General features: G+C 61.5%; 193 protein-coding genes, 2 tRNA genes, 2 pseudogenes and 1 riboswitch (2 of these 198 only partly in view). Of the genes and pseudogenes, 111 read left to right on the top strand and 86 right to left on the bottom strand.

Annotation, left to right across the window (positions count from 1 at the left end; all coding sequences use genetic code 11):
• Together AC1Q9F_RS14165 and AC1Q9F_RS14160 are read left to right on the top strand one after the other, a co-directional pair.
• Window positions 1-235 carry the 3' end of a thermonuclease family protein gene (locus tag AC1Q9F_RS14165; RefSeq protein ID WP_492620071.1) on the top strand. Its footprint begins 548 nt before the window's first position, so the window shows 235 of its 783 coding nt (coding positions 549-783); its start codon lies off the left edge, out of view; it ends in the stop codon at window positions 233-235.
• A gap of 184 nt (window positions 236-419) precedes the next feature.
• Window positions 420-1,688, top strand: coding sequence for a malic enzyme-like NAD(P)-binding protein (locus AC1Q9F_RS14160; protein WP_007952395.1), 1,269 nt, complete (start codon window positions 420-422; stop codon window positions 1,686-1,688).
• 161 nt (window positions 1,689-1,849) lie between these two features.
• Here AC1Q9F_RS14160 and AC1Q9F_RS14155 read toward each other — a convergent pair whose 3' ends face one another.
• Window positions 1,850-4,294, bottom strand: a complete 2,445-nt coding sequence (locus AC1Q9F_RS14155; RefSeq protein ID WP_492620199.1) for a penicillin-binding protein 1A — start codon at window positions 4,292-4,294, stop codon at window positions 1,850-1,852.
• A 220-nt stretch (window positions 4,295-4,514) separates the two neighbouring features.
• On the opposite strand from AC1Q9F_RS14155, the gene AC1Q9F_RS14150 reads away from it, so the two are divergent.
• The 11 genes from AC1Q9F_RS14150 to hemE all read left to right on the top strand — a co-directional run bounded on the left by AC1Q9F_RS14150 (window position 4,515) and on the right by hemE (window position 20,334).
• Window positions 4,515-5,579: a pilus assembly protein PilM gene (locus tag AC1Q9F_RS14150; protein ID WP_207984783.1), complete on the top strand. Its 1,065-nt coding sequence runs from the start codon at window positions 4,515-4,517 to the stop codon at window positions 5,577-5,579.
• Entirely contained in the window at window positions 5,579-6,145 is a 567-nt protein-coding gene (locus AC1Q9F_RS14145) for a PilN domain-containing protein (protein ID WP_492620072.1), read from the top strand. Before AC1Q9F_RS14150 ends, AC1Q9F_RS14145 begins: the two co-directional genes overlap by 1 nt.
• Window positions 6,142-6,765: a type 4a pilus biogenesis protein PilO gene (pilO, locus tag AC1Q9F_RS14140; protein WP_492620073.1), complete on the top strand. Its 624-nt coding sequence runs from the start codon at window positions 6,142-6,144 to the stop codon at window positions 6,763-6,765. The genes AC1Q9F_RS14145 and pilO overlap by 4 nt, the downstream gene beginning before the upstream one ends.
• On the top strand, window positions 6,762-7,286 hold the full coding sequence (locus AC1Q9F_RS14135) for a pilus assembly protein PilP (RefSeq protein ID WP_273896982.1): 525 nt from the start codon (window positions 6,762-6,764) through the stop codon (window positions 7,284-7,286). Before pilO ends, AC1Q9F_RS14135 begins: the two co-directional genes overlap by 4 nt.
• A 14-nt stretch (window positions 7,287-7,300) precedes the next feature.
• Complete coding sequence (locus AC1Q9F_RS14130) at window positions 7,301-9,379, top strand: type IV pilus secretin PilQ (RefSeq protein WP_492620074.1); 2,079 nt, start codon at window positions 7,301-7,303, stop codon at window positions 9,377-9,379.
• A 4-nt stretch (window positions 9,380-9,383) separates the two neighbouring features.
• Window positions 9,384-9,902, top strand: a complete 519-nt coding sequence (gene aroK / locus AC1Q9F_RS14125) for a shikimate kinase AroK (RefSeq protein ID WP_045121685.1) — start codon at window positions 9,384-9,386, stop codon at window positions 9,900-9,902.
• Between the two features lie 150 nt (window positions 9,903-10,052).
• A complete protein-coding gene (gene aroB / locus AC1Q9F_RS14120; protein WP_011332082.1) occupies window positions 10,053-11,153 on the top strand; it encodes a 3-dehydroquinate synthase in 1,101 nt (366 codons plus the stop codon).
• Between the two features lie 10 nt (window positions 11,154-11,163).
• Entirely contained in the window at window positions 11,164-12,765 is a 1,602-nt protein-coding gene (locus AC1Q9F_RS14115) for an AAA family ATPase (RefSeq protein WP_207984787.1), read from the top strand.
• A gap of 350 nt (window positions 12,766-13,115) precedes the next feature.
• Window positions 13,116-17,561, top strand: coding sequence for a glutamate synthase large subunit (gene gltB / locus AC1Q9F_RS14110; RefSeq protein ID WP_207984788.1), 4,446 nt, complete (start codon window positions 13,116-13,118; stop codon window positions 17,559-17,561).
• Window positions 17,562-17,594: 33 nt separating this feature from the next.
• On the top strand, window positions 17,595-19,013 hold the full coding sequence (locus AC1Q9F_RS14105; RefSeq protein ID WP_007909438.1) for an FAD-dependent oxidoreductase: 1,419 nt from the start codon (window positions 17,595-17,597) through the stop codon (window positions 19,011-19,013).
• Window positions 19,014-19,266: 253 nt separating this feature from the next.
• Entirely contained in the window at window positions 19,267-20,334 is a 1,068-nt protein-coding gene (gene hemE / locus AC1Q9F_RS14100; protein ID WP_207984789.1) for a uroporphyrinogen decarboxylase, read from the top strand.
• Between the two features lie 71 nt (window positions 20,335-20,405).
• On the opposite strand, the gene AC1Q9F_RS14095 is transcribed toward hemE, so the two are convergent.
• On the bottom strand, window positions 20,406-21,680 hold the full coding sequence (locus AC1Q9F_RS14095) for an MFS transporter (protein WP_207984790.1): 1,275 nt from the start codon (window positions 21,678-21,680) through the stop codon (window positions 20,406-20,408).
• 118 nt (window positions 21,681-21,798) lie between these two features.
• Between AC1Q9F_RS14095 and AC1Q9F_RS14090 the strand changes: the two genes are divergently transcribed.
• Window positions 21,799-22,695: a LysR family transcriptional regulator gene (locus AC1Q9F_RS14090; RefSeq protein ID WP_492620075.1), complete on the top strand. Its 897-nt coding sequence runs from the start codon at window positions 21,799-21,801 to the stop codon at window positions 22,693-22,695.
• On the opposite strand, the gene AC1Q9F_RS14085 is transcribed toward AC1Q9F_RS14090, so the two are convergent.
• From AC1Q9F_RS14085 to AC1Q9F_RS13980, 22 genes are all read right to left on the bottom strand, one after another.
• Complete coding sequence (locus AC1Q9F_RS14085; protein ID WP_492620076.1) at window positions 22,696-23,133, bottom strand: excinuclease; 438 nt, start codon at window positions 23,131-23,133, stop codon at window positions 22,696-22,698.
• A gap of 154 nt (window positions 23,134-23,287) precedes the next feature.
• Complete coding sequence (locus AC1Q9F_RS14080) at window positions 23,288-24,091, bottom strand: hypothetical protein (protein ID WP_207984792.1); 804 nt, start codon at window positions 24,089-24,091, stop codon at window positions 23,288-23,290.
• A gap of 25 nt (window positions 24,092-24,116) precedes the next feature.
• On the bottom strand, window positions 24,117-25,343 hold the full coding sequence (locus tag AC1Q9F_RS14075) for a beta-ketoacyl-ACP synthase (RefSeq protein ID WP_207984793.1): 1,227 nt from the start codon (window positions 25,341-25,343) through the stop codon (window positions 24,117-24,119).
• The gene (locus AC1Q9F_RS14070; RefSeq protein WP_262195778.1) at window positions 25,343-26,071 is read right to left on the bottom strand and encodes a 3-ketoacyl-ACP reductase FabG2; all 729 of its coding nucleotides are present in this window, start codon (window positions 26,069-26,071) and stop codon (window positions 25,343-25,345) included. The genes AC1Q9F_RS14075 and AC1Q9F_RS14070 overlap by 1 nt, the downstream gene beginning before the upstream one ends.
• Window positions 26,064-26,543 (bottom strand): hotdog family protein, encoded by a 480-nt coding sequence (locus tag AC1Q9F_RS14065; RefSeq protein WP_007952360.1) that lies wholly within the window; start codon window positions 26,541-26,543, stop codon window positions 26,064-26,066. Before AC1Q9F_RS14065 ends, AC1Q9F_RS14070 begins: the two co-directional genes overlap by 8 nt.
• Window positions 26,540-27,736: a beta-ketoacyl-[acyl-carrier-protein] synthase family protein gene (locus AC1Q9F_RS14060; protein WP_492620077.1), complete on the bottom strand. Its 1,197-nt coding sequence runs from the start codon at window positions 27,734-27,736 to the stop codon at window positions 26,540-26,542. Before AC1Q9F_RS14060 ends, AC1Q9F_RS14065 begins: the two co-directional genes overlap by 4 nt.
• Entirely contained in the window at window positions 27,733-28,215 is a 483-nt protein-coding gene (locus tag AC1Q9F_RS14055) for a hypothetical protein (protein WP_492620078.1), read from the bottom strand. Before AC1Q9F_RS14055 ends, AC1Q9F_RS14060 begins: the two co-directional genes overlap by 4 nt.
• Window positions 28,215-28,940, bottom strand: coding sequence for a class I SAM-dependent methyltransferase (locus AC1Q9F_RS14050; protein WP_011332096.1), 726 nt, complete (start codon window positions 28,938-28,940; stop codon window positions 28,215-28,217). Before AC1Q9F_RS14050 ends, AC1Q9F_RS14055 begins: the two co-directional genes overlap by 1 nt.
• Window positions 28,937-30,184, bottom strand: a complete 1,248-nt coding sequence (locus tag AC1Q9F_RS14045; RefSeq protein ID WP_492620079.1) for an NAD(P)/FAD-dependent oxidoreductase — start codon at window positions 30,182-30,184, stop codon at window positions 28,937-28,939. Before AC1Q9F_RS14045 ends, AC1Q9F_RS14050 begins: the two co-directional genes overlap by 4 nt.
• Window positions 30,171-31,331, bottom strand: a complete 1,161-nt coding sequence (locus AC1Q9F_RS14040; RefSeq protein WP_492620080.1) for a cation:proton antiporter — start codon at window positions 31,329-31,331, stop codon at window positions 30,171-30,173. Before AC1Q9F_RS14040 ends, AC1Q9F_RS14045 begins: the two co-directional genes overlap by 14 nt.
• Window positions 31,328-33,667 carry an MMPL family transporter gene (locus tag AC1Q9F_RS14035; RefSeq protein ID WP_492620081.1) on the bottom strand — a complete coding sequence of 780 codons (2,340 nt, stop codon included), beginning with the start codon at window positions 33,665-33,667 and terminating at the stop codon, window positions 31,328-31,330. Before AC1Q9F_RS14035 ends, AC1Q9F_RS14040 begins: the two co-directional genes overlap by 4 nt.
• Complete coding sequence (locus AC1Q9F_RS14030) at window positions 33,651-34,253, bottom strand: outer membrane lipoprotein carrier protein LolA (protein WP_492620082.1); 603 nt, start codon at window positions 34,251-34,253, stop codon at window positions 33,651-33,653. The genes AC1Q9F_RS14035 and AC1Q9F_RS14030 overlap by 17 nt, the downstream gene beginning before the upstream one ends.
• The gene (locus AC1Q9F_RS14025; RefSeq protein WP_207984801.1) at window positions 34,250-34,675 is read right to left on the bottom strand and encodes an acyl-CoA thioesterase; all 426 of its coding nucleotides are present in this window, start codon (window positions 34,673-34,675) and stop codon (window positions 34,250-34,252) included. The genes AC1Q9F_RS14030 and AC1Q9F_RS14025 overlap by 4 nt, the downstream gene beginning before the upstream one ends.
• On the bottom strand, window positions 34,668-36,212 hold the full coding sequence (locus tag AC1Q9F_RS14020; protein WP_443579010.1) for an HAL/PAL/TAL family ammonia-lyase: 1,545 nt from the start codon (window positions 36,210-36,212) through the stop codon (window positions 34,668-34,670). Before AC1Q9F_RS14020 ends, AC1Q9F_RS14025 begins: the two co-directional genes overlap by 8 nt.
• The gene (locus tag AC1Q9F_RS14015) at window positions 36,193-37,140 is read right to left on the bottom strand and encodes a lysophospholipid acyltransferase family protein (RefSeq protein ID WP_085685394.1); all 948 of its coding nucleotides are present in this window, start codon (window positions 37,138-37,140) and stop codon (window positions 36,193-36,195) included. Before AC1Q9F_RS14015 ends, AC1Q9F_RS14020 begins: the two co-directional genes overlap by 20 nt.
• On the bottom strand, window positions 37,137-37,871 hold the full coding sequence (locus AC1Q9F_RS14010) for a glycosyltransferase family 2 protein (protein ID WP_207984803.1): 735 nt from the start codon (window positions 37,869-37,871) through the stop codon (window positions 37,137-37,139). The genes AC1Q9F_RS14015 and AC1Q9F_RS14010 overlap by 4 nt, the downstream gene beginning before the upstream one ends.
• Complete coding sequence (locus AC1Q9F_RS14005; RefSeq protein WP_492620083.1) at window positions 37,864-39,543, bottom strand: ApeI family dehydratase; 1,680 nt, start codon at window positions 39,541-39,543, stop codon at window positions 37,864-37,866. The genes AC1Q9F_RS14010 and AC1Q9F_RS14005 overlap by 8 nt, the downstream gene beginning before the upstream one ends.
• On the bottom strand, window positions 39,540-40,085 hold the full coding sequence (locus AC1Q9F_RS14000) for a COG4648 family protein (RefSeq protein WP_007952346.1): 546 nt from the start codon (window positions 40,083-40,085) through the stop codon (window positions 39,540-39,542). The genes AC1Q9F_RS14005 and AC1Q9F_RS14000 overlap by 4 nt, the downstream gene beginning before the upstream one ends.
• Window positions 40,082-40,336, bottom strand: a complete 255-nt coding sequence (locus AC1Q9F_RS13995) for an acyl carrier protein (RefSeq protein WP_007947135.1) — start codon at window positions 40,334-40,336, stop codon at window positions 40,082-40,084. The genes AC1Q9F_RS14000 and AC1Q9F_RS13995 overlap by 4 nt, the downstream gene beginning before the upstream one ends.
• 9 nt (window positions 40,337-40,345) lie before the next feature.
• Window positions 40,346-40,606 (bottom strand): phosphopantetheine-binding protein, encoded by a 261-nt coding sequence (locus AC1Q9F_RS13990; RefSeq protein ID WP_007952344.1) that lies wholly within the window; start codon window positions 40,604-40,606, stop codon window positions 40,346-40,348.
• Window positions 40,587-41,396, bottom strand: coding sequence for a lysophospholipid acyltransferase family protein (locus tag AC1Q9F_RS13985; protein ID WP_007952342.1), 810 nt, complete (start codon window positions 41,394-41,396; stop codon window positions 40,587-40,589). The genes AC1Q9F_RS13990 and AC1Q9F_RS13985 overlap by 20 nt, the downstream gene beginning before the upstream one ends.
• Window positions 41,372-42,097, bottom strand: a complete 726-nt coding sequence (locus tag AC1Q9F_RS13980) for a beta-ketoacyl synthase chain length factor (protein WP_207984805.1) — start codon at window positions 42,095-42,097, stop codon at window positions 41,372-41,374. Before AC1Q9F_RS13980 ends, AC1Q9F_RS13985 begins: the two co-directional genes overlap by 25 nt.
• Window positions 42,098-42,467: 370 nt before the next feature.
• Between AC1Q9F_RS13980 and AC1Q9F_RS13975 the strand changes: the two genes are divergently transcribed.
• Window positions 42,468-43,238: a ParA family protein gene (locus tag AC1Q9F_RS13975; protein ID WP_207984806.1), complete on the top strand. Its 771-nt coding sequence runs from the start codon at window positions 42,468-42,470 to the stop codon at window positions 43,236-43,238.
• 7 nt (window positions 43,239-43,245) lie between these two features.
• On the opposite strand, the gene trxC is transcribed toward AC1Q9F_RS13975, so the two are convergent.
• Window positions 43,246-43,680, bottom strand: coding sequence for a thioredoxin TrxC (gene trxC, locus AC1Q9F_RS13970; protein WP_064592954.1), 435 nt, complete (start codon window positions 43,678-43,680; stop codon window positions 43,246-43,248).
• A 195-nt stretch (window positions 43,681-43,875) separates the two neighbouring features.
• Between trxC and AC1Q9F_RS13965 the strand changes: the two genes are divergently transcribed.
• Both AC1Q9F_RS13965 and AC1Q9F_RS13960 read left to right on the top strand, forming a co-directional pair.
• Complete coding sequence (locus AC1Q9F_RS13965) at window positions 43,876-44,172, top strand: type II toxin-antitoxin system HigB family toxin (protein ID WP_207984807.1); 297 nt, start codon at window positions 43,876-43,878, stop codon at window positions 44,170-44,172.
• A complete protein-coding gene (locus AC1Q9F_RS13960) occupies window positions 44,169-44,570 on the top strand; it encodes a helix-turn-helix domain-containing protein (RefSeq protein ID WP_207984808.1) in 402 nt (133 codons plus the stop codon). The genes AC1Q9F_RS13965 and AC1Q9F_RS13960 overlap by 4 nt, the downstream gene beginning before the upstream one ends.
• Window positions 44,571-44,576: 6 nt before the next feature.
• Here the strand turns inward: AC1Q9F_RS13960 and selO are convergent, their stop codons facing one another.
• The 4 genes from selO to AC1Q9F_RS13940 form a co-directional block, all read right to left on the bottom strand.
• A complete protein-coding gene (selO, locus tag AC1Q9F_RS13955; protein ID WP_492620084.1) occupies window positions 44,577-46,040 on the bottom strand; it encodes a protein adenylyltransferase SelO in 1,464 nt (487 codons plus the stop codon).
• Between the two features lie 48 nt (window positions 46,041-46,088).
• On the bottom strand, window positions 46,089-49,442 hold the full coding sequence (gene mscK, locus AC1Q9F_RS13950; RefSeq protein WP_179692908.1) for a mechanosensitive channel MscK: 3,354 nt from the start codon (window positions 49,440-49,442) through the stop codon (window positions 46,089-46,091).
• Between the two features lie 34 nt (window positions 49,443-49,476).
• Complete coding sequence (locus AC1Q9F_RS13945) at window positions 49,477-51,219, bottom strand: potassium/proton antiporter (protein ID WP_007952327.1); 1,743 nt, start codon at window positions 51,217-51,219, stop codon at window positions 49,477-49,479.
• Between the two features lie 262 nt (window positions 51,220-51,481).
• The gene (locus AC1Q9F_RS13940) at window positions 51,482-53,107 is read right to left on the bottom strand and encodes a methyl-accepting chemotaxis protein (protein WP_207984811.1); all 1,626 of its coding nucleotides are present in this window, start codon (window positions 53,105-53,107) and stop codon (window positions 51,482-51,484) included.
• Between the two features lie 278 nt (window positions 53,108-53,385).
• Here AC1Q9F_RS13940 and AC1Q9F_RS13935 point away from each other — a divergent pair, with 278 nt between their 5' ends.
• From AC1Q9F_RS13935 to AC1Q9F_RS13920, 4 genes and pseudogenes are all read left to right on the top strand, one after another.
• Window positions 53,386-53,616 (top strand): hypothetical protein, encoded by a 231-nt coding sequence (locus AC1Q9F_RS13935; RefSeq protein WP_007952320.1) that lies wholly within the window; start codon window positions 53,386-53,388, stop codon window positions 53,614-53,616.
• Window positions 53,613-53,915 (top strand): cell division protein ZapA, encoded by a 303-nt coding sequence (locus AC1Q9F_RS13930; protein WP_207984812.1) that lies wholly within the window; start codon window positions 53,613-53,615, stop codon window positions 53,913-53,915. Before AC1Q9F_RS13935 ends, AC1Q9F_RS13930 begins: the two co-directional genes overlap by 4 nt.
• Before the next feature lie 99 nt (window positions 53,916-54,014).
• Window positions 54,015-55,085, top strand: a pseudogene (locus tag AC1Q9F_RS13925) (cache domain-containing protein); the annotation flags it as partial.
• 21 nt (window positions 55,086-55,106) lie between these two features.
• Entirely contained in the window at window positions 55,107-55,952 is an 846-nt protein-coding gene (locus AC1Q9F_RS13920; protein WP_427115172.1) for a methyl-accepting chemotaxis protein, read from the top strand.
• A 109-nt stretch (window positions 55,953-56,061) separates the two neighbouring features.
• Here AC1Q9F_RS13920 and AC1Q9F_RS13915 read toward each other — a convergent pair whose 3' ends face one another.
• The 3 genes from AC1Q9F_RS13915 to putA all read right to left on the bottom strand — a co-directional run bounded on the left by AC1Q9F_RS13915 (window position 56,062) and on the right by putA (window position 62,551).
• The gene (locus tag AC1Q9F_RS13915) at window positions 56,062-56,448 is read right to left on the bottom strand and encodes a hypothetical protein (RefSeq protein ID WP_492620085.1); all 387 of its coding nucleotides are present in this window, start codon (window positions 56,446-56,448) and stop codon (window positions 56,062-56,064) included.
• Between the two features lie 203 nt (window positions 56,449-56,651).
• The gene (locus tag AC1Q9F_RS13910; protein ID WP_492620086.1) at window positions 56,652-58,454 is read right to left on the bottom strand and encodes an acyl-CoA dehydrogenase; all 1,803 of its coding nucleotides are present in this window, start codon (window positions 58,452-58,454) and stop codon (window positions 56,652-56,654) included.
• A 143-nt stretch (window positions 58,455-58,597) separates the two neighbouring features.
• Window positions 58,598-62,551 carry a trifunctional transcriptional regulator/proline dehydrogenase/L-glutamate gamma-semialdehyde dehydrogenase gene (gene putA, locus AC1Q9F_RS13905; RefSeq protein WP_492620087.1) on the bottom strand — a complete coding sequence of 1,318 codons (3,954 nt, stop codon included), beginning with the start codon at window positions 62,549-62,551 and terminating at the stop codon, window positions 58,598-58,600.
• 155 nt (window positions 62,552-62,706) lie between these two features.
• Here putA and AC1Q9F_RS13900 point away from each other — a divergent pair, with 155 nt between their 5' ends.
• From AC1Q9F_RS13900 to AC1Q9F_RS13880, 5 genes are all read left to right on the top strand, one after another.
• Window positions 62,707-62,985, top strand: a complete 279-nt coding sequence (locus AC1Q9F_RS13900; protein WP_492620088.1) for a hypothetical protein — start codon at window positions 62,707-62,709, stop codon at window positions 62,983-62,985.
• Between the two features lie 24 nt (window positions 62,986-63,009).
• The gene (putP, locus tag AC1Q9F_RS13895; RefSeq protein WP_007952308.1) at window positions 63,010-64,494 is read left to right on the top strand and encodes a sodium/proline symporter PutP; all 1,485 of its coding nucleotides are present in this window, start codon (window positions 63,010-63,012) and stop codon (window positions 64,492-64,494) included.
• A 228-nt stretch (window positions 64,495-64,722) separates the two neighbouring features.
• A complete protein-coding gene (locus AC1Q9F_RS13890) occupies window positions 64,723-66,738 on the top strand; it encodes a type VI secretion system Vgr family protein (RefSeq protein ID WP_492620089.1) in 2,016 nt (671 codons plus the stop codon).
• Window positions 66,728-67,435, top strand: a complete 708-nt coding sequence (locus tag AC1Q9F_RS13885) for a DUF4123 domain-containing protein (RefSeq protein WP_207984816.1) — start codon at window positions 66,728-66,730, stop codon at window positions 67,433-67,435. Before AC1Q9F_RS13890 ends, AC1Q9F_RS13885 begins: the two co-directional genes overlap by 11 nt.
• A gap of 331 nt (window positions 67,436-67,766) precedes the next feature.
• Window positions 67,767-68,087: a hypothetical protein gene (locus tag AC1Q9F_RS13880; protein WP_074689599.1), complete on the top strand. Its 321-nt coding sequence runs from the start codon at window positions 67,767-67,769 to the stop codon at window positions 68,085-68,087.
• A gap of 221 nt (window positions 68,088-68,308) precedes the next feature.
• Here the strand turns inward: AC1Q9F_RS13880 and AC1Q9F_RS13875 are convergent, their stop codons facing one another.
• The 3 genes from AC1Q9F_RS13875 to AC1Q9F_RS13865 are packed head-to-tail and all read right to left on the bottom strand — an operon-like array spanning window position 68,309 to window position 69,878.
• Window positions 68,309-68,725, bottom strand: coding sequence for a T6SS amidase immunity protein Tai4 family protein (locus AC1Q9F_RS13875; RefSeq protein ID WP_492620090.1), 417 nt, complete (start codon window positions 68,723-68,725; stop codon window positions 68,309-68,311).
• Complete coding sequence (locus AC1Q9F_RS13870; protein ID WP_492620091.1) at window positions 68,722-69,294, bottom strand: type VI secretion system amidase effector protein Tae4; 573 nt, start codon at window positions 69,292-69,294, stop codon at window positions 68,722-68,724. Before AC1Q9F_RS13870 ends, AC1Q9F_RS13875 begins: the two co-directional genes overlap by 4 nt.
• Window positions 69,294-69,878: a PAAR domain-containing protein gene (locus AC1Q9F_RS13865; protein WP_127796711.1), complete on the bottom strand. Its 585-nt coding sequence runs from the start codon at window positions 69,876-69,878 to the stop codon at window positions 69,294-69,296. The genes AC1Q9F_RS13870 and AC1Q9F_RS13865 overlap by 1 nt, the downstream gene beginning before the upstream one ends.
• 232 nt (window positions 69,879-70,110) lie before the next feature.
• On the opposite strand from AC1Q9F_RS13865, the gene AC1Q9F_RS13860 reads away from it, so the two are divergent.
• Complete coding sequence (locus AC1Q9F_RS13860; protein ID WP_007952304.1) at window positions 70,111-70,950, top strand: 23S rRNA (adenine(2030)-N(6))-methyltransferase RlmJ; 840 nt, start codon at window positions 70,111-70,113, stop codon at window positions 70,948-70,950.
• Between the two features lie 131 nt (window positions 70,951-71,081).
• Here AC1Q9F_RS13860 and msrA read toward each other — a convergent pair whose 3' ends face one another.
• The 5 genes from msrA to aceE all read right to left on the bottom strand — a co-directional run bounded on the left by msrA (window position 71,082) and on the right by aceE (window position 81,086).
• Window positions 71,082-71,747, bottom strand: a complete 666-nt coding sequence (gene msrA, locus AC1Q9F_RS13855) for a peptide-methionine (S)-S-oxide reductase MsrA (protein ID WP_007952303.1) — start codon at window positions 71,745-71,747, stop codon at window positions 71,082-71,084.
• Between the two features lie 105 nt (window positions 71,748-71,852).
• Window positions 71,853-74,549, bottom strand: a complete 2,697-nt coding sequence (locus tag AC1Q9F_RS13850; protein ID WP_492620092.1) for a putative bifunctional diguanylate cyclase/phosphodiesterase — start codon at window positions 74,547-74,549, stop codon at window positions 71,853-71,855.
• 239 nt (window positions 74,550-74,788) lie between these two features.
• Window positions 74,789-76,186, bottom strand: a complete 1,398-nt coding sequence (locus tag AC1Q9F_RS13845) for an alkaline phosphatase D family protein (RefSeq protein WP_492620093.1) — start codon at window positions 76,184-76,186, stop codon at window positions 74,789-74,791.
• Window positions 76,187-76,464: 278 nt separating this feature from the next.
• Complete coding sequence (gene aceF, locus AC1Q9F_RS13840; protein WP_207984821.1) at window positions 76,465-78,429, bottom strand: dihydrolipoyllysine-residue acetyltransferase; 1,965 nt, start codon at window positions 78,427-78,429, stop codon at window positions 76,465-76,467.
• Between the two features lie 11 nt (window positions 78,430-78,440).
• The gene (aceE, locus tag AC1Q9F_RS13835) at window positions 78,441-81,086 is read right to left on the bottom strand and encodes a pyruvate dehydrogenase (acetyl-transferring), homodimeric type (RefSeq protein WP_007952295.1); all 2,646 of its coding nucleotides are present in this window, start codon (window positions 81,084-81,086) and stop codon (window positions 78,441-78,443) included.
• Between the two features lie 384 nt (window positions 81,087-81,470).
• Here aceE and glnE point away from each other — a divergent pair, with 384 nt between their 5' ends.
• From glnE to AC1Q9F_RS13750, 17 genes are all read left to right on the top strand, one after another.
• Window positions 81,471-84,410, top strand: a complete 2,940-nt coding sequence (gene glnE / locus AC1Q9F_RS13830; RefSeq protein ID WP_207984822.1) for a bifunctional [glutamate--ammonia ligase]-adenylyl-L-tyrosine phosphorylase/[glutamate--ammonia-ligase] adenylyltransferase — start codon at window positions 81,471-81,473, stop codon at window positions 84,408-84,410.
• A gap of 51 nt (window positions 84,411-84,461) precedes the next feature.
• Window positions 84,462-85,496, top strand: coding sequence for a lipopolysaccharide heptosyltransferase II (waaF, locus tag AC1Q9F_RS13825; protein WP_039766536.1), 1,035 nt, complete (start codon window positions 84,462-84,464; stop codon window positions 85,494-85,496).
• Between the two features lies 1 nt (window position 85,497).
• Entirely contained in the window at window positions 85,498-86,559 is a 1,062-nt protein-coding gene (waaC, locus tag AC1Q9F_RS13820; RefSeq protein ID WP_492620094.1) for a lipopolysaccharide heptosyltransferase I, read from the top strand.
• Entirely contained in the window at window positions 86,559-87,680 is a 1,122-nt protein-coding gene (locus tag AC1Q9F_RS13815) for a glycosyltransferase family 4 protein (RefSeq protein WP_085685321.1), read from the top strand. Before waaC ends, AC1Q9F_RS13815 begins: the two co-directional genes overlap by 1 nt.
• The gene (gene rfaP / locus AC1Q9F_RS13810) at window positions 87,681-88,487 is read left to right on the top strand and encodes a lipopolysaccharide core heptose(I) kinase RfaP (RefSeq protein ID WP_492620095.1); all 807 of its coding nucleotides are present in this window, start codon (window positions 87,681-87,683) and stop codon (window positions 88,485-88,487) included.
• Window positions 88,487-89,221, top strand: a complete 735-nt coding sequence (locus AC1Q9F_RS13805) for a lipopolysaccharide kinase InaA family protein (protein ID WP_492620096.1) — start codon at window positions 88,487-88,489, stop codon at window positions 89,219-89,221. Before rfaP ends, AC1Q9F_RS13805 begins: the two co-directional genes overlap by 1 nt.
• A complete protein-coding gene (locus AC1Q9F_RS13800; RefSeq protein ID WP_492620097.1) occupies window positions 89,218-89,970 on the top strand; it encodes a lipopolysaccharide kinase InaA family protein in 753 nt (250 codons plus the stop codon). The genes AC1Q9F_RS13805 and AC1Q9F_RS13800 overlap by 4 nt, the downstream gene beginning before the upstream one ends.
• Entirely contained in the window at window positions 89,970-91,421 is a 1,452-nt protein-coding gene (locus tag AC1Q9F_RS13795; protein WP_492620098.1) for a lipopolysaccharide kinase InaA family protein, read from the top strand. The genes AC1Q9F_RS13800 and AC1Q9F_RS13795 overlap by 1 nt, the downstream gene beginning before the upstream one ends.
• A gap of 159 nt (window positions 91,422-91,580) precedes the next feature.
• The gene (locus tag AC1Q9F_RS13790; protein WP_492620099.1) at window positions 91,581-91,916 is read left to right on the top strand and encodes a YceK/YidQ family lipoprotein; all 336 of its coding nucleotides are present in this window, start codon (window positions 91,581-91,583) and stop codon (window positions 91,914-91,916) included.
• The gene (locus AC1Q9F_RS13785) at window positions 91,895-92,713 is read left to right on the top strand and encodes a DUF3800 domain-containing protein (RefSeq protein ID WP_492620100.1); all 819 of its coding nucleotides are present in this window, start codon (window positions 91,895-91,897) and stop codon (window positions 92,711-92,713) included. Before AC1Q9F_RS13790 ends, AC1Q9F_RS13785 begins: the two co-directional genes overlap by 22 nt.
• Before the next feature lie 225 nt (window positions 92,714-92,938).
• A complete protein-coding gene (locus tag AC1Q9F_RS13780) occupies window positions 92,939-94,696 on the top strand; it encodes a carbamoyltransferase family protein (protein WP_007952261.1) in 1,758 nt (585 codons plus the stop codon).
• The gene (locus tag AC1Q9F_RS13775; protein ID WP_492620101.1) at window positions 94,680-95,810 is read left to right on the top strand and encodes a glycosyltransferase; all 1,131 of its coding nucleotides are present in this window, start codon (window positions 94,680-94,682) and stop codon (window positions 95,808-95,810) included. Before AC1Q9F_RS13780 ends, AC1Q9F_RS13775 begins: the two co-directional genes overlap by 17 nt.
• Window positions 95,810-96,706 carry an antimicrobial resistance protein Mig-14 gene (locus AC1Q9F_RS13770; RefSeq protein WP_492620102.1) on the top strand — a complete coding sequence of 299 codons (897 nt, stop codon included), beginning with the start codon at window positions 95,810-95,812 and terminating at the stop codon, window positions 96,704-96,706. The genes AC1Q9F_RS13775 and AC1Q9F_RS13770 overlap by 1 nt, the downstream gene beginning before the upstream one ends.
• Before the next feature lie 8 nt (window positions 96,707-96,714).
• Window positions 96,715-98,115, top strand: coding sequence for a PIG-L family deacetylase (locus AC1Q9F_RS13765; RefSeq protein ID WP_492620103.1), 1,401 nt, complete (start codon window positions 96,715-96,717; stop codon window positions 98,113-98,115).
• 84 nt (window positions 98,116-98,199) lie between these two features.
• Entirely contained in the window at window positions 98,200-99,156 is a 957-nt protein-coding gene (locus AC1Q9F_RS13760) for a glycosyltransferase family protein (RefSeq protein WP_492620104.1), read from the top strand.
• A 55-nt stretch (window positions 99,157-99,211) separates the two neighbouring features.
• The gene (locus AC1Q9F_RS13755; RefSeq protein WP_207984832.1) at window positions 99,212-99,973 is read left to right on the top strand and encodes a glycosyltransferase family 2 protein; all 762 of its coding nucleotides are present in this window, start codon (window positions 99,212-99,214) and stop codon (window positions 99,971-99,973) included.
• Between the two features lie 48 nt (window positions 99,974-100,021).
• Complete coding sequence (locus tag AC1Q9F_RS13750) at window positions 100,022-101,113, top strand: glycosyltransferase (protein WP_492620200.1); 1,092 nt, start codon at window positions 100,022-100,024, stop codon at window positions 101,111-101,113.
• Here AC1Q9F_RS13750 and AC1Q9F_RS13745 read toward each other — a convergent pair.
• Window positions 101,108-101,713, bottom strand: a complete 606-nt coding sequence (locus tag AC1Q9F_RS13745) for a BUD32 family EKC/KEOPS complex subunit (RefSeq protein ID WP_207984833.1) — start codon at window positions 101,711-101,713, stop codon at window positions 101,108-101,110. The two genes, AC1Q9F_RS13750 and AC1Q9F_RS13745, sit on opposite strands and share 6 nt — an antisense overlap.
• 110 nt (window positions 101,714-101,823) lie before the next feature.
• Between AC1Q9F_RS13745 and AC1Q9F_RS13740 the strand changes: the two genes are divergently transcribed.
• The 5 genes from AC1Q9F_RS13740 to hldE all read left to right on the top strand — a co-directional run bounded on the left by AC1Q9F_RS13740 (window position 101,824) and on the right by hldE (window position 107,842).
• Window positions 101,824-102,996, top strand: a complete 1,173-nt coding sequence (locus tag AC1Q9F_RS13740) for an O-antigen ligase family protein (protein WP_207984834.1) — start codon at window positions 101,824-101,826, stop codon at window positions 102,994-102,996.
• Between the two features lie 15 nt (window positions 102,997-103,011).
• Complete coding sequence (msbA, locus tag AC1Q9F_RS13735; RefSeq protein ID WP_492620105.1) at window positions 103,012-104,817, top strand: lipid A export permease/ATP-binding protein MsbA; 1,806 nt, start codon at window positions 103,012-103,014, stop codon at window positions 104,815-104,817.
• Between the two features lie 189 nt (window positions 104,818-105,006).
• A complete protein-coding gene (locus AC1Q9F_RS13730) occupies window positions 105,007-105,711 on the top strand; it encodes a sulfotransferase family 2 domain-containing protein (protein WP_492620106.1) in 705 nt (234 codons plus the stop codon).
• Window positions 105,704-106,315: an adenylyl-sulfate kinase gene (gene cysC / locus AC1Q9F_RS13725; protein ID WP_492620107.1), complete on the top strand. Its 612-nt coding sequence runs from the start codon at window positions 105,704-105,706 to the stop codon at window positions 106,313-106,315. The genes AC1Q9F_RS13730 and cysC overlap by 8 nt, the downstream gene beginning before the upstream one ends.
• A 102-nt stretch (window positions 106,316-106,417) precedes the next feature.
• Window positions 106,418-107,842, top strand: a complete 1,425-nt coding sequence (hldE, locus tag AC1Q9F_RS13720; RefSeq protein WP_007952241.1) for a bifunctional D-glycero-beta-D-manno-heptose-7-phosphate kinase/D-glycero-beta-D-manno-heptose 1-phosphate adenylyltransferase HldE — start codon at window positions 106,418-106,420, stop codon at window positions 107,840-107,842.
• A 66-nt stretch (window positions 107,843-107,908) separates the two neighbouring features.
• Here the strand turns inward: hldE and AC1Q9F_RS13715 are convergent, their stop codons facing one another.
• The 4 genes from AC1Q9F_RS13715 to AC1Q9F_RS13700 all read right to left on the bottom strand — a co-directional run bounded on the left by AC1Q9F_RS13715 (window position 107,909) and on the right by AC1Q9F_RS13700 (window position 111,355).
• Entirely contained in the window at window positions 107,909-108,877 is a 969-nt protein-coding gene (locus AC1Q9F_RS13715; protein ID WP_236181172.1) for a metal ABC transporter ATPase, read from the bottom strand.
• 31 nt (window positions 108,878-108,908) lie between these two features.
• A complete protein-coding gene (locus AC1Q9F_RS13710; protein ID WP_011332151.1) occupies window positions 108,909-109,721 on the bottom strand; it encodes an aldo/keto reductase in 813 nt (270 codons plus the stop codon).
• Entirely contained in the window at window positions 109,718-110,893 is a 1,176-nt protein-coding gene (locus AC1Q9F_RS13705; protein WP_492620108.1) for an NAD(P)/FAD-dependent oxidoreductase, read from the bottom strand. The genes AC1Q9F_RS13710 and AC1Q9F_RS13705 overlap by 4 nt, the downstream gene beginning before the upstream one ends.
• A 129-nt stretch (window positions 110,894-111,022) precedes the next feature.
• Entirely contained in the window at window positions 111,023-111,355 is a 333-nt protein-coding gene (locus AC1Q9F_RS13700; protein ID WP_085608473.1) for a DMT family transporter, read from the bottom strand.
• 102 nt (window positions 111,356-111,457) lie between these two features.
• Here AC1Q9F_RS13700 and AC1Q9F_RS13695 point away from each other — a divergent pair, with 102 nt between their 5' ends.
• Together AC1Q9F_RS13695 and waaA are read left to right on the top strand one after the other, a co-directional pair.
• A complete protein-coding gene (locus AC1Q9F_RS13695; protein ID WP_007952236.1) occupies window positions 111,458-112,360 on the top strand; it encodes a LysR family transcriptional regulator in 903 nt (300 codons plus the stop codon).
• 11 nt (window positions 112,361-112,371) lie between these two features.
• Window positions 112,372-113,652: a lipid IV(A) 3-deoxy-D-manno-octulosonic acid transferase gene (gene waaA / locus AC1Q9F_RS13690; RefSeq protein ID WP_492620109.1), complete on the top strand. Its 1,281-nt coding sequence runs from the start codon at window positions 112,372-112,374 to the stop codon at window positions 113,650-113,652.
• A gap of 31 nt (window positions 113,653-113,683) precedes the next feature.
• Here the strand turns inward: waaA and AC1Q9F_RS13685 are convergent, their stop codons facing one another.
• Entirely contained in the window at window positions 113,684-115,117 is a 1,434-nt protein-coding gene (locus tag AC1Q9F_RS13685) for a TolC family outer membrane protein (RefSeq protein ID WP_207984841.1), read from the bottom strand.
• 196 nt (window positions 115,118-115,313) lie between these two features.
• A riboswitch (TPP riboswitch) is annotated at window positions 115,314-115,419 on the top strand.
• A 146-nt stretch (window positions 115,420-115,565) separates the two neighbouring features.
• Here AC1Q9F_RS13685 and thiC point away from each other — a divergent pair.
• Both thiC and cytX read left to right on the top strand, forming a co-directional pair.
• Window positions 115,566-117,455 (top strand): phosphomethylpyrimidine synthase ThiC, encoded by a 1,890-nt coding sequence (gene thiC, locus AC1Q9F_RS13680; protein WP_492620110.1) that lies wholly within the window; start codon window positions 115,566-115,568, stop codon window positions 117,453-117,455.
• A gap of 193 nt (window positions 117,456-117,648) precedes the next feature.
• A complete protein-coding gene (gene cytX, locus AC1Q9F_RS13675; protein WP_492620111.1) occupies window positions 117,649-118,941 on the top strand; it encodes a putative hydroxymethylpyrimidine transporter CytX in 1,293 nt (430 codons plus the stop codon).
• Here cytX and AC1Q9F_RS13670 read toward each other — a convergent pair.
• Window positions 118,910-119,656, bottom strand: coding sequence for an RsiV family protein (locus AC1Q9F_RS13670; RefSeq protein ID WP_492620112.1), 747 nt, complete (start codon window positions 119,654-119,656; stop codon window positions 118,910-118,912). The two genes, cytX and AC1Q9F_RS13670, sit on opposite strands and share 32 nt — an antisense overlap.
• A 221-nt stretch (window positions 119,657-119,877) precedes the next feature.
• Between AC1Q9F_RS13670 and AC1Q9F_RS13665 the strand changes: the two genes are divergently transcribed.
• From AC1Q9F_RS13665 to AC1Q9F_RS13625, 9 genes are all read left to right on the top strand, one after another.
• Window positions 119,878-120,495 carry an NUDIX domain-containing protein gene (locus AC1Q9F_RS13665; protein ID WP_492620113.1) on the top strand — a complete coding sequence of 206 codons (618 nt, stop codon included), beginning with the start codon at window positions 119,878-119,880 and terminating at the stop codon, window positions 120,493-120,495.
• The gene (locus AC1Q9F_RS13660) at window positions 120,486-120,938 is read left to right on the top strand and encodes a DUF1249 domain-containing protein (RefSeq protein ID WP_007952222.1); all 453 of its coding nucleotides are present in this window, start codon (window positions 120,486-120,488) and stop codon (window positions 120,936-120,938) included. Before AC1Q9F_RS13665 ends, AC1Q9F_RS13660 begins: the two co-directional genes overlap by 10 nt.
• 105 nt (window positions 120,939-121,043) lie before the next feature.
• Window positions 121,044-121,859 carry a 3',5'-cyclic-AMP phosphodiesterase gene (cpdA, locus tag AC1Q9F_RS13655; RefSeq protein ID WP_492620114.1) on the top strand — a complete coding sequence of 272 codons (816 nt, stop codon included), beginning with the start codon at window positions 121,044-121,046 and terminating at the stop codon, window positions 121,857-121,859.
• A 96-nt stretch (window positions 121,860-121,955) separates the two neighbouring features.
• Window positions 121,956-122,564 carry a YqiA/YcfP family alpha/beta fold hydrolase gene (locus AC1Q9F_RS13650; protein ID WP_492620115.1) on the top strand — a complete coding sequence of 203 codons (609 nt, stop codon included), beginning with the start codon at window positions 121,956-121,958 and terminating at the stop codon, window positions 122,562-122,564.
• 42 nt (window positions 122,565-122,606) lie between these two features.
• Window positions 122,607-124,514, top strand: a complete 1,908-nt coding sequence (gene parE, locus AC1Q9F_RS13645) for a DNA topoisomerase IV subunit B (RefSeq protein ID WP_085608483.1) — start codon at window positions 122,607-122,609, stop codon at window positions 124,512-124,514.
• Window positions 124,514-125,503, top strand: a complete 990-nt coding sequence (locus tag AC1Q9F_RS13640) for an esterase-like activity of phytase family protein (RefSeq protein ID WP_492620116.1) — start codon at window positions 124,514-124,516, stop codon at window positions 125,501-125,503. The genes parE and AC1Q9F_RS13640 overlap by 1 nt, the downstream gene beginning before the upstream one ends.
• The gene (locus AC1Q9F_RS13635) at window positions 125,500-126,024 is read left to right on the top strand and encodes a retropepsin-like aspartic protease family protein (RefSeq protein WP_007952204.1); all 525 of its coding nucleotides are present in this window, start codon (window positions 125,500-125,502) and stop codon (window positions 126,022-126,024) included. Before AC1Q9F_RS13640 ends, AC1Q9F_RS13635 begins: the two co-directional genes overlap by 4 nt.
• Before the next feature lie 7 nt (window positions 126,025-126,031).
• Window positions 126,032-128,296 carry a DNA topoisomerase IV subunit A gene (gene parC / locus AC1Q9F_RS13630; protein ID WP_129972327.1) on the top strand — a complete coding sequence of 755 codons (2,265 nt, stop codon included), beginning with the start codon at window positions 126,032-126,034 and terminating at the stop codon, window positions 128,294-128,296.
• A 177-nt stretch (window positions 128,297-128,473) separates the two neighbouring features.
• On the top strand, window positions 128,474-129,184 hold the full coding sequence (locus tag AC1Q9F_RS13625; protein WP_007952202.1) for a PqiC family protein: 711 nt from the start codon (window positions 128,474-128,476) through the stop codon (window positions 129,182-129,184).
• Between the two features lie 415 nt (window positions 129,185-129,599).
• Here the strand turns inward: AC1Q9F_RS13625 and AC1Q9F_RS13620 are convergent, their stop codons facing one another.
• A complete protein-coding gene (locus tag AC1Q9F_RS13620; RefSeq protein ID WP_085608487.1) occupies window positions 129,600-131,108 on the bottom strand; it encodes an AhpA/YtjB family protein in 1,509 nt (502 codons plus the stop codon).
• 134 nt (window positions 131,109-131,242) lie between these two features.
• Between AC1Q9F_RS13620 and serB the strand changes: the two genes are divergently transcribed.
• Window positions 131,243-132,457: a phosphoserine phosphatase SerB gene (gene serB, locus AC1Q9F_RS13615; RefSeq protein WP_007952163.1), complete on the top strand. Its 1,215-nt coding sequence runs from the start codon at window positions 131,243-131,245 to the stop codon at window positions 132,455-132,457.
• 39 nt (window positions 132,458-132,496) lie between these two features.
• Here serB and AC1Q9F_RS13610 read toward each other — a convergent pair whose 3' ends face one another.
• Window positions 132,497-134,251 (bottom strand): cyclic-di-GMP receptor FimW-related protein, encoded by a 1,755-nt coding sequence (locus AC1Q9F_RS13610; RefSeq protein WP_492620117.1) that lies wholly within the window; start codon window positions 134,249-134,251, stop codon window positions 132,497-132,499.
• A gap of 221 nt (window positions 134,252-134,472) precedes the next feature.
• Between AC1Q9F_RS13610 and AC1Q9F_RS13605 the strand changes: the two genes are divergently transcribed.
• On the top strand, window positions 134,473-134,874 hold the full coding sequence (locus AC1Q9F_RS13605) for a lectin OAA family protein (protein WP_007952165.1): 402 nt from the start codon (window positions 134,473-134,475) through the stop codon (window positions 134,872-134,874).
• A 60-nt stretch (window positions 134,875-134,934) separates the two neighbouring features.
• Here the strand turns inward: AC1Q9F_RS13605 and asd are convergent, their stop codons facing one another.
• From asd to AC1Q9F_RS13590, 3 genes are read right to left on the bottom strand one after another with little or no spacing between them, the layout of a single operon-like run.
• Entirely contained in the window at window positions 134,935-135,795 is an 861-nt protein-coding gene (asd, locus tag AC1Q9F_RS13600) for an archaetidylserine decarboxylase (protein ID WP_064379081.1), read from the bottom strand.
• A gap of 18 nt (window positions 135,796-135,813) precedes the next feature.
• A complete protein-coding gene (locus AC1Q9F_RS13595; protein WP_064379082.1) occupies window positions 135,814-136,629 on the bottom strand; it encodes a rhodanese-like domain-containing protein in 816 nt (271 codons plus the stop codon).
• A 39-nt stretch (window positions 136,630-136,668) separates the two neighbouring features.
• On the bottom strand, window positions 136,669-138,207 hold the full coding sequence (locus AC1Q9F_RS13590; RefSeq protein ID WP_492620118.1) for an HDOD domain-containing protein: 1,539 nt from the start codon (window positions 138,205-138,207) through the stop codon (window positions 136,669-136,671).
• A 166-nt stretch (window positions 138,208-138,373) separates the two neighbouring features.
• Between AC1Q9F_RS13590 and motA the strand changes: the two genes are divergently transcribed.
• Window positions 138,374-139,225, top strand: coding sequence for a flagellar motor stator protein MotA (gene motA / locus AC1Q9F_RS13585; protein WP_007952169.1), 852 nt, complete (start codon window positions 138,374-138,376; stop codon window positions 139,223-139,225).
• A gap of 3 nt (window positions 139,226-139,228) precedes the next feature.
• A complete protein-coding gene (motB, locus tag AC1Q9F_RS13580) occupies window positions 139,229-140,305 on the top strand; it encodes a flagellar motor protein MotB (RefSeq protein ID WP_492620119.1) in 1,077 nt (358 codons plus the stop codon).
• A gap of 458 nt (window positions 140,306-140,763) precedes the next feature.
• Here motB and rsgA read toward each other — a convergent pair whose 3' ends face one another.
• The gene (gene rsgA, locus AC1Q9F_RS13575) at window positions 140,764-141,795 is read right to left on the bottom strand and encodes a small ribosomal subunit biogenesis GTPase RsgA (RefSeq protein WP_007950741.1); all 1,032 of its coding nucleotides are present in this window, start codon (window positions 141,793-141,795) and stop codon (window positions 140,764-140,766) included.
• 107 nt (window positions 141,796-141,902) lie between these two features.
• On the opposite strand from rsgA, the gene orn reads away from it, so the two are divergent.
• Both orn and AC1Q9F_RS13565 read left to right on the top strand, forming a co-directional pair.
• Entirely contained in the window at window positions 141,903-142,445 is a 543-nt protein-coding gene (gene orn, locus AC1Q9F_RS13570) for an oligoribonuclease (RefSeq protein ID WP_065258764.1), read from the top strand.
• A gap of 83 nt (window positions 142,446-142,528) precedes the next feature.
• Entirely contained in the window at window positions 142,529-143,140 is a 612-nt protein-coding gene (locus AC1Q9F_RS13565) for a trimeric intracellular cation channel family protein (RefSeq protein WP_492620120.1), read from the top strand.
• Here AC1Q9F_RS13565 and queG read toward each other — a convergent pair.
• Window positions 143,122-144,201, bottom strand: coding sequence for a tRNA epoxyqueuosine(34) reductase QueG (gene queG / locus AC1Q9F_RS13560; protein WP_492620121.1), 1,080 nt, complete (start codon window positions 144,199-144,201; stop codon window positions 143,122-143,124). The genes AC1Q9F_RS13565 and queG overlap by 19 nt on opposite strands.
• A gap of 63 nt (window positions 144,202-144,264) precedes the next feature.
• Here queG and AC1Q9F_RS13555 point away from each other — a divergent pair, with 63 nt between their 5' ends.
• From AC1Q9F_RS13555 to AC1Q9F_RS13500, 12 genes are all read left to right on the top strand, one after another.
• Complete coding sequence (locus tag AC1Q9F_RS13555; RefSeq protein ID WP_492620122.1) at window positions 144,265-145,764, top strand: NAD(P)H-hydrate dehydratase; 1,500 nt, start codon at window positions 144,265-144,267, stop codon at window positions 145,762-145,764.
• Window positions 145,752-146,222, top strand: a complete 471-nt coding sequence (tsaE, locus tag AC1Q9F_RS13550) for a tRNA (adenosine(37)-N6)-threonylcarbamoyltransferase complex ATPase subunit type 1 TsaE (protein ID WP_007950729.1) — start codon at window positions 145,752-145,754, stop codon at window positions 146,220-146,222. Before AC1Q9F_RS13555 ends, tsaE begins: the two co-directional genes overlap by 13 nt.
• Before the next feature lie 51 nt (window positions 146,223-146,273).
• Window positions 146,274-147,659 carry an N-acetylmuramoyl-L-alanine amidase gene (locus AC1Q9F_RS13545; RefSeq protein WP_371857334.1) on the top strand — a complete coding sequence of 462 codons (1,386 nt, stop codon included), beginning with the start codon at window positions 146,274-146,276 and terminating at the stop codon, window positions 147,657-147,659.
• Window positions 147,656-149,563: a DNA mismatch repair endonuclease MutL gene (mutL, locus tag AC1Q9F_RS13540; protein ID WP_492620123.1), complete on the top strand. Its 1,908-nt coding sequence runs from the start codon at window positions 147,656-147,658 to the stop codon at window positions 149,561-149,563. The genes AC1Q9F_RS13545 and mutL overlap by 4 nt, the downstream gene beginning before the upstream one ends.
• Window positions 149,563-150,534 (top strand): tRNA (adenosine(37)-N6)-dimethylallyltransferase MiaA, encoded by a 972-nt coding sequence (miaA, locus tag AC1Q9F_RS13535; RefSeq protein ID WP_207984857.1) that lies wholly within the window; start codon window positions 149,563-149,565, stop codon window positions 150,532-150,534. Before mutL ends, miaA begins: the two co-directional genes overlap by 1 nt.
• Window positions 150,535-150,626: 92 nt before the next feature.
• The gene (gene hfq / locus AC1Q9F_RS13530; RefSeq protein WP_007902656.1) at window positions 150,627-150,887 is read left to right on the top strand and encodes an RNA chaperone Hfq; all 261 of its coding nucleotides are present in this window, start codon (window positions 150,627-150,629) and stop codon (window positions 150,885-150,887) included.
• A gap of 12 nt (window positions 150,888-150,899) precedes the next feature.
• Window positions 150,900-152,201 carry a ribosome rescue GTPase HflX gene (hflX, locus tag AC1Q9F_RS13525; protein ID WP_007950725.1) on the top strand — a complete coding sequence of 434 codons (1,302 nt, stop codon included), beginning with the start codon at window positions 150,900-150,902 and terminating at the stop codon, window positions 152,199-152,201.
• A gap of 96 nt (window positions 152,202-152,297) precedes the next feature.
• Window positions 152,298-153,467: an FtsH protease activity modulator HflK gene (gene hflK / locus AC1Q9F_RS13520; protein ID WP_039766653.1), complete on the top strand. Its 1,170-nt coding sequence runs from the start codon at window positions 152,298-152,300 to the stop codon at window positions 153,465-153,467.
• The gene (gene hflC, locus AC1Q9F_RS13515; RefSeq protein WP_007950723.1) at window positions 153,467-154,336 is read left to right on the top strand and encodes a protease modulator HflC; all 870 of its coding nucleotides are present in this window, start codon (window positions 153,467-153,469) and stop codon (window positions 154,334-154,336) included. Before hflK ends, hflC begins: the two co-directional genes overlap by 1 nt.
• Window positions 154,337-154,649: 313 nt before the next feature.
• Window positions 154,650-155,837 (top strand): ATP phosphoribosyltransferase regulatory subunit, encoded by a 1,188-nt coding sequence (locus AC1Q9F_RS13510; RefSeq protein WP_007950716.1) that lies wholly within the window; start codon window positions 154,650-154,652, stop codon window positions 155,835-155,837.
• A gap of 54 nt (window positions 155,838-155,891) precedes the next feature.
• On the top strand, window positions 155,892-157,181 hold the full coding sequence (locus AC1Q9F_RS13505; RefSeq protein WP_207984858.1) for an adenylosuccinate synthase: 1,290 nt from the start codon (window positions 155,892-155,894) through the stop codon (window positions 157,179-157,181).
• Between the two features lie 140 nt (window positions 157,182-157,321).
• Window positions 157,322-159,256, top strand: a complete 1,935-nt coding sequence (locus tag AC1Q9F_RS13500) for a methyl-accepting chemotaxis protein (RefSeq protein WP_127796751.1) — start codon at window positions 157,322-157,324, stop codon at window positions 159,254-159,256.
• 41 nt (window positions 159,257-159,297) lie between these two features.
• Here the strand turns inward: AC1Q9F_RS13500 and AC1Q9F_RS13495 are convergent, their stop codons facing one another.
• The 4 genes from AC1Q9F_RS13495 to AC1Q9F_RS13480 form a co-directional block, all read right to left on the bottom strand.
• On the bottom strand, window positions 159,298-160,863 hold the full coding sequence (locus tag AC1Q9F_RS13495) for an ABC transporter permease (protein ID WP_207984859.1): 1,566 nt from the start codon (window positions 160,861-160,863) through the stop codon (window positions 159,298-159,300).
• On the bottom strand, window positions 160,863-161,873 hold the full coding sequence (locus AC1Q9F_RS13490) for an iron ABC transporter substrate-binding protein (RefSeq protein WP_207984860.1): 1,011 nt from the start codon (window positions 161,871-161,873) through the stop codon (window positions 160,863-160,865). The genes AC1Q9F_RS13495 and AC1Q9F_RS13490 overlap by 1 nt, the downstream gene beginning before the upstream one ends.
• 191 nt (window positions 161,874-162,064) lie before the next feature.
• Window positions 162,065-162,151: transfer RNA gene (locus tag AC1Q9F_RS13485), tRNA-Leu, on the bottom strand.
• 181 nt (window positions 162,152-162,332) lie between these two features.
• Window positions 162,333-162,419 (bottom strand) — tRNA-Leu (locus AC1Q9F_RS13480).
• A gap of 225 nt (window positions 162,420-162,644) precedes the next feature.
• On the opposite strand from AC1Q9F_RS13480, the gene rnr reads away from it, so the two are divergent.
• The 11 genes from rnr to AC1Q9F_RS13425 all read left to right on the top strand — a co-directional run bounded on the left by rnr (window position 162,645) and on the right by AC1Q9F_RS13425 (window position 179,318).
• Entirely contained in the window at window positions 162,645-165,275 is a 2,631-nt protein-coding gene (gene rnr, locus AC1Q9F_RS13475; protein WP_207984861.1) for a ribonuclease R, read from the top strand.
• On the top strand, window positions 165,272-166,039 hold the full coding sequence (gene rlmB / locus AC1Q9F_RS13470) for a 23S rRNA (guanosine(2251)-2'-O)-methyltransferase RlmB (protein WP_207984862.1): 768 nt from the start codon (window positions 165,272-165,274) through the stop codon (window positions 166,037-166,039). The genes rnr and rlmB overlap by 4 nt, the downstream gene beginning before the upstream one ends.
• A 309-nt stretch (window positions 166,040-166,348) precedes the next feature.
• The gene (gene rpsF, locus AC1Q9F_RS13465; protein WP_007950702.1) at window positions 166,349-166,777 is read left to right on the top strand and encodes a 30S ribosomal protein S6; all 429 of its coding nucleotides are present in this window, start codon (window positions 166,349-166,351) and stop codon (window positions 166,775-166,777) included.
• A gap of 28 nt (window positions 166,778-166,805) precedes the next feature.
• Window positions 166,806-167,036, top strand: coding sequence for a 30S ribosomal protein S18 (gene rpsR, locus AC1Q9F_RS13460; protein ID WP_002551829.1), 231 nt, complete (start codon window positions 166,806-166,808; stop codon window positions 167,034-167,036).
• A 36-nt stretch (window positions 167,037-167,072) separates the two neighbouring features.
• Entirely contained in the window at window positions 167,073-167,963 is an 891-nt protein-coding gene (locus tag AC1Q9F_RS13455; protein ID WP_207984863.1) for a YybS family protein, read from the top strand.
• A 19-nt stretch (window positions 167,964-167,982) separates the two neighbouring features.
• Window positions 167,983-168,429, top strand: a complete 447-nt coding sequence (gene rplI / locus AC1Q9F_RS13450) for a 50S ribosomal protein L9 (protein ID WP_003186385.1) — start codon at window positions 167,983-167,985, stop codon at window positions 168,427-168,429.
• Between the two features lie 120 nt (window positions 168,430-168,549).
• Window positions 168,550-169,947 (top strand): replicative DNA helicase, encoded by a 1,398-nt coding sequence (gene dnaB, locus AC1Q9F_RS13445; protein ID WP_007950700.1) that lies wholly within the window; start codon window positions 168,550-168,552, stop codon window positions 169,945-169,947.
• Between the two features lie 112 nt (window positions 169,948-170,059).
• Window positions 170,060-172,363, top strand: coding sequence for a YgiQ family radical SAM protein (locus tag AC1Q9F_RS13440; protein ID WP_007950699.1), 2,304 nt, complete (start codon window positions 170,060-170,062; stop codon window positions 172,361-172,363).
• A gap of 211 nt (window positions 172,364-172,574) precedes the next feature.
• The gene (locus AC1Q9F_RS13435) at window positions 172,575-175,850 is read left to right on the top strand and encodes a transglutaminase family protein (RefSeq protein WP_492620124.1); all 3,276 of its coding nucleotides are present in this window, start codon (window positions 172,575-172,577) and stop codon (window positions 175,848-175,850) included.
• Window positions 175,851-175,938: 88 nt separating this feature from the next.
• Entirely contained in the window at window positions 175,939-178,425 is a 2,487-nt protein-coding gene (locus tag AC1Q9F_RS13430) for a circularly permuted type 2 ATP-grasp protein (protein WP_492620125.1), read from the top strand.
• Complete coding sequence (locus AC1Q9F_RS13425; protein ID WP_492620126.1) at window positions 178,425-179,318, top strand: transglutaminase family protein; 894 nt, start codon at window positions 178,425-178,427, stop codon at window positions 179,316-179,318. The genes AC1Q9F_RS13430 and AC1Q9F_RS13425 overlap by 1 nt, the downstream gene beginning before the upstream one ends.
• Window positions 179,319-179,446: 128 nt before the next feature.
• Here the strand turns inward: AC1Q9F_RS13425 and AC1Q9F_RS13420 are convergent, their stop codons facing one another.
• Window positions 179,447-179,626 carry a hypothetical protein gene (locus AC1Q9F_RS13420; protein ID WP_007950694.1) on the bottom strand — a complete coding sequence of 60 codons (180 nt, stop codon included), beginning with the start codon at window positions 179,624-179,626 and terminating at the stop codon, window positions 179,447-179,449.
• Between the two features lie 68 nt (window positions 179,627-179,694).
• On the bottom strand, window positions 179,695-180,282 hold the full coding sequence (locus AC1Q9F_RS13415) for a cytokinin riboside 5'-monophosphate phosphoribohydrolase (protein ID WP_492620127.1): 588 nt from the start codon (window positions 180,280-180,282) through the stop codon (window positions 179,695-179,697).
• Window positions 180,283-180,623: 341 nt separating this feature from the next.
• Here AC1Q9F_RS13415 and azu point away from each other — a divergent pair, with 341 nt between their 5' ends.
• Window positions 180,624-181,070 carry an azurin gene (azu, locus tag AC1Q9F_RS13410; RefSeq protein WP_064593127.1) on the top strand — a complete coding sequence of 149 codons (447 nt, stop codon included), beginning with the start codon at window positions 180,624-180,626 and terminating at the stop codon, window positions 181,068-181,070.
• 55 nt (window positions 181,071-181,125) lie between these two features.
• Here azu and nadE read toward each other — a convergent pair whose 3' ends face one another.
• The 3 genes from nadE to AC1Q9F_RS13395 form a co-directional block, all read right to left on the bottom strand.
• A complete protein-coding gene (nadE, locus tag AC1Q9F_RS13405; protein ID WP_085611050.1) occupies window positions 181,126-181,953 on the bottom strand; it encodes an NAD(+) synthase in 828 nt (275 codons plus the stop codon).
• Window positions 181,954-181,957: 4 nt separating this feature from the next.
• Complete coding sequence (gene pncB / locus AC1Q9F_RS13400; RefSeq protein ID WP_492620128.1) at window positions 181,958-183,181, bottom strand: nicotinate phosphoribosyltransferase; 1,224 nt, start codon at window positions 183,179-183,181, stop codon at window positions 181,958-181,960.
• 107 nt (window positions 183,182-183,288) lie between these two features.
• On the bottom strand, window positions 183,289-184,194 hold the full coding sequence (locus tag AC1Q9F_RS13395) for a LysR family transcriptional regulator (RefSeq protein WP_207984868.1): 906 nt from the start codon (window positions 184,192-184,194) through the stop codon (window positions 183,289-183,291).
• 161 nt (window positions 184,195-184,355) lie between these two features.
• On the opposite strand from AC1Q9F_RS13395, the gene amaB reads away from it, so the two are divergent.
• The 9 genes from amaB (at window position 184,356) to AC1Q9F_RS13350 (ending at window position 195,370) form a co-directional block, all read left to right on the top strand.
• Window positions 184,356-185,846 carry an L-piperidine-6-carboxylate dehydrogenase gene (amaB, locus tag AC1Q9F_RS13390; RefSeq protein WP_492620129.1) on the top strand — a complete coding sequence of 497 codons (1,491 nt, stop codon included), beginning with the start codon at window positions 184,356-184,358 and terminating at the stop codon, window positions 185,844-185,846.
• A gap of 164 nt (window positions 185,847-186,010) precedes the next feature.
• Entirely contained in the window at window positions 186,011-187,294 is a 1,284-nt protein-coding gene (gene amaA / locus AC1Q9F_RS13385; protein WP_492620130.1) for an L-pipecolate oxidase, read from the top strand.
• 364 nt (window positions 187,295-187,658) lie between these two features.
• The gene (locus tag AC1Q9F_RS13380; protein ID WP_127796765.1) at window positions 187,659-188,792 is read left to right on the top strand and encodes an ABC transporter substrate-binding protein; all 1,134 of its coding nucleotides are present in this window, start codon (window positions 187,659-187,661) and stop codon (window positions 188,790-188,792) included.
• Between the two features lie 237 nt (window positions 188,793-189,029).
• Window positions 189,030-189,944, top strand: coding sequence for an ABC transporter permease subunit (locus AC1Q9F_RS13375; protein WP_007950661.1), 915 nt, complete (start codon window positions 189,030-189,032; stop codon window positions 189,942-189,944).
• Window positions 189,945-189,947: 3 nt separating this feature from the next.
• The gene (gene livM / locus AC1Q9F_RS13370; RefSeq protein WP_007950660.1) at window positions 189,948-191,249 is read left to right on the top strand and encodes a high-affinity branched-chain amino acid ABC transporter permease LivM; all 1,302 of its coding nucleotides are present in this window, start codon (window positions 189,948-189,950) and stop codon (window positions 191,247-191,249) included.
• The gene (locus AC1Q9F_RS13365) at window positions 191,246-192,118 is read left to right on the top strand and encodes an ATP-binding cassette domain-containing protein (RefSeq protein ID WP_064593137.1); all 873 of its coding nucleotides are present in this window, start codon (window positions 191,246-191,248) and stop codon (window positions 192,116-192,118) included. The genes livM and AC1Q9F_RS13365 overlap by 4 nt, the downstream gene beginning before the upstream one ends.
• Window positions 192,115-192,831, top strand: coding sequence for an ABC transporter ATP-binding protein (locus AC1Q9F_RS13360; protein WP_007950655.1), 717 nt, complete (start codon window positions 192,115-192,117; stop codon window positions 192,829-192,831). The genes AC1Q9F_RS13365 and AC1Q9F_RS13360 overlap by 4 nt, the downstream gene beginning before the upstream one ends.
• A gap of 739 nt (window positions 192,832-193,570) precedes the next feature.
• Window positions 193,571-194,335: an SDR family oxidoreductase gene (locus tag AC1Q9F_RS13355; protein ID WP_007950653.1), complete on the top strand. Its 765-nt coding sequence runs from the start codon at window positions 193,571-193,573 to the stop codon at window positions 194,333-194,335.
• 129 nt (window positions 194,336-194,464) lie between these two features.
• The gene (locus AC1Q9F_RS13350) at window positions 194,465-195,370 is read left to right on the top strand and encodes a cation diffusion facilitator family transporter (RefSeq protein ID WP_207984872.1); all 906 of its coding nucleotides are present in this window, start codon (window positions 194,465-194,467) and stop codon (window positions 195,368-195,370) included.
• A gap of 30 nt (window positions 195,371-195,400) precedes the next feature.
• Here the strand turns inward: AC1Q9F_RS13350 and AC1Q9F_RS13345 are convergent, their stop codons facing one another.
• The 7 genes from AC1Q9F_RS13345 to AC1Q9F_RS13315 form a co-directional block, all read right to left on the bottom strand.
• A complete protein-coding gene (locus AC1Q9F_RS13345) occupies window positions 195,401-196,528 on the bottom strand; it encodes an AGE family epimerase/isomerase (RefSeq protein ID WP_492620131.1) in 1,128 nt (375 codons plus the stop codon).
• A 100-nt stretch (window positions 196,529-196,628) separates the two neighbouring features.
• The gene (locus AC1Q9F_RS13340; protein WP_207984874.1) at window positions 196,629-197,201 is read right to left on the bottom strand and encodes a HupE/UreJ family protein; all 573 of its coding nucleotides are present in this window, start codon (window positions 197,199-197,201) and stop codon (window positions 196,629-196,631) included.
• Window positions 197,202-197,228: 27 nt separating this feature from the next.
• Window positions 197,229-197,843, bottom strand: coding sequence for an urease accessory protein UreG (gene ureG, locus AC1Q9F_RS13335; protein WP_008001031.1), 615 nt, complete (start codon window positions 197,841-197,843; stop codon window positions 197,229-197,231).
• A gap of 22 nt (window positions 197,844-197,865) precedes the next feature.
• A complete protein-coding gene (locus AC1Q9F_RS13330) occupies window positions 197,866-198,540 on the bottom strand; it encodes an urease accessory protein UreF (RefSeq protein WP_207984875.1) in 675 nt (224 codons plus the stop codon).
• Complete coding sequence (gene ureE, locus AC1Q9F_RS13325; RefSeq protein ID WP_007950631.1) at window positions 198,537-199,037, bottom strand: urease accessory protein UreE; 501 nt, start codon at window positions 199,035-199,037, stop codon at window positions 198,537-198,539. The genes AC1Q9F_RS13330 and ureE overlap by 4 nt, the downstream gene beginning before the upstream one ends.
• A gap of 276 nt (window positions 199,038-199,313) precedes the next feature.
• The gene (locus AC1Q9F_RS13320) at window positions 199,314-199,946 is read right to left on the bottom strand and encodes a TetR family transcriptional regulator (protein ID WP_007950628.1); all 633 of its coding nucleotides are present in this window, start codon (window positions 199,944-199,946) and stop codon (window positions 199,314-199,316) included.
• 174 nt (window positions 199,947-200,120) lie between these two features.
• Window positions 200,121-200,627 carry a hypothetical protein gene (locus tag AC1Q9F_RS13315; RefSeq protein WP_127796770.1) on the bottom strand — a complete coding sequence of 169 codons (507 nt, stop codon included), beginning with the start codon at window positions 200,625-200,627 and terminating at the stop codon, window positions 200,121-200,123.
• Between the two features lie 382 nt (window positions 200,628-201,009).
• On the opposite strand from AC1Q9F_RS13315, the gene AC1Q9F_RS13310 reads away from it, so the two are divergent.
• Window positions 201,010-203,085, top strand: a complete 2,076-nt coding sequence (locus AC1Q9F_RS13310) for an AsmA family protein (protein ID WP_492620132.1) — start codon at window positions 201,010-201,012, stop codon at window positions 203,083-203,085.
• Window positions 203,086-203,224: 139 nt separating this feature from the next.
• Here the strand turns inward: AC1Q9F_RS13310 and AC1Q9F_RS13305 are convergent, their stop codons facing one another.
• Window positions 203,225-203,755, bottom strand: coding sequence for a ferritin-like domain-containing protein (locus AC1Q9F_RS13305; protein ID WP_064379129.1), 531 nt, complete (start codon window positions 203,753-203,755; stop codon window positions 203,225-203,227).
• Window positions 203,756-203,786: 31 nt separating this feature from the next.
• Window positions 203,787-204,756, bottom strand: a pseudogene (locus AC1Q9F_RS13300) (LysR substrate-binding domain-containing protein).
• A gap of 119 nt (window positions 204,757-204,875) precedes the next feature.
• On the opposite strand from AC1Q9F_RS13300, the gene AC1Q9F_RS13295 reads away from it, so the two are divergent.
• From AC1Q9F_RS13295 to AC1Q9F_RS13285, 3 genes are all read left to right on the top strand, one after another.
• A complete protein-coding gene (locus tag AC1Q9F_RS13295) occupies window positions 204,876-205,514 on the top strand; it encodes an FMN-dependent NADH-azoreductase (RefSeq protein ID WP_492620133.1) in 639 nt (212 codons plus the stop codon).
• Entirely contained in the window at window positions 205,515-205,820 is a 306-nt protein-coding gene (locus AC1Q9F_RS13290; RefSeq protein WP_492620134.1) for a DMT family transporter, read from the top strand.
• A gap of 91 nt (window positions 205,821-205,911) precedes the next feature.
• Window positions 205,912-206,802 carry an alpha/beta fold hydrolase gene (locus tag AC1Q9F_RS13285; protein ID WP_492620135.1) on the top strand — a complete coding sequence of 297 codons (891 nt, stop codon included), beginning with the start codon at window positions 205,912-205,914 and terminating at the stop codon, window positions 206,800-206,802.
• Here the strand turns inward: AC1Q9F_RS13285 and AC1Q9F_RS13280 are convergent.
• Window positions 206,799-207,692 carry a DMT family transporter gene (locus AC1Q9F_RS13280; RefSeq protein ID WP_492620136.1) on the bottom strand — a complete coding sequence of 298 codons (894 nt, stop codon included), beginning with the start codon at window positions 207,690-207,692 and terminating at the stop codon, window positions 206,799-206,801. The two genes, AC1Q9F_RS13285 and AC1Q9F_RS13280, sit on opposite strands and share 4 nt — an antisense overlap.
• A 98-nt stretch (window positions 207,693-207,790) precedes the next feature.
• Here AC1Q9F_RS13280 and AC1Q9F_RS13275 point away from each other — a divergent pair, with 98 nt between their 5' ends.
• The 3 genes from AC1Q9F_RS13275 to AC1Q9F_RS13265 all read left to right on the top strand — a co-directional run bounded on the left by AC1Q9F_RS13275 (window position 207,791) and on the right by AC1Q9F_RS13265 (window position 210,066).
• Window positions 207,791-208,585 (top strand): AraC family transcriptional regulator, encoded by a 795-nt coding sequence (locus AC1Q9F_RS13275; RefSeq protein WP_045121624.1) that lies wholly within the window; start codon window positions 207,791-207,793, stop codon window positions 208,583-208,585.
• Between the two features lie 63 nt (window positions 208,586-208,648).
• On the top strand, window positions 208,649-208,954 hold the full coding sequence (locus AC1Q9F_RS13270; protein ID WP_064379136.1) for a PsiF family protein: 306 nt from the start codon (window positions 208,649-208,651) through the stop codon (window positions 208,952-208,954).
• A 98-nt stretch (window positions 208,955-209,052) separates the two neighbouring features.
• The gene (locus AC1Q9F_RS13265) at window positions 209,053-210,066 is read left to right on the top strand and encodes an AI-2E family transporter (protein WP_007950612.1); all 1,014 of its coding nucleotides are present in this window, start codon (window positions 209,053-209,055) and stop codon (window positions 210,064-210,066) included.
• Between the two features lie 130 nt (window positions 210,067-210,196).
• Here the strand turns inward: AC1Q9F_RS13265 and AC1Q9F_RS13260 are convergent, their stop codons facing one another.
• A complete protein-coding gene (locus AC1Q9F_RS13260) occupies window positions 210,197-211,471 on the bottom strand; it encodes an Hsp70 family protein (RefSeq protein ID WP_492620137.1) in 1,275 nt (424 codons plus the stop codon).
• 293 nt (window positions 211,472-211,764) lie between these two features.
• Here AC1Q9F_RS13260 and AC1Q9F_RS13255 point away from each other — a divergent pair, with 293 nt between their 5' ends.
• Together AC1Q9F_RS13255 and AC1Q9F_RS13250 are read left to right on the top strand one after the other, a co-directional pair.
• Window positions 211,765-212,715 carry a DnaJ C-terminal domain-containing protein gene (locus AC1Q9F_RS13255; RefSeq protein WP_007950610.1) on the top strand — a complete coding sequence of 317 codons (951 nt, stop codon included), beginning with the start codon at window positions 211,765-211,767 and terminating at the stop codon, window positions 212,713-212,715.
• A 23-nt stretch (window positions 212,716-212,738) separates the two neighbouring features.
• Window positions 212,739-213,044, top strand: a complete 306-nt coding sequence (locus tag AC1Q9F_RS13250; protein ID WP_007950609.1) for a chaperone modulator CbpM — start codon at window positions 212,739-212,741, stop codon at window positions 213,042-213,044.
• 4 nt (window positions 213,045-213,048) lie between these two features.
• Here AC1Q9F_RS13250 and AC1Q9F_RS13245 read toward each other — a convergent pair whose 3' ends face one another.
• On the bottom strand, window positions 213,049-214,176 hold the full coding sequence (locus AC1Q9F_RS13245) for a sensor histidine kinase (protein ID WP_492620138.1): 1,128 nt from the start codon (window positions 214,174-214,176) through the stop codon (window positions 213,049-213,051).
• 178 nt (window positions 214,177-214,354) lie between these two features.
• On the opposite strand from AC1Q9F_RS13245, the gene AC1Q9F_RS13240 reads away from it, so the two are divergent.
• Window positions 214,355-221,407 (top strand): NEL-type E3 ubiquitin ligase domain-containing protein, encoded by a 7,053-nt coding sequence (locus AC1Q9F_RS13240; RefSeq protein ID WP_492620139.1) that lies wholly within the window; start codon window positions 214,355-214,357, stop codon window positions 221,405-221,407.
• Window positions 221,408-221,456: 49 nt separating this feature from the next.
• Here the strand turns inward: AC1Q9F_RS13240 and ureC are convergent, their stop codons facing one another.
• The 11 genes from ureC to urtA form a co-directional block, all read right to left on the bottom strand.
• The gene (gene ureC, locus AC1Q9F_RS13235) at window positions 221,457-223,157 is read right to left on the bottom strand and encodes an urease subunit alpha (protein ID WP_492620140.1); all 1,701 of its coding nucleotides are present in this window, start codon (window positions 223,155-223,157) and stop codon (window positions 221,457-221,459) included.
• Between the two features lie 128 nt (window positions 223,158-223,285).
• Window positions 223,286-223,594 (bottom strand): urease subunit beta, encoded by a 309-nt coding sequence (locus AC1Q9F_RS13230; protein ID WP_127796780.1) that lies wholly within the window; start codon window positions 223,592-223,594, stop codon window positions 223,286-223,288.
• Complete coding sequence (locus tag AC1Q9F_RS13225) at window positions 223,594-224,127, bottom strand: GNAT family N-acetyltransferase (protein WP_262159149.1); 534 nt, start codon at window positions 224,125-224,127, stop codon at window positions 223,594-223,596. Before AC1Q9F_RS13225 ends, AC1Q9F_RS13230 begins: the two co-directional genes overlap by 1 nt.
• Before the next feature lie 5 nt (window positions 224,128-224,132).
• The gene (locus tag AC1Q9F_RS13220) at window positions 224,133-224,666 is read right to left on the bottom strand and encodes a GNAT family N-acetyltransferase (RefSeq protein ID WP_492620141.1); all 534 of its coding nucleotides are present in this window, start codon (window positions 224,664-224,666) and stop codon (window positions 224,133-224,135) included.
• Between the two features lie 9 nt (window positions 224,667-224,675).
• On the bottom strand, window positions 224,676-224,978 hold the full coding sequence (ureA, locus tag AC1Q9F_RS13215) for an urease subunit gamma (RefSeq protein ID WP_039766748.1): 303 nt from the start codon (window positions 224,976-224,978) through the stop codon (window positions 224,676-224,678).
• Window positions 224,979-225,011: 33 nt separating this feature from the next.
• Entirely contained in the window at window positions 225,012-225,851 is an 840-nt protein-coding gene (locus tag AC1Q9F_RS13210; protein ID WP_492620142.1) for an urease accessory protein UreD, read from the bottom strand.
• A 43-nt stretch (window positions 225,852-225,894) separates the two neighbouring features.
• On the bottom strand, window positions 225,895-226,593 hold the full coding sequence (gene urtE, locus AC1Q9F_RS13205) for an urea ABC transporter ATP-binding subunit UrtE (RefSeq protein ID WP_007950600.1): 699 nt from the start codon (window positions 226,591-226,593) through the stop codon (window positions 225,895-225,897).
• Between the two features lie 13 nt (window positions 226,594-226,606).
• Window positions 226,607-227,476: an urea ABC transporter ATP-binding protein UrtD gene (urtD, locus tag AC1Q9F_RS13200; protein ID WP_007950599.1), complete on the bottom strand. Its 870-nt coding sequence runs from the start codon at window positions 227,474-227,476 to the stop codon at window positions 226,607-226,609.
• On the bottom strand, window positions 227,473-228,552 hold the full coding sequence (gene urtC / locus AC1Q9F_RS13195; RefSeq protein ID WP_007950598.1) for an urea ABC transporter permease subunit UrtC: 1,080 nt from the start codon (window positions 228,550-228,552) through the stop codon (window positions 227,473-227,475). Before urtC ends, urtD begins: the two co-directional genes overlap by 4 nt.
• A complete protein-coding gene (gene urtB, locus AC1Q9F_RS13190; protein ID WP_492620143.1) occupies window positions 228,552-230,054 on the bottom strand; it encodes an urea ABC transporter permease subunit UrtB in 1,503 nt (500 codons plus the stop codon). Before urtB ends, urtC begins: the two co-directional genes overlap by 1 nt.
• Window positions 230,055-230,212: 158 nt before the next feature.
• Window positions 230,213-230,686, bottom strand: the 3' end of a protein-coding gene (urtA, locus tag AC1Q9F_RS13185) for an urea ABC transporter substrate-binding protein (protein ID WP_007950596.1). It continues 792 nt past the right edge of the window; only the last 474 of its 1,266 coding nucleotides appear in the window; the start codon falls outside the window, past its right edge; it ends in the stop codon at window positions 230,213-230,215.

Below are 230,686 nucleotides of genomic sequence, written 5' to 3'. Positions count from 1 at the left end.
GGTTCAGCGCAATCGCGGCGGAATCTGGATCGAGTTGCAGGACAAGCTTGTACTGCGCGTTGCACCCAATCTGCTGGATCGCTTCGATGGCGCCTCTCTGCAGGCGTTGAAGGGCAGGCAGATCGAGGCCCGTGGCTGGGTGGTCGACCGTTCCCGGCGCGGTGGACTGAAATCAGGTCAGGCGCGCTGGCTGTTGCCGCTGACCGATCCTTCGATGCTCCAGCCGTCCCGTTGAATAAAAAGTTGTAGACATTTTTTCTGTCGATTGTGAACAGTCCAGCCCTTGTGCGCCGTGGCTCTTGGCCCAAAGTCGTAGGGCAGGGCGCTTGACAGGGGTGACCGGGCAGTCTTGTGGGGACTTTGCGAGGCGCGTATCCTCGCTGACCAGTCTGTCCAACAGTAAAAAGCGGAATGCCAAAATGTCTGATCTGAAAACTGCCGCTCTCGAATATCATGCCAATCCTCGTCCAGGAAAGCTGAGTGTCGAGCTCACCAAGGCCACTGCTACCGCCCGCGACCTGTCGCTGGCCTACAGCCCCGGCGTAGCTGAACCAGTACGCGAGATCGCCCGCGATCCTGAACTGGCCTACAAGTACACCGGCAAGGGCAACCTGGTTGCAGTCATTTCCGATGGCACCGCGATTCTGGGCCTGGGTAACCTCGGCCCATTGGCTTCCAAGCCAGTGATGGAAGGTAAAGGCGTGCTGTTCAAGCGCTTCGCCGGCATCGACGTCTTCGACATCGAAGTCGACTCCGAAAGCCCGCAAGCCTTCATCGACACCGTAAAACGCATTTCCATCACCTTCGGTGGCATCAACCTGGAAGACATCAAGGCACCAGAGTGCTTTGAGATCGAACGTGCTCTGATCGAGCAGTGCGACATTCCGGTATTCCACGATGACCAGCACGGCACCGCGATCGTGACCGCTGCGGGCATGATCAACGCCCTGGAAATCGCTGGCAAAACCCTGGCCGACGCCAAGATCGTCTGCCTGGGCGCTGGCGCAGCCGCCATCTCCTGCATGAAATTGCTGGTGAGCATGGGCGCCAAAGTCGAGAACATCTTCATGGTTGACCGTACTGGCGTGATCCACGCTGGCCGTGACGACCTGAACCAGTACAAGGCTGTGTTCGCTCACCCTACCGAGAAACGCACCCTGGACGACGCCATCGAAGGCGCTGACGTATTCGTCGGCCTGTCGGGCCCGAACCTGCTGAGCGCCGAGCAACTCAAGCGCATGGCGGCCAACCCGATCGTCTTCGCCTGCTCCAACCCGGATCCGGAAATCTCCCCGGAACTGGCTCACGCCACCCGTAACGACGTGATCATGGCCACCGGCCGTTCGGACTACCCGAACCAGGTCAACAACGTATTGGGCTTCCCGTTCATCTTCCGTGGTGCCCTGGACGTTCGCGCCAAGCGCATCAACGAAGAAATGAAGATTGCTGCCGCCAACGCCCTGCGCGAACTGGCCAAGCTGCCGGTGCCTCAGGAAGTCTGCGACGCCTACGGCGGTATCTCCCTGGAATTCGGCCGTGAGTACATCATTCCGAAGCCAATGGACAAGCGCCTGATCACCGTGATCTCCGACGCCGTGGCCAAGGCCGCGATCGAGACCGGTGTGGCGACCCTGCCGTATCCGAAGAACTACCCGCTGAAAAGCGTGGATGACGTGTTCAACGGCTAAGTCGTTGTAGCGCTTCAACCGAAAGCCCCGGCTCGTGAGAGTCGGGGCTTTTTTGTGCCTGAGGGTTTTGTGTCGGGTGGGTCGTCTCATCCACTGCCCATGCTGCGGGCGATAAAAAGCCCCGCACTTCTCACGAAGGCGGGGCTTTTGGCAGTTCAGCATCAGAACAAATCGATCGGCGCCTGCTCATCCGCCGGCAGCGGACTGCCCGGCACGGTGCCATTGCCGATCTCATTGACCGACGGCGGCGTGTCCTCGGCCTTGAACAGCTCGAAATACGCGCCCGGCGTACTCGGCGATGCCGCGCGACCGCTGACCGGGTCCACCCGCAGGCTGAGGATGCCTTCCGGCTCCGGCTGGACATGCGGTGGCTTGTCCTTGAGCGCGGCGGCCATGTAGTTCATCCAGATCGGCAGTGCCACGGTGCCGCCGAATTCCCGGCGACCGAGGCTTTCCGGCTGGTCGAAACCGGTCCACACGGTGGTCACGTAATCGGCGTTGTAGCCGGAGAACCACGCATCCTTGGATTCGTTGGTGGTACCGGTCTTGCCGGCGATGTCGCTGCGGCCCAGGGCCAGTGCACGACGACCGGTGCCGAGCTTGATCACGTCCTGCAGCATGCTGTTGAGGATGTAAGTTGTACGGCCATCGACGATGCGCTCGGCGACTGCCGGTGCTTGTGGCACGGCGGCGTTGCCCGGCGCTTCACCCGGAACCGGCGCTGCATTGACGGTAAACGATTCGGTAGCGGGGGCCGCGATGCCATCGGTGGCCGCGCCGCCCTGCGGTACGGTCGGCGGATTGGCGACGAACAGCGTGTCGCCGTTGCGGCTTTCGATCTTGTCGATGATGTACGGGGTGATCTTGTAGCCGCCGTTGGCGAAGGTGCTCCAGCCGGTGGCGATTTCCATTGGCGTCAGGGTCGCGGTGCCCAGCGCCAGGGACAGGTTTGGCGGCAAGTCCTGCTTGTTGAAGCCGAAACGGGTGATGTAGTCGATGGTCTTGCCTACGCCCATCGCCTGCAGCAAGCGGATCGAAACCAGGTTGCGCGACTTGTACAGCGCCTCACGCAGACGGATCGGGCCGAGGAAGGTGTTGGTGTCGTTCTTCGGACGCCAGACCTTGTCCAGGTACTCGTCGACGAACACGATCGGCGCGTCGTTGACCAGGCTGGCGGCGGTGTAACCGTTATCCAGTGCGGCGCTGTAAACGAACGGCTTGAAGCTCGAGCCCGGCTGACGCTTGGCCTGCATCGCGCGGTTGTAGTTGCTCTGCTCGAAGGCGAAACCGCCGACCAGCGAACGGATCGCGCCGTTCTGCGGATCCAGTGACACCAGCGCGCCTTGTGCCTGCGGAATCTGGCTGAACTTCAGCGAATTGTTCGGCTGGCGCTGTACGCGAATCAGGTCGCCGATCTGTGCCACATCCGACGGCTGACGCGGATTGGCGCCCATGCTGTTGGTATTGAGGAACGGACGGGCCCATTTCATGGTGTCCCACGCCACGTGCTCTTCGCCGGTGCGGGTCAGCACTTGCAGGCCGGTCTTGTCGACCTGGGTGACGATGGCCGGCTCGAGGCTGCTGATGGTGCGTTGCTTGGTCAGTTCGGTGGCCCAGGCTTCACGGGTCTTGCCCGGCAGGCGCGATTCAGGACCACGGTAGCCGTGACGCTGGTCGTAGGTCATCAGGCCTTCGTGCAGCGCAGTGTTGGCCATTTCCTGGAGGTTGCTCGGCACCGTGGTGGTGACGCGGAAACCTTCGGTATAGGCGTCGCTGCCGTAGCGACCGACCATTTCCGCGCGGGCCATCTCGGCGATATACGGCGCGTTCACTTCCGGGGTCGGCACGTGATAGCTGGCGTTCAGCGGCTCGTTGATCGCGGCGGTGTAGTCGGCTTCGGTGATCTTGCCGAGCTTGTACATGCGCCCGAGGATCCAGTCGCGACGCTCCTTGCTGCGCGCCGGGTTGGCCAGCGGGTTGAAGCGCGACGGGGCTTTCGGCAGGCCGGCGATCATCGCCATCTGCGCCAGGCTGACTTCGCGGATCGACTTGCCGTAATACACCTGCGCCGCCGCCTCGATGCCGTAGGCGCGGTTGCCCAGATAGATCTTGTTCACGTACAGCTCAAGGATCTCGTCCTTGGTCAGCTGGCGTTCGATCTGCAGGGCGAGAAGGATTTCAGTGGTCTTGCGCGAGAAGCTGCGCTCGCTGGTCAGGAAGAAGTTCTTCGCCACCTGCATGGTGATGGTGCTGCCGCCGGACTGGATGTGACCGCTCTTGACCAGCTGGGTCGCGGCGCGCATCAGGCTGCTCGGATCGACGCCATAGTGATTGGCGAAATTGTCGTCTTCAGCACTTAGTAACGCATTGATGAAATTGGGGGGAATGTCGGCGAAACGGATCGGTGTGCGGCGCATTTCGCCAAATTCTGCGATCAACTTGTTGTCGCTGCTGTAGACCCGGAGCGGAATCTGCAACTGAATGCTTCTCAGCGCCTCCACAGATGGCAAACCCGGACTAAGGTAAAGAAACGCGCCGCTGAGACCTAAAAGCAGTCCGCAGAAAACGGCGACGATGGACCAACCGAAAAATTTCAGCAGACGAATCAAGGCTTTTGGACATCCACGGCAAAGAATGAATTGGGCGACAGGGTTCCGGGAAACACACAGAACGACCCGCGCCGGCAGTAAAAAGCGGAAAAAATCGCTGGGCATTATAAGCACTTTTCCGCTGGGGGCGTCATTTGCGCTTCTGTCAAGACGGGGCGAGGGAACGCAATGCGCATTACAGAGTCCGTAACTCACGGATAGTCATAGGGAATTGGTAGTGCTAGGACTCTTCAATAAAAAGGCCAATACGTTACTGGGGATCGACATCAGCTCCACATCGGTGAAGCTGCTGGAGCTGAGCCGTCAGGGTGAGCGCTACCGGGTCGAGGCGTACGCGGTGGAGCCGTTGCCGGCGAGTGCCGTGGTCGAAAAGAACATCGCCGAGCTCGAGGGCGTCGGCCAGGCCCTGTCCCGGGTGCTGGTCAAGGCGCGCACCGGGCTGAAAACCGTGGCGGTGGCGGTGGCCGGCTCAGCGGTGATCACCAAGGTCATCGAGATGGACGCCGGGCTGTCCGACGACGAACTGGAAAACCAGCTCAAGATCGAGGCCGATCAGTACATTCCCTATCCGCTGGACGAGGTCGCCATCGACTTCGAAGTCCAGGGCGTTTCGCCGCGCAACCCTGAACGGGTCAACGTGCTGCTGGCCGCCTGTCGCAAGGAAAACGTCGAAGTCCGCGAAGCGGCGCTCGCCCTCGCCGGGCTGACCGCGCGGGTGGTGGATGTCGAGGCTTATGCGCTGGAGCGCTCGTTCGGCCTGCTGGCCACGCAACTGGCCGCGTCCCAGGACCGGCTGACGGTGGCCGTGGTCGACATCGGCGCCACCATGACCACCCTCAGCGTCCTGCACAACGGCCGGATCATCTATACCCGCGAACAACTGTTCGGCGGTCGACAGCTGACCGAGGAAATCCAGCGCCGTTATGGCCTGACCCTTGAACAGGCGGGGCTCGCCAAAAAGCAGGGTGGCCTTCCGGACGATTACGTCAGCGAGGTGCTGCAACCGTTTCGCGAGGCACTGGTGCAGCAGGTGTCGCGCTCCCTGCAGTTCTTTTTCGCCTCCGGCCAGTACAACGCCGTCGACCATATCCTGCTGGCGGGTGGCACGGCGTCGGTGCCCGGGCTCGACCGGCTGATCGAAGAGCGCCTGCACACCCCGACCCAGGTCGCCAACCCGTTTTCCGACATGGCCTTGAGCAGCAAGGTCAACGCCGGGGCCCTGGCGAGCGATGCGCCGGCCCTGATGATTGCCTGCGGGCTCGCGCTCAGGAGTTTCGACTGATGGCGCGGATCAACCTTTTACCCTGGCGCGAGGAGCGCCGCGAAGAGCGGCGCAAACGCTTCCTGCTGGCCTTGACCGGTGTGGTGGTCGGCTCGGTGGGGGCGGTGCTCATTGCCGACCAGATCATCAGCGCCGCCATCGCGCGACAGGTCGCGCGCAATGATTACATCGGCAAGCAGATCGCCGTGGTCGACGAACGGATCAAGCAGATCAGCGACCTCAAGGCCCATCGCCAGCAACTGGTGGAGCGCATGCGCATCATCCAGGACTTGCAGGGCAACCGGCAGATCAGCGGGAGGATCTTCGATCAACTGGCGCGCACCTTGCCCGACGGGGTGTATTTCACCGACGTGAAGATGGTCGGCAAGACCCTGTCGATCAGCGGCGCGGCGGAGTCGAACAATCGGGTGTCCGACCTGATGCGCAACCTCGATGCTTCCGACTGGTTCGATGCGCCGAACCTCAATGAAGTGAAAGCCACCACTGCTGGTCAGGTGGATCAGGCCAACGTCTTTCAACTGACCGTTCGCCAGACTCGTCCCCGGTTCGAGGAGGGCGACCAATGAAGCCGTCCGAGTGGCTGGACAGCCTGCGCAATGTCGATTTCAACGACCTGGACACCAGCAACATCGGCTCCTGGCCGCCAGTGGTCAAAGGCCTGGCCGGCGGGCTGTTGATGGTGTTGGTTCTGGCGCTTGGCTATAACTTTTTCATCAGTGACATGGAGAGTCAGCTCGAAACCAAGCGTGAGGAGGAAATCACCCTCAAGGAACAGTTCGCGAGCAAGGCGCACATGGCGGCCAATCTGGAGCTGTACACCCAGCAGATGAAAGAGATGGAAAACTCGTTCGGCGTGCTGTTGCGGCAATTGCCCAGTGACACCGAAGTGCCGGGGTTGCTGGAAGACATCACGCGCACCGGGCTGGGCAGCGGTCTTGAATTCGAAGAGATCAAACTGCTGCCGGAGGTCACCCAGCAGTTCTACATCGAGCTGCCCATCCAGATCACCGTGACCGGTGCCTATCACGACCTCGCGACTTTCGTCAGCGGCGTGGCCGGTTTGCCACGGATCGTCACTCTGCACGATTTCGAACTCGCACCCGCCAGTCCCGAAGGCGGGCCGAAGTTGCGCATGAGCATTCTCGCCAAGACCTACCGCTACAACGACAAGGGGCTGCAGAAATGAGCCCGATCCGTTTTATCGCCTTGTCGGCATTGTTATTGATGCTCGGTGGCTGCGGCGGCGATGACTTCAGTGACCTCGACGCCTACATGAATGAAGTGCGCCTGCGTCCGCCGGGCAAGATTGAGCCGACCCCGACATTCCGCTCCTACCCGACATTCACCTACAGCGCCGCCAACCTGCGCAGTCCGTTTTCGCGTCAGTTGCGGGTCGATCTGGCCGGACAGAAACATGGTTCGCGCGACGTAAAGCCCGATCCCAATCGGGTCAAGCAATACCTCGAAGGTTTCAACATCGAGCAGTTTGAAATGGTCGGCACGATTGCCAACGCCTCCGGTTCCTTCGCTTTGCTGCGGGGGGCGGGCGGGGTTCATCGGCTCAAGGTCGGCGATTACCTGGGCCGCAACGACGGGCGCATCGTTGCCATCAGCGCTTCACAGGTCGATGTGGTGGAAATCGTTCCGGATGGCCAGGGCGCCTGGCTTGAGCGGCCGCGCACCATTCCTTTGAAAGAGCACTCATAAGTGGAAGTCGAACAATGAACAGGATTTTTTCCACCCTCGGTTTTTCGCTATGGATGGCGCTGCTTTCACCGATGGTACAGGCAGCCAATCTGAAGGCGCTGGACGTCGCGGCACTGCCGGGCGACCGGGTCGAGCTGAAGCTGTCGTTCGACGGCCCGCCCCCGCAGCCCAAGGGCTACACCACTGATTCGCCAGCGCGGATCGCCCTCGATCTGCCGGGTGTCGCCAGTCAGCTGACGAGCAAGACCCGTGACCTGGGCAGTGGCAATGCCCGCACGGCCACGGTGGTCGAGGCCAATAACCGGACGCGGCTGATCATCAGCCTGACGCAACTGGCGCCGTACGACACCCGGGTCGAAGGCAATACGGTGTTCGTGGTGGTCGGGCAGGGCAGCAAAGTCGCTGCCCCGCGTACGGCGGCTCGTGCACCGCGTGCAGCACCTGCGGCAGCGCCGGTCCGGACCTTTGCGCCGACCGCCAGAGCCATTCGCGGCGTGGATTTCCAGCGTGGCACGGCGGGCGAGGGTAATGTGGTCATTGATTTGTCCGACCCGGCCATCGCCCCGGACATTCAGGAACACGACGGCAAGATCATCCTCAATTTCGCCCGTACCCAATTGCCCGAGCCGCTGCGGGTGCGCCTCGACGTCAAGGATTTCGCCACCCCGGTGCAGTTCGTCAATGCCGGTGTCAGCGGTGATCGCGCGACGATCACCGTCGAACCCAGTGGTACTTTCGACTATTCCACTTACCAGACCGACAACAAGCTTACTGTCAGTATCCGGCCGTTAACCGTCGATGACCTGCAAAAGCGCAACGCCGACCGCAACAGCTATAACGGCGAAAAGCTCTCTCTCAACTTCCAGGACATCGATGTGCGCTCGGTGCTGCAACTGATCGCCGACTTCACCAACCTCAATCTGGTGGCCAGCGATACGGTGCAGGGCGGCATTACCTTGCGCCTGCAGAACGTGCCGTGGGATCAGGCGCTGGATCTGGTGCTCAAGACCAAAGGCCTGGACAAACGCAAGGTCGGCAACGTGTTGCTGGTGGCGCCGGCGGATGAAATCGCCGCACGCGAACGGCAGGAACTGGAGTCGCAGAAACAGATCGCCGAACTGGCGCCGCTGCGCCGCGAGCTGCTGCAAGTGAACTACGCCAAGGCTGCGGACATCGCAAAGCTGTTCCAGTCGGTCACCAGTGCCGAGGCCAAGGTCGACGAGCGGGGGTCGATCACCGTCGATGAACGCACCAACAACATCATTGCCTACCAGACCCAGGATCGACTCGATGAGCTGCGGCGGATCGTGGCGCAGCTGGATATTCCGGTGCGTCAGGTGATGATCGAGGCGCGGATCGTCGAGGCCAACGTCGACTACGACAAGAGCCTGGGCGTGCGCTGGGGCGGTTCGATCCAGAACAAGGGCAACTGGAACACTTCCGGGGTCAGCAACGGTTCGTCGACCACCATCGGCACGCCGGGCAGCACCAGCACCAACTCGCCGTTCGTCGACATGGGCACGGTCAACAACACGTCCGGGATCGGCATTGCGTTCATCACCGACAACGTATTGCTCGACCTTGAGCTGACGGCGATGGAGAAGACCGGCAACGGCGAAATCGTCTCGCAGCCCAAGGTGGTCACCTCCGACAAGGAAACCGCGAAGATCCTCAAGGGCACCGAGATCCCGTACCAGGAAGCCAGCTCCAGCGGCGCTACGTCGGTGTCCTTCAAGGAGGCGTCGCTGTCGCTGGAAGTGACGCCGCAGATCACCCCGGACAACCGCATCATCATGGAGGTCAAGGTCACCAAGGACGAACCGGACTACCTGAACAAGGTGCAGGATGTACCGCCGATCAAGAAGAACGAGGTCAATGCCAAGGTGCTGGTAAACGACGGCGAGACCATCGTGATTGGGGGCGTTTTCTCAAATACTCAAAGCAAGGTTGTAGATAAGGTGCCATTTCTTGGCGATGTGCCGTATCTTGGCCGCCTTTTCCGGCGTGATGTGGTTTCGGAGAAAAAATCCGAGCTGCTGGTATTTCTCACTCCGCGTATCATGAATAACCAGGCGATTGCTGTGAGTCGTTGATTCTGTGCGAAATTTGATTCTTGTAGGACCGATGGGGGCTGGAAAAAGCACCATCGGCCGATTACTGGCCAAAGAGCTGCGCCTGCCGTTCAAGGATTCCGACAAGGAAATTGAACTGCGTACGGGCGCCAATATCCCGTGGATCTTCGACAAGGAAGGCGAGCCCGGCTTTCGTGACCGTGAGCAGGCGATGATCGCCGAGCTGTGCGCGTTCGATGGCGTGGTGCTGGCGACCGGCGGCGGCGCCGTGATGCGCGATGCCAACCGCAAGGCCCTGCACGAGGGCGGGCGGGTGGTGTATCTGCACGCCTCCGTCGAGCAGCAGGTCGGCCGCACCTCTCGCGACCGCAACCGGCCGTTGCTGCGCACCGCCAATCCGGAGAAAACCTTGCGCGATCTGCTGGCGATCCGTGATCCGCTCTATCGGGAAATCGCCGATCTGGTGGTGGAAACCGACGAGCGGCCACCGCGCATGGTCGTGCTCGATATTCTCGACCGCCTGCAGCAACTTCCGCCCCGTTAAAGCGCCGCACGAAATGCGCTATCCTCGGCGACCTGTAATGGCCGCCAAGGGTTGTGGCGGATGGCGTGCGAGTGGCGTCACACCAGCACATGCCGTGAACATTCGATAATTCCAGGCAGGACGCCTGCTTCATCTTCATCGTGGGGACACATGCAGACACTCAAGGTCGACCTAGGCGAGCGCAGCTACCCGATTCACATTGGCGAAGGATTACTGGACCAGCCTGAACTGCTGGCCCCGCATATCCACGGGCGGCAAGTGGCAATCATCTCCAACGAGACCGTTGCGCCGCTCTATCTCGAACGTCTGACCCGCAGCCTGGCGCAGTTCTCGGTGGTTTCCGTGGTGCTGCCCGACGGCGAAGCCTTCAAGAACTGGGAAACCCTGCAACTGATCTTCGACGGCCTGCTGACCGCTCGTCATGACCGTCGCACCACGGTAATCGCCCTCGGTGGCGGTGTGATCGGCGACATGGCCGGTTTTGCGGCGGCCTGCTACCAGCGCGGCGTCGATTTCATCCAGATCCCTACCACGCTGCTGTCCCAGGTCGATTCGTCGGTGGGCGGCAAGACCGGGATCAACCATCCGCTGGGCAAGAACATGGTCGGCGCGTTCTATCAGCCGAACGTGGTGCTGATCGATACCGCGTCCCTGAAAACCCTGCCAGCGCGTGAACTGTCGGCGGGTCTGGCGGAAGTCATCAAGTACGGTCTGATCTGCGATGAACCGTTCCTGACCTGGCTCGAAGACAACGTCGATGCCCTGCGCGCGCTGGATCAAACGGCCCTGACCTATGCCATCGAGCGCTCCTGCGCCGCAAAGGCGGCGGTGGTCGGCGCCGACGAGAAGGAAACCGGCGTACGCGCCACCCTTAATCTCGGCCACACCTTTGGCCACGCCATCGAAACCCACATGGGCTATGGTGTCTGGTTGCATGGCGAGGCGGTCGCTGCTGGCACCGTGATGGCGCTGGAAATGTCCGCGCGCCTGGGCTGGATCAGCGAGCAGGAGCGCGATCGCGGCATTCGCCTGTTCCAGCGTGCCGGTCTGCCGGTGATCCCGCCGGAAGAGATGACCGAAGCCGATTTTCTTGAACACATGGCAATTGACAAAAAAGTGATCGACGGTCGCTTGCGCCTGGTGCTGCTGCGCCGGATGGGCGAAGCGGTGGTGACCGACGATTATCCGAAAGAGGTTCTACAGGCCACGCTGGGAGCGGATTACCGCGCTCTGGCTCAGCTTAAAGGTTAATAAGATTCCGATGACTAGTTTGCATGCCGACGAGGCGTTCCTCGGCCATTTCCAGTTAAGTCACGACCCTTTCGCGCCGCGGGTGCCGGGCTTCAAATTCTTCCCGGCCCAGCGCAAGCCGGTGCTGGGTCAGTTGCATCATCTGGCGCGTTACAGCCAGTTGCTGCTGGTGGTCACCGGCCCGCAGGGCAGCGGCAAGACCCTGCTGCGCCAGGCGCTGGTGGCCAGCACCAACAAGCAATCGGTGCAGAGCGTCGTTGTTTCCGCCCGTGGCGCCGGCGATGCAGCCGGTGTGCTGCGCCAGATCGCCCAGGCGCTGGACGTGGCGCAGGCCGAAGTCGGGGCGATCCTCGACCAGGTCGTGCAGCTCGCGCTGACCGGTCAGGAAGTCTATCTGCTGGTGGACGATGCCGAGCAGCTCGACGAGTCCGCGCTTGAAGCGCTGATGGCGCTGGGCGCCGGCGCACCGGAAGGCCGCCCGCATGTGTTCCTGTTCGGTGAGTCGTCGTTGATCGCCCAGCTCGAGGCTTTGCACCTCGAGGAAGAGCGCTTCCACGTCATCGAATTGCAGCCGTACACCGAAGAAGAAACCCGCGAGTATCTCGACCAGCGGCTCGAAGGCGCGGGCCGGGGTGTCGAACTTTTCACCGCGGATCAGATCTCTGATATTCACGAAAGCTCCGAGGGTTGGCCCGGCAACATCAACCAGGTCGCTCGCGATGCTCTGATCGAAGTCATGATTGCCAGCCGCTCTGCGGTCAAGCGTCCAAGTATGGGGTTCAACATGCCGAAGAAACACGTATTGGCGATTTCCGCCGTCGTTGTGGTCGCGGTCGCTGCCGCCTGGCTGATGCCGGGTCGCAACAAGGCACCGACCACCGGTGCGCCGGCCAACGAGCAGGCGCAACTGCCATTGGGCCAGGGCACGCCACAGGCGGGTGGCGCACCGTCCGTCGAATTCAACGGCAATACCCAGCCGATGCCGCTGCCGCTGGTCGGCAACTCGCAGCCGGTGATGCGCGGCCCGCTGGCTGAAGCGGCGGGTGGCATCACTGAAGGCGACGACGGCGTGCCGGTCGAAGGCTCCAGCAACACGCCACCGACCGTGACCACCACCGCGCCACCAGCGGGCGTTCAGGCCGGCCCTGCACCGACGCCAGTTCCGGTTCCAGTCCCGGCAGCCAAACCGACCCCGGCACCGACTCAGGTCGCTACCGCCAAGCCTGCTCCAGCCGCTCCAGCGGCCAAACCGGCTCCGGCACCTGCCAAGCCCGTTGCCGCCGCCAAACCTGCGGAGAAGCCGGTCGCCGTCGCCAAGGCCGCCGGTGGCAGCTGGTACGCCGGTCAGCCGACCAGCAACTACGTGGTGCAGATCCTCGGCACCAGCTCCGAAGCGACCGCGCAAAGCTTCGTCAAGGAGCAGGGCGGCGAGTACCGTTATTTCAAGAAAGTCCTCAACGGCAAGCCTCTCTACGTGATCACCTACGGCAACTTTGCCAATCGTGATGCAGCCGTTTCTGCCATCAAGGCCTTGCCAGCGAAGGTTCAGGCTGGTAAACCTTGGCCTCGCACTGTCGCCAGCGTCCAACAGGAACTGGCAACAACTCGCTGAAGATTCGGCGGCCTTACCCAGGCCGCCTCTCCAAGCACCTCAAAATTTCTACAAGTGCGCGCCGCCCTTACGGGCCGCGTGCCTTGTGGTGTCTGCGTCACAGTAGTCTTTGAGTCGTTGCGGTCAAAATTAAAAAAGTTTTGACTAGCACAGCAGATCGCTTTAAACCTTTCACAAATGCGACATGAATTTGCGACATTTCGTCGTCAAATTTGTGAGCCTCTGTGTCGCTGTGTACAATGACCACCCTTTTGCCCCCGCTAAGCCGGCGTACGTTCGGCGCGAGATGCAAGTGGTTGAATTGAAAAGAAATTTGCCTCGAAAAGAGGCAGCCTGGTGAGAAAGTGTCTATGAAAGCAGGTCTGTACCAACCAGATGAATTCAAGGATAACTGCGGTTTCGGCCTGATAGCCCATATGCAGGGCGAACCCAGTCATACCCTTTTGCAAACGGCCATCGAGGCCCTGACCTGCATGACCCACCGCGGTGGGATTAATGCCGACGGCAAGACCGGTGACGGTTGCGGTCTGCTGATTCAAAAGCCCGACGCGTTCCTGCGTGCCATTGCCCAGGAAACCTTCAGCGTCGAGCTGCCCAAGCAATATGCCGTGGGCATGGTCTTCTTCAATCAGGATCCGGCCAAGGCCGAAGCCGCTCGCGAGAACATGAACCGCGAGATCTTGGCCGAAGGCCTGCAACTGATCGGCTGGCGCAAAGTGCCGATCGACACCAGCGTCCTCGGCCGCCTGGCCCTTGAGCGCCTGCCGCAGATCGAGCAGGTGTACATCGGTGGCGAAGGCCTGAGCGATCAGGACATGGCGGTCAAGCTGTTCAGCGCCCGTCGTCGCTCGTCGGTGGCCAACGCCGCCGATACCGACCACTACATCTGCAGTTTTTCCCACAAGACCATCATCTATAAAGGCCTGATGATGCCGGCCGACCTGGCCGCGTTCTATCCGGACCTGAGCGACGAGCGCCTGCAAACCGCGATCTGCGTGTTCCACCAGCGCTTCTCCACCAACACCCTGCCGAAATGGCCGCTGGCCCAGCCATTCCGCTTCCTCGCCCACAATGGCGAGATCAACACCATCACCGGCAACCGCAACTGGGCCCAGGCCCGTCGCACCAAGTTCACCAACGATCTGATGGATCTGGAAGAACTCGGCCCGCTGGTCAACCGTGTCGGTTCCGACTCCTCGAGCATGGATAACATGCTCGAACTGATGGTCACCGGTGGCATCGACCTGTTCCGTGGCGTGCGGATGATCATTCCGCCAGCGTGGCAGAACGTCGAAACCATGGACCCGGATCTGCGTGCGTTCTACGAGTACAACTCGATGCACATGGAGCCGTGGGACGGCCCGGCGGGCGTGGTAATGACCGACGGTCGCTACGCGGTGTGCCTGCTCGACCGTAACGGTCTGCGCCCGGCGCGCTGGGTCACTACCACCAACGGTTTCATCACCCTCGCGTCGGAAATCGGCGTTTGGGACTACAAGCCTGAAGACGTGATTGCCAAAGGCCGTGTCGGCCCGGGCCAGATCTTCGCCGTGGACACCGAAACCGGGCAGATCCTCGACACCGACGCGATCGACAACCGTCTCAAATCCCGTCATCCGTACAAGCAATGGCTGCGCAAGAATGCCCTGCGCATCCAGGCGACCATGGAAGACAACGATCACGGTTCGGCTTTCTACGACGTCGATCAGCTCAAGCAATACATGAAGATGTATCAGGTCACGTTCGAAGAGCGCGATCAGGTACTGCGTCCGCTTGGCGAACAAGGCTACGAAGCCGTTGGCTCGATGGGCGACGACACGCCGATGGCCGTGCTGTCCCAGCGCGTGCGCACGCCGTACGACTATTTCCGCCAGCAGTTCGCGCAGGTGACCAACCCGCCGATCGACCCGCTGCGTGAAGCGATCGTGATGTCGCTGGAAATCTGCCTCGGTGCCGAGCGCAATATCTTCCAGGAATCGCCGGAGCACGCTTCGCGCGTGATCCTCAGCTCGCCGGTCATTTCCCCGGCCAAGTGGCGTTCGCTGATGAACCTCGACCGCCCGGGTTTCGAGCGGCAGATCATCGACCTCAACTACGACGAAAGCGTCGGGCTGGAAGCGGCGATCCGCAACGTCGCCGATCAGGCTGAAGAAGCCGTGCGTGCCGGTCGTACCCAGATCGTTCTGAGCGACCGCCATATCGCCCCGGGCAAACTGCCGATCCACGCTTCGCTCGCCACCGGCGCGGTGCACCACCGCCTGACCGAAAAAGGCCTGCGCTGCGACTCCAACATCCTGGTTGAAACCGCCACTGCACGCGATCCGCATCACTTCGCCGTGCTGATCGGCTTCGGCGCTTCGGCGGTCTATCCGTTCCTTGCCTACGAAGTGCTGGGCGATCTGATCCGTACCGGTGAGGTGCTGGGCGACCTCTACGAGGTGTTCAAGAACTACCGCAAAGGCATCACCAAAGGTCTGTTGAAGATCCTGTCGAAGATGGGCATCTCGACCATCGCGTCCTATCGCGGTGCGCAGCTGTTCGAAGCCATCGGTCTGTCCGAGGAAGTCTGCGACCTGAGCTTCCGTGGCGTGCCGAGCCGCATCAAGGGTGCGCGTTTCGTCGACATCGAAGCCGAGCAGAAAGCACTGGCCACCGAAGCCTGGAGTCCGCGCAAGCCGATCCAGCAGGGCGGTCTGCTGAAGTTCGTCCACGGTGGTGAATATCACGCGTACAACCCGGACGTGGTCAACACCCTGCAAGCCGCCGTGCAGCAGGGCGACTACGCCAAATTCAAGGAATACACCTCGCTGGTGGACAACCGTCCGGTGTCGATGATCCGCGACCTGTTCAAGGTCAAGACCCTCGACACGCCGCTGGACATCAGTGAAATCGAACCGCTGGAATCGGTGCTCAAGCGCTTCGACTCCGCCGGTATCTCGCTGGGCGCCCTGTCGCCGGAAGCTCACGAAGCCCTGGCCGAAGCCATGAACCGCCTCGGTGCGCGTTCCAACTCCGGCGAAGGCGGCGAAGACCCGGCGCGCTACGGCACCATCAAGAGCTCGAAAATCAAGCAGGTCGCGACCGGCCGTTTCGGTGTAACCCCGGAATACCTGGTCAACGCCGAAGTGCTGCAGATCAAGGTCGCCCAGGGCGCCAAGCCGGGCGAGGGCGGGCAACTGCCGGGCGGTAAAGTGAACGGGCTGATCGCCAAGCTGCGTTACGCAGTACCGGGCGTGACCCTGATTTCGCCACCGCCGCACCACGACATCTACTCGATCGAAGACTTGTCGCAGCTGATCTTTGACCTGAAACAGGTCAACCCGAAGGCGCTGGTTTCGGTGAAACTCGTGGCTGAAGCAGGCGTCGGCACCATCGCCGCCGGTGTGGCCAAGGCCTATGCGGACTTGATCACCATCTCCGGCTACGACGGCGGCACCGGTGCTTCGCCGCTGACCTCGATCAAATACGCTGGCGCACCGTGGGAACTTGGCCTGGCCGAAACCCACCAGACCCTGCGCGGCAACGACCTGCGCGGCAAGGTCCGGGTGCAGACCGACGGCGGCCTGAAAACCGGCCTCGACGTGATCAAGGCAGCCATCCTCGGCGCCGAAAGCTTCGGTTTCGGCACCGCGCCGATGATCGCGCTGGGCTGCAAATACCTGCGTATCTGCCACCTGAACAACTGCGCCACCGGCGTCGCGACCCAGAACGAGAAGCTGCGCAAGGATCACTACATCGGCACCGTCGACATGGTGGTGAACTTCTTCACCTACGTCGCCGAAGAAACCCGTGAGTGGCTGGCCAAGCTGGGCGTGCGTTCCCTCGAAGAGCTGATCGGCCGTACCGATCTGCTGGAAATCCTCGAAGGCCAGACCGCCAAGCAGCATCACCTGGATCTGACTCCGCTGCTGGGCAGCGATCACATCCCGGCGGACAAGCCTCAGTTCTGCGGCGTCGAGCGCAACCCGCCCTTCGACCAGGGCCTGCTGGCCGAGAAAATGGTCGAGATGGCGACGTCGGCTATCAACGACCTCAGCGGCGCCGAGTTCGATCTGGATATCTGCAACTGCGACCGTTCGATCGGCGCACGGATCTCCGGCGAAATCGCGCGCAAGCACGGCAATCAGGGCATGGCCAAAGCGCCGATCACCTTCCGCTTCAAGGGCACTGCAGGTCAGAGCTTCGGCGTATGGAACGCCGGCGGTCTGAACATGTACCTGGAAGGCGACGCCAACGACTACGTCGGCAAAGGCATGACCGGTGGCAAGCTGACCATCGTGCCGCCGAAGGGCAGCGTTTATAAGACTCAGGAAAGCGCCATCATCGGCAACACCTGCCTGTACGGCGCCACGGGCGGCAAGCTGTTCGCCGCCGGCACCGCAGGCGAGCGTTTCGCCGTGCGCAACTCCGGTGCCCACACGGTTGTGGAAGGCACTGGCGATCACTGCTGTGAGTACATGACCGGTGGTTTTGTCTGCGTTCTGGGCAAGACCGGTTACAACTTCGGCTCTGGCATGACCGGCGGTTTCGCCTACGTGCTCGATCAGGACAACACCTTCGTTGACCGGGTCAACCACGAACTGGTGGAAATCCAGCGGATCAGCGGCGAGGCGATGGAAGCCTATCGCAGCCACCTGCAGAACGTGCTGAACGAGTACGTCGCGGAAACCGACAGCGAGTGGGGTCGTGAACTCGCCGAGAACCTCGATGACTACTTGCGTCGTTTCTGGCTGGTCAAGCCGAAGGCTGCCAACCTGAAGTCGTTGCTTTCCAGCACCCGTGCCAACCCGCAGTGATATGCGCCTGAAGAGTTTGATGAGGTTTTAACAATGGCTGAACGTCTGAATAACGACTTCCAGTTCATCGATGTCGGGCGCAAGGATCCGAAGAAGAAACTGTTGCGTCAGCGCAAGAAAGAGTTCGTGGAAATCTACGAACCGTTCAAACCCCAGCAGTCGGCCGACCAGGCCCACCGCTGCCTGGGTTGCGGCAACCCGTACTGCGAATGGAAGTGCCCGGTGCACAACTTCATTCCGAACTGGCTGAAGCTGGTGGCCGAGGGCAACATCCTCCAGGCCGCCGAGCTGTCGCACCAGACCAACACCCTGCCGGAAGTCTGCGGCCGGGTGTGCCCGCAGGATCGTCTGTGTGAGGGTGCCTGCACCCTTAACGACGGTTTCGGCGCGGTGACCATCGGTTCGGTCGAGAAGTACATCACCGACACGGCGTTCGCCATGGGCTGGCGCCCGGACATGTCCAAGGTCAAACCGACCGGCAAGCGTGTCGCGATCATCGGCGCAGGCCCGGCGGGTCTGGGTTGTGCCGACGTGCTGGTGCGTGGCGGCGTGACGCCGGTGGTGTTCGACAAGAACCCGGAAATCGGCGGTCTGCTGACTTTCGGCATCCCCGAGTTCAAGCTTGAGAAGACCGTGCTGAGCAATCGCCGCGAAGTCTTCACCGGCATGGGCATCGAGTTCCGCCTCAACACCGAGGTCGGCAAGGACGTGACCATGGAGCAACTGCTCGCCGAATACGATGCCGTGTTCATGGGCATGGGCACCTACACCTACATGAAGGGCGGTTTTGCCGGTGAGGACTTGCCGGGCGTTTATGACGCGCTGGACTTCCTGATCGCCAACGTCAACCGCAACCTGGGCTTTGAAAAGTCGCCGGAAGATTTCGTCGACATGAAAGGCAAGAAGGTCGTGGTTTTGGGCGGCGGCGACACGGCGATGGACTGCAACCGCACGTCGATCCGCCAGGGCGCCAAATCGGTGACCTGCGCTTATCGTCGTGACGAAGCGAACATGCCCGGCTCGCGCAAAGAGGTGAAGAACGCCAAGGAAGAAGGCGTGAAATTCCTCTACAACCGCCAGCCGATCGCCATCGTTGGCGAGGATAAGGTCGAAGGCGTGAAGGTGGTCGAGACCCGTCTCGGAGAACCGGACGCCCGTGGCCGTCGCAGCCCAGAGCCGATCCCGGGCTCCGAAGAGATCATCCCGGCTGACGCCGTGGTCATCGCTTTCGGTTTCCGCCCGAGCCCGGCGCCGTGGTTCGAACAGTTCGAAATCCAGACCGACAGCCAGGGCCGCGTCGTTGCGCCCGAGCAAGGTCAGTACAAGCACCAGACCAGCAACCCGAAAATCTTCGCCGGTGGCGACATGGTGCGCGGTTCCGACCTGGTGGTGACGGCGATCTTCGAAGGCCGCAATGCGGCTGAAGGGATCCTGGATTACCTGGGCGTCTAAGCCCCGATCCTGAGCCAAACGCAATAAACCTGTGGGAGCGAGCTTGCTCGCGAAAGCGGTGGATCAGCCAACAGCAATGTTGAATGTGAAGCCCTCTTCGCGAGCAAGCTCGCTCCCACAGTTGTTTCTCAGTGTTGCTGATAGCGCATTTCCAGCGCGACAAATTGACCCGATAGACAAAAGGCTGACCTGCATCCGTGCCTTTTGCGTCGCGCTCTGAGAAAATGCCCGCACTTTTTTTCCGGATGCCGACATGACTGCCCTGAAGAACGACCGTTTCCTCCGCGCCCTGCTCAAGCAACCCGTAGACGTCACCCCTGTGTGGATGATGCGCCAGGCCGGCCGCTACCTGCCGGAATACCGCGCCAGCCGCGCCCAGGCCGGTGATTTCATGAGCCTGTGCATGAATCCGGAATTCGCCTGCGAAGTCACGCTGCAACCCCTCGACCGCTATCCGCAACTGGACGCGGCGATCCTGTTCTCCGACATCCTCACCATTCCCGATGCCATGGGCCAGGGCCTGTACTTCGAGACCGGTGAAGGTCCGCGCTTCAAGAAAGTCGTCAGCACCCAGGCCGACATCGAAGCCCTGCCGATCCCGGATCCGCACAAAGACCTCGGCTACGTGATGGACGCGGTCAGCACCATCCGCCGCGAGCTGAACGGCCGTGTACCGCTGATCGGTTTCTCCGGCAGCCCGTGGACCCTCGCCACCTACATGGTCGAAGGCGGCTCGTCGAAAGACTTCCGCAAGACCAAGGCGATGCTCTACGACAACCCGCAAGCCATGCACCTGCTGCTGGACAAGCTGGCGCAGTCGGTGACTTCTTACTTGAACGGCCAGATCCAGGCCGGCGCCCAAGCGGTGCAGATCTTCGATACCTGGGGCGGCAACCTGTCGGCGGCGGCGTATCAGGAATTCTCCCTGGCCTACATGAAGAAAATCGTCAGCGGCCTGATCCGCGAGCACGACGGTCGCAAGGTGCCGGTGATCCTCTTCACCAAGAACGGCGGCCTGTGGCTGGAAAGCATCGCCGACGCCGGCGCTGACGCACTGGGTCTGGACTGGACCTGCGACATCGGCAACGCCCGCGCCCGCGTCGGCGACAAAGTCGCGCTGCAAGGCAACATGGACCCGACCGTGCTGTACGCCAAACCTGAAGCGATCCGCACCGAAGTCGGGCGCATCCTCGCCAGCTACGGCAAGGGCAGCGGCCACGTGTTCAACCTCGGCCACGGCATCACCCCGGAAGTCGACCCGGAACACGCCGGCGCGTTCCTGCGCGCGGTGCACGAGTTGTCGGCGCAGTATCACGAGTAATCGGCGCTCAGCGCTAATGGTAGAAAGCAAAAACGCCCGGCTTATGCCGGGCGTTTTTTTGTGGGCGTGAATCAGGCTTTGACGCCACCCAGCGGCGGCAACTTCGCCAGCTTCAACGCCACCAACAGTGCCACCAGCAACAGCGCGCCAATAAACAAGCCAATCCCGTTCCATCCCGCCATGTGCCAGAACACCCCGCCCGCCGTCCCGGCGATGCTCGAACCAGCGTAATAGCTGAACAGGTACAACGATGATGCCTGGCCCTTGGCCTTGAGCGCCCGGCGGCCGATCCAGCTGCTGGCCACCGAGTGGGCGCCGAAGAAGCCGAACGTGAAGATCAGCATGCCAATGATCACCAGCGGCAGCGGTGTGAACATCGTCAGGGCGAGGCCGGCGAACATCAGGGCGATGGTGGCCCAGAGCACTTTGCGGCGACCCAGTTTGTCGGCCAGCGAACCGATTTTCGCCGAGCTGTAGATGCCCGACAGGTACACCACCGACAACAGCCCCACGAACACTTGATCCATGTGGTACGGCTCGGCCAGCAGGCGATAACCGATGTAGTTGAACAGGGTGACGAACGCGCCCATCAGCACGAACGCTTCAAGGAACAGCAGCGGCAGGCCGGCATCGCGAAAGTGCATGGTGAAGCCGTCGAGCAGGCTGCGCGGATGCAGCGAGCGGGAGCGGAAGTTGCGCGACTCCGGCAGGATTTTCCAGAACACCGCCGCCGCTATCAGCGCCAGACCGCCGATCACCATCATCGCCGTATGCCAGCTGACGAAGTCGATCAGCACACCGGTGATCAACCGACCGCTCATTCCGCCAATCGCATTACCACCGATGTACAGACCCATCGCCAGACCGATGTGCTGCGGATGGATTTCCTCGCTCAGGTACGTCATTGCCACCGCCGCCAGGCCGCTCAGCGACAACCCGATCAACGCACGCATGATCAGCACACCGTGCCAGCTCGGCATCATCGAGCTGGCGATGGTGCACAGGGCCGCGGCAAACAGCGCGGCAACCATCACCGGCTTGCGCCCGACCCGATCGGAAATCGGGCCGGTGATCAGCAGACCGAATGCCAGCATGCCGGTGGCCACAGAAAGAATCAGACTGCTCTGCGCCGCGTTGATCGAATATTCGTGGGACAGCAACGGCATCATCGGCTGCACGCAGTACAGCAGGGCGAAGGTGGCGAAGCCGCCGCTGAATAGCGCGAGCACCGTGCGCATGAACGCGGGCGTGCCTTTCTCGATGTAGATTTCTTGCAGTTCGGTCAGTACATCGTCCGCCGCAGCGGGCGGGACTTCATGGGCCAGTGGAGCGACGGCGGTTTTCACATCAGACCTCGGGGGGCGCGGGCAGGCAGGCAATGAAAAAATCATATAGCTGGCTAATGTTTCTATCCAATATATTGTTCGACCTGTTTGATAGCTTTCACGACCTAATGAGGTGCCCATGGAATTACGTCATCTGCGCTACTTCATCGCCGTTGCCGAAGAATTGCACTTCGGCCGCGCCGCGCAGGTGCTGGGTATCTCCCAGCCACCGCTGAGCCAGCAGATTCAGGCGCTGGAGCAGGAAGTCGGCGCGCGACTGTTCGAGCGTACCAATCGTCGGGTCGAGCTGAGTGAGGCCGGGCGACTGTTTCTGGAGGAAGCGCGGCTGGTGCTCGCGCAAGTCGATAAAGCGGCCGACGTAGCCCGCCGCGCACAACTCGGCGAGCTGGGGGAATTGAAGATCGGCTTCACCTCGTCGGCGCCATTCAACTCGACCATTCCCCAGGCAATTTTTTCCTTCCGCCAGCGCTTTCCGGCCGTGCACCTGAACCTGCGGGAGATGAGCAGCACCATGGTCGCTGACGCGCTGGTGGACGAGTCGATCGAGGTCGGCATCATGCGCCCGCTGGGTTTGCCGGATTCGCTCAGCGTGGTCGAACTGATGCGCGAGCCGCTGGTGGCCGTGCTCAGTTCCAAACATCCGCTGGCGCAGGGCTCTGAAGAGGGGCTGTTTCTCTCGGCGCTGGCCCTCGAACCGTTCGTGTTCTTCCCGCGCAGCTACGGCAGCGGTCTGTATTCGCAACTGATCAGCCTGGCCCGCGACGCCGGGTTCAGCCCGCACTTCGCCCAGGAGGCTGGCGAAGCCATGACCATCATCGGGCTGGTGGCCGCAGGTCTGGGTGTGTCGGTCATGCCGGCGTCGTATCAGCGGATGCGCATCGACGGCGTGGTCTACCGACCGCTGCTCGATCCCGAAGCCGTGACGGCGGTGTGGCTGGTGCAGCGCAAGGATCAGAAATCGCCGATGGCCAAGGCGTTTGTCGAATTGCTCACGCGCAAGGTTGAAGCCGTTTGATCAGGGCAGCCGCACCAGATCACCCTTCAACGCCACCCGCGTGACAAAGATGCCGGCCCGACATTCGTAAGTGTTCAGATCCTTGCGCACATGCTGGTCGTAGTAGCTGACGATATTGGTCACCGCATTCGCCCCGACGCGTTTGGCCTCGGCCTGCAGCGCAATCAGGTTCGACTGCAACACCCACTCGCAGGAGTCGTGATCGCTCTTGTTGAAGCCGTTGGTCTTCAAGTCACTGACTACCCCGCGCTGCAACAGCCGCTGAGTTCCCTGAGGCCCGTTGCCAACCAGATAAAACTTCACACTGCCATCCAGCCGCCCGGCGCGCATTGCATCCGACACGACTGTTTCGAACGGCATGTACATCAGATTGGTGGCGTGGCTGGTACCGGGCAGCAGGCAGAAAAGGGCGGCGGCGATCAGGGCTTTCGCTTGCATGGTCATCTCCTTGACGATGAAAGAGAACCGCGAGTGTTCGAGCGATCGGGCTCGCTGTTCCGGCAGGCACGATGCGGGGACTGTCTGGACGAGTGTAGATGCTGAAAGTGAAGAGGGCGCCGAATGGCGCCCTTTGTCGTTTCCGACGGCTCAATCAATCCACGTGCGCCAGATCCCCGCGCAACGCCACACTCGACACCACCAGCCCGGCGCGGCACTGGAATTTTTCGGTGTCTTTGTACAGGTCGCGCTGGTCGACGCTGGCGATGTTGATTACCGCATTCGCATCGGCTTTCTTCGCCGCTGCCTGCAAGGTCGCGAGGGCCGATTGCAGCGCCCAGAAGCAGGCGTCAGCGTCGGATTTGTTCGAACCGTTGGTCTTGCGGCTGCTGCTGACGGTGTCGAGTTTGCGCACCTGGTTGGGCAGCACTTCGCCGGCCAGGTAGAACTTCACGCTGCCGTCGAGCAGGCCGGCGTCGGTAGCGCGTTTGACGCCTTCACGGAAGCTCAGGTAAGTCGGCTCATCGGCGCCTTGCTTGATGATGCCCAGGTTATTGACGGATTCGATGTCCGGGTTGATCGACAGCTCTTTGAGTACGTTGTCACGCAGACGATTGACCCAGCGATTGTAGTTACCGTGGATCTTGCCGTCCTTGGCGTCCAGGCCGTAGCTGCTGCGGTAGTCGATTTCGAACGAAGTCGCGCTGAACGGAATGTCGACTTCGGCGTGATGGCGGCCGCGCACAGTGATGGCGGCTTTGATCATGCCCGGACGTACCGATTGCACGACCCACTGGCGGTCATTCAGCGCCGTGACAATGGCACGGCTCATCTGTGCGTCGGTGAAGCCCAGGTTGCTGGAAAACTCTTCCTTGGCGTTGTACACCGGTTTGCTGGTGCAACCGCCGAGTACGAAGGCCAGGGCCAGCAGGGCGGCGATGCGGTGAAACTGAGTCATTCCCTTCACTCCAGAAATGTTGCGGTCAGTGCCAGCGGCGGAAAATCAACGAAGTGTTGACGCCACCAAAAGCGAAATTGTTGTTCATCACATATTCGTTGCGCATCTGGCGGAATTCGCCGCGCAGGTAATCAAGCTTGCCGCAGTGCGGATCGACCTCGTCGAGGTTGAATGTGTGCACGTACTGATCGCGATTGAGCATTTCGATGCTGAACCACGACTCCAGCGCACCGCAGGCCCCAAGGGTGTGCCCGAGGAAGCTTTTCTGCGAGCTGATCGGCATGCGTTCGCCAAACAGGCTGCTGGTGGCCAGTGTTTCGGCAATGTCGCCCTGTTCTGTAGCCGTGCCGTGACCATTTACGTAACCAATTGCATCGGGCGTGAGGCCCGCGTCTTCCAGCGCCAGTTCCATCGCCCGGCGCATGGTGACTTGTTCGGGGCGGGTGGTGTGCTGGCCGTCGGCGTTGCTGCCGAAACCAACGATCTCGGCGTGAATGTGCGCACCGCGCGCGAGGGCGTGTTCCAGTTCTTCAAGCACCAGCATGCCGCCGCCTTCACCGATCACCAGACCGTCGCGGCCCTTGTCGTACGGGCGGGGCGAGGTGTGGGGTGCATCGTTTTTCAGGCTGGTGGCGTACAGCGCGTCGAACACCATGGCCTCGGTCGGGCACAGCTCTTCGGCGCCGCCGGCGAGCATCAGCGGCAGACGACCGAACTTGATCGCCTCGTAGGCGTAACCGATGCCCTGGCTGCCGCTGGTGCAGGCGCTGGAGGTCGGGATCAGACGGCCGGTGAGGCCGAAGAAGATGCTGATGTTCGCCGCCGTGGTGTGCGGCATCATCCGCACGTAGGAGTTGGCGTTGAGGCCTTCGGCCACCGAGTTGAGCAGCATGTTGCCGAATGCCTTGATCTCGTCGGTGCTGCCGGTGGACGAACCGCAGGCCACACCCATGCGCCCGTCCTTGATCGATTCGTCGCCGAGCAGACCGGCATCGGCCAGTGCTTTTTCCGCCGCGCCGACGGCCAGCCGCGAAACCCGGCCCATGCTGCGCAGCTGTTTGCGGGTCCAGTGCGCCGGCACCTGGAAATCATCGATGGGCCCGGCCAGACGGGTGTTGAGTTCGCTGAAGCGATCCCACTCGTCCATCCGGCGGATGCCGCTGCGGTTGGCGGCGAAATTGCCGGCGATGGTGTCCCAGTCGCTGCCCAGCGAGGTAATGCCGGCCATGCCGGTGACGACGACGCGCTTCATCAGCACAAGCCTCCGTTGACCGCCAACACCTGGCGGGTGATGTACGACGCTTCCGCCGACATCAGGAAATTCACCGCACCGGCCACTTCTTCAGGCGTGCCCATGCGTTGTGCGGGGATCATTTTCATCAGTTCTTCCACCGGCACGTTTTCATCCAGCATCGCCGTGTCGATCAGGCCCGGCGCAACGCAGTTCACCGTGATCTTGCGCTTGGCCAGTTCGATCGCCAAGGCTTTCGCGGCGCCGATCACGCCCGCTTTCGACGCGCTGTAATTGACCTGGCCACGGTTGCCGATCAGCCCCGAGACCGAGGTGATGCAAACGATGCGACCAGCGGCGCGGCGGCGGATCATCGGCATCATCACCGGGTGCAGGACGTTGTAGAAACCATCGAGGTTGGTGCGCAGCACCACGTCCCAGTCATCGTCGCTCAGGGCCGGAAAGGCGCCGTCGCGGGTCAGGCCGGCATTGAGCACCACGCCGTAGTAGGCGCCGTGGGCTTCAACGTCGGCTTCGAGGATGGCTTTGCAGGTTTCGCGATCCGCCACGTCGAATTGCAGGATGCGCGCGTTGCGGCCGAGCGCTTCGACTTCGGCTTTCACTGCTTGCGCTTGCGTCATGCCGCTGCGGCAATGCAGGACGATATCGTGGCCGGCACTGGCCAGGCGCAAGGCAATGGCGCGGCCGATGCCACGGCTGGAGCCGGTGACCAGTATTGATTCAGTCATCGTTCGACTCCTTGTTTGTTTCGTTGCGCGATTGCTCTAGATAGTCCGCCGCGTGGGGCGGGCGGAACACGTTCAGCCGGGCGCTGGCCTCGATGCCGGGCGCGTTGATGTGGCATTCGAATACGCCCATGCCGTTGTCGTCTTCCAGCGAGCGCAGGCCATGGATGGTCAGTTCGCTGCCGACCGGAAAGGCCGCGACATTGCATTCGAACTTGCGTGTGCCGAGCAGAAAGCCCAGTTCCACCGGGTTGCCTTTCTGCCGCGCATGGCAGCCGGCGAACGCGGCGACGCTTTGCGCCATCAGCTCGACGCCGACCCAGGCCGGAAGGCTGCCGTCGGGCAGGCTGAACAGGCCGCCGGGCCGGACGGTGAGGGTGGTGTGGATCTGTTCGTCGTCAAAGCTCAGGATCCGGTCGATCAGGATCATGTCGCCAGCGTGGGGCAGCAATTCGGCGAGCGGCCAGTGGGTCATGGGGCGTCTCCGATAATCAGGCTGACGTTATTGCCACCGAAGGCAAACGAGTTGCTCATCAGGTAGCGGGGTGCAATGGACGCCAGGCGTTCGTTTGTGGTCACCCACCTCAGCGTTGGCAAGGCCGGGTCGGCCTGGCCGTCCCAGACGTGCGGCGGCAAGGCGTGGTCGGGGTTGTCGGCACTCAGGCTCAACCAGCAGAACGCCGCTTCCAGTGCGCCGGCGGCACCGAGGGTGTGGCCGGTCATCGGTTTGGTCGAGGAACACGGCACGCCTTCGGCAAACAGCGCGGCGACGGCCAGGCTTTCCATGGCGTCGTTGTGCTGGGTCGCAGTGCCGTGCAGGTTCAGGTAGCAGATGTCGCCGGCTTGCAGGTGGGCTTGGTCGAGGGCTTTTTGCATCGATTGCAGCGCGCCACGGCCGCTCGGCTCCGGTGCGGAAATATGATGCGCGTCGGAGCTGGCGCCGGCGCCGAGCAGGGCGATGCCCGGCCCTGCGCCGCGTGCTTTGCTCATCACGAACAGCACCGCCGCTTCGCCGATGTTGATGCCGTTGCGGTTGGCGGAAAACGGATTGCAGCGCTCGTCCGACACCGCTTCCAGCGCGCTGAAACCGTTGAGGGTCAGTTTGCACAGGCTGTCGACACCGCCGCACAGCACCGCGTCGCACAGGCCCAGATCGAGCAGGCGTCGGGCGCTCATCAGCGCACGTGCGCTGGAGGTGCAGGCGGTGGAAATCACATACGTCGGGCCGCTCAGTTGCAGCCAGTCGGCGAGGAAATTCGCCGGGGCGCCGAGTTCCTGTTGCCGGTAGTCGTAATCGGTCGGGAACTGGTGGTCGCGAATGTAGTGCGCCAGGCCGCGACTGGCCTCGTCGATACCGGAAGTGCTGGTGCCGAGTACCACGCCGATGCGCTCGCGCCCGTACGTCTGGATCGCCTGCTCGATGTCATCGTGAATCTGCAACGCGGCTTCCAGCAACAGTTGATTGTTGCGGCTGCGCTGGTCGGCCAGCGCCTCGGGAATCGGCGCCAGATCGCCGTGCACGGCGGCCACCGGCAGTTCGCGCTCCGGCACCCAGCCGGACTCGCGGCGCATGCCCGAGCAGTCGCCGGCAAACAGGTTGCGTGCCACGGCTTGCTTGTCGCGCCCCAGGGCGCAGATCACGCCGAGGGCATTGAGGTAGGCGGTCATGACGTCGGTTCACCGAGTGGCGTTACGCGATAGTGCGGGCCTTGTGGCAGGTTCAATTCGAAGCTCAAGGGTTGGGTGTAGCGGATGTCCCAGCGCGCTGGCAGGGAACGTTGGCCGCCCTGTTGCTGCGCGTCGGGGTAGTTGCGCGACAGCTCGCCAGATGGGGTCAGTGCGAACAGCAGCGCGGCGAACAGCTCCCGGGCTTCCGGGTTGGGCGGCAGCAGGCCGTCGGCCTGCCAGTGTCCGTCGATCAACTGCTGACGGGCCTGGGGAATGCCCAGCGGATCCATCATCGACCAGCGAATGCCGGGGCCTTCGCGCTGGATCACCAGCAACCAGTCTTGCTGTTGTCCGGCCAGGTGACGCTCGATATGCAATTGCATCGGCAGCGGTAGGCTCGGGTTGCCGGCCGGCAGCGGCGCCTGACTGGCACAGGCACCGAGCAGCAGGACGCAGGCGAGCAGCAGAACACGAAACATCAGACGGCCTCGTTCAAGGGTTTGCGGGCCACCACGTTGACCAGGGTTTCTTCCCGCTGGCCAAAAGGCTTGGGCTGGCGCAGGCCAAAACGTTCGAGCAGGCCGAAATCCTTCGACCGGCTCCACCACAGATACGGGTACGAAACGTTCTGTTCGGCGAACTCAAAACCCTGCTGGCGAATCATCTCCAGGTACTGCGCCGCGCTCTTTTGCACGTGCATCGGATGCCGGAACAGCCAGCGAATCACCCACGTATCAATGTAAGCCTCGGTGGACTCGGCGAACAGCAGATAACCGCCCGGCTTGAGCACCCGATAGAACTCGGCCAGGGCTTTTTCCTGCTCCACCAGATGATGAAAGGTCTGGTGACAGAACAGCAGGTCGACGCTGGCGTCCGGCACATTGAGCGTCGCGCAGTCGCTGCCGATCAGCTCTACGTCGAAGCCCTGACGCGCGGCCTCGGCGGCGCTCAATTCAAGGCTGTGCGGGTCGGCATCGACGCCGATCAGCCGCTGTGGCGCGAAGGTCTGGCGTAGGTGGCCGAACGACTTGCCCTGGCCACAGCCGGCATCCAGCAGCACCGGACTGGCCGGCAACGATTCGCTGAACAGCCCGCGCAGATCGTTGATCGCCACGCGCAATACATGGTGCTGCCAGGTGTGGCTGCGCAGGAACCAGAAGCCGAAGCGGGTTTCCTCGACGTAGTTGTCGCTCAGGTAATTCATGTGTCGTCCCTTGCACAGAGTTCGGAGATCGTCTTCAGCCGACGGCGCGCTTCACTGACGAACGGGTTGCGTTCGTCCCAGGCGTAGCCGGCGAGGATCGAGCAGATCATGCGGCGGATTTCCGGCGAGCCTTGCTCGTGGAAAATCACGTCCTGGAAAGTGCCGGCGTACCAGCCTTCGACGTAGCAGCGGAAAGTGTCGACCCCGCGTTTCAGCGGCTCGGCGAATTCGCTTTGCCAGTCCACCGTTTCGCCCTGCAACTGCCGGTGCAGCACAGCGGCGGCCATGCTCGCCGAACGCATGGCAATGGTCACGCCCGAGGAGAACACCGGGTCGAGAAATTCGGCCGCGTTACCCAGCAGCGCGAAGCCTGGGCCGTGCAGGGTTTTGACGTTCGCCGCATAGCCGCCGAGGGTGCGCGCCGGGGTGTCCCACACGGCGTTGTTCAGCACCTTGGCCAGGCTCGGGGTTTCGGCGATGAACCCGCGCAGGCAGGCGTCGAGGTCGGCATCGCGGCCTGCGAAATGTTCAGCGGCAGCCACCACGCCCACCGAGCAGCGACCGTTGCTGAACGGGATCGACCAGAACCAGATATCGCGGTGCTGCGGATGGGTGGTGATGAGGATCTTCTCGCGGTCGAAACCGGGATGATCGATGTGGTCTTCGACGTGGGTGAAGACGGCCTGGCGAACCGGGAAATTCGACGGTGCTTCCAGGTCGAGCAAACGTGACAGCACGCGGCCGTAGCCGCTGGCATCGAGGACAAAATCGGCTTCGACGCGGTACTCGCTGCCGTCTTCGCGACGTACATCCAGCTGCGGTCGCGGACGTTCGAAATCGACGCTGACAATCGCGTCGCCGTAGCGGATTTCCGCACCCTGCAACGCAGCCTGATCGGCCAGCAATTTGTCGAAGTCGGCGCGTTGCACCTGCAGCGTCGTGGGCTTGCCGGCGGTGAAGGTATCACCAAAATCGAAGGCGCTGTAGCGCTCGCCCCAGGCGAATGCCGCGCCGTTCTTGCGCTGGAAACCGGCGGCATTCACCGCCTCGAGCATGCCGGCTTCTTCGACGAAATCCAGGCAATGGCAGAGCAGGCTTTCACCGATGGAGAACCTCGGGAAATGCTGGCGCTCGATCACCAGCACGTCGTGTCCCTTGCGCTTGAGCAGTGCGGCGGCAATGGCGCCGGAGGGGCCGGCGCCGATGATCACGACCTGACGGGATTCCATTTCAACGATTGGCACGTGAGCTCCTGGGTACGGCAATAGGATTCAGTGACGCCCGGTGCAGGCCGATGAAGGCCGGCAGCAGCGTCGCGATCAGACCCATCAGCATCAGCGCAAAGTACAGCGCCGGACTGATTAGCTGTTGTTGCAACAGCAGGTTGAGAAAAACGATTTCGCTCAAGCCGCGAATGTTCAGCAGCACGCTTTCGCGCCAGCGGCTGGCGCCTTCGAATGACGCGCCGGCCCAACCGAGGCCGAGCCAGTTGCCCAGGATTTTGCTGACGATCGGCAACAGCAGGAGCGCCGCCCATTGCACGGCGCCGAGGCTGGCGAGGGCGCTGTGCACGTCGATCTGGACGATGCCGAAAGTGAGGATCAGCGGAATTGCGACCCACGTCTGCAAGCGGTTCATCCAGTGCGCCGGCAGCGGCAACACCAGTGGCACCTTGAGCGCGGCCATGCACAGCAGATAGCCGATGCCGAAAATCAGCGCGTTGAGTTTGTAGTGTTCGGCCAGCACCAGCAGCGCAAAGAAGCCGAGGCTGTAGGTCAGTGGCCGGCGTATGCCGACCACTCGCAGGAGCACTGGCACGCAGGCCATCCCCAGCGGCAGCAACAGACTGCTCAGGTGCAGGCTGCCCTGAGCGAGGCCGAACAGGGTCCAGCAGGTCAGGTCGATCAGGATCGCGGTCTGCACCAGACGCCGGGTGGCGGCGGGCGGGTAGTCGATGTGGCGCAGGTACAGGTACAACACCGGGATCGCGGTGATGGCGAACACCAGACCGATGGCCAGCGAGTTGATCCACGGTTGCGTCGGCAACAGCCAGTACGCCGTCGCCAGGCCGCAGGTGAACGGCACGGCGAAACTCGGCAGGGCGATCTTCACGCTCTTGCGGTCCAGACGCAGGTCGATCACGTCGCTGAGGATGTGCCCCAGCAGCAGGGCGAAGCTCAGGCTGTAGAGGTTTTTCAGCCAGCCCGGCGCGATCAGTTCGGCGCCGTTGAGTTGCCAGCCCGGTTCAATCCAGAAGTACATCAGCAGCGGCAGGCCGAAGCTGGCCAGCAGCAATTGACTGACGATCGGGATCAGCCCGAAATGTCGACCGACCCGGGTGGCGACGAAGAACAGCGCCAGGGCCATCAGCCAGAAAATCACCACCATCATGCTGCAGGCTCCGTGACGGCAACCGCGTGGGCCTGACGCCCGGCCCACGGCGCGAGCATGAAGCTGAACGCCAGCCCGAGGCTCACCGACAGGCCGAAGTTACTCACCGCCGGCGTACTCGACACCGCCAGCAAGCCGAACGACAGCCAGGTGGTGGCGGCCGCGAGCAAGGTGCCGAGCAGGCTGACGGCCGCACCGCCGACCTGCTCGCGCATGAGGATCGCGTAGTCGACGCTGATCGCCGTCACCAGCAGCAGGCCAAACAGGCTGAACAGGGTCAGCGGCTGACCGAGCCAGCCCAGGCTGGCGAGGCTGCACAGCGCAGCGAGCAGCGGCAGGGCGACGATTCGCAGCGCGCCACCGAGACCGAACGGCAGCATCAACACCAGCACGATCAACACACAGGACGCGAGTTTCAGCTCAGCGGCGCTGATCTGGGTCTGGGCGAACACCTTGTTCAGATCGCCGAGCCGATCCACCAGCATCACGCCGGGCAGATCCAGCGCCTGCACCCGCAACAGCGACGGATTGTTCAGGCCTTGCAGGCTGACCATTGCCGCCAAGCCGTCCTCGGTCGGCCCCAGCCACAGAGTGCGGTAGGGCTCGCCGAGCGGACCGGCCAGTGCCGCATCGATGTCTTCGGCAGGCAGTGTCTGCAACTTTTGCAGCTCGGTTTGCAGCGCCGCCAGCGGCACGCCGACCTCCAGCAACGGCTGCCAGAACTGCGTCAACTTGCTCAGCGCTTCACGCACTTGTTGCTGCTGAGACGGCGGGCTGACCAGTTGATTGAGCGCCAGATAACCCTGCAGTTTGTCGAGGTTGACCAGTTGATCCAGCCGCTCGCTCAGGGCCGCTTGCCGTTCCAGCAATTGCTGCTGATCGGCGGCGCGCACCAGGAAGAACTGGCTGGTCGGCTGATAGCCGGTAATCCGCGCGATGGTCTGCGCCTCATCGGTCAGGCGTTGCGGCGCACCGACCCACTGGCGGATGTCGTTCTTGCTCTCCAGTTGCAGCAGGCCACCGACGCAGAAGGCGATCAGCAGGGCTAGCAACACCGGCGTCCTGACGTGTTCGAGCAGTGTTTCCCGCAGTCGCACCAGACGCTCGGCCAGTTGCAGGGGCCATTGCGCCGGGCGCAGTTCGACGTTTTTCAGCAGCGCCGGCAACAGGCACACCGCCGACAAGTAGGCACCGAGCAAACCGGCGGCGGAGAACACCGCTATCTGGGTCAGCGCCGGGAAAGGCGTCCAGGCCAGCGCCAGGTAACCGATGGCGCTGGTGATCAGACTCAGCGTCAGCCCGGACAGGGTCAGGCGCAACGCCGGCCAGCTGCGCCACGGCTTGAGGCTCCAGCTCTTGGACAGGTAGTGCAGCGGGTAATCCACCGCCACGCCGATCAGGCTGGAACCGAGCACCAGCGTCATCACGTGCATGTGCCCGAACAGCGCCACACAGGCCACGGCACCGAACAGCATGCCGACCAGCACCGGGATGAACGCCAGCAGCACCCGCCAGCGGCGGAAGGCGAGCAGCAACAGCAACAGGATGCCGACGGTGGCGCCGCCGCCGACCCAGGTCATTTCCCGGGTCGCTTGTTGCTGACCGTTGGCGGCGTACAGCAGGCCACTGGCGGCCAGCAATTGCACGTCGGCACTCGCCGCTTGCTCGCGGCTGTGTTGCAACAGGGCGGCGACCTGCAGCGGCTGATTCATGTCGAAGGCGCTGCCGGTGGTACGTGCGCGCAGCAGCACCCAGCTTTTGCCGTCGGCGTCGGCGATCAACGCGCCGCTGCCGATGTCCAGTTGCACCGCGCCATGTTGTGGCTGGCTGTTCTGGATGCGCCCGGTCAGGCCCAGCCAGTCGTCCTGGCTCGGCACCAGACTGAACCCGGTGAACGGGTCGAATAGTGCCTGCACCCGTTGCTGGATGAAGGCGTCGGGATGTTCGGTCAGCAGTTGCCGGTCATCCGCCGAGAGCATCGCCAGCCGCCCTTGCAGCAATTGAGTGCGCAGGGCTGGCAGATCGGCTTGCAGATTCCATTGGACCTTTTCGAACAGCCCGCTGGCCTGCCATTGCTCGCCCAGGGACTGGGCCATCGCGACGGCTTGCTGGCGATCGGCGTGGCCGACCAGCACCAGCATGTCGCGGTTGAGCGGTTCCTGCATGCGTTGTTCGGCGCGCAGTTCGAGGGCGTCCGGGTGGGTGCCTGGCACCAGTTCCATCAGGTTGGCCGACAGCGGCGCACCGTCGCGCCACTGCCAGGCGCCCAGTGCTACAACCGCCAGCAGCAGGATCAGGAACAGCCAGGGCAGCCTGCGTTCACTCGGCAAAGTCATGTTGCTCCGCGTCGCTCAGAGGTTGGCCGGCAGTGCTGTCCTGCATGCGCAGCACGGTGCTGTCGCCCTGGGTTTCCAGCAGTTCGATGGTGTTCACCAACGTGCCGCCGCTGATGTTGATCTGATTGAACACCTGCTTGAGCAGCACCGAGCGCGGGGTCAGGGTCAATTGCCATTTCTGCGCATCGCCGCTCAGGGCCAGTTCGAAATCCCGTTGCAGACCGCTGCTGTCGCCTTGCAGCACCGCGAGGAACAGTCGGTTCTGTTCGGTGCCGGCGCTCTTGTTCGGCAGCAGTTGCCAGCCGGTGGCATCACGCCGGGCGATGCCTTTGGCGCTGATGCGGTAATCCTGTTGCAGCGGAGTTTTCAGCAGCCACAGCAAGCCGTGGTTTTTCGCCAGCACGAAGCTGCCCTTGCTGATCAGCGGCTGGGGCAGGGCGCGCAGGTGTTTTTCCTGGATGAACTGGCCGTGGATCACGTCCGGTTTCGCCAGTTGCTCGCTCAGCTGTTGCAGGTCGAAGGCGTTGGCCAGTGACGACAGCGTCAGCAGCGCCAGGGCCCCCAGGGATTTCAACAACACATTCATCGCAGCATCCTTTCCACGGCATCGGTGAAGACTTTCGGCGAGGCCAGTTGCATCTCGCGGCTGCTCATCTCGACGGCGACCTGCACCGAGCTGGCGCGGGTCAGCCGCTCGCCGGTCTCGGCATCGGTGATCAGGTAGTTAATCTTCAGGCGGTTTTCCCATTCCACCAGGCTGGCGCGCACGTTCAGCCGCTGACCGAACACCGCGCCGCGCACGTAGCGCAATTGCAGGTCGATCACCGGCCAGGCATAGCCCGAGTCGACCATCTGGTTGTAGTTGTGGCCGATCTTGTCGAGCAACGCGCAGCGCGCCACTTCCAGGTATTTCACGTAATGGCCGTGCCAGACGACGTGCATGGTGTCGACGTCAAAGAACGGCACGAGGATTTCCGTATCGGCGTGAAGCACTCCGGCACTACGCATGCAGCCTCCAGTGTTGTTCGGCGATGCGTTGCAGGCACAGGCGCAATTCACCTTCCAGGGCGCGGTCTTCGATCACCGGCGGGAAGTCCCGGGCCAGTTGTTCGTGCATCGCGGCCAGCGACGGTGGCAGCGGACGCGCGTCTGCATCGCGGCCGCGCAGCCATACGCCTTGATTGGCCGCCAGCAACGTGGCGGCGGCGACCTGTTCGGTCAGCTCCAGCACACGGATGGCGTCGCGGGCGGCGATGGTGCCCATGCTCACCTTGTCCTGGTTGTGGCACTCAGTGGAGCGCGAGAACACGCTGGCCGGCATGGTGTTTTTCAAGGCCTCGGCTGTCCAGGCGCTGGCGCCGATCTGCACGGCCTTGAAGCCGTGGTTGAGCATCGCGCGGTCGGCGCTGGCGCCCGACAGGTTGCTCGGCAAACCGTGGTTGTAACGCTCGTCCACCAGCAGCGCGAGTTGTCGGTCGAGCAGGTCGGCGACGTTGGCCACGAGGTTTTTCAGGCTGTCCATGGCGAACGCGATATGTCCGCCGTAGAAGTGCCCGCCGTGCAGCACGCGTTCGGCTTCGGCGTCGATGATCGGGTTGTCGTTGGCGCTGTTGAGTTCGGTCTCGATGAACGAGCGCAACCAGTTCAGGCTGTCGGCCAACACGCCGAGCACGTGCGGTGCGCAGCGCAGCGAGTAGCGATCCTGCAAGCGGTGTAGCGGCGCGGTCGGTGCGTCGATCGCCAGATCCTTGCGCAGCCACGCGGCGACCTGCATCTGACCCGGATGCGGCTTGGCGGCGAACAGGCGCTCGTCGAAGTGTTCCGGATTGCCTTGCAGCGCCACCACGTTCAGCGCGGTGATGCGGGTGGCCAGTTGCAGCAGGTAATCGGCTCGGGCGTAGGCCAGGCAGGCGAGGCCGGTCATCACGGCGGTGCCGTTCATCAATGCCAGCGCTTCTTTCGGGCGCAGCACCAAAGGCGTCCAGCCCAGTTCGCGGTGCACGTCCGCAGCCTGGCGGCGTTCGCCACGGAACATCACTTCACGCTCGCCGGACAGGGTTGCTGCGACGTAGGACAGCGGCGTCAGATCGCCGCTGGCGCCCACCGAGCCTTCTTCAGGAATCAGCGGCAAAATGTCGTGTTCAAGGAAAGCATGCAGGCGCTCCAGCAACTCGATGCGCACCCCGGATACGCCGTGGCACAACGACTGCAAACGCGCCGCCAGCACCGCGCGGGTGGCCTGGGCGTCGAGCAGTTTGCCCAGCCCGCAACCGTGGAACGTGTAGAGATGACGCGGCAGCGCCTCGACGTGATGCAACGGCACCGCGACCACGCAGGAGTCGCCGTAACCGGTGGTCACGCCGTAGATCACGCCTTCCTTGTCCAGCAGCGAATCGAGGAACCGCGCGCCTTTGGCGATGCGTTCGCGATAAGGCGCGTCGCTCTGCAACTGCACGGGCGCCTGACGGTTGGCCAGGGCCAGCACGTCTTCGATGCGCAAAGGGCGTTCGCCGAAGGTGACCGGCTCAGGAGTTGGCGTTGTCATCGGTTTTCCAGAATGGGTAAAAGTTGAACCATTGGCACGGTGCTTCGAGGCAATAGTGACTCAGGCGCTGCGCATAGCGGGTGGCCCACTGATGAATGACCTGTTCGCGCTCGCGGCGTGACCACACCACGGCGTCGGCGAAGGGTTCGAGGGTCAGGCGATAGTGACCGTCAGGCTGCTTGAGGCACATCAGCAGATTGACCGGGCATTTCAGCAGGCCGGCCAGCAGCCACGGCCCTTGCGGGAACGGCGCCGGGTGGCCGAGAAAGTCCACGGTCACGCTGCGCCCGCCATGCAGCGGCACGCGGTCGCCGGCAATCGCCAGCCACTCGCCGCGCTCCAGCCGTTCGTGCAGTTGCAGCATGATCACCGGGTCCAGCTCGCTGACCTGGATCAGTCGTAAATTGGTCGCCCCGGCTTCACCCAGCAGGCGATTGAACTGCTCGGCGTGCTTGGTGTGTACCAGCACGTTCATCGTGACCTTTTCGCCCAGCTCCGCCAGTGCCCGGCACACTTCGAGGTTGCCCAGATGCGCGCCCACCAGCATTTGCCCGCGACTGCCGCGCAACTGATTGCGCAACAGCGCCGGGTCGATGATCTCGATCTGCTCGATCTTCAGCTTGCCGTTCCACACGTCGAGCTTGTCGAGCAGCGAATCGGCGAATGCCATGAACTGGCGGAACACCCGCCACCGGGTCGGACGCAATTCGGGGCGACCGCTCCAGTCGGCGAGGCGCTGCTGATACTGCCAGGCACTGCGCCGCGCAGTGCGGCCGAACAGGAAAAAGTACAGGACGATGCCGTACAGCAACGGGCTCAGCAGGCGCCGGCCAAGGACCTTGGCGGCGAACGCGGTGAATTTCATCAGCAGGAAACTGCCGCGTTCTTCGCGGTCGGCCCAGTGCTTTTTGTCGGTCTCGACGGTCATGCGCGCCACCGTCGCCAGAGGATTGCGGGCAAGCGCAGCAACATGCCGAAGAACAGACGCGTGTGCATGCTCGAGATCAGCACGTTGTCGTGGAACAGGCGAAAGTGCGACACGCCGTCCAGCGGGTAATGCACGCTGGTCTGCAACCAGCGCATCGGCTGATTACGCCATGACAGGCGCACCAGGATGTCCGAGTCGAAATCCATGCGCTTGCCGATCCGCGCCGAGTCGATCACGCCCAGCGTCGGTTCCAGCGGGTACACCCGGAAGCCGCACATCGAATCGCGAATCTGCAGCGACAAGGTGTTGATCCACACCATCACGTGGGTCAGGTAACGCGCATACAAACGGCCTTTGGGCACACTGGCGTCGTACAGCGGATAGCCGCAGATCATCGACTGGGGGTGAGCGCGGGATTCCTCGATGAAACGCGCGACATCCTGCAAGTCATGCTGACCGTCGGCATCGACCTGCAAGGCATGGCTGAAGCCGAGTCGCGCGGCTTCACGCAGACCGGTCATCACCGCGCCGCCCTTGCCCTGATTGGCAGTGAGGCGCACCAGATAAACTCGCTCGCGCTCGGCCAGCGCGTCGAGCACCGCTGCGCAGGATTTGCTGCTGGCATCGTCCACCAGAATGCACGGCAGATCCTGGGCGAGCAGAGCGTCGACCACCGTGCCGATAGCGGTTTCGTGGTTGTAGACCGGGATCACTGCGCAAGGGTTATGCATCGCCAGTCCCCAGCAGAATCCGCCCGCTGGAGCAGGTGGCCGTGTCGTTGCGGTAGGCGAAATACAACTTGCCGCGCTCCGGATCGAAGCGCAGGTGCAGCTGGATTTCATCGCCGGGGCGCACCAGTTGCTGGAATTTCAGCACTTCCATGCCGGCGAACGCGCCGGGCAGGTTGAGCAGTTGCCGACCCAGGTCCAGCGCCCATTCGACCTGCACCACGCCCGGCAGTACCGGGGCCTTGGGGAAGTGGCCGCTGAAGTAGGCCAGGTCCGGCGGAACGCTCAATTGCAGGTTCCATTCGCCCCCGGTTTCAGCCTGCTCTAGGATTTCCGGTGCTTTTGGCCGTGGCGCCAACAGCAAGGCTTCAACGTCCGCTTGAGGCAATTTGCCCTGCGAGGTCAGCGGCAACTGTCGTAGCAGACGCCAGCGGCGGGGCAGGGCCAGGGTTTCACAATGGTCGCCGAGATGACGGCGCAGGGTTTCGGTCAGGCTGCGCCGACCGTGTTCGCGCAGGGCAAACAGGCCGGATTCGCTGAGCACCAGCAGCGCGCCGAGCGACGCACGGCTTTCCTGCACCACGCCCAGTCGCGCTTCGGCGACCCAGTCGTGGGCCGTCAGCGCCTGTTCAAGCATCGGCAGGGAAATACGTTTTTCTTCGAGTTTGACGATCCGGTCGAGCCGCCCGAGCAATTCAAAGCGGCCATCGGCCTGAATGCGCGCCGCATCGGCGGTGTGTTCGATATGTCCGGCGGGCAGATAAGGCGAAGCGATCAGCAAGGCGCCGTCGCTGTCCTGGTTCAACTCGACACCGGCAAACGGCTGCCACAACGATTCGCCCTGACGCCAGGCGATGCCGCCGGTTTCCGAGCTGCCGAAGATTTCCGTCGGCCACTGTCCCAGGCGTTGATGCAGGCTTTGTGCGGCGTCTGCCGGCAGTGCGCCGCCAGATGAAAAAAACCGGCGCACAGCACTCAGCGCTGGCCAGTCGAGGTTGTCGCCCATGCGTTTGAGCAGCGCCGGACTGGCGACCCAGGCGAAGGCCGGGTGCTCGCGGCTGGCGCGTTGCAGGTCTTCCGGGAAGGCCAGTTGCTTGCGCAGGAACGGACGCCCGGCACACAGCGGCCACAGCACGCGGAACAGCAAGCCGTAGATGTGCTGGGTGGCGACGCTGCCAAGAATGCAGGCCTCACCGAGATCCGCGCCCCACAGTTGCTCAAGGGCTTCGACTTCGTTGGCCAGTTGGCGCAGGGATTTGTCGATGCGCTTGGGCTCGCCACTGGAGCCGGAGGTGCACAGGCTCAGGCGGCACTGGTCGAGATCCAGTTCGGCAGCGGGCAGGGGAGTTTGCAGCAGATCGCTCAGGCGCGCGTCATCGGCCTGATCGGTCAGCCACAGATCGACGTCGTTCGACCAGCGCTGGCGGGTCTGCGCTTGCAAATCCGAAGGCAACAATACGCTGACACCGGCGCGCCAGGCGCCGAGCAGGGCGACGGCCAGGTCGGCGGCATCTTCCAGATACACGGCCAGACGTTGTACGCCGCGCGCTTGCAGACCGGCCGCCAGGCTCAGGGCCTGTTCGCGCAGTTGTGCATGATCGAATGCCGGTGCGCTCGTTATCGCGCGCGCCGGCAGGGCCTTGAGCAACAGCTGCTCAAGTTTTATCCAGTTCATGGGCGACCTCTTACCCGTTGTCGTATCAGCCATTCAATGGCAAACATCAGGCCGATCAATCCGTAGGAGATCAGGCCGGTGTACAACATCCACCAGTTCAGCGGCGCCCACAGTGTCAGCAGGGCGGCGCACAAACCGTTGCAAAAGAAAAACACGCTCCAGGCCACGGTGACCTGGCGGGTGTAACGAATCGCCTTGGGCGGCAGTTGCGGTTCACGCAGGCGAGCCAGACGCTCGACCATCGGCGGGCCGTATTTCAGGCTCAGGCTGAACAGCACCAGCATGAAGCCGCTGATGAGCACCGGGTACCAACGCAACAGCAAAGGGCTGTCGAACACCGCCAGCAGCAGGCAGAACACGATCGCTACGCAGGCCATCCACAGGCTGCCGGGCTTGCGTTCGCCGGTCAGCGCCCGGGCCAGCCATAGGCCGCCCAGCAGCAGACCGAACTGCCATGGCGCGAAATGCTCCATGCCGAAATACACCGCAAAGGGATACAGCAGGCCCGCCAGCAGCAGGCCGAGGCCGATCAGTCGGCTCATGCGGCCGGTTGAACCAGACGGTAGACCGCCTCGACTACGTCGCTGACGGTGCGCACCGACTTGAATTCCTCGGCGGCGATTTTCTTGCCGGTCTGGCGCTTGATGTGATCGATCAGGTCGACGGCGTCGATGCTGTCGATTTCCAGATCCTGATACAGGTTGGATTCCAGGCTCACGCGGGCCGGGTCCAGTTCGAACAGCTCGACCAGGGCATCGCGCAGGGTGTTGAAGATGTCGTCACGAGTTTGCATGGTCCGGTCTCAAGCTGCCTGTTTTGCCGTGACGAACGCCGCAAGGCTCGCCACGTTGGAGAAATGGTTACGGGTGTCCTTGGCGTCGGCGTCGATCTTGATGCCGTACTTTTTCTGGATCGCCAGGCCGAGCTCCAGGGCGTCGACGGAATCCAGGCCCAGGCCCTCGCCGAACAGCGTCTGGTCGTCGCCGATGTCCTCTGCGCTGATGTCTTCGAGGCCCAGGGCGTCGATGATCAGCTCTTTGATGTCACGGTTTAGATCGCTCATCTTCGGCGAGCTCCTTGATAAAGAATTGGTGCAAATAGTCGTTGAGCTTGCGCGAAGCCTGAGGCGCGGGGCCCTGCGCGGCGAAAGTCTGTGGGTCTATATCGGCCCCGACGCGAAAACTGAAGTGCACGCGGCGACTGGGAATGCGATACCACGGCTCGGCCTTGGTCAGGGTGGTCGGACTGACGTGGATCACCACCGGGGTGACGATTTTCGCACCGCGCAGCGCGATGGCCGCCGCCCCCCGATGAAAGGCCGGCGCCTGACCCGGTTGGGTGCGCGTGCCTTCGGGGAAAATGATCAGGGTCTGCCCGCTTTGCAACGCTCCGGCGGCGGCGTCGAGCATGTCCATGCTGCCGTCGTTGCTGATGTATTCGGTGCTGCGCAACGGGCCACGGGTGAAGGGGTTTTCCCACAGGCTTTTCTTCACCACGCAATTGGCCCGGCGCACCAGACCGATCAGGAACACCACATCGATCAGCGACGGGTGGTTGGCGATGATCATCTGTCCCGGGCGGCCGAGCCGTTCGGCGCCCTGGATGTCGTAGGTCAGCACGCCGGTACGGGCCATGAAACGGACGAAAAACCAGAACAGCCGGCTGACGGTCTGGCGCGCCCGCTCGCGATGCACCCTGGCATCGCCCGGCAGGCAGCCGAGCAATGGAAATACCAGCAGGCGCAGGCACAGGCCACCGAGCCCGAACAGGGCGAAGCTGGTGGCGGTGGCCAGCAGACGCCAGTAATAGGCGTCGCGGTTTTTGCCGATTACAGGTTGCGTTGCCAGGTCCATAGACGGTTCTTCCAGGCGTGTTGGCAATGGGGCTGCTGGCCCAGCAAGGTACGCAGCAGATTCAGCGCATGGGGCCACTGCGTTTTGGACAGTGCTTCGGGGGCGCTGTTCAGGGTCAGCCGCCAGTCGGTACCGGGGGTGAGCAACAGCCCGACCGCGTAGGGAAACGGTACGTCGTCGATCCACGTCGAATAGGCTTCGGGCGGTTGTTCCTCGGTGATCACCAGCAGCACCGCCGGGGCCCCTTCGTTCAGCAAAGTCGCCGCTTCGAGCATGCCGTGTTCGAGGCCGTCGCCAGCCGCGGCGAGTGCAGTCATTTCGCTAGTTTCGCCGCGCATGATCGACCACAGGCCGATGATCGCGTTGTGCACCGACAGGCTGAACTGAGTCGGCGAGAGCGGCTGTTCGTTGGCCAGATCGCTGAGAATTTCAAAGGTGCGCGGGGTTTCGCCGTGCCGGGAGACAAATACCAGCGGCAGATTTTCCCGACCGTCGGCCAGCGGCCAGCCGACACTGAACGCCATCCGCGCCAGACGACTGAGACGACGGCGCTGCATGGCCGGCAGAAACGACACATCGGGTGCGGCATCGCTGCCTTCGAGCACGACCGGCTGTCGGCTCCAGGCCTGCCAGGCTTCCACACTGTCGAGCCCGGGAGCCCAGGCGCGCCATTGGGCGATGTTGAAGTTGATCACGGACATTTATCCCGCCCCTGCGGGCTGATTTGACGCGGTTTCGCCAACGTCGCCGCTGAGCTGATTTAGCCGGAAATGGCATGGCGCGTGGCGCCGGGTGGCGCGCATTATCCCGGTGCGACGAGTGTGTAGCAAATGCTGGTTACATTTTGCGCAGTGAAATGGACCGAATGGTACGCAGCGAAAAACTGTCACTTGGCCATTATCCAGATTGTCGGGTGTCTGTCTGTCGGGCGAATCAGCGATCAACCGGTGTCTTTGCGCCGTATTCATTGGGATATTGGCGCCTGACGCTGTAGTCCGTGTCCATCGAGGTAGCGAACCGGCACCGGGCACCACTACACTCGGTCATTCTTTGATACACGGAGGTTTTGTCATGCGGCGCGTGGTGTTCAATCAGAAAGGTGGCGTGGGCAAATCCAGCATTGCCTGCAATCTGGCGGCGGTGAGCGCCAGCGAGGGTTATCGCACGCTGTTGGTCGACCTCGATGCCCAGGCCAACTCCACTCAGTATCTGACCGGGCTCACGGGTGATGACATTCCGATGGGCATTGCCGACTTCTTCAAACAGACCCTGTCTTCCGGGCCGTTCTCGAAAAAGAATCAGGCGGATATCTACGAAACGCCGTTCGACAACCTGCACATCATTACCGCCACTTCGGAACTGGCCGACCTGCAGCCCAAGCTTGAGGCCAAACACAAGATCAACAAGCTGCGAAAGCTGCTCGACGAGTTGTCGGAAGATTACGACCGGATCTATCTGGATACGCCGCCGGCGCTGAATTTCTATGCGGTCTCGGCCCTGATTGCCGCTGATCGGGTACTGATTCCCTTCGACTGCGACAGCTTCTCGCGTCAGGCCCTGTACGGTCTGATCGCCGAGATCGACGAGTTGAAGGAAGACCACAACGAAGGCCTGGAAGTCGAAGGCATTGTGGTCAACCAGTTCCAGGCACGGGCGAGCCTGCCGCAGCAGATCCTCGACGAACTGATCGCCGAGGGCCTGCCGGTACTGCCGGTCTACCTCGCCAGTTCAGTGCGCATGCGCGAATCGCATCAGGCCAACACGCCGCTGATCCACCTCGATCCACGGCACAAGCTGACACAGCAATTCGTCGAGCTGCATAACCTGCTCGAAGACGCCTGAATCCTTGTCAGATGCCCTGGCTGCGCAGCCAGGCCATCAACTGCGGCAACGGGAAGGCCCCGCTCTGACGGGCCACTTCCCGGCCGTTGCGGAACAGAATCAGGCTCGGAATCGAACGAATCCCCAACTGCGCCGACAACTGCTGATTGGCCTCGCTGTCCAGCTTGGCCAGCCGGCACTTGCCCGCCAGCTGCGCAGCCGCCTGCTCGAACACCGGCGCAAACGACTTGCACGGCCCGCACCAATCCGCCCACACGTCCACCAGCAATGGCAGATCACCCTTGATCTGACTGGCGTAATCGCCTTGCTTGAGTTCGAACGGCTTGTTCAACAACACCTCGGACTTGCAGCGCCCGCATTTCGGGTGATCGTTGAGGCGCTCGGCGGGAATGCGGTTGAGGCCGTTGCAGGAGGGGCAGGGGATGAGGAGTGGGTCGGTCATGATTGGGATCCAGTGGAAAGCTGATATCTCCTAGTTGGAGACGTTTGCTCATATTTTCAATCGTGCAGCGTTTGGCTGTGAGCCTAGGCTGAGATGGACCGGTCGAGACCCGTTGGTCTGCTCGGTCATATCGCAACTTGCGATAATTTTGATCTGTGATTAACTCCCCATAGCAGAATGCGATAAGGATGTTGCATGCATGTGTTTAGCGAAAAACCTATTCGAGAGGCCAAGGAAATTTGGCCGCAGGCAGCAAGTGCATTGGCACAGTGGTTTCGTTTGGCAAAAAGAAGTAATCCGTGTGATTTCGCGGCGATGAAAGCAATTTTTCCTGCGACAGACAAAGTCGGTGAGTTTCATGTTTTCGATATTGGAGGCAACAAGCTGAGGTTGATCGCTTTCGTCAGTTATCGATCTCGGACGCTCTACATTAAGCATGTGCTTGATCATCGCGAATACGAACGCGGTAAATGGAAGGAGGGAAAGGTATGAGCATTCTGATCAAAACGGTTGCCGAGCACTGGGAGTTTGTCTCGCCTTTGCTTCGAAAACCGAAAAGTGAGCAGGATTACGACATGCTGGTGCGGGCTGTCGAAGAAATACTCGACATAACCGGTGATGATGAATCGCATCCATTGATGAGTCTGGTCGACATCATTGGTGACTGGATTGCGGAATGGGATCGCACACATCACCCCATGGCCGAGGCGAGTGGCGAAGAAGTCCTCGGCTATATGATGCGCGAGCATGGTCTGACACAAAGCGACCTGCCAGGTGTCGGTACTCAATCGGTTGTTTCGGAAATTTTGAGTGGTAAACGCAAGCTCAACCTGCGTCAGATCCGCTGGTTGGCCGAGCGCTTCAATGTACCGATCGACGTGTTTACCTGACCTTGATCACGACGAACAACTGATCTCCAAATGCTTGCCCCATTCCGGCGGCCGTTCCGCATAGTTCTCCATTCCAGGTTGTTCCTCGAATGGATTGCTCAGCACCGCATGCAGCCGTCGCACCTCGGAGTAGTCACCCTGCTCGGCAGCATCAATCGCCTTCTGCGCCAGATAGTTGCGCAGGATGTACAGCGGATTCACCGCATGCATCCGCGCACGGCGCTGTTCCTGATCGGTGGCGCCATCGCGTGTGACACGGGCGACGTAGCGCTCGCCCCAGGCATCGAAACCCTTGATATCGACGAAGTCATCGCGCAGGCGAGCGACGGCCTGTTCGGCTGACTCTTCGCCCAGGCGTCGGAAGAACAGCGTGTAGTCGACGCCGCTGTTCTGCATCAGTTGCAGCAGTTGCTCCAGCAGTTGCTGGTCGTCGTCCTCGGCGGTGGTGAAGCCGAAGCGGCGGCGCATCAGGTCGAGGTAATGGGCCTGGAACAGCGGCAGGTACAGGCCGAGGGTTTCGCGCAGGGCTTCGACGCTGATGAACGGCGTCAGGGCCTGGGCCAGGGCGCTGAGGTTCCACTGGCCGACGGGGACTTGATTGCTGAACGAGTAGCGGCCCTGATCGTCGGAGTGGTTGCAGATGAAGTTCGCGTCGAAATCGTCGAGGAAGGCGAATGGGCCGAAGTCGAAGGTGATGCCGAGGATCGACATGTTGTCGGTGTTCATCACGCCGTGGCAGAAACCGTAGGCCTGCCACTTGGCGATCAGTTCGGCGTTGCGCTCGACGATCTCGCGGAACATCGCCAGATACGGTTCCGGCTGTTCCAGGCATTCGGGGTAGTGCATCGCCAAGACGTGTTCGCCGAGTTGCTTCTGCTGTTCGGGACGCTTGGTGTAATAGAAGTATTCGAAATGGCCGAAACGAATGTGGCTCGGCGCCAGGCGCAGCACCATCGCGGCGCGTTCCTGTTTCTCACGCCAGACGGGTGTGTCGGAGCCGATCACGCAGGCGGCGCGTGAAGACGGGATGTTCAGCGCATGCAGCGCTTCGGACGCGAGAAACTCGCGGATCGACGAACGCAGCACCGCGCGACCGTCGCCCATGCGCGAGAACGGCGTCTGTCCGGCGCCCTTTAGATGCAAGTCCCAGTGCTCGCCCGCCGCGTTGTAGACCTCGCCCAGCAACAACCCGCGGCCATCGCCCAGTTGCGGGGTGTAACCGCCGAACTGATGCCCGGAATAGACCATCGCCCGTGGCTCGGCATCGGCCCACAGTTTGTGGCCGCCGAACAGCTCGGCAAATTCCTGGGTGTCGGCCACCGCCGGGTCGAGATCCAGCAGCGCCAGGGCCGCAGGGCTGGCCACCACCAGTCGCGGATTGTCGATCGGTTCGGGCAGCACATGGGCCGAGAACGCATCACCCAGCCGGGCGAAGCGGTTGTCGAAGGTCAGTTCGTCGAGGGCTTTCAAGGGCCGGCTCCAGCAGAATGTCCGAGCATTCTGCTGGGAATGGCCGGGTTAGTCGAGTTTGGCCGGCGGCGGTTCCTGCAACGGTTTCTGGTCGTCGCTGACCGGCACGATGGTTTTGGTTTCCGGCTCGATCGGCACCATCTTGTATTCCTGGCCATGCAGGTTCTTCAGGTAAACCTCCATCTGGCGGAACGAGATGTTGATGTGCTGCTTCTTGAACTCGCGGTTGATGAAGCGGTTGACCTCATCGAGCACCGGGTTGCGGTCGCCGAGATCACGCACATGCATGCGCAGTTCGTGATCGAGAGTGCTTTCACCGAAGTTGAGGAAGTAAACGTGCGGCTCGGGTTCCTTGAGCACGCGCGGGTTTTCGCGGGCGGCCTTGAGCAGCAGTTCCTTGACCAGATCCAGATCCGAACCGTAATCGACGCCCAGTTTCAGGGTCACCCGGGTGATGGTGTCGGTCAGCGACCAGTTGATCAGTTGCCCGGTGATGAACGTCTTGTTCGGGACAATGATGTCCTTGCGGTCGAAGTCGGTGATGGTCGTGGCGCGGATGCGGATCTTGCTCACAGTGCCGGACAGGTTGCCGATGGTGATGGTGTCGCCGATCCGCACCGGGCGTTCGAACAGGATCATGATGCCGGAGATGAAGTTCGCGAAGATCTCCTGCATACCGAAGCCGAGGCCCACCGAGAGCGCCGCCACCAGCCATTGCAACTTGTCCCAGCTCACGCCGAGGGTCGACAGGGTCGAGACGAAACCGACCCCGGCGATCACGTAGGACAGCAGCGTCGTGGTTGCGTAGGCACTGCCCTGGGCCAGATTGAGTTTCGAAAGCACAAACACTTCAAGCAGACCCGGCAAGTTGCGGGCGAGCGCAAAGGTGATGCCGATGATAATCAACGCGCCGAGCATGTCGCCGATGCTGATCGGCACCATGCTCATGTTGGCGCCGGTGCCGCTGGTGTATTCGTAGAGGGTGATGTTGTCGAGGTACGAGAACACGGTGATCAGGTCGGCCCAGACCCAGTACAGCGCGGCGATGAAACCGCCGAGCAGTGCGAGGCGGATCAGGCGCAGGGACTGTTCGTTGACTTTCTCGATGTCCAGGGTCGGCTCTTCGATCACCGCTTCGCCGTCGCCGGCTTCTTTCGCGGCCTGACGTTTGGCCAGGGCGCGCTGGTAAGCCAGGCGACGTGCCGCGACGGCGAGACCACGGACGAAGGTGGCTTCGATCACCAGCCAGAACATCAGCAGGTACAGGGTGTTGATCAAGCGGTCGCTGAGCTTCAGCGCGGTGTAGTAGTAGCCGAAGCACACGGCGACGAACAACGCGATAGGCAGCAGGGTGAACATCACGCCCACGGCCTTGCGGAACAGCGAGGCGTTTTCGTGGGTCGGGCTGCTGATCAGGAGGCGGCTGAGCAGCCACGCCATCAACGCGTAGCAGGTCAGCACCACCGGCATGCCCAACACATCGTCGGCCAGTGCCGCCGGTTGCAGCTCGGCGACCGCCACCACGGCCACCAGCGCCATGACCACCAGTCCGAGGCGACGCACCCAGCCTTGCAGGAATTCGACCTGCGGCTTTTCCCAGCGAAAGTGCAATTCGGCCACGCCGCCTGGCGCGAGGATCCGGTAAGCGGTGTAGAACACCAGCCACGCCTGGGCCATTTGCAGCAGCGCCGCGCCCATGTTGGCGTTCTGCCCGCGGGCGTCGATCTGCAACGCCAGCCCGCACAGGGCCAGGCCCAGCGCCACCGGCATCGCCAGCAGAATGTTGATCAGGATCGCCTGCGGCGTGTGCCACTGGCTGTCACGCTTGAAGTGACCGATGTCCTGGTGAACCTTGTTCAGGCGCGAATAGAGTTGCTTGCGCCGCCACAGCAGCGCACCGATCAGCAGCGCCAGCGGCAAGAACAACAGCGGTCGCTGGGTCAGACCGTCGGTCAGTTCGCTGAAGCTTGAGGCCAGCGGCAGAGTGTCGATCTGACGCTTCAGGCGCTCCGGCACGCCGCGCATCCATTCGGTGTCCAGCGGCTTGTTGCTCGGAATCCAGAACATCTGCTCGTCGAGGGTTGCGCGCAGGCTTTGCGCGGTGCTCAGCAGTTGCTTCTGGTTCAGTTGCAGGGTGATCGATTCGTTGAGCATCGCGCTCAGTTCGCGGCTCAGCCGTTCCAGCAGATCGACGCGGGTGTTGGCCAGTTCCAGCAGGCTCTTGCGCAGTTGCGGCGTGACTTGCTCCGGCGGCTGGGTGGAAAGCAGGTTGTCGACGTAGGTCGCCGGATTGCTCAGCTGTTCGCGCTGCTGGTTGATTTCGAACTGGTACAGGCGAATGTCGGCGATCTGATCCGCGAGGTCGCGGTCGACCTTGAGGCGCGGCAGCGCCTGTTTCTGTTTATAGAGAATCTTCGACAGCAGCAGGCTGCCCTTGAGCACGTTGATCTGCTCGTCGAGGGCCGAATCACTCTGGGTCACGCTGTCCAGCTGCTGCTTGGTCTGCAGGTTCTGTTGGGTCAGTTCGTTGAGGCGGTCGGTGCTCTTGAGCAGGTAGTCGGAGAGCTTGAGGTTGGCCGCGCTTTCCGTGGCAAGCAGGGTGCTGCTGCCGGACTTCTGCGCCTCGATCGACTGCTGCGTCACGGTTTCCTGCGACAGGGTCAGACGCTTCTGGTTGATCAGGGTTTGCAGCTCCTGAATCTCGCGGTCCAGACGGTCGGATTTTTCCGAGAGCAGGTCATGCTGACTGTTGCCCAGATCCTGCAACTGGTTGTTGCCGGCCAGTTCCTGACGGCGCAGCGGGATCAACGCATTGAGCGCCGCCAGCTCGGCGTTGAGCAGGTCACGTTGCTCGCCACTCAGGGTCTTGCCGCTGTCCTTGCCGGTCTTGAGGATGTTGTTGATCTGCTGGATGCGCGTCTGGCTGCTGGCGATTTCCGCCTGGGCGCGCTCGGGACGGGTCTGGGCGGTGATGATCAGGCTGTTGGCATCGGCCAGGGCCTTTTGCAGATCGCTTTGCTGGGTCGAGCGCTCGGTGAGCATCTGCTCCAGCTGCTGGATGTTTTCCTTGGGGAAGCGCTGCGCCACCGGGACCACCGCGCTGGCCTTGAGGCGGGTCAGTTCCCGCGCGTTCTCGATGGTCTGCTTCGGCGCCGTGGCCAGTTGCTGCTTGAGGTCGATCAGCTTCTGCTCATAGTCACGCCGATTGTTGAGCTGATTCAGCGTGTTTTGCAGGACCGTCTGCAGGGCCTTCTTGTCGGCCTCGGGCAGTTTGCTGTCGGTGAGCTTGTCCAGACTGGCCTGCACGGCGTCGCTGGACGGCGGTTCGGCGGCCTGCAACGGGCCGACAGTAAGACTCAGACCCAGCAGGGCCGCGAGGAAAAAGGAGCGCAGGGTAGGCATAGAGACCGGTCAAGCAAGTGAGAGTGGACGCAGTTTAGAGGAAGAGCCCGGGGCCCGGGCGACTTCCTTCGGGGAATCTGACGCCCACTTTGCCGATCTTGTTCCCGTCCATGACCGCAACCGTCCAGTGGGTGTTGTTCCATTCCACCTGGTCGCCAACGATCGGAGCACCGCCGACTTTCTGGGCAATGAAGTGGCCCAGGGTCATGTCCGGATCAATGCCTTCTGCCGGTAGACCATACAGGGCGGCAACCGCTTTGAGCTGGGCATCTCCTTCGAGTACGAAGTCGCCGAAGAAGCGCAGATCGAGGCCGCGTTGCGGCGCCTGGCTGAACAGTTTTCCGAGGGCCGGAAGGTTGTGTTCATGGCCGATAACACACAGCAAATCATCGACTTCCAGCACCGTACTACCCGACGGATGGAGCAGTTGCTGACCGCGAAACAGGGCGGCGATACGTGTGCCTTCGGGCATTTTCAGCTCGCGCAGGGGTGAGCCGATGCACCATTTTTCCGCGCCGAGCTTGTAAACGAACAGCTCCCACTCGCTGGTGACGTGTACTTCGAGGGCGGCACGGGAGATCGGCGCCGGCTCCGGCGGCACCGTCACCTTGAGCAGCTTGGCCACCCACGGCAGGCTCGTGCCCTGCACCAGCAGCGACACCAGCACGATAAAGAAGGCGAGGTTGAAGTACAGCTGCGCATTCGGCAACCCGGCCATCAGCGGGAACACCGCCAGAATGATCGGTACCGCGCCACGCAGGCCAACCCAGGAAATGAAGGCTTTCTCGCGGCCATGGAAGGCCTTGAACGGCAGCAGCCCGACCAGCACCGACAGCGGCCGTGCGAACAGAATCATCCACAGCGCCAGACCCAGGGCAGGCAAGGCGATCGGTAGCAGGTCATGCGGAGTGACCAGCAGTCCCAGCACCAGGAACATACCGATCTGCGCCAGCCACGCCATGCCGTCGAGCATGTGCAGGATGCCGTGACGACTGCGCACCGGCCGGTTGCCGATCACCAGACCGCACAGGTAAACGGCGAGGAAGCCGCTGCCGTGCAGGGCGTTGGTCAGGGCGAACACCACCAGACCGCCGGCGATCACCAGAATCGGATACAGACCGGCCGCCAGATTGATCCGGTTGACCAGTTGCAGCATCAGCCAGCCACCGCCCAGACCGATCACGCCACCGATGCCGAACTCGCGGATCAGATGGGTCAGCAGGCTCCAGTGCAGGCCGGTCTGGCCGCTGGCGAGCATGTCGATCAGGGTCACGGTGAGGAACACCGCCATCGGGTCGTTACTGCCGGATTCGATTTCCAGGCTGGCGGTTACCCGCTCGTTCAGGCCCTTGCCGCCGAGCAGCGAGAACACCGCCGCGGCATCCGTGGAACCGACGATGGCGCCGATCAGCAGGCCTTGAATCAGATTGAGGTCGAACAGCCACGCAGCGGCCATGCCGGTGAGGCCGGTGGTGATGAGCACTCCGACCGTGGCCAGCGACAAGGCCGGCCACAAGGCCACGCGGAAACTGGACACCCGGGTTCGCAAGCCACCGTCGAGCAGGATCACCGCCAGTGCGAGGTTGCCGACCAGATAGGCCGTCGGGTAGTTATCGAAAATGATGCCGCCGCCATCGACCCCGGCAGTCATGCCGACCGCGAGGATGATCACCAGAATCGGGATGCCGAGACGGGAAGAGAGGGAGCTGACAAGAATGCTTGCGCCTACCAGCAACGCGCCGATCAAGAACAGGCTGTTGATGGTCGTCGCATTCAAAGGCAGTACTCCAGAAGCGGAAAGACGGGCACAAACTGACCATGCAGTCTGCGTGCCAGCGATTCTAACCTGTTGAAATGTGATGCTGTCAAAAAGGTTTTGTACCAGGGGAGGCGATCGTTCTCACGCTCCGCGTGGGAATGCCTCAATGGACGCTCTGCGTCCGCTTTTGGGACGCAGAGCGTCCCGGGCTGTATTCCCACGCAGAGCGTGGGAACGATCAACCTCTCGACGTGGGAATGATCAAAAGGGGGCTTCTATCTCAGAGGCTAAACCGCCCAACCATATTGTTCAGATCCAGCGCCAGACGCGACAGCTCATTACTCGCCGCACTGGTCTGATTCGCCCCGGTCGCCGATTGCACCGACAGATCGCGGATGTTCACCAGATTACGATCCACTTCCCGCGCCACTTGCGCCTGCTCTTCAGCGGCGCTGGCGATCACCAGGTTGCGCTCGTTGATTTCGACGATGGCCGTGTTGATGGTGTCCAGCGACAGGCCGGCGCCACGGGCGATGTTCAGGGTCGACTCGGCGCGCTCGGTGCTGTTGCGCATCGAATCCACGGCGTGTTCGGTGCCACTCTGGATGCTGCCGATCATGCGCTCGATTTCGCTGGTCGACTGCTGGGTGCGGTGGGCCAGGGCACGGACTTCGTCAGCCACCACGGCAAAACCACGACCGGCTTCACCGGCACGGGCTGCTTCGATGGCAGCGTTGAGTGCCAGCAGGTTGGTCTGGTCAGCCAGGCCACGGATCACGTCCAGCACCTTGCCGATGTCACGGGATTCGTTGGCCAGATCGCCGATCAGGGTCGCGGTGCTCTGCACGTCGGCGCTCATGCGTTCGATGGCGCTGACGGTTTCCTGCACCAGATCACGGCCGTCGCCGGCGGAGGTGGTGGCGTTCTTCGAGGCTTCCGAAGTGCTGACGGCGTTGCGTGCAACTTCTTCAACAGCGCTGGTCATCTCGTTGACCGCCGTGGCGGCCTGCTCGATCTCGTTGTTCTGCTGGGTCAGACCACGGGCGCTTTCGTCGGTGACGCTGTTCAGCTCTTCGGCGGCGGACGCCAGTTGGGTGGCCGAGCCGGAAATCCGCTGTAGGGTGTCGCGCAGCTTCGACTGCATCTTGGCCATGGCCGCCAGCAGGCGCCCGGCTTCGTCGGTGCCGTCAACGTGGATCGGCTGGGTCAGGTTGCCTTCGGCGATGGTTTCCGCCGCATCCAGTGCTTTGGAGATCGGCTTGGTGATGCTGACGGTCAGCAACCAGGCGAACAGGAAAGTCAGGCCGGTAGCGATCACCAGCAGCGTCACCACCAGATTGAAGGCCGAAGAATATTGCTCGGCGGCTTGCTGGTTGGTATTGCTGATCTGCTCGCCGTTGATCTGCATCAGGCGGTTGAGCACGGTGTTCATCGCCTCGGAGTTGTCGAGCAACTGGGTGTTCAGCAGGTTGCGCAGCTCATCCACCTGGTTGTTGCGCGACAGGGTTTTCATCCGGTCTTCGATCTGGCGGTACTGACCCAGCAACTGCACGTACTGGTCGTAGGCTGCACGCTCGGCCGGGCTGCCGATCAACGGCTCGTAATCGGTCTGGGCCTTGCGGATCTGCTGGTTGCGCATTTCCAGCAGTTCGACGGTTTTCTGCTGGACGTCCGGCTCACGGTTTACCAGCAAGCGGTACGACAGCACCCGCAGACGCAGGGTCAACTGAGTGAACTCGTCGAGGTTCTTGATGCTCGGCACGCTGGTGGTAGTGATGTTTTCGGCGGCGCCGCGGATTTTGCTCATCTGGTTCAGTGCGAACACACCGAGAATCAGCATCAGGCCGCCGATCAGGGCGAAGCCGGTGAACGCCCGGGGGGCGATATTCATATTTCGAAGGGACATGGGGCGTATACCAGGAAGGGCCGCATCCATGCGGGCTGAGACTGCTGTTGGATGACTTATCGGTCATACGACTAAAGTCTTGAGTCGGTGCGCGTATTTGTCGCATCCACACGCAAGCGACGAAGTGCAGGAACCAGATCGGCAGATGACAGTCTCTAAGACTCGCAAGAACAGTCGAGCCGCCAGGAAAATCAAGGCCTTGCGCCGGTTTAACCCTGGCGTCAACGACGACTTTTCTTTATCGTACGCGCCCTTTGAAAATGCCCTGGAAGATCAAAATGTTGGAAGCATCCCTCAGCCAATTGGAACAGCTCGTCAGTGATCTGGTGCAACAGAACCAGACCCTGTCGGAAACCAACCAGACCCTGTCCACGGAACTGGCCCAGGCCAAGGATGAAAACGAAAGCCTGCAACTGAGCCTGATGGAACAGGAAGAAAAGCACGGCGCCACCGCCGCGCGCATCCAGGCCCTGGTTGATCGCGTCAACGCAGGTCCTGTCAGCGCATGAGCCACGGCATAGCAGGGGTAAAAGTCGTCTCCATCATGGGGGAGGACTATTCGATCAAGGCACCGGCCGGGGAAGAACAGACCCTGCTGGACGCCGCATTGATGCTCAAGGCCGCACTGGCCGAGACCAAACGCAAATACCCGACGCTGATCGGTGACCGCCTGCTGGTGCTGGCGGCGATGAATCTGTGCTCGCAGCAGATTGAAATGAAGAAGCAGCATCAGGAAGAACTCGAGCGTTACCAAGAGCAAGTCAGCGCCACGGTCGAGACCATCGCCAAGACCATCAATCAGGGTTGATGGGTTGCGCACAACCAAAGAATAAGATTGTCGATTTCGTTGTATACAATCGGCACGGCTGTTGCAGTGTTTCAGCCTCTTATTCTTTGGGGGTGCTCCATGCAGTTCTGGCGTCGCAGTATTCAGTGGCAGCTGATCCTCGGTATGGGCACCGCCCTGCTGGTCAGCATTCTGATCGTGGTTGGCATTTATACCCTGGTGGTCAACCGCCTCGCCCAGAGCTATCTGGTCGAACAGGCGCTGCCGTCGAGCATCGAAGCGACGCGCAACGACATCGAACGAATCCTCGTTCAACCCCTCACCGCCGCCAAGGACATCGCCAGCAACACGATGGTCCGCGACTGGCTGGCCAATGGTGAAGACTCCGGCAAAACGGCTGGCTTCGCGCAGTATCTGGAAGGCATCCGCGCCGAACACAAGGCGTTTACGGCGCTGATCATCGGCACCGAATCCAATCACTACATCACCGAAAAAGGCCTGGATCGCACCCTCAGCCGATCCAAACCGGCCGATGCCTGGTTCTATTCCTTCCTCGACAGCAATCAGCCGCGAACCCTGAACATCGACAACGACGGGGCCACCGGAGAGCTGGCGCTGTTCATCGATTTGAAGGTGGAGCAGGCCGGCAAAGTGGTCGGCGTTGCGGGGCTTGGGCTGAGCATGAAAGAGCTGTCGGAGCTGATCCACAATTTCAGTTTCGGCGAGCGCGGGAAGGTCTATCTCGTGCGTTCCGACGGTTTGATCCAGGTCCATCCCGAGGCGCAGTTCAGCGGCAAGCGCACCCTCACGGAGCAGATCGGCGCCAACGCGGCGCAAGCGGTCATGGGCCACAAAGTGGCCGCCAACAGCAGCTTCCAGCGCGACGGTGAAGACTTCCTCGCCTTCAGCCTGCCTTTGCGCGACCTCGGCTGGACCCTGGTGGCCGAAGTGCCACAGTCGCAGATCTACGCCGAAGCCCGCCGGGCGATGTGGATGAGCAGCGGCATCGGTCTGGCGGTGGCACTGGTTTGCCTGGCGCTGGTGATCTGGCTGGCTCAGGGATTGGTGCGACCGATTCGTCAGGTAACAGCTGCGCTGGTAGCAATCGGTAGCGGTGGTGGAGATTTGACCCATCGGTTAGATTCCAGCCGCGCCGATGAACTGGGCGACCTCGCTCGGGGCTTCAACCGTTTCCTCGACAGCCAGCGCGGGATGATCGGTGAAGTGCTCACCACCAGCGAGCGTCTGCGCGTTGCCGTCGGCCAGGTGGCCAGGGTTGTGGATAACACCGCCGAACGTTCAGGTCGCCAGCAGGAAATGACCGACATGGTCGCCACCGCCGTCCACGAGATGGGCCTGACCGTGCAGGAAATTGCCCAGAACGCCGGTAATGCGGCGCTCGCCTCGCAAACTGCCCGCGATGAAGCGATGCAGGCGCGGGAAGTGGTCGGGGGCTCGATTCGCCATATAGAAAGCATGTCCGATGAAATTGGCGTCGCCGCCGGCGCAGTGGGGGAGCTGGCGCATCAGGTGGCGTCGATCGATCAGGTGCTGGCGGTGATTCGCGGGGTGTCCGAGCAGACCAACCTTTTGGCGTTGAACGCGGCGATTGAAGCGGCGCGAGCCGGGGACATGGGGCGTGGTTTTGCGGTGGTGGCTGATGAAGTGCGGACATTGGCGCGACGGACTCAGGCGTCTACCGACGAGATTCAGCAGATGATCGGCAGCCTCAAGCAGGGCGCGGAGAATGCGGTTTCATCGATGCGCACCGGGCAGGCCGCGACGGGGACAGGCGTTGAATCGAGTCAGCGTACCGGGGCTTCTTTGACTGCGATTACCGGGCAGGTCGAGCGCATCAGCGACATGAACCATCAGGTGGCGACGGCGACCGAGGAGCAGTCGGCGGTGACCGAAGAGATCAACCGCAACGTGCAGGGGATTTCCGATCTGGCGCGGGCGACGGCGGGGGAGGTTCGGGCGTGTCGTGAGGATTGTCAGATGTTGCAGCGGTTGGCGGATGATCTGGCGCGGCAGATGGGTGGGTTCAAGTTGAGTTGAACATCTACGCCCATTTTGTTTTTTTGAATGAAAGAGAGGGTGGCCGAAGTTACTGAAGTGGTGCCTCAGTGTAGGAGGCACCTGCACCTGCACGTTCCGCTAACAAAAATTATGGGAATGTGACAAATGGATCGTAGTTAACTTGTATCGTGTGGCTTTCTTTGGTGATAGCCATGGATTTTCCCGCTACTAGGTAATAACCGGGTCCTTGGCCGGGAGTAGATACGTTTCTGTATACAAGGTCTCCGGCGTTGACGTTGAGTGTTAACGTTTCGCTGTTGATCGGATGGGTCGTGGTGAGGCTAAGGTCTTTTTGTGGATTCAATAGCTTGACCTCCAGACTGTGGGTGCTGCTGTCTGGGATCGCGTGATAAAACTTTCCGACGACTTGATACCGTTCGTCGTCGATGTTTATTGAACTACCGGTACTTGTTTTTAGTAGCCATGTATCAGAAGAAACTTCGACCTTTGAATCTGTATTGTTGACTGTGTTCATTTCTATTCTCCGAATTGTTCTTGTGCTGGATGTGATGGCCAGCTCGGCTTCACGTTACTCGGAGAAGTGAAATTCGTAACCTGTCAGAAATTACAGGTGTGCCAAGGATTTAAGTTTTGTACGGTAGGTTCTTTTGATTTTTTATTGAATAATTCCCCTTTTTTATTTTTCACCTTGGAAGCTTGATCCAATAGGAATCCGGTTCAGAACCAACTGTCCTGCATCGACAAACACACGTCATCGCGGGCCTCCAGCAACGCCAGCTCATGCTGGCACCCCGGCACTTCCCACGTCAGGAAATACCGCGCCGCCTGCAACTTGCCTTTATAGAAGTCGACATCCGCCATATTCCCCTTGGCCAACCCTTCCTCGGCGCGAATCGCCTGCTCCAGCCAGCGCCAGCCAATCACCGTGTGCCCGAACACCTTCAGGTACAACGCCGAATTCGCCAGGCTGCTGTTGACCTTGCCCTGAGCCAGATCCGTCAGCAGACCAATGGTCACCGTCTGTAGGCGCGCGACCAGTTTCTCCAACGGCTCACGCAATGCGGTCAATGATTCGTACCCCACCGCGCGCTCGGCGGTGTCGGCGATCAGGCGAATCAGTTGCTTGAGCCCGGCGCCGCCGTTCTGCGCCAGTTTGCGCCCGAGCAAGTCCAGCGACTGAATGCCGTGAGTGCCTTCGTGGATCGGGTTCAGGCGGTTGTCGCGGTAGTACTGCTCCACCGGGTATTCGCGGGTGTAGCCGTGGCCACCGAGAATCTGGATCGCCAGTTCATTGGCTTTCAGGCAGTACTCCGATGGCCAGGATTTGACGATCGGCGTCAGCAAATCCAGCAGTTCATGGGCCTGTTTGCGTTCGGCCTCGGTTTCCAGCGTGGTGGTGTCATCGAACAGTCGCGCCGCGTACAGACCGAGATCGAACGCTCCTTCGACGTAGGATTTCTGTGTCAGCAGCATGCGTCTGACATCCGCGTGCTGAATGATCGCCACCGGCGCCGTCGTCGGATCCTTGCTGTCCGGCACCCGGCCTTGCGGACGTTCGCGAGCGTACTCCAGCGAGTACAGATAACCGGCGTATCCGAGCATCACCGCGCCCATGCCAACGCCGATCCGCGCCTCGTTCATCATCTGGAACATGTAGCTCAAGCCATGATGCGGCTTGCCTACCAGATAGCCGACGCACTCACCGTTATCGCCGAAGTTCAGCGCCGTGGACGTCGTTCCGCGCCAGCCCATTTTATGAAAAAGCCCGGCCAGCAACACGTCGTTGCGCTTGCCGAGGCTGCCGTCATCGTTGACCAGAAACTTGGGCACGATAAACAGCGAAATCCCCTTCACCCCGGCCGGCGCGTCCGGCAGCTTGGCCAGCACCATGTGCACGATGTTTTCCGAGAGCGGGTGATCGCCGCCGGAAATGAAGATCTTGTTGCCCTTGAGGCGATAGGTGCCGTCGGACGCAGGTTCCGCGCGGGTACGAATATCCGACAGCGACGAACCGGCATGGGGTTCGGTCAGGGCCATGGTGCCGAAGAAGCGGCCGTCGATCATCGGTTGCAGGAAGCGCTGCTTCTGCTCTTCGGTGCCGAAACTTTCGATCAGGTTGGCCGCACCCATAGTCAGGAACGGATACGAGGTCGACGCCGCGTTGGCCGACTGGAAGTGGGCGAAGCAGGCCTGGGACAACAGTGTAGGAAGTTGCATGCCGCCGGCGTCGAAACTGCGCGCAGCGTTGAGGAATCCGGCTTCGAGGAAGGCATCCACCGCCGGTTTCACCTCGGGAATCAGAATCGCCTGACCGTTCTCGTAGCGCGGCTCGTTCTCGTCGCCCTTGCGGTTGTGCGGTGCGAAGTACTTCTCGGCGATGTTGCGCGCCGTGCCGATGGCGGCATCGAAGGTTTCGCGGTTGTGCTCGGCAAACCGCTCGCGCCGGGTCAGGCCCTCGGCATCGAGGACTTCGTACAGCTCGAAAGCCAGATTGCGGGAACTGAGCAGCGTCTCGGACATGGCGGCCTACCTTTTTTTGGAATGGGCCGAGTCTAGGCGTGCGAATAAAGGCTGAACAGGAAGATTGATAACGGTGATGGAGAGGCCAAAAAAAAGGGCGCCGGTGAGGGCGCCCATTTTTATGTTACTGACGGAGTCGCTGATTAACCGATGGTCATCAGGCTGGCGTTACCGCCCGCTGCCGCAGTGTTGACGCTCAGCGCGCGCTCGATCACCAGACGCTCCAGCGCAATGTTGGTCTCGCCCTGGGACAGGCCTTGAACCCCAACAATAGCGCCGGCACGCTTGGCGATCTGCTGGCAGACCGCACGCAACTGGTCGGAGTGGCCGTGATGCAGAACCGCATCGAACACCACGTCGTCCTTGTTCCAGTCGGAAACCAGTTTGATCCGCGCCTGAATTTCCTTCGGCAGGCGTGCGAACAATGCCTTGCTGGTGTCGGATTCCGGCCAGACCGCCGAACCGCCCACTGCCAGTACCGCCGCGAGCTGGGTCAGCAGATCACCTTCGATGTCCGCCAGGCACAGCACGTGCTCGCGGGGCAGGATCGCGTAGCTGTTCTTCTCGCCGGTCGGGCCGGCCAGTACGCGGGTGATACCGCTTTGCGACTGCGCTGCGTACTGCACGCACAGGGTGCTCAGGTCGGCGAACTTGTTGCTGTCGGCCCAGGTTTTCAGGGCGGTCAGCGGTTTGCTCATGGCGTCGCGCAAACGAACGTCCGGTGCCACGGCAGCATCACCGCGAGCGAAGGATTGTTCGATGGCATCGGTAGGACGCGTCGATAGCAGACGGTACAGGTACAGCGGGCCACCGGCTTTCGGGCCAGTACCCGACAAACCTTCACCACCGAACGGCTGGACGCCGACCACGGCACCCACGATGTTGCGGTTGACGTAGACGTTACCGGCGTTGACGTTGTCGATGACCTTGGCGATGGTTTCGTCGATGCGGGTGTGCACGCCGAGGGTCAGGCCGTAACCGGAGGCGTTGATCTGGGCGATCAACTGGTCGATCTCTTTACGCTTGTAGCGCACCACGTGCAGCACCGGGCCGAAGATCTCGCGTTGCAGCTCGTCGAAGCTTTCCAGTTCGATCAGGGTCGGCATGACGAAGGTGCCGCGTTTGACTTCCTCGGTATCGGCGATGGCCACCTGGTACACGTTGCGACCTTTGTCGCGCATGCCCTGGATGTGCTTCTCGATACCGGCCTTGGCTTCGGCGTCGATCACCGGGCCGATGTCTACCGACAGGCGCTCCGGGTTGCCGAGACGGCTTTCAGCCATCGCACCTTTAAGCATTTCGATGACGCGATCTGCGGAATCTTCCTGCAAGCACAGGACGCGCAGGGCCGAGCAACGCTGGCCGGCGCTGTCGAAGGCCGACGACACCACGTCGATCACTACTTGTTCGGTCAGTGCCGAAGAGTCGACGATCATCGCGTTCTGGCCGCCGGTTTCGGCGATCAGCGGAATCGGACGGCCCTGGTTGTCGAGGCGACCGGCGATGTTGCGTTGCAGCAGACGGGCGACTTCAGTGGAACCGGTGAACATCACGCCTTTGACGCGCTCATCGCCGACCAGACCGGCGCCGACGGTTTCACCGCGACCCGGCAGCAGTTGCAGCACGCCTTCCGGAATCCCGGCTTCGAGCAGCAGACGCACGGCTTGTGCAGCCACCAGCGGAGTCTGTTCGGCCGGTTTGGCCAGCACCGGGTTACCGGCTGCCAGTGCGGCGGCAACCTGACCGCTGAAGATCGCCAGCGGGAAGTTCCACGGGCTGATGCAGACCACCGGGCCCAGTGGGCGGTGGGCATCGTTGCTGAAATCGTTGCGTGCCTGCACCGCGTAATAACGCAGGAAGTCGACGGCTTCGCGGACTTCGGCGATGGCGTTGGCGAAGGTCTTGCCGGCTTCGCGGGCCAGCAGGCCCATCAGCGGCTGGATCTCGCCTTCCATCAGGTCAGCGGCGCGTTCCAGAATCGCGGCACGTTCGGCGGGCGGGGTGGCCTGCCAGATCGGAGCGGCGTTCAGGGCACATTGAATGGCGTTGTCGACGTCTTCGACGGTGGCTTCCTGTACGTGGCCGACCACGTCACGCAGATCGGACGGGTTCAGTACCGGTGCCGGCGCTTCGTTGCTGGAGGCGCAACCGAGCATCGGCGCGGCTTTCCAGTTGTTGTGCGCGGTGGCCAGCAGGGCGCAGGACAGCGAGGCCAGACGATGTTCGTTGGCCATGTCGATGCCGCTGGAGTTGGCGCGCTCGGAACCATAAAGGTCACGCGGCAGCGGAATGCGCGGGTGCGGCAGGCCGAAACCGCCTTCCACGGTCGCCATCTGCTCGATCTGCGCAACCGGATCGGCCACCAGTTCCTGAATCGAAATCGACTGGTCGGCAATGCGGTTGACGAACGAGGTGTTGGCGCCGTTTTCCAGCAGACGACGTACGAGGTACGCCAGCAGGGTTTCGTGGGTGCCGACCGGGGCGTACACGCGGCACGGACGGTTCAGCTTGCCTTCGGAAACCTTGCCTACAACCTGCTCGTACAACGGTTCACCCATGCCGTGCAGGCACTGGAATTCGTACTGGCCCGGGTAATAGTTCTGACCGGCGATGTGATAAATCGCCGACAGGGTGTGGGCGTTGTGCGTGGCGAATTGCGGGTAGATGACTTCCGGCACCGACAGCAGTTTGCGGGCGCAGGCGATGTAGGAAACGTCGGTGTACACCTTGCGGGTGTAGACCGGATAGCCTTCCAGGCCTTCGACCTGGGCGCGCTTGATTTCGCTGTCCCAGTACGCGCCTTTCACCAGACGGATCATCAGGCGATGACGGCTGCGGCGAGCCAGGTCGATCACGTAGTCGATCACGTACGGGCAACGCTTCTGGTAGGCCTGGATCACGAAACCGATGCCGTTCCAGCCAGTCAGTTGCGGCTCGAAGCACAGGCGCTCGAGCAGATCCAGCGACAGCTCCAGGCGGTCGGCTTCTTCGGCGTCGATGTTCAGGCCGATGTCGTATTGCTTGGCCAGCAGGGTCAGCGACAACAGGCGCGGGTACAGCTCGTCCATCACGCGCTCGTACTGGGCGCGGCTGTAACGCGGGTGCAGGGCCGACAGCTTGATCGAAATGCCCGGGCCTTCATAAATCCCACGGCCGTGGGACGCTTTGCCGATCGAGTGGATGGCTTGTTCGTACGAGGCCAGGTACTTCTGGGCGTCGTGTTCGGTCAGCGCCGCTTCACCCAGCATGTCGTAGGAATAACGGAAGCCCTTGGCTTCGAACTTGCTCGCGTTGGCCAGGGCCTCGGCGATGGTTTCGCCGGTCACGAACTGCTCGCCCATCAGGCGCATGGCCATGTCGACGCCCTTGCGGATCATCGGCTCGCCGCTCTTGCCGATGATGCGGCTCAGGGACGAAGTCAGGCCGGCTTCGTTGTGAGTGGAAACCAGTTTGCCGGTCAGCAGCAGGCCCCAGGTCGCCGCGTTAACGAACAGCGACGGGCTGTTGCCCAGGTGCGGCTGCCAGTTGCCGGTGCTGATCTTGTCGCGGATCAGTGCATCGCGAGTGCCCTTGTCCGGGATGCGCAGCAGCGCTTCGGCCAGGCACATCAGCGCCACGCCTTCCTGGGACGACAGGGAAAATTCCTGCAGCAGGCCCTGAACAATGCCTGCACGACCGCCGGCACTCTTCTGGTTACGCAGTTTTTCCGCGATGGTTGCGGCGAGCTTGTTAGTGGCTTCGGCCATCGGTGCGGGCAGACGAGCCTGCTCGATCAGCATCGGCACGACTTCCGGCTCAGGGCGACGGTAAGCGGCGGTGATCGAAGCGCGCAGCACCGATTGCGGCAGGATGCTTTCGGCGAATTCAAGGAAGCATTGGTGAGCGTGATCGGTATGGACTTCGCCCGCGTCGTCGGCGTCCTTGGCGGTCAAACCGTTCAGCTCGGTCAGGGTTGCACCACCCTCGAGTTTTTCCAGGTAATTGAAAATTGCCTGCTTGATCAGCCAGTGCGGCGTGCGATCAATCGAGGTTGCGGCGGCCTTCAGGCGCTCGCGGGTCGGGTCGTCAAGTTTGACCCCAAGGGTGGTGGTAGCCATATTTTTATCCTCATAGGTGCCGCAGTTGCGCGACAACAGCTGGCGGCAAGATTAGCCGCGCGCCGAAAGAGGTGCAACCGGGTGCAACCCTTTTTTTGTCGGAATATTCGGCAGCTTGTCAGGAATAATTTTCAGCTTTGAAACGAATGCTCTAGATGGGTGCTTTCAAGGCAGATGGCGAGGTGCTGCTGCGCTGGAACGGTGCAAAACCGGCGGTTTCCAGTGAAAAATCCGACGTAGGTGCAACTAATTCTCAAGAAACTGGTTGCACCTGTTTTGCTTTGTTGCATAGGATTCGCGCCCAAGGTGCAACCGGGAAACCCGGTGTACCGGCCAATGGCTTTCCTGGGGAAACATTGGTCATAAATGCGCGGCCGTGCGAATCGTCTGTCAGACGTCAGTCTGCAAACGGTGCAACCGCCGCCGCTACATAAAAACAAAGCCAGGGCACGTACGTAATGAGCGCAAGCAATCCAACCCTGATCACGTTCGTGATCTACATCGCAGCAATGGTGCTGATCGGCTTCATGGCCTATCGCTCCACCAACAACCTTTCCGACTATATTCTGGGCGGCCGCAGCCTGGGCAGCGTGGTGACCGCATTGTCCGCCGGCGCTTCCGACATGAGCGGCTGGTTGCTGATGGGCCTGCCGGGCGCCATCTACATGTCCGGTCTGTCCGAAAGCTGGATCGCCATCGGCCTGATCGTCGGTGCCTACCTGAACTGGCTGTTCGTCGCCGGTCGTCTGCGTGTTCAGACCGAACACAACGGTGATGCGCTGACCCTGCCGGACTACTTCGCCAGCCGTTTCGAAGACAAAAGCGGCCTGCTGCGGATCATTTCGGCGGTCGTGATTCTGGTGTTCTTCACCATCTACTGCGCTTCCGGCATCGTTGCCGGTGCCCGTTTGTTCGAAAGCACCTTCGGCATGTCCTACGAGACCGCGCTGTGGGCCGGTGCTGCAGCGACAATTGCCTACACCTTCGTCGGCGGTTTCCTCGCGGTCAGCTGGACCGACACCGTACAAGCCACCCTGATGATCTTCGCCCTGCTGCTGACGCCGATCATCGTGCTGCTGGCCACCGGCGGCGTCGATACCACGTTCCTGGCCATCGAAGCGCAAGATCCAAGCAACTTCGACATGCTGAAAAACACCACCTTCATCGGCATCATCTCGCTGATGGGCTGGGGCCTGGGCTACTTCGGCCAGCCACACATCCTGGCGCGCTTCATGGCTGCTGACTCGGTGAAATCCATCGCCAACGCCCGTCGCATTTCCATGACCTGGATGATCCTGTGCCTGGGCGGCACCGTGGCCGTGGGCTTCTTCGGTATCGCTTACTTCTCGGCGCACCCGGAAGTCGCTGGCCCAGTGACCGAGAACCACGAGCGTGTGTTCATCGAACTGGCCAAGCTGCTGTTCAACCCGTGGATTGCCGGTGTGTTGCTGTCGGCCATTCTGGCTGCCGTGATGAGCACCCTGAGCTGCCAGTTGCTGGTGTGCTCGAGCGCCCTGACCGAAGACTTCTACAAGACTTTCCTGCGTAAATCCGCCTCGCAAGTCGAGCTGGTATGGGTCGGTCGCGCCATGGTGCTGCTGGTTGCACTGATCGCCATCGCGATGGCCGCCAACCCGGACAACCGCGTGCTGGGTCTGGTGTCCTACGCCTGGGCCGGTTTCGGTGCAGCCTTCGGTCCGGTCGTACTGATCTCGGTGATCTGGAAGAAAATGACCCGTGACGGCGCACTGGCCGGCATTCTGGTCGGCGCGATCACCGTGATTGTGTGGAAGCATTTCGAACTGCTGGGTCTGTACGAAATCATCCCGGGCTTCATCTTCGCCAGCCTGGCGATCTACTTCGTCAGCCTGATGGGCCAGCCGAGCGCCGGCATGGTTCAGCGCTTTGAAGCGGCCGAGAAGGATTTCCATCTGAACAAGTGATGGAAATGAGCTGAGGCTCACAAGAAAACGGCCCGTTTCCTACCAGGAAGCGGGCCGTTTTTTATTGCCTGCGATTTATCTGAAGGCAAAGTCTGTAGTCGAATGCGCCAATTCTTGAAGGGGAGATCGAAGTTTCAAGTAGGGGGAATCTGATTTTTCAGTCACCCATCCTGCACCCCTTGCCCCTCATGCAGAATCGCCCGCCTTCATACTGCAGAGAGACATCGGATGTTCGCGCCTGCCAATCAACCGCGTTTCACGTTGACCGTCGAAGGCGCCCAGTTTGATCTCAAAGTCCTTGAGTTCACGGGCAAGGAAGCCATCAGCCAACCCTTTCGCTTTGACCTGGAACTGGTCAGTGAACGGCCGGATCTGGATCTGGAAAGCCTGCTGCACTGTCAGGCGTTTCTGAGTTTTGATGAAGACGGCTCCGGTATCCACGGTCAGATCTATCGGGTCGGGCAGGGGGATTCCGGCAAGCGTCTGACCCGCTATCACGTCAGCCTCGTTCCGCGTCTGGCCTATCTGGGTCACCGGATCAACCAGCGAATTTTCCAGCACCAAAGCGTGCCGCAGATCGTGACGCAGATCCTCAAGGACCACGCGATCCTGCGCGATGCCTTCGAATTTCGCCTCGGCAGCGATTACCCGCCCCGAGAATATTGCGTGCAGTACGCCGAGAGTGATCTGGCGTTCATCCAAAGGCTGTGTGTCGAAGTGGGTATTCATTTCCACTTTCAGCACAGCCCGGACGGGCATCTGTTGGTGTTCGGCGACGATCAAACGGTATTCCCGCGTCTGGCCGAGCCGACGCTGTACCTGCCGGGCAGCGGCATGGCTGCGACGGCACCGGCGATCAAGCGCTTCACCGTTCGGGTGGAAACCCGCACCAGCGTGGTCACCCGACGTGATTACGACTTCACCAAACCACGTCTGTCGCTGCAGAGTTGGGTGGAAAGCGAACAGCGCCCGGTGCTGGAGGATTACCATTTCCCCGGCCAGTTCACCGATCGCGCCACTGGCAAGCAACTGGCCCAGCGCACGCTTGAGCGGCATGTCGCCGACTACCGTCAGGCCGAGGGGCGCAGCGATCAATCAGCCTTGGTCAGCGGACATTTCCTGCAACTGACCGAGCATCCGCGCCAGGATTTGAATGACCTCTGGTTGCTGACCGCTATCGAGCACCAAGGCCGACAGCCGCAAGTGCTGGAGGAATCGGTGACCAGCGACGGTGATGAATTCCGGGGTTACCGTAATACCTTTCTCGCCACTCCGTGGGACGTGTTCTTCCGCCCGCCGATGGGCCCGGAAAAACCACGGATGCTTGGTTATCAGCCAGCCGTGGTCACGGGCCCGCAAGACAGTGAAATCCATTGCGATGAGTACGGTCGGGTCAAGGTGCAACTGGCCTGGGATCGCGACGGTGAACTCAACGAGCATTCCAGCTGCTGGCTGCGGGTCGCCAGCGGCTGGGCTCATGACCGTTATGGCAGCGTGCTGATTCCGCGGGTCGGCATGGAAGTGCTGGTGGGTTTCATCGATTCCGATGCCGACAAACCGCTGGTCATGGGTTGCCTGCCGAACGCCGCCACGCCGGTGCCGCTCGATCTGCCGGCCGACAAGACCCGCAGTATTTTCCGCAGCCAGAGTAGTCCCGGCGGTGGGGGCTACAACGAATTGCGCATCGAAGATCGCAAAGGCGCCGAGGAAATCTACCTGCGCGCCCAGCGAAACTGGACGCAGCATGTGCTGAATGATCAACAGGTGCAGGTGGATAACCAGCGCAGTGTTGTCGTCACTGGCCTCGCTAAACACGAACTGAAGGCCGACGAACAGCGCATCACCCACGGCCAGCGTCAGACCGAGGTGAAACAGGACGACCACCTCACTGTGACCGGCGACCGGCACATCCGCGTGAGCAATCAGGCGATTAACGCGAGCGCTCAATTCCACGTTAGCGCCGGCCAGCAAGTGGTGATCGACGGCGGGGCGAGCGCGACGATTCAGGCGGGCGGGCAGTGGATCAACATCGGCCCGGGCGGGATTTTCAGCAGCGTGCCGATTGTGGTGGGTGGTGCGCCGATGGCGGCGATGAGCGCGGCACCGACAGTGCCGGGGTTGCCGGAAAAACTGGTGGCAGCACCGGCTGCGATTCTGACTGCCGCGCAAATCATGAGCCTTAAAGGAGACGCGCCGTTCTGCGAAGAATGCGAGCGCTGCAAGGGTGGTGTCTGTGCAGCCTGAACAATGGTTGAAGGATGTGCCGCTGAAGCCGTCGGAGCAGTTGTTCGCGGTTTTCAGTAGCGCCAGTGCGGCAGAGCCACTGAAGGCCCGGCCGCTGAAAGCGCAGATGCCGAAACCGGTCTGGGCGGAAACGATTTATGCCGAGTGGGATGCGGTGATGCCCTACGTGGGAATCGTCGACGTAGGCAGTGAGTTTCTGGATTGGGTGGCGAACACCGAATCCCGCGACTGGGGTTGGCTGGCGGTTTCTTCGGTGGGGCTTGAGACGGTGGTCGAGCATTTTCGCAGTTTGACCCAGGTGCTGATGCCGGACGGGAAAGCGGTGTTCTTTCGGTTTTGGGATGGGCGGTTTTTGTTGCCGATCCTTGAGTCGCCCGAGGTGGATGCCGGGCAATTGCTGCCGGTCCTGACGCGAGGCTTGATCAACGGTCAGGCCGTCGAGATCGGGGGCAGGGCGCGGGTCTCGGGTCGGGAGTTTCCTTGGTGGTCGGTGCCGGAAAAGCTGCTGGCGCAGTTCGGCGAAGATGCCCGGATCAACAACGCCTTGCAGTGGTTGAGCGAGGAGCAACCGGCGTTGTTCGAAGCGTTCCCAGCCGATGTCTTGCGCTGCAAGGTTGTCAGGTTCTTTGCGGTTTCAGCGTCAGACGAATCGTCGGCTTCGGCACTGCTGGACTACTTGCGGGACGAATCAGAGTGAAATTTCCGGGCAAAGGCTTCGGACGTTTCCTGCGAGTTGCGGCGGTTTGCGTGAACTGGTGGGCGCGGTGGTGCGGGGATAGTCTTTGGCTGTCTCCGCAAGTGTGGAGACAGGGCGTAGGAGCCCTGATTTCAGAGCAGTGCATAAGCGTCGTTGCCCGATTTGCGGCAGTCTTCACGCGACCGTAAGATCCTTTGCGGCGGTTATGCGCGGGCACGCTTCGGCGTGGCTGAGTGCTCTGGTCTCAGTCCTCCTACCCCGCGCATGGCTGCCACCCAATCCTGTAGGAGGGAAACGGTGTGCGCCTCTTTCACTACCAGAGGATTAAACAATGAGCACGCTTCATCCAGATCCACCCTACGAACCCTTCATCCCCCACCCCGATAACCGCCTCATGGCGCTGACCAGTAACTGCAACGACATGCCCACCCTGTTCATCGACACCCACGCCCCGCTCGACATCCTGATGGACGCCGCCAACTACCGCATCCGCGCCGTGATCCAGGTCCTGGAAAACATGTGCATGCGCGGCTCGGTCGAGTGCGACTCGGTCATCCTGAGCGACTTCGCCCAGCTCTGCGTGATTCCGCTGCGTGACGGATGTGATGTCTTGGATGTGATTGGCAAGCGCCTACACGCCATACCGTCCTGACTCGATCGTTCCCACGCTCTGCGTGGGAATGCAGCCCGTGACGCTCCGCGTCGCATGGGGAATCAGCCACAACTGCGGTGGACGCCTGGAACGCGGAGCGTCCCTGTAGGTATTCCCACGCGGAGCGTGGGAACGATCATTAGCAAGACTTCACTCTCAGCCCTTTCCAGCGATTCTTCCAGCATCGGTTTGAAAGGATCATTTAGTCAGGCGAGAAGATTTCAGTTTTGCAGATACTGATCCTGCGACTTGATGAAAGCGTCAAATTCCGGCGAGTTATAAATTTCCAGACAAGAATAGAACACTATGTTTTTACCAGTCTGTTTGCTGGTTGAGGACGTTTTAAGGTAGGCGCCAGCCATGTATTTCTCAGTCTCAGCATACGGATCATGCGTGACCTCCAGCGTATCTTCATTCTGCAGTATCACGTGTTGCCCCTTACCCATCGCCGAGTAGGCGCCAATAGCGAGTCCAAGATCCGATTTTATGTCGGACTCAGACTTGAATTGATTCGATATGCAGTTGGCGAGTCCGTAATTCTTCAGTGAGATTCTTGCACTGTTTACTTCGGCCTCACCTGAAAGGGCGCTTCCGGAAATACCCAGAATGCCTAGTGCGACGAGTAGCTGGAATTTCATCCCTTTAACTCCCAGAAGTTGATTTTTTCCAGCTTTACGTCTGGCCGGTCATAGGTATGGCTATCGGGACGATGGTAGTCGCTGTTATCTCCGGTGGCGCTACCATTCCATAAAGTCGCATGGCCCGTCGCATCGCTCCATCCCGTGATCTCCATGATAATGACGCCCTTCTTGCCATTGATGAAGTCTGCGTTGCTCAGCGTCAACTCGTGATCGGGAGTTCCCCAATTGTGTTTGAGGAAAGCCAGAAAGTCCGCGACTTTCATGATGTAGGGGAGCTGATCAGCGCCGGCCAGACGATAGATGGATTTGCTGGGAATGATCGTTCCTTTGGGGATTTTGTAACCGCCGTAGTTGAATCCTCTGCTTATCCTCAGAGCGCAAGCGTTTGCATAGGCGTCCGGTTTTTCTGCTCTGGCAGCCTCGACATTGCCCCCGACAAGCGCATAAACATCTATTGAGCTTTTAAGGCCGACCTCTGCGTAGGCCGTCCACAGCGTGCTGAATTTTGGCCTTTTGACGACGATATTGGAGGTCACGCCGCCTGAACTGATATTGACCTGTGCCATTAGATCTCTCCTTCCATATCGAATGCTTCGCCTTGAAAAGCATTCGGGATGATCGCGATTCCTTTCGCTCCGACAGTGCCCGACAACGTCTTTTCTGTCGCGCCACTGATCGTGACAGTTACCGTTTCACCGGGTGAATAGCCGGATGTTTTTACGTGAATATTGAGGTCGGTATAGAAACGCGACACAGAGTCCACGGGAGTTTGGCTTTCCCCGTACGAGAAGGTTATTCGTTGTATGGTTTTGGGCTTTGGAATAAGGCTGCTTATCGCAGAGAAGCTCGCAGCACTATGTTCACCGCCACCATAAACAGACGATTGACCGAACAAGAGCGTGTTGGATTTTGGTGGACAGCCGCAGGCGATGTAATCACCTTCGAGTGCGACCGGTCCGGCGGGTAATGTAACTGTTCGAGGGCCGACTGCCACAATAGGGCCTTTGCCTGCACTGCATGCCGGACAGCTGGCCATGTGGCCGATGGAGGATGTGCTTACGGCGTAATCAATGTTGATTCCGGCGTTCCCTTCCAGCACTGCGCCACCGGTTGAGGTCGGAGCGCCGATTCCGATCACCTTTCTTCCCATGTAAATGTCCCTCTTTACAGGTTTTAAGTGCGACCGATCTTCGCATTCCCTTTGTTCAAGAGATGAAGAGTATCTATGGCGAGTTGTTTCTTGATGTTGCTTTTGCCTTAGATCCCATCTACCTCAGGGGGCTCTCAAGGATGTACCCGACAGCAAGACCACCCACTCAGCCCCCAACCCCTGACTTGCCGCCCGGTAAAAGGTAAACTTCACGGCCCTCGCAGGAGCAGCCATGAATTATCGTCACGCCTTCCATGCCGGCAATCACGCCGATGTGTTCAAACACCTGACCTTGACCCGCCTCATCGCCTTGATGTCGCGCAAGGAGCAGCCGTTTGCCTATCTCGACAGCCACGCCGGCATCGGTCTGTATGACCTGCAGGGCGATCAGGCCAACCGTACCGGCGAGTACCTGGAAGGCATCGCGCGGTTGTGGGATCAGCCGGATCTGCCGGCGCTGACCGCTGACTACATGAAAGTGCTGCACGAGATGAACCCGGATGGCCAGTTGCGCTATTACCCCGGTTCGCCGGAGCTGGCGCGGCGTCTGACTCGACCGCAGGACCGGGTGATGCTCAACGAGAAGCACCCCGAAGACGGCGTTCTGCTCAAGGACAACATGGCCGGCGATCGTCGGGTGAAGGTGCATCTGGGCGAGGGCTGGCATGTCGCCCGCGCGATGTTGCCGGTGCAGGAGAAGCGCGCGGTGATGCTGATTGATCCGCCGTTCGAACAGCTCGATGAAATGCAGCGCTGTGCAGCCTCGATGAAAGAGGCCATCGGCCGGATGCGCCAAACCGTGGCCGCGATCTGGTATCCGGTGAAGGATCAGCGCGCATTGCGTCGTTTCTATCAGGATCTGGCCGGCACCGGTGCGCCGAAGTTGCTGCGGGTCGAGCTGCTGGTGCATCCGCTGGACACGCCGAACAGCCTGAACGGCTCTGGTCTGGCGATTGCCAATCCGCCGTGGGGGCTGGAGGAAGAATTGCGTGAGCTGCTGCCGTGGCTGTCCAAAAAGCTTGGGCAAACCCAGGGTGGGTGGCAGATGGACTGGTTGATCGCCGAGAGCTGATCACTGACCGATCGTTCCCACGTAAGTGATCGTTCCCGTGCTCTGCGTCCGCTGTTGGGACGCGGAGCGTCCCGGGCTGCATTCCCACGCGGAGCGTGGGAACGATCAGTGGTCGCGGTCAGCCGAGGTGGTCAGTTACCCGCCAGACTCGGTGGCATGCAAACGCCGGTGCCGCCAATCCCGCAGTAGCCTTCCGGATTTTTCGCCAGATACTGCTGGTGATAGGTTTCGGCGAAGTAAACGGTCGGCGCCTGTTCAATCTCGGTGCTGATTTCACCCAGACCTGCCTTCGACAGCTCAGCCTGATAAACGGCTTTGCTCTTCAGCGCCGCATCCAGTTGCTCCGGATGGGTCGCGTAGATCACCGAGCGGTACTGAGTGCCGATGTCATTGCCCTGGCGCATGCCCTGCGTCGGGTTGTGCAATTCCCAGAACATCGCCAGCAGCTCTTCGTAGCTGACCTTGGCCTTGTCATACACCACCAGCACCACTTCAGCGTGACCGGTCAGGCCCGAGCAGACTTCTTCGTAGGTCGGGTTCGGCGTGTAACCGCCGGCGTAACCGACCACGGTGCTGACCACGCCTTCGCGCTGCCAGAAGCGGCGTTCCGCACCCCAGAAGCAGCCCAGACCGAAGATCGCGAAGTCGACGTCTTCGAAAAACGGGCCGAGCAGCGGCGTGTCTTCGAACACGAAGTGCTTTTCAGGCAGGGTCATTGCGGTTTCGCGGCCAGGCAGAGCTTGTTCTTTAGTTGGTAGCACGTTTTTGTTCACCAGAATTTCCGAGCGCAGAACCATGATCGTTCCTCTCAGTCAGGATGGGATGTAAAAAGTCTGACCGCCAGTGTGCCCAATGATGCCCGGTTAATCACTAGGCAAAATGTGCGGGTACTGTCTTGGGATCTACAGGCAGAGCGGGCCGCGCGGGTAGCGCTTGAGCGCCTGGATCAGCTCGCCGCCCGGAATCGGCCGGTCGAACAGGTAGCCCTGGCCGACGTCGCAGCGGTGCCGGCGCAGGAACGCCAGCTGCTCGGCGGTCTCGATGCCTTCGGCCACGACCTTGAGTTTCAGGTTGTGGGCCATGGCGATCACGGCGGAGGTGATTTCCATGTCGTCCTGGTTGTCCGGGATTTCATGGATGAAGCTGCGATCGATCTTGATGATGTCGATCGGGAATTTTTTCAGGTAGCTGAGCGACGAGTAACCGGTGCCGAAGTCGTCCATCGCCAGGGTCAGGCCCAGGCGCTTGAGCTGGTCGAGCTGCAAGTGAGTATCTTCTGTGGCTTCCAGCAGCAGGCCTTCGGTCAGCTCCAGTTCCAGCAGATTGGCCGGCAGCGCTTCTTCCTTGAGGATGTTGGCGATCGAGGCCACCAGATCCGGGTCGGAGAACTGCTTGGGCGACAGGTTGATCGCCACTTGCAGATTGCCCATGCCGGCAGCAGTCAGCGCTTTGCTCATGCGGCAGGCCTGGCGGGCGATCCACTTGCCGATCGGAATAATCAGGCCGGTTTCCTCGGCGACGCTGATGAACTGGTCCGGGCGGATCATGCCGCGCTCCGGGTGGTTCCAGCGCAGCAGCGCTTCCATGCCGAGCAGCCGACCGCTGCGCAGGCACAGCTTCGGTTGGTAGAACACGTCCAGCTCGTTCTGGGTCAGGGCGCGGCGCAGGTTGTTCTCGACGAACAATTTGTAGCTGGCCTCGGCGTTCAGCGCTTCGGTGAACACCTGCACCTGATGTTTGCCGTTGGCCTTGGCCTTGTGCAGGGCCAGACCGGCGTTGCGCATCAGGGTCTGCGGGTCGCGGCCGTGCAGCGGCGCGCAGGCCAGGCCCACGGAGCCGGTGACGCTGATCAACTGGTTGTCGACGAACATCGGCTTGTCGAGGGTCATCAGCAGTTGGCTGGCGATCTGTTGGCCGGCTTCGAGGTCGGTGTTGTCGAGCAACACCGCGAATTCATTACTGGCGAACCGCGCCAGGCTGCCGCTCGGGCTCAGGCTGTTGCGCAGGCGCCGGGCCAGGCTGATCAACAGTTTGTCGCCGGTCTGGTGACCGAGGCTGTCGTTGATCCGCTTGAAGTTGTCGATGTCCACCAGCAGCAGGCTGATCGGGGTATCGCTATCTCGGGCGAAGCGTTCATCCAGATTGCGGATAAATGCAGGCCGGTTGCCGAGGTTGGTCAGGTTGTCGGTATACGCTAGGCGCTCGATGCGCTGCTGCGCCAGCTTGGTCTGGGTGATGTCTTCGTAGATGCCGATGTAGTGCGTCAGCTCACGGTTGTCGCCGTAGACCTTGGAGATCGACAACTGGCCCCAGTAGGGTTCGAGGTTCTTGCGGCGGCTCTTGAATTCGCCCTGCCAGCTGTTGCTCTTGGCCAGCGCCGAAGGCGCGTCGAACAGCAGCTCGCTGAGGTTTTCCAGGGCCGGCAGTTCCGACAGGCGCTGGCCGTGGACTTCCTCGGTGGTGTACTGGGTGATCGCGGTAAAGCTCGGGTTGACGTACTCGACCACGCCGTCGCAGTTGACCAGCAAAAAGGCGTTGGCGCTTTGCTCGACCGCACGCTGGAACAGGTGCAGGGCGCTGGTGGCAGTGCGGCGGTTGTGATTGTTGATGACCTGGGCGAACTGGTCGGCCAGTTCACCGGCAAAGGCGATTTCGTCGGACTGCCAAGCGCGGGTGACGCCGGTCTGCTCCAGACACAGTACGCCAACCACCTGGCCGTCGACGCGGATGCTGGCGTCGAGCATGGCGTTGACGTCGCGCGGGCGCAGGGCTTCGGCCATTTCCCGGGTGCGCGGGTCGCGCATCGCGTTATGCGCGTCGATGGCGCGGCTGCCGTGCAGCGCGTCCATGTAATCGGGGAAGCCGCTGACGTCGATCACCTCCGGCAGGATGTATTCCTGGGTGGCGCGGTGGTACGCCGAGATCGGCACCAACTTCTGGCCTTCAAGGTTCCACAGGCTGGCGCAGTCGATTTCGTAGATATCGCAGGCGCAGCGGGTGATCAGTTCGGCGGCTTCTTGCAGGGAATTCTGGCTGCTGTAGCGCTGACGGGCCAGCAGCAGGATCAGATCCTGCTGGGCGCGCACCCGCTCCAGATGTTGCAGTTGTTCCTGCTGGGCGCGCTGATTGAGCTCAAGGGCGATTTGCAGGCGCGAGTTCTGGGTTTCCAGATCGACGGACGGCAGCGTTGGTGCTTCGTCGAACACATTGTCGACCGCCAGCAGGTAACCGCGCAGCAAGTGGCGGTTGTGCTGTTTGTAGGCTTCACCAAGTTCGAGAATGCTCAGCGCGCCGGCGGCGGTGTGCAGGGTGTAGCGCACCAGATAATGCGGACTGTCGCCGAGTTGTTGCTGGATCGCGTCGTGCAGCTGATAGCGCGCTTCGGGCTCCATCAGGCTGGCGTAGGGTGAGCCGACCAAGGCGCAGAGTTCGACGGCAGGCTGGCCGAACTGGCGTTCACAGTTGGGATCGAGAAACAGCATCGCCCAACTGGCTTCATTCAGGCGCTCGAAACGCAGCATGCCGAGCCGCGAGGGCACAGGCAACTGCGTCACTACCTCGGCCACCATACGGCTGGCGGCATCGGGTTGGCTCTTCATGAAGGGAACTCGCTTGGAAATTTGCTGAACGCGCCGGGCTCTCGCCCTCTTTACTGTTGCCTGCGGCAAGGTTGCATCATTGCGGCACCGACTGACAAGAGACATGAAGGCCAAGTGCTATAAGAATATGTCGGCTGCAGTGAACATTTCTCCAGCGCTTGCCGGAAACTAATGCTATTAAGCGCGGAGATGGCCGTTCCAGAGCCTTCGGGCATCCGGAACGGTCGTGCCGCTGGATTTCATCGCAACGGAATATCGATGGATTGCAGGTGCCTGCCATCCCGGTCGTGATAGTTGACCTGGATCCGCCCGGCCTCGACCACCATGTGCGCAAAGTTGTCCTGGCTGATGACCTCGCTGGTCAGTTCGTGCCGGTATGCGCCTGCCTCGGTCTGCGCCAGCGGCTGGTCGAGCGTGAAGGTCGCGCCCGTGGCGTAGGGCAGCAGTTTGCTGTTGTTCAGCGGCGAGGACACGACGGTGTGCACCTCGAAGTCCGGGTCTTCGCTGTGGCTCAGGCGACTGGTCAGCGAACCATGCACATCGCCGGAAAGGAACACGACGTTCCTGAGTCGATGCCGGCGGATGGTTTCCAGCAGGCGCAGGCGCTGTTCGGGGAAGCCTGCCCATGCATCATCGCCGTTGATTTTGCGGTCGGGATAGAACATGACGCTGGTGACCACGAACTTGACCCGCGCCGGGCTTTCGACCAGCCACTTGCACAAGACCTGTTCCTGTTCTTCATCGAGGATGCGACGGTTGTCGTTCGACAAGTCGCGGCGAGTTCGACTGTCCGTCACAAACCATTCGATATCGCCGTCGCTGAATTGATACCAGTAGTGCTTCAGTGAAGTGCGGTCGATTGTGCCGTTAGTTGTTGATGAATAAGCAGGGCTATGACTGGCTTGATAAAGTTCGTAAGCCTTCATCGCATTGCTAAACAGTGTTTCATCGGACTCGTGGGCGTTCATTGGCCAGTTATCTTCTATTTCATGATCATCAAGAATCATGTAAGTCGAAGTCTCCGACATCAGTCGTCGGATATTGGGCAGGGAAAACGCTGCACGGTACTTTGCAATGAAGTCGTCATAGTCGCGGTCCGGGGCGAACAGGTTCAGATCGTCCGCGTAGATCTGATCGCCACACATCATGATGGCGCTGATCGCCGGTTGTGCGCCCTCGATCAACTGGCTGATGGACGCGAAGATCCGGTCGCCCAGATGCGGGAGCACCGGGATGCCAGAGGTCATGCGCAGGTAGCGACAGGAACCAAGGATGTAGGCGCGCGGCTGCAAAGGCTGGCCGCTGCGGGTGCGCAGGCGATAGATCTCCCGTGGCCATTGCAGCGGCAGCTCCGCCACGCTGTGGATGGTGTGGACGGGACTCATCGGGCTGAACCAGCCGGTCTGGTACTCGTACTCGGTGTCGGCTTGCAAATGATCGAGTACCAGTACTTCAGTCATGTCGCGAGTTGAATCAAGTTTTACAAACTGGCCCGTCTGCCATTGTTTCGAATCCAGTATCCGGTAACGGATGCCGGCAAATACGGCAGCGTTATGTTGCAGTCCGCCGCGGATAAAGATCCGCGCCTGATGAGTTGTCGTGTGGCCAATGATCGGGCCGACAGTAGGTTTCAGCATGTTCGAATCCATTCGAATAAGTGTTGGTGATTAATAAAGTTGCCCGACTTGTTGGTGCAACTTTGATGCGCCAAGGTTAGTTGCCTGTCGCTGAAAAATATCGACAGGAAGTGGACTAAAGTCGTGGCCTATATCAGCGCAAGTTGTGGGAAAAGTGCAGGCGACAGTTATTTCAGGCAAAAAAAAGCCCCGCCAAACTGACGGGGTTGAGGTACGAGCGTGTGGCGCTCGAAAACGTGGAACACGGTCGGCCCTCCGTTGCCGGAGGGCCGAGCGCTTTACAGCAGAATGGTGCGGATGTCCGCCAGCAGGTCGCTCAGACGCTTGGTGAAGCGTGCAGCAGCGGCGCCGTTGATCACACGGTGATCGTAGGACAGCGACAGTGGCAGCATCAGTTTCGGCTGGAAGGCTTTGCCGTCCCAGACTGGCTGGATGGTTGCCTTGGAAACACCGAGGATCGCCACTTCCGGCGCGTTGACGATCGGCGTGAAGCCGGTGCCGCCAATGTGGCCGAGGCTGGAAATGGTGAAGCAGGCGCCTTGCATCTCGTCCGACGAGAGCTTCTTGGTCCGGGCTTTTTCAGCCAGGGAAGCGGCCTCGGCGGCCAGTTGCAGCAGGCTCTTCTGGTCGACGTTCTTGATGACCGGTACCAGCAGGCCATCCGGGGTGTCGACGGCGAAGCCGATGTTCACGTATTTCTTGCGGATGATCGCCTTGCCGCTTGGTGCCAGCGAGCTGTTGAAGTCCGGCAGTTCCTTGAGCAGGTGCGCGCAGGACTTGAGCAGCAGCGGCAGGATGGTCAGCTTGACGCCGGCCTTCTCTGCGACAGCTTTCTGTGCGGTGCGGAACGCTTCCAGCTCGGTGATATCCGCCGAGTCGAATTGCGTTACGTGCGGCACGTTCAGCCAGCTGCGGTGCAGGTTGGCGGCGCCGACCTGCATCAGACGGGTCATCGGCACTTCTTCGATTTCGCCGAAACGGCTGAAGTCGACGACCGGAATCGGCGGGATGCCCGCGCCACCGGTTGCGCCAGCAGCAGCGGCCGGTGCTTCCTTGGCCTTCTGCATCATGGCTTTGACGTAAGTCTGCACGTCTTCTTTCAGGATGCGACCGTGCGGACCGCTGGCGCCGACAGCGCTCAGCTCGACGCCGAACTCGCGAGCCAGCTGACGCACGGCAGGGCCGGCGTGAACTTTCGCACCAGGCTTGGCTGGAGCCGCAACCGGAGCGGCAGCAGCAGGTGCAGCGGCAGCCGGAGCAGCAGCGGCCGGCGCCGGAGCGCTCGGTGCAGCCGCGGCAGCTGGAGCCGGGGCAGCAGCCGGAGCGGCGCCTTTGACTTTCAGCTTGAGGATCAGGTCGCCGGTGCCGACTTCGTCGTCCAGCTTGATGGAAACGCTTTCCACCACGCCAGCGGCAGGCGACGGGATTTCCATGCTCGCCTTGTCGGATTCCAGGGTGATCAGCGACTGGTCGGCTTCAACGCTGTCGCCAGCCTTGACCAACACTTCGATGATCTTGGCCTTGCCGGCCGAGCCGATGTCCGGAACGTGGATGTCCTGAACGCTGTCGGCAACCGGTGCAGCTGGCGCGGCGGCCGGTGCTGGTGCAGCGGCAGCGGCCGGAGCAGCAGCCTGGGCCGGAGCGGCCGCAGCAGGGGCCGCAGCACCCGCCACTTCCAGATCCAGGATCAGGTCGCCAGTGCCGACTTCGTCGTTCAACTTGACGCTGATGGCCTTGACCACGCCAGCGGCAGGCGACGGGATTTCCATGCTCGCCTTGTCGGATTCCAGGGTGATCAGCGACTGATCAGCCTCGACAGTGTCGCCGACCTTGACCTGGATCTCGATGATTTGGGCCTTGCCCGACGAACCGATGTCCGGCACGTGCACTTGCTGAACCGAAGCAGCAGCAGGTGCAGCGGCTGGCGCGGCAGCAGCAGGAGCGGCAGCCGGTGCAGCTTCAGCCTTGGCGGCAGGAGCAGCAGCCGGAGCAGGGGCCGCTTGCGCGGCGCCCTCGACTTCCAGTTCCAGCAGTTCGTCGCCTTCTTTCAGGCGATCGCCCAGTTTCACTTTCAGGCTCTTGATGACGCCGGCCTTCGGGGCTGGCACTTCCATGCTGGCCTTGTCCGATTCCAGAGTCAGGATGCTCTGGTCGGCTTCGATACGGTCGCCGACCTTCACAAACAGTTCGATTACTTCACCTTCACCGCTGCCGATGTCAGGTACGCGAATGAGTTCGCTCACAGAGTTTCTCCTCAGCAGTCCAGTGGGTTGCGTTTTTCCGGGTCGATGCCGAACTTGGTAATGGCCTCGGCCACGACTTTAGGTTCGATATCACCACGGTCAGCCAGTGCTTCCAGGGCTGCCAACACCACGAAATGACGGTCGACTTCGAAGAAATGACGCAGTTTCTTGCGGCTGTCGCTGCGGCCGAAACCGTCGGTGCCCAGGACTTTGAATTCCTTGGACGGTACCCACTGACGGATCTGCTCGGCGAACAGTTTCATGTAGTCGGTAGACGCGATGACCGGACCCTTGCGGCCGCTCAGGCATTCTTCGACGTAGCTGCGCTGAGGCTTCTGGCCAGGTTTCAGACGGTTGCTGCGCTCTACGGCCAGGCCGTCGCGACGCAGTTCGTTGAAGCTGGTGACGCTCCATACATCGGCGCCGATGTTGAACTCTTCACGCAGGATCTTCGCCGCTTCACGGACTTCACGCAGGATGGTACCGGAGCCCATCAGCTGTACGTGGTGCGCCGCATCGCGGGTGTCTTCTTCCAGCAGGTACATGCCTTTCTTGATGCCTTCTTCGGCACCGGCCGGCATGGCTGGCTGCTGGTAGGACTCGTTCATCACGGTGATGTAATAGAAGATGTCCTGTTGCTCTTCGGTCATCTTCTTCATGCCGTCCTGAATGATCACCGCCAGCTCGTAGCCGTAGGTCGGATCGTAGGTGCGGCAGTTCGGGATGGTGGCAGCCAGCAGGTGGCTGTGACCGTCTTCGTGCTGCAGGCCTTCACCGTTCAGGGTGGTACGGCCGGCGGTGCCGCCGATCAGGAAGCCACGGGTGCGGCTGTCGCCAGCGGCCCAGGCCAGATCGCCGATACGCTGGAAGCCGAACATCGAGTAGAAGATGTAGAACGGCAGCATTGGCTGGTTGTGGCTGGAGTACGAAGTACCGGCAGCGATGAAGGAGCTCATGGCGCCTGCTTCGTTGATGCCTTCTTCAAGGATCTGACCTTTCTGGTCTTCCTTGTAGAACATCACCTGGTCTTTATCGACTGGCTCGTAGAGCTGGCCGACGGACGAGTAGATGCCCAGCTGACGGAACATGCCTTCCATACCGAAGGTACGGGCTTCGTCCGGGATGATCGGAACGATGCGCGGGCCGATTTCCTTGTCCTTGACCAGTTGCGCGAGGATTCGCACGAACGCCATGGTGGTGGAAATTTCACGGTCGCCGGAACCGTCGAGGATCGCCTTGAGGGTGTCCAGGTCCGGAGTCGGTACGCTGAAGCTTTGTGCGCGACGCTGAGGAACGAAACCGCCCAGTGCAGAGCGACGCTCGGCCAGGTAACGGGCTTCGGCGCTGTTTGGCTCAGGCTTGAAGAACGGCAGGTTTTCCAGCTCTTCGTCTTTCACCGGGATGTCGAAGCGGTCGCGGAACAGCTTCAGGCTGTCGACGTCGACTTTCTTGGTGTTGTGCGCAGTGTTCTTCGCTTCGCCCGCACCGGTACCGTAACCCTTGATGGTCTTGGCCAGGATGACGGTCGGTTGTTCTTTGTGGTTGACCGCTTCGTGGTACGCCGCGTAGACCTTGTACGGGTCGTGGCCGCCACGGTTGAGTTTCCAGATCTCGTCGTCGGACAGATCAGCAACCATCGCCTTGAGTTCTGGCGTGTTGAAGAAGTGTTCACGCACGAACGCGCCGTCTTTGGCTTTGTAGTTCTGGTACTCGCCGTCGATGACTTCGTCCATGCGACGTTGCAGGATGCCGTCGACGTCTTTGGCCAGCAGTGGGTCCCAGAAACGGCCCCAGATGACTTTGGTCACGTTCCACTGAGCACCGCGGAACACGCCTTCGAGTTCCTGGATGATCTTGCCGTTGCCGCGAACCGGGCCGTCGAGGCGCTGCAGGTTGCAGTTGATGACGAAGATCAGGTTGTCCAGCTTCTCGCGGCCGGCCAGGGAGATGGCGCCCAGGGATTCCGGCTCGTCGCACTCGCCGTCGCCCAGGAAGCACCAGACTTTCTGTTTGCCCGGCTGGATGAAACCGCGGTGTTCCAGGTACTTCATGAAGCGAGCCTGGTAGATCGCCTGGATCGGACCCAGACCCATCGATACAGTCGGGAACTGCCAGAAGTCAGGCATCAGCCAAGGGTGCGGATAGGACGACAGGCCCTGACCGTCGACTTCCTGACGGAAGTTGTTCATCTGGTCTTCGGTGATGCGGCCTTCCATGAATGCACGGGCGTAAACGCCTGGCGAGGTGTGGCCCTGGAAGTAGATCAGGTCGCCGCCGTGTTCGTCGGTCGGGGCCTGGAAGAAGTAGTTGAAGCCGATGTCGTACAGGGTCGCACTGGAAGCGAAGCTGGAGATGTGACCACCCAGGTCAGAATCTTTCAGGTTTGTACGCATTACCATGGCCATCGCGTTCCAGCGTACCAGCGAGCGAATGCGGCGTTCCATGAACAGGTCGCCAGGCATGCGTGCTTCGTGGGTAACGGGGATCGTGTTGCGGTAAGGCGTGGTGATGGCGTAAGGGAGCTGCGAACCGCTGCGGGTCGCCAGTTCACCCATACGGGTCATCAGATAGTGAGCACGGTCTTCGCCTTCTTTGTCGAGAACCGATTCCAGGGCGTCCAGCCATTCCTGGGTTTCGACGGGATCGAGGTCTTGCATGGCTTGCTCCAGGGCGGAAAGGCTTCCAGAATCGGTTGCCTGAGTTTGCGACTGGCCTTGTGGGCAGACGATTTAAAATTCTTGGATTGCCGACAGGTTGTTCCGGCGGCGTGTAGTTTTACTACAAATCATCCGGCATTTCAGCCTTTCGAATGTATAGACGAGTAGTAAAACTACAGATGAAAGGCTTGTGGCCTCCGACTGCGTTGTGAGAATAATCGTTAAGGTTGGTCTTTAGCCATCCGAAAAAGGTGAAAGTTTGATGCTGGCTGCCAAAGAAAAAGAAATTTCAGCTATTTCTCACTTTTGTTCGACAGTCCTTCGCGTAGCGGTTTTTCAATCATCACTACAAGCGGCCATTTACACGCCGATCAAGGATAGACCATGACCCTGCCCGCGCTTGCCGAACTGCCCGCCATTCTCCTGCCGTTGGTCAGCCGATCGGAGCAGTCGTTCCGTGCGGCCGTCGCGCAACTGGAAGACGATCACGGCTTCTCGTCCTGGACGCCGGAACGCTGGGCGCAGTTCGCCCGCGTCAGCGCCGCCAGCGATTTCGTCATTGAACAGAGCGTTCGTGACCCTTTGATGTTGTTGTCGCTGGTGCAGTCCGGCGAACTGGACCGGCCGTTCGCCAAAGGTGAGTTGTGCGCGCAGATCGCCGCCGCCGTCAGCCTCGCCCAGACCGAAGATGAACTGGGCCGGGCCCTGCGTCGTCAGCGCACCCGGCATCAGGTGCGGATCATCTGGCGCGACCTCAACCGCCAGGCCGATCTGGTGCAGACCTGCCGCGATCTTTCGGACATGGCCGACGCCAGCATCGATCAGGCCTATCAATGGTTGTACCGACGCCATTGCGAGCAGTTCGGCACGCCGACCGGCCGGCGCAGCGGCGAACCACAGCAGATGGTCATTCTCGGCATGGGCAAGCTCGGCGCGGTCGAGCTGAACCTGTCCTCGGACATCGACCTGATCTTCGCCTACCCCGAGGGCGGCGAAACCATCGGCGTGAAGCGCCCGCTGGATAACCAGGAATTCTTCATCCGCCTCGGCCAGCGCCTGATCAAGGCCCTCGATCCGATCACCGTCGACGGTTTCGTGTTCCGCGTCGACATGCGCCTGCGCCCGTACGGCTCGTCCGGCGCGCTGGTGCTGAGCTTCAATGCGCTGGAGCAGTATTACCAGGATCAGGGCCGCGACTGGGAACGCTACGCGATGATCAAGTCGCGGGTGGTGGCCGGCGATCAGGTGGCGGGCGAGCAATTGCAGGAAATGCTGCGGCCGTTCGTTTACCGGCGCTATCTGGACTTTTCTGCGATCGAAGCACTGCGCACCATGAAGCAGCTGATCCAGCAGGAAGTGCGGCGCAAGGGCATGGCCGACAACATCAAGCTCGGCTCCGGCGGTATCCGCGAAGTCGAGTTCATCGCCCAGGCCTTTCAACTGATTCACGGTGGTCGCGACCTGAGTCTGCAACAGCGCCCTCTATTAAAGGTGTTGAGCACGCTCGAAGGGCAGGGCTATCTGCCGCCGGCGGTGATCAGCGAACTGCGCGAAGGTTACGAGTTCCTGCGTTACACCGAACACGCGATTCAGGCGATTGCCGACCGCCAGACCCAGATGCTGCCGGACAGCGCTCAGGATCAGGCGCGTATCGCGTTCATGCTCGGGTTCGCCGACTGGGAGGCGTTCCACGAGAAGCTGATGTTCTGGCGCGGCCGCGTGGCCTGGCACTTCGCGCAAGTGATCGCCGATCCCGATGAGGACGAAGGCGTCGAGAGCGAAGTGGTGGTCGGCGGTGAATGGCTGCCGCTGTGGGAAGAGGCTCAGGACGAAGAGGCGGCCTGTCGTCAGTTGGAGGAGGGCGGTTTCGCTGACGCGACCAAGGCCTTGAAGGCATTGGCGAGTCTGCGTGCCAGTCCGCAGTTACGGGCGATGCAGCGTCTGGGTCGCGAACGTCTCGATGCCTTTATTCCGCGCCTGCTCGCCCAGGCGGTGGAGCATGAAAATCCCGATCTGGTGCTGGAGCGGGTGCTGCCGCTGGTCGAAGCGGTGGCCCGGCGTTCGGCTTATCTGGTGCTGCTGACCGAAAACCCCGGCGCACTGCGTCGCTTGCTGACGTTGTGCGCCGCAAGTCCGTGGATCGCCGAGCAGATCACCCGTTTTCCGCTGCTGCTCGATGAGCTGCTCAACGAAGGCCGGCTGTTCAAGCCGCCGCTGGCGCCGGAACTGGCCGCCGAATTGCGCGAGCGCCTGACGCGGATCCCGGAAGACGACCTCGAACAACAGATGGAAGCGCTGCGTCATTTCAAACTGGCGCACCGCTTGCGCGTCGCCGCCTCGGAAATCGCCGGCAGCCTGCCATTGATGAAAGTCAGCGATTACCTGACCTGGCTGGCCGAAGCGATTCTTGAGCAAGTGCTGGCCCTGGCCTGGCGTCAGACCGTGGCCAAGTACGGCACGCCGCTGCGCACCGATGGCACGCTGTGCGATCCCGGCTTCATCATTGTCGGTTACGGGAAAGTCGGCGGGATCGAGTTGGGGCATGGTTCGGATCTCGACCTGGTGTTCATCCACGATGGCGACCAGCAGGCCGAAACCGATGGCCCGAAACCCATCGATGGCACGCAGTTCTTCACCCGGCTCGGCCAGCGGATCATTCACTTGCTGACGGCGCAGACCAACTCCGGTCAGCTGTACGAAGTGGACATGCGCCTGCGTCCTTCCGGAGCATCCGGGCTGTTGGTCAGTTCGCTCGGCGCGTTTGCGCGCTATCAGGAAAACGAAGCCTGGACCTGGGAACATCAGGCGCTGGTGCGGGCGCGGGTGCTGGTGGGCAGCAAGGATGTCGGCCAGGCCTTCGAGAATGTTCGGGCCCAAGTGCTGGGCAAAGTGCGGGATCTGGCGAAGCTGCAACAGGAAGTGAGCGAGATGCGCGCCAAGATGCGCGACAACCTCGGCAGCAAGAGTACCGCCGCCGGCACCGGGGCGAATGCCTTCGAGGCCACGGCGCCGTTCGACCTCAAGCAGGACGCCGGAGGTATCGTCGATATTGAATTTATGGTGCAATACGCGGCTCTGGCGTGGTCGCAAACCCACCCGCCGTTGCTGCGCTGGACGGACAATATCCGCATTCTGGAAGAGCTGGAGCACGAAGGGCTGATGCCTGCCGAAGACGCCAGCCTGTTGCGCGAGGCCTACAAGGCCTATCGTTCCGCCGCCCACCGGCAGGCCTTGCAGAAGGACGCCGGGGTGATACCGGGCGATCAGTTCGCGGACGAACGGCGGCAGGTGATGCGGATCTGGCGTGAGCTGGGGCTAAGCTGATTCTCGAGACGGGGAGGCGTAAAGCCTCCCCGGTTCGTTTATGGAAACCACATGAATATTCTGATCGTTGGGCCCAGTTGGGTCGGTGACATGGTGATGGCGCAGACACTGTTTCAGTGTCTCAAGCAGCGCCACCCGCAGTGCGAAATCGACGTGCTGGCCCCCGAGTGGAGCCGGCCGATCCTCGAACGCATGCCCGAAGTGCGCAAGGCCTTGAGCTTCCCGCTCGGCCACGGCGCGCTGGAGCTGGCGACCCGTCGGCGGATCGGCAAATCCCTGGCCGGCCAGTACGACCAGGCGATCCTGCTGCCGAACTCGCTGAAGTCGGCGCTGGTGCCGTTCTTCGCCGGCATCCCGAAACGCACCGGCTGGCGTGGCGAATTCCGCTATGGCCTGCTCAATGACGTGCGCACGCTGGATAAAGAACGTTATCCGCTGATGATCGAGCGTTTCATGGCGCTGGCTTACGAGCCGAACGCCGAACTGCCGAAACCTTATCCGCGCCCGAGCCTGCAGATCGATCCGGTGACTCGCGAGGCGGCGTTGGCCAAATTCGGTCTGACCCTCGATCGCCCGGTGCTGGTGCTGTGCCCCGGCGCCGAATTCGGTGAGGCCAAACGCTGGCCGTCCGAGCATTACGCCAAGGTCGCCGAGGCGCGCATCCGTGAAGGCTGGCAGGTCTGGCTGTTCGGTTCGAAAAACGATCACGCCGTGGGCGAAGACATTCGCGCGCGCTTGATTCCGGGCCTGCGCGAAGAATCCGTGAACCTCAGCGGCGGCACTTCGCTGGCCGAGGCCATCGACCTGATGTCCTGCGCCGACTCGGTCGTCTCCAACGATTCCGGCCTGATGCACGTGGCCGCTGCGCTGAATCGCCCGTTGGTGGCGGTCTACGGTTCGACCTCGCCGGGTTTCACCCCGCCGCTGGCCGAGCACGTGGAAATCGTCCGTCTGGGCCTCGATTGCAGCCCTTGCTTCGACCGCACCTGCCGTTTTGGCCATTACAACTGCCTGCGCCAGCTGATGCCGGACGCGGTCAACGATGCCTTGCAGCGTTTGCAGGGCTCTGTGGTCGAGGTTCATTAACTTGCGGGTATTGCTGATCAAGACTTCATCGCTGGGCGACGTGATTCACGCGTTGCCGGCGCTGACCGACGCCGCCCGGGCGATTCCCGGGATCAAGTTCGACTGGGTGGTGGAAGAAGGTTTCGCCGAGATTCCGACCTGGCACCCGGCCGTAGGCAAAGTGATTCCGGTGGCGATCCGCCGCTGGCGCAAAAACATCTGGAAAACCATCACCAGCGGCGAATGGAAGCGCTTCAAGCAATCTGTTCGGGCGAACAAATATGACCTGGTGATCGACGCTCAGGGCCTGCTGAAAAGCGCCTGGCTCACCCGCTACGTCAAAGCCCCGGTGGCCGGTCTCGACAAGGGCTCGGCCCGCGAGCCGATCGCCGCGCGCTTTTATGACCGAAAACTGGCGGTAGCCCGTGGGCAGCATGCCGTCGAGCGCGTGCGCCAGTTGTTCGCGATTGCTTTGGGTTACGACTTGCCCAAAGGCCTGGGCGATTACGGCCTGAACGTCGAGCGTCTGGTCGAACTGCCACGCAAGAATGCCTACGTGGTGTTCCTCCATGGCACCACTTGGGACACCAAACACTGGCCGGAAAGCTATTGGCGTGAGCTGACCGAGCGGGTCGGCTACCTCGGTGTCGGGATCAAGCTGCCGTGGGGCAACCCGCTGGAGAAGGCCCGGGCCGAGCGCATCGCTGCCGGCTTCAAACATGCCGAAGTGCTGCCGAAGCTGAACCTGGCCGGGGTCGGCAAAGTGCTGGCCGGCGCCCAGGCCTGCGTTGCGGTGGACACCGGTCTCGGCCATCTGGCCGCGGCGCTGGATGTGCCGACGATTTCCCTGTTCGGCCCGACCAATCCGGGCCTGACCGGCGCCTACGGCAAGCTGCAGATTCACCTCGGCAGCGATTTCCCGTGCGCGCCGTGCCTGCAAAAGAAATGTACGTATCAACCGACCGCGCAGGATGCCCGTCAGTTTGACCTGAAACGCGAGTGGCCCCTGTGCTTCACGCGTCTGAATCCCGAGCGTGTTGCCAGCCGACTGAGCACGTTGTTGATGGCTGAGGAGCTGCGCTGATGCAATTGGCTTTTGTCCTGTACAAATATTTCCCCTTCGGCGGTTTGCAGCGCGACTTCATGCGCATCGCCCTCGAATGCCAGAAGCGCGGCCACCAGATCCGCGTCTATACCCTGATCTGGGAAGGTGACGTGCCGCCCGGTTTCGAAGTGTTGGTGGCGCCGGTCAAGGCGTTCTTCAATCACCGCCGCAACGAAAAGCTCAGCGCGTGGATGGAGGCGGACCTGGCCAAGCGTCCGGTGGATCGACTGATCGGCTTCAACAAGATGCCGGGGCTGGACGTCTACTACGCCGCCGACGGCTGCTTCGAAGACAAGGCGCAGAACCTGCGCAATTCGCTGTATCGCCGCTGGGGCCGTTACCGCCACTTCGCCGAGTACGAGCGCGCAGTGTTCGCCAAAGACGCGAAGACCGAAGTGCTGATGATTTCCGAAGTGCAGCAGCCGCTGTTCATCAAGCATTACGACACGCCGCTGGAACGCTTCCACCTGCTGCCGCCGGGCATCGCCCAGGACCGTCGCCGTCCTGCGGATGCCGACCAGATTCGCGCCGGTTTCCGCGCCGAATTCAATCTGAAGGACGACGAACTGCTGCTGGTGCAGATCGGCTCCGGGTTCAAGACCAAGGGCGTCGATCGCAGCCTGAAAGCACTGGCCGCCTTGCCTGCCGAGCTGAAGAAACGCACCCGGCTGTTTGTAATCGGCCAGGATGACCCCAAATTGTTCCAGATGCAGAGTGCGACGCTGGGCCTGGGCGACAACGTGACGTTCCTCAAGGGGCGCAGTGATATCCCGCGTTTCCTGCTCGGCGCCGATCTGTTGATCCACCCGGCGTACAACGAAAACACCGGTACGGTGCTGCTTGAAGCGCTGGTCGCCGGGTTGCCTGTGCTGGTCAGCGCGGTCTGCGGTTATGCCCATTACATCGCCGAGGCCGACGCCGGGCGAGTGCTGGACGAACCGTTCGATCAGGCGCAACTGACGCAATACCTGACTGACATGTTGAACGACGACGCTGCACGGGCGGCCTGGAGCCGCAACGGTCTGGCCTTCGCCGAGACGGCCGACCTCTACAGCATGCCGCAGCACGCGGCCGATGTGATTCTGGCGGAGCACGCTTAAATGAAGTTGATGCTGGCTGAACCGTTCAAGAGCCTGTGGGCTGGCCGCGATGCGTTCGTGGAAGTCGAAGGCTTGCAGGGCGAGGTGTACCGCGAGCTGGAAGCCCGCCGGACGTTGCGCACGGAAGTCGACGGCAACGGCTTTTTCGTCAAGATCCACCGGGGCATCGGTTGGGGCGAGATCTTCAAGAACCTGCTGACCGCCAAGTTGCCGGTGCTCGGCGCGGGCCAGGAATGGAAGGCTATCCAGCGCTTGCAGGAAGTCGGCGTGCCGACCATGACCGCCGTCGCGTACGGCGAGAAGGGCAGCAACCCGGCGGATCAGCATTCGTTCATCGTCACCGAAGAGCTGGCGCCGACCATCAGTCTCGAAGACTTCAGCATCGACTGGGTCAAGCAACCGCCGCAGCCGAAACTCAAGCGGGCGCTGATCGCCGAGGTCGCGCGCATGACCGGCATGATGCACCGCGCCGGGGTCAACCACCGTGACTGCTACATCTGTCACTTTCTGCTGCACACCGACAAACCGGTGATTCCCGAAGATTTCAAACTCTCGGTGATCGACCTGCACCGCGCCCAGACCCGTCCGGAGATCACCCAGCGCTGGCGCAACAAGGATCTGGCGGCGCTGTACTTTTCCGCACTGGATATCGGCCTGACCCGTCGCGACAAGCTGCGCTTCCTCAAAGGTTACTTCCAGCAACCGCTGCGCCAGATCCTGGCTGAAGAAGCGCCGTTGCTGAGCTGGCTCGAAGGCAAGGCCAACAAGCTCTACGCGCGCAAGCAACGTTACGGGGATGCGCTCTGATGGCGGGTTGGAATCTGGAGCCTGAGTACAGTGAACTTGCGCAGCATTTCGGTAGCCTCGAAGCGGTATTTGCCCTTCAGGGCGAGCGCCTGACTCGCGATCCATTGTCCGAAGTCATTCGCGTGCAGCTCAACGGCGTCAACTATTACGTCAAGCGCTACACCGGCGCTGGCAAGGGCTTGCGACGTTATCTGGGCAAGCCCCGGGTGAAGATGGAATGGCAGAACCTCAAACGCTTCGCCAAATGGGGCATTCCCACCGCCGAAGTGGTGGCATGGGGCCTGGAGCGCAGCGGCATGGCTTATGATCGCGGGGCAATGATCACCCGTGAACTGCCACGTACCGAAGACTTGTCGGCGCTGGCCGAGCGTAACGATCCCAAGCTCAAGGATCGTGCCTGGGTCGACGGCGTCAGCCGGCAACTGGCCGGTTACACGCGTGTCATGCACGACCACCGCTTCACCCATAACGATCTGAAGTGGCGCAACCTGCTGATCGACGATCAGGCGCAGCTGTTTCTGATCGACTGCCCGAACGGCGATTTCTGGCGCGGTTTCTGGCTCAAGTACCGGATCACCAAGGATCTGGCCTGTCTCGACAAGGTGGCCAAGTATCACCTGTCGAACACCCAGCGCCTGCGCTTCTACCTGCAATATCGCCGGCGTGATCGGTTGAATGCCGCCGACAAGCAACGGATTCGCCACGTGGTGAGATTTTTCGAGGGACGCGAATGACTGATTTTCTGGCCGCTGAAGACCGTGCGCTGCTGGAGCGCCACGGTCTCGGTACGTTCGATGCGCTGTGGTCCAAGCAACTCGACGCCGTGGATGAGCCCAACACCGATGGCGGCGGCTGGAGCAGCGTGTTTCGTCTGGAGCTGGAAGGGCATGGCTATTACCTCAAGCGCCAGTGCAATTACTTGACCCGCACCTTGCATGCGCCATTCGGCGAGCCGACCTTCGCGCGGGAGTTTCGCAATATCAGTCGTTACAACAAGCTCGGCATCCCGGCGTTGCAGGCGGCGTTCTTCGGTGAGCGCAAGGTCAACGGCGAAGTCCGTGCGATCCTGCTGACCCGCGCGCTGGAGGGCTGGGACGATCTCGATTCGCTGTTGCAGCGCTGGTCGGAACTCGATGCCGCGCAGCAGTCGGCGATTCTCAAGGCTTGCGGCCTGTTGGCGCGTCATCTGCACGGTATGCGTCAGGTGCACGGCTGCTTTTATCCAAAACACATTTTCCTGCGCGCCGAGAGCGATGGCTATCAGGCGCAGTTGATCGATCTGGAGAAGACCCGCCCGTTGCTGTTCGGCATGCGTGACCGGGTCAAGGATCTGGAACCGCTGCTGCGCCGTGCGCCGGAGTGGAGCGACGCGCAATTGCGTGAGCTGCTGGCGGCGTATCTCGATCAATCGATGGACAGTTCGCTGGTCGACAGCTGGATCATGCGGCTGACCGCGCGGCGCAGTCGCAAGGAGACCCGCTGATGCAGTTGTCCGACTTGAAAAATGCCGGGCGCACGCCGAGTCTGCCGTTGACGGTTTCGCTCGCGGATGCGGCGGGCGTTGCCGATTTGCAGTTGCTCAGTCTGCTGCGGGTGTTGCCGGGGCAGCGTTACGTAGGTGCCGGTGTGTGGCGCGGGCGTCCGGTGCTGGCCAAATTGCTGGTCGGCAATAAGGCTGCGCGGCATTTTCAGCGTGAACTGGAAGGTGTGAAACTGCTCGCCGCCCAGGGCATGACTACACCGTTGTTGCTGGCCGACGGCCTGAAGGACGGCGAGGGTGGCTGGCTGCTGTTCGAGCTCCTCGAAGGCGCCGAAAGCCTGGGCGATGCCTGGAACAAGGTCGAATCCTTGCCGGTGCTGGCCGACGAACAGTCGGCGGTGCTGGCCGAAGCGCTTGGTGCCATCGGTCAGTTGCACGGCAAAGGCCTGTGGCAGGAAGACCTGCACCTGGACAACCTGCTGCGCCACGGCGGTCAGTTGTATCTGATCGATGGCGCGGGTATCTGCGCCGAAAACGCCGGCCAACCGTTGTCCCGCCAGAAAGTGCTGGAAAACCTCGGGGTGTTCTTCGCCCAGTTGCCCAAGTCGCTCGAGCCGTTCACCGAAGAATTGCTGGTGTATTACCTGCTGAGCAACAGCGAGCACGCGCTGCCGCTGGAAGCCCTGCAAAAGCAGATCGACAAGGTCCGCGCCTGGCGCTTGAAGGATTACCTGATCAAGGTTGGTCGTGAGTGCACGCTGTTCAGCGTCAAGCGCGGCGCGTTCGGTCTGCGGTCGATTCGCCGAGAGGAAGAGCCCGCCATGCTGCCGGTGCTGGAGCAGGCCGATGCCTTGCTCGATCAGGGCCATCTGTACAAGACCGGCGGCGCGGCCAGTGTCGGCAAGGTCGAGGTCGCCGGGCGTCCTCTGGTGATCAAGCGTTACAACATCAAGAATTTTGCCCATTGGTTCAAGCGCTTCTGGCGTCCAAGCCGCGCCTGGCATTCCTGGCGTGAAGGCAATCGTCTGGCGTTCCTTGGCATCGCCACACCAAAACCGCTGGCAGTGCTGGAAACCCGTTTTCTCTGGCTGCGCAGCAAGGCCTATCTGATCACCGAACATCTGGCCGGGCCGGACATCATCGAGCGCTTTGCGCCGTACGTTGAAAGCGGCGAGGCGCCGGAAGCCGAGTTGCAGGCGCTGGATCAGCTGTTTGCACGGTTGATCGCCGAACGCATCAGTCATGGCGACTTCAAGGGGCATAACCTGTTCTGGCAGGAAGATCGCTGGGCGCTGATAGATCTGGATTCGATGTGTCAGCACGGCTCGCTGGGCAGCTTCGCCCCGGCCTATGCCCGGGATCGTGCGCGGTTCATGCGCAACTGGCCTGAGAGCAGCGCGCTGTATCAGGTGATTGATCAGCGGTTGCCCAAAGATGTAGCGGGCACTGCGTGATTGTTTTCGCCAGCGCGTAAGACATTTCTGCAGTTGGATCCGGGTGAGGCATGTGGCGACAAATCCTTGTGACTTGTCCTACGGCCTTCCCGGAATCCATGAACTGCCCCTCGCAAAACCCCGATGCTAGTTTGCCCCGACGTTCCCGGAGGGCAAATCTTGAGCATCAAAAACGCTATCACGATCGGCGCATTTTCCCTGGCACTGTCCGGCTGCGGCACCGCCGTTACGGTGCTGCAGGACGATGAAGACGCCACGCGCGGCCTGCGTAAACAGAAGACCTACTGTCAGTCGATTCCGCGCATCTACAGCGGGCTCGCCCATGATTTCTGCCTGCTGCACGCGCCGCCTGATCCTACCGGCATTCTGGTGCCGGTCGTCCTGCTCGACCTGACCCTGTCCGGTGTGTTCGATACGGCTTTTCTGCCGTATACGATCTATCGCCAGGCGGTGGACGGGAATATCAGTGTTTATTGGCGATCAAGCCGGGGGTAATTACCTTGCCCCCAACCAGTGAATACAGCGATGTCATCGTTTATGTCGATGAGAGCGGTGATCATGGGATGCAGACACTGGATCCCAACTATCCAGTCTTCGTGCTCGCGTTTTGTGTCTTTCATAAGAGGCATTACTGCGAGAAAGTCATTCCTGCTTTACAGAAATTCAAGTTTGCCCATATGGGACACGATCTGATCGGTCTGCATGAGCTCGAAATTCGTAAAGAAAAAGGAGCGTTTTCTGGCCTCTTCATGTCCAGAGAACACAAGAATGCTTTTCTTGAGGAGCTGACTTGCATCATTGAAGCCAGCAACTTCGTTCTGATCAGTTGCGTCGTAGACAAGGCTTCTCTTCGTGAAAAACAAGGCACGGGACACAATCCTTATCACCTCGCTCTTGGCTTTTGTCTGGAAACGCTCTATGAGTTTTTGCAGGAGAAGAATCAACAAGGGGCACTGACGCACGTGATTTTCGAGCGCCGAGGAAAGCGAGAGGATAACGAGCTTGAGTTGGAGTTTCGCAGGATGTGTGGTGGGGCGAATCGATGGGGTATTCAACTGCCGTTTGACATCGTTTTTGCAACCAAACAGGTGAATTCCACCGGCCTGCAGCTAGCCGATCTTGTTGCGAGGCCCATTGGTATGAGCGTGTTGAGGGCGGGTCAGGGAAATCGTGCTTTTGACGTGCTCAAACGCAAGTTCTATTGCAGCGGGGGGCGGAGCAAAGTTGGAGAGGGTTTCGAGAGTTGGGGTTTGAAGATTTTCCCATCCCCAGAAAGCGAAAAGCCCCGATGATCTCACCGAGGCATTAGCGCCGACCGGGATCTCCCAGTCCATTTGTGCTGGAGTCTATGTCGATGCCACTCGAGTGTCAACGCACCGGCCGGCCAGTTCCGCTAGAGGTTTGTCGGCGCTTTTAAGCTATAATCCCGCCCTTTAGCTGTCTCTCGCCCGGTGCGAGGGCACATCATTTTTCAAGGCGCATCGCGCCTGAATGCAGACTAAAGAGGCTAGACCCCTGTGGCATTGACGATTCTTGGCCTGTCCGGCGCCCTTAGCCATGATCCTTCAGCAGCCTTGTACATCGACGGCAAGCTGGTCGCGGCGGCTGAGGAAGAGCGCTTCGTACGCGATAAACATGCAAAGAACCGCATGCCCTACGAATCGGCGAAGTTCTGCCTGGAGCAGGCAGGTATCAAGCCGTCCGACGTTGACGTGGTCGCGATTCCGTTCGCCCCGATCAGCATTTTCGGCAAGGCTCGCTGGCAGTACGCCAAGCGTTACTGGTACGCCCCGGACCGCGCACTCGACGCGATCCTGATGGGCAACCGTCGCTACAAGCGCTATCGCAACAAGATCGTCTGGTGCCTGGAGCAACTGGGCTTCGATCCGAAGAAAATCAAGATCGAGCCGGTTGAACACCACCTGGCCCACGCTTCCAGTGCCTACCACTGCTCGGGTTTCAAAGAGAAAACCGCGATCCTCGGCATCGACGGCAAAGGCGAGTACGCCACGACCTTCTTCGGTTACGGCGAAAACGGCAAGATCCACAAGATCAAGGAATTCTTCGATCCGGATTCCCTCGGCGGCCTGTACGGTGCGATCACCGAGTTCCTCGGTTTCGACATGCTGGACGGCGAGTTCAAGGTCATGGGCATGGCGCCGTACGGCGACGCCAGCAAATACGATTTCTCGCGCCTGGCTTCGTTCGAGAACGGCGAGCTGGTGATCAACACCGACTACGCCAACGTCATCGGCCTGCGTCGCTATAAAGAGAAGGGCAAGGGTTACTACTTCTCGCCGAAGCTGATCGAGTGGCTGGGTCCGAAGCGCGAAGGCGACATCGCCGACGAGCCGTACATCCACTACGCCGCCAGCATTCAGGCGCTGTTCGAAAAAATCGCGCTGCAGATGATCGACTACTACCTGGGCGACGTGCTCAAGGAAACCGGCAAGCTGGCCTACGCCGGCGGCTGTGCGTTGAACGTCAAGCTCAACCAGAAAATCATCGCCCGCGACGACGTCAAGGAACTGTTCGTACAGCCTGCCTCCGGCGATGCCGGCACCGCAGTCGGCGCAGCGGCCTACGTGTCCAATGCCCGTGGCGTGCCGGTCGAGAAGATGGAACACGTCTACCTCGGCCCGTCTTACAGCAACGAAGACGTGATTGCCGCGTGCGCCCGTCACGAGAACAAACCGACCTGGCGCAAGCTCGACAACATGCCGGAGCAGATCGCCAAGATCATGGTCGATGGCAACCCGGTGGCCTGGTTCCAGGGCCGCATGGAGTTCGGTCCGCGTGCACTGGGTGGTCGTTCGATCATCGGCTGCCCGAGCGTGGCTGGCGTGGCTGACCGCATCAACCACCAGATCAAGTTCCGCGAGCGCTGGAGGCCTTTCTGCCCGTCGATGCTCGACACCGTTGCGCCACAGATGATCAAGATCGATCACCCGGCGCCGTTCATGACCTTCACCTTCGAAGTGGCTGAAGAGTGGAAGACCCGCGTGCCGGAAGTCGTCCACGAAGACGGTACGTCCCGGGCCCAGGTGCTCAAGCGCGAATACAACCCGCGCTACTACGACATGATGAAGGCGCTGGAAGTGCTGACCGGCAACGGCGTGTCCCTGAACACCTCGCTCAACCGCCGTGGTGAACCGATGATCTGCTCGCCGACCGACGCCCTGAACATGTTCTTCGGCTCGGATCTGCAGTACCTGATCATGGAAGACATCCTGGTGGTCAAAGAAGGCGCAAACGCTTATGACACGCTCGGCTGAACGCCATGTGCTGCAGTTCTGTCACGGCTATGACGGGCCGTTCCTCGACTGCGCGCGGCAGTACGCCAGCCTGTTCGCGGGCACCGGTTATCGGGTCACCACGGTCTTTCTGACCGGGGCTGCCGATAGCGAGGTGGCCGCGGCCTGCGCCTCCGATGAAGTGTTGTTCATGGAATACAGCTCCAGGGCCATTCGTGGCCTGAAGCTGGGTGCCATCGGCGATCTGCGCAAGATCGCCGCTTCACGCAATTTCAGTTTCTGCATCGCCCATCGATTCAAGCCGATCTACATCGCCTTGCTCGGCACCTCGCTGCCGGTGATTGGCGTGCACCACGCGTTTGGCGATTACAAGCGCGGTTCGCGCAAACTCTTCGCGCACATTTTCCGCAAGCGCCTGAGCCTGCTCGGCGTGTCCGATGCGGTGCGCGACGACATGCGTCGCTGCCTGCCGAAGTGGCCGGCGGTACGCATCCAGACCCTCTACAACCGCATCGATGTCTCGGCGTTGCAGATGAGTCAGGTGCCGGCTGCTGAGGCCCGCGAGACTCTCGGTCTGTCGGCGGATGCGTTCATTGTCGGCAACGTCGGTCGTCTGCACCCGGACAAGGATCAGGCCACGCTGCTGCACGGTTTTGCCGCGGCACTGCCCGGACTGCCGGCCAACAGCCAACTGGTGATTCTCGGCAAGGGGCGGCTTGAGGATGAACTCAAGGCGCAGGCCCGTGAACTGGGTGTCGGTGATCGCGTGCTGTTTCTCGGTCAGGTGCCGGACGCGCGCAATTACTTCCGCGCATTCGATGTGTTTGCCTTGAGCTCCGACCATGAACCGTTCGGCATGGTGCTGCTGGAGGCCATGGCCGCCGGCGTGCCGTTGCTGGCCACGGCGTGCGGCGGGGCGAAGGAAGTGGTTGAAGGCGTGGGCATTCTGTTCCCGCTGGGCGACGCCGAACATCTGGCCCAGGGCCTGAAACATCTGGCCGGCATGGACGAGCAACAGCGTCGTCAATGCGCCGAGATGATGCTCGATCGCCTGCGCGAACGCTTTTCCGATCGCGCCGTACGCGACACCTTCTGGCATTTGCCGCAAGTTACCGATCTGGCACCGAGGGGCTGATGCTCAACCGATTTCAAGGCTGGCGCGAACGTGGCTGGTCGCCCGTTGACGCCTCAACTTATGCACAGGCCTGGCAGCGATTTGGCGGCAGCGTCGCGACCCATCCGATGGTGGTCGAGCGTCTGGCGAATCTGGCAGGCATCCCGGTGCGCTATTTGGCCTGGGAACAGCAGGGCGAAGTCAAAGCGGCGATCCCGACCTGGGGCCGCGATCTGGCTTTGTCCAAGGACGTGCTCAAGCGTAACGGAAAGAAAGGCCTGTTCGACCTCGGCAACGCCGAGCTGATCCTGCCGGCCGCCGTCGATGCCCAGGCCCCGCTGCGCCATCGCGGACGCTACCTGTCGGCGCTCAACGAAAACCGCTTCAGCGGCCTCAAGTTGCAGACCGAACAACTGGCCATGGCCCGTACCCCCGAAGAACTGTCGAAGAAGTTTCGCTACAACCAGCGCCGTGAACTGCGCCTGCTGGAAGAGGCGGGTGGGGTGGTGCGGCCGGTCAGCGATTTTTCCAGTGCCGAACTGGCAGCCATTTATTGCGATCTGTTCCAGCGCCGCTGGGGGTTTCCGGCCACTGGTGCGGCACGCATGGCCGACGTCATCGAGTTGCTGCGCGAGCTGTTGATCGGCTCGGTGATCTTCCTCAACGACGCGCCGATCGCCATTCAACTGGTGTATCGCGTCGAAGCGCCGGAGTGGATCAGCGTCGAGTACATCAACGGCGGCGTCGACCCTGAAACCCGTGAGTTCAGCCCCGGCAGCGTCCTGAGCTTCCTCAATACGCAATCTGCCTGGGAGCACGCGCGGGCCCTGAACAAGCCGCTGCGCTTTTCCTTCGGTCGCGCCGACCGTGAATACAAGGATCGCTGGTGCAATCCTGTGCCGGTCTTCACCGTATGAGTCAGCCCATGAGCCGCAAACAGCAACTGCTCAAGCGTCACCGGCGCAATAAGCGTATCGGCCTGTTGATCGCACTGATCGTATTGATCGTCCTCGGCGTGCTGGTGGCCTGGTGGTTGCCGCTGGTGCTGGCGCTGGTCGGCTGGATCGCTCACGAAGCGTGGTTCGCCGATCACTTGTTCTACTCGCCGAAAGACGATTACCAATACAGCTTTCCACCGTTCACCCCGCAACCAAAAGTGCATTTGAGCGGCGAGCAATTGCGTCTCGACGAGGGCGTGATGCTGGTGGACGACGCCACGCTGATCCTTGCGGTGAAGATCAAAAGTAGCTGGCTGGGGCGCTTCTTCGATCCTCGGGTCGAGTTGGTCGGTGGCACCCATCCCGACGTGCAGACGTTCGAACGTGGCGTCAACGGCCTGCGTTATCTGAATCTCAGCGGTCAGGCGCAGGCCCTGTCGCAAGGGCTGTTGCGTTTGCGCGGACGCTTTTGCCGGGTGTACGGCGAGCCGGTGCTGTGGGCGCTGGAACAACCGGACTACCGCCAGCAGCGGGTGATGGTCATCGCCCCTCACGCCGACGATGCCGAACTGGCCGCCTACGGTCTGTACAGCCAGGCCAGTGAAGCCTGGATCGTGACCCTGACCGCCGGCGAGATTGAAGCCGAACACTATCAACAGATGGGCCTGAACAAGGTCGAGGCGGCACGGCTCAAGGGTCGCTTGCGTGCCTGGGACAGCCTCGCCGTGCCGCGCTGGGCCGGCGTGCCACAGGAACAGTGCGTGCAGCTCGGTTATTTCTGCCTGCAACTGGCGGCGATGCAGGCTGCGCCGAATCAACCCATTGGCTCGCGCGAGGCCGATCTGAGCGACACGCGGATGTTCCGTCAGTTGAATCCGTTTGCCTTGCCCGGCGATGCCGATGGCGCGCCGACCTGGAACAATCTGCTGGCCGATCTGCGCGACGTGCTGTCCCGCGCGCGCCCGGATGTGATCGTGTTGCCGCACCCGACGCTGGATCCGCATCCCGATCACATCTGCGCCCAGGAAGCCGTGCTGGAAGCCTTGCGCGATCTTGACTGGCAACCGACCTTGCTCGGCTACGCCAACCACCTGCACGACAACGATCGCTGGCCGATGGGCGACAGCGGGCAAGGTATCGCCCTGCCGCCGACCTTCGACTCGTCGCAACTCATGCAGCCATTGTGCGTGCCGTTGACGCTCTCGCAGCAGCGTGACAAGGCCATGGCCCTGGGCATGATGCACGACCTGCAACCGCCGGCTCCGTTCAAGCGTCGCCTGCGACGCGCGCTGCAGCGTTTGCTTGCGGGACGTGGTGGCTCGCCCTACGGCGAAAACGAATTTTTCCGCAAGGCTGTACGACGCCATGAACTGTTCTGGCGTTTATAGATGGTACGGGCCTGAAGTCCGCCCGCTTTCGAGCGGAACGACTTTCAGGCGTTGCTCTGTTTGCCTGTCGCGGCAAGGAAGACGATGAAAGTTTTATTTCTGGTGCAGAAAGATCAGCGGGCCATTCTGGATCGCTTGTACGAAGGTGTTGCGGCGCATTGCGAGTGCGATCTGCGATGGCTGAGCAGCGATGAACAGCGCAACCTGCGTCGCTATTTCCGACGCGAAGTCGACGTTACGCAATATGACCGCATCGTGTTTTTCCTTCGCTTCAAGCAGGAAATTCGTCAGGTCGGATTTATCCGCACGATCCCCCATCTGGTGATTCTGGAGCACGATGCCTACCAGAATTACATTCCGTGCAAGTACACCGGCAAGTTCAGCGCGCATTACCGTCGCTTGCCGTGGGCGCGAGTGATCAGCTCCGGCTTTGTGGTCACTGAGCGCCTTCGTCAGGAGGGCTTCGACGCGGTGTTCGTGCCCAAGGGTTACGACCAGTCACAACTTGAAGATCAGGGGCGCGAGCGGGATATCGAGCTGGCTTTCGTGGGCAGCACCAACAGTGTTGCCTACAGTGGTCGTAAAGCCTTGCTCGACGAGCTGGGGCGCGTCGAACCTCTGGTGGTCACTCGCACGAAATCGGGAGAGGAATACCGCGACACGCTCAACCGGATCCGCTTTTTCGTCAGTGCCGACGTAGGCATGGGCGAATTCATGATCAAGAATTTCGAAGCGATGGCCTGCGGCTGTGTATTGCTGGCGTTTGATCAGGGGGCAGAGGAAAGTCAGGCCCTGGGGTTGAAGGACATGCACAACGTGGTGTTCTACAAGGACATTGCACAGCTTCAGGAGAAGCTGGCGTTGTTGCGCAGTGATCCGGAACTGGCGCCGCGGATTGCGCGCAACGGTCGCGAGCTCGCTGTCAGTCAGTTCAGTTTTGCACGAATTGGCCAACGTATCGTCGAAGAGCTCAAGCCAGAGCTGCGGGCTCGTGCGCCGCTGAGCCTTCTGGAAAAAGTGCGCCTGAAGCTGGGCATTTGACAAGCACCAGCCGGCAATCGATATTGCTGGCGACTTTTACCTTATTGAGAATCCGGTGCAATTTACTCAAGAAAGTGACATCACCCTGGTGGTCACCAGCTGCGGTCGAATGGATCTGCTCAAGATAACGCTTGAGAGCTTCGACCGGTTCAACACTGCTCCCATCCGTGAAGTGTTCATCACGGAGGATGCGGGGGATGAAGGTGTGCACGCTGTGATTCCTGCTCATTGGAAGGAGCATTGCACCGTATTCATCAATCGACCGAAGCTGGGTCAGCTGGCATCTATCGATCTGGCTTACGCACATGTCACCACATCCTATGTCTTCCATTGCGAAGACGACTGGGAATTCTATCGCCCGGGATTTGTGGAAGACTCCAGAGCCATTCTCGACCTGCGTCCGGAAATTCTGCAGGTCTGGCTGCGTAGCTATAATCATGACTTGCGGGTGCACAGTCCTTACATTCGGCTGGAGGCGCGGGAGATCGTCGGCACGGTAGCGTGTTACCCGTTGGTGTCCGACAAGCCCGAGTGGCAGGGCTTTTCTCTGAATCCGGGTTTGCGCCGGATGAAGGAATATCGCTTGTGCGCACCTTTTGCCGGATTCAGTGGGGAGAAGGCGCTGTCCATTCGCTACGCAGACTTGAACCTGACGGCCATGACGCTGGAAGCGGACGCCGTCATGCACACGGGTTTCGGTCTGCATGTGCAAACGGCTGTCGAGCGTCAGCGCAAGGCGCGCCGCAGTCGTCGCGAACAGATAAAGTTCGTATTGTCTTTGCTGTTGGGAGTCTGCATTGGCTGGTTCATCAATTAAATGCACCGCAGCTTTTTTCCAGAAACCCAGGTATTGGCTTCGTTCCCTATGAGTATTCTCAACGTCATGTGGGCCGGGGGTGCTCCGTTTGCCTCAACTCATAAGGTGCATCAACAGATCTTGTCTCAGGCCGCGTCGTCGGAGCCGGTTCAAACCTGGTTGCTTCAAGGCCGCGCCTGCGAAGGTGGGCTGAGTGTTGGTGAAGTGACGGAGTGGGGGCTGTCCTCCGCCCGGTTGAAGGGGCGGCATTTCTGGCGGCTAACTAGACCCTGGATGCGCTCCAGATTTCAGAAAGCCGTCAAAAACAGTGGCGCACGCGTAGTACTTCTCGATGGCCTTGGCGTAGCGCGTACATTACTGCCCGTACTCGAAACCATGCCCGACGTTCGTGCGGTGGTGGTCTTTCATGGTTCGACGCGGCTTCATCCCGAGGATCGCGCGCTCTTTAACCGAATTCCGGCCTCGCAACTGACGCTGGTTGCTGTCTCTAACACCCTCGCGGCGTCGTTGTGTCAGGACTTGCAGATTCAGGTCATGACGCTGCGCAGCGCTTTCGATCCTCTGGCGTTTCGTGCCGACCTTCTCCCTCGGGAACAGGCGCGTGCGCGATTGGGTCTTGCTCTGGACAAGCCGGTATTGGGGGCTGTCGGGCGACTGGTCGCGGGCAAGGGGTTTGGATGCCTGCTTGACGCTTTCGCCGAGGCATTGCTTCAGCGACCTGATCTGCAGTTGGTGATTCTTGGTGAGGGTACGGGGCGCTCCGTGCTGGAGGCGCGGATCGACGAGCTGCAATTGCGTGGCAAGGTCTTGCTGCCGGGGCATCTGGATGATGCGGCTCAGCTCTACCGGGCATTCGATTGGGTTGCCATGCCATCGCTGAATGAAGGCCTGGGGCTGATCATGCAGGAAGCTGTCATGGCGGGCGTTCCGGTTTTATCCAGTGAGCTGGAGGTGTTTCGCGAACAGTTGGCCGATACCGGCTGGTATGCCCCCGTTCAGGATGTGGACGCCTGGCGTGACGCGATCCTGAGGGCGTTCAGCGCATCGGCCGAAACAGTCGCCGCCGAGCAATATCAGGCGCTGGCGCCTGACCAGTCCTGGCTCGATTTCAGTCAGGCCGCCCACGACCTGCTTTCATGAGGAAATTACGGCCTGTTCCAGTGCTTGCATTGGAAAGGTTTCGTTCAGCTTCTCGCGTTCAATATAGCGAGCGAAATGTTGCAGGTTGCGCTTGATCAGATATTGGGGCAGCGGCGCCCGCAAAAAACGCATGTCTGCTACATCGATCAGGCCCATGCGGTTGTCGGGCGTGACCACAATGTTGCCCAGGTGCAGTGAGCGGAAATAGATCCCCGATTCATGGAGATTGCGGATCAGGCCGGCCAGGTCTGGCAATGCCTGCGGCCACGAAAAGCCTTCCTTGCTGGAAATCTGGCGCAACGTCTCTCCCGGCAATGGCCGGTAGAGCACAGCGGTCATGCCGGGAGCTTGCAGTTTGTATAGCTGCAGAACCTGAAGGGTTGGGACACCCAGCCTTTGCAGTCCGACGGCGTTGTCAATGAAGCGTTTCGAGTAGGGGCGCCACAGTGCGGATGAAAAAAACCGTTTGCGGCGGAATAGTTTAAGAATATTCCCATCCTGCAACAGGTAGACTTTCGGCCCGTAGCTATCGGCCTCCAGTATTCTGGCACCGTCAATCATTTGATTTAAAGCGGCCTCTGGCAGCCGAGAAAATTGCATTGTGAAAAGCCTTGTGGGAAGAACGGGGCGCTGTGGCGGGCAATGATGCCGAAAAGTTTCAGCTTTAACCATGCCGGGCTGGGTGGGTGAACTCTATCAGGAGCAGTTTGATGCAAGACACACGTTGGGCGAAAGCATGGATGTCGACAGGTCTGTTGTGGTTTCTGTTGGCCATAGCCTTTGCGCCTACCAACAAAGCCTATCAGCAAGGCTTGGTCGTATTGCTCTGGATACCGGCGATTGTCTTTTCCTGGTCCGCGCGGGCCCGGCTCAGGGAAGTGCTTCATGAGCAGCGCTGGATCTGGCTGCCGATGCTTGCGCTTCTGGCCTGGTCATTGATCACTCTTTCATGGACAAGCGCCGCGGACAGCGGGCGCGAGGCCAAGCGTTTGCTGTATATCGTGGTTTTTCTTGTGTTCTTTCCGGTTTTTGCCAATGGCGGAACCGACCGTGTGATTCGCATCATGCAATGGGGTGGAATCGGACTGGCAGTCACGGCAATCATGGCTATCGTCAAATTCTACTTTCTCGACAGCAATACCCTGATGGCGCGCGTGGAAGGTCTGGGCGAGTTGTCTCATCCGATCCTCGGCGGCTACGTCATCGGCCTGGCGGCGGTATGGCTTGTCCTGTGGCCACCGAAAACGGGAAGGATGCAGGTTGTCTGGGCAATCGCGCTGATGTTCCTGGGTATGTTCGTGCTGCTCAGCCAGAGTCGTGGCGCCGCATTGGCATTGTTTCTCACGTTGCTTGCCATGCCGATCTGGTGCGGTGACCGCCGCAGCCGTGCAATTGCGGCGTGCGCGTTGGTTGTCGCCATGCTGGCTTTCGTGCTGTTCGAGCCTTTGGTCCTGGCGCGCGGTGTCTCCTACCGGCCGCAGATTCTGATGGCCTGCCTGCAAATGATCGCTGAGCACCCCCTGCGTGGGCTGGGGCTCGGTGGCGACTACAGAGTGTTTGCGTCGGGGATGTATTTTGACCATGCCCATAATCTGTTCACCCATGTGGCTATCGAGCTGGGGCTGCCGGGTTTGCTGTTGTGGTGTGCGATCTGGATTGCTGTCTTGTGCCAGGCCTGGAAAGTGCGGCGAACCCTCTACGGCAGGGGCATCATCGGCATCTGGCTATTCTCGAGCCTGGCCATGCAATTCGACGCCGCCAGCCTGACGGGAACCCCGAGGGCCGAGTGGTTCGTAAGCTGGTTGCCTATCGGACTGGCCAGTGTTTTGGTATGGGCTCGGGCCAATCCCGATGCCTGTGATAAAATTTCGCGTTCTTCCTAACCAGTGAGCTCTACGATGAGTGACGTACCGCCCAAAGCGGAACAGGATTCCAGCCTGAAAATCTACTTTCGGCTGCTGGGATACGTAAAGCCCTATATCGGCCTTTTCCTGCTGAGTATTGTGGGCTTCGTGATCTTTGCCTCCACCCAGCCGATGCTGGCGGGAATACTCAAATATTTCGTCGATGGCCTGAGCAATCCCGAAGCGGTGCTCTTCCCCAATGTTCCTTATCTCAAGGATCTGCAGTTGTTGATGGCCGTGCCGTTGCTGATCATTCTGATCGCTGCCTGGCAGGGGCTGGGGTCGTTTCTCGGCAACTATTATCTGGCGAAAGTATCGCTGGGGCTGGTGCATGACCTGCGCATCGAGTTGTTCAACAAACTGCTGGTGCTGCCCAATCGTTATTTCGACACCCATAACTCCGGGCATCTGATCTCGCGCATCACGTTCAATGTGACCATGGTGACCGGCGCCGCTACCGATGCCATCAAGGTGGTTATCCGTGAAGGCCTGACGGTGGTGTTCCTGTTTGCCTATCTGCTCTGGATGAACTGGAAGCTGACCCTCGTAATGCTGGCAATCCTCCCGTTGATTGCCTTCATGGTGGGCAGTACCAGCAAGAAATTCCGCAAGCAGAGCAAGAAGATCCAGGTGGCCATGGGTGATGTGACTCATGTGGCTTCCGAAACCATCCAGGGCTATCGCGTGGTGCGCAGTTTTGGTGGCGAGAGCTATGAAGAGCGCCGTTTTGCCGCCGCCAGCCAGAGCAACACCGACAAGCAATTGCGCATGACCAAGACCGGAGCGGTCTATACGCCCATGCTGCAACTGGTGATCTACAGCGCCATGGCCGTGCTGATGTTTCTGGTGCTGTTCCTGCGTGGTGACGCCACGGCCGGTGATCTGGTGGCGTACATCACTGCCGCGGGTCTGCTGCCCAAGCCGATCCGGCAGTTGTCGGAAGTCAGTTCGACCATTCAGAAAGGGGTTGCCGGTGCCGAAAGTATTTTCGAGCAACTGGACGTGGAACCTGAAGTGGATAACGGCACGGTGGAGCGTGAGCGGGTCAGCGGTCATTTGCAGGTACGCAATCTGAGCTTCACGTACCCGGGCACCGATCGCGAAGTGCTGAAGAACATCAATTTCAGTGCGTCGCCAGGCCAGATGATCGCACTGGTGGGTCGCTCCGGTAGCGGCAAGTCGACTCTCGCCAGCCTGATTCCGCGTTTCTATCATCACGATATCGGTGAAATTCTGCTCGATGACGTCGAGATCGAGGATTACCGGTTGCGCAACCTGCGTCGACACGTTGCACAGGTCACCCAGCATGTGACTCTGTTCAACGACACCATCGCCAACAATATCGCCTATGGCGACCTGGCCGGTGCTCCCCGGGCCGATATCGAAAAGGCAGCCGCCGATGCCTACGCGATGGATTTCATTTCGCAAATGCCCGAAGGCCTGGACACCCAGGTCGGGGAAAATGGCGTGTTGCTGTCCGGCGGCCAGCGTCAGCGCCTGGCGATAGCGCGGGCGCTGTTGAAGAATGCACCGCTTCTGATTCTCGACGAGGCGACCTCGGCACTGGATACCGAGTCCGAGCGTCACATTCAGGCAGCGCTGGATCACGTCATGAAAGGCCGCACCACACTGGTCATCGCTCATCGGCTGTCGACGATCGAGAAGGCCGACCTGATTCTGGTAATGGATCAGGGCCAGATTGTCGAGCGTGGCACCCACGCGCAGTTGCTTGCGCAGAACGGCTACTACTCGCGTCTGCATGCGATGGGCCTGGATGCTCCGGCTGAAGACATCGCCTGATCCCGACGACAGGGTGGGTCTGCCCCGCTCTGTCGCCCTTCGGGGCGTGCAATGCGCCCCCGGGATATGTATCCATTTCTTTACGTTTCTTGACCAATCTTGAATAAATCCCGGTAACACGCTTGTTAAGGTTCTCGAACGAACTTTGACTTCAATCGAGAGGGCCATCCCTTTCGCGTGGGTACTGCGATGCTGCAACGTTATCTCTGGAAGCTGTTGCCCAAGGCGCAGCGCCAATTTCTGCTGGATCGACTGTCAGTCGTGGACCGTCAGGTCGTGAACAAGTCGATGTCTGCGAATCGGTATTACCCCGAATCGTTCGCGCAGCATTCCTGTCTGTTTATCCATGTTCCCAAGTGCGCCGGCAGCAGTATCTGTACGGCGATGTTCAATGGCAGGACCCCGGGTCACCTGCCGCTGTACTGGTACGAGCAGCAGTTTCCCGAGCAGTATGCCGCTGCATACAAGTTTGCTTTCGTACGAGATCCTCTGGAACGGGCCTATTCGGCTTATGCATTTCTCCATGGCAATACGTTGAGCGGGCGTGATCATGCCGCGCAGCAACTGGTTCGGCAGTACCGGGACTTCGACGATTTCATTGCCCGCTGGCTGCACCCGGAGACAATTTCACGACAACTGCATTTTGCTGCGCAGAGCGATTTTCTGACCGATTCGCTGGGCCATCTGGCCATGGATTTCATCGGTTATCAGGAACACCTGGAGCGGGACTTTCAGATGGTCTGCGATCAGTTGGGGATGGTGTGTCAGCTGCCGCACGTCAACAGTTCCGTGCAGCGCCAGCCGATCAAGGCGCGAGAGTTCTGCTCCTTGCGTACACGGCGTCTGGTACGTCGGGTCTATCAACGCGACTATGAGTTGCTCGGTTATGAATGAAGTGTTGCCCGGTCTGGCGACCGCATCGGCCATTCGCCCCTACAGCTTCACGCTGTCTTCTCGGGACAGAGCCGCGCTCATGGCCCAGCGTCCACGTTGCCTGTGGCTGACCGGATTGTCCGGTGCCGGCAAGTCGACCCTGGCCAACACCCTGGAAGTGCATTTGCATGAATTCGGCCTGCACACGTTTTTGCTCGACGGCGATAATCTGCGCAGCGGCCTTTGCCGGGACCTGGGGATGGATGATGCGAGTCGTCGGGAAAACATCCGGCGCATGGCCGAAGTCGCCCGGCTGATGGTTGATGCGGGGCTGATCGTCATCGTCGCGGCGATCTCGCCGTTTCGGGCCGACCGGGACGCTGCGCGGCGACTGTTTGCCGAGGGCGACTTCATAGAAGTGCATGTGAGCACCTCGCTCACGGTGTGCGAGCGCCGTGATCCAAAAGGTTTGTATCAGGCGGTGCGCCAGGGCCGTATCCAGCATTTCACTGGCATCGACAGCCCTTACGAGGCGCCGTTGGCGGCGGAATGCCGGATCGACACGGAAGCGGTCGAGCCGAGCGAGGCCTGCGAGCGGCTGGCGGCTTTTCTGCTTAAAAAATGAGCAAAAAAGCCAGCTGTTTCATCCTGTTGCAGCCGCCGCACAAGCCTTCGCCAACCCTGTGTTAATATCGCGCCCCTGTTCATTTTGTATGTGGGTTGCTCCATGAAGTTGTCCATGCCGCGATTCGATCAAGCCCCTGTCTTGGTGGTCGGCGATGTCATGCTCGACCGTTACTGGCATGGTGGTACCTCACGGATTTCCCCTGAGGCGCCGGTTCCTGTCGTTAAAGTCGAGCAAATCGAAGACCGCCCGGGCGGTGCCGCCAACGTTGCCTTGAACATTGCCGCGCTGGGTGCGCCGGCGTCGCTGGTCGGTGTGACCGGTGATGACGAAGCCGCCGACAGCCTGAGCAACAGCCTCAAGGGTGCTGGCGTGCGAGCCTTGTTCCAGCGCATCGCGCACCAGCCGACCATCGTCAAGCTGCGGGTCATGAGCCGGCACCAGCAATTGCTGCGTATCGACTTCGAAGAACCGTTCGCCACCGACGCACTGGCCCTCGGCGCGCAGGTCGATGATCTGCTGGAAGGGATCAAGGTGCTGGTGCTGTCCGACTACGGCAAAGGCGCCCTGAAAAACCATCAGGCGTTGATCCAGGCCGCGCGTGCCAAAGGCATTCCGGTGCTGGCCGACCCGAAGGGCAAGGATTTCTCGATCTACCGTGGCGCGAGCCTGATCACCCCGAACCTCAGCGAGTTCGAAGCCATCGTCGGCGGTTGCGCCGATGAGCACGAGCTGGTGACCAAGGGCGCGACGCTGATGCACGACCTGGATCTCGGCGCACTGCTGGTGACCCGTGGCGAACACGGCATGACCCTGCTGCGTCCGGATCATCCGGCGCTGCACCTGCCGGCCCGGGCCCGTGAAGTGTTCGACGTGACCGGTGCCGGCGACACGGTGATTTCCACCCTGGCAGCCGCGATTGCTGCTGGTGAAGAACTGCCGCACGCGGTGGCGCTGGCCAATCTGGCGGCGGGCATCGTGGTGGGCAAGCTGGGTACGGCGGCGATCAGCGCCCCGGAACTGCGTCGCGCCATTCAGCGTGAAGAAGGTTCCGAGCGTGGTGTGCTGGGTCTGGAGCAACTGCTGCTGGCAGTCGCCGATGCCCGTGCGCACAACGAGAAGATCGTGTTCACCAACGGCTGCTTCGACATCCTGCATGCCGGCCACGTGACCTACCTCGAGCAGGCGCGGGCCCAGGGCGATCGCCTGATCGTTGCGATCAACGATGACGCTTCGGTCAGCCGTCTGAAAGGACCGGGCCGTCCGATCAACAGCGTTGACCGGCGCATGGCGGTTCTCGCCGGTCTCGGTGCAGTGGACTGGGTGATCAGCTTCGCTGAAGGCACTCCGGAAAACCTGCTGCGCGAGGTCAAGCCGGACGTGCTGGTGAAGGGCGGCGACTACGGCATCGACCAGGTTGTCGGCGCCGATATCGTCAAAGCCTACGGCGGCACCGTTAAAGTGCTGGGGCTGGTGGAAAACAGCTCGACCACGGCGATTGTGGAAAAAATTCGCAAGTCCGAGTGATGCAAACATAAAGACCGCGCCTGCGATGACTCTCCAGAGTCACTCGCAGGCGCGGTCTTTTGCCGTTCAGGAGTTCACTTTCTTGCGCGGCACGATTTTCTTCAGCAGTTGCTTCGCCTTGCCGCGCAACCGTGCCAGTCCCGTGTCTTTGGGCGGTGGAGTCAAACCCTGCTGGCGCAGCCAGTCCTTCCAGCGAATCCGCTCATCGCGCACCAGCCAGCCGTCCTGTTTGGCGAAACTTTCCGCCAGATACAGGCCGCGTGTGCCTGCCGGGTACAACTGACCTTTCTTCAGCGTGTACAGCTCAGGCAGCGGTTCGCCGTCCTGCAACGGCATCAAGTACAGGTCGGGGCGCTTGCGGTCGAGCCGGGCGACCAGTTGATCGCCTTCCAGTCGTTCATCGACATGGAACAGGCTGAGGTTCTTGGCTTCCTTGGGCACGTCCAGCCGCAAGTCATAGATCAATTGCAGCGACGCGGTCGGCAAGTGCACGTAGGCTCTCGGACGTTCGAGCAGTTGCAGATTGGCGCAGCGCACCGGCCGCGCCGAACCGGACAGCGGCGTCAGGCGAAAGGGCAGGGCTTCGCGATAATGCAGCGCCGAGGCGTACGGCGCCGGCAGCCAGGTGTCGTTGAAGCGCCCGCCGAGCCAGCCTTCCGGGGTTTCCAGCAGGCATTCCTCGGCGATCTCCTGGATCGCCGTGTGCAGCGGAATATTCAGTTCATGGGCCGGCACGTAGCCGGAAATCAGCTTGAGCACCACATCGCCGCGATCCTGCCGACGCTGGCGCACCAGCACCCAGTAATCGCGATTCTGCCAGTGCAGCGTCAGGCGCACCGAGACGCCTAGGTTGGCCAGCTCCAGCGCAAACCGCTCGGCGTCGGCCACGCTGACCGGTTTGCGCCGCTGCAGGGTCTGGGCGAAATTCAGCGGCATGCCCACGCTCTGGTAGGTCAGGCCTTCCGGCGTGGCTTCGACGAACAGCGGCAGCGTCTTGAAGTTGCTCGGGTTCTTTCTGATGAGCGTACGCGGCATGTCGGCTCCTGCTTAAGGCCGCGAGGCGGCGTCAGTGACCACGAAGGACCTGGGCAACGGTCGCAACGTTATGGGCGAGGTGCAGCGGATTGATCGTCCCGACGATGGCACTGGCCACACCGGGCTGGGCGAACAGCAACTCGAAGCTGGCGCGCACCGGATCCACGCCGGGACTCAGGCACACGTGACCGCTGGCCAGGGCCTTCTTCACCAGAATGGCTTTGCCGTGGGCAGCAGCATAGTCAATGACCGCCTTCTCGTTTTGTTCGTTCAGATTGTAGGTGACCATCGCGCAGTCGCCTTGCTCCAGTGCTTTGAGGCCACCGTCGACGGTTTTGCCGGAGAAGCCGAAGCCGCGAATCTTGCCCTCGGCCTTCAGCGCCGCGAGGGTTGCGTAGACTTCGCTGTCGTTGAGAATCGCCAGATCGTTGCCGTCGGAGTGCACCAGCACCAGGTCGATAAAATCGGTTTCAAGACGTTGCAGGCTGCGCTCCACCGACATCCGGGTGTGGGCGGCGCTGAAGTCGTGGGTCGACTGGCCGTCGACAAACTCTTCGCCGACTTTGCTGACGATCACCCAGTCCTGACGCTGACCGCGCAGCAGTGGGCCGAGGCGCTCTTCGCTGCGGCCATAGGCCGGGGCGGTGTCGATCAGGTTGATGCCCAGCTCCCGCGCCTGCTTGAGCAGCATGCGCGCGGCATCGTCGTCGGGGATCTGGAAGCCGTTGGGGTATTTCACGCCCTGGTCGCGGCCGAGTTTGACGGTGCCCAGGCCCAGCGGCGAAACCAGCAGGCCGGTGCTGCCCAGCGGGCGATGCAGATCGTGCAGGGTCGGCAGGCTCATGGCAGCAGTTGCTCCCAGGCCGGAACACCCATCGGTGGTTTTGGCAGTTCGGGCAACGGGGCTGCGTGGCTTGGCTGGATGCCGTCGCGTTCGAGGGACGCGATCACGCGGTCAGCGAAGTCCGGCGCCAGGGCCAGTTTGGTTGGCCAGCCCACCAGCAGGCGACCTTCTTCAGCGAGGAAGGCGTTGTCCGGGCGGGTAAGACCGGTTTGCAGCGGTTCGGCGCGATCGACGCGCAGGGTCGCCCATTGCACGGTGCTCAGGTCGATCCATGGCAGCAACTGACCGAGCTCTTTCTGGGCGGTGGCGATCTGCTCGGCCGGCTCACGGGCCACCCCTTCGGATTCGGCAATGTCGCCGCCCAGATACCAGACCCACTGACCGTCGGCGGCCGGGTGGGTGGTCACGGTGATGCGCGGCTTGGTGCCGCCACCGAGGCAGTGCGCGTACAGCGGCTTCAGGCCCGGGCCCTTGGCGATGATCATGTGCAGCGGTCGGCGTTGCATGGCCGGATGAGTCAGGCCCAAAGCAGTCAGCAAGTCGGCAGTACCGGCACCGGCACTGAGCACGATGCGCTGGGCACGAATCTCGCGGCCGTCGACTTTCAGGCCAATCAGCACGCCACTTTCCAGCAGTGGCTCGATGGTCTGGCCGGCGAGCAGACCGTCGCCCGATAGGTCGGCCAGACGCTGGATCAGGCTCGGCACATCAATCACCAGTTCGGCGAGGCGGTAGACCTTGCCCTTGAAGCGCTTGTCTTGCAGGGCCGGTGGCAGTTGATCGCCCTTGACCTGATCGACCCGGCCACGCACCGCTTTGCTGGCGAAGAAACTGGTGAGGTTGCCGGCCAGGGTGCCCGGCGACCACAGGTAATGGGCTTCGGACAGCAGGCGCACGCCGCTCAGGTCCAGTTCGCCGTCGCCGGCCAAGGCTTCACGCCAGCGGCGCGGCATGTCGGCGATGGCTTCCGAGGCGCCGGTCAGCGCACCGTGCAGCGCGTACTTGGCGCCGCCGTGGATGATGCCCTGAGACTTCACACTCTGCCCGCCGCCGAGGCTGGCGCTTTCCACCAGCACGGTCGAGAAACCCTGGCGACGCAGGCGCGCGTTCAGCCAGAGACCGGCGACACCCGCGCCGACAATCAGCACGTCGGTGGAAATTGGAGATGGCATGCAACGACCTCAGTGTTCAAGACGAGGGCGCAGTATACAGACTCGGGGAAAAGGGGATTTGTCGATGATCAACAGAGGGAATGCATGAGTCCTTGCCGGCGCGAGTGCCTGCAAGGGCTCATGTCAGAATCAGTGGCCGGCGGTTTTCGAGAACAACTGAATCACCACCACGCCGAGCACGATCAGCGCCATCCCGAGCATCGCTGGGACATCCAGCTTCTGCCCGTAGATGAACAGCGCCGCGACGCTGACCATCACGATGCCCATGCCGGCCCACACCGCGTAGGCCACACCGACCGGCACGCTGCGTACCACCAGGGTCAGCATCCAGAACGCAATGGCGTAGCCGACGATGACCAGCACCAGTGGCAATGGCGTGCTGAAGCCTTTGACGGCTTTCATCGAAACGGTCGCTATCACTTCGGCACAGATGGCGATGGCCAGGTAGACGTAAGCGTTCATGTTCAAATCCTCGTGTGTAGCGTTGCTTTCTGAGGCGGCATTCTAGTGACTCCCCAGATGGGGTAAAGTCATTACCTATCTGTTTACAAGATGGGTTGGCCGATGAGCATGCAGTGGAATCTGGAGCAATTGCGGGTGTTCGTCGCGGTGGCCGAACAGCGTTCGTTTTCCGCCGTGGCGCGTCAGCAACGCAAGGCGCAGTCGGCGATCAGCAGCGCGATTGCCATGCTCGAGGACGACCTCGGTGTCAGTCTGTTCGAGCGTAGCAGTGGTCGCCAGCCGAGTCTTACCGAAACGGGTGAAGCCTTGCTTGAAGAGGCGCGTGAGGTGTTGCGCCAGTGCGAGCGCCTGAACGGACGGGCCGTGGCCATGATGCGCGGGCAGGAAGCGCAACTGCGGGTGGCGCAGGACGAGGCGATGCCTTATCAGGCGCTGGTGGAAAGCTTCGGTGCGCTGGCCGAGCAGTTTCCCAGTCTTGAGGTGCAACTGACCAGCGCCGCCCAGGGCGAAGTCTCGCGCAAGCTGGTGGAGCGCCGGGCCGATCTCGGGCTGCTGTTCTATCACGACGAAATCCCCGAAGCGCTGGAGCGTCGGGTGCTGGGCAGCGTAGAAATGGTCACGGTCTGCGGCGTTAATCATCCGCTGGCGGCGCAATCCCGAGTCAATTGCCAGCAACTTGCTCAGCATCGGCAACTGCTGATGTCGACCCAGACCAGCGTCTACCCCGGCAGCGAACCGGCAAGCCCACAGGTCTGGCGTGCCGACAGTTTCTACGTGATGGCCGAATGGCTGGTGCGTGACCTCGGCTGGGCCTGGCTGCCGCGCCACGTGGTGCAGTACTCGGCCTATCAGGGCCTGATGGTGGAACTCGACAGCGAATGGACGCCGCCGGCACTGGTGGTGGAACTGGTCTGGCGCCGCGACGAACCGCTCGGGCCGGCCGCCCGTTGGCTGGCGGAGCGATTTGCCATACACCTGCGGGCGATCGGCGGCAAAAGCCGATAAACTCCGCCGCCATGAATAGAACTCTCTACACCGCGCTGTTTTACCTGGGGCTGCCATTGGTGGCGATTCGGCTGTGGCTGCGTTCGCGCAAGGCGCCGGCGTATGCCAAGCGGATTGGCGAACGTTTCTCCTACGGCATGCCGACCTTGCAACCGGGCGGTATTTGGGTTCACGCCGTGTCAGTGGGCGAAAGCATCGCCGCCGCGCCGATGATCCGCGCGCTGCTGCAACGTTATCCGCAGCTGCCGATCACCGTGACCTGCATGACACCAACCGGTTCGGAGCGGATCCACGCGATGTTCGCCAACGAGCCACGGATTCAACACTGCTACTTGCCCTACGACTTGCCCTGCGCGGCGGCGCGTTTTCTGGATCGCGTGCAGCCGAAACTGGCCGTGATCATGGAAACCGAACTGTGGCCCAACCACATTCACCAATGCGCGAAACGCGGGATTCCGGTAGCGCTCGCCAACGGGCGCCTGTCCGAGCGTTCGGCCAAAGGCTATGGCCGGTTCAGCAAGCTGACCGCGCCGATGCTCGCCGAGATGAGCCTGTTCGCCGTGCAGACCGAGGCCGAAGCCCAGCGCTTCCGCGATCTCGGTGCGCGCCCGGAGACCGTCGAAGTCACCGGCTCGATCAAGTTCGACCTGACCATCGACCCGCAACTGCTGCAACGCGCTGCTGAACTGCGTGGCCAATGGCAGGCGCTGGAGCGGCCGGTATGGATCGCCGCCAGCACCCATGAAGGCGAAGACGAGGTGGTGCTGAATGCTCACCGTCGTTTGCTGGCCAACCATCCCGATGCGCTGCTGATTCTGGTGCCGCGCCACCCCGAGCGTTTCAATTCGGTGTTCGAGTTGTGCCAACGCGAAGGTTTTGCCACGGTGCGTCGTTCCACTGGCGCGAGCGTCGATGCGCAGACTTCGGTGCTGCTCGGCGACACCATGGGCGAATTGCTGTTTCTCTACGCCCTGGCCGACAGCGCGTTTGTCGGCGGCAGCCTGGTGCCCAACGGCGGGCACAACCTGCTGGAACCGGCAGCGCTGGCGAAACCGGTGATCAGCGGCCCGCACCTGTTCAACTTTCTCGACATCGCCGCGCAACTGCGCAGCGCCGGGGCGTTGGCCGAGGTGGATGATGCCGAAGGGCTGGCGACAGAAGTGCAGCGTCTGTTCGAACTGCCGCGCGACGCACAGCGCATGGCCGACGCCGGGCTGAGTGTGATGCGCCGCAATCAGGGCGCGTTGCAACGTTTGCTCGATGGCCTGGGAAGGTTGATCGACCGCCCATAAAAAAACGCAGCCTCAGGGCTGCGTTTTTTGTTTAAGGCCGGGCCTTGAGCTGAGCTTCCGCAGCCTTGGCCAGATCTGGCGGCAGGAAATCCTTGTCCGGGTTGTAGTCGGCTTTCAGATAACGCGTCAGGTCCTGCAAGTCACCCGGATTCAACGTCCCCGCCGCCTGCTTCAGGCGCAGGTTGTCGAGGATGTAGTCGTAGCGGGTGTTGTTGTAGTTGCGCACCGAGGTGTAGAGCTGACGCTGGGCGTCGAGCACGTCGACGATGTTGCGCGTCCCCACCTGATAACCGATTTCCGTGGCTTCCACCGCGCTCTGGTTGGAGATGATCGACTGGCGGCGCGCCTGCACCTGCTCGACGTCGGTGTTCACCGCGCGGTGCAGGTTGCGGGTGTTCTCGACGATCTGCCGGCGCAGGCCTTCACGTTGCTGTTCGGTCTGATCAAGTTGCGCGTAAGACTGGCGCACCTGGGAGCTGGTCAGCCCGCCGCTGTAGATCGGGATGTTCACCTGCAACGCCAGGGTGCGTTGTTCGACGTTGCCGCCATACGGCGTGCCGAAAGCATTCGGGTTGCTGAAGCCGAACGAATCGTTGTCGCCTTTCTCGTACTTCGCCACGGCGTCGAGGGTCGGCAGGTGGCCGGCCTTGCGCTGTTTCAAGGTCTGTTCGGCGGAGCTGACCGCGTAGTTGCTGGCCAGCAGATTGAGGTTCTGTTTCGCGGCGGTATCGACCCAGGCCTTGGCGTCGTTCGGCGCCGGCGGCAGGATCGGCAACGTGTGGACGATGCCCTGGATCGAGTTGTATTGGCGGTTGGTCAGGGTGATCAGCGCTTCGAACGCATCATCGACCTGACGCTGGGCGACGATCCGGTTGGCGCGCGCGGTGTCGTAACTGGCTTGCGATTGCAGCACGTCGGTCTTGTCCGACAGGCCCACATCGAAGCGCTCGTTGGACTGGTCGAGCTGGCGTTTGAACGCGGCTTCCTCGGCCTTGGTCGAGGCCAGGTTGTCCTGACTGCGCAGCACGTTGAAGTAGCTTTCGGCGGATTGCAGGATCAGGTTCTGCTCGGTGGCCGAGAGTTGCAGCGCGGCTTGCTCGTTGACGTCCTTGGCGGCCTGGTACTGGAACCAGCGGTCGGCGCGGAACAGCGGCTGCGCCAGGGTCGCCTGATACGACTGGGCACTGCGGTTGGCGACGGCCGATGGCTGATCGATGTCGGTGCGCACATTGGCGACCTGAGCGCCGCCGGACAGGTTCGGCAGCAGCCCGGCGCGGGCCTGGGGCACGACTTCTTTCTGCGCGCCGTACTGGGCGCGGGCGGCGGCCAGGTCGGCGTTGTTGTCGACCGCTTCCTGATAAACGCTGACCAGATCAGTTTTTGTCGATAAAGGCGCTTCTGCTGCCCAGACCGTAGCGGTGGACGCACAAGACACGGCGACAGCCAGTGAGAGTTTGCGCAGCATGAGGCGATCCCTAGCATGAATATTATGGAAATAATCCGGGCGCCAAAGGTAAGGCGCGGCCCATGCAGCGTCAAGGCGCAGCATGGCGTAGCGAGTGTAGTTGCGCAGGCGGCAGGCAACAATCTGCCAATTGCGCCATTCATCATGGTGTTTGCAGCGGTGTTGGCGTTCTTTGCCGGTTGTGTCTAGACTGGCCGGGTTCTTGTCGGGGTGCCTTGCTATGAGGCTGAGATCGAATAATTTCGGATCCCGTTGAACCTGATCAGGTTAGCGCCTGCGTAGGGAACAAGATTTCTCGTCACCCGGCGAGTCCTCTTGTGCTTCGTCCGGGATATTGTTCGACAATCGAACGCTCGACGACGATGCACAGCACCAGTCCTGGTGCGTCCGTGCCTTTCAGGTTCTGCTCCGACAATCCACTGCCTGGATGCTGTCTGGAGAGCCCGTGATGACTACAAAATCTAAAAACGCGATCAACCTGAGTGACTCGGCCAAGGTCGACGAGCAGTCGGTTCAGCCGTTCACCCGTTCGCAAAAAGTCTACGTTCAGGGCTCCCGCCCGGACATCCGCGTGCCGATGCGCGAAATCACCCTCGATGTGACCCCGACCGACTTCGGCGGCGAAATCAACGCGCCGGTCACCGTCTACGACACCTCGGGCCCGTACACCGATCCGAACGTGGTGATCGATGTGCGCAAAGGTCTGGGCGATGTACGTTCGGCGTGGATCGACGACCGTGGCGACACCGAGCGCCTGCCAGGCCTGAGCTCGAATTTCGGTCAGGAGCGCCTGGCCGATCCGGAGCTGACCAAGCTGCGCTTCGCCCACGTCAACAACCCGCGCCGCGCCAAGGCCGGGGCCAACGTCAGCCAGATGCACTACGCCCGCAAAGGCATCATCACCGCCGAGATGGAATACGTCGCCATCCGCGAAAACATGAAGCTGCAAGAGGCCCGCGCTTCCGGCCTGTTGAAGCAGCAGCACGCCGGCCACAGCTTCGGCGCGAGCATCCCGAAAGAAATCACCCCTGAGTTCGTCCGCGAAGAAATCGCCCGTGGCCGCGCGATCATTCCGGCCAACATCAACCACGTCGAACTGGAACCGATGATCATCGGCCGTAATTTCCTGGTGAAGATCAACGGCAACATCGGCAACAGCGCGCTGGGTTCGTCCATCGAAGAAGAAGTGGCGAAACTGACTTGGGGCATTCGCTGGGGCTCGGACACCGTGATGGACTTGTCCACCGGCAAGCACATCCATGAAACCCGCGAGTGGATCATCCGCAACTCGCCGGTTCCGATCGGCACCGTGCCGATTTATCAGGCGCTGGAAAAAGTGAATGGCGTCGCCGAGGACCTGACCTGGGAGCTGTTCCGCGACACGCTGATCGAGCAGGCGGAGCAGGGCGTCGATTACTTCACCATCCACGCCGGCGTCTTGCTGCGCTACGTGCCGCTGACCGCGAAACGCGTGACCGGCATCGTTTCCCGTGGCGGCTCGATCATGGCCAAGTGGTGCCTGGCGCACCACAAAGAGAACTTCCTCTACACCCACTTTGACGAAATCTGCGAAATCATGAAGGCCTACGACGTCAGCTTCTCGCTGGGCGACGGCCTGCGTCCGGGTTCGATTGCCGACGCCAACGACGAAGCGCAATTCGGCGAACTGGAAACCCTCGGTGAGCTGACCAAGATCGCCTGGAAGCACGACGTGCAGTGCATGATCGAAGGCCCGGGCCACGTGCCGATGCAGTTGATCAAAGAGAACATGGACAAGCAGCTGGAGTGCTGCGACGAGGCGCCGTTCTACACCCTCGGCCCGCTGACCACCGACATTGCGCCGGGCTACGACCACATCACCTCCGGCATCGGTGCGGCGATGATCGGCTGGTTCGGTTGCGCGATGCTCTGCTACGTGACGCCGAAGGAACACCTGGGTCTGCCGAACAAGGATGACGTGAAGACCGGGATCATCACTTACAAAATCGCGGCCCATGCGGCGGACCTGGCCAAAGGACATCCGGGCGCGCAGATCCGCGACAACGCCTTGAGCAAGGCGCGTTTCGAATTCCGTTGGGAAGACCAGTTCAACCTCGGTCTGGACCCGGACACCGCTCGTTCGTATCACGATGAAACGCTGCCGAAGGATTCGGCGAAGGTCGCGCATTTCTGTTCGATGTGCGGGCCGAAATTCTGCTCGATGAAGATCACTCAGGAAGTCCGCGAATATGCGGCCAACCAGCGGATCGACGCGGTCGACGTGGACGTCGCCCAGGGTCTGGCGGAACAGGCCGAGCGGTTCAAGAAGGAAGGCAGTCAGCTGTACAAAAAAGTTTGATCCCGCACTGATCGTTCCCACGCTCTGCGCCGAACCACCCGCGCCGATCGTTCCCATGCTCTGCGTGGGAACGCCTCTGGGGACGCTCCGCGTCCAGTGACGCGGAGCGTCACGGCTGCATTCCCACGCAGAGCGTGGGAACGATCACACAACGGGTCAGCACAACAACAAATGTCCCTCTGAGATAACACCCTTGAGCATTCAACCCGGTACTTATTCCCCCGACCTCGCCGTGCCCGCCAACCAGCGTGTGTTCGGCGGTCGCGATCTGTTTTCCCTGTGGTTTTCCCTCGGCATCGGCCTGATGGTGTTGCAGACCGGTGCATTGCTGGCACCGGGGCTGGGCCTGTCGGGATCGCTGCTGGCGATTTTCCTCGGCACCCTGGTCGGCGTCCTGTTGCTGGCCGCCGTCGGCGTGATCGGCAGCGACACTGGCCTGTCGTCGATGGCTGCGCTGAAACTCAGCCTCGGCAGCAAAGGCGCGAGCCTGCCGGCGTTGCTCAACCTGCTGCAACTGATCGGTTGGGGCTCGTTTGAAATCATCGTCATGCGCGATGCGGCCAGTCTGCTCGGCACCCGCGCATTCAGCGAAGGTTCGCTGTGGGCCAGTCCGATGCTGTGGACGTTGTGCTTCGGTGCATTGGCGACCTTGCTCGCGGTCAGCGGGCCGTTGACGTTCGTGCGCAAAATCCTGCGCAAATGGGGCATCTGGCTGATTCTAGCCGCGTGCGTCTGGCTGACCTGGAACCTGTTCGCCAAGGCTGACCTTGCCGCCTTGTGGGCACAGGCCGGGGATGGTTCGATGCCGCTCGCCGTTGGCTTCGACATCGCCATCGCGATGCCGCTGTCGTGGCTGCCGCTGATCGCCGACTACTCGCGTTTCGGCCAGCGGGCGAAGAATGTGTTCGGTGGCACGGCCATCGGTTTCTTCATCGGCAACTTCTGGCTGATGAGCCTCGGCGTCGCCTACACCCTGGCCTTTGCGCCGAGCGGTGAAGTCAACGCGCTGCTGCTGGCGCTGGCCGGCGCCGGTCTTGGCATTCCGCTGTTGCTGATTCTGCTGGACGAGTCGGAAAACGCTTTTGCCGACATTCACTCGGCAGCGGTTTCCAGCGGGATTCTGTTGCGTCTGAAAGTCGAGCATCTTGCGCTGGTCATCGGTGTGATCTGCACCCTGATTGCCTTGCTCGCGCCACTGGCGCAATACCAGAATTTCCTGCTGTTGATCGGCTCGGTGTTTGCGCCGCTGTTCGGCGTGGTGCTGGTGGATCACTTCATCCTGCGCAAGCGCAGTGCCCAGGTTGCGTCGGCCGCCTTGCGCTGGCCGGCACTATTGGCCTGGCTGGGTGGCATCAGCACCTATCACTTGCTGGCCAATCTGTATCCGGATGTCGGCGCGACCCTGCCGGCGCTGGTCCTGGCAGGGCTGCTGCAACTCGTGCTTGGCCGGGCGTTCAGTTACGGCCGGGAAACAGCTCGGGCTTGAGAATGCCGTTCAGGCGCGGGTAAGGGATCTTCAGTTCGACGTGGCCCAGCGCATAAGGCGCGATGGTGGTCACGTCGTACTTGAGGATCACGCCGCCGTAGGTCAGCGCCACGTTCGGGGTTTTGACGAACGGCCAGCTCTTCACGAACTCCGGTTCCTGATCGAGCTTGGTGCTGATCAGCCAGCTGTTGTGCGCCACTTGCGCGGCTTTCCAGAACGCCTCTTCCTGACCCGGCAGCAACATGTCCGTCAGGGTCAGCACCTTGTGCTGCTGACGCGAATAGTTGATGAAACCGCGTCCCGGCGTACCGTGGGCACCGCCGGTGTCCAGGTAGCTCGACACTTCGATGATCACCAGACCGTCATGCTGCTCGCGTACTTTCGCCTGCAAATAGCTGCTGTTGCGCGGGCCGGCGTTGGCCAGGAACTGCTCGCGATAGGCTGCCAGCGTTGGCGCTACCGGCGCGTTCGGTGCGGTGCGGGTCATTTGCAGCAGGCGTTTTTCGATGATGCCGTCCAGCGCCGGTTCTGCCGGGAAGCGCAACGTATCGATGTTCACCAGCGGGCAGTCCGGGTTGGAGCAACCCGGTTTCAGCGTTTCCGAGGCGTCGCGGGTGGTTTCCAGCGGCGTGCGCAGGTTGGGCTGGAACAGGCTGGCGCAGGCGCCCAGGGTCAGGGCGATGGCGGCCACGGAGGCGATTTTGAAAAGCGACATGGGCGTCCTTTCTGAAGCAGGGGAAGGCAAAAAGTTACCGCTTCGACTCTCAACGAAGCGGTCAGTTCGCCACTAAGCTAATTAGAGTGGGTTTCGCCTCCACCGTCCATCCCGCTGACAGTAAAGGGGCTGCATCAAACGTCACGGGCGCGTTAGGATGGCGCGAAGTCGAGGTTGCAAGTAAGGAGCCTCGTGTTGGATATGCAGTAAAGAGGATGCTCATGACCGATTTTGCCAACGCCGCTCCAGCCGCCATCGATATCGTGCGGCGCGAACAATGCTTCAAGGGCTTCTACAAGCTCGACCGTGTGCATTTGCGCCATGAACTGTTCGCTGGCGGCATGAGCCGCGAAATCCATCGTGAAGTGTTTGTGCGGCATGATGCCGTGGGTCTGCTGCCGTACGATCCGCGGCGCGATGAAGTCGTGCTGATCGAGCAGTTTCGCATCGGTGCCATGGGCAAGACCGCCAACCCGTGGCTGGTGGAACTGGTCGCCGGTCTGATCGACAGGGAAGAAGTGCCGGAAGAAGTTGCTCGCCGCGAAGCGCAGGAGGAAGCTGGGCTGGACATCAAGGCACTGTGGCCGATGATCCACTACTTTCCGTCGCCGGGCGGCAGCACCGAGTTCGTACACCTTTATCTGGGGCGTTGCAGCACTGAAGGCGCGGGCGGTCTGCATGGGCTGGAGGAAGAAGCTGAAGATATCCGCGTCTCGGTCTGGGCCTTTGAAGATGCCTTGCAGGCCGTACGCGATGGACGGATTGCCAATGCGGCGAGCATCATCGCCTTGCAGTGGCTGGCGCTCAATCGCGCTGAAGTGAGGGGGCTATGGTCGTAAACAAGCTGCGCGATCGCTACCGCGTCGACCTCGTGGGGCTGCAAGCCGCCTGTGAGGCGAACTACGCGCGCCTGATGCGACTGTTGCCGGACATGCGCAGCGACCCCGAGGCAAGGCGCATCGCCGTGACTCAGGGCGACCAGATGCTCGGCGTACTGACCCTGGAAGTGCTGCAGGCCTGCCCGTACACCACGACCCTGCAGGTGCGTCAGGAACACAGCCTGCCGTGGCTGCCGGTGCCGCAACTGGAAGTGCAGGTCTATCACGACGCGCGCATGGCCGAGGTGATCAGCGCCGAGCATGCGCGACGTTTTCGCGGCGTCTATCCTTACCCGAATGCGGCCATGCATCAGCCGGACGAGAAGGCCCAGCTCAATCTGTTCCTGGGCGAATGGCTGAGTCATTGCCTGGCGTGCGGACACGAATACGCGGCGGTCCGATAACCGCTGCAAGTTGTGAACTGCGTCCGGTTCGCCGGTTTCTCTTTGCGCTGTCCCCCCGCATAATTGCCGCACCTATCCAGTCCCGCGATCCCGGGGGAGAACGCCTTGCCGAGCGTATCGACTTTGACCACCGCCGACACGGCGTTGCTGGTGCAACTCTCTGACAGTCATCTGTTCGCCGAGGCGGACGGAACGCTGCTGGGCATGAACACCCGCGAGAGTCTGCAAAAGGTCATCGAGCTGGTGCTCGAACAGCAACCGCGGATCGACCTGATCGTTGCCAGCGGCGACCTGTCCCAGGACGGTACGCTGGAGTCCTACCAGCAATTCCGCCAGATGACGGCGCAGATCGACGCGCCGGCCCGCTGGATTCCCGGCAACCACGACGAGCCACAGATCATGGCTCAGGCGACTGTGAAGAGTGCGCTGCTGGAGTCCGTGGTGGACGTCGGCAACTGGCGCGTGACCCTGCTCGATTCGGCGGTACCCGGATCGGTGCCGGGGTATTTGCAGGATGACCAACTGCAACTGCTCGCCCGCTCCCTGAGCGAAGCGCCGGATCGCCATCATCTGGTGTGCTTTCACCATCACCCGGTGTCGATCGATTGCGCCTGGATGGAGCCGATCGGCTTGCGCAATCCGGAAGCGTTTTTCGACGTGCTCGACCGTTTCCCGCAGGCCCGCGCGGTGCTGTGGGGGCATGTCCATCAGGAAATCGACCGCGAACGCAACGGCGTGCGACTGATCGCCTCGCCGTCGACCTGCATCCAGTTCGAGCCAGGCAGTGAAGACTTCAAGGTCGGCGAGCAGGCACCGGGGTATCGCTGGTTGCGGTTATTGCCGGACGGGCGGATCGAGACCGGTGTGGAGCGTGTCACCGATTTCCAGTTCACCGTTGATTACGGCTCCGACGGTTACTGATCAAAGGGCGCAGCGCTGATTTCCTCGGGTGCTGGCCCAACACCCCTCGACTCCCTGTAAACTCCGCTTTCTTCAGCCGACGCCCAGGGAGCTCAAATGTCCGGTTCGATTCTCTATATCCATGGTTTCAACAGCGCGCCGGCCTCGAAGAAGGCCTGTCAGCTGGTCGAGGTGATGGAACGGCTGGGTTTGAGCGATCAACTGCGCGTGCCGGCGCTGCATCACCAGCCGCGCGAAGCCATCGGTCAGCTGGAACAGGCAATCGCCGAACTCGGCCGGCCATTGCTGGTGGGAAGCTCGCTCGGCGGCTACTATGCGACTCACCTGGCCGAGCGCCATGGCCTGAAAGCCCTGCTGGTCAACCCGGCCGTCAGTCCGCACCGGATGTTCGACGGATACCTGGGCACCCAGAAAAACCTGTACACCGACGAAACCTGGGAGCTGACCCACGACCACGTGACGGCCCTGGCCGAGCTGGAAGTGCCGGCGCCGCAGGATCCGCAGCGTTATCAGGTATGGTTGCAGACCGGGGATGAAACGCTGGATTATCGCCTTGCCCAGCAGTATTACCGGGCCTGTGCCTTGCGCATTCAGGCCGGCGGCGACCACAGTTTCCAGGGATTTGTTACACAATTGCCGGCATTGCTCAGCTTTGCCGGGATTGGCGCCGATATCTATCAGGCAATCGATTTCACCGCACTGTGAAGTCTTGCCCCATTTTCATTGAATCACTGACGACGAGACCCTATGGCCACTCCCAGCGCTAGCTCCTATAACGCCGACGCCATCGAAGTCCTCTCGGGCCTCGACCCGGTGCGCAAGCGCCCCGGCATGTACACCGACACCAGTCGGCCGAACCATCTTGCCCAGGAAGTCATCGACAACAGCGTCGACGAAGCCCTGGCCGGCCACGCCAAATCGATCCAGGTCATCCTCCACGCCGATCACTCGCTGGAAGTCTGCGACGACGGTCGCGGCATGCCGGTCGACATCCACCCGGAAGAGGGTGTGTCGGGCGTTGAGCTGATCCTCACCAAGCTCCATGCGGGCGGCAAGTTTTCCAACAAGAACTACCAGTTCTCCGGCGGTCTGCACGGGGTGGGTATTTCCGTGGTCAACGCCTTGTCGACTCAGGTTCGGGTGCGGGTCAAGCGTGACGGCAACGAATACGAAATGACCTTCGCCGACGGCTTCAAGGCCACCGATCTGCAAGTGATCGGCACCGTCGGCAAGCGCAATACCGGGACCAGCGTGTACTTTGCGCCGGACCCGAAATACTTCGACTCGCCAAAATTCTCCATCAGCCGCCTCAAGCACGTGCTCAAGGCCAAGGCCGTTCTGTGCCCGGGGCTGCTGATCAGCTTCGAAGACAAAGGCACCGGCGAAAAGGTCGAGTGGCACTACGAAGATGGTCTGCGCTCCTACCTGGTGGACGCGGTCAGCGAATTCGAGCGTCTGCCGGACGCGCCGTTCTGCGGCAATCTGGCCGGCACCAAGGAAGCGGTCGAGTGGGCGCTGTTGTGGCTGCCGGAGGGCGGTACCTCGGTCACTGAAAGCTACGTCAACCTGATCCCGACGGAGCAGGGCGGCACCCACGTCAACGGTCTGCGTCAGGGCCTGCTCGACGCGATGCGCGAGTTCTGCGAATTCCGCAGCCTGCTGCCGCGCGGCGTGAAGCTGGCGCCGGAAGACGTCTGGGAGCGCATCGCTTTCGTCCTGTCGATGAAGATGCAGGAACCGCAATTCTCCGGCCAGACCAAGGAGCGTCTGTCTTCCCGTGAAGCGGCGGCTTTCGTTTCCGGCGTGGTCAAGGACGCGTTCAGCCTGTGGCTCAACGCCAACCCGGAAACCGGTCTGGCGCTGGCCGAACTGGCAATCAGCAACGCCGGCCGTCGCCTGAAGGCCAGCAAGAAAGTCGAGCGCAAGCGCATCACCCAAGGCCCGGCGCTGCCAGGCAAACTGGCCGACTGCGCCGGGCAGGACCCGATGCGTTCTGAGCTGTTTCTGGTGGAAGGTGATTCCGCCGGCGGTTCTGCCAAGCAGGCGCGGGACAAGGAATTCCAGGCGATCCTGCCGTTGCGCGGCAAGATCCTCAACACCTGGGAAGTCGACGGCAGCGAAGTGCTGGCCAGTCAGGAAGTGCACAACATTGCCGTGGCCATCGGTGTCGATCCGGGCGCTGAGGACATGAGCCAGCTGCGCTACGGCAAGATCTGCATCCTCGCCGACGCCGACTCCGACGGTCTGCACATCGCAACCTTGCTCTGCGCCTTGTTCGTCCAGCATTTCCGCCCGCTGGTGGATGCCGGTCACGTCTACGTGGCGATGCCGCCGCTGTACCGCATCGACCTGGGCAAAGAGATTTTCTACGCCCTGGACGACGCCGAGCGCGACGGGATTCTCGACCGACTGGTGGCCGAGAAGAAACGCGGCAAGCCGCAGGTCACCCGATTCAAAGGCCTGGGTGAAATGAACCCGCCGCAACTGCGCGAAACCACCATGGACCCGAACACCCGCCGTCTGGTGCAGTTGACCCTTGGGGACGATTTCGCCGAGACCTCGGAAATGATGGACATGCTGCTGGCGAAGAAACGCGCCGGCGACCGCAAGACCTGGCTTGAATCCAAGGGCAACCTTGCCGAGGTTCTGGCCTGATGCGGTTTGGCTGGGCCTTGGCGGGTGCGTTGCTGCTGGGTTCGATGACGGTGTCGGCAGAGCCTGCGCAAGAACTGCGCGTGCTCGCCGAACACCCGGTCGAAGGCATGCGCGGCGGCAACCTGTCGGGGCTGGCCTTGTGCGGCAATGACCTGTGGACCGTTTCGGACCGCGACGATGATCAGATCTACCGTCTCGATATCCGCGATCGGGTCTGGCAGGCCACGGCCGTGCGCATCGATCCACCGAAAGTGCCGGACAGCGGCTTGCCGTGGGGCATCAGTTCGCGCACCTGGGCGGCGTCGTTCATTCGTGGCGGCGATCTGGATTTCGAAGGCATCAGCTGCGACAGCGCCGGCAACCGCTACATCGTCAGCGAAGCCCACGCGGCCGTGCTGCAAGTGCCGCCGCAGGGGCCGTCGTCGTGGCTGAAAATCTCGCCGATGATGGTTCGCGAGGCTCGGGCCAGCGGCATGTTGCTTCAGTTCAACGCGATATTCGAGGGCCTGGCGATCAACCCGACGGGGGATCAGATGTGGCTGGCTGCCGAGCGGCAAAGCCGTGGCTTGTTGCTGATCAAACGCCAGCAGACAGTGTGGGATTGTGACGGTCGTTGCGTGTTGCTCAGCGAAGGCGGGATGGAAATGCAGCCGCCGCAGTTCCCGAAAGCCCGTCCGGTCAATCGGGATTTTTCCGATATCTCCCTGTTCAACGGCAAGCTGTTTACCCTTGAGCGCAACGCGTACCAGATCTGTCGACGTGATGCGCAGACGGCCAAGGTCGAGCTCTGCTGGTCGTATGCGGCCGAGCTGTTGCAGGCCAATCGTCGTTATTCGCAGAACTTCGGCCTGGAAGAGGCGCTGGTGGTCGATGCTCAGGGTGCCTGGATCGGCGTCGACAACAATTTCGGCCCGCGCGCCGATGGCGAGGTTCGCCCGATCATCTGGCGTTTCGCCGCGCCTGAGGGTGGCTGGAGCGCCAAGCCATGAGCCAGCAACCGCCGGGCAAACGCGCCGGTCGGGTGCTGATGATTCTGGCGTGGTGCGCGGCGTTGTTTCTGGCCACGCGGTTTTTCGGCCAGTGGGAAGAACGCCAGCGCAATCCCAATGTGGAAGTGGCTTCGCAGCAGGGCAATGGTTTTATCGAAGTGAAACTGATCGGCAACGCCCAGGGACATTTTGTCGCCAGCGGCCTGATCAACGGTCGGCCGGTGGAGTTCATGCTCGACACCGGCGCGACCGACGTGGCAATCCCGGCCGAGGTGGCGAAAAACCTCAGGCTGGAAGAAGGTTTCGGTGTGACCCTGAGCACGGCCAATGGCCTGAGCCAGGGCTATCGCACCCGTATCGACCGCCTGCAACTGGGCGACATCGTGCTGCGGGACGTCCGCGCACTGGTGGCGCCGGGGCTGCATGGCGATCAGGTGCTGCTCGGCATGAGCGCCCTGAACAAACTTGAATTTACTCAGCGCGGCGGCACCATGCTGTTGCGCCAGACAACGAACCGATGAGGCCCGCATGAGCGACAACCTTGCAGACAGCTTAGATGGCGTAGAACGCCGGTCGCTGGCTGACTTCACCGAAAATGCCTACCTCAACTACTCCATGTACGTGATCATGGACCGTGCCCTGCCGCATATCGGCGACGGTCTGAAACCGGTACAGCGGCGTATCGTCTACGCCATGAGCGAGCTGGGGCTGGATGCCGATTCCAAGCACAAGAAGTCGGCGCGTACCGTCGGCGACGTGCTCGGCAAGTTCCACCCGCACGGCGACTCGGCGTGCTACGAAGCGATGGTGCTGATGGCCCAGCCGTTCAGCTATCGCTACACGCTGGTGGACGGCCAGGGTAACTGGGGTGCGCCGGACGATCCGAAATCCTTCGCCGCCATGCGTTACACCGAAGCGCGGCTGTCGCGTTATTCCGAAGTGCTGCTCAGTGAACTGGGCCAGGGCACCGCTGACTGGGGCCCGAACTTCGACGGCACCCTGCAGGAACCGCTGGTATTGCCAGCACGTTTGCCGAACATCCTGCTCAACGGCACCACCGGCATCGCCGTGGGCATGGCCACCGACGTGCCGCCGCACAACCTGCGCGAAGTCGCCACTGCGTGCGTACGCCTGCTCGACGAGCCGAAAGCCACGGTCGAACAGCTCTGCGAACACATTCAGGGCCCGGACTACCCGACCGAAGCGGAAATCATCACGCCGCGCGCCGATCTGCTGAAAATGTACGAAACCGGCAAAGGCTCGGTGCGCATGCGCGCCGTGTACCACGTCGAGGACGGCGACATCATTGTCACCGCGCTGCCGCACCAGGTCTCCGGGGCCAAGGTGCTGGAACAGATTGCCGCGCTGATGCAGGCCAAACCGTCGAAAGCGCCGCAGATCGCCGATCTTCGCGACGAGTCCGACCACGAAAACCCGTGCCGCATCGTGATCATTCCAGTCAACAGCCGCGTCGATCACGAAGCGCTGATGCAGCACCTGTTCGCCAGCACCGAGCTGGAGTCGACCTACCGGGTCAACGTCAACATCATCGGTCTGGACGGCAAGCCGCAGCTGAAAAACCTCCGTGCGTTGCTGGTGGAGTGGCTGGAATTCCGCGTGCTGACCGTACGTCGCCGTCTGCAATTCCGCCTCGACAAGGTCGAGCGTCGCCTGCACCTGTTGGACGGTTTGCTGATCGCGTACCTCAACCTGGATGAAGTGATCCATATCATCCGCACCGAGGAGCATCCGAAGGCCAAGCTGATCGAGCGTTTTGCCCTCAGCGAAATCCAGGCCGACTACATCCTCGACACCCGTCTGCGTCAGTTGGCGCGACTGGAGGAGATGAAGCTGCGTGACGAGCAGGACGAACTGCTCAAGGAACAAGCCAAGCTGCAAGCCCTGCTGGGCAGCGAAGCCAAGCTGAAGAAGCTGGTGCGCACCGAGCTGTTGAAAGACGCCGAAACCTACGGTGATGACCGTCGGTCGCCAATCGTCGAGCGCGCCGAAGCCAAGGCGCTGACCGAACACGATCTGCTGCCGAACGAGAAAGTCACCGTCGTACTGTCGGAAAAAGGCTGGATCCGTTCGGCGAAAGGCCACGAGATCGACGCGACAGGCCTGTCGTACAAGGCGGGGGACGGCTTCAAGACCTCGGCGGCGGGGCGTTCGAACCAGTCGGCGGTGGTCATCGACTCCACGGGCCGCAGTTACTCGCTGGCCACCCACACCCTGCCATCGGCACGGGGCCAGGGCGAGCCGTTGACCGGTCGCCTGACGCCACCGCCCGGCGCCACGTTCGAATGCGTCCTGATGCCTGAAGAGGACTCGCTGTACGTGATCGCCTCGGACGCCGGCTACGGTTTTGTGGTGAAAGGTGAAGACCTGCAAGCCAAGAACAAGGCCGGCAAGGCCCTGTTGAGCCTGCCGAACAACGCCAAGGTGATTGCGCCGCGTCCGGTTGCCGACCGCGAGCATAACTGGCTGGCTTCGGTGACGACCGAAGGTCGCCTGCTGATCTTCAAGATCAGCGATCTGCCACAATTAGGTAAGGGCAAAGGCAACAAGATCATCGGTATTTCCGGTGAGCGTGTGGCCAGTCGCGAAGAATATGTCACGGACATCGCCGTTCTTCCGGAAGGCGCCACCTTGGTGCTGCAGGCCGGAAAACGCACCTTGTCGCTGAAAGCCGACGACCTCGAACACTACAAGGGTGAGCGTGGTCGCCGTGGCAATAAACTGCCACGGGGCTTCCAGCGAGTGGATGCGCTGCTCGTCGAAAACCTCAATTAGGCGTCCTAGAGCGCCGTATCTACGATTTAACCCGTAGATCGGCGCTTTGGCGCTGGAGTCGGAACGCATATTCACGGATGATATGGCCTTTCCAAGCGCCGGCGTGGCCGAGCGTTCTTCATATTTATTGAGTATTTTCACTGTGGTCAGCCTTGTGGCGGCCACCTGGACGGGATGATGACTTCTCTGCGCCCCCTTATTTTCCTGCTCGCCGGCGTTCTTGGCCTGGCGGGTTGCAGCGTTCACCAGCCGGTGTCGCTGTATCAGCTGGACAGCGGAAGTCCGGCTCAGCCTGCGCAAAGCTCAGGCATGGCAGTTTTGCTGGGCCCTGTAATCGTTGCCGATTACCTGCAACGGGAAACCCTGTTGCAGCGTCAACCGGACGGCAGCCTGCAAGCCTCGGTCGATGGCCGCTGGGCCGGCAGCCTGTCTTCGGACATCGATCAGCTGCTGTTGCGTCAGGTTGCCGGGCATCTGGACAGTCAGCGCGTCGTGCTGGCGCCGGCCACCGTGGGCTTCACCCCGGATGTGCAGGTGCTGTTGACCATTACGCGTCTGGACTCCGGTCAGTCGCAACCGGCGATCCTCGACGCGCAATGGCGTCTGATTGACCGCCGTGGCCAGGTGCGCGATAACCGCATCGTCCATTTGCAGGAACAGCATGCCGGCACCACCGCCGCACAGGTGCAGGCGCAAGGCGTGTTGTTGCAGCGTCTGGCCGAGCAGCTGTCGGTAGCGCTCAAGCCGCTGGCCAATCAGCCACCGGTGGCCGAGGCGCCGCGCAAACCGGCACCGAAGCCGGCAGCACCGGCAGCGGAAGCCGAGAAGCAGCCGAAGATACCGATGGCTTCGCCGATTCGTACGGATATGGAAGTGTTCCGCTTCTAGGACTGGATCGAGTCAGAACAGAGCCCGCTTTGTGCGGGCTTTGTTGTGTCTGAGGTCGGAAGATCAAAAGCTACCCTCATCGGAAACGCCGCCCGCCCAGCCCTCCCGAAACGTCGGACCGCCCGTAGGGAGAGGGAGCCGACCGAGGTGTCTGGCGCAGTCCATCGACCTGAAAGCTCGAGTCGATTATAGATTTGTGAAATCGTGTTCGGTTGCTTGCCTGGATTCTGGATTCGGTCGTGCTCGTTCAGATCGGTGTAGATCTCGAATATCCCCTGATCGGTTCCCTCTCCCTCCGGGAGAGGGCTAGGGTGAGGGGGGGCTCCAAAGCCTGGCGCAATCATGAAAACTCCACGCACAAAAAAGCCCGCAGACAATCACTCGTCTGCGGGCTTCGTTGTAACTGGCCTAAGGTTTAAGCCCGGCGCTCATGCATCCGCGCCAGTTGCCGCTCAAGCATCGACGGATAAGGCTCCATCAACCGCTCCACACAGCAAGCCCCCTCAGGGCTGGCAATCGGGCGGATCCGCGCACGCTGGCGAATCAGCGCGTCATCACCGATCTTGCGCTCCACCAGCAGCAGGTTGCGGCTGTGTTGCGACAGGGCCAGGGCGTCCTGGGCGGAGTCGGTCAGCAACAGGTCGATCTGGCTTAGACCGAACAGCTCGTCGCCGAGGGTCAGGCCCAGCTGCAATTGCAGGGTGATGCCGCTGTCGGCGACTTCGATCTGCAACTGGTGGCCCAGCGCCCGCAGCAGCTCGCCGCAGCAGATGGCGTTGGTCAGGTAGTCGTCGCCGCTGTCTTCGGTGTGGAACAGCATCAGCGTACTGCCGTCGTTCAGGGTTTCGATTTCGCCCTGATACAGCGACGCGGCTTGTTCCAGGCAATCGCGATAACGATCCTGAAGCTCTTCCAGACGTGCGCGAGGCAAACGACGCAGTTGTTCCTGCGAGCCCAGTTGTACCGCCAGCACCGCCGTGTGTTGCGGCACGCTTGGGGTCGGTCGGCGCACGGCCGGTTGGGCTGCTTCGTCCAGCGACTCGTCACGCAGATCGGCGAACGGGTCTTCGTCATCGTCGTCTTCAACGGTGCTGACCACATGGCGTGGCGCAGGCTTCTGCGCGGCCATCGGGCGGCTTTCGTCGAAGCTTGGATCACGCAGGTTGCGCACTTCGAATTCCGGCTCGTCGTCCTCGAACTCGGGTTCCGGCTCAGGCTCCGGTTCGGCCGGCTCCGGGGCATAGTTGGCGTGCAACTGGCGGGCAAGATCGCCGATCTCGTCCTGACGCTCGATCCCCGGCGTGTATTCGTCGATCCGGCGCAGCCACACACGCAATTGCAGCAGCGGCGTGGAGATGTGCCGGCCCAGACGCAGACTCAGGGCCAGGGACAGCGCCAGCAGGATCGCACTCAGGATGCCCATGCTTTGCAGGCTGATGGTCATCGGCTGCTGGAACTGATCCATGTCCAGGCTGATGCGCAGTTGCCCGGCGGTCACGTCCTGAAAAGTGATCTTGCTCTCGTACATGCCCTCGGCTTCGCCCAACAGGCCGTGCTTGGGCCGCTGACCGGATTCGGCGAGGATGCGGTTGTCCACGCTGTAGATGGCGGCGTGGGCCACCAGCTTGTTCTTGGTCAGGTTGTTGAGCAGCACGTTGAGGCTGAGGATGTCGTTGGACACCAACAGCTCGGTGGCGGAGGTGGCGGTCTGCGTGGTCAGGCTTTCGCCCAGCGCATCGGCCTGCTCGTGCATGGCCTGCTTGAACTGCAGGCCCATCACGCAGGCATAGATCACCAGGGCCAGGGCGACCAGGATCACGTTATGGCTGGCAATGCGCAATGCAATCGGTACACGGCGGTGGCGCAGTGCACGGAAGATCAGCAGAAAGAAGTTATCGGTTTTAACTGGCGTGGGCCGGTTCACTGAGCTCGGCTCTTTTGTCCGTGAAGTTGACGCGCAGTATAGCGACAGGCCCTAGACCGGCAAAGCGCTGGCGGTGCCCGATGGTCACTGAAAGTGGGTAGAATGCGGTTTTTTTCCAGTTGCGGGGGTGCGCGTTGCGCGAAATCGTCCTGATTAACATCACGGGAGTCGACCGTCCTGGTCTGACGGCGGCCATTACCGGTGTTCTGGCCCAGGGTGGTGTGAATATCCTCGACATCGGTCAGGCGGTGATTCACGACATGCTGTCGTTCGGCATCCTCGTGGAAATCCCCGATTCCGAGCAAGGCAAGTCGGTGCTCAAGGACATCCTGTTCAAGGGCTATGAGCTCGACCAGCAGGTGCGTTTCACCCCGGTGTCCGAAGAGGATTACCAGCAATGGGTGGGCAATCAGGGCAAGAAGCGCCATATCGTTACTCTGTTGACCCGCAAGGTCACCGCCGGCCAGCTGCAGGCCGTGAGTTCGATCACCGCTAAATACGGCCTGAACATCGACCATATCGACCGTCTGTCGGGTCGCATGCCGCTGGACACCCCGGCTGACAAGGGCAAGGGCTGCATCGAGTTCTCCGTGCGTGGCGAAGCGGCGGATCCGCAGGCGCTGCGCGCCGAATTCCTCAGCGTGGCTCAGGAACTGAACGTCGACATCGCCTTCCAGGAAGATTCGCTGTTCCGTCGCAACCGTCGTTTGGCGGTGTTCGACATGGACTCGACCCTGATCGAAGCCGAAGTCATCGACGAACTGGCCAAGGCCGCCGGCGTCGGCGATCAGGTTTCGGAAATCACCGAGCGGGCAATGGCCGGCGAACTGGACTTCCGCGCCAGCTTCAAGGAGCGTCTGGCGCTGCTCAAGGGCCTGGATGTCAGCGTGCTCGATTCGATCGGCGCCTCGCTGCGCCTGACCGAGGGCGCTGAAACCCTGTTCGCCGAACTCAAGCGTCTGGGCTACAAGACCGCGATCCTGTCGGGCGGCTTCACCTACTTCGCCAAGCAATTGCAGGCCAAGCTCGGCATCGACTACGTGTTCGCCAACGAACTGGAAGTGGTCGACGGCAAGTGCACCGGCGTGGCGATCGAGCCGATCGTCGATGCCCAGCGCAAGGCCGATCTGCTGAAGCAACTGGCTGAAAAAGAAGGTTTGCGTCTGGAACAGACCATCGCCGTAGGCGACGGCGCCAACGACCTGCCGATGCTGGCGATTGCCGGTCTGGGCGTGGCGTTCCGCGCCAAGCCGCTGGTCAAACAGTCGGCGAAGCAGGCGATCTCGACTCTCGGGCTGGATGGTGTGCTGTACCTGCTGGGCTTCCGGGATCGCGACGGGCAGCTCTGATATAGGCACGGGATCGCAGCCCTCGGCTGCGGTCCTGGCTCAAAGGGATTTCCACAACGAGTCGAAATCCTCCTCGCTTCCGCCATTCCTGGCGGCCTCCAGCGAGCGATAGGCAAACTGATTGAAACTGTGAGTGCTGGCCACCCGCCGATCCAGCCCGGCGCGGTGCTCTTCGCCCTGGGTGTTGATCAGCACTTTATTGCCTTCCTGAAACGGCAGCCGTGGCGCCAGTAATGTCGCCGGCAAATCGATCGCACTGATCTCCGGCAACAGCAAACCGCGCAGATACTGGCTGTGATCATCCCGTGAGCGCACCAGTTGCAACCCGCACGGACGCGCATGCGGAGCCACCAGTTCGATGCCCATTTGCGTGCCGGCGCCACGCACCTGGCGGATCCAGCGCACCACGGCAATGCTCCAGCCCTGATTGAGGCTGTCCTGAATCCCGACCATTTCCCCCGCCTGCAATTCGGCCGGTACATCCTTCGGCCAGGCCAGGCAATAACCGCCGGGGCTGTGGTTGATGACGGGCAATGCATAGGTCGGGTAATGCGGCGGGCTGTCGGCGTCGCCTTCATCGTCGATCAGCGGTTCGTAGCGGATTTCCTCGTAAGGCAACAACTCATCGGATGTGCTCTGCGGCGCGGCATCGAAGGCCTGGCTCCAGCTATCCTTTTCACCCTGAACCACCGCGCGGCTGAAATTCGCCGCACGGGCGCCGGGGTGCTTGAGCAGTTCGCTGAAGGTGCGCTCGCCGCCGAGGTAGAAGTGCAGGGCGCTCATGCCGACGCACACGGTCAGGTTGCCCTGGCCGACGGTGCGCTGGAAGCTGCGTTCGGCGGCTTCGCCCCAGGTGGCGTGCAGGTGTTGCAGGGTGTCGAGGGTCAGGCCGGACGGCACGGGCAGCGGCGAGGTCGCATCCTGATGCAGCAGGTGGGCCTCGATGGCATTCACCAGCGGTTGCGGATCGAAACCGAGCAGACTGGCTTGTTGCTCGCTACGGAATTGGGAGCGGTAACGCGGGCCGGCGTCGATTTCTGCAGAGACCGCGAACAACCCCTCGCCCGGATGGGCGGGATGCAGTTTCAGCCACGCACTCCATGGTTCCACTACTTGGGCCAGACGCGCGATCTGGTTCTGGCGCAACTGATTGCAACGGGCGCTGCCCAGCAGCAGGGCGGCGAGGTAAGTCTGTTCGATGCTCAACTCGCCGGTCAGGCTGGCGAGGTCGTCACGGACCCGGCGGTGTTGCAGCTGCAAGTCGCAGGCGCAGCGAAACAACTGGTGCAGTTCAAACCACAGCTGTTCCGGTGCGGCGTTGTACAACTGCGTGGCGCGAACCAGTTGCCCTTTCAGCGCATGGGCCGCTCGTTGCAGCGCTTCGCTCACCAGAGCTGCGCGATCCCGGGAATACTTGGGCGCGATCCGCACAATGATCTGTTTGTAACCGATGGCCAGCTGACTTTGCAGGGCCAGGCACAGGTTGCTGATCTTGCGCGACCGCTCATCGAGCATGATCGCCTGATGCAGAAAATGCCGTTCGAGATGCTGGCAGACGAAATAAACCTCGGGCCGCAGAAGCTCCAGCAGATGCAGGCGATTGTCGCTGGGGGTCAGCAGTTGGTTGAGTTCACCGAAGCCTTGATACAGCAGGCGTGCGGTTTCGCCGATGTTGGCCTTGGGCAGGCCGGCGATCCAGCGCTTGAGGTCGCGCGGGGTGGCTTCACAGAAAGACAGGCGCAACTGCGTGGGCGTCGGGGCGCTGAGTTTCGGTTGGGATCGTGGCTCACTCATGCCGTGACAAGCTCCGGCGGCGAATAGGGCAATGCCAAAAACTCTAGCAGTTGTGCTCTGTTTCGCAGGCGATTGTCAGGCTTTTTTACCGTTGGTCTGCTGGCCTGGTGCCATTTCGGCAGGCGCTACTAGGCTCTCAGGCGTGCGATCGGAAACGCACGGTTGCACGGCTTGCCGCAACGTCGGGCAGGTCTCTGAAAAACTTCAAGGAGATGAGGTTCATGTCTAAATACGCAGTGGCAAATCAATGGGGCGGTAGTTCGGCACCTTGGCATCCGGGTGGAACCTGGGTGTTGGGCGCGCGGGACAACCAGAACGTCGTCGCGATCGAGATCAAGTCCGGCGACGGTGGCAAAAGCTTCACCGGCACCATGACCTACGCCGGCGAAGGCCCTATTGGCTTCAAGGCTCAGCGCACTGGCCAGAACCAGTACAACGTCGAAAACCAGTGGGGTGGCAACGATGCCCCGTGGCATCCAGGTGGCAAATGGGTGATCGGCGGTCGGGATAACCAGAACGTTATCGCGTTGAGTGTCACGTCCAATGACGGCGGGAAAAACCTCAGCGGCACCAATACCTACGCCAACGAAGGGCCGATCGGCTTCCGTGGGCAGATAGAGTAACGGCGCCACTCAGGTCGTGTCCGCCCCTTCGCAGACGTGCGAAAGGGCGGATCAACAGGTTCAGGCGTTGGACTGTGCCAGGGCCTGACCCATCTGTACCGGCGAGCCGGCTTTCAATTCTTCAACCCATTTCACCTGATCCGGCCCGAACAGCACGATCGCGGTCGAACCCAGCTTGAAGCGACCCAGTTCCGCACCTTTTTCCAGATGAATAGGCGCACGGGCGGCTTCGTCGTAGCGGAAGGTTTTCAGCTCGCGCTTCGGTGGTGTGACCAGACCGGCCCACACGGTTTCAATCGATGCCACGATCATCGCGCCCACCAGCACCACGGCCATCGGCCCGCGCTCGGTGTCGAAGATGCACGCTACACGCTCGTTACGGGCGAACAGTTCCGGAACGTTTTCCGCGGTGGTCTGGTTGACCGAGAAGATCCGGCCCGGGATGTAGACCATTTCGCGCAGGGTGCCGGCCAGCGGCATGTGCACGCGGTGGTAGTCCTTCGGCGACAGGTAAACAGTGGCGAATTCACCGCCCATGAACGGCGCAGCATTCGCTGCATCGCCGCCCAGCAGTTCCAGCACGCTGAAGCTGTGGCCCTTGGCCTGGAAGATGCGACCGTGTTCGATCGGGCCGAGCTGGCTGATCGCACCGTCGGCCGGGCTGAGGATCGCGCCCGGGGTCTGGTCCAGCGGACGTGCGCCGTCTTTCAGTGCACGGGTGAAGAAGGCGTTGAAGTGCTCGTAAGCGGTCACGTCTTCAACCAGCGCCTGCGACATGTCCACTTGATAACGCTTGGCGAACCAGGTGGTGAAGGCATTCTTGAACCAGCGCACGCGACACTCGGCGACGCAGCCGGCCAGGCGCGACAGCAGGTGATGAGGCAGCAGGTACTGGCTGATGATAAACAAACGCTCTTTCATGACTGTCCTTAAAAATCCTTAAAGCTCGACGGGGGTGTCGGGGTGGTTGCCCCATTCGCCCCAGGAACCGGCGTAGCCCTTGACCCGCGGATAACCGAGGGCCTTGGCCACCAGATAAGTGAAACCGGACCGGTGATGGGTCTGGCAGTGGGTAATGATTTCTTTGTCTTTGGTGATCCCGAGGTTTTCGAGGATCTGCGGCATGTCGGTACGGATGCGCAGCTGACGCGCCTGATCCATGCCCGCCGTCCATTCGAAATTGACCGCGCCGGGGATGTGTCCGCCCTTGGCCGCCAGGACTTTCTCGCCGGAATATTCCAGCGGTCCGCGAGCGTCCCAGATCGCCAGGTCAGCAGCGCCGAGACGGCTTTGCAGGTACTCGCGAGTGGCGGTCGGTTCCTCGTGCAGGGTCAGGGCAACCGGGCCGCCCGCCGCCGGAGGAATCTGGATCGACATCGGCGAACCTTCCGCCAGCCACGCCGGCAGACCGCCGTCGAGGTAGTGATACTTGTCGTGACCGATCACGTCGAGCAGCCAGATGAAGCGCCCGGCCCAGCCGCCGCCTTCGTCGTCATAGACCACGTAGACCGCGTCCTTGCGATGGCCGAGCTCACCGAACAGTTCTTCGAGTTTTTCTTTGCTCGGCAACAGGCCCGGAGCCGGCGCCTGACCCAGCTGGGTGCGTTTCGGATCGACGAAGCGTGCGCCGGGAATGTGTCCCTCGGCGTAGCGGGCGGCACTGGTCAGATCCACCAGAATCAGATCGCGGGATTCGAGGCGCGGCAGCAGGTCGCTCGGCTCGATCACCAGGGCCAGGCCAGAGAAATCAGACATGTGAGGTCTCCAGAGCACAAAGGGGAAGGATTGTAGCTGTCATTGGCCGCGCTGGCTAAAACTGTGCAGGGCTTTCTCGATGCACTGCGCGGTTTTGCCGAAAGCCTGCACAGTGATGTCGGCGAACGGCCCGCCACCCTGGTCGGCGACCACGATCATGATCACCCGACCGTTGTTCACCAACGAGCGCAGGAACAGGTGTTCGCCACGGAACAGGGCGCGCAGCGAGGGCGGCAGCAGGGCGGAAAACTGGGCGTTGTTGTCCGGGGTGATCCGCACTTGCGCCTGCTGCGCGAGCAAGCGTTGCAGTACCGAACTCTGGCTGACGACGAAATTGAGCGCGGCGGCTTCCTTCGGCAACCCCGAGGTTTGATGGACGCGCAGATTGGCGTGGCTGCGGTCGGCCATCAGGATCATCACCCGGCGCATGCCGCTGGCGACCAGCGCATCGCGGGCGGCGACGGTCAGGCTCATGGCATTGGTGAAGCGGCTTGGCACGGCCAGCAGCTCGGCGCATTGGCGTCGCCACTGGGTCAGATCCTCGGCGGACGGCGCCGCAGCCGGGAGCATTCCGGCGGGCAGGCGACGGGTGCCCCACGGCCACAGCAGCGAGACCGCCGGGTGCCAGAGGTCGGGCATGGAGTGATGGCGAGCGCTGATGGCGGCCTGTTGGTGCAGCTGCTGTTGCACCTCGTCCATCGAGATTTGCAGGTAAAGGCTGGTCAGGTATTGCCAGCGCTCACTGTGCGGACTGTCCCAGGCCTGTTGCGCCGAGAGTGCCAGACCGTTGGCCAGCAGCACGGTGTTGGCCGGTTGGTTGAGCCAGCGGCGCAGGGTCGGGTCGTCGTCGAGGCGGTTTTGCTGGCGCAGCGGATGATCGACGTCGCGGGCAATGCGCAGAACCTTGACCAGTTCGCGCTGCTCGGTCAGCAGCAGCCGATAACCTTGCTGGACCCAGATCGGCAGACGCCAGGCTTCCACCAGCGCTTCGCTGATTTTCAGCAGGCGCACACCGAACAGCTGCTTTTCCACGACTCGCGCCGATTCGCCCTTGTGGATAACCCGCACTTCCCACTCTTCAAGCAATTTGGGAAAGTTCAGTGCCAATGGCCACAGCGGCGACAGAAACAGCAGGCTGCCCCAATGGATGTCCTGCCACAGGCGCGCCAGGCGACTGGCGAAAAAACCGTTGGCCTGTTGGGTAGCGTGCTGGCTGATCATCTGCAACTGGCGCAGGGCCTGGGGGATTTGTGCGGCAGGTTCGGCAGGCAGGCGCGCCAGCAGTTCTTCCGTACGGGCAAGGCCGAGGCGGTTGATCGCCACTTCGAGGTTTTCCGCAGGCGCAGTCATGTTGCCGTGGGTGTGGCGGTTGGCTTCGCGGATGATGCTCAGGGCCAGCGCCGGGCTGTCCTGCATCAGGTCGGCGATGTCGCGCAGCGAGCTGCGGTCATCGCGAATCGCCCGGCAGACCCGGTCATGGGCGTCTTGCGGCACTGGCAGGCGAACGCTGTCGAGCAGCTTCACCCAGCCATCGAGTGTGGTCGGTTTTACGTGTGGGACGTTCGTTTCATTAGCCATGTCTGGACGAGATCTTCACTGACTGTAGACGCGCCCGGCATGGGCTAAATTGGCTTTTCGCCTGAACTGGCTATAGTCTGGCGCAGTTTTGCCGATAAGTAGAAGAAGAGATTTTTTAACTTCCGAATATGACCTTGAACCCGACTTAAGTAAGTACTTTCTACCTATGGCTAAAATTATCGGCATCATCGTCGTATTCGCGAGCGTGCTCGGCGGATACGTGCTCTCCCACGGCAAGATTGCCGCCCTGATCCAGCCTTTCGAGGTGATGATCATCGGTGGTGCTGCACTCGGTGCATTCCTGCAGGCCAACCCCGGCTACATGACGATGCACGTGCTCAAGAAATCCCTGAGCATGTTCAGTTCGCGTTTCAGCCACACGTTCTATCTGGAAGTGCTGGGCCTGATCTACGAGATCCTCAACAAGAGCCGCCGCGAAGGCATGATGGCCATCGAGGGCGACATCGAAGATGCCGCCGCGAGCCCGATCTTCGCCAAGTACCCGGCGGTACTGAAAGACGAACGCATGACCGCGTTCATCTGCGATTACCTGCGCATCATGTCGTCCGGCAACATGGCTCCCCACGAGCTGGAAGGCCTGTTCGACATGGAACTCTACAGCCTGAAAGAAGACCTCGAGCATCCGTCTCACGCGGTGAACGGCATCGCCGACGCCATGCCGGGTTTCGGTATCGTCGCGGCGGTACTGGGTATCGTGGTGACCATGGCCTCGCTGGGTGAGGGCGATCAGAAGTCCATCGGTCTGCACGTAGGTGCGGCACTGGTCGGTACCTTCTTCGGTATTCTCGCGGCGTACGGTTTCTTCGGCCCACTGGCGCACTCCCTGGCCCACGATGCCAAGGAAGAGCTGAACGTCTACGAAGCCATCAAGGCCTCGCTGGTGGCTTCGGCTTCCGGCATGCCGCCATCGCTGGCTGTCGAGTTCGGTCGCAAGGTTCTGTACCCGGCTCACCGTCCAAGCTTTGCCGAGCTGGAACAAGCCGTTCGCGGTCGTTAAGTCATGGAAAATAACCAGCCGATAATCATCAAGCGCGTCAAGCGCATCGCCGGCGGGCATCACGGCGGGGCGTGGAAGATCGCCTTCGCCGACTTCGCGACGGCGATGATGGCGTTCTTCCTGGTGTTGTGGCTGCTGTCCACCGCGACCCCGGAACAGAAGATCGCCATCGCCGGTTACTTCAAGGACCCGGTCGGTTTCTCCGAGAGCGGCACGCCGTACATCATCGATCTGGGCGGTACGCCGACCCTGGCGCCGGAAAACACCCTCAACCCTGAGGTGAAGTCTCAGCCGCAGCCGGACAAGGTCACGGTCGACACCGAACAGGTTGAAGGCATGGCCGAGCAGGTCGAGAAGGAACGCCTGGAACTGTTGCTGCAGGAACTGCAGAACAAGGTCGACGAGAACCCGCAACTGCAGAAATTCAAGGACCAGATCCTGTTCGAAATCACGCCGAACGGCTTGCGCATCCAGATCATGGACGCCGAGAACCGGCCGATGTTCGACTCCGGTTCTGCACGCCTGAAGCCGTACTTCGAAGACATCCTGCTGGCCATGGCCGACACCATCAAAGCGGTGCCGAACAAGATCAGCATCAGCGGTCACACCGATGCCAAGCCTTATGTAGGCAATGGCGACTTCGGCAACTGGGAGCTTTCGGCCAACCGTGCCAACGCCGCTCGGCGCGCGCTGGTGGCGGGCAGCTATCCGGACGCTCAAGTGGCGCGGGTTGTTGGTTACGCCTCGTCGGCACTGTTCGACAAGGAGAACCCGTTCAACCCGGTCAACCGCCGCATCGACATCGTGGTGCTGACCAAGAAAGCCCAGGCCGCCATCGAAGGTTCGCAAGGTGCCGACCCGTCGCAACCGGCAGATCAAGGCCAGAACGGCGCCGCGCCGGCCACCCCGGTCGACCCGAACGCCTTGCCGGCAGATCAGCAGCCGGTGCCGGCCCACGAGTTGCGCGAACGGCTGAACCTGTTCGACGACCCGCTGCCGAAGCCGACCGAACCGGGCGCGGCACCAGCCCCGGCGCCTGCTGCACCGGCCACTGCTCCGACGCCCGCGCCGAAACAGTGACCCACAAAAAAGCCGACAGCGATGTCGGCTTTTTTGTGTCCTACGACGACTGGACACACTTTTCATCAGCCTCGCATCCGATAGCGTGGATGCCCTCGATCATTTTCGTGGCGTTACGAAAATGATCGAGGTTGGCAACGGTGGGCAACTGGCTACCGACGATTTCATGCTTACGCGTTTCGCCTGTTACTTGATTGCGCAGAATGGTGATTCGCTTAAACAGCCGATAGCCTTTACTCAAAGCTACTTCGTGCTGCACACGCGCAAGCAAGATCGAAAAAAAACACACGCCGGGGTAAATCACAGGAAAAGAGCATTGCCAAACAGGCGCCGAAATTACCGGCCGACTGATTTTAAGATGTCTGTTGGGTGATCGTATCGATAAGCAAAAGCCGCAGTCACCTGCGGCTTTTTTTGAACTGACGCTTTCCCAAAGCCAGTATTGCCGGCGATGTTGTTTAGTAACCGTTTTCCGGCAGGCTGGCGATGATCGAGCGGTAGCTGTTCATCCGCTGCTGCTGCACGCGGCCATCTTCTAGGGCCTTGAGCAGTGCGCAACCGGGTTCGCGATCGTGCTTGCAGTCGCGGAAGCGGCAGGTGCCGAGCAGGTCGTTGAACTCGATGAAGCCGGCTTCGACGTCGGCACGGCTGACGTGGCCGAGGCCGAATTCACGGATACCCGGGGAGTCGATCAGTTCGCCGCCGCCGGGGAAGTGGAACAGGCGCGCGGTGGTCGTGGTGTGGGTGCCCTGGCCGGACAGTTCGGACAATGGGCCGACGCGGGTTTCCACTTCGGGCAGCAGGCTGTTGACCAAGGATGACTTGCCGACACCGGACTGGCCGACGAACACGCTGATGCGCCCGTCGAGCTGCTTCTGCAATTGCTCCATGCCGTTGCCGTGGTGCGCCGAGACTTCCAGCACCGGGTAACCCAGCGTGCGGTACACCGCGAGCAAGGCATTCAGCGCCGGGGCGTTCTGCTCGTCGATCAGGTCGAATTTGTTCAGCAGCAGCAACGGGCGGATGCCGGCGTGCTCGGCCGCGACCAGATAACGGTCGATCAGGTTCGCGTGGGGCTCGGGAAGCGGGGCGAAGACGATGACGATCATGTCGACGTTGGCGGCCACCGGTTTGAGCTGGCCACGGCTGTCCGGACGGCACAGCTCAGTGGTGCGCGGCAGTTGCGCGACGATCACGCCGATGCCCTGGTTGCCGGCACGCCAGACCACTTGATCGCCGGTCACCAGCGCTGGCAGGTTGGCGCGCAAGTGGCAGCGGAAGACCTGGCCGGCCAGTTCGCCGTCAACGGCCTCGACCTCGACCTGCACACCGAAGTGAGCGATCACCAGACCGTGCTGTTCCGGGCCCAGATCGCCGCCTTCGAGCGCCTCGACAGCCGAGGACTCGCGTTTGGCGGCGCGGGCGGCGCGCTCGCCCTGAATCTTTTCGATGCGCCAGTTTTGACGACGATTGAGTTGGCGTTTGGCCATGGGTGTTCCGTCTGAAGAATGCAGCGATTAGGTAAAACGGCCGCGAGTTTAGCACGCCCGGCAGGCTGCCTAGGCTAAACTGCGCAGCATTGCTCAGGAGCCGAAATATGCAAAACCCGCAGAATCTGATCTGGATCGACCTCGAAATGACCGGTCTGGATCCGGAAAACGACGTGATCATCGAAATGGCCACCATCGTCACCGACAGTGACCTGAACACCCTGGCCGAAGGCCCGGTGATCGCCATTCACCACAGCGACGAAGTCCTCGCCCGCATGGACGAGTGGAACACCCGCACCCACGGCAATTCCGGCCTGACCCAGCGCGTGCGCGAAAGCCGCGTGAGCATGGCCGAGGCTGAAGCCGAAACCATCGCCTTCCTGGAGAAGTGGGTGCCGAAGGGCAAGTCGCCGATCTGTGGCAACAGCATCTGCCAGGATCGCCGCTTCCTTTATACCCACATGAAGTCGCTGGAAAGCTACTTCCACTACCGCAACCTCGACGTCTCCACGCTCAAGGAACTGGCCGCGCGCTGGGCGCCGGACGTGCGCGACAGCTTCAAGAAAGGCAGCACTCACCTGGCGCTGGACGACATCCGCGAATCCATCGCCGAGCTGCAGCACTACCGCAAGCATTTCATCAAGTTCTGAGATCGGCACCCACGCCGAGGCGCCCTCTTTTGGTGCCTCGGCGAAGTGAGTAGACTGCGCGCCTTCCTGCCAGGATCGCCACCATGTTGCTGATGCTCTACCTCGTCGCCATTACTGCCGAAGCCATGACCGGCGCCCTGTCTGCGGGCCGTCGCGGCATGGATTGGTTCGGTGTGGTGCTGATCGCCTGCGTCACCGCATTGGGCGGTGGTTCGGTGCGCGACGTGCTGCTCGGGCATTACCCGCTGACCTGGGTCAAACACCCGGAATACCTGGTACTGACCACAGTCGCGGCGATGATCACCGTGTTCACCGCACGCTGGATGCGTCACCTGCGTTCGCTGTTTCTGGTGCTCGATGCGGTCGGTCTGGTGGCCTTCACCCTGATCGGCTGCATGACCGCCCTGGAAATGGGCCACGGCATGCTGGTGGCCTCGGTCAGCGGCGTGATCACCGGTGTGTTCGGCGGCATCCTGCGCGACATCTTCTGCAACGACATCCCGCTGATCTTCCGCCGTGAGCTGTACGCCAGCGTCTCGTTCGCTGCGGCGTGGTGCTACATGGTGTGTCTTTTCCTCAACGTGCCGAGCGAACAGGCGATTCTGATCACCTTGTTCGGTGGCTTTCTATTGCGGCTGTTGGCAATTCGCTTCCACTGGGAAATGCCGAAGTTCGTCTATAACGACGCGCCTTGACGGTCGGCGTGTTGTTTCAACGCCCATTCCACATGTTCACGCACCAGTTCTGACGGGTATTCGCGCCGTGCGTTGAGTGCTTCCAGCACTGGAATGCTTGATGGTGCGTTACCCAGTCCTACCGCCAGATTTCGCAGCCAACGCTCGTAACCCGCGCGGCGCAACGGCGAACCCTCGGTGCTGCTGAGGAATTTGTCTTCATCCCACAAGAACAGCTCGGCCAGTTCGGCGTTGTCCAGGTTGTGCCGTGGCTTGAAATCGCTTTCGCCGGACGGGCGGGCGAAGCGGTTCCACGGGCAGCAGATCTGGCAGTCGTCGCAGCCGAACACGCGGTTGCCGATCAGCGGTCGCAGGTCTTCGGGAATTGCATTTTTCAGCTCGATGGTCAGGTAGGAAATACAGCGTCGCGCGTCCAGCACATACGGGCCGACGAAAGCGTTGGTCGGGCAGATGTCGAGGCACGCGGTGCAGCGCCCGCAGTGTTCGGTACTGTGGGGTTCATCCACCGGCAGGGGCAGGTCGACGAACAGTTCGCTGAGAAAGAAGTAACTGCCGGCCTTGCGGTTCAGCACCAGGGTGTTTTTGCCGATCCAGCCCAGGCCGGCCTGTTCGGCGATGGCTTTTTCCAGCACCGGGGCGCTGTCGACGAAGGCGCGGAAACCGAACGGGCCGATCTCGGATTGAATTTTGTCCGCCAGTTGTTGAACGCGTTTACGGATCAACTTGTGATAATCGCGGCCCAAGGCATAACGAGAGATGTAGGCCTTTTCCGGTTTCGCCAGCAATTGCGCCATTTGCGTGTCGCCCGGCAGGTAATCCATGCGCAGCGACACCACGCGCAAGGTGCCCGGCACCAGCTCTTCGGGGTGCGAGCGTTTGCTGCCGTGGGCGCCCATGTACTCCATTTCGCCGTGGTAGCCGGCCTCGAGCCAGCGTTGCAGGTGCTGTTCGTGCTCGGCCAGGTTCAGACCGCTGATGCCGACTTGCTGGAAGCCCAGCTCGCGGCCCCAGTCCTTGATGGATTGGGCGAGGGCAGGCAGATCTGTGGTGATGGCGGACATGAGGCGAGAGAAACCGGAGCTGAGGTGCGTATAATTCTGCCAGACATCGGAGCCCGAAGACGCATGCCGCACACTAAAGATCAATTACCCGACGCGCTGTACCGTGCTGCGCAGGTGCGCGAACTCGACGCACGGCTGATCGCCGCCGGCACGCCGGGCTTCGAATTGATGCAGCGTGCCGCCCATGCCACGTGGCGCGCGCTGGTGCGCCAATGGCCGGCCGCGAATGAAATGACGGTGCTGGCCGGGCACGGCAACAATGCCGGCGATGGTTATCTGGTGGCGGCGCTGGCGCATCGGGCGGGTTGGCAGGTTCAGGTGCTGGCTGTCGGAGAGCCGCAGCGTTTAAAGGGCGATGCCGCCGTGGCGCACGCCGAAGCCGTGGCCGACGGTGTCCCGATTGCCCCATGGGATCTGTCCTGCGAGTTGCGCGGCATTGTCGTTGACGCGTTGCTCGGCACCGGCCTGAGCGGCGAGGTGCGTGAGCCTTACGCCGCTGCGATTGCAGCGATCAATGCCAGCGGACTGCCGGTAGTAGCGGTCGACATCCCTTCCGGATTGTGCGCCGATACCGGTCATGCGCTTGGTGATGCAGTGCACGCTGATCTCACCGTGACATTCATCGGCCTAAAACTCGGGCTGTTCACGGGCGCGGCGGCGGATCACGTCGGCGTACTGCTGTTTAACGATCTGCAGGCCTCTGCCGAAAACTTCAGTGACATTCCTGCCGCCGCTCAACGGCTCGACGCGGTTAACCTGCCGCGTCTGGCGGCTCGCGCGCCGGCTGCGCACAAGGGGTGTTTCGGCCATGTGCTGCTGATCGGCGGCGATCACGGCTTTGGCGGGGCAATTCTGTTGAGCACCGAGAGTGCGTTGCGCAGCGGGGCCGGGATGGTTTCGCTGGCGACCCGTCCGGAACATGTGCCGGCGGCGTTGAACCGGGTGCCGGAAGCCATGGCGCTGGGCACTTCTTCGGCCAATCAATTGATGGGGTTGCTGGAAAAGGTGTCCGTGCTGGTGGTCGGGCCGGGGCTGGGGCAGGCGAGTTGGGGGCGGGCGCTGTTGTCGGCTGCTGCCAATGCGCCGTTGCCGCAGGTGTGGGATGCCGATGCGCTGAACCTGCTGGCCTGCGGTTTTGTCAGTCTGCCCAAGGATTGTGTGATCACGCCGCATCCGGGTGAGGCCGCGCGTCTGCTGGGGATCAGCACCGCCGAGGTGCAGGCCGATCGTCCGGCGGCGGCGCTGGCGTTGAGCAAAAAATATACAGCGGTGGTGGTGCTCAAGGGTGCGGGCAGTCTGATTGCTCATCCCGATGGCCGTCTGGCGCTGTGTCATCAAGGCCATCCGGCCCTGGCCACTGCCGGGCTCGGCGATGTATTGGCCGGTCTGACCGGCGCGCTGCTGGCCCAGGGCATGGACGGTTTTGATGCCGCGTGTCTGGCGGTCTGGCTGCACGCCAACGCCGGGGCGCAACAAGGTAAATTCGGCCGTGGGCTGGCGGCCAGTGATCTGATTCCAGCCATTCGTCAGTTGTTGGAGGAGCATGCACCGTGTCTGAAGTAACCCTGTACCTGGCCGATGAACAGGCCATGAGCGACTTTGGCGCACGCATCGCCCGAATCACCCAGGGCCATGGTCTGATCTTTCTTGAAGGCAACCTCGGGATGGGCAAAACCACGCTGTCGCGGGGCATCATTCGCGGTCTGGGGCACGTCGGGGCGGTGAAAAGTCCGACCTTCACCCTGGTCGAGCCCTACGAGATCGGTGACGTCCGGGCGTTTCACTTCGATCTGTATCGCCTGGTCGATCCGGAAGAGCTGGAGTTTCTCGGCATCCGCGACTATTTCGAAGACGACGCCCTGTGCCTGATCGAATGGCCCGATAAAGGTGCAGGCTTTTTGCCAAAGCCTGACCTGACCATTACCATTAGCCCGCAAGACAGCGGACGTTCGCTGACCATTTTATCCCAGGGCTCGCGCGGCGAGGCCTGGTGTGCCGCTTTGGCATTGGAAACCAATTGAATGATGGGGTTAGGTATGCGCTTTCGCGCGTTGGTGGCTGCCGCTGGACTGATGTTGATGGCAGTAACCGTCAACGCTGTGGCCGAGACGAAGGTCAACAGCGTGCGCCTGTGGCGGGCGCCGGACAACACGCGACTGGTGTTCGACCTGACAGGCCCGGTGCAGCACAGCGTCTTTACGCTGACCGCGCCGGATCGTCTGGTGATCGACATCAACGGCGCCACCCTCGGCGCGCCGCTGAATGTGCAGACCGCCAACACGCCGATCACCGCCATGCGCTCGGCCCAGCGCACGCCGACCGACCTGCGGGTGGTCATCGACCTGAAAAAAGCCGTCACCCCGAAAAGCTTCTCGCTGGCGCCGAATGCGCAGTACGGCAACCGTCTGGTGGTCGACCTGTTCGACAACCCGGCTGACGCCGCACCACCGCCGACACCTGCCCCGACCCCGACGGTTGCGACCGTTCCTGCGGTGCCGGTGACGCCGGCCGAGCCTGCGATCAAACTGCCACCGGCCCCGGCCGGCAAGCGCGACATCATTGTGGTGATCGACGCCGGCCACGGTGGCGAAGATCCGGGTGCATCGGGCTCGCGCGGTCAGCGCGAAAAGGACGTGGTACTTCAGATCGCCCGTGAATTGCAGCGTCAGGTCAATGGCATGAAAGGCTTCCGCGCCGAACTGACCCGTACCGGCGACTACTTCATTCCGCTGCGCGGCCGTACCGAAATCGCCCGCAAGAAAGGCGCCGACCTGTTCGTCTCGATCCACGCCGACGCCGCGCCGTCTGCGGCCGCGTTCGGTGCGTCGGTGTTCGCCTTGTCCGACCGTGGCGCTACTTCGGAAACCGCCCGTTGGCTGGCCGACAGCGAAAACCGTTCCGACCTGATCGGCGGTGCCGGCAACGTCAGCCTCGACGACAAGGACCGGATGCTGGCCGGCGTTCTGCTCGACCTGTCGATGACCGCCTCGCTGACCTCCAGCCTCAATGTCGGCCAGAAAGTCCTGACCAACATTGGCCGGGTTACCCCGCTGCACAAACAGCGCGTGGAACAGGCCGGGTTCATGGTGCTCAAGTCGCCGGACATCCCGTCGATCCTGGTGGAAACCGGCTTCATCTCCAACGCCAACGAAGCGAACAAGCTCTCGGCAGCGAGCCACCAGCAGGCGCTGGCGCGTTCGATCAGCAGCGGCGTGCGCCAGTTCTTCCAGCAGAATCCGCCACCGGGCACTTACATCGCCTGGCTGCGTGATTCGGGCAAGATTGCTCAGGGGCCGCGTGATCACCGGGTAGGTCCGGGTGAAACCGTGGCGATGATCGCCGTGCGGTATCAGATCTCGCCGGCCACGCTGCGCAGCGCCAACAATCTGAAAAGCGATGATCTGAAAGTCGGTCAGCACCTGACCATTCCCGGCACCGAACTGGCGTCCAAAGAATGAACCAGGTCCTGAACGCTGCCCGCATCGAACTGCTCAGCCCACGGCTGGCGAACCAGATCGCCGCCGGTGAGGTAGTCGAACGCCCGGCCTCGGTGATCAAGGAGTTGCTGGAAAACAGCCTCGACTCCGGCGCCAAGCGTATCGACGTCGATGTCGAACAGGGCGGCGTCAAACTGCTGCGAGTGCGTGACGACGGCAGCGGCATCTCCGCCGATGACCTGCCGCTGGCCCTGGCCCGTCATGCCACCAGCAAGATCCGCAACCTGGAAGACCTCGAGCAGGTGATGAGCCTGGGTTTCCGGGGTGAGGCACTGGCGTCGATCAGCTCCGTAGCGCGCCTGACCCTGACCTCGCGCACCCGGGATGCCGATCAAGCCTGGCAGGTCGAGACCGAAGGCCGCGACATGGCGCCCCGCGTGCAGCCGGCGGCCCATCCGGTCGGCACTTCGGTGGAAGTCCGTGACCTGTTCTTCAACACCCCGGCCCGGCGCAAATTCCTCAAGACCGAAAAAACCGAATTCGATCACCTGCAAGAAGTGATCAAGCGTCTGGCGCTGGCGCGTTTCGACGTGGCCTTCCATCTGCGCCACAACGGCAAGACCATCCTCAGCCTGCACGAAGCCCACGATGATGCGGCCCGCGCCCGGCGTGTGGCGGCAATCTGTGGTTCGGGCTTCCTTGAGCAGGCGTTGCCGATCGAAATTGAGCGCAATGGCCTGCATTTGTGGGGCTGGGTCGGTCTGCCGACCTTCAACCGCAGTCAGGCGGACTTGCAGTATTTCTTCGTCAACGGCCGTGCGGTGCGCGACAAACTGGTGGCTCACGCGGTGCGTCAGGCTTATCGCGATGTGCTGTTCAATGGCCGGCATCCGACGTTCGCACTGTTTTTCGAGGTCGATCCGGCAGCGGTCGACGTCAACGTGCACCCGACCAAACACGAAGTTCGCTTCCGTGACGGGCGCATGGTGCATGACTTCCTGTATGGCACCTTGCACCGTGCTCTCGGCGACGTGCGGCCGGAAGATCAGCTTACCGGTTCGGTCACTACCGCAATCGTCCGGCCTACCGGCCTTGAAGCCGGTGAATTCGGGCCGCAGGGCGAAATGCGTCTGGCCGCCAACGCGTTGCTGGAGCAACCGCAGGCGCAACCGGCGTTCAATACTTCGTCGGGCGCCAGCGCTGGCGGCGCTTATCAGTATCAATACACGCCGCGTCCGCAATCGGCCGTGCCGGTTGCCGAGGCTCAGGCCGCGTACCGCGAGTTTTTTGCGCCGCTGCCCGAGGCGAATGCCAATGCATTGCCAGCCGGTCAGGAAGACATTCCGCCGCTGGGCTACGCGCTGGCGCAGCTCAAGGGCATTTATATTCTGTCCGAGAACGCCCAGGGCCTGGTTTTGGTGGACATGCACGCCGCTCACGAGCGGATCATGTATGAACGTCTGAAGATCGCCATGGCCAGCGAAGGCCTGAGCGGCCAGCCGCTGCTGGTGCCGGAATCGCTGGCGGTCAGTCAGCGCGAGGCCGATTGTGCTGAAGAGCATGCGGCGTGGTTCCAGCGCCTCGGTTTTGAATTGCAGCGCCTTGGCCCGGAAACCCTGGCCATCCGGCAGATCCCGGCCCTGCTCAAGCAGGCCGAAGCCAACCGTCTGGTGGGCGATGTGCTGTCGGACTTGATGGAATATGGCACCAGCGACCGGATCCAGGCGCATCTGAACGAACTGCTCGGCACCATGGCCTGCCACGGCGCGATCCGCGCCAACCGGCGCCTGGCCCTGCCGGAAATGAACGGCCTGCTGCGTGACATGGAAAACACCGAGCGCAGCGGTCAATGCAACCATGGCCGACCGACCTGGACCCAACTGGGCCTGGACGATCTGGACAAACTGTTCCTGCGCGGTCGTTGATGAGCCAGCTTCCTCCAGCGATTTTCCTGATGGGCCCGACCGCTGCGGGCAAGACCGACCTGGCCATCGAGCTGACCAAGGTGCTGCCGTGCGAGCTGATCAGCGTCGATTCGGCGCTGGTCTATCGCGGCATGGACATCGGCACCGCCAAGCCTTCCAAAGAACTGCTGGCCGAGTTTCCGCACCGGTTGATCGACATTCTCGACCCGGCCGAAGCGTATTCGGCAGCGGATTTCCGCCGCGATGCGCTGGAGGCCATGGCCGAGATCACCGCACGCGGAAAAATTCCGCTGCTGGTGGGCGGCACGATGCTCTATTACAAGGCTTTGATCGAAGGTCTGGCGGACATGCCGGCGGCCGATCCCGAAGTTCGCGCGCAGATCGAAGAAGAGGCTGCACGCCTTGGCTGGCAAGCCCTGCACGATCAGCTGGCGGCAATCGATCCGGAGTCGGCGGCACGCATCCATCCGAACGATCCACAACGACTGAGTCGTGCGCTGGAAGTTTACCGGGTCAGCGGTCAGAGCATGACTGAACTGCGGCTGAAACAATCTGTACAAAGTACCGAAGCGGCCGCATCGGGACTGCAACAATTGCCCTATACTGTCGCGAACCTGGCGATTGCTCCAACTAATCGGCAGGTACTGCACGAGCGCATTAAACAAAGATTCACAAATATGCTGGAACAGGGATTCATCGACGAGGTCGTAGCCCTGCGTAATAGAAGTGACCTGCATGCCGGGTTGCCGTCTATACGTGCGGTAGGCTACCGCCAAGTCTGGGATTACCTGGATGGCAAGCTGACGTCGGCCGAGATGCAGGAACGGGGCATCATCGCCACGCGCCAATTGGCCAAACGCCAGTTCACCTGGCTGCGCAGCTGGAAAGATTTACACTGGCTCGACAGTCTGGATTGCGACAATCTGCCACGCGCCTTGAAATACCTTGGGACGATCTCCATATTGAGCTGAGTCCTTGCAATTGCCGTCTATCCTTGGGGGTGTGGCGGCAAAAGCCATCTGTTTACCTATTTTTATATTGAATCCTTAAAGGAGTGCGGCACATGTCAAAAGGGCATTCGCTACAAGACCCTTACTTGAATACTTTACGTAAAGAGAAAGTGGGGGTTTCCATCTACCTGGTGAACGGGATCAAACTGCAAGGCACGATCGAGTCGTTCGACCAGTTCGTTATCCTGCTGAAGAACACCGTCAGCCAGATGGTTTACAAACACGCTATCTCTACAGTCGTGCCGGTTCGTCCAATTCGTCTGCCAAGCGCAACCGAATCCGAAGCAGGTGACGCTGAGCCAGGTAACGCCTGATAGGAGTCTCCTTTGTTCTTTGAGCGCCACGGTGGTGGTGAACGAGTCATCCTCGTTCACTTGGATGGACAGGACCCTGAGGCGCGCGAAGATCCGCAGGAGTTTCAGGAACTGGCAAATTCGGCTGGCGCCGAGACCGTTGCGTTTTTTAACGTGCCGCGTCATCGGCCAACCGCCAAATACCTGATTGGCAGCGGCAAGGTCGAGGAATTGCGCGACCTGGTCCACGCCGAAGAAGCCGATCTGGTGATCTTCAATCACGTCCTCACGCCCAGTCAGGAACGTAACCTCGAACGTGTTTTCGAGTGTCGCGTGATCGACCGTACCGGTCTGATTCTCGATATTTTCGCCCAACGCGCCCGTACCCATGAGGGCAAGCTCCAGGTAGAACTGGCCCAGCTTGACCACATGAGCACCCGGCTGGTTCGCGGCTGGACTCACCTTGAGCGTCAGGGTGGCGGTATCGGCATGCGCGGCCCGGGTGAAACCCAGCTCGAAACCGACCGGCGACTGCTGCGGGTTCGCCTGCGCCAGATCAAGGGCCGTCTGGAAAAAGTGCGCAGCCAGCGCGAACAGTCGCGTCGCGGCCGCTCGCGTGCGGATATCCCTACCGTGTCTCTGGTGGGATACACCAACGCCGGTAAATCCACGCTGTTCAATAACGTGACCAAGTCCGACGTGTACGCGGCTGACCAGCTGTTCGCCACGCTCGACCCGACCCTGCGCCGTCTGGATCTGGACGACCTAGGGCCGATTGTCCTGGCCGACACGGTGGGTTTCATCCGCCACTTGCCACACAAACTGGTCGAGGCATTTCGGTCTACGCTCGAAGAGTCGAGCAACTCCGACCTGCTGTTGCACGTGATCGATGCGGCCGAACCGGATCGCATGTTGCAGATCGAGCAGGTGATGGTGGTGCTGGGCGAGATCGGTGCCCAGGACTTGCCGATCCTCGAGGTCTATAACAAACTCGATTTGCTTGAAGGCGTTGAGCCACAAATCCAGCGCGATGAAAACGGCAAGCCCCAGCGGGTCTGGCTGTCGGCGCGTGATGGCACCGGTCTGGAATTGCTCGAGCAGGCGATTGCCGAGTTGTTGGGCAGTGACCTGTTCGTGGGAACCTTGCGCCTGCCTCAGCGGTTCGCGCGTCTGCGTGCGCAGTTCTTCGAACTGGGCGCGGTACAGAAAGAAGAACACGACGAAGAAGGGGTCAGCTTGCTGGCCGTTCGATTGCCACGCTCGGAGCTCAATCGACTGGTCAGTCGTGAAGGCGTTGTGCCGACGGAGTTCATCGAGCAACACACTTTGCAATAAAAGCCTGACAAAGCGGTTGTGCCGCAACGGCAGGCATTCTGTAGCATTGGTCGGCGCGCCGTGGGTGCGTCTTTGCTTTATCAGATGGAGAGCGCTATGGCTTGGAATGAGCCGGGTGGCAACTCGAACAATCAGGATCCTTGGGGTGGCAAGCGTCGCAACAACGGCGACCGCAAGGGACCGCCGGATCTCGACGAGGCCTTCCGAAAGCTGCAGGAAAGCCTGAACGGGTTGTTCGGTGGTGGAAAAAAACGCGGTGATGACGGTGGTGGCTCGGGCAAGAGCGGCGGCTTCGGCGGCCTGCTCGGCATCGGCCTTGTCGTGCTGGCGGCCGTCTGGCTGTACAGCGCGGTGTACGTAGTGGACGAGCAGGAGCAAGCCGTGGTGCTGCGCTTCGGCAAGTACTACGAGACTGTCGGTCCCGGCCTGAACATCTACTTCCCGCCGATCGACAAGAAGTACATGGAGAACGTCACGCGTGAGCGTGCCTACACCAAGCAGGGCCAGATGCTGACCGAAGACGAGAACATCGTCGAAGTGCCGCTGACCGTGCAGTACAAGATCAGCAACCTGCAGGACTTCGTGCTGAACGTCGACCAGCCGGAAATCAGCCTGCAACATGCGACCGACAGTGCGCTGCGCCATGTGGTGGGTTCCACCGCGATGGACCAGGTGCTGACCGAAGGTCGTGAGCTGATGGCCAGCGAGATCAAGGAGCGTCTGCAACGTTTCCTCGATACCTATCGCACCGGTATCACCGTCACCCAGGTCAACGTACAGAGCGCAGCGGCACCGCGTGAAGTGCAGGAAGCCTTCGATGACGTGATCCGCGCCCGTGAAGACGAGCAGCGTTCGCGCAACCAGGCCGAAACCTACGCCAACGGCGTGGTGCCGGAAGCCCGTGGTCAGGCCCAGCGCATCCTCGAAGATGCCAACGGTTACCGTGACGAAACGGTCTCGCGCGCCAAGGGTGAGGCGGATCGCTTCACCAAGCTGGTTGCCGAGTATCGCAAGGCGCCCGAGGTCACTCGCCAGCGTCTGTACCTGGACACCATGCAGGAAGTCTTCAGCAGCACCAGCAAGGTACTTGTGACCGGCAACAAGAACGGCCAGAGCAACCTGCTTTACCTGCCGCTGGACAAGATGATTCAGAACAGTTCGGGGAGCAATGCACCGGTCACCGGTTCGGCTGCTGCCAGCAACAACACGGACGTCACGCCGCATGTCACTGACGTGCCGCAGTCGCGTACAAGGGAGACCCGCTGATGAGCAATAAATCGCTGATCGCCCTGATCGTTGGCGTTGTTGTGGTACTGGTTGGCTGGAACTGCTTCTACATCGTCGCTCAGACCGAGCGCGCGGTGTTGCTGCAATTCGGTCGCGTGGTTCAGGCTGACGTTCAGCCGGGTCTGCATGTGAAGGTTCCTTACGTTAACCAGGTGCGTAAATTCGACGCACGTCTGATGACGCTGGATGCACCGACACAGCGTTTCCTGACGCTGGAAAAGAAAGCCGTGATGGTCGATGCCTACGCCAAGTGGCGCGTGAAAGATGCCGAGCGCTTCTACACCGCGACTTCGGGCCTCAAGCAGATCGCCGACGAGCGTCTGTCCCGTCGTCTTGAATCGGGTCTGCGTGACCAGTTCGGCAAGCGCACCCTGCACGAAGTCGTGTCGGGTGAGCGTGATGCGCTGATGGCTGACATCACCGCGTCGCTGAACAAGATGGCGGAAAAGGAACTGGGTATCGAAGTCGTCGATGTCCGGGTCAAGGCCATCGATCTGCCGAAAGAAGTGAACCGCAGCGTGTTCGAGCGTATGAGCACCGAGCGTGAGCGTGAAGCTCGCGAGCACCGCGCCAAGGGTAACGAGCTGGCCGAAGGCATCCGTGCCGACGCCGATCGTCAACGCCGCGTGCTGCTGGCTGAAGCCTATCGTGAATCCGAAGAGATTCGCGGTGACGGTGATGCCCAGGCCGCTGCGATCTACTCCAAGGCCTACGGCCAGGATCAGGAGTTCTACGGTTTCTACCGTAGCCTGCGTGCCTACCGTGAAAGCTTCGCGAACAAATCCGACGTCCTGGTCCTCGACCCAAGCAGCGACTTCTTCCGTTACCTGGAAAAGTCCAAGCCTTGATACGACGTTGACCTGAATCATTCCGCCCGGCGGCTAATACCTCGGGCGGGGTGATCCTTTGGGAAAACGTGTGTATGATGCGGCAGCCGGGAAATTCCCGGCTTTTTTGCGTCTGCACGTTTGATTGCTGTTTTTGTTGCAGAAGATCGGGTTGAATGGCCCGACAGTTTTTCGAGGAAAGTGATGGGCGAAGCCGGTAACAGGCCTTTCGCCGCGTCGTTCATGCGCGTGCGTTTTGAACGGGCCGGTCATTTTCTGCTTCACTCAAGGCTCGCCCTCGGGCTGGCCGCCCGGATCTAAGGGGAATGGCGTAATGGCAACGGTAGACCGCTGGCTGCTGCCAGATGGCATCGAAGAAGTACTGCCACCGGAAGCGGCGCGCATTGAAGTCGCGCGTCGTCAGGTGTTGGATCTGTTCCAGAGCTGGGGTTACGAGTTTGTCGTGACTCCCCATATCGAGTACCTGGAATCCCTGCTGACCGGCGCGGGCCAGGACCTGGATCTGCGTACCTTCAAGGTCATCGACCCGCAATCGGGCCGGCAGATGGGTTTCCGTGCCGACATCACGCCGCAAGTGGCGCGCATCGATGCGCACACCCTGCGTCGCGAAGGTCCGAGCCGTCTGTGCTACGCCGGCAGTGTGCTGCATGCCCAGCCGCGTGCCTTGTCGTCCTCGCGCAGCCCGATTCAGCTGGGCGCCGAGTTGTACGGCGATGCCAGCCCGAGCAGCGACGTCGAAGTCATCAGCCTGATGCTGGCCATGCTGCAACTGGCCGACGTGCCGGACGTGCACATGGACCTCGGGCATGTCGGCATCTACCGCGGTCTGGCCCAGGCGGCCGGTCTGTCGGGTGAAGTCGAGCAGCAGTTGTTCGATGCATTGCAACGCAAGGCCATCGACGAGGTCATTACCTTGACCGAAGGCCTGCCGGCCGATCTGTCCGGCATGTTGCGCGCGCTGGTAGACCTGTGCGGCGGCCGTGAGGTCCTGACCGCTGCCCGCGAGCGTCTGGCCAATGCGCCGGCCCCGGTACTGGCGGCACTGGAAGATTTGCTGGCGATCGCCGAGCGTCTGTCGGTGCGCTTCCCGGAGCTGCCGCTGTACTTCGACCTGGGCGAACTGCGCGGTTATCACTACCACACCGGTGTGGTGTTCGCGGTGTTCGTGCCGGGTGTTGGCCAGTCCATCGCCCAGGGCGGTCGCTACGACGACATCGGCGCCGACTTCGGTCGCGCCCGTCCGGCCACCGGCTTCTCCACCGATTTGAAAACCCTGGTGACCCTGGGGCGTGCTGAGATCGAGCTACCGTCTGGCGGTATCTGGATGCCTGACAGTACGGATGCGGCACTCTGGCAGCAGGTTTGCCAGTTGCGCAGTGAGGGTCAGCGTGTCGTTCAGGCATTGCCTGGACAACCTTTGGCCGCCGCCCGTGATGCGGACTGCGACCGGCAATTGATCCAGCAGAACGGGCTTTGGCAAGTATCGCCACTGGCTTCTTGAGTTTTCCTGCCGGCTGACGCCGGCACCAAGTTTGCGCGAATGAGGACAAGTGTTATGGGTAAGAATGTCGTAGTCCTGGGCACCCAATGGGGTGATGAGGGCAAAGGCAAGATCGTTGATCTGCTGACCGAACATGCTGCCGCCGTAGTGCGCTACCAGGGTGGCCACAACGCCGGTCACACTCTGGTGATCGACGGTGAAAAAACCGTCTTGCACCTGATCCCGTCGGGCGTGCTGCGCGAAGGCGTGCAGTGCCTGATCGGCAACGGCGTGGTGGTTGCACCTGACGCCCTGCTGCGCGAGATCACCAAGCTGGAAGAGAAAGGCGTACCGGTGCGCGATCGCCTGCGCATTAGTCCTTCCTGCCCGCTGATCCTGTCCTTCCACGTGGCGCTGGACCAGGCCCGTGAAAAGGCCCGCGGCGAGCTGAAGATCGGTACGACCGGTCGCGGCATCGGCCCGGCTTACGAAGACAAGGTTGCACGTCGTGGCCTGCGTGTTGGCGACCTGCTCAACATGCCGCGCTTTGAAGACAAGCTGCGTGAACTGGTGGACTACCACAACTTCATGCTGGTCGGTTACTACAAAGAGCCTGCCATCGAGTACGAAAAGACTCTGGCCGAGTGCAAGGAATACGCCGAGCTGCTCAAGCCGCTGATGCTGGACGTGACTGCCGAGCTGCACGACCTGCGTCGCGCCGGCAAAGACATCATGTTCGAAGGCGCCCAGGGTTCGCTGCTCGACATCGACCACGGCACCTACCCGTACGTGACCAGCTCCAACACCACCGCTGGTGGTGTTGCGACCGGTTCGGGCGTTGGCCCGATGTTCCTGGACTACATCCTGGGCATCACCAAGGCTTACACCACTCGCGTAGGTTCGGGTCCATTCCCGACCGAGCTGTTCGACGAAGTCGGCGCGCACCTGGCCAAGCAAGGCCACGAGTTCGGTGCTACCACCGGCCGTGCCCGTCGTTGCGGCTGGTTCGACGCCGTTATCCTGCGTCGCGCTATCGATGTGAACAGCATCTCGGGCATCTGCCTGACCAAGCTGGACGTACTCGACGGCCTGGAAACCATCAACATCTGCACCGGCTACAAAGATGCACAAGGCAACGCTGTTGCCCCGACTGACGCTGACAGCTACGTAGGCCTGCAGCCTGTGTACGAAGAAGTGCCAGGCTGGACCGAATCGACCGTGGGCGCCAAAACCCTGGAAGAGCTGCCGGCCAACGCTCGTGCCTACATCAAACGCGTTGAAGAGTTGATCGGCGCGCCGATCGACATTATTTCGACGGGTCCGGACCGCAACGAAACCATCGTTCTGCGTCATCCGTTCGCTTGATAAGTCGTTGATGTAAAAACACAAAGGCCCCTTCATCGGGGCCTTTGTCGTTTATGCCTGTTGGACGGCATGACCTTTGCTGTGATTCTGTCTACAAGAGTGCCATCAAATTAATGGCGTCAGAAGTAGAGGGATTCAAAGTGTCAGCCGTTCTCTCACTGTTACAAAGCCGTCTGTTGCGGCCCGTGTTCGTTACCCTTGGTATCGCCCTTTTGGTGCAAGTGCTGGTGGCCGTCGCCCTGACGCGGAGCACCGTCACTGCGCTTGAAGCCGATCTCGGCACTCGCCTGGGCGCCGACAGTCAGAAGTTGTCCGGTGAGCTGGAGCAGGCCGGGCGCGAAGTCACGTCGAGCCTCGACAACCTCTCCTCAAGTACCCGTCAGCGTCTTACCGCCGGTCTTTCCTCGCGTCTGAAGGAAGAGCAGGCGCAACTGCGTGCGACTCTGGAAAAAGACCTGAAGGATTCGGCCAATGACATGGCCCAGTTGCTGGCCTCGGTGGCGCCTCGCGCCATGTGGGACAGCGACGTGCCGACCCTGTCCGAGTTCGCCCGCCGGGCCCAGCGCAATCCCAACGTGCTGTTCGTGGTGTATGACGACGCCACCGGCCAGCATCTGACCCGCTACCTCAATCGCGAAAACCCGATCAACAAGGCCCTTTTGGAAAAAGGCCAGGGTGAGCGGGCGCTGGATAAAGTGCTGGATGCGGCGAAGAACGATCCGTCGGTCTACTACCTCGAAGCTTCTATCAATCCCAATGGTGTGGAAATCGGCAAGGTGTTGATGGGCGTCTCGACTGCTTCGGTCGAAACCGATCTGGCGGCGCTCGATCAGCGCTTCACGGCGTTGATTGCCAGCAGCGATCAACTGGTTGGCGACAGTCTCAAAGGCGCCGCTGCCGACAGCGCCACCGCCATGCGTGCGCGCCTGCAGTCGGCGCAATCCACGGCTGCCGAAATGAAGGCCAACACCACCAGTACCGTGCAGGACGCAGCAGCAACTCTGCGCTGGCGTATCGGCATGGGCCTGGCGCTGGTGGGTGCCGGGGTGCTGTTGCTGCTGGCGGTGGTACTCGGTCATCGAGTGGTCAATCGCCTGAAAATGCTCAACGCCGCCATGGATGATCTGGCAGCAGGCGAGGGCGATCTGACCAAGCGTGTGCAGATCAACAGCAAGGACGAAATCGGCGACATGGCGTCGGCGGTCAACCGCTTTGTGGACAAGTTGCAGCCGATCGTGCGCGAGGCCGGGGATGTGGCTCAGCGTACCGGTGTGGAAATCGGCGCCATGACCCTGCGTAACGCCGGTGCCGATGCGGCGGCCGGAATGCAGCGTGATGAAGTGGCCGAGAGTCTGCGGGCGCTTTCGCAAATGGCCGACGAAGCGCAATCGGAAAGTCATGCGATGCAGGCTGCGTTGAAGCAGGTGGTGGATATTCGCCAGGCCACCGACGAGAACACTCGCACCTCGGCCAAGGTCGGCAGCTTGATCGAGGCGCTGGCGGGGCAGGTCGATACAGGGGCGAAAGTCATCGAGCGGCTGGCGCAGCAGAGCGAGCAAATCGAAGTGGTGCTGACCGTGATTCACGGCATCGCCGAGCAGACCAACCTGCTGGCGCTCAACGCGGCCATCGAAGCGGCCCGGGCCGGCGAGACCGGTCGCGGGTTTGCGGTGGTGGCGGATGAAGTCCGCGCGCTGGCGAGCAAGACCCAAAGCTCCACCGGCGACATTCAGGCGCACATCGTGGCCTTGCAGCAGGGTGCCCGTGAAGCGGTCGAGGCGATCGGTCAGGCCGGGCGTCAGGCCAGCGAAGGTTTGCTGGTGCTGCGTGACAGCGCGCGGCTGCAGCAATCGGTGCAGGCGTCGGTCGAGCAGGTGCATGCGGCGATTGGCCTGGCGACTCAGGCAGCGGCGCATCAGGCACAAGGCGCGCAGGCTGTGCGTGGGCGCGTCGAGACGATTCATGCCCAGGCCGAGAAAGCCGCTCAGGCGGTGGTCGAGACTACGGCCAGTGGCAAGGTGCTGGATGGTCTGGCGGCGCAACTCAAGGCTAGTCTGGGGCAGTTCCGGGCCTGATAGTCCGGGCAAAAAAAATCGCAGCCTCGGCTGCGATTTTTTTATCGGCTCAAATACATCCGGGTCGTCAGCAGATACACCGGCAATCCCGAGACCACAATCAACAACGCCGCATAAGGCGCTGCGGCTGCGAACTCGACATTCGCGGTGTGCGCCCAGACTTCGGTCGCCAATGTGTTGAGTCCTGTGGGGCTCAGCAGCAATGTCGCCGTCAGTTCCTTCATAGCATCCAGAAACACCAGCGCAAACGCCGCGCCCAGTGCCGGAAAGATGATCGGCAGGGTCACTCGGCAGAACGCCGTGAACGAAGAGGCGCCCAGCGTGCGGGCGGCTTCTTCGAGTTGCGGTGCGGCCTTGTTCAGCGCCGTGCGGATCGGCGCCTGAGCCAGCGGCAGAAACAGCAGCGCATAAGCGATCAGCAACAGCGCGGAGGTCTGGTACAGCGCCGGCACGTAATGCAGGGCGAAATACACCAGCGTCAGGGCGATCACCAATCCCGGCAGGGCGTGCAGCAGATAGGGCAGGCGCTCGGCCCAGATCGCCAGTTGGCCTTTGTAGCGCACTACCAGCAACCCGACCGGCACTGCCAGCACCAGGCACAATCCCGCGCCACCCAGCGACAGCGCCAATGAAGACAGCAAGGCTTCGGTGATCGCCGCAATCGGGAATGCCGCTGACGATCCCACTGCGAGCCAGTAAGCCAGCATGCCCAGCGGAATCCCGCTGCCGACAATCGCCAGCATCAGGCAATACAGCTGACCGGCGATCGCCCAAGGCCCGAGCCGCACTTGTTCAGCCCGACGCGCCGCGCCCTGGCCGGTGCGCACATGACGGCCTTTGCCGCGAACGCGCAGCTCCAGCCACAACAGCATCAGGCACAGCGCCAGCAACACTGCAGACAGCATTGCCGCATTGGCATTGCTGAATTCCAGTTCGAATTGCTGATAGATCGCGGTGGTGAAGGTTTGCAGGCCAATGATCGACAGTGCGCCGAACTCCACCAGCATGTGCAATGCAATCAGCAGCGATCCCGCCAGCAGCGAAGGCCAGAGCAGCGGCAGGGTGACGCGGAAAAACATGCCCCAGCGATTCTGTCCCAGTGTGCGAGCCGACTCTTCAAGGGATGGATCAAGATTGCGCAGCGTGGCGGCCACCGGCAGAAAGATCAGCGGGTACTTCGACAGGCTCATCACCAGGATTGCCCCGCCGAGTCCTTCGAACTGCGCACTGAGCGAAACCCAGGTGAAACTGCTGACGAATGCCGGCACCGCGAACGGCAGGCAAAGAATCACGCCCCACAGCCGTCGGCCCGGCAGATTGCTGCGCTCCAGCAACCACGCCAGTGACAGGCCGATCACGCCACAGGTCACGGTTACGCCAACCATCAGCGCCAGCGTATTGCGCAGCAGGCCGAACACATACGGGCGCCACAGCAAGTGCAGCGCCTCGGACCAGCCTGCTTGCCAGGCTTTGAGTCCGACGTAGGCCAGCGGCAACAGGCTCATGGCCACCAGCAACAACACCGGCAGCACCAGCCAGATCGACGGCCGCTTGCGCCGTGGCACGTAACCCCCGCGTGTAGCGGGCGCGGATAACGATGCGGTCATCAGTTCAGGCCAACTTCGCGTTCCAGATCCAGCGCTTCTTCGGCATTACCAAGATCGGCCGGCGTGACGTCCGGCGCTTCCAGTTCGCTGAACGGCTTGAGGCCGCGATCGGATTCCATGCCTTTATGCAGCGGGTATTCGGCGGTGGTCTGGGTGATCACGCGCTGGCCTTCTTCGCTGGCCATGTAGGCGAGGAATTGCTGCGCTTCCTTTGGATGCTTGCTGGATTTCAGCACGGCTGCGCTGGAGACAGTGATCAAGCCGCCCACGTCGCCGCCGGTGAAGTAATGCAGTTTGGAGTCGAGCTTGCCTTTCTCCCGCTGCAGGGCGAACCAGTAGTAGTTGTTCACCAGTACGGTGGCGACTTCGCCGTTTTCCACAGCCTTGAGGGCGACCATGTTGTTGCTGTAGGTCTTGCCGAAGGCGCGCAGGCCAGTCAGCCATTCTTCCGCTGCTTCACGACCGTGTTTCTTGATGATGGCTACGGCTTGTTCCTGGAAGGCACCGCTGGTGGGCACGAAACCGACCTTGCCTTGCCACTGCGGATCGGCGAAATCCAGCACCGACTTGGGCAGGTCTTTTTCATCGACCAGTTTCGGGTTGAAGGCGACTACGCGAACCCGTGCGGTGACGCCGATCCAGGTGCCGTTGCCGGCGACATATTCTTTTGGCAGAACAGCCAACGTTGCATCGTCGGTCTTGGCCAGCAGGCCCTGTTCGCCAAGGTTGTTCAGCGGTGGGGATTCTTCGGTGTAGATGACGTCGGCGGGGGATCGGTCGCCTTCTTCGATGATCTGGCTGGCGAGCTGATTGCTGCTGCCCTTGCGCACATTGACGTGAATGCCGGTCTTGGCTTCGAAGGCTTTGGCGATCGCATCGCCGACTTCCTTGTGTTGACCGTTGTAGAGAGTCAGGGAAACCGCGTCGGCAGCCTGGGTGAGGGGAGTGGCGAGTGCCAGGCCGAGCAGGGTGAAGGTCAAGCCGCGGCGCAGGGTATTTCGAAACATCATTCGCAGGGTTCCTCACTGTCGCATTGCAAAAACTTGCAACAATGATAAACGATATTGTTTCTCAAGTGCGCCTTGCGGGGAGGGGGTGGGTCTGGTAAGCGTTGGTTTCAGGTTTTTCCAGACCCCGGAAACGCAAAAACCCGCTTTCGCGGGTTTTTGTGAGATTCAAGATCGTGACCTTGAATTTGAATTGGTGCCCAGAAGAAGACTCGAACTTCCACGACCGTAAGGTCACCAGCACCTGAAGCTGGCGTGTCTACCAATTTCACCATCTGGGCTTCATCTTCAGCGTTGCCGCTGTTGATGTGGCGCACTATACGGAGCGCCTTTTGATCTGTAAACCCCTGATTTGATTTTAATAAATCATTTTCAGAAAAAGGCGGGGCGCAGAATGCAAAAAACCCGCTTTCGCGGGTTTTTGTGTGAGTCTTGAAACTGATCTAGTCTCAAACTCGAAATTGGTGCCCAGGAGAAGACTCGAACTTCCACGACCGTAAGGTCACCAGCACCTGAAGCTGGCGTGTCTACCAATTTCACCACCTGGGCATCTCGTCAACGTGTGTACGTCGTCGATGGCGCGCACTATACGGAGCGCCTTTTTAACTGTAAACCCCTGCCAGCAAAAAAAATGATTTTTTTTACCAGCGGTGTTCAAAACGCCCTCCAGGCGTCGATACAAGGCTCCAGACGCGTCTTATATAGTCGGAAATTTCCCGTTTGATGGCGCCTATGCCAAACTAACCCGCATATAGACAAGGTGAAAACTCTCTAATGGCCGATTGGCAGTCCCTCGATCCCGAGGCCGCTCGTGAAGCGGAAAAATATGAAAACCCTATTCCCAGCCGCGAACTGATCCTTCAGCACCTAGCTGATCGGGGTTCGCCTGCTGCCCGTGAGCAACTGGTCGAAGAGTTTGGTCTGACCACAGAAGACCAGATCGAAGCCCTGCGCCGCCGCCTGCGCGCCATGGAGCGCGACGCTCAACTGATCTACACCCGCCGTGGCACCTATGCGCCGGTGGACAAGCTCGACCTGATCCTCGGCCGCATCAGCGGTCACCGCGACGGCTTCGGTTTCCTGGTGCCGGATGACGGCTCCGACGACCTGTTCATGAGCCCGGCGCAAATGCGTCTGGTGTTCGACGGCGACCGTGCCTTGGCCCGTGTCTCTGGCCTGGACCGTCGCGGTCGTCGCGAAGGCGTGATCGTCGAAGTGGTGTCCCGTGCCCACGAAAGCATCGTCGGCCGCTACTTCGAAGAAGGTGGTATCGGCTTCGTCGTTGCGGACAACCCGAAGATCCAACAGGAAGTGCTGGTCACCCCGGGCCGCAACGCCAACGCCCAGATCGGTCAGTTCGTCGAGGTAAAAATCACCCACTGGCCGACTCCGCGCTTCCAGCCGCAAGGCGATGTTATCGAAGTCGTCGGCAACTACATGGCGCCGGGCATGGAAATCGATGTTGCCCTGCGCACCTACGATATTCCGCACGTCTGGCCTGAAGCCGTTCTGAAGGAAGCCGGCAAGCTCAAGCCGGAAGTCGAAGAGAAAGACAAAGAAAAGCGCGTTGACCTGCGCCATCTGCCGTTCGTCACCATCGACGGCGAAGATGCCCGCGACTTCGACGACGCGGTCTACTGCGAAGCCAAGCCAGGCAAGCTGCGACTGTTCTCCGGCGGCTGGAAGTTGTACGTGGCGATTGCCGACGTTTCCAGCTACGTGAAGATCGGTTCGGCGTTGGATAACGAAGCCCAGGTGCGCGGCAACTCGGTGTACTTCCCCGAGCGCGTGGTGCCGATGCTGCCGGAGCAGCTCTCCAACGGCCTGTGCTCGCTGAACCCGCACGTCGATCGTCTGGCCATGGTTTGCGAGATGACCATCTCCAAGTCCGGCGAAATGACCGACTACTGCTTCTATGAAGCAGTGATCCATTCCCACGCCCGTCTGACCTACAACAAGGTCAGCGCGATGCTGGAAACGCCGAAAGCCACCGAAGGTCGCAAGTTGCGCGGTGAATACACCGACGTCTTGCCGCACCTCAAACAGCTCTACGCGCTGTACAAGGTATTGCTGGCAGCCCGTCACGTGCGCGGCGCGATCGATTTCGAAACGCAGGAAACCCGGATCATCTTCGGTTCCGAGCGCAAGATTGCCGAAATCCGTCCGACCACCCGCAACGATGCGCACAAGCTGATTGAGGAATGCATGCTGGCGGCCAACGTGGCCACCGCAGAATTCCTGAAGAAGCACGAAATCCCTGCGCTGTACCGCGTCCACGACGGCCCGCCGCCGGAGCGTCTGGAAAAACTGCGCGCGTTCCTCGGTGAGCTCGGCCTGTCCCTGCACAAAGGCAAGGATGGTCCGTCGCCGAAGGATTATCAGGCCCTGTTGGCCAGCATCAAGGACCGTCCGGATTTCCACCTGATCCAGACCGTGATGCTGCGCTCCCTGAGCCAGGCGGTGTACAGCGCCCAGAACGAAGGCCACTTCGGCCTGAATTACGAAGCCTATACCCACTTCACCTCGCCGATCCGGCGTTACCCGGACTTGCTCACGCACCGGGCGATCCGCAGCGTGATCCATTCGAAACAGGACACCCCGCACGTTCGTCGTGCCGGTGCGATGACCATTCCGAAGGCGCGCATCTATCCGTACGACGAGGCAGCGCTGGAGCAACTCGGCGAGCAGTGCTCTATGAGCGAGCGCCGTGCCGACGAAGCGACCCGCGACGTAGTGAACTGGCTCAAGTGCGAGTTCATGAAAGATCGCGTGGGCGAATCGTTCCCGGGCGTGATCACCGCCGTGACCGGTTTCGGCCTGTTCGTCGAACTGACCGATATCTACGTCGAAGGTCTGGTGCACGTTACGGCGCTGCCGGGCGACTACTACCACTTCGACCCTGTGCATCACCGCCTGGCGGGCGAGCGCACCGGTCGCAGCTTCCGTCTTGGCGATACCGTTGAAGTGCGCGTGATGCGCGTCGATCTCGACGAGCGCAAGATCGACTTCGAGATGGCTGAAAAAACCATCAGCGCGCCGATCGGCCGCAAGAAGCGTGGCGCCGAAACAACCGCTCCAGCGGCCAAGGCTGTGGAAGAAAAGGCTCCGGCGAAAACCGCCAGCCGTCGTCCGGCCAAGGAAAAGGTTGCCGAGGCTTATCGCCCGAGCGACGCCGTGGCGAAAAACGCCGAGCTGCGCAAAAGCCGTGAAATGAAGAAGGCCTTGCTGGCCGACGCCAAAAACGGTGGTAAAGCGGCGTCCGGGGGAAAGACCGGACGGTCGGTGCCTGAAAAGGCCTCCGGCGGCAAGCCAGCCAAACCGAGCAAACACCGTAAAGGCCCGCCGAAAGCGGGTTCCGCTCCAGCCAAAAGTGGCGGGGCGCGTAAACCGAAGGCGAAGTCATGAGTCAGTTGGAAAAAATCTACGGCGTTCACGCGGTAGAAGCGTTGCTGCGTCACCACCCTAAACGCGTCAAGCAGATCTGGCTGGCTGAAAGCCGCAACGATCCGCGCGTGCAGACGCTGATCGAGCTGGCCAACGAAAACCGGGTCCAGATCGGTCAAGCCGAGCGCCGCGAAATGGACGCCTGGGTCGAAGGCGTGCACCAAGGTGTGGTGGCGGACGTCAGTCCGAGCCAGGTCTGGGGCGAAGCGATGCTCGACGAGCTGCTCGATCGCACCGAAGGCGCACCGTTGCTGTTGGTGCTCGACGGCGTGACCGACCCGCACAACCTCGGCGCCTGCCTGCGTTCGGCGGATGCTGCCGGTGCGCTGGCGGTCATCGTGCCAAAAGACAAGTCGGCCACCCTGACCCCTGTGGTGCGTAAAGTGGCTTGCGGCGCGGCGGAAGTAATTCCGCTGGTGGCCGTCACCAACCTTGCGCGTACCTTGGAAAAACTCCAGCAGCGCGGGTTGTGGATTGTCGGCACAGCGGGTGAGGCCGAGGTCAGCATCTATGACCAGGACCTGACCGGCCCGACCATCCTGATCATGGGCGCCGAAGGCAAAGGCATGCGTCGCCTGACCCGCGAGCATTGCGATTACCTGGTGCACCTGCCGATGGCCGGTAGCGTCAGCAGTCTCAACGTCTCGGTTGCGACCGGCGTGTGCCTGTTCGAGGCCCAGCGCCAGCGCGGTGCCAAGGCCAAGGCGACTGCCAAAAAGGCTTAAGCCTCACGCCGATTCAAATGTGGGAGCGGGCTTGCTCGCGAAAACGGAGTGTCAGTCGACAAAAATGTTGCCTGATGTATCCCCTTCGCGAGCAAGCTCGCTCCCACAGCGTTTTATGGCGGGGCAAAATTTCGGTGACTGTTCAAATAATCACCAATTGCCTTGCACCTCTTCTGTCCCTTCTCTACAATTGCGCCCCTTGCTGTGGCGGCAGGCATGCATGTGCCCCGCGCCAGCAAGTCCATAAGTGTCATTCACTCCTTGTCTGACCGTTTTTGAGCGGCAGGCTACAACCCGTAAGGAGCATTCATGCGTCATTACGAAATCATCTTTCTGGTCCACCCTGACCAGAGCGAGCAAGTCGGCGGCATGGTTGAGCGTTACACCAAGCTGATCGAAGAAGACGGCGGCAAAATCCACCGTCTGGAAGACTGGGGCCGTCGTCAACTGGCCTACGCAATCAACAATGTTCACAAGGCTCACTACGTGATGCTGAACGTTGAGTGCACCGGCAAGGCCCTGGCCGAGCTGGAAGACAACTTCCGCTACAACGATGCTGTGATCCGTAACCTGGTCATCCGTCGCGACGAAGCCGTTACCGGCCAGTCCGAGATGCTCAAGGCTGAAGAAAACCGCAGTGAGCGCCGTGAGCGTCGCGAACGTCCTGAGCACGATGGCAGCGCCGATGGCGATGACAGCGATAGCGACAGCGACAACAGCGATAACGCTGACGAGTAATCCACGGACCTTTTAAGGAGCCTATCAAATGGCACGTTTCTTCCGTCGTCGTAAATTCTGCCGCTTCACCGCTGAAGACGTGAAGGAGATCGATTACAAAGATCTCAACACTCTGAAAGCCTACGTATCCGAGACCGGCAAAATCGTTCCAAGCCGCATCACCGGTACCAAAGCTCGTTATCAGCGTCAGCTGGCCACCGCTATCAAGCGCGCCCGCTTCCTGGCCCTGCTGGCCTACACCGACAGCCACGGCCGCTGAGACCGGGCAGTCGACAGGTAGCAAAGGATTGAATGCATGCGTGCCTTAGCTGAGTTCATCATGCGCGGCCGTATGCAGGCCACTCTCGTAGTGGCCGGGTGTGCAACATTGCCGTTGTTGTATTGGTTGGGTGCTGCCGCCGGGAGCCTGGTGCTTCTGCGGCGCGGATTGTCGGACGCCCTTGGCGTTCTGGTTCTGGGACTGCTGCCAGCGTTGATCTGGTGGCTCAAGTTCGATGACCCGCGGGCACTTCTGGTGCTGCTGGGGTCTTCGGGGCTTGCGCTGGTGTTGCGCGCAAGCGAGTCCTGGGTTCGCACGCTGCTGGTCAGCGTAGCCATGGGGCTGGTGTTTTCAGTGGTGCTCGGGGCGGCTTTCGCGCCCCAGATCGAGAAGCTGGCGCAGGACCTTGTACAGGTCATGCCGCTGCTCCTCGGTGATGCCTACCAACAATTGTCGGTAGACGAGCAGGCGCGTTTCGCGTCGCTGATCGCACCGGTCCTGACCGGCCTGATTGCGGCCTTGTTGCAGATCGTCAGCGTGCTGAGCCTGATTGTCGGGCGTTACTGGCAGGCGTTGTTGTACAACCCGGGTGGTTTTGGTCGCGAGTTTCGCGCCATCCGGATCCCGCTGGGGCCGGCGATGTTACTGCTGGCGTTGATGCTTCTGGGCCCGAATCTCGGTGCACAGATGGCCATGTTGACGCCGTTGTGCAGTGTACCGCTGGTGTTCGCCGGGCTGGCCCTGATTCACGGGCTGGTGGCGCAAAGGCGACTGGCCGGTTTCTGGCTGGTGGGGTTGTACGTGACGCTGTTGCTGTTCATGCAGCTGATCTATCCGTTGCTCGTGGTTCTGGCCATTGTCGACAGCCTGATTGATTTTCGCGGTCGGGTGTCGAAAGACACCGATAACGCGAACGGTGAAGGTTAAAAGTTAAGAGGATTTCCACATGCAACTGATCCTTCTGGAAAAAATCGCCAACCTGGGCAACCTGGGCGACAAAGTAAACGTTAAGGCCGGTTACGGCCGTAACTACCTGCTGCCTTTCGGCAAAGCCACCGCTGCGACCGCTGCCAACCTGGCTGCGTTCGAAGAGCGTCGCGCTGAGCTGGAAAAAGCCGCCGCAGACCGTAAAGCATCGGCTGAAAGCCGTGCTGCCCAACTGGCCGAGCTGGAAGTGACCATCACTGCCACCGCTGGCGACGAAGGCAAGCTGTTCGGTTCGATCGGTACTCACGACATCGCTGACGCACTGACCGCCTCCGGCGTTGAAGTTGCGAAAAGCGAAGTTCGTCTGCCGAACGGCACCATCCGCAACGTGGGTGAATTCGACGTGGCTGTGCACCTGCACGCCGAAGTTGAAGCCACCGTACGCGTTGTCGTGGTAGCAGCTTAAGCAACACCCTGATCGACTGGCGGCTTGTCCGTCAGGCGGTTAACATCGGGCACGATCCTGTTTACAGGTCGTGCCCTTTGTCTTTCTGCACTCCCTGCTTTTCCTGATTAAAAAGTGGCCATGAACGAAATCTCCGCTCCCGAGCAATACGATCTGCAAACCGCCGCGCTGAAGGTGCCGCCGCATTCCATCGAGGCCGAACAGGCCGTGCTCGGTGGTCTGATGCTGGACAACAACGCCTGGGAACGCGTGCTCGATCAAGTCTCCGACGGCGATTTCTACCGACATGACCACCGTCTGATTTTCCGTGCGATCGCCAAACTGGCCGATCAGAACATGCCGATCGACGTCGTGACGCTTGCCGAGCAACTGGACAAGGAAGGTCAGACCTCGCAGGTCGGCGGTCTCGGTTACCTCGGCGAGCTGGCGAAAAACACGCCGTCCGTCGCCAACATCAAGGCCTATGCGCAGATCGTCCGCCAGCGTGCGACGTTGCGTCAGTTGATCGGTATCAGCACCGAAATTGCCGACAGCGCCTTCAACCCCGAAGGCCGCACCGCCGAGGAAATCCTCGACGAAGCCGAGCGCCAGATCTTTGCAATTGCCGAGGCCCGACCAAAAACCGGTGGCCCGGTGGGTGTGAATGACCTGCTGACCAAGGCCATCGACCGCATCGACACCCTGTTCAACACCGCCGACTCGATCACCGGCCTGTCCACCGGCTACACCGACCTCGACGAGAAGACCAGTGGCCTGCAACCGGCCGACTTGATCATCGTCGCCGGCCGTCCGTCGATGGGAAAGACCACCTTTGCGATGAACCTGGTGGAAAACGCCGTACTGCGCAGCGACAAGGTGGTGCTGGTGTACTCCCTGGAGATGCCAGGCGAATCGCTGATCATGCGTATGCTGTCGTCCCTCGGTCGTATCGACCAGACCAAGGTGCGTTCCGGCCAGCTGGAAGACGACGACTGGCCGCGCCTGACCTCGGCGGTCAACCTGCTCAACGACCGCAAGCTGTTCATCGATGACACCGCCGGCATCAGCCCGTCGGAAATGCGTGCCCGGACCCGGCGTCTGGTGCGCGAGCACGGCGACATCGGCCTGATCATGATCGACTACCTGCAGCTGATGCAGATCCCTGGCTCCAGCGGTGACAACCGGACCAACGAGATTTCCGAGATCTCCCGATCCCTGAAAGCCCTGGCCAAGGAATTCAACTGCCCGGTAGTCGCCCTGTCGCAGCTCAACCGCTCCCTGGAACAACGTCCCAACAAGCGCCCGGTGAACTCCGACTTGCGGGAATCCGGAGCGATCGAGCAGGACGCCGACGTGATCATGTTCGTATACCGGGACGAGGTTTATCACCCGGAAACCGAGCACAAAGGCATCGCCGAAATCATCATCGGCAAACAGCGGAACGGCCCGATCGGCTTCATCCGCCTGGCCTTCATCGGCAAGTACACGCGCTTCGAAAACCTCGCGCCGGGCAGCTATAACTTCGACGACGACGAGTAAGTCTGTCGTCATCTGAAAGCCCCTGATATTTCCGACCGCAGCCGTCGGAATTGGTCATTTTTTGTGCTATATTCCGCGCCCGCGATTTTGCACCTCAACACCGGTCATCGACATGCAAGCAGCCAAGCCGTTATTTGACTATCCAAAATACTGGGCCGAATGTTTCGGGCCGGCGCCATTCCTGCCGATGAGCAGGGAGGAGATGGATCAGCTTGGCTGGGATTCCTGCGACATCATCATTGTTACGGGAGATGCCTACGTCGATCACCCGTCGTTCGGCATGGCGATCATCGGCCGGCTGCTGGAGTCGCAAGGCTTCCGCGTCGGGATCATCGCGCAGCCTAACTGGCAGTCCAAAGACGACTTCATGAAGCTCGGCGAGCCGAACCTGTTCTTCGGCGTCGCGGCCGGCAACATGGACTCGATGATCAACCGCTACACCGCGGACAAGAAAATCCGTTCCGACGACGCCTACACCCCGGGCGGCATGGCCGGCAAACGTCCGGACCGCGCGAGCCTGGTTTACAGCCAGCGCTGCAAGGAAGCCTACAAGCATGTGCCGATCGTGCTCGGCGGCATCGAAGCCTCCCTGCGCCGTATCGCCCACTACGACTACTGGCAGGATCGCGTGCGCAACTCGATCCTGATCGACGCCAGCGCCGACATCCTGCTGTACGGCAACGCCGAGCGGGCGATTGTCGAAGTCGCCCAGCGTCTGTCCTACGGTCACAAGATCGAAGACATCACCGATGTGCGCGGCACCGCGTTCATCCGTCGCGACACGCCGGCGGGCTGGTACGAAGTCGACTCCACGCGCATCGACCGTCCGGGCAAGATCGACAAGATCATCAACCCGTACGTCAACACCCAGGACACTCAGGCTTGCGCGATCGAGCAGGAGAAGGGGCCGGTTGAAGATCCGGAAGAAGCCAAGGTCGTGCAGATCCTGGCCAGCCCGAAAATGACCCGCGACAAGACCGTGATCCGCCTGCCGTCGATGGAAAAGGTGCGTAACGACCCGGTCCTGTACGCCCACGCCAACCGCGTGCTGCACCTGGAAACCAACCCGGGCAACGCCCGTGCGCTGGTGCAGAAGCATGGCGAGATCGACGTCTGGTTCAACCCGCCGCCGATTCCGATGACCACTGAAGAAATGGACTACGTGTTCGGCATGCCTTACGCACGTGTTCCGCACCCTGCGTACGGCAAGGAAAAGATCCCGGCCTACGACATGATCCGTTTCTCGGTGAACATCATGCGTGGCTGCTTCGGTGGCTGCACCTTCTGCTCGATCACCGAGCACGAAGGCCGGATCATCCAGAACCGTTCCGAAGAGTCGATCATTCGCGAAATCGAAGAGATCCGCGACAAGGTGCCGGGTTTCACCGGCGTCATTTCCGACCTCGGCGGCCCTACCGCGAACATGTACCGCATCGCCTGCAAGAGCCCGGAAATCGAATCCGCGTGCCGCAAGCCGTCCTGCGTGTTCCCGGGCATCTGCCCGAACCTGAACACCGACCACTCGTCGCTGATTCAGCTGTACCGCAGTGCCCGTGCGTTGCCGGGTGTGAAGAAGATCCTGATCGCCTCCGGCCTGCGTTACGACCTCGCGGTCGAGTCGCCGGAGTACGTCAAGGAGCTGGTGACCCACCACGTCGGTGGTTACCTGAAGATCGCCCCGGAACACACCGAGGAAGGTCCGCTCAACCAGATGATGAAACCGGGGATCGGCACCTACGATCGCTTCAAGCGCATGTTCGAGAAGTACACCAAGGAAGCCGGGAAAGAGCAGTACCTGATTCCGTACTTCATCGCCGCGCACCCGGGCACCACTGACGAAGACATGATGAACCTGGCCCTGTGGCTCAAGGGCAACGGCTTCCGGGCCGACCAGGTGCAGGCGTTCTATCCGTCGCCGATGGCCACCGCTACCGCGATGTACCACTCGGGCAAGAACCCGCTGCGCAAGGTCACCTACAAGAGCGACGGCGTGACCATCGTCAAGAGCGAAGAGCAGCGTCGTCTGCACAAGGCGTTCCTGCGTTATCACGACCCGAAGGGCTGGCCGATGCTGCGTGAAGCGCTGACCCGCATGGGCCGCGCCGACCTGATCGGGCCGGGCAAGAACCAGTTGATCCCGCTGCATCAGCCGGCCACCGACAGCTACCAGAGTGCCCGTCGCAAGAACTCGACACCGGCCGGCAGCCACAAGGTCGCGAAAGAGAAGACCACAAAGATCCTCACCCAGCACACCGGTCTGCCACCGCGCGCCAGCGACGGCGGCAATCCGTGGGACAAGCGTGAACAGGCCAAGGCCGCGGCATTCGCCCGCAACCAGCAGGCCGCCAAGGAGCGCAAGGAAGCGGCGAAAGGCAAAGGGCCGAAGCCGGCACGCAAACCGGTCGTACCGCGCTGAAACGCACTTGAGCTGAACAGAACGCCAACCTTCGGGTTGGCGTTTTGCGTTGTGCCTCGCAACATTTGCGTGCAACTGTGCCAAACCATTTCACCGCATCGCCCGATTTTGGTGCTGTACTGCCCTAAGCATTCCGGGAAAGCGCCCAAGCCTCTGCATGGCATAAGTCTTGCGCGCTTTCGAATACGCTTGGGCTCGCAGGAGGCACGCCGTGTCGATTCATGTCGCATTGCATCACGTCACGCATTACCGCTACGACCGCGCTGTCGAACTCGGCCCGCAGATCGTGCGTCTGCGCCCGGCTGCCCACAGCCGCACGCGGATTCTGTCCTATTCGCTGAAAGTCTCGCCCGAGCAGCACTTCATCAACTGGCAGCAGGACCCTCAGGGTAACTACCTCGCACGGCTGGTGTTCCCCGAGAAAACCGCCGAACTGCGGATCGAGGTCGACCTGCTGGCCGAGATGGCGGTGTTCAACCCGTTCGACTTTTTCCTCGAGCCCTATGCCGAGAAAATCCCCTTCGCCTATGCCGCCGATGAACGCAAGGAGCTGGCGCCGTACCTCGAAACCCTGCCGCTGACGCCGAAATTCAAGGCCTATCTGGACGCCATCGACCGCACGCCGTTGCCGGCCGTGGACTTCCTGGTGGCGCTCAACCAGCGTCTGAGCGAAGACATCAATTACCTGATTCGCATGGAGCCGGGCGTACAGACCCCGGAACACACCCTCGAACATGCCTCCGGTTCCTGCCGCGATTCGGCATGGCTGCTGGTGCAACTGCTGCGCAACCTCGGGCTGGCGGCGCGTTTCGTCTCCGGTTACCTGATTCAACTGACCGCCGACGTGAAAAGCCTCGACGGCCCATCCGGCACCGAAGTGGACTTCACCGACCTGCACGCCTGGTGCGAGGTGTATCTGCCCGGCGCCGGCTGGATTGGCCTTGATGCGACGTCGGGGTTGTTCGCCGGTGAAGGGCATATCCCGTTGGCTTGTAGCCCTGATCCGTCCTCGGCGGCGCCGATCAGTGGTCTGGTGGAGCCTTGCGAATGCGAGTTCAGCCACGAAATGTCCGTGGAGCGGATCTGGGAAGCGCCGCGGGTCACCAAGCCCTACACCGATGAGCAATGGCTGGCGATCCAGGCGCTGGGCCGGCAGATCGATGCCGATCTGCTGGAAGGCGATGTGCGTCTGACCATGGGCGGCGAGCCGACCTTCGTGTCCATCGACGACCCCGACGGTGCCGAGTGGAACACCGCCGCGCTGGGCCCGGACAAGCGCCGGCTCTCCGCCGAACTGTTCCAGCGCATGCGCAAGCATTACGCGCCCAAAGGGCTGGTGCATTTCGGCCAGGGCAAGTGGTATCCGGGTGAGCAACTGCCGCGCTGGTCGCTGAATTGCTACTGGCGCCGCGACGGCGTGCCGATCTGGCACAACAACGCATTGATTGCCGATGAACAGCAGGATTACGGCGCCACGGGTGAACTGGCCGGGCGCTTTCTGGCGAGTGTCGCCGAACGCCTGAAACTGCCGACACGCTTCGTCTTCCCGGCCTACGAAGACCATTTCTATTACCTCTGGCGCGAGGGCGCCTTGCCGAGCAACGTCAGCGCCGAAGACTCGCGTCTGGAGGAGCCACTGGAACGTGCGCGGCTGCGCAAGGTGTTCAGTCAGGGGCTGGACAAGGTCATCGGCCAGGTGCTGCCGCTGGCGCGCACCGCCAAGGGCGATCAATGGCAGAGCGGGCGCTGGTATCTGCGCGATGAGCATTGCCGGTTGGTGCCGGGAGATTCACCGCTCGGCTATCGCCTTCCATTGGGCTCGCAGCCCTGGGTGAAGGCGGCGGAGTATCCGTTCATTCATCCGAACGATCCGAATCAGGACTTCCCCGAACTGCCCGAAACATCGCAGCTCAACGAACACGGCGAGCCCGCTCCGGCGGACGATCGTGTGCCGAAAATCGACGAGTCCGCCGACTGGCTGACCCGCACTGCGTTCTGCGCCGAGGCCCGGGAAGGCCGGTTGTACCTGTTCATGCCGCCGCTGGAGCGGGTCGAGGATTATCTGGAGCTGGTGGCCGCCATCGAAGCCACCGCCGAGGAGCTTCATTGCCCGGTATTGCTGGAAGGCTACGAGCCGCCGAGCGATCCGCGCCTGAGCAATTTCCGCATCACCCCGGATCCCGGCGTTATAGAGGTCAACGTGCAGCCGTCCGCGACGTGGGACGAGTTGGTCGAGCGCACCGAATTTCTATACGAAGAAGCGCGCCAGACCCGACTGTCCACCGAGAAATTCATGGTCGACGGTCGACACACCGGAACCGGCGGCGGCAACCATTTCGTCCTCGGCGGCGCGACACCGGGCGATTCACCGTTTCTGCGCCGTCCGGACCTGCTGCGCAGCCTGATCAGCTACTGGCACAACCACCCGTCGCTGTCCTACCTGTTTTCCGGTCTGTTCATCGGCCCGACTTCTCAGGCGCCACGAGTCGATGAAGCGCGCAACGATGCGTTGTACGAACTGGAAATCGCTTTCGCGCAGATGCCGGCGCCGGGAGAGGAATGCCCGCCGTGGCTGGTGGATCGACTCTTGCGCAATCTGCTGATCGACGTCACTGGCAACACCCATCGCGCCGAGTTCTGCATCGACAAACTGTATTCACCGGACGGCGCCACCGGACGCCTCGGTCTGTTGGAGTTGCGTGCGTTCGAGATGCCGCCCCATGCGCGCATGAGCCTGGCTCAGCAGCTGTTGTTGCGGGCGCTGGTGGCGCGGTTCTGGCGCGAGCCTTATGCGCCGCCGAAACTGGTACGCTGGGGCACGGAGCTGCATGACCGCTTCCTGTTGCCGCATTTCATCGAGCAGGACTTCGCCGACGTCATCGTCGAACTCAACAATGCCGGTTATCCCCTGCGCGCCGAATGGTTCGCGGCGCACTTTGAGTTTCGTTTCCCCAAGGTTGGCGATTACGCCGTCAACGGTATCGAACTGGAATTGCGTCAGGCACTTGAACCCTGGCATGTGCTGGGCGAGGAGGGCGCGGCGGGCGGTACGGTGCGTTACGTCGATTCATCGCTGGAGCGCCTGCAGGTCAAGCTTACGGGGCTGCCGCCGCAGCGGTACTTGCTGACCTGCAATGGCATCCCGATGCCGTTGCAACCGAGCGGGCGGGTGGGCGAGTTTGTCGCCGGGGTGCGTTTCCGTGCGTGGCAACCAGCCAATTGCCTGCAACCGACGATCCCGGTGCACGCGCCGCTGGTGTTCGACCTGCTCGACACCTGGATGCAGCGCTCGCTGGGCGGTTGCCAGTACCACGTCGCGCATCCGGGCGGGCGCAATTACGAAACGCTGCCGGTCAATGCCAACGAAGCGGAGAGCCGGCGCATGGCGCGTTTCTTCCGCATCGGACACACGCCGGGGAAACTTCCTATACCCAATGTCGAAACGAACGACGAACTGCCGATGACTCTCGATTTGCGACGCTTTTAGGTCGTACGCGACGCCCGGATTTTTCGTATATCCGGGCGTCATGTGCGTGCGTTAGTCTGACCGTTCCTTGCTGGCTGCCGAGCTTTCCATGCCTGACCTGCTTGACCGCTACCCGCAGACGGCGGGTACTTACCACGAACTGCTCGACGCCGGCGGGGCGGTGCGCCCGCACTGGCGGCGACTGGTCGACCAATTGCAGCGCAGCACCCCGGCGCAACTGGTGCAGCGTCAGGCGTTGCTGACCCGGCAGATTCAGGAAAACGGCGTCACCTACAATGTCTATGCCGATCCCAAGGGCGCGGATCGTCCGTGGGAGCTGGATCTGCTGCCCCATGTGATCGCCGCCGATGAGTGGCAGCAACTGTCGGCCGGAATCGCCCAGCGTGCACGTTTGCTCAATGCGGTGCTGGCGGACCTGTACGGCCCGCAGCGGCTGATCAGCGAAGGGCTGCTGCCAGCGGAGCTGGTGTTCGGCCACAACAACTTCCTCTGGCCCTGTCAGGGCATTGCGCCGCCGGACGGGGCCTTTCTGCATCTGTATGCCGTGGATCTGGCGCGCACGCCGGACGGGCGCTGGTGGGTGACGGCGGATCGTACCCAGGCGCCATCGGGCGCCGGTTACGCGCTGGAAAACCGCACCATCGTGTCCCGCGCCTTCCCCGAGTTGTATCGGGATCTGAAAGTGCAGCACCTGGCCGGCTTCTTCCGCACGTTGCAGGAAACCCTGGTCCGTCAGGCCCCCTGCGACGATGACGCACCGCTGGTGGTGTTGCTGACCCCGGGGCGATTCAACGAAAGCTATTTCGAACATCTTTATCTGGCGCGTCAGCTCGGTTATCCACTGGTGGAGGGCGGTGACCTGACGGTGCGTGATGCCACGGTCTACCTGAAAACCCTCAGCGGCCTGCGCCGGGTGCACGCGATCATGCGCCGGCTCGACGATGACTTCTGCGATCCGCTGGAATTGCGCACGGACTCGGCGCTCGGCGTGCCGGGATTGCTGGAGGCGGTGCGTCAGGGCCGGGTGCTGGTGGCCAACGCCCTAGGCAGCGGCGTGCTGGAGTCACCGGGGCTGCTGGGTTTCCTGCCAAAGATCAATCAGTACCTGTTCGGCGAAGACCTGATCCTGCCGTCCATTGCCACCTGGTGGTGCGGCGAAGCGCCGGTGCTGGCACAGGCCCTGGAGAAACTGCCGGAGCTGTTGATCAAACCGGCGTTCCCGTCGCAAAGTTTTGCGCCGGTATTTGGTCGGGATCTGAGCGAAAAACAGCGTGAAAGTCTTGCTGCGCGCATGCAGGCCCGCCCTTATGCGTATGTCGCGCAAGAACTTGCCCAGCTGTCCCAGGCGCCGATCTGGCAGCCCGAGGACGGGCAACTGCAACCCCGGGCAATCGGCATGCGCATGTACGCGGTGGCCAGTCACGACGGTTATCGGGTGCTGCCCGGTGGCCTGACCCGGGTCGCGGCCGACGCCGATGCCGAAGTGGTGTCGATGCAGCGCGGTGGTGCGAGCAAGGACACCTGGGTGCTGGGAGACCGGCCGCCGAGCGGTGAGCAGTGGAAGGCCCAGCGCAACATCGGCGTGCCTGATCTGGTGCGACGCGATCCGTACCTGCCGTCGCGGGTGGTGGAAAACCTGTTCTGGTTCGGCCGTTACTGCGAGCGCTGCGACGACAGCGCGCGGCTGCTGCGGATCATGCTCGCGCGTTACGTCGACGGTGATGACCCGCAAGCCTTGCAGGCCGCCGTGGATCTGGGCGAGCGACTGATGCTGCTGCCGGACGAAGGCGAGCTGCCGGAGCGCTTGCTCGCGGCTTTGCTTGGTGAGGACTGGTCGTTCAGTCTTCGTTCCAACCTGCAACGCTTGCAGTGGGCGGCATCGCAAGTGCGCGGCAAGCTGTCCCGGGAAAACTGGCAGGCGCTGGTGGAGCTGCAACGCGAGGCTTCGGAGCTGGACACCGACGAACCGGATTTCGGCGAGCTGCTGGATTTTCTCAATCGGTTGGTGATGTCGCTGGCGGCGCTGTCCGGGTTTGCCCTCGACGACATGACCCGCGACGAAGGCTGGCGTTTCCTGATGATCGGTCGGCGGATCGAGCGCCTGCAATTTCTCAGCAGCAGTCTCGCGGGTTTCCTGCGCGGCGCCGGGGCGTTCGATCAGGCGGGGCTTGAGTGGTTGCTGGAACTGGGCAACAGCAGCATCACCTATCGCTCGCGTTATCTGGCGGTGGCGCAGTTGATTCCGGTGCTCGACCTGTTGCTGCTGGATGAGCAGAACCCCCATGCGGTGCTGTTCCAGTTGAAACTGGTAACTCGCACCCTGAAGCGTCTGAATGATGATTTCGGTGTGCCGAGGGAGGCGGGGTTGCCGCCGCTGGTCGAGCGTCTGGCGTGTTTCGACCTGAGCTGTCTGGAGAATCCGCTGTTCGGCGAATCCAGCGTACGCGCGGCCCTCGACGGTCTGGCGGATCTGCTGCAGGAAATCGCCGACGCCAGCAGTCAGGTGTCGGATCGTCTGGCCCTGCGCCATTTCGCCCATGTCGATGATGTCAGCCAGCGCACGGTGTCCGTCTGATGAGCGCCCATTACCAGATCCTTCACGACACCTGCTATCGCTACGACAGCCCGGTGTCCCTGGCCCAGCAATTGGCGCACCTATGGCCGCGCGAATGCGAGTGGCAGCGCTGCACCGAACAGCAACTGCTGATCAGTCCGGAGCCGACCACCCGCCGTGACGAGCAGGATGTGTTCGGCAATCCGCTGACTCGCCTGGCTTTCGAACGGCCCCACGATGAATTGCAGGTCAACGCACGGCTGACGGTCGAAGTGCTGGCGCGACCTGTGGTGGATTTCCATCAGTCACCGGCCTGGGAACTGACGCGCAACGCGCTGACTTACAGCAGCCAGCCGTTGTCCGCCTCGTTGCTGGAAGCCTGTCGCTATCGATTCCAGTCGCCTTACGTGCATCTGAAACGCAGTTTCGTCGAGTTCTCGGAGAGCTGTTTCCCGGCCGGCAGACCGTTGATGCTGGGTGTGCAGGCACTGATGCAGAGGATCTTCAGCGAATTCACCTTCGACGCCGAAGCGACGCAAGTCGCGACACCGCTGGTGGAAGTGCTGGAGCGTCGGCGCGGGGTCTGTCAGGACTTCGCGCACCTGATGCTCGCCTGTGTGCGATCACGCGGGTTGGCGGCGCGTTACGTCAGCGGCTACCTCCTGACTCAGCCGCCACCGGGGCAGCCACGGTTGATCGGCGCCGATGCGTCCCATGCCTGGGTTTCGGTGTTTTGCCCGGTGCTGGGCTGGGTGGATTTCGATCCGACAAACAATGTGCAGCCGGCGCTGGAGCACATCACCCTGGCCTGGGGCCGGGATTTCTCCGATGTCTCGCCGTTGCGCGGGGTGATTCTGGGGGGAGGGAGCCATGATCCGGAGGTGCGGGTCACGGTGATGCCGCTGGAGGAATAAAAAACAAATGTGGGAGCGAGCCTGCTCGCGATGACAGTGGGTCAGTCACATCCATTTCAGATGTGCCGCCCTCATCGCGAGCAAGCTCGCTCCCACAGGGATTGTGTTCAGTGGTCTTGCTGTGTTGCTCAGGCGTCGGGTGCCTGGTCTTTCGGTGCCTCAACATCATCATCGGTCGCCACTTCACCGTCAGGGTTCAGTGCAGCTTCTTCAGCCATCTGTTTCTTGCGCTGAAGCTTTTCCTCTTTCTTCTGTTCCTTGGCCAGGTCACGTTGACGTTTGGCGAAGGAGTAATTGGGTTTGGCCATGGGCGATCCTCTGGGGTCGAAGGTGAGGTTGAGCGGCGCGTATTCTGCCCTGTATCGGTGCCCGACGGTTAACCGGGTTTCTGTTCGACCCATTTGGGCGTGACGGTGGGCTTCCAGTGGTCGAGGGCTTCGAGCAGCGTTTGCGGCGATTCACTCACTTGCAGCATGTCACGGTGCGGTGCGCGAACGAAGCCTTCGCCGACGATGTGATCGAGAAATGCAGTGAGTTTGCTGTAGAAACCGTTCACTTCCAGCAAGCCGAGCGGCTTGCCGTGGTAGCCGAGCTGGCCCCAGGTCCAGACTTCGAACAACTCCTCCAGCGTGCCGAGGCCACCGGGCAGGGCAATGAACGCATCGCTGAGTTCGGCCATCCGCGCCTTGCGGGCGTGCATGCCGTCGACCACTTCCAGACGCGTCAGGCTCTTGTGACCGATTTCCTTGTCCATCAGGCTCTGCGGGATGATGCCGATCACTTCGCCACCGGCCGCCAGCGCGGCGTCGGCGACAATCCCCATCAGGCCGACGGCGCCGCCGCCGTAGACCAGCGTCAGCTTACGCTCGGCGAGAGCTGTACCGAGGGCGATCGCGGCTTCGGTGTACGCCGGGGTGGTGCCGGCGTTGGCACCGCAAAATACACAAACGGATGTGAGAGACATGCCTTCCTCCTGGGTCAATCGGTCACAGGGTAATGGCTGGCACGCCTTGATCCAAGGGCTAGACTTCGCGTTTCGGGGTTTCATAGGTGCCGCTGGCACCACAGGCGTAGGCGGCGAGCAGACTGCACAACAGGCTGTTGAAGGACATGACGGATGCTCCAGATGAGTGTTGAGCCCTGAAGATACGGCCCGGCCAAACGTCTGGCTGTTAGATTGTTTCGATGAGTGTCATAGCCTGAAAGTTGTATACAATTTTTGACTCAAGTCATAGGAACTTGCGAAGATTTCAGGCAGTCTTCCAACCATTCGTGTTTTTGTTAACCCTGCCTTGGAGATTCACCATGTTTTCCAAAGTTGTTGCGGTATCCCTGCTGGCGCTGGCCAGCAGCCAATTGATGGCTGCCGAGTGCAAAACCACCGTTGATTCCACCGACCAGATGTCCTTCAACACCAAGGCCATCGAAATCGACAAGAGCTGCAAGACCTTCACCGTCGAGCTGACCCACTCCGGCAGCCTGCCGAAGAACGTCATGGGCCATAACCTGGTGATCAGCAAAGAAGCCGACATGCAGCCGATCGCCACCGACGGCCTGGCCGCCGGCATCGACAAGAACTACCTGAAGGACGGTGACGAGCGCGTTATCGCTCACACCAAGATCATCGGCGCCAAGGAAACCGACTCGGTGACCTTCGATGTGTCCAAGCTCAAGGCTGACGAGAAGTACGGCTTCTTCTGCTCGTTCCCGGGCCACATCTCGATGATGAAAGGCACCGTGACCCTGAAGTAAGCAACACAAGGTCAAAAAAAAGCGTCCCGAAGGACGCTTTTTTTATGCCCCGGATTCAAGGCGCAAACGGCATGACCCGCTTGTGATGAGTCTTTTTGTAGGTGTTGACGATGATGTCGAACGCTTCCTGACGCACCGGCTCGCCGTGCAGGAAGGCGTCGATCTCGGCATAGGTCACGCCATGGGACGCCTCGTCCGGCTTGCCCGGCGACAGGTCTTCCAGATCCGCCGTCGGCACTTTTTCCACCAGCGATTCCGGTGCGCCGAAGCTGCGGGCGATCGCCCGAACCTGGTTTTTCACCAGACCGCTGAGCGGGGCCAGATCGCAGGCGCCGTCACCGAACTTGGTGAAGAAACCCATCACCGCTTCCGCCGCGTGGTCGGTGCCGATCACCAGGCCGTGAGCCGCGCCGGCGATGGTGTACTGGGCGACCATGCGCATGCGCGCCTTGGTGTTGCCGAGCACGAAGTCCACCGACACCGCGTGCTTGCCTTCGAAGGCTGCGACTTCGCTGGCCAGGGATTTCACCGCCGGACCGATGTTGACGGTGTGGCGTTCGTCCGGGGCGATGAAGTCCACCGACGCCTGGGCGTCGTGTTCATCGAACTGCACGTCATACGGCAGGCGCACGGCGATGAACTTGTAGGCCTCGTCACCGGTGCGCTCACGCAGTTCACGCATGGCGCGCTGGGCCAGCAGCCCTGCGGTCAGCGAATCGACCCCGCCGCTGATGCCCAGCACCAGGGTCTTGAGTCCGGAATTGGTCAGGCAGTCCTGAATGAAGGTGATGCGTCGGGCGACTTCCGCTTCGAGGGCCTGGTAATCGGCGAACGGCGGCTGAACGTTGAGCTGTTCAGCAATCTCACGCTGTACGGCTTGCATGAATTCACTCCTTGCTAGAAAGGCTGGAAACGGCAGGAACCTGGAAAACGTGTCGCAAATAGGCGACGAAATTCGGGTCTTTGCACTGGGTCTTGCCCGGCTCGTCGGAGATCTTCGCCACCGGTTGGCCGTTGCAGGCGGTCATTTTAAGCACGATGCTCATCGGTTCGACACCCGGAATGTCACAGGTCAGGTTGGTGCCGATGCCGAAGCTGACATTGATCCGACCGCGCAGCGCCCGGAAGATCTCCAGCGACTTGGGCAGCGTCAGGCTGTCGGAGAACACCAGGGTCTTGCTCATCGGGTCGATGCCGAGCTTGTGATAGTGGGCGATGCATTTTTCGCCCCACTGCACCGGATCCCCGGAGTCATGGCGCAAACCGTCGAACAGCTTGGCGAAGAACAGATCGAAATCGCCGAGGAACGCGTCGGTGGTGATGCAGTCGGTCAGGGCGATCCCCAGCAGGCCGCGATACTCGCGGACCCAGCAATCGAGGGCGGCGATCTGGCTGTCGATCAGTCGCGGGCCGAGTTGCTGGTGCGCCATGATCCATTCGTGGGCCATGGTGCCCAGCGGTTTCATGTCCAGTTCGCGGGACAGGTGCACGTTGCTGGTGCCGACGAAACGCCCGGGGAAATCGTGCTTGAGCACGTTCACCACTTCTTCCTGCACGCGGTAGGAAAACCGGCGACGGGTGCCGAAATCGGCGACCTGCAACTGCGACAATTCTTCCGCCGAGGCATTGGCGGTCAGCCAGTCGAACTTGCGGTAAAGCTGTTCGCGAGCCTGTTCCAGCACCGTTTCGCGGTAGCGATAGCGGTTGCGCACTTCGCTGACGATCGCCAGCAGCGGCACTTCAAACAGAATCACATGCAGCCACGGCCCGCGCAGGCGGATGAACAGCTCGCCGTTCTCGATACCGGTGTGCAGGTAGCGCAGGTTGAAACGGAACAGCCCGAGGAAACGCAGGAAATCCGGCTTGAGGAACGAGATGCGCTCAAGAAAGCTCAACTGATCGGCGCTCAGGCTCAACTCGGCCAGACGCTCGACCTGAAAGCGGATCTCCGCCAGATACGGGCGCAGATCTTCACTGTTACGGCAACGGAACTCCCATTCGACTTCGACGTTGGGGTAGTTGTGCAGCACCGCCTGCATCATCGTCAGTTTGTAGAAGTCGGTGTCGAGCAGGTTCTGCACGATGCGATCGGCAAACACACTCTCGCTCATAACGGGGTCTCCAGACGGGCCGCGCGTTGGCGCGGTATCAATCAATGGCGCTAGTGGCGCATATCCGGGGTGGGGATTGCCAGCGATTTTTATCCCGGCACAGCGCCTCAGACCGCATCGGGACCGTCGATCTGCTCCAGCATCCACTTCACGAAATCCCGCACCTTGGGCACTTCCGCCGCGTGTTCCGGGTAGGCCAGGTAATAGGCGTCGGTGCTGGGCATTGCATGCTGCCAGGGAATGACCAGTTTGCCGTCGGCCAATTCCTCTTCCACCAGAAACCTCGGGAGCAGGGCGACGCCGCAGCCGACCTGCGCGGCGCGAATGCACATATAAAAGGTTTCGAAACGCGGGCCGTGGTAGCTGTGTTCGGTCTGGTAGCCCTGACTGTCGAACCAGTCGTGCCACGCTTGCGGGCGCGAAGCATTCTGCAGCAGTACCAGATCGGTGAGTTGCGTTGGATCAGTCAACGGCGTGTCCGGCAGGCTGCCGGGCGCGCAAACCGGAACCAGCTCTTCGCCGAACAACTTCAGGCACTCGGTGCCGGGGCGTGAACCCTGGCCGAAATAGAACGCCAGGTCGCTGCGCCCTTGCAGCAAGTCATCGGCTTCCTGTTCGTTGCACAGGTCCAGATGAATCGACGGATGGCGCAAACGCCAGCCCTTTAGGCGGGGCACCAGCCATCGGGCGCCGAAAGTCGAGGGCGTGGAGACGCGCAGGACTTCGGTTTCGCCGCCGTAGGAGCGCAGGTAATGCGTCGACATCTCGACCTGGGTCAGGATTTTTCTGACTTCCACCAGGTACAGATCGCCGGCCGGAGTCATCTGCAAACGGCGGCGTACCCGACGAAACAACAAGTGCTGTAACAATTCTTCGAGCTGCGCCACCTGCTTGCTGACAGCGCTCTGGGTCAGGTTCAGTTCCTCGGCGGCCCGGGTGAAACTCAGGTGCCGGGTCACGGCCTCGAAGCACTGCAACGCGGTGATCGACGGCAAGTGGCGTTTGTTCAGCATGGGCGATCCTTTTCTTGTCTTTCTGCGCAGCATGAATAAACGGAATGATATCTCGCGTAAAGGTCGTTTGTTGCACAGCCTTCCTGACGCTACAACTAAAGGTCTGCCCGGTCGTGAAAACGCGCCCGCACACATTCAGTTTTTTGCTTGAGGAGTGACCCATGGTTGCCGCATTGCTTGATCGTCTAGGTGTGAACCCGGCCCTGTACCAGAACGGCAAAGTGCCGGTGCATTCGCCCATCGACGGCAGCCGTATCGGCGCCGTGAACTGGGAAGGCCCGGCCGAAGTCGAGCAGCACATCAGTCGCGCAGATCATGCGTTCGAACAATGGCGAAAGGTGCCGGCCCCGCGTCGCGGCGAGCTGGTGCGTCAGTTCGGCGAAGTCCTGCGTGAATACAAGAATGATCTTGGCGAACTGGTTTCCTGGGAGGCCGGCAAGATTACTCAGGAAGGCTTGGGTGAAGTGCAGGAGATGATCGACATCTGCGATTTCGCCGTCGGCCTGTCCCGCCAGTTGTACGGCTTGACCATCGCCTCCGAGCGTCCGGGCCACCACATGCGTGAAACCTGGCACCCGCTGGGCGTGGTCGGCGTGATCAGTGCGTTCAACTTCCCGGTCGCGGTGTGGGCGTGGAACACCACGCTGGCGCTGGTCTGCGGCAACCCGGTGGTGTGGAAACCATCGGAGAAAACCCCGCTGACCGCGCTGGCCTGCCAGGCGCTGTTCGAGCGCGTACTGAAGAATTTCAGCGATGCCCCGGCGCACCTGAGCCAGGTAATCATCGGCGGTCGTGATGCCGGCGAAGCGCTGGTGGATGACCCGCGTGTCGCGCTGATCAGTGCCACCGGCAGCACCCGGATGGGCCGCGAAGTGGCGCCGAAAGTCGCCGCACGCTTTGCCCGCAGCATTCTCGAACTGGGCGGCAACAACGCGATGATCCTCGGCCCGAGCGCCGATCTGGACATGGCCGTGCGCGCCATTCTGTTCAGCGCCGTCGGCACCGCCGGCCAGCGTTGCACCACGTTGCGTCGCCTGATTGCCCATGAATCGGTGAAAGAAGAAATCGTCACCCGCCTCAAAGCCGCGTACTCCAAAGTCCGTATCGGTCACCCGCTGGAAGGCAACCTGATCGGCCCGCTGATCGACAAGCACAGCTTCGAAAACATGCAGGACGCGCTGGAGCAGGCGCTGAGCGAGGGCGGTCGGGTGTTCGGCGGCAAGCGCCAACTGGAAGATCAATTCCCGGATGCCTACTACGTGGCGCCGGCCATTGTTGAAATGCCGGAGCAGAGCGACGTGGTGTGCAGCGAGACCTTCGCGCCGATTCTGTACGTGGTCGGCTACAGCGATTTCGAAGAGGCACTGCGCCTGAACAACGCCGTGCCGCAGGGCCTGTCGTCGTGCATCTTCACCACCGATGTGCGCGAGGCCGAGAAATTCATGTCGGCGGTCGGCAGCGACTGCGGCATCGCCAACGTCAACATCGGCCCGAGCGGCGCGGAAATCGGCGGCGCGTTTGGCGGTGAAAAAGAAACCGGTGGTGGTCGTGAGTCGGGCTCGGATGCATGGCGCGCTTACATGCGCCGCCAGACCAACACCGTGAACTATTCGCTGGAGTTGCCGCTGGCGCAGGGCATTACGTTCGACTGACAGTTGGATATTCCCCCTGTGGGAGCGAGCTTGCTCGCGAATGCGGTGGTTCAGTCGACATCAAAGTTGGCTGAAACGCCGCTTTCGTCGGAGCGCCGCCCGGAGCAGGCTCGCTCCCACATTGTTGAACTGTGTGTTTGTTAGGTTTCTGTTGGAGTCTGGCAATGCCGTTACGCGAAGAATGTCTGTGGGAAAAACTCACGCCGCAACGACCGGATAACACGGCGCTCAGTGGCGAGGTCAAAGTCGATGTCTGCGTGATCGGCGCCGGGTTTACCGGGCTGTCGGCGGCGCTGCATCTGTTGGAGAAGGGCAAAAGCGTCTGCGTGCTCGAAGCCCATCGTGCCGGGCATGGCGGCTCCGGGCGCAACGTCGGACTGGTCAACGCCGGGATGTGGATTCCGCCGGACGAGATCGAGGCCGGCTTCGGCGAGGCGGTCGGCAGTCAGCTCAACCGCATGCTCGGTGCGGCGCCGGCGCTGGTGTTCAGCCTTGTGGATAAGTACAACATTGATTGCCAGTTGCGCCGCGAAGGCACCCTGCACATGGCGCACAACGCCAAGGGCGAGGCGGATCTGCGCAGTCGCGAAGAACAGTGGAAACGCCGGGGTGCGCCGGTCGAACTGTTGACCGGCAAGGCTTGTGAACAGGCGACCGGTACACAGAAGATCGCCGCCGCATTGCTCGACCGGCGCGCCGGTACGCTCAATCCGATGGCATACGTCACCGGGCTGGCCAACGCTGTAATGAATCTTGGCGGGCAAATGTTCGATCATTCTCCGGTTGCACGTCTTGAACGCCAGGGTCAGCAATGGTCGGTGCAGACCGAGCAGGGTTCGGTGCTCGCCGAACAAGTGGTGATCGCCTCCAACGCCTACACCGAAGGCGACTGGACCGAACTCAAGCGCAACTTCTTCCCCGGTTACTACTATCAGGTCGCTTCGGTGCCGCTCACCGAAGACGCCGCCCATGAAATCCTCCCGGGCGGGCAGGGCTCGTGGGATACCCGTCAGGTGCTGAGCAGCATCCGCCGTGACAAGGATGGTCGTCTGCTGCTGGGCAGTCTCGGCAACGGCAATCAGAAACCGACCTGGTTTCTCAAGGCCTGGGCCGACCGGGTGCAGCAGCATTACTTCCCCAACCTCAAACCCGTGGAGTGGGAATGCACTTGGACCGGGCGCATCGCTTTCACTCCCGATCACCTGATGCGCCTGTTCGAGCCGGCCCCCGGACTGGTGGCCGTCACCGGTTACAACGGTCGCGGCGTGACCACCGGCACCGTGGTCGGCAAGGCCTTCGCCGATTACCTGTGTAACGGAAATCCTCAGGCGTTGCCGATTCCCTTCGCACCGATGCAGCCCCTGGCGGGTGTGGGCTTGCGCAGTTGTCTGTACGAGGCCGGGTTCTCGCTGTATCACGCGGGCCAGTGCCTGCGGATCGTCATTTGAGTGTTGAAATATGTTGCCGGAAGCGGCGCTTTTCGATGTAGCGACTAGCCTGTAATGGTGCGGGTTGTAGCAGTCCCGCACCAGCAGTGTGCAGTTCGGTGACGCGGGCTGTTACAGGCTGGTTGCACGTCGTTTGGCACCGCGGTTGCAATGATGGCGCGCGCGGGTTGCGCCTGAAAAAATAATTGGTTTCACCTTCCGCGGTTTAGACGGTTGCACGCCCAATGAAAATGGGAACGAAACAGTCGAAATAACAAGAAAGCAGCGACTTTTTGAAGAATAAAAAACCGATGGCACGGCCCTTGCTCTGAGCATTCAAGTGAAGTCGCAGTGCCAACTAAAAAAAACCTTGGAGCACCACCTCATGTCCCAGACGTTTTACAAGAAAGGCTTTCTGGCCCTCGCAGTGGCTACTGCGCTGGGTGTTTCTGCGTTTGCACAAGCTGATGTGAAAATCGGTGTGGCGGGTCCGATGACGGGCGCCAACGCGGCATTTGGCGAACAGTACATGAAAGGGGCACAAGCGGCGGCCGACGCGGTCAACGCGGCGGGCGGCGTCAACGGGGAGAAGATCGTCCTGGTCAAGGGCGATGACGCCTGCGAGCCGAAACAGGCGGTGACGGTCGCCAAGGACCTCACCAACCAGAAAGTCGCCGGTGTGGTCGGCCACTTCTGCTCGTCCTCCACCATTCCTGCGTCCGAGATCTACGACGAAGCCGGCATCATCGCGATCACCCCGGGTTCCACCAACCCGCAAGTGACCGAGCGCGGCCTGAGCGCCATGTTCCGTATGTGCGGCCGTGACGACCAGCAAGGCATCGTGGCCGGCGACTACATCGTCGACGTGCTCAAGGGCAAGAAAGTGGCCGTGCTGCACGACAAGGACACCTACGGTCAGGGCCTGGCCGATGCGACCAAGGCTCAGCTGGAAAAACGCGGCGTGAAGCCGGTGCTGTACGAAGGCCTGACCCGTGGCGAGAAAGACTTCAGCGCCGTGGTCACCAAGATCCGTGCGGCCGGTGCCGACGTGGTCTACTTCGGCGGCCTGCACCCGGAAGCCGGTCCACTGGTCAAGCAACTGCGTACCGAAGGCCTGAAAGACGTGAAGTTCATGTCTGACGACGGCATCGTGACCGACGAACTGGTGACCACCGCTGGCGGCCCGCAATACGTCGACGGCGTGCTGATGACCTTCGGCGCCGACCCGCGCCTGCTGCCGGAAAGCAAGACTGTCGTGGATGCCTTCCGCAAGGCCGGCACCGAGCCTGAAGGCTACACCCTGTACGCCTACGCTTCGGTTCAGGCCCTGGCCGCCGGCTTCAACGGCGCCAAGTCCAACAAGGGCGAAGACGCTGCCAAATGGCTGAAAGCCAACCCTGTGAAAACCGTGATGGGCGAGAAGACCTGGGACGCCAAGGGCGACCTGAAAGTCTCCGACTACGTGGTTTACCAGTGGGACGCGACCGGCAAATATCACCAGCTGGAAAAACAGAAGTAAGGGCTGACGCGATCAGTTGATCCCACCCATGTGGGAGCGAGCTTGCTCGCGAAGACGGAATCACAGGCAACATCCGTGTTGAATGTTTAACCGCTTTCGCGAGCAAGCTCGCTCCCACAGGATCCTGTGGTGGTCGGGCTGAATGCGCTCTGACATTGCTCCGACGTAAATCTGTATTTTTCCTAGAAGAACCGCGCGCCCCCGGGTGTGCAGGTTCTCACTGCGTGAGATTGCGTTATGGATGGTATTTTCCTGCAGCAACTGGTCAACGGCCTGACCCTCGGGTCGGTCTATGGCCTGATCGCCATCGGCTACACAATGGTCTACGGCATCATCGGCATGATCAACTTCGCCCACGGCGAGGTTTACATGATTTCCGCTTACCTCGCGGCAATCAGTCTGGCTCTGCTGGCTTACTTCGGTATCGAATCCTTCCCGCTGCTGATGCTCGGCACACTGGTCTTCACCATCGTTGTCACGGGGGTGTATGGCTGGGTCATCGAACGCATCGCCTACAAACCACTGCGCAACTCCACCCGACTGGCACCGCTGATCAGCGCCATCGGTATCTCCCTGATCCTGCAAAACTATGCCCAGATCAGCCAGGGCGCCCGTCAACAGGGTGTTCCGACACTGCTCACCGGCGCCTGGCGCATCGACGTCGGCTCGGGCTTCGTCCAGCTGACCTACACCAAGATCTTCATTCTCGTCGCGGCGTTCGTCGGGATGGGCCTGCTGACCTACGTGATCAAGTACACCAAGCTCGGCCGCATGTGCCGCGCCACCCAGCAAGACCGCAAGATGGCCTCGATCCTGGGGATCAACACCGACCGCGTGATTTCCTATGTGTTCATCATTGGTGCAGCGATGGCGGCTCTGGCCGGCGTGCTGATCACCATGAACTACGGCACGTTCGACTTCTACGCAGGCTTCGTTATCGGCATCAAGGCATTTACCGCTGCGGTGCTCGGCGGGATCGGCTCGCTGCCTGGCGCCATGTTGGGCGGGATCATCCTCGGGATCTCCGAGTCGCTGTTCTCGGGCCTGGTCAACTCCGACTACAAAGACGTGTTCAGCTTCTCGCTGCTCGTACTTGTTCTGGTCTTCCGGCCTCAGGGCCTGCTGGGCCGTCCTCTTGTGTCGAAGGTGTAAGCGATGTCTTCAACCACTACAAAATCCATTGATGTCAAAAAAAGCCTGGTTGAGGCGATTCTCGCCGGTCTGATCGCCCTGATCGTATTCGGGCCGATTGTCGGCGTGGTACTCGACGGCTATAGCTTCAACCTCGAACCGACCCGCGTGGCGTGGATCATCGCCATCGTCATGGCCGGCCGTTTTGCCCTCAGCCTGTTCCTGCAAACCCCCAAGGGCCTGCGCATCCTCGAAGGATTCGAGAGCACCGGTTCCGGCGTGCATGTGTTGCCCGCCGATCACAAATCCCGCCTGCGCTGGATCATCCCGCTGCTGATCGTGCTGGCCGTGGCCGTGCCGTTCGTGTCCAACTCCTACCTGCTGGGCGTGGTCATCCTCGGTTTGATCTACGTGTTGCTGGGGCTGGGACTGAACATTGTGGTCGGTCTGGCCGGCCTGCTCGACCTCGGTTACGTGGCGTTCTACGCCATTGGTGCCTACGGTCTGGCGCTCGGTTATCAGTACCTCGGGCTGGGCTTCTGGACGGTGCTGCCGCTGGCGGCGATCACCGCTGGCCTTGCCGGTTGCATCCTCGGTTTCCCGGTATTGCGCCTGCACGGCGACTACCTGGCGATCGTGACCCTGGGCTTCGGTGAAATCATTCGTCTGGTGCTCAACAACTGGCTGTCCCTGACCGGCGGCCCGAACGGCATGCCGGCGCCACTGCCGACCTTCTTCGGTCTGGAATTCGGCAAGCGGGCGAAGGATGGCGGGGTACCGTTTCACGAGTTCTTCGGCATCGCCTACAACCCGGACGTGAAGTACTACTTCATCTATGCGGTGCTGTTCCTGGTGGTGCTGGCCGTGTTGTACATCAAACATCGTCTGGTGAAGATGCCGGTCGGCCGCGCCTGGGAAGCCCTGCGTGAAGACGAGATCGCCTGCCGCTCGATGGGCCTCAACCACGTGCTGGTCAAACTCTCGGCGTTCACCATCGGTGCGTCCACGGCGGGTCTGGCGGGTGTGTTCTTCGCCACCTACCAAGGCTTCGTCAACCCGACCTCGTTCACCTTCTTCGAGTCGGCGCTGATCCTCGCCATCGTGGTGCTCGGCGGCATGGGCTCGACCATCGGTGTGGTGATCGCAGCATTCGTGCTGACGGTAGCCCCGGAGCTGCTGCGCGGCTTCGCCGAGTACCGCGTGCTGCTGTTCGGGATCCTGATGGTGTTGATGATGATCTGGCGACCTCGCGGGCTGATCCGCATCAGCCGTACCGGGGTCACTCCACGCAAAGGTGCCATTCACTATGAGAGGACTGCGCCATGAGTGAAGTCGTACTCTCTGTTGAAAAACTGATGATGCACTTCGGTGGCATCAAGGCCTTGAGCGATGTCAGCCTGAAGGTCAAACGCAACTCGATCTTCGCCCTGATCGGCCCCAACGGCGCCGGCAAGACCACGGTGTTCAACTGCCTGACCGGGTTCTACAAGGCCTCCGGCGGCAAGATCGAACTCAACGTGCGCGGCCGGCAGACCAACGTCATCCAGCTGCTGGGCGAATCGTTCAAGCCGACCGACTTCGTCTCGCCGAAAAACTTTGCCAGTCGCCTGTACTACAAGATGTTCGGCGGCACCCACCTGGTGAATCGCGCGGGCCTGGCCCGGACGTTCCAGAACATTCGCCTGTTCAAGGAAATGTCGGTGCTGGAAAACCTGCTGGTGGCCCAGCACATGTGGGTCAACCGCAACATGCTGGCCGGCATCCTCAACACCAAGGGCTATCGCAAGGCCGAAAGCGATGCGCTGGACTGCGCGTTCTACTGGCTGGAAGTGGTGGATCTGGTGGACTGCGCCAACCGTCTGGCCGGTGAGCTTTCCTACGGCCAGCAACGCCGTCTGGAAATCGCCCGGGCCATGTGCACGCGGCCGCAGATCATCTGCCTCGACGAACCGGCCGCCGGCCTCAACCCTCAGGAAACCGAAGCGCTGAGCGCGATGATCCGGCTGCTGCGCGACGAGCACGATCTGACCGTGGTGCTGATCGAACACGACATGGGCATGGTAATGAGCATTTCCGATCACATCGTGGTGCTGGACCACGGCATCGTCATCGCCGAGGGCGGGCCGGATGCCATTCGTAACGATCCGAAAGTGATCGCTGCCTACCTGGGCGCCGACGAAGAGGAAGTCGTATGACGCAACCCATCCTCGAACTCAAGGATCTGGACGTGTTCTACGGCCCGATCCAGGCCCTCAAAGGCGTTTCGCTGCAGATCAACGAAGGAGAAACCGTCAGCCTGATCGGCTCCAACGGTGCCGGCAAATCCACCCTGCTGATGTCGATCTTTGGTCAGCCACGGGCGGCGGGCGGGCAGATCCTCTATCAAGGCGTGGACATTACCCACAAGTCATCGCACTACATCGCCTCCAACGGCATCGCGCAGTCGCCGGAAGGGCGGCGGGTATTTCCCGACATGACCGTCGAGGAAAACCTGCTGATGGGCACCATTCCGATCGGCGACAAGTACGCCAAGGAAGACATGCAGCGCATGTTCGAGCTGTTCCCGCGGCTCGAAGAGCGCCGCACGCAGCGCGCGATGACCATGTCTGGCGGCGAGCAACAGATGCTCGCCATCGCCCGGGCGCTGATGAGCCGGCCCAAGCTGTTGCTGCTGGATGAGCCGAGCCTGGGCCTGGCGCCGATCGTGGTGAAACAGATCTTCGCCACCCTGCGGGAACTGGCGAAAACCGGCATGACCATTTTCCTCGTCGAGCAGAACGCCAACCATGCGTTGAAACTGTCCGACCGGGCGTACGTGATGGTCAACGGCGAGATCCGCCTGACGGGCACCGGCAAGGAGCTGCTGGTGAACGAGGAGGTGCGTAACGCTTACCTCGGCGGTCACTGATCGTTTGAAGTTGTCCACAAGCCCCGATGCGTGAGTGTCGGGGCTTTTTTGCGTCTGCTCGTTCACTGAAAACCAGGACTTTCGGGAAATTGTGGAAAACAAAATCGCCAACCTGCCAAAGCGCGACATAAAGCCGCTGCAAATGGCTGTTTTTCCACAGTTTTGACTTGTCCCCGTTTGCTGTGGAGCTGGCTGTGAATAACGTGGGTGTAGCTGGCTGAAAGCCTTTGAATCCGTGGCTCGTAGCGCTGTGGTTGTTTTTTGATCAGTGTGTTTTTGCTGAGGGGAAGGCCTGTTTGTCAACCTTTTTATGGGGGCGCAAAACAGCGCTGATGGCTGTGGTCAATCCTGTGGATAAGTCTGTGATTAAACTCTGGAAAGACTCGGCTAAGGGCCGTAATTGCTGGCCTCGCGCAATCATGGCCATGACCGGCCGGTCGTGCAAAATGCCCTGCCCGGCACAACAGGTTGTTCAGGGTCAAGCAAAAAACTTTCCAGATCGCCCGCAAAGCCTTGTGTGGCGCGGCTTTGCGCTTTTCCACTTGCCCCCGGAAACTGTGTAAGGGCTTGTGGATAACGTGCGTGCACATGGCTACAGGCCACGGCGCGTATGGCGTAGCGGCCGTTGATCAATTAATGAGCAGGATTCGGTGGTTGCCGGTTAAAGCAGGGCCGGGCATGCTGCCCGCTGATTTTCTATTCCAATGGCTGCCCCGGCGGCCGAAGCAAGGAGAACACGATGTCCAACACCCTGTTTATCACCGGCGCGACCTCCGGTTTTGGTGAAGCCTGTGCCCGTCGTTTTGCCGAGGCCGGCTGGAAACTGGTGCTGACCGGTCGTCGTGAAGAACGCCTCAATGCGCTGTGCGCCGAACTGTCGAAGCAGACCGAAGTGCATGGCCTGGTGCTGGACGTGCGTGATCGCAAGGCGATGGAGGAGGCGATTGCCAACCTGCCGCCATCGTTCGCCAAGCTGCGCGGCCTGATCAACAACGCCGGGCTGGCGCTGGGCGTGGACCCTGCACCGAAGTGCGACCTCGACGATTGGGACACCATGGTCGACACCAACGTCAAAGGCCTGATGTACAGCACTCGTCTGCTGCTGCCACGCCTGATCGCCCACGGTCGTGGCGCCGGCATCGTCAACCTTGGCTCCATCGCCGGTAACTATCCGTACCCGGGCAGCCACGTTTATGGCGCTACCAAGGCGTTCGTCAAACAGTTCTCGCTGAACCTGCGTTGCGACCTTCAGGGCACCGGCGTGCGTGTCAGCAACATCGAGCCGGGCCTGTGCGAGAGCGAGTTCTCGCTGGTGCGTTTCGCCGGTGACCAGGCGCGTTACGACGCCACTTACGCCGGTGCCGAGCCGATCCAGCCGCAGGACATCGCCGAGACCATCTTCTGGGTGCTGAATGCGCCGGCGCACATCAACATCAACAGCCTGGAGCTGATGCCGGTGAGCCAGACCTGGGCCGGTTTTGCCATCGAGCGTAACAAGGCTTGATACGGTTTTGCCCTCTTCGCCAGCGGGCTGGCGAAGAGGGCAAATCGGCCAAATTCTGGCAGTAAGGTAGACTCACTCCTCAACAACCCCACCGCACCCAGCGGTTTTCAAGGTTTTCGAGGAGTCAAAGTGAGTAACCGAGGTGAGCAGGCGCTGCTCAAACAATCGACCATCCTGATGTTGGCCGTGTCGGTCGCCGGGATCGCCACCGGTTTTGTTTCGGGTTCCCAGTCCATCCTGTTCGATGGCTTTTTTTCGCTGATTGCCACGTTCATCAAAGTCCTGATGCTGATCACCGCGAAGCTGATCGCCAAGCAAAGCAACCAGCGCTTCCAGTTCGGCTTCTGGCACCTGGAGCCGATGGTGCTGCTGATCGAGGGCAGTTTCCTGCTGCTGATCGCCATCTACGCGTTTCTCAATGGTGTGTTCGGCATCATCAACGGCGGTCGTGAGATCGAGCTGGGCCTGGTGATCATCTACGCAGCGGTGTTCACCGTTGTCGAGTTCGCCTACTTCTTCTACGTTCGCCACCGTAATCGCAAGCTCAAGTCGAGCCTGATCCAGTTCGACAACATCAGCTGGCTGGTGGACGCGATGCTGTCGGTGGGCCTGTTGATCAGTTTCCTCGCGGCGCTGCTGCTCAAGTCCCAGGGCTATGGCGAGTGGGCGAAGTTCGTCGACCCGCTGATCCTCATCGTGCTGGCCCTGACCATGCTGCCGCCGGCCTTCAAGATCCTCGGCCCGGCGCTGCGTGACGTGCTCGGCATTGCGCCGGACACGCTGGACGATCAGGTGCGCCAGGTGATGGATGCCGCGAAGGTCGAGCATGGTTTCGACGACTACGTGTCCTACGTGCAGAAGCACGGGCGGGCGCGATTCATCGAGATTCATGTGGTGTTGCCGGCGGATTACCGGCTGCAGAGCGTCGGTCAGCTGGATGTGCTGCGTGAGGAGATTTCCGCGAAGCTGGGCAAACCGGACGCGGCGCGCTGGCTGACCATCAGCTTCACTGGCGACAGGAAGTGGATTGCCTGACTTGGGCGAGCGCGCGGGCTCGCCACGACGTCAGCTCAGATAGTCGGCGAGGCCGCGATAGCAGGTCGCCAGGTGATACGGCGTGGTCGACGGCATGTCCTTGCGGCTGACCTCGCCCTGATCGTCACGGCATTCGTGCCAGCCGCCGGCATGCAGGAAGCGCTGTTGCAGCGCCTGCAACTGGCGCAGCACCGCGCTTTCACTGCCCGGACGCAAGGTCAAGGCACGCAGGTATTCGGCCTGGGCCCAGATGCGCTGGGTCGAATCCTTCCCGTGTCCTTGCGGATCAAGCATGGCCAGCACCGCACCGGTGTCGGTCTCGATGCCCTGCTGTTCGGTGAAGGCAAACGCACGATCCAGTGCCGCGTGCAGCTTCGACCCGCGCAGCAGCGGTGAGGACTCGAGCAGGAAATACCATTCGAACTGATGCCCCGGTTCAAACCAGTTATCCACAGACCCCAGCGGCTTTTCCATCAACACGCCGGCCTTCGGATCGACGAAACGCTTGTGCATGGCTGTGCATAACTCGCTCAGCGCCTGCTGCGTCTGGGGATCTTCGCGCACGGCCAACGTGGCCAGGAAGGCTTCGGCCAAGTGCATCAGCGGGTTTTGCAGCGGGCCGGTTTCCAGCGTGATCCAGTCGCGGTCGAGGCAGGCTTCGTAGAGGCCGTCGCCCGTTGCGAATCGTCGGCCGATAACTTCCAGCGCGGCGTTCAGGGTTGATTCCACCAACGGTTCGCGAGACTTGTCCCAATAGTGGGCGCAGGCGAACAGGATGAAGGCATGGGTGTAGAGATCCTTGCGCTGATCCAGCGGTTTGCCCTGCGGATCGATGCTGTAGAACCAGCCGCCGTGCTCGGCATCATGAAAGTGCCGTTGCAGGGAACGGAACAAAGCAGCCGCGCGGGCTTCGGCGTTATCCACAACCCCGATCAGGCTGGAAAACAGGTACAGCTGCCGTGCGCAGGCCATGGCCCGGTAGCGCTGCGGTGGCAGCGGCTGATGTGCGGCGTCCAGCGCCTCGTAAGGCAGCGCCATGTCGGCGTTCCAGCCCGGTCCTTGCCAGAGGGGCACGATCACGTTCAGAAAGTGCTGTTGCACTTCACCGAACAGGGCGGTCAGTTCAGGCAGGGAGGTGGAGCGGGAAGCGTGGGGCATGGGCGGACGTCGTCACGGCAGGGGCGATTGCGCGACATGGTAGCAGAGAGTGGCGATCGATCGTTCCCGCGCCATGCGCGGGAACGATCAGAGGTGCAGTTCAACCGGCCAGCAACCACGCGCCCGTCACCGCCGAAGCCGCTCCGGCCAGTCGAACCAGCGGCGCGGCAGCCTGAGGCAGAAAACGCACGATGGCATAACCCGCCGCATGCAGCGCAGCCGTTGCGACCACGAAACCGGCGGCATACGCCCAAGGGCTCGACATGTCCGGCAGCTCCAGGCCATGGGCCACGCCATGAAACAGCGCAAACAGCGCCGTTGCCGCCACCGCCATCACCAGTGGCGGACGCACCGCCAGCGCCACCGCCAGACCCAGCGCCAGCACCGAGGCGGCAATCCCGCTTTCCAGCGCCGGCAGCTCCAGCCCTTCAAAGCCGAGCAGGCCGCCGATCAGCATGGTGCCGACGAACGTACACGGCAGCGCCCAGCGCGCTGCGCCTTGCTGCTGCGCCGCCCACAGGCCGACGGCCACCATCGCCAGCAAATGGTCGAGGCCACCGATCGGGTGGCTGATGCCGGCCACCAGGCCAGAGTCGCCATGGCCGGGGTGGGCGAAGGCCAGTGCCGGGGTCAGCAGCAGCGCGACGGCGCCGAGAATGCGTTTGAGTGTCATGGAGAAGCTTCCTTGTTGATCAGTGAATCAGGCTGCGGTCAGCAGGCCCTGGCGTTCGATGAAGGCAATGATTTCTTCCAGGCCCTGACCGGTTTTCTGGTTGCTGAACACGAACGGCTTGCCGTTGCGCATGCGTTGGGTGTCGCTGTTCATCATCTCCAGCGAGGCGCCGACCAGCGGTGCGAGGTCGATCTTGTTGATCACCAGCAGGTCGGATTTGCAAATGCCGGGCCCGCCCTTGCGCGGCAGCTTGTCGCCGGCCGAAACGTCGATCACGTAGATGGTCAGGTCGGACAGTTCCGGGCTGAAGGTTGCTGACAGGTTGTCGCCACCGGACTCCACCAGAATCAAGTCCAGCCCCGGAAAACGCCGGTTCAGTTGATCCACCGCTTCGAGGTTGATCGAGGCGTCCTCGCGGATCGCCGTGTGCGGGCAGCCACCGGTTTCCACGCCGATGATGCGTTCCGGCGCCAGCGCTTCGTTGCGCACCAGAAAATCGGCGTCTTCGCGGGTGTAGATGTCGTTGGTGACCACGGCCAGGTTGTAGCGCTCGCGCAGGGCCAGGCACAGGGCAAGGGTCAATGCGGTCTTGCCGGAACCGACCGGGCCGCCAATGCCGACGCGCAGGGGTTGTGTGTTCATGTGATTCTCCAGATAAAAGGCCCTAGGAACGGAACAGGCGGCTGTACTGGCGCTCATGTGCCATGCACGCCAGGGACAGACCGAACGCGGCGCTGCCGAGGTGTTCGGGGTTGATTCGGGTGGCGTCCTGCTGCGCCTGTTGCAGCAGTGGCAGCAGTTCGCTGGTCAGGCGCTGGGCGGCTTGCTGGCCCAGCGGCAGGGTTTTCATCAATACGGCGAGCTGGTTTTCCAGCCAACTCCACAGCCACGCGGCGAGGGCGTCCTGCGGGCTGATCTGCCAGGCGCGCGCGGCCAGTGCCCAGCACAGGGCCAGGTGCGGTTCGGCGCAGTGTTCGAGAAAATCCCGCGCGGGCTGATCGAGCTCGGGCAGGCCGTTGAGCAATTGCTGCAACGAGTAGCCCATTTGCCGGCTCTCCGAATGCAGTTCGCGGGTTTCGCGGCTGGCGCGATGGCTTTCGCAGAGCTTGCGCAATTCATCCCAGTGTTCGTCCGCGGCGGCCTGGCAATGGGCAAGCAGCATGGGCGCCTCGAACCGCGCGAGGTTGAGCAGCAGTTGATCGCTGATCCAGCGGCGGGCGCTGTCCGGGCTGTTGACACGGCCGTTATCCACCGCCATTTCCAGGCCTTGGGAATAGCTGTAGCCGCCAATCGGCAATTGCGGACTGGCCAGGCGCAGCAGCGCCCAGGCCGGGTTCACAAACGGACGCCGAACTGGTGGAGTTTCGGCGCGTAGTTGAAGTCTTCGTCACCGTGTCGCGAATGATGATGGCCGCCACCGTAGGCGCCGTGTTCTGGCTGGAACGGCGCTTCGATCGATTCCACGGCGGCGCCGAGCTGTTCAAGCATCGCCTTGAGCACGTAGTCGTCGAGCAGCCGCAGCCAGCCGTCACCGACTTGCAGTGCGACGTGGCGATTGCCCAGGTGATAGGCCGCGCGGGTCAGTTCAAAGGCATTGGCGCAGGTGACGTGCAGCAGTTGTTCGGGACGGGCGCAGACCCGGACGATCCGGCCATCTTCGGCTTGCAGGCATTCGCCGTCATATAGCGGCGGTTGACCACGCTCCAGAAACAGTCCGACGTCTTCGCCTTCGGCACTGAAACAGCGCAGGCGGCTTTTGCTCCTGGCTTCGAAGGTCAGGTGCAACTCGGCGGCCCAGACGGGTTGGGGGTCGATTCTGCGATGAATCACCAGCATCAGAAAGCTTCCTGCTAAGAACAATGCTCAGGCTAGAGCAAGGGGCTTGCCAATCGGACGAAGCGTAGGAAAACCCTGTCGGAGACTAGTGGATGTTTCAAGATGTTGCAGGATTGTGGGGTGTTTTGGTGCATGAAGTTTTTTACATGCACCAAACAGGAGCCAGTGTGGGAGCGAGCTTGCTCGCGATGGCGTCCGCCCAGTCATATTGAGTTGACTGACACACCGCTATCGCGAGCAAGCTCGCTCCCACAAGGGATAGGGGCGGGAGAGGAACTACTCGGTACTGCCGAGCCCTTGCCAGTGCTTCAACCCGATAAAGATGAAGCGCAACTGCTGGGTGATCTTCGCCTGTGGCGTCAGATGCTCGGGCAGGGCTTCGGCGGGCGGGTCGATGATGTCCGGCAGGGTGGCGAACACCGATTTGACGATCAGGTCGGCCATCACGCTCAGGCCCTCGCGATTGAGGTGCTGGAGCTTGGGCATCAAGGCCAGATCCGCCGCCAGGTCGGAGCTGATGTCCTCACGCAAACGGCCAATGGCCTGACGCACCGGCAACGATCCGCCGTACTGCTCGCGGGCCAGAAACAGGAATTGCGAACGGTTGGCGCTGACCACGTCGAGGAAGATCCGCACAGACGCATCGATGATACCGCCCATGACGAATTCGTTGTGGCGTACCAGGCGGATGGTTTCGCGGAAGGTCTGGCCGACTTCGCTGACCAGTACCAGGCCGAGTTCGTCCATGTCGGCGAAATGCCGGTAGAAACCGGTGGGCACGATGCCGGCGGTTTTCGTCACTTCACGCAGGCTCAGGCTGCCGAATCCTCGGCCGCTTTCCATCAAGTGGCGGGCAGCGTCCATCAGGGCGTTGCGGGTCTGTTGTTTCTGTTCGGCGCGGGGCAGCATCGCAAGGGTGTGTTCTTAGGCAAGACAAGCGCCGCACTCTAGCAAATCGGCTTTGTCGGCGTCGAACGGCAGCGGGGGAGATGGAGCAGGGAAATCGCGACTTCTTTATACAGGCTGCTGAAAAGTCAAAAGCCCAATCCGGGGATTGGGCTTTTTTTCCAGGCCGCCATGGGCTTAGCTCAAAGCGCTGTTGCGTTCGATCACACGGTCACCACCACCTTCGGCCAGGGTTTGACCTTGTGGGGTTTTGTCATAGCCGTCAGCCGCCAGGGTTTGACCTTGTGGGGTACGGTCGCCGCCGTCAGAAGCCAGAGTCTGGCCTTGTGGGGTACGGTCGCCACCGTCAGATGCCAGGGTTTGACCTTGTGGAGTGCGATCCGAACCGTCTTGAACCAGACCTTTCTCTTCCAGACGATCACGGCCGCCTTCAGCTACGGTTTGGCCTTGTGGGGTTTTGTCATAGCCATCTTGAACCAGACCTTTTTCTTCCAGACGGTTACGACCGTTTTCAGCCAGGGTCTGGCCTTGTGGAGTGCGGTCCGAGCCATCAGCGGCAACAGTCTGGCTGAACACCGAGTGGCTGGATTTCACTTGCGGGGTAGCCTGTTCGGCAGCTGGCAGGGCGAAAGCGGTGCTGGCCAGCATCGAGAGGGTAAGACTGAACAGAAGTTGGCGTTTCATGATGGGTTGCTCCTTGGGAGGGCGATAAAGTGGGTACGAGGGCAATGCTACTCTCGATAAGTCGATATAAAAGTTCATAAACACAATGGTAATAATCAACAGAATTGATTGTTCGCTTGGGAGGCTCTAGCTCGGGCGTTTCAGGCGGGCGGTTTTGCACTGCGGTGGGTATTTTCCACCCACTCGCGCCCCGCAAAAGTGCGGGTCCGGTAACGCCAACTCGACCGATCGGTCAGAATGGCGACCGTTTTTTCCCCTCGATGGGGCTTTGGATTAAACCTGCGGGCTGTTTGTCAGTCACAGATTTCATGAGGGCCATCACGGCCCGTCGTTTCAGCTGCGTCGTGCCAATGGATGCAGTCGTCTTCAGGAGCTTTGTGCAATGACGCGCACGCGTAAAATCTTCGCCTGGACCTTCGCTACCCTCGTGCTGCTTCTGGCAGTGCTGGTGCTGATCATCGTGTTCTTCGACTGGAACCGGATCAAACCGCCGCTCAACGCCAAAGTCGCGGAAGAATTGCATCGACCGTTCGCCATCAACGGCAACCTGTCGGTGGTCTGGCGGCGTGAGCTCGACGAGGGCGGCTGGCGTGCCTGGGTGCCGTGGCCGCACGTGGTGGCCGAAGACCTGACGCTGGGCAATCCGGACTGGTCGAAACAGCCGCAGATGGTCACCCTCAAACGGGTCGAGCTGCGCATTTCGCCACTGGCCTTGCTGGCGCAACGGGTGACGATCCCTCGGATCGACCTGACCGAACCCAACGCACAATTGCAGCGTTTAGCCGATGGCCGGGCCAACTGGACCTTCAAGTTTGATCCCAAGGACCCAAACGCCGAGCCTTCGAACTGGGTGGTCGACATCGGCGCCATCGGCTTCGACAAAGGCCACGTCACCCTGGATGACCAGACCCTCAAGACCAACCTCGACCTGTTGATCGACCCGCTCGGCAAGCCGATTCCCTTCAGCGAAATCGTCGGCGACAAAGCCGCGAAAACCGCACAAGACAAGGGCGGCGCACCGCAGGATTATGCTTTCGCATTGAAAGTCACCGGCCAGTACCACGGCCAGAAACTCGCTGGCCAGGGCAAGATCGGCGGCCTGCTGGCCCTGCAGGATGCGGCCAAACCCTTCCCGTTGCAGGCCCAGGCGAAAATCGGCGACACCAGCATCGAACTCGCCGGCACGCTGACCGATCCGCTGAATCTCGGCGCCCTCGATCTGCGCTTGAAACTGGCGGGCGCCAGCCTCGGCAATCTGTATCCGCTGACCGGCGTGACCCTGCCGGACACCCCGCCTTATGCCACCGACGGCCATTTGATCGCCAAGCTGCATGAGCCGGGCGGCGCGCAGTTCCGCTATGAACAGTTCAACGGCAAGATCGGCAGCAGCGACATTCATGGCGATCTGGCCTACGTCGCCAGTCAGCCACGGCCCAAGCTGAGTGGCGCGCTGCTGTCCAATCAACTGCTGTTCGCCGACCTCGCGCCGCTGATTGGTGCCGACTCCAATGACAAGCAGAAGGCCCGTGGCGGCGAGAGCAAGCAGCCGGCGGACAAGGTGTTGCCGGTGGAAGAGTTCAAGACCGAGCGCTGGCGCGACATGGATGCTGACGTCGAATTCACCGGCAAACGCATCGTCCACAGCGAAGAGCTGCCGTTCACCGACCTCTATACCCACTTGAAACTCAACGACGGCGAACTGAGTCTGGAGCCGCTGCGCTTCGGCGTGGCCGGTGGCAACCTCGACGCGCAGATTCGCCTCAACGGTCGCACCGAACCGCTGGAAGGCCGGGCCAAATTGACCGCGCGCAAGTTCAAGCTCAAACAGCTGTTCCCGACCTTCGAACCGATGAAGACCAGTTTCGGCGAGCTCAACGGTGATGCCGATATCGCCGGTCGCGGCAACTCGGTGGCCAAACTGCTGGGCGGCGCCAACGGCAATCTGAAAATGCTGATCAACGACGGCGCGATCAGTCGCGAGTTGATGGAGCTGGCAGGGCTCAATGTCGGCAACTACGTGGTCGGCAAGATCTTTGGCGACAAGGAAGTGAAGATCAACTGCGCAGCGGCGGACTTCGACATCAAGACCGGCCTGGCGAGCACGCGGCTGTTTGTGTTCGACACCGAGAACGCAATCATCTACATCGACGGCACGGCGAACATGGCCACCGAGCAACTGGATCTGACGGTGACGCCGGAATCCAAGGGCTGGCGCCTGATCTCGCTGCGTTCGCCGCTGTACGTGCGTGGCAAGTTCATCAAGCCGGATGCCGGGGTGAAAGCGGTGCCGCTGATTCTGCGCGGGGCGGGGATGGTGGCGTTGGGCGTGATCGCTGCACCGGCGGCGGGACTGCTGGCGCTGGTGGCGCCGAGTGGTGGCGAGCCGAACCAGTGCGCGCCGTTGCTGGAGCAGATGAAGGCGGGTAAGGCGCCGGTGACTGTCAAACCCACCAAGTAATCGCTGCAACCCGATCGTCAGATCGTTCCCACGCTCCGCGTGGGAATGCATCCCGGGACGCTCCGCGTCCTAAGAGCGGACGCAGAGCGTCCATGGCGGCATTCCCACGCAGAGCGTGGGAACGATCAGTCAGCGGGGATTAGAGGTCTTTCAGGATATCGGCCATGTCATCCGCATGCTCTTCTTCCTGAGCCAGGATGTCTTCGAAGATCCGGCGGGTGGTCGGATCCTTTTCGCCGATGTACTGGATGATCTCGCGGTAGCTGTCGATGGCGATCCGCTCGGCCACCAGGTCTTCGTAGACCATTTCCTTCAAGGTGTTGCCGGCCACGTATTGCGCGTGGGACATCTTCGACAGCAGGTCAGGGTTGAACTCGGGTTCGCCGCCCAGTTGCACGATGCGCTCGGCGAGACGGTCGGCGTGTTCGGCTTCCTGAGTGGCGTGCTCGAGGAACTCGTCGGCGGCGACGTTGGCTTTCAGGCCGTTGGCCATGAAGTAGTGGCGCTTGTAGCGCAAGACGCAGACCAGTTCCGTGGCCAGCGACTCGTTGAGCAGGCGCAGCACTTCTTCACGGTTGGCGCTGTAGCTTTCGGTCACCGCGCCATTTTCCACGTGCTGGCGTGCGCGCTCGCGCAGGGTTTGAACATCAGACAAATGCAGGTCACTCATTTCAGTCTCCTGGAGGCTAATCCGATTGGCGTCACGTTCTGCTGACGTGATCGTTACCAGGTTGTGAGTGATGAACGCTGCAAAAAGTTTTGTCGGATTCAGCGCGGCACATGCCCGGAAAGCTGCGCCTCTTCGCGCAGCCAGGCAAAAAAGGCTTTCACCGGCGGATGGCGCTCGCGGCCCGGTACGCAAAGCGCGCTGTAACCGGCGCCGTCGACCTGCACTTCGCCCTTGTACGGCAACAGCAGACCGCTGGCGACGCTCTCCGAGACGAGGATGTTGCTCGCCAGCACCAGCCCCTGCCCGGCAATGGCCGCTTGCAGGGCGTAATGCTCTTCGTCGTATTCGCGGACGGCCGGGTGCTGATTCAACCAGTTCTCGCCTGAATGCGCGCACCACGCCTCCCAGCCGTGGGCGTACAGTTTCGAGTTGTGCCAGCGCACGCTGATCAGCGCCGGGGTACGACGGGCGGCCAGCGCCACCTGCTCCGGCGAGCCGTACACACCGAACGACTCATCGAACAGGCACAGCCCATAGAGGTTCGGGTAATCATCGAGGCTGTAGCGCAGCACCAGATCGACGCTGGCGTCCTGATGCAGGTCGATCACTTCGCAATGAGTGTCCAGCCGCACATTGATGTTCGGATGCTTCGCATAAAACCGCCCCAGTCGCGGCACCAGCCACAGCGCAGCAAACGCGGCGGTGGTCGACAGCGTCAGGCTGCTGCCACTGCGTTGCGGGCGCAGGGTGTCGACGCTTTGCGCCACCTCCAGAAAGGCGCCGTGCAGGCTGCGGAACAGCCGCTCCCCACCCTCGGTCAGGCGCACCTGACGCGGCAGGCGTTCGAACAGCGCCACGCCGAGCCAGTCCTCCAGCGAGCGGATCTGATGGGAAATCGCCGTTGGCGTCACCGCCAGTTCTTCGGCGGCCGCCTTGAAACTCAACAGGCGTGAGGCGGATTCGAACGCGCGCAGGGCGGTCAGGGGCAAGGCAGCGAACATGAAAACTCCACAGATGAAATCAATTCATCCCGACTGATTTTTGCTCATTTGAGGCGACGACTGAATGGCAGCAATCTGGCGCCACACAGTTACTCAAGTCTAGTCCCAAGGAGATTCAGATGAGCAAGATTCTTGCGATCCATGCCAGCCCACGCGGTGAACGCTCCCATTCGCGGCGTCTGGCGGAAAGTTTTCTCAGCGCCTGGCAAGTCCGTCATCCACAGGCTCAGGTTACCCGCCGTGAAGTCGGCCGGGCGTTGATTCCGGCAGTGAATGAAGCGTTTGTCGCAGCGGCGTTTTACCCGGAGCTCGAGGCTCGACCGCTGACAATGCAGGCGGATCTGGCGCTCAGCGATCAACTGGTGGGCGAGCTGTTCGATCACGACCTGCTGCTGATTTCCACGCCGATGTACAACTTCAACGTGCCCAGCGGCCTCAAGGCCTGGGTCGATCAGATCGTGCGGTTGGGCCTGACGTTCGACCATACCCTGGACAACGGCATTGCCCAGTACACGCCGCTGTTGCACGGCAAGAAGGCGCTGATCGTCACTAGTCGCGGAGGTTTCGGATTCGGCCCGGGTGGTGAGCTGGAGGCGTTGAACCACGCTGACCCATGGTTGCGCACCGCGCTGGGCTTCATCGGCATCAACGACGTCACGGTGGTCGCCGCCGAGGGCGAGGAATCCGCCGAGCGCACCTTCGCGGTGTCGGTGGCCGAGGCCGAGCAGCGCTTGCTCGACCTGGCCCGGGAGTTCTAAGTGGCCTGGCTGTTTCTGCTGATCGCCGCCGGGTTCGAGGTCACCTTCGCCATGGGCATGAAGTACGCCGAAGGTTTCACCCGGCTCTGGCCGTCGCTGATCACCGTGGTTGCGGCGGTGGGCGGGGTGTACTTCCTGACTCTGGCGATGCGCGAGTTGCCGGTGAGCACCGCCTATCCGATCTGGACCGCCATCGGCTCGCTCGGAACGGTGTTTCTCGGTTTCGTGCTGCTGGGCGAGAGCCTGACGCTGGTGAAGTTGTTGTCGGTGGGGCTGATTGTGGCGGGGGTGGTGGGGCTGAAGTAGGCTGGTCGTGGAGTTGTCATCATCGAGGAGGATGCTTGGCGGGCGTTTTGCACGCCCTGCATCCACTCACCGACCACAAGGATGTTTGCCCATGTCGCAAGATTCGGCCACACGTTATCCACTGGTGCTGGTGCCGGGAATGCTCGGTTTCATCCGTCTGGTGCTGTACCCGTACTGGTACGGGATCATCAAAGCGTTGCGCCGGGGTGGTGCGACGGTGATTGCGGTGCAGGTGTCGCCGCTCAATTCCACCGAAGTGCGCGGCGAGCAGTTGCTGGCGCGCATCGATGAAATCCTGCGCGAGACCGGTGCGGCCAAGGTCAATCTGTTCGGCCATAGCCAGGGGTCGCTGACGGCGCGTTATGCGGCGGCCAAGCGGCCGGATCTGGTGGCGTCGGTGACGTCGGTGGCCGGGCCCAATCACGGTTCGGAACTGGCTGACTATCTGGCGAAACACTATCCGGCGGACAGCGCCAAGGGCCGCATTCTGGAAGCGCTGTTACGCTTTGTCGGCTGGCTGATGGCGCTGCTGGAAACCGGCTACCACGGGCCGAAACTGCCGGTGGATATCCACGCCTCGCACCATTCCCTGACCACTGAAGGCGTGGCGCTGTTCAACCAGCGTTATCCACAGGGATTGCCGGAGATCTGGGGCGGGAATGGGCCGGAAGAGGTCAACGGGGTGCGTTATTACTCTTGGTCCGGCACGTTGCAGCCGGGTAAGACTGATCGCGGTGGCAACCTGTTTGACGGCACCAACCGCAGTTGCCGGTTGTTCGCCAAAACCTTCGTGCGTGAGCCGGGGCAGTGCGACGGCATGGTCGGACGCTACAGCTCGCACCTGGGCACGGTCATCGGCGATGACTACCCGATGGATCACTTCGATATCGTCAACCAGTCGCTGGGTCTGGTTGGCAAAGGCGCGGACCCGGTGCGGCTGTTCGTCGAGCATGCCGCGCGGTTGAAAGCCGCCGGGGTCTAGGCGGCGCTCGGGGTGCGGGAGCGACCGAGGACGGTGGTCCAGCGCTCGGAAAGAATCACCCCGCCCAGCGTCAGCAAGCCACCGACCAGGTGATACATCGCCAGTTGTTCCTTCAATACCACCGCTGCAATCAGCGCGGTGATCAACGGCAGCAGGTTGAAGAACAGCGTGGTCCGGCTCGGGCCCAGACGCTGCACGGCCTGCATCCACGCCAGTGGCGCGAGCATCGAGGCCAGCAGGCACGCGTACAGCACCAGCGGAATGTTCTGCAGGGTCAGGCCGGTCTTCGGCGACACGGCGTACAGCGGACACAGCACCACCACCGCCACCAGCACCTGCAAGTACAGCAACACCAATGGCGGCAGGCGCAGCTGCCATTTTTTCAGCAGGGTGCTGTAGATCGCGTAGGCGAGGGTGGCGATCAGCATCATCGCGTCACCCAGGTTCACGCCGTGTTGCAGCAACGCGCCGAGGCTGCCGGACGACACCACCACCAGCACACCGGCGAACGACAGCACCGCACCGACCAGCGCACCGGCGGTCAGGCGCTGGCCGAGGCTGATGATCGCCATGGCCAGCGACATCAACGGCATCAGCGACAGGATGATGCCCATGTTGGTGGCGCTGGTCATGGTCGCGGCGAAGTAGGCCAGGCTCTGATAGACCGCCATGCCGAGCACGCCGAGGATGAAAATCTTGCCCAGGTTCGGGCGGATCTGCGGCCAGTGCGCAATCACCTTTTTGAGCATGAACGGGGTGAACAGCAGGCCGGCGAGCAGCCAGCGGTAGAAGCCGATCTCGGCGGGGAAGATCGCGCCAACGGCCAGCTTGTTGATCACGGTGTTGCCGGCCCAGATAAAAATCGCCAGCAGGGGAAACGCGTATTGCATGGGAGGAGAAACCAGTACGTTGATGAACGGTGATTATCCCCTGTCTGGATGCAGGCCTATACTGCGAACCGGACAACCTACCTCTGATTCCGGACAGCATGAACAGTAAACACATCGATCTGCTGGATTTCAGCGAACTGCCGTCGGCGGTGTATTTCCGCTATGCCGACTTCAACGCCCATGAATACGCCGCGCCGCACCGCCATCCGTGGGGCACGCTGGAATACGCGGCCCACGGCGTGTTGCACATGGATGTCGACGGCAGTCGTTTCATGTCGCCGCCGCAATACGCGGTGTGGGTGCCGCCGCAGGTCGAGCACAGTTTCTACAGTCATCAGCCGGTCAACTATCGGGCGGTGTGCCTGGCGCCGGATGTCTGTTCCGACTTGCCGGCGCAGGCCTGCACCCTGGCGATCAGCGACATTCTCAAGGCGATCCTCAAGGACTTCGCCGCTCGCGATGTGAAGATCCCCGCGTTCGAAGCCGACCAGCGCCTGGCCCAGGTGCTGGTGGATCAATTGCGCCAGGCGCCGGTTCACCAATGCTATTTGCCCTACGCCAGCAGCCCCGGATTGCTGACCATCCTCGAAACCCTGCAGGCCGAGCCCGGCAACAATGAGCCGCTGGCGCACTGGGCGGCGCAGGTGCATGTCAGCGAGCGCACCCTGGCCCGGCAATTCGTGCGGGAGCTGGGGATGAGTTTCGGCGAGTGGCGTCAGCGGCTGCGTTATCTCGCGGCGATCGAGGCGCTGGAGTCTGCGCGCAGCGTGCAGGAAATCGCTTTCGATCTCGGTTACAGCAGCGGCTCGGCCTTCATCGCCATGTTCGCCCGGCAGGCCGGATGTACACCCGAACAATACCGGCGCAGCCATCTTGAAGGCAGGAAGGTGTAACAAGCTTTGACTACACTCAGCCGGAGGCCGCCTCCATCGAGGCGGCGCCAAGGAGAAAACTCCATGAAGATGCTGCGTGTCCCTTTGTTGATGATCGGTCTGCTGCTGTGCTCCCAGGGTTTCGCCGCCACGGCGCAACAGAACAAGATGACCACCTGCAACGCCGACGCCACGGCCAAGAGCCTCAAGGGCGACGAGCGCAAAGCCTTCATGAGCACCTGCCTCAAGGCAGCTCCGGCGGCCAACGACGCCAAGGCGCTGACCCCGCAGCAGGAAAAGATGAAAACCTGTAATGCCGATGCCAAGACCAAGGCGCTGACGGGTGATGCGCGCAAGACTTTTATGAGTGATTGTCTGAAGAAAAAATAAGATAGACAGATCGCAGCGAGCGGCAGGGCATCCGCTCGCTTCGGCGCCGGATCGCTGGCAGACTGCCAATCCTTTTACGCCGTTCGTTTTGAGGCTGTATGCCAACGTTTTCTGAGCGTCATGTAGTGTTCTGGGTCAGTTGCATCATCATTTTCGGCGGTCTGTTGCTGGTGTTGCCATTGCGTTTGCTGCCCAGTCTGCTGGCCGGCTTGCTGGTGTTCGAACTGGTCAACATGCTCACCCCGCAACTGCAACGGCTGATCGAAGGCCGACGTGCGCGCTGGCTGGCGGTGGCGCTGCTCGGCACGCTGGTGGTGAGTGTGCTGGCGCTGATCTTTGCCGGGGCCATCAGTTTCCTGCTGCACGAGGCGGAAAACCCCGGGGCTTCCCTCGATAAATTCATGGGCGTGGTCGACCGCGCGCGTGGGCAGCTGCCGCCGTTTCTCGACAGCTACCTGCCGGCCAGTGCCGCCGAGTTCCGTGTGGCCATCGGTGAATGGGCGAGCAAACACCTGTCCGACCTGCAACTGGTGGGCAAGGACGCGGCGCACATGTTCGTGACGCTGCTGATCGGCATGGTGCTGGGCGCGATCATCGCCTTGCAGCGCGTGCCGGATGTCACCAAGCGCAAACCCCTGGCGGCTGCGTTGTTCGACCGTCTGCACCTGCTGGTTCAGGCGTTTCGCAACATCGTCTTCGCGCAGATCAAGATTTCCCTGCTCAACACCTTCTTCACCGGGATTTTCCTGGCGGTGATCCTGCCGATGTTCGGGATCAAGCTGCCGCTGACCAAGACCCTGATCGTGCTGACCTTCCTGCTCGGTCTGCTGCCGGTGATCGGCAACCTGATGTCGAACACGCTGATCACCATCGTCGGCCTGTCGCTGTCGATCTGGGTGGCGATTGCGGCGCTGGGTTACCTGATCTTTATCCACAAGCTCGAATACTTCCTCAACGCACGCATCGTCGGTGGACAGATCAGTGCCAAGTCCTGGGAGTTGCTGCTGGCCATGCTGGTGTTCGAGGCCGCGTTCGGCCTGCCGGGAGTGGTGGCGGGGCCGATCTATTACGCGTATCTGAAGAGTGAGCTGAAGCTGGGCGGGATGGTTTAAAAGCCGCAATGATCGTTCCCACGCTCTGCGTGGGAATGCCGCCATGGACGCTCTGCGTCCGCTGTTGAGGCTGTGACGCGGAGCGTCACGGGATGCATTCCCACGCGGAGCGTGGGAACGATCAACTGGATCAGTCTACTGAGCCGTATCGTTTCATGGCTTCAATCGCCAGACCGCTACCAATGCTGCCAAAGATGTTCCCTTCCACATGCCGCGCGTTCGGCAGCATCGCCGAGACGCTGTTGCGCAGTGCCGGAATACCGCTCGAACCACCGGTGAAGAACACCGTATCGACCTGACCCACCGCCACGTTGGCGTCGGCCAGCAACTGGGTAACGCTGCCGCGCACGCGCTCGAGTTGCGACTCGATCGCCGACTCGAACAATGCCCGGGTCAGTTCCACGCTCAGGCCCGACTCGATGCGGTCCAGCGGCACATGGCGGCTGTCGTTGTGGGTCAGCTGGATCTTGGTTTCTTCCACTTCCATCGCCAGCCAGTGTCCGGCGCGCTGTTCGATCAGCTTGAACAGCCGGTCGATGCCGCCGGTGTCTTCGATGTCGTAACGCATGCTGCCCAGGGCCAGGGTCGATTTCTGCGAGTACACCGAGTTGATGGTGTGCCAGGTCGCCAGGTTCATGTGGTGGCTGGTCGGCATGAACGCACCGCTTTTCATGCGGCTGCCGTAACCGAACAGCGGCATCAGGCCCTGCAGGCTCAACTGTTTGTCGAAGTCGGTCCCGCCGATGTGCACGCCGCCGGTGGCGAGAATGTCATCGTGACGGTTATCCACACCGCGACGCTCGGGCGACAGGCGCACCAGCGAGAAGTCCGACGTACCACCGCCGATGTCGACGATCAGTACCAGCTCTTCCTTTTCGATGGTCGACTCGTAGTCGAAGGCCGCGGCAATCGGCTCGTACTGGAACGACACGTCCTTGAAGCCGAGCTTGCGCGCCACTTCCACCAGGGTGTCTTCGGCTTCCTGGTCGGCCAGCGGATCGTCGTCGACGAAGAACACCGGACGGCCCAGCACCACTTGCTCGAATTCACGACCAGCGGCGGCTTCGGCGCGGCTCTTGAGCTGACCGATGAACAGACCGAGCAAGTCCTTGAACGGCATCGCGGTGCCGAGGACGCTGGTGTCGTGCTTGATCAGCTTGGAACCGAGCAGGCTCTTGAGCGAGCGCATCAGCCGGCCTTCGTAGCCTTCCAGGTATTCGTGCAGCGCCAGGCGACCGTAAACCGGGCGGCGCTCCTCGATGTTGAAGAAGACCACCGACGGCAGGGTGATCTTGTCGTCTTCCAGCGCGATCATCGTTTCCACGCCGGGGCGCAGCCAGCCGACGGTGGAGTTGGACGTGCCGAAGTCGATGCCGCAGGCACGGGCTGGAGAGGCGTCTTTCATGGTCTTTCGGTTCCGGTCAAAAAAACGGCCGCGCAGTGTATGTCAGTGCGCGACAGATTCGAAGGCCGGTCATCTGCTATTTCGCGACTAAGCTTGCTTGAAACTCGCCGCTTTGCCCCAAACTTGCTGGCATGGGCCGGCAGACATACCGGCGGTCGCAAGAACCGCCGTCCACTGCCGATAAACTTCTGCTGCGCCACCCGGTCACAACCTTGAGATCGGTCAACCAGCCTTGCGCGAATCGGCGCATGCTGGCAACGGCGCGAAATCGATAACGGATGGTGATTCCTTCGATGGACTTCAAAGACTATTACAAGATACTCGGCGTGGAGCCGACGGCTGACGACAAGGCAATCAAGGCTGCCTATCGCAAGCTGGCGCGCAAATACCACCCCGATGTCAGCAAGGAAAAGGACGCCGAGGCCAAGTTCAAGGACGCCTCGGAAGCCTATGAAGCGTTGAAAAGCGCCGACAAACGCGCCGAATACGACGACCTGCGCCGTTACGGCCAGCACGGTCAGCCGTTCCAGGGCCCACCGGGCTGGCAGAGTCGTGGCGGTTTTGGCGGCGGCGGTGGCGACACCGGTGACTTCTCGGACTTCTTCAGTTCGATCTTCGGCAATCGCGGCCCCGGTTTCGGTGGCGGCGCCGGCCGGCAATCCCGCAGCGCCGGACGGCGAGGGCAAGACGTGGAACTGGAACTGCCGATCTTTCTGGAAGAGACGCTTTCGAACGAATCGAAAAAGATCAGCTTCCAGGTGCCGCAATACAACGGTTCGGGCCAGCACGTCAGTAACACCAGCAAGAGCCTGAACGTGAAGATCCCGGCGGGCGTGACCGACGGCGAGCGCATTCGCCTCAAGGGCCAGGGCGCACCGGGCATCGGTGGCGGCGCCAATGGCGATCTGTACCTGACCATCCGTTTCGCGCCGCACCCGAAATTCGACGTTGAAGGCGAAAACCTGATCATCACCTTGCCGCTCGCTCCCTGGGAGCTGGCGCTGGGCGCCGAAGTGGCCGTGCCGACCCTGACCGGCAAGATCAACCTCAAGGTCCCGGCCGGCAGCCAGAACGGCCAGCGCATGCGCGCCAAGGGCCATGGCTTGCAGAACAAGGCCGGCGAGCGCGGTTATCTGTTCGTCCAGCTGAAGGCCGTGATGCCGAAAGCCAACGGCGATGACGTCAAGGCGCTGTGGCAGGAACTGGCGAAGAAGGCCGCCTTCAATCCGCGAGAGAACTTCTGATACTGACGACGGAGTAGCCCATCATGAGCAGCCCCCTGATCGTTCAACTGGACATGGCAGAATTCTGTGAGGCGGCCGACCTGTCGGACGTCTACGTGATCGAAATCGTCGAACACGGCATCCTCGAACCTCAGGGCGCGCAGCCCAGGGAATGGCGCTTCACCGACTACGAACTGGCCCTGGCCAAACGCGCCGCGAAGCTGCGGCGCGATCTTGACCTGGAATGGGAAGGCGTCGCCCTGGCGCTGGACCTGCTGGAAGAAGTGCAGGAGCTGCGGGCCGAGAACCGCATGCTCCGTCAGCGTCTGGCGCGGCTGGTGGTCGAGTAGCGCTTCAAACCTGTCTGGGCAGCGTCACGCTGAACAGCGTTCCGTCGGCTTCGCTTGAACTGACTTCGATCGCCCCGCCGTGGGCGGTCACCACTTCCTTGACGATGAACAGGCCCAGACCGAGGCTGGTCGACGGCTGGCCGAGTTCTTCGTCGGCACTGCGCACCAATGGATCGAAAATCGTGCCGATGGCCTCTTCGGGGATGGGGTTGCCGTAGTTTTGCACGCTCAGGTGAACGCTTCCCGAATCGCCCCGCAGCGCCACAAGAACTTCCCGCGGGTTTGAACCATGCTGCAAGGCATTGCCGATCAGATTTTGCAGCAATTGATCGATCCGTCCGGCATCCCAGACGCCGCGGGTGTCGCCCTCGGTTTTCAATGTCGGATCACATTCCGGATTGCCGGCGCAGGCTTCGGCGATGGCTGCTCGCGCCGCGTCGGCCAGGTCCATCGGTGCCGGTTCGATCGGCAGGCTTCTGCCCAGGCGGCTGCGCACCAGTTCCAGCAGGTCGCTGACCATCGACGCCATGTGCCGCGCGCCGTGCTTGATGTTCAGCGCGCAGGTCAGCGCATCACCTTCCAGAGCTGTTTTGCGCATCAGCAATTCGGTGGACATGCTGACCGCTTGCAACGGGGCGCGCAGGTCATGGCCGAGAATGGCGAGGAAAATGTCCCGCGAGCGGTTGACCTGCTCGGCGTAGGCAGCCGTCGATTCGGCGAGGGCTTCATCAATGGCTTCATTGAAGCGGATCATGTCCTGAAAGTACGCCATGTCCGGAGACTCCAGACTGCCGACCCACAGGCGAATCACGCAGGCACGCAGGTGGCGGAATTCCGAAGTCATCTGCACCAGATCAAACCCGACGGTATGCCGCAACTCGCCATGGCTGGCACCGGCCTCGTCCAGGCTTGGGGTTTTCTCCGGGCCTTCGCCCTTGGCTTTGGCGATTTGCTCGCGGGCGGTCTGTGCGGTGTCCATGTCGCGCGCGGCGGCCAGCAGAATCGCCCGGGCATGATCGCGCAGCGCTACCCGATCCATGGTGTCGGCCGCCGGGGTGATGGTCCTGGCGAACTGTTCCCACTCCTCGACGATGTGATCCGCGTGTTGCCGGATGAATTCGGATAAACGCATGTCCGGGTTCCTGGAAATTCAAGGCGGGGCGTTCGAATATTAGCCCCTTTGCGCGGGAATGAAAGCGCCGCTCGGGCCTGAAATTTCCGCTGACAAGACGCCGCTGGGCGATACCTATATACCGCCGCCGCCGGGGCGCGTAATGGTCTGCTTTCGCTCCATTTCAAGGAGTGAAACCATGCCCGAAATCCCTGTCACCCGATCTTCACCCGATAACGTTCCCCTCCCGCCTGTTCCGCGCGCAACGCAAAGTCTGCACGCTGATTTCCTGCAGAAGGCCAGCCCGGACTGGCTGGTCACCGCACCGGTTCAGCAGCGGGACGGGTTGAAAAATGCCAATGCCGCCACACCGGATTGGTACAGGCGCGCATCGCGCGAACAACGCAAAGCCGTGGGCGATGCCGTGACCGCCAGCCTCGCCGCCCAGACCCGTCTGGACAAGGCCATGTCGACCTTTCAGGACATCGACAGCTTCGCCGCGCCGTTGCTGACCAAGGCCCTCAAGGACCGCTTCAACGTGACGCTGGACGTCAGCAAGACCTGGCTGGTGCTGAACAAACCGGTGGAGATGGGGATTTTTGCCATCGACATCGATTTCTTTGAAGTCCTGAAGCTGCCCTTGCTGCAAGCGGCGCTGCACAACTTTGAAGCCCGCGAATGTGAAGACGGGGCCTTTCATGAAACTTCGGGATTTCGCACTGAAACCTCGAAACCCGGCACGCTTGCACCGTTGAACACGCACCTGACCGTCGAGCAATTCACCGGCCTGTGTCGTTCGCTGGACATCGGGGCGAAATACCAGGCCTACCTCAAGGATTTCCTGCGCCCCAGGGACGGGGTGGCCGAGCACGTGCTGCGCGATAAATTCATCGACGCCCATAAAACCGCATTGCGTGCGGCTGCGGAGCTGGCCTTGGTCAAGGGTGATATCGGCCGTGAGGACTTCGCCTCGATTCGTTCGATCCTCAACGGTGAGCTGGCACCGCGTCAGGGCCGGCGGCAGATCTGGTTCCGCGATTTGGGCCTGATGGGCCGTCGCATGACCGGCTGCGTGATGTTCACGATCTGCGAGAAGTATCGCTACAGCGACGACGCGATGCTGTACATCCCGGGTGATCCCTACCACCCGCTCAAACGCTACAAGGGGCGGGAAATCGCAACGATGTTCAAGCAGCGGTTCACAGCACCCGATGCGACTCAGGCTCATCCTGCAGACCCCAATAGCTACCAGCGGTTTTTCAGCCAGTTTGTCGCGTATGCCGACCGACCGCGCTACTTCGGCCAGTTCACCGACGACACGCCGAACCGTACGCTCACCCAAAGGCTGGCGCCCTATGAACCGCTGCTCAATGAGTTTTACAAGGCGGCCAATCCACTCAACGCCGCGCTGACCGGTATTCACGAGTTGCCGCCTGCGCCGCCGGTCGAGCAGGTGCCGAACGCGGATCCGTATTTGAACCCGGTTGACCTGTCGCGCAAGGGCGGCGGGATCTGGTCGGACAACATCGATCTGTGGGGTTACCAGTTCGAGCAGCATCGTGATCGGCTGATCGCCGATGCTCGCAGCCACGCGGTGCCCACGGCGGATGTCGACGCCAAAGTGCGCTCGGAGAAGCTCGCAACATTGTTGAACATCGGCATGCTGGTGCTGATGGGCGTCTCGATGTTCGTGCCGGTTTTGGGTGAAGTGATGATGGTGGTGATGGCCGGGCAACTGCTCGAAGAAACCCTTGAAGGCGCCATCGAGTGGAGCGAGGGTGATCGCAAGGCCGCCAAGGCGCATCTGATCGATGTCGCGCAGAACCTGGCGTTGATTGCCTTGATGGCGGGTGCCGGCAAAGGGCTCGCCCGGCTGACCGCCGCCCGATCGACACCGGTCATCGAGAACCTGCACCAGGTGGAAATCCCCGACGGCGCGACCCGCTTGTGGAAGCCTGATCTGAGTGGCTACGAGAGTCCGGTCACACTGGAAGAGAATGCTGCGCCGAATGCGCTGGGGCAGTACGAGTCGGGAGAAAAAACCTGCATCCGCCTCGACGGCAAGACGTATCAGCAGACTTACGACGAGTCGCTCAAAGCCTGGCGCATCCAGCATCCGAGCGATTCGCAGGCCTATCAGCCGCCCCTGACGCACAACGCTGCCGGCGCATGGCGGCATACCCTGGAACGCCCGCAGGACTGGGACCGATTGACGCTGTTGCGGCGTATCGGCCACAGCACTGACCCGTTTTCTGACGAGCAATTATTGACGATGGCCGATGTCGCCGATGTCAGCGACAACGTCTTGCGCAAGATGCACCTGGACAACGCCTTGCCGCCGCCGGAACTGGCGGATGTCATGCAACTGTTCAACGCCGAGCGCGATGCCGGATCGATCGTCGAACAGGCAGCCGGCACTCAGGCAGTCGACAGTCGATTCATGCATCTGTTGCCGCTGCTTCCCGACATGCCGCGCTGGCCGTTCGGGCGCAGGCTGCAGATCTTCGACAGCCCGGATTTCTCGGGGCGGGCAATCGGTTACGGGACGAAACGCGGCGGCAAGGTGCCGATCCGGATCAGCCGGGCCGAGATGCTGAACGGTGAGCTGCCGACCCGGATACTCGCGGTACTTGATGAGGCAGAGACGGTGCGTCTGCTGGGTGGCGAGCCTGCACGGGTTCGCGCATCGAGGGCGCAGGAATTCTCCGGACAGATTGCCGACTACGCCAGCGCGCACCAGCCCGCATTGTTCGACAGTCTTCTCAAGGCAAACGATCCAGTCGACCCTCGGGCGGCGAAGCTGCAACGAGTCGTCCCCGGGTTGACCGGGCGGGAGGCAACGGCTGCATTGGGGCATGCCGATGCCGAAGAGCTGGCACGACTGGACAGCGCCGCGAAGGTCCCGTCGCATTTGCAGGAACTCGGTCGCTGGTATCGCCAGCAGGGACGCCTGACCCGGGCGCTGGCCGGGTTGCGCAGTGAAAACATGGCCTCGCCCGACAGTCGTCATCTCGCGTTGCAGACATTGGGTCGGCTGCCGGGCTGGTCCAATGACGTGCGCCTGGAAATCCGCGAGGGCAGTATCAGCGGCCCGATGCTGGACGCCATCGGCAGCGAATCGGCCTCTGCACACAAGTATCTGGTCAAGTACGGGGACGCTTTTCAGGCCGCCAATGAGCGTGGCGAACCGCTCAACAGTATGCCGGTCAAGGGCGACAACTTTTTCGCCTCGTTGATGCATGCCTTGCCCGATCCGGCACGGCAGGCGCTGGGGCTGCCGCATGTCGGACAGAGCGTCGAGCTGCAGGGTGCGATCGCCGAACGAGCGCTTGCCGAGCGCGGTCAGTCGGCCCTGCTTCTGGGTGCAGGCGCCGCAGAAAAACCATGGTTCAAGCCACCGCAGCGTGTAACCCCCAGGTTGCTCGGTTATCCCGCCAGTGGCGACGGGCCTGGGCCGAACCCGGCGTTGACCGGCCATGTCCAGAGCGTCTACCCGGGTCTGACCGATGTTCAGGCCCGCGGCTTCATTCTCGAGCAATGGCGGCTGGGCAAGACCGACCAACAGATCTTTCATCTGCTCAACAACCGGTTGAGCGAGTGGCGGGAGCTGGAAACAACACTCGATCAATGGCTGATGTCGCAGAATCTGCGTCTGCGCACTGCCCGTGAGGAACTCGGTGGTGTGGTGCAAAACATCAAGGACTGTTGGCGCAACGCACCGTTGGCCGAGCACGATCCGCAAGCGGTCCGCCTGACGTTGGTCAGTGACGCGCCGCTGCCGTCATTGGTTGCGGACTTCTCCCATGTTCGCGAGCTGACGTTGCGCGTTCCGGTGGTGGGCGACACGCTTGCGGCATTTCCCAATGTCGAGAAACTGGCACTGACCGCGAGTGTGGCGGAGTTCGACAAAGTGCTCGCGACGTTGAGGACGCTGCGACACATGACCCGCCTGAGGCTCTCCACACCGATTACCGGGCAAGTGGCGACACGGCTTCGGGAGCTGACCCGGCTCGAAGAGCTGGAGCTGCACTGTTCCTCTGGAGGCATGAACCCGGTGGTGCCCATGACGCTCGACGTCGGCGGCATGCGCCAATTGCGCAGGTTCGAAGTCGGCAGTCCGCAAATGCATCAATGGCCGCGCGGTGTTCTGGACTTGCCACGACTGGAGCGTCTGAACCTGCGATCGACCGCGATCAACACCCTGCCGATGGAAATCTATGAGGGTCATCAAAGGCTGTTGTCCGGCCTGTCGCTGGATTGGTCGAAGTTCCCGCGTCAGGTGTTCAAACCGATCTACGAATTCGTCCGCAGCCAGCCTCGGCATTTGATCGATCTGGACGAGATGGTCGCGGATTACTGCCGCGGTGAACTCAAGCGTTTTGTCGGCATGGAACCGAGTCTGTTCGATGTCCTGAGTACGGGATTCAAGGCTCAATGGCCAGACATCGGCAGCCGCTTCGCTGCGATCGAAACCCTGAGTGAGCAGTTCAGCGAACTCAACCGGCTTGAGCAGTGGGTGGGTTCCGAGCCGACGGCTTTCAACGGTGGCGCTGTACGTTCGGCAGTGGCCGAGGCGCTGAAGACCAGTTGGCGCAGCGGGTTGTTCCAGCGCTATGGCGCGCGCACCGAGAGCCTGTTTTACAACTTGTATGTCAGCCTGCCCAATGATGCCTCGGTGCTGGATATTCTCGGCTCGCCGGTGGACAGTCTGCCGACCCTGTCGGCTGAGGGCTTCACTCATGTCAGAAGTCTGAATCTGGTCGGGTTGCAGGCCCCGGTCGAACAGTTGCGCGGTTTCATCCGCACGTTTCGCGGGGTCGATAACCTCGACCTGAGCCATTGCGGCTTGACCGAACTGCCGCTGGACTCAAGCGATCTGCCGGCACTCGAAACCCTGAACCTGCATGACAACCCGCTGAACAGCATCGATGTGCGCGGGATGAATCGCCTGAAGGCACTGGATCTTAGCGCGACGGCACTGCGCGAATGGCCGGTCGGGGCGGAGTATCTGCCGGAGCTGACCTGGCTGGATCTCAGCAACAGCCAGTTGACCTCGCTGCCGGATGCGTTGCTGACGCGTGACGCGTTGTTGCTCGATACCAGCCTGGTCGGCACGCCGCTGACCGAGCGGGCCAAAGTGTCACTGGCCACCGCACGGCAGCGCATCGAAGAGGCCAGAGGTCTGATGCCGGGATCGCTTCAGCGTTTTGCCCTGGAAGAACCGCGCCATCGCACGCCGCCTGCAGAAAGCGGCTCGGTGATCGCCCGGCGGTTGCTGCCGCTGCCGCCGCTCACGGCAATCGGCGAGGGGGCGGCCGGGTGGGCTGCTCGCGTCCGGCGTTTGCGTCCGAAGTACGACGGCGCGCAGGCGCAGCGGGCAATTGCAAGGATGCGGGGCACCGGGCTGACCGAGGTGCAGATCGGTGCGCGAATCGACGCATGGGAACAGACATTCGAGTCGCTCACGCGGCGTCTGAACGATTGGCTGTTCACCCATGAAACCCGGGGCATGGATTGGGTCGTGTCATCGCGCACTCGTCAGCTCGCCGCACAGCGGATCATCGAATGCTGGCGTGAAGGTACGATTGACTGGAATGGCGTGACTGATCGAGAGCTGAACCTCGACGGTCTGCAAGTCGGCAATCTGCCCGAGCTGACTGAAGCGTTTCCTGCGGTGAGCACCCTGAATCTGGCGGGGGTCAAGCTTTCCACCGATGGCTCCAGTGCTTTCATCAAGGCATTCACGCAGGTGCGAAGGCTCAACCTCAGCGGCAACCATTTGCCGGCAATCCCTGAGCCTGTCGGGCAAATGCGTCAGTTGGAACGACTGGAACTGTCACTCACCGGCCTCGCCGATTCCGCAGCGCTGGATCAAGCGCTTGAGGGGCTGCAGCAGTTGCAGTGGCTGGACCTGAGCCATAACGGCCTGCGCACATTCAGCGTCACTCGTCTCGGGCGACTGGAACGGCTGGACCTGCGTGACAACCTGCTCACGGCATGGCCGGAAGGCGTTCTGCAAGCGCCCCGTCTGCGAGTGATCGATCTAAGCAACAACGAAATCTCGTCGATTCCCGTCGAGTTGTACGACCGCGACCATGCGTTGTTGCTTGCCGGCAGCAATCTGTCGGAGAACTACGAGATATCGCAGCAAAGTCTGATGCGCCTGCGTGAGTATGCCGATGCCCATGGGCGTCGCGATGTGTTGGGCCTGACGTATGCCGATATCGACCGGATGATCGATGACATGGAGAGTACGACCGAAAGCGATGACGAAGGCGCGGGTACAGAGAGTGATGCAGAACCGGATGAAGTGGTTCCGACGCTCGCTGAAAGCGTCCTCGAACAACAAGCCGCGCCCTGGATCGAAAACATCCCGCAAGAGGACGCCGCACGTTATCGGGCCATGTGGCAGCGGTTGGCCGCCGAGTCTGACAACGGGGCGTTCTTCCATCTGCTCTCACGGATGCCGGACACCGAAGAGTTCCGGGTGTTTCGCGCCGACCTGACCCGGCGCGTGTGGGAAGTTGTCGAGGCGGCTGATGGCAGTCAGGAGCTGCGCGACACGCTGTTTTCCATGGCGACCACGCACACGACATGCGTCGATGGCCGCACCCTGGCGCTCAGTGAAATTGAGGTCAAGGTGTTCGAGTACAACGCCTTGCGACATTTGCAGCCCGGCCTCGCGGCGAAGGGGCGCGCCTTGCTCGACTTGTCGCGGCAGCTGTTCCGCCTGGGCGAGGTGGAAAAACTGGCCGCTCGCAGCATGGGCCGTCACGCCGATCCGGCGGAAGTGCGACTGCAATACCGGATCGGTCTGACTTCAGGCTGGGAGGACGGTCTGCAACTGCCGGGGCAACCCAGCCACATGCGATTTGCCCGGCCGATCAGGGGCGAGGAGCTGGCGACCGCGCGTGACGCCGTCGTGAAGGCGGAAAAAGGCGAGCGGTTCTATGAAGAACTGATCAGCCGCGATTACTGGGTGCAGTACCTGACCGAGAAGTACCCGGATGAACTCGGCGCACTCAAGCGCAGCGCGGATGAAAAGCTGCAACGACTTGAGGACGAATATGAGGACGTGACCAGCACGGCGTACCAGGAGGCGGTACAGGCGCTCGAGATCGAGCGTGGTATCGAGCGCAATCAGCAACTGATTGCCCTGTCGCACCTGGAAACCGGCGAGCCGGTGACGGTCGGGCTCGACGATGAGCAGCCTGGCACTTCAGGTTATCTGATGGACACCTCAACCCGCTGAAGTGTCGGCAGTCCCGGTCGTCGGAAGCCTCGACGACCGGGGCACTGACTCAGAACAGAAAGTAACGCTGCGCCATCGGCAGGGTTTCGGCCGGTTCACACCAGAGCAATACGCCGTCGGCCTTGACCTGATAGGTCTGCGGGTCGACGTCGATGTTCGGCAGGTAATCATTGTGGATCAGGTCGGTTTTCTGCACGTCGCGGCAGCCTTTGACCACCGCGATTTTCTTCTTCAGACCCAACGCTTCGGGCAGTCCCGACGCCTGCGCCGCCTGACTGATGAAGGTCAGGCTGGTGGCATGCAGCGAGCCGCCGTAACTGGCGAACATCGGGCGGTAGTGCACCGGTTGCGGTGTCGGGATCGACGCGTTGGCGTCGCCCATCAGACTCGCGGCGATGGCGCCGCCCTTGAGGATCAGCGTCGGTTTCACGCCGAAGAACGCCGGGCGCCACAGCACCAAGTCGGCCCATTTACCGACTTCCACCGAACCCACTTCATGGCTGATGCCATGGGTGATCGCCGGGTTGATCGTGTACTTGGCGATGTAGCGTTTGGCGCGGAAGTTGTCGTTGCCTTCGCCGTCCAGGGGTAACGGGCCTCGCTGCTTTTTCATCTTGTCGGCGGTCTGCCAGGTGCGCGTGATGACTTCGCCGACGCGGCCCATGGCCTGGCTGTCGGAGCTGATCATCGAGAACGCGCCGAGGTCGTGGAGGATGTCTTCGGCGGCAATCGTTTCGCGGCGGATGCGGCTTTCGGCGAACGCCACGTCTTCGGCGATGCTCGGGTCGAGGTGGTGGCAGACCATCAACATGTCGAGGTGTTCGTCGATGGTATTGCGGGTGAACGGCCGGGTCGGGTTGGTCGAGCTTGGCAGCACGTTGGCGAAACCGCAGGCCTTGATGATGTCCGGCGCATGGCCGCCACCTGCACCTTCGGTGTGATAGGTGTGGATGGTCCGGCCCTTGAACGCGCCGAGGGTGGTTTCGACGAAGCCGGACTCGTTGAGGGTGTCGGTGTGAATTGCCACCTGCACGTCGTACTGGTCGGCGACGCTCAGGCAGTTGTCGATGCTCGCCGGGGTGGTGCCCCAGTCTTCGTGCAGCTTGAGGCCGATGGCGCCGGCCTTGACCTGTTCGATCAGCGGCTCCGGCAGGCTGGCGTTGCCCTTGCCGGTGAGGCCGATGTTCATCGGGAACGCATCCGCCGCCTGGAGCATCCGCGCCAGGTGCCACGGCCCCGAAGTGCAGGTGGTGGCGTTGGTGCCTGTGGCCGGGCCGGTGCCGCCGCCGATCATGGTGGTGACGCCGCTCATCAGCGCCTCTTCGATCTGCTGCGGGCAAATGAAGTGGATGTGGGTATCGATGCCGCCGGCGGTGAGGATCATGCCTTCGCCGGCGATCACTTCGCTGCTGGCGCCGATGGCGATGGTCACGCCGGGCTGCACGTCCGGGTTTCCGGCCTTGCCGATCGCGGCGATGCGTCCGTCCTTGAGGCCGACGTCGGCTTTGACGATGCCCCAGTGATCGATGATCAACGCGTTGGTGATGACGGTGTCGACCACTTCGGCCGCCAGCAACTGGCTCTGGCCCTGGCCGTCACGGATCACTTTGCCGCCGCCGAATTTCACTTCTTCGCCGTAGGTGGTGAAGTCCTGTTCGACCTCGATCCACAGCTCGGTGTCGGCCAGGCGTACCTTGTCGCCGACGGTGGGGCCGAACATGTCGGCGTAGGCTTGTCTGGAAATCTTCATTCGTTCGCCTTGGTATTGATCGTTCCCACGCTCTGCGTGGGAATGCCGCCATGGACGCTCTGCGTCCGCCGTTATGTGACGCGGAGCGTCACGGGATGCATTCCCACGCAGAGCGTGGGAACGATCAGTCAGTCGAGGTCACCCATGACCCGCCCGGCAAACCCGAACACCCGCCGGTGCCCGGCGTAATCCACCAGTTCCACCTCGCGGCTCTGGCCCGGTTCGAAGCGCACGGCCGTGCCCGCCGGAATGTTCAGGCGCATGCCACGGCTGGCGGCGCGGTCGAAGGTCAGGGCGTCGTTGGTTTCGAAAAAGTGGTAGTGCGAGCCGACCTGGATCGGCCGGTCGCCGCTGTTCGCCACTTTCAGGCTGACAGTGCGACGACCGACGTTGAGTTCGATGTCGCCGGGCTGGATCCGGTATTCGCCGGGAATCATCAGTTCGCTCCTTGCAGGACTTTGTAATAGAGGGCCGTCGGGCGATAGGTGCCGTTCGGGTCGCAGGCGTAGTCGGGGATTTCCCCGGCGCGGGTGTAACCCAGGGCCTTGTAGAAATCTTCGGCGGGGGAGCCGGCCTCGGTGTCGAGGTAAAGCATGCCGCGCTTGTATTGGCGGGCCGCCAGCTCAAGCGCTTCCATCAACTGCTGGCCGAGGCCGCGCCGCCGGGCGTGTTCGCGCACCAGCAGTTTCTGCACCTCGGCGCGGTTCAGGCCGTTGGCCTTCTGGCACAGGCTCAACTGGACGCTGGCCTGCACCTGTTCGTCCTTGACCACCACCCACAGCAAGACGTTGCCCTTGTTCAGGTTGTCCTGCACATCGTCGAAATAAGCGCGGGCCTGTGTGGCATCGAGATCGGCCATGAAGCCGACGCTGGCGCCATAACCCACGGCGTCGAGCAGCAGGTCGATCAGGCCCTGACGATAGTGCGCAAAACTTTCAGCATTGACGCGTCGCAGTTGGGCGGGGTTCATCGGTGTCACTCCTTGTGGGCGGGCGGCGGCTCCGCGCCAGGATTGAGGGTCAGTTGCATGAAGGTCAGGTCGAGCCAGCGGCCGAACTTGGTGCCGACTTGCGGCATCTGCCCGGTGGTGATGAAACCGGCGCGCTCGTGCAGACGAATCGACGCGGCGTTGCCGCTCTCGATGGCGGCGACCATGACGTGCTTGCCGCAGGTTTTCGCGCGTTCGATCAGCGCGGTCATCAGTTGCGGGCCGAGCCCGTTGCCGCGCTGGTCGCTGCGCACGTAGACCGAGTGTTCGACTGTGTGGCGGAAACCTTCGAACGGTCGCCAGTCACCGAACGAAGCGTAGCCAAGGGTGGTGTTGTCGGCGTCGACGATCACCAGGATCGGATAACCCTGGGCCTGACGGGCGCTGAACCACGCCTGACGGTTACCGAGGTCGACGGCGGATTCATTCCAGATCGCCGTGGTGTTGAGCACGGCGTCGTTGTAGATGTCGCGGATCGCCGGCAGGTCGGCGTGCAGTGCATCGCGGATGGTGTAAGTCATGGCGCGGCCTCAGACGATCGGTTGGTGGACGGTGACCAGTTTGGTGCCGTCGGGGAACGTCGCTTCGACCTGGATCTCCGGGATCATTTCCGGGATGCCTTCCATCACCTGATCGCGGGTCAGCAGGGTGGTGCCGTAGTGCATCAGCTCGGCCACGGTCTGGCCGTCACGGGCGCCTTCGAGCAGCGCCGCCGAGATATAGGCCATGGCTTCCGGGTAATTGAGCTTCACGCCACGGGCCAGTCGCCGCTCGGCAACGAGGCCGGCGGTGAAGATCAGCAGCTTGTCTTTTTCGCGTGGGGTCAGGTCCATCGTTTGAAATCCATTGTCGGCAGTTGAAGAAAATCAGGTATTCCAGATTCGGGGGGGCAGGGCTTCGCGGCCGAGCAACACAGGCCTGAGCAATCGCCACAATTCAATAAGCCACGCTCGCGCCAGCAACGCTTCACTGGCCAGGCAGCGCGCGATCAAAAGACCGGGCAATTGCGTCAGATCCCCGCGCACGTCGTGGCCCAGCGAGCGGCAGCGCTCCAGCAATTCAGCATCGACTTCACCGGTGACCAGCAACGTCGCAAACACCGGATTGCCATCCAGCCCGATCGGTGAATCGAGCAAGCCGTCATCGCCGACGATGCGCTGGCGCTCATGCCACAACAACCGCCCATCACGGCGAATATCCAGATGCGCCTGGAAATGCCCAAGGTCGAAGCGCTCGCCACTGGCCGGACGACCTAACGCCACCACGTCCCAGTAGAACAGTCGCGCATCGCCCTCAAGCTCAATCGAGGTCGTGAGTTCAGCCAGGGCGGCGCTGTAGACGATGGTCTCCTGAGGTAGCCATTCCAGTGTCGCGCCATCGGCGACATGCAGGTTCAGCGACTGATAAGCGGGCCCCGCCGCGCGATACCACTTGGCCGCGCCGGGGCTGGTGATCTGTGCCCAGGCGCCTTGTTCGACGCGGGCGCTGATGTCCAGCCGGTCGCCGCCGGCGATCCCGCCCGGCGGGTGGACGATGATGTGCTGGCAGACCTCGGGCCCTTCGGCGTAAAGATGCTTTTGCACCCGCAACGGGCCGAGGTGCCGGCGTCGGGTCGGCCGCGTGCAGTCGCCGAAGCGGGCGTAGGCAAGCTCGAGCTCGGCATGCCAACTCGGGATAAACAGGGCAGTCGCTAAAGGTAAGTTCATGTTTTCTGATTATCGTTAGGACGCTACAGATTAGACCGTAACCTCAAATAGTCACCAGCCCGCGTACACCTTCGGCTTCCATATTTTCGCCCCGGCCCTGCTGCACGATCTCGCCCCGGGACATCACCAGGTACTGATCGGCCAGTTCGGCGGCGAAATCGTAGAACTGCTCCACCAGCAGAATCGCCATGTCGCCACGGGCCGCGAGCTTCTTGATCACTGCTCCGATTTCCTTGATCACCGACGGCTGGATGCCTTCGGTGGGCTCGTCGAGGATCAGCAGCCGCGGGCGGCTGGCCAGTGCGCGGCCAATCGCGAGTTGCTGTTGCTGACCGCCGGACAGATCGCCGCCGCGTCGTTGCTTCATTTGCAGCAGCACCGGGAACAGCTCGTAGATGAACGCGGGAACTTCCTTGGCTTCGCTGCCGGGGAATCGCGACAGACCCATCAGCAGGTTTTCTTCCACGGTCAGCCGGCCGAAAATCTCCCGGCCCTGCGGCACGTAGGCGATCCCTGCGTGCACCCGTTGATGCGGCTTGAACGTGGTGATCGGTTTGCCTTCCCAGTTCACCGCGCCTTCCTTGGCCGGCAACAGGCCCATCAGGCATTTGAGCAACGTGGTCTTGCCCACGCCGTTACGCCCGAGCAGGCAGGTCACTTCGCCGACCTTCACGTCAAAGCTCAGACCGCGCAGGATGTGGCTACCGCCGTAGTACTGGTGCAGCTTGTCGACTTGCAGCATGTTCAATTCCTCTTCAGCGGCCGAGATAGACTTCGATCACGCGCTCGTTGTCCTGCACCTGTTCCAGTGATCCTTCGGCCAGCACGCTGCCCTGATGCAACACCGTGACGTGGTCGGCAATCGAGCCGACGAAGCCCATGTCGTGTTCCACCACCATCAGCGAATGCTTGCCCGCGAGCGACTTGAACAGCTCGGCGGTGAACTCGGTTTCGGCGTCGGTCATGCCTGCCACTGGCTCATCGAGCAGCAGCAATTGCGGGTCCTGCATCAGCAACATGCCGATTTCCAGAAACTGTTTCTGCCCGTGGGACAGCAGCCCCGCCGGGCGATTGACCGAAGTGGTCAGGCGAATGGTGTCGAGCACTTCGCTGATCCGGTCTTTCTGTTCGCCGCTCAACTTTGCCCGCAGGCTGGCCCACACCGACTTGTCGGTTTTCTGCGCCAACTCCAGGTTCTCGAACACGCTCAGTGCTTCGAACACCGTCGGCTTCTGGAACTTGCGACCGATGCCGGCCTGGGCGATCTGCACTTCGCTCATCTGCGTCAGGTCGAGGGTTTCGCCGAACCACGCCTTGCCGTGGCTCGGGCGAGTCTTGCCGGTGATCACGTCCATCAGTGTGGTCTTGCCCGCGCCGTTGGGGCCGATGATGCAACGCAGTTCGCCGACGCCGATGTACAGGTTCAGGTTGTTCAGCGCCCGGAAGCCGTCGAAGCTGACGCTGATGTCTTCCAGGGTCAGGATCGTGCCGTGACGGGTGTCGAGGCCTGGCCCGACGCGTTGCCCGAGGCCGATCGAGTCGCGGCTGGTGCCTTCGTCCTTGTTGGGCTCCACCGGGAAAAAGGCCGGTTCCAGCATGAATTCTGCGCTCGCCGTGACTCTCATGATTCACCTCGTTTCTTCAGCAGACCGATCACGCCTTTGGGCAGGTACAACGTCACGACGATGAACAGCGCGCCGAGGAAGAACAGCCAGTATTCGGGGAACGCCACGGTGAACCAGCTCTTCATGCCGTTGACCACACCGGCGCCGAGCAGCGGGCCGATCAGCGTGCCGCGCCCGCCAAGGGCCACCCACACGGCGGCCTCGATCGAGTTGGTCGGCGACATTTCGCTCGGGTTGATGATCCCCACCTGCGGCACGTACAGCGCGCCGGCCAGACCACACAACACCGCGCTCAATACCCAGACGAACAGCTTGAAACCGCGCGGATCGTAGCCGCAGAACATCAGGCGATTCTCCGCATCGCGCAGGGCAGTCAGCACCCGGCCGAACTTGCTGCGGGCCAGGCGCCAGCCGATGAACAGGCTCGCCACCAGCAACAGTACCGTCGCCAGAAACAGCACCGCGCGAGTGCCGGGTTCGGTGATGCCGAAACCGAGGATCGTGCGGAAATTGGTGAAGCCGTTGTTGCCGCCGAAGCCGGTTTCGTTGCGGAAAAACAGCAGCATCCCGGCGAAGGTCAGGGCCTGGGTCATGATCGAGAAATACACGCCTTTGATCCGCGAACGGAAGGCGAAGAAACCGAACACCAGCGCCAGCAATCCCGGGGCCAACACCACCAGGCACATGGCCCAGAGGAAGTTGCCGGTGCCGCTCCAGTACCACGGCAATTCGGTCCACGACAGGAAGGTCATGAACGCCGGCAAGCCATCACCGGCGGCCTGACGCATCAAATACATGCCCATCGCATAACCGCCGAGGGCGAAGAACAGACCGTGGCCCAGCGACAGCAGACCGGCGTAACCCCAGACCAGATCCAGCGCCAGGGCGACGATGGCGTAGCAGAGAATCTTGCCGACCAGCGTCAGGGTGTAGGCCGAAACGTGCAGCGCACTGTCCGCCGGCAACAGCGACAGCAGCGGCAGGGCGATCAGCAAGGCGAGGACGACCGCGCCGACGGCGAGCGTGACTTTGGGGCCGGCCTTTTGTGTGGCCGTGACTAGTAGAGGCTGGTTCATCAGTCGATCACCCGTCCTTTCAGTGCGAAGAGGCCTTGCGGACGTTTCTGGATGAACAGAATGATCAGCGCGAGGATCAGGATCTTGCCGAGCACCGCACCGATCTGCGGTTCGAGAATCTTGTTGGCGATGCCCAGGCCGAATGCGGCGAACACGCTGCCGGCCAGTTGGCCGACGCCGCCGAGCACCACCACCAGGAATGAGTCGATGATGTAGCTCTGGCCGAGGTCAGGGCCGACGTTACCAATCTGGCTCAGCGCCACGCCGCCGAGTCCGGCGATTCCCGAGCCGAGGCCGAAGGCGAGCATGTCGACGCGCCCGGTGGGTACGCCGCAGCAGGCGGCCATGTTGCGGTTCTGGGTGACGGCGCGCACGTTCAGACCGAGGCGGGTCTTGTTCAGCAGCAGCCAGGTCAGCACCACCACAAACAGCGCGAAGGCGATGATCACGATGCGGTTGTACGGCAGCACCAGATTCGGCAACACCTGAATCCCGCCGGACAGCCACGCCGGGTTCGCCACTTCAACGTTCTGCGCACCGAACACCAGACGCACCAGCTGAATCAGCATCAGGCTGATGCCCCAGGTGGCGAGCAGGGTTTCCAGTGGGCGACCGTAGAGGTGACGGATCACCGTGCGCTCCAGGGCCATGCCGATGGCGGCGGTGACGAAGAACGCCACCGGCAGCGCGATCAGTGGATAGAACTCGATGGCATTCGGCGCGTAGCGCTGGAACATCAGCTGCACGACGTAGGTCGAGTAGGCGCCGAGCATCAGCATCTCGCCGTGGGCCATGTTGATCACGCCGAGCAGGCCGAAAGTGATCGCCAGCCCCAGCGCCGCGAGCAACAGAATCGAGCCGAGGGACATGCCGCTGAAGGCCTGGCCGAGCAGTTCGCCGACCAGCAGTTTGCGCTTGACCTGGGCGAGGCTGGTTTCGGCGGCGGTGCGCACGTTGGCATCGGTTTCGACGCCGGATTCGAGCAGGCCTTCGAGACGAGTGCGGGCCAGCGGGTCGCCGGTTTCACCAAGTAGACGCACGGCCGCGAGGCGCACTGCCGGGTCGGTGTCGACCAGTTGCAGATTGGCCAGCGCCAGGCTCAAGGCGGCGTGGACGCTTTCGTCTTGTTCGCCAGCCAGTTGCTGGTCGAGAAATTTCAGCTGCGCCGGTTTGGCGCTTTTCTGCAATTGCTGCGCGGCGGTCAGACGGGTTTTGGCGTCGGCGGCGAGCAATTGGTGGCTGGCCAGTGCGGTGTCGATCAGACCCCGCAGGCGGTTGTTCAGGCGCAGGGTCTTGGGTTGGCCGTCGACGGTCAGTTCGCCTTGTTGCAGGGCGTTGATCAGTTCGACACGGGCCGGATCGGGCTGCGCGGCCCAGGCTTCCAGCAATTTGGCTTGTTGCGTGGGGGTGGCGGCGACGAAGTCTTCGGCGTCGCTGGCATAGGCGGCCATCGGCAGCAAAAGTGCGAGGGCCAAGAGGAAGCGGTATAGGGCAGTGGGCATAGTCAGTCGCCTTGACGCGGACATTGTGGGAGCGAGCTTGCTCGCGAAAACGGTCTGACATTCACCATCGATGTCGACTGTCAGGGCCCTTTCGCGAGCAAGCTCGCCCCCACAGGGATTTGTACCCGCCTCAAGTATCGAGGCGGGCATCCAATGGCTCAGTTGCTCTTCACCGCATACTCCGGCTTCTTGTCGTTACCCGGAATGAACGGGCTCCAAGGCTGCGCCCGAATCGGCCCCTCGGTCTGCCACACCACGTTGAACTGACCGTCGCTCTGGATCTCGCCGATCATCACCGGTTTGTGCAGGTGGTGGTTGGTCTTGTCCATGGTCAGGGTGTAGCCGGACGGCGCGGCGAAGGTCTGGCCGCCGAGGGCTTCGCGGACTTTGTCGACGTCGGTCGACTTGGCTTTCTCCGCCGCTTGCGCCCACATGTGGATGCCGACGTAAGTGGCCTCCATCGGGTCGTTGGTCACCGCTTTGTCGGCGCCCGGCAGGTTGTGTTTCTTCGCGTAGGCCTTCCAGTCGGCGACGAATTTCTTGTTCGCCGGGTTATCCACCGACTCGAAGTAGTTCCACGCCGCGAGGTTGCCCACCAGCGGCTTGGTGTCGATGCCGCGCAGTTCTTCTTC

It is taken from the genome of Pseudomonas sp. GW823-FHT04A03 (assembly GCF_058796615.1).
Note: the sequence above shows the minus strand (reverse complement) of the source record. Positions and strands in the feature narration are given on the sequence as shown.

Bases quoted from the DNA above. Each gene is read 5' to 3' on its own strand.
- AC1Q9F_RS14160 (WP_007952395.1), top strand. From the start codon at position 420: ATGTCTGATCTGAAAACTGCCGCTCTCGAATATCATGCCAATCCTCGT.
- AC1Q9F_RS14145 (WP_492620072.1), top strand. From the start codon at position 5,579: ATGGCGCGGATCAACCTTTTACCCTGGCGCGAGGAGCGCCGCGAAGAG.
- pilO (WP_492620073.1), top strand. From the start codon at position 6,142: ATGAAGCCGTCCGAGTGGCTGGACAGCCTGCGCAATGTCGATTTCAAC.
- AC1Q9F_RS14135 (WP_273896982.1), top strand. From the start codon at position 6,762: ATGAGCCCGATCCGTTTTATCGCCTTGTCGGCATTGTTATTGATGCTC.
- AC1Q9F_RS14130 (WP_492620074.1), top strand. From the start codon at position 7,301: ATGAACAGGATTTTTTCCACCCTCGGTTTTTCGCTATGGATGGCGCTG.
- aroB (WP_011332082.1), top strand. From the start codon at position 10,053: ATGCAGACACTCAAGGTCGACCTAGGCGAGCGCAGCTACCCGATTCAC.
- AC1Q9F_RS14115 (WP_207984787.1), top strand. From the start codon at position 11,164: ATGACTAGTTTGCATGCCGACGAGGCGTTCCTCGGCCATTTCCAGTTA.
- gltB (WP_207984788.1), top strand. From the start codon at position 13,116: ATGAAAGCAGGTCTGTACCAACCAGATGAATTCAAGGATAACTGCGGT.
- AC1Q9F_RS14105 (WP_007909438.1), top strand. From the start codon at position 17,595: ATGGCTGAACGTCTGAATAACGACTTCCAGTTCATCGATGTCGGGCGC.
- hemE (WP_207984789.1), top strand. From the start codon at position 19,267: ATGACTGCCCTGAAGAACGACCGTTTCCTCCGCGCCCTGCTCAAGCAA.
- AC1Q9F_RS14090 (WP_492620075.1), top strand. From the start codon at position 21,799: ATGGAATTACGTCATCTGCGCTACTTCATCGCCGTTGCCGAAGAATTG.
- AC1Q9F_RS14085 (WP_492620076.1), bottom strand. From the start codon at position 23,133: ATGCAAGCGAAAGCCCTGATCGCCGCCGCCCTTTTCTGCCTGCTGCCC.
- AC1Q9F_RS14080 (WP_207984792.1), bottom strand. From the start codon at position 24,091: ATGACTCAGTTTCACCGCATCGCCGCCCTGCTGGCCCTGGCCTTCGTA.
- AC1Q9F_RS14075 (WP_207984793.1), bottom strand. From the start codon at position 25,343: ATGAAGCGCGTCGTCGTCACCGGCATGGCCGGCATTACCTCGCTGGGC.
- AC1Q9F_RS14070 (WP_262195778.1), bottom strand. From the start codon at position 26,071: ATGACTGAATCAATACTGGTCACCGGCTCCAGCCGTGGCATCGGCCGC.
- AC1Q9F_RS14065 (WP_007952360.1), bottom strand. From the start codon at position 26,543: ATGACCCACTGGCCGCTCGCCGAATTGCTGCCCCACGCTGGCGACATG.
- AC1Q9F_RS14060 (WP_492620077.1), bottom strand. From the start codon at position 27,736: ATGACCGCCTACCTCAATGCCCTCGGCGTGATCTGCGCCCTGGGGCGC.
- AC1Q9F_RS14055 (WP_492620078.1), bottom strand. From the start codon at position 28,215: ATGTTTCGTGTTCTGCTGCTCGCCTGCGTCCTGCTGCTCGGTGCCTGT.
- AC1Q9F_RS14050 (WP_011332096.1), bottom strand. From the start codon at position 28,940: ATGAATTACCTGAGCGACAACTACGTCGAGGAAACCCGCTTCGGCTTC.
- AC1Q9F_RS14040 (WP_492620080.1), bottom strand. From the start codon at position 31,331: ATGATGGTGGTGATTTTCTGGCTGATGGCCCTGGCGCTGTTCTTCGTC.
- AC1Q9F_RS14035 (WP_492620081.1), bottom strand. From the start codon at position 33,667: ATGACTTTGCCGAGTGAACGCAGGCTGCCCTGGCTGTTCCTGATCCTG.
- AC1Q9F_RS14030 (WP_492620082.1), bottom strand. From the start codon at position 34,253: ATGAATGTGTTGTTGAAATCCCTGGGGGCCCTGGCGCTGCTGACGCTG.
- AC1Q9F_RS14025 (WP_207984801.1), bottom strand. From the start codon at position 34,675: ATGCGTAGTGCCGGAGTGCTTCACGCCGATACGGAAATCCTCGTGCCG.
- AC1Q9F_RS14020 (WP_443579010.1), bottom strand. From the start codon at position 36,212: ATGACAACGCCAACTCCTGAGCCGGTCACCTTCGGCGAACGCCCTTTG.
- AC1Q9F_RS14015 (WP_085685394.1), bottom strand. From the start codon at position 37,140: ATGACCGTCGAGACCGACAAAAAGCACTGGGCCGACCGCGAAGAACGC.
- AC1Q9F_RS14010 (WP_207984803.1), bottom strand. From the start codon at position 37,871: ATGCATAACCCTTGCGCAGTGATCCCGGTCTACAACCACGAAACCGCT.
- AC1Q9F_RS14005 (WP_492620083.1), bottom strand. From the start codon at position 39,543: ATGAACTGGATAAAACTTGAGCAGCTGTTGCTCAAGGCCCTGCCGGCG.
- AC1Q9F_RS14000 (WP_007952346.1), bottom strand. From the start codon at position 40,085: ATGAGCCGACTGATCGGCCTCGGCCTGCTGCTGGCGGGCCTGCTGTAT.
- AC1Q9F_RS13995 (WP_007947135.1), bottom strand. From the start codon at position 40,336: ATGCAAACTCGTGACGACATCTTCAACACCCTGCGCGATGCCCTGGTC.
- AC1Q9F_RS13990 (WP_007952344.1), bottom strand. From the start codon at position 40,606: ATGAGCGATCTAAACCGTGACATCAAAGAGCTGATCATCGACGCCCTG.
- AC1Q9F_RS13985 (WP_007952342.1), bottom strand. From the start codon at position 41,396: ATGGACCTGGCAACGCAACCTGTAATCGGCAAAAACCGCGACGCCTAT.
- AC1Q9F_RS13980 (WP_207984805.1), bottom strand. From the start codon at position 42,097: ATGTCCGTGATCAACTTCAACATCGCCCAATGGCGCGCCTGGGCTCCC.
- AC1Q9F_RS13975 (WP_207984806.1), top strand. From the start codon at position 42,468: ATGCGGCGCGTGGTGTTCAATCAGAAAGGTGGCGTGGGCAAATCCAGC.
- trxC (WP_064592954.1), bottom strand. From the start codon at position 43,680: ATGACCGACCCACTCCTCATCCCCTGCCCCTCCTGCAACGGCCTCAAC.
- AC1Q9F_RS13965 (WP_207984807.1), top strand. From the start codon at position 43,876: ATGCATGTGTTTAGCGAAAAACCTATTCGAGAGGCCAAGGAAATTTGG.
- AC1Q9F_RS13960 (WP_207984808.1), top strand. From the start codon at position 44,169: ATGAGCATTCTGATCAAAACGGTTGCCGAGCACTGGGAGTTTGTCTCG.
- mscK (WP_179692908.1), bottom strand. From the start codon at position 49,442: ATGCCTACCCTGCGCTCCTTTTTCCTCGCGGCCCTGCTGGGTCTGAGT.
- AC1Q9F_RS13940 (WP_207984811.1), bottom strand. From the start codon at position 53,107: ATGTCCCTTCGAAATATGAATATCGCCCCCCGGGCGTTCACCGGCTTC.
- AC1Q9F_RS13935 (WP_007952320.1), top strand. From the start codon at position 53,386: ATGTTGGAAGCATCCCTCAGCCAATTGGAACAGCTCGTCAGTGATCTG.
- AC1Q9F_RS13930 (WP_207984812.1), top strand. From the start codon at position 53,613: ATGAGCCACGGCATAGCAGGGGTAAAAGTCGTCTCCATCATGGGGGAG.
- AC1Q9F_RS13920 (WP_427115172.1), top strand. From the start codon at position 55,107: ATGATCGGTGAAGTGCTCACCACCAGCGAGCGTCTGCGCGTTGCCGTC.
- AC1Q9F_RS13915 (WP_492620085.1), bottom strand. From the start codon at position 56,448: ATGAACACAGTCAACAATACAGATTCAAAGGTCGAAGTTTCTTCTGAT.
- AC1Q9F_RS13910 (WP_492620086.1), bottom strand. From the start codon at position 58,454: ATGTCCGAGACGCTGCTCAGTTCCCGCAATCTGGCTTTCGAGCTGTAC.
- putA (WP_492620087.1), bottom strand. From the start codon at position 62,551: ATGGCTACCACCACCCTTGGGGTCAAACTTGACGACCCGACCCGCGAG.
- AC1Q9F_RS13900 (WP_492620088.1), top strand. From the start codon at position 62,707: ATGGGTGCTTTCAAGGCAGATGGCGAGGTGCTGCTGCGCTGGAACGGT.
- putP (WP_007952308.1), top strand. From the start codon at position 63,010: ATGAGCGCAAGCAATCCAACCCTGATCACGTTCGTGATCTACATCGCA.
- AC1Q9F_RS13890 (WP_492620089.1), top strand. From the start codon at position 64,723: ATGTTCGCGCCTGCCAATCAACCGCGTTTCACGTTGACCGTCGAAGGC.
- AC1Q9F_RS13880 (WP_074689599.1), top strand. From the start codon at position 67,767: ATGAGCACGCTTCATCCAGATCCACCCTACGAACCCTTCATCCCCCAC.
- AC1Q9F_RS13875 (WP_492620090.1), bottom strand. From the start codon at position 68,725: ATGAAATTCCAGCTACTCGTCGCACTAGGCATTCTGGGTATTTCCGGA.
- AC1Q9F_RS13870 (WP_492620091.1), bottom strand. From the start codon at position 69,294: ATGGCACAGGTCAATATCAGTTCAGGCGGCGTGACCTCCAATATCGTC.
- AC1Q9F_RS13865 (WP_127796711.1), bottom strand. From the start codon at position 69,878: ATGGGAAGAAAGGTGATCGGAATCGGCGCTCCGACCTCAACCGGTGGC.
- AC1Q9F_RS13860 (WP_007952304.1), top strand. From the start codon at position 70,111: ATGAATTATCGTCACGCCTTCCATGCCGGCAATCACGCCGATGTGTTC.
- msrA (WP_007952303.1), bottom strand. From the start codon at position 71,747: ATGGTTCTGCGCTCGGAAATTCTGGTGAACAAAAACGTGCTACCAACT.
- AC1Q9F_RS13850 (WP_492620092.1), bottom strand. From the start codon at position 74,549: ATGAAGAGCCAACCCGATGCCGCCAGCCGTATGGTGGCCGAGGTAGTG.
- AC1Q9F_RS13845 (WP_492620093.1), bottom strand. From the start codon at position 76,186: ATGCTGAAACCTACTGTCGGCCCGATCATTGGCCACACGACAACTCAT.
- aceE (WP_007952295.1), bottom strand. From the start codon at position 81,086: ATGCAAGACCTCGATCCCGTCGAAACCCAGGAATGGCTGGACGCCCTG.
- glnE (WP_207984822.1), top strand. From the start codon at position 81,471: ATGACCCTGCCCGCGCTTGCCGAACTGCCCGCCATTCTCCTGCCGTTG.
- waaF (WP_039766536.1), top strand. From the start codon at position 84,462: ATGAATATTCTGATCGTTGGGCCCAGTTGGGTCGGTGACATGGTGATG.
- AC1Q9F_RS13815 (WP_085685321.1), top strand. From the start codon at position 86,559: ATGCAATTGGCTTTTGTCCTGTACAAATATTTCCCCTTCGGCGGTTTG.
- rfaP (WP_492620095.1), top strand. From the start codon at position 87,681: ATGAAGTTGATGCTGGCTGAACCGTTCAAGAGCCTGTGGGCTGGCCGC.
- AC1Q9F_RS13805 (WP_492620096.1), top strand. From the start codon at position 88,487: ATGGCGGGTTGGAATCTGGAGCCTGAGTACAGTGAACTTGCGCAGCAT.
- AC1Q9F_RS13800 (WP_492620097.1), top strand. From the start codon at position 89,218: ATGACTGATTTTCTGGCCGCTGAAGACCGTGCGCTGCTGGAGCGCCAC.
- AC1Q9F_RS13795 (WP_492620098.1), top strand. From the start codon at position 89,970: ATGCAGTTGTCCGACTTGAAAAATGCCGGGCGCACGCCGAGTCTGCCG.
- AC1Q9F_RS13775 (WP_492620101.1), top strand. From the start codon at position 94,680: ATGACACGCTCGGCTGAACGCCATGTGCTGCAGTTCTGTCACGGCTAT.
- AC1Q9F_RS13770 (WP_492620102.1), top strand. From the start codon at position 95,810: ATGCTCAACCGATTTCAAGGCTGGCGCGAACGTGGCTGGTCGCCCGTT.
- AC1Q9F_RS13765 (WP_492620103.1), top strand. From the start codon at position 96,715: ATGAGCCGCAAACAGCAACTGCTCAAGCGTCACCGGCGCAATAAGCGT.
- AC1Q9F_RS13760 (WP_492620104.1), top strand. From the start codon at position 98,200: ATGAAAGTTTTATTTCTGGTGCAGAAAGATCAGCGGGCCATTCTGGAT.
- AC1Q9F_RS13750 (WP_492620200.1), top strand. From the start codon at position 100,022: ATGAGTATTCTCAACGTCATGTGGGCCGGGGGTGCTCCGTTTGCCTCA.
- AC1Q9F_RS13745 (WP_207984833.1), bottom strand. From the start codon at position 101,713: ATGCAATTTTCTCGGCTGCCAGAGGCCGCTTTAAATCAAATGATTGAC.
- AC1Q9F_RS13740 (WP_207984834.1), top strand. From the start codon at position 101,824: ATGCAAGACACACGTTGGGCGAAAGCATGGATGTCGACAGGTCTGTTG.
- msbA (WP_492620105.1), top strand. From the start codon at position 103,012: ATGAGTGACGTACCGCCCAAAGCGGAACAGGATTCCAGCCTGAAAATC.
- AC1Q9F_RS13730 (WP_492620106.1), top strand. From the start codon at position 105,007: ATGCTGCAACGTTATCTCTGGAAGCTGTTGCCCAAGGCGCAGCGCCAA.
- cysC (WP_492620107.1), top strand. From the start codon at position 105,704: ATGAATGAAGTGTTGCCCGGTCTGGCGACCGCATCGGCCATTCGCCCC.
- hldE (WP_007952241.1), top strand. From the start codon at position 106,418: ATGAAGTTGTCCATGCCGCGATTCGATCAAGCCCCTGTCTTGGTGGTC.
- AC1Q9F_RS13715 (WP_236181172.1), bottom strand. From the start codon at position 108,877: ATGCCGCGTACGCTCATCAGAAAGAACCCGAGCAACTTCAAGACGCTG.
- AC1Q9F_RS13710 (WP_011332151.1), bottom strand. From the start codon at position 109,721: ATGAGCCTGCCGACCCTGCACGATCTGCATCGCCCGCTGGGCAGCACC.
- AC1Q9F_RS13705 (WP_492620108.1), bottom strand. From the start codon at position 110,893: ATGCCATCTCCAATTTCCACCGACGTGCTGATTGTCGGCGCGGGTGTC.
- AC1Q9F_RS13700 (WP_085608473.1), bottom strand. From the start codon at position 111,355: ATGAACGCTTACGTCTACCTGGCCATCGCCATCTGTGCCGAAGTGATA.
- AC1Q9F_RS13695 (WP_007952236.1), top strand. From the start codon at position 111,458: ATGAGCATGCAGTGGAATCTGGAGCAATTGCGGGTGTTCGTCGCGGTG.
- waaA (WP_492620109.1), top strand. From the start codon at position 112,372: ATGAATAGAACTCTCTACACCGCGCTGTTTTACCTGGGGCTGCCATTG.
- AC1Q9F_RS13685 (WP_207984841.1), bottom strand. From the start codon at position 115,117: ATGCTGCGCAAACTCTCACTGGCTGTCGCCGTGTCTTGTGCGTCCACC.
- thiC (WP_492620110.1), top strand. From the start codon at position 115,566: ATGACTACAAAATCTAAAAACGCGATCAACCTGAGTGACTCGGCCAAG.
- AC1Q9F_RS13670 (WP_492620112.1), bottom strand. From the start codon at position 119,656: ATGTCGCTTTTCAAAATCGCCTCCGTGGCCGCCATCGCCCTGACCCTG.
- AC1Q9F_RS13665 (WP_492620113.1), top strand. From the start codon at position 119,878: ATGACCGATTTTGCCAACGCCGCTCCAGCCGCCATCGATATCGTGCGG.
- AC1Q9F_RS13660 (WP_007952222.1), top strand. From the start codon at position 120,486: ATGGTCGTAAACAAGCTGCGCGATCGCTACCGCGTCGACCTCGTGGGG.
- AC1Q9F_RS13650 (WP_492620115.1), top strand. From the start codon at position 121,956: ATGTCCGGTTCGATTCTCTATATCCATGGTTTCAACAGCGCGCCGGCC.
- parE (WP_085608483.1), top strand. From the start codon at position 122,607: ATGGCCACTCCCAGCGCTAGCTCCTATAACGCCGACGCCATCGAAGTC.
- AC1Q9F_RS13640 (WP_492620116.1), top strand. From the start codon at position 124,514: ATGCGGTTTGGCTGGGCCTTGGCGGGTGCGTTGCTGCTGGGTTCGATG.
- AC1Q9F_RS13635 (WP_007952204.1), top strand. From the start codon at position 125,500: ATGAGCCAGCAACCGCCGGGCAAACGCGCCGGTCGGGTGCTGATGATT.
- parC (WP_129972327.1), top strand. From the start codon at position 126,032: ATGAGCGACAACCTTGCAGACAGCTTAGATGGCGTAGAACGCCGGTCG.
- AC1Q9F_RS13625 (WP_007952202.1), top strand. From the start codon at position 128,474: ATGACTTCTCTGCGCCCCCTTATTTTCCTGCTCGCCGGCGTTCTTGGC.
- AC1Q9F_RS13610 (WP_492620117.1), bottom strand. From the start codon at position 134,251: ATGAGTGAGCCACGATCCCAACCGAAACTCAGCGCCCCGACGCCCACG.
- AC1Q9F_RS13605 (WP_007952165.1), top strand. From the start codon at position 134,473: ATGTCTAAATACGCAGTGGCAAATCAATGGGGCGGTAGTTCGGCACCT.
- asd (WP_064379081.1), bottom strand. From the start codon at position 135,795: ATGAAAGAGCGTTTGTTTATCATCAGCCAGTACCTGCTGCCTCATCAC.
- AC1Q9F_RS13595 (WP_064379082.1), bottom strand. From the start codon at position 136,629: ATGTCTGATTTCTCTGGCCTGGCCCTGGTGATCGAGCCGAGCGACCTG.
- AC1Q9F_RS13590 (WP_492620118.1), bottom strand. From the start codon at position 138,207: ATGGCTAATGAAACGAACGTCCCACACGTAAAACCGACCACACTCGAT.
- motA (WP_007952169.1), top strand. From the start codon at position 138,374: ATGGCTAAAATTATCGGCATCATCGTCGTATTCGCGAGCGTGCTCGGC.
- motB (WP_492620119.1), top strand. From the start codon at position 139,229: ATGGAAAATAACCAGCCGATAATCATCAAGCGCGTCAAGCGCATCGCC.
- rsgA (WP_007950741.1), bottom strand. From the start codon at position 141,795: ATGGCCAAACGCCAACTCAATCGTCGTCAAAACTGGCGCATCGAAAAG.
- orn (WP_065258764.1), top strand. From the start codon at position 141,903: ATGCAAAACCCGCAGAATCTGATCTGGATCGACCTCGAAATGACCGGT.
- AC1Q9F_RS13565 (WP_492620120.1), top strand. From the start codon at position 142,529: ATGTTGCTGATGCTCTACCTCGTCGCCATTACTGCCGAAGCCATGACC.
- queG (WP_492620121.1), bottom strand. From the start codon at position 144,201: ATGTCCGCCATCACCACAGATCTGCCTGCCCTCGCCCAATCCATCAAG.
- AC1Q9F_RS13555 (WP_492620122.1), top strand. From the start codon at position 144,265: ATGCCGCACACTAAAGATCAATTACCCGACGCGCTGTACCGTGCTGCG.
- AC1Q9F_RS13545 (WP_371857334.1), top strand. From the start codon at position 146,274: ATGTTGATGGCAGTAACCGTCAACGCTGTGGCCGAGACGAAGGTCAAC.
- mutL (WP_492620123.1), top strand. From the start codon at position 147,656: ATGAACCAGGTCCTGAACGCTGCCCGCATCGAACTGCTCAGCCCACGG.
- miaA (WP_207984857.1), top strand. From the start codon at position 149,563: ATGAGCCAGCTTCCTCCAGCGATTTTCCTGATGGGCCCGACCGCTGCG.
- hfq (WP_007902656.1), top strand. From the start codon at position 150,627: ATGTCAAAAGGGCATTCGCTACAAGACCCTTACTTGAATACTTTACGT.
- hflK (WP_039766653.1), top strand. From the start codon at position 152,298: ATGGCTTGGAATGAGCCGGGTGGCAACTCGAACAATCAGGATCCTTGG.
- hflC (WP_007950723.1), top strand. From the start codon at position 153,467: ATGAGCAATAAATCGCTGATCGCCCTGATCGTTGGCGTTGTTGTGGTA.
- AC1Q9F_RS13510 (WP_007950716.1), top strand. From the start codon at position 154,650: ATGGCAACGGTAGACCGCTGGCTGCTGCCAGATGGCATCGAAGAAGTA.
- AC1Q9F_RS13505 (WP_207984858.1), top strand. From the start codon at position 155,892: ATGGGTAAGAATGTCGTAGTCCTGGGCACCCAATGGGGTGATGAGGGC.
- AC1Q9F_RS13495 (WP_207984859.1), bottom strand. From the start codon at position 160,863: ATGACCGCATCGTTATCCGCGCCCGCTACACGCGGGGGTTACGTGCCA.
- AC1Q9F_RS13490 (WP_207984860.1), bottom strand. From the start codon at position 161,873: ATGATGTTTCGAAATACCCTGCGCCGCGGCTTGACCTTCACCCTGCTC.
- rnr (WP_207984861.1), top strand. From the start codon at position 162,645: ATGGCCGATTGGCAGTCCCTCGATCCCGAGGCCGCTCGTGAAGCGGAA.
- rlmB (WP_207984862.1), top strand. From the start codon at position 165,272: ATGAGTCAGTTGGAAAAAATCTACGGCGTTCACGCGGTAGAAGCGTTG.
- rpsF (WP_007950702.1), top strand. From the start codon at position 166,349: ATGCGTCATTACGAAATCATCTTTCTGGTCCACCCTGACCAGAGCGAG.
- rpsR (WP_002551829.1), top strand. From the start codon at position 166,806: ATGGCACGTTTCTTCCGTCGTCGTAAATTCTGCCGCTTCACCGCTGAA.
- AC1Q9F_RS13455 (WP_207984863.1), top strand. From the start codon at position 167,073: ATGCGTGCCTTAGCTGAGTTCATCATGCGCGGCCGTATGCAGGCCACT.
- rplI (WP_003186385.1), top strand. From the start codon at position 167,983: ATGCAACTGATCCTTCTGGAAAAAATCGCCAACCTGGGCAACCTGGGC.
- dnaB (WP_007950700.1), top strand. From the start codon at position 168,550: ATGAACGAAATCTCCGCTCCCGAGCAATACGATCTGCAAACCGCCGCG.
- AC1Q9F_RS13440 (WP_007950699.1), top strand. From the start codon at position 170,060: ATGCAAGCAGCCAAGCCGTTATTTGACTATCCAAAATACTGGGCCGAA.
- AC1Q9F_RS13430 (WP_492620125.1), top strand. From the start codon at position 175,939: ATGCCTGACCTGCTTGACCGCTACCCGCAGACGGCGGGTACTTACCAC.
- AC1Q9F_RS13425 (WP_492620126.1), top strand. From the start codon at position 178,425: ATGAGCGCCCATTACCAGATCCTTCACGACACCTGCTATCGCTACGAC.
- AC1Q9F_RS13420 (WP_007950694.1), bottom strand. From the start codon at position 179,626: ATGGCCAAACCCAATTACTCCTTCGCCAAACGTCAACGTGACCTGGCC.
- AC1Q9F_RS13415 (WP_492620127.1), bottom strand. From the start codon at position 180,282: ATGTCTCTCACATCCGTTTGTGTATTTTGCGGTGCCAACGCCGGCACC.
- azu (WP_064593127.1), top strand. From the start codon at position 180,624: ATGTTTTCCAAAGTTGTTGCGGTATCCCTGCTGGCGCTGGCCAGCAGC.
- nadE (WP_085611050.1), bottom strand. From the start codon at position 181,953: ATGCAAGCCGTACAGCGTGAGATTGCTGAACAGCTCAACGTTCAGCCG.
- pncB (WP_492620128.1), bottom strand. From the start codon at position 183,181: ATGAGCGAGAGTGTGTTTGCCGATCGCATCGTGCAGAACCTGCTCGAC.
- AC1Q9F_RS13395 (WP_207984868.1), bottom strand. From the start codon at position 184,194: ATGCTGAACAAACGCCACTTGCCGTCGATCACCGCGTTGCAGTGCTTC.
- amaB (WP_492620129.1), top strand. From the start codon at position 184,356: ATGGTTGCCGCATTGCTTGATCGTCTAGGTGTGAACCCGGCCCTGTAC.
- amaA (WP_492620130.1), top strand. From the start codon at position 186,011: ATGCCGTTACGCGAAGAATGTCTGTGGGAAAAACTCACGCCGCAACGA.
- AC1Q9F_RS13380 (WP_127796765.1), top strand. From the start codon at position 187,659: ATGTCCCAGACGTTTTACAAGAAAGGCTTTCTGGCCCTCGCAGTGGCT.
- AC1Q9F_RS13375 (WP_007950661.1), top strand. From the start codon at position 189,030: ATGGATGGTATTTTCCTGCAGCAACTGGTCAACGGCCTGACCCTCGGG.
- livM (WP_007950660.1), top strand. From the start codon at position 189,948: ATGTCTTCAACCACTACAAAATCCATTGATGTCAAAAAAAGCCTGGTT.
- AC1Q9F_RS13365 (WP_064593137.1), top strand. From the start codon at position 191,246: ATGAGTGAAGTCGTACTCTCTGTTGAAAAACTGATGATGCACTTCGGT.
- AC1Q9F_RS13360 (WP_007950655.1), top strand. From the start codon at position 192,115: ATGACGCAACCCATCCTCGAACTCAAGGATCTGGACGTGTTCTACGGC.
- AC1Q9F_RS13355 (WP_007950653.1), top strand. From the start codon at position 193,571: ATGTCCAACACCCTGTTTATCACCGGCGCGACCTCCGGTTTTGGTGAA.
- AC1Q9F_RS13345 (WP_492620131.1), bottom strand. From the start codon at position 196,528: ATGCCCCACGCTTCCCGCTCCACCTCCCTGCCTGAACTGACCGCCCTG.
- AC1Q9F_RS13340 (WP_207984874.1), bottom strand. From the start codon at position 197,201: ATGACACTCAAACGCATTCTCGGCGCCGTCGCGCTGCTGCTGACCCCG.
- ureG (WP_008001031.1), bottom strand. From the start codon at position 197,843: ATGAACACACAACCCCTGCGCGTCGGCATTGGCGGCCCGGTCGGTTCC.
- ureE (WP_007950631.1), bottom strand. From the start codon at position 199,037: ATGCTGGTGATTCATCGCAGAATCGACCCCCAACCCGTCTGGGCCGCC.
- AC1Q9F_RS13320 (WP_007950628.1), bottom strand. From the start codon at position 199,946: ATGCTGCCCCGCGCCGAACAGAAACAACAGACCCGCAACGCCCTGATG.
- AC1Q9F_RS13315 (WP_127796770.1), bottom strand. From the start codon at position 200,627: ATGAAACGCCAACTTCTGTTCAGTCTTACCCTCTCGATGCTGGCCAGC.
- AC1Q9F_RS13310 (WP_492620132.1), top strand. From the start codon at position 201,010: ATGACGCGCACGCGTAAAATCTTCGCCTGGACCTTCGCTACCCTCGTG.
- AC1Q9F_RS13305 (WP_064379129.1), bottom strand. From the start codon at position 203,755: ATGAGTGACCTGCATTTGTCTGATGTTCAAACCCTGCGCGAGCGCGCA.
- AC1Q9F_RS13295 (WP_492620133.1), top strand. From the start codon at position 204,876: ATGAGCAAGATTCTTGCGATCCATGCCAGCCCACGCGGTGAACGCTCC.
- AC1Q9F_RS13285 (WP_492620135.1), top strand. From the start codon at position 205,912: ATGTCGCAAGATTCGGCCACACGTTATCCACTGGTGCTGGTGCCGGGA.
- AC1Q9F_RS13280 (WP_492620136.1), bottom strand. From the start codon at position 207,692: ATGCAATACGCGTTTCCCCTGCTGGCGATTTTTATCTGGGCCGGCAAC.
- AC1Q9F_RS13275 (WP_045121624.1), top strand. From the start codon at position 207,791: ATGAACAGTAAACACATCGATCTGCTGGATTTCAGCGAACTGCCGTCG.
- AC1Q9F_RS13270 (WP_064379136.1), top strand. From the start codon at position 208,649: ATGAAGATGCTGCGTGTCCCTTTGTTGATGATCGGTCTGCTGCTGTGC.
- AC1Q9F_RS13265 (WP_007950612.1), top strand. From the start codon at position 209,053: ATGCCAACGTTTTCTGAGCGTCATGTAGTGTTCTGGGTCAGTTGCATC.
- AC1Q9F_RS13260 (WP_492620137.1), bottom strand. From the start codon at position 211,471: ATGAAAGACGCCTCTCCAGCCCGTGCCTGCGGCATCGACTTCGGCACG.
- AC1Q9F_RS13255 (WP_007950610.1), top strand. From the start codon at position 211,765: ATGGACTTCAAAGACTATTACAAGATACTCGGCGTGGAGCCGACGGCT.
- AC1Q9F_RS13250 (WP_007950609.1), top strand. From the start codon at position 212,739: ATGAGCAGCCCCCTGATCGTTCAACTGGACATGGCAGAATTCTGTGAG.
- AC1Q9F_RS13245 (WP_492620138.1), bottom strand. From the start codon at position 214,176: ATGCGTTTATCCGAATTCATCCGGCAACACGCGGATCACATCGTCGAG.
- AC1Q9F_RS13240 (WP_492620139.1), top strand. From the start codon at position 214,355: ATGCCCGAAATCCCTGTCACCCGATCTTCACCCGATAACGTTCCCCTC.
- ureC (WP_492620140.1), bottom strand. From the start codon at position 223,157: ATGAAGATTTCCAGACAAGCCTACGCCGACATGTTCGGCCCCACCGTC.
- AC1Q9F_RS13230 (WP_127796780.1), bottom strand. From the start codon at position 223,594: ATGATTCCCGGCGAATACCGGATCCAGCCCGGCGACATCGAACTCAAC.
- AC1Q9F_RS13225 (WP_262159149.1), bottom strand. From the start codon at position 224,127: ATGAACCCCGCCCAACTGCGACGCGTCAATGCTGAAAGTTTTGCGCAC.
- AC1Q9F_RS13220 (WP_492620141.1), bottom strand. From the start codon at position 224,666: ATGACTTACACCATCCGCGATGCACTGCACGCCGACCTGCCGGCGATC.
- ureA (WP_039766748.1), bottom strand. From the start codon at position 224,978: ATGGACCTGACCCCACGCGAAAAAGACAAGCTGCTGATCTTCACCGCC.
- AC1Q9F_RS13210 (WP_492620142.1), bottom strand. From the start codon at position 225,851: ATGAACTTACCTTTAGCGACTGCCCTGTTTATCCCGAGTTGGCATGCC.
- urtE (WP_007950600.1), bottom strand. From the start codon at position 226,593: ATGCTGCAAGTCGACAAGCTGCACCAGTACTACGGCGGTAGCCACATC.
- urtD (WP_007950599.1), bottom strand. From the start codon at position 227,476: ATGAGAGTCACGGCGAGCGCAGAATTCATGCTGGAACCGGCCTTTTTC.
- urtC (WP_007950598.1), bottom strand. From the start codon at position 228,552: ATGAACCAGCCTCTACTAGTCACGGCCACACAAAAGGCCGGCCCCAAA.
- urtB (WP_492620143.1), bottom strand. From the start codon at position 230,054: ATGCCCACTGCCCTATACCGCTTCCTCTTGGCCCTCGCACTTTTGCTG.